The organism is Streptomyces sp. B3I8 (assembly GCF_030816915.1).
GTDB lineage: Bacteria > Actinomycetota > Actinomycetes > Streptomycetales > Streptomycetaceae > Streptomyces.
In genome coordinates this window covers 344,961-567,547 of the sequence record NZ_JAUSYN010000002.1, presented here as the reverse complement: position 1 = coordinate 567,547, position 222,587 = coordinate 344,961, and the positions used below count along the sequence as shown (strand labels likewise).

At 73.0% G+C, this 222,587-nt stretch carries 213 protein-coding genes and 5 pseudogenes (2 of these 218 cut by a window edge); 108 read left to right on the top strand and 110 right to left on the bottom strand.

Annotation, left to right across the window (positions count from 1 at the left end; all coding sequences use genetic code 11):
- From QFZ64_RS04755 to QFZ64_RS04745, 3 genes are all read left to right on the top strand, one after another.
- Positions 1–585: the end of a PP2C family protein-serine/threonine phosphatase gene (locus tag QFZ64_RS04755; RefSeq protein ID WP_307062639.1), read on the top strand. 654 nt of this gene lie to the left of the window's left edge; only the last 585 of its 1,239 coding nucleotides appear in the window; the start codon falls outside the window, past its left edge; the stop codon is at positions 583–585.
- Complete coding sequence (locus tag QFZ64_RS04750) at positions 582–1,022, top strand: response regulator (protein WP_307062637.1); 441 nt, start codon at positions 582–584, stop codon at positions 1,020–1,022. Before QFZ64_RS04755 ends, QFZ64_RS04750 begins: the two co-directional genes overlap by 4 nt.
- 113 nt (positions 1,023–1,135) lie before the next feature.
- Complete coding sequence (locus tag QFZ64_RS04745) at positions 1,136–1,741, top strand: dihydrofolate reductase family protein (protein ID WP_307062635.1); 606 nt, start codon at positions 1,136–1,138, stop codon at positions 1,739–1,741.
- A 216-nt stretch (positions 1,742–1,957) separates the two neighbouring features.
- Here QFZ64_RS04745 and QFZ64_RS04740 read toward each other — a convergent pair whose 3' ends face one another.
- Positions 1,958–2,848 (bottom strand): RNA polymerase sigma factor SigF, encoded by an 891-nt coding sequence (locus QFZ64_RS04740; RefSeq protein ID WP_307071575.1) that lies wholly within the window; start codon positions 2,846–2,848, stop codon positions 1,958–1,960.
- Between the two features lie 326 nt (positions 2,849–3,174).
- Between QFZ64_RS04740 and QFZ64_RS04735 the strand changes: the two genes are divergently transcribed.
- Positions 3,175–3,579, top strand: a complete 405-nt coding sequence (locus QFZ64_RS04735) for a helix-turn-helix domain-containing protein (protein WP_307062633.1) — start codon at positions 3,175–3,177, stop codon at positions 3,577–3,579.
- A gap of 60 nt (positions 3,580–3,639) precedes the next feature.
- Here the strand turns inward: QFZ64_RS04735 and QFZ64_RS04730 are convergent, their stop codons facing one another.
- Entirely contained in the window at positions 3,640–4,242 is a 603-nt protein-coding gene (locus QFZ64_RS04730; protein WP_307062630.1) for a ClpP family protease, read from the bottom strand.
- A gap of 2 nt (positions 4,243–4,244) precedes the next feature.
- Complete coding sequence (locus tag QFZ64_RS04725) at positions 4,245–4,883, bottom strand: ATP-dependent Clp protease proteolytic subunit (RefSeq protein WP_307062628.1); 639 nt, start codon at positions 4,881–4,883, stop codon at positions 4,245–4,247.
- Between the two features lie 242 nt (positions 4,884–5,125).
- Between QFZ64_RS04725 and QFZ64_RS04720 the strand changes: the two genes are divergently transcribed.
- The 6 genes from QFZ64_RS04720 to QFZ64_RS04695 all read left to right on the top strand — a co-directional run bounded on the left by QFZ64_RS04720 (position 5,126) and on the right by QFZ64_RS04695 (position 11,016).
- Positions 5,126–5,608: a VOC family protein gene (locus tag QFZ64_RS04720; RefSeq protein ID WP_307062626.1), complete on the top strand. Its 483-nt coding sequence runs from the start codon at positions 5,126–5,128 to the stop codon at positions 5,606–5,608.
- A gap of 127 nt (positions 5,609–5,735) precedes the next feature.
- Positions 5,736–6,539, top strand: coding sequence for a VOC family protein (locus QFZ64_RS04715; RefSeq protein ID WP_307062624.1), 804 nt, complete (start codon positions 5,736–5,738; stop codon positions 6,537–6,539).
- Positions 6,540–6,602: 63 nt separating this feature from the next.
- Entirely contained in the window at positions 6,603–7,301 is a 699-nt protein-coding gene (locus QFZ64_RS04710) for a ribonuclease H (RefSeq protein ID WP_307062622.1), read from the top strand.
- Between the two features lie 182 nt (positions 7,302–7,483).
- Entirely contained in the window at positions 7,484–8,710 is a 1,227-nt protein-coding gene (locus QFZ64_RS04705) for an FAD-dependent monooxygenase (protein WP_307062620.1), read from the top strand.
- A gap of 273 nt (positions 8,711–8,983) precedes the next feature.
- On the top strand, positions 8,984–10,423 hold the full coding sequence (locus QFZ64_RS04700) for an MFS transporter (RefSeq protein ID WP_307071574.1): 1,440 nt from the start codon (positions 8,984–8,986) through the stop codon (positions 10,421–10,423).
- Between the two features lie 5 nt (positions 10,424–10,428).
- A complete protein-coding gene (locus QFZ64_RS04695) occupies positions 10,429–11,016 on the top strand; it encodes a TetR family transcriptional regulator (RefSeq protein WP_307062618.1) in 588 nt (195 codons plus the stop codon).
- Between the two features lie 20 nt (positions 11,017–11,036).
- Here QFZ64_RS04695 and QFZ64_RS04690 read toward each other — a convergent pair whose 3' ends face one another.
- The gene (locus QFZ64_RS04690) at positions 11,037–11,669 is read right to left on the bottom strand and encodes an alpha-ketoglutarate-dependent dioxygenase AlkB (RefSeq protein ID WP_307062615.1); all 633 of its coding nucleotides are present in this window, start codon (positions 11,667–11,669) and stop codon (positions 11,037–11,039) included.
- A gap of 285 nt (positions 11,670–11,954) precedes the next feature.
- Here QFZ64_RS04690 and QFZ64_RS04685 point away from each other — a divergent pair, with 285 nt between their 5' ends.
- Both QFZ64_RS04685 and QFZ64_RS04680 read left to right on the top strand, forming a co-directional pair.
- Positions 11,955–13,028 carry a tetratricopeptide repeat protein gene (locus QFZ64_RS04685; protein ID WP_307071572.1) on the top strand — a complete coding sequence of 358 codons (1,074 nt, stop codon included), beginning with the start codon at positions 11,955–11,957 and terminating at the stop codon, positions 13,026–13,028.
- Between the two features lie 302 nt (positions 13,029–13,330).
- The gene (locus QFZ64_RS04680; protein ID WP_373430722.1) at positions 13,331–14,416 is read left to right on the top strand and encodes a polyprenyl synthetase family protein; all 1,086 of its coding nucleotides are present in this window, start codon (positions 13,331–13,333) and stop codon (positions 14,414–14,416) included.
- A 99-nt stretch (positions 14,417–14,515) separates the two neighbouring features.
- Here the strand turns inward: QFZ64_RS04680 and QFZ64_RS04675 are convergent, their stop codons facing one another.
- Both QFZ64_RS04675 and QFZ64_RS04670 read right to left on the bottom strand, forming a co-directional pair.
- Positions 14,516–15,187 carry an AIM24 family protein gene (locus QFZ64_RS04675; protein WP_307062611.1) on the bottom strand — a complete coding sequence of 224 codons (672 nt, stop codon included), beginning with the start codon at positions 15,185–15,187 and terminating at the stop codon, positions 14,516–14,518.
- Between the two features lie 99 nt (positions 15,188–15,286).
- The gene (locus QFZ64_RS04670) at positions 15,287–16,204 is read right to left on the bottom strand and encodes a LysR family transcriptional regulator ArgP (RefSeq protein WP_307062609.1); all 918 of its coding nucleotides are present in this window, start codon (positions 16,202–16,204) and stop codon (positions 15,287–15,289) included.
- A gap of 177 nt (positions 16,205–16,381) precedes the next feature.
- On the opposite strand from QFZ64_RS04670, the gene QFZ64_RS04665 reads away from it, so the two are divergent.
- From QFZ64_RS04665 to QFZ64_RS04655, 3 genes are all read left to right on the top strand, one after another.
- The gene (locus QFZ64_RS04665) at positions 16,382–16,999 is read left to right on the top strand and encodes a LysE/ArgO family amino acid transporter (protein ID WP_307062607.1); all 618 of its coding nucleotides are present in this window, start codon (positions 16,382–16,384) and stop codon (positions 16,997–16,999) included.
- Positions 17,000–17,095: 96 nt separating this feature from the next.
- A complete protein-coding gene (locus QFZ64_RS04660; protein WP_373430549.1) occupies positions 17,096–18,448 on the top strand; it encodes an MFS transporter in 1,353 nt (450 codons plus the stop codon).
- Positions 18,449–18,569: 121 nt separating this feature from the next.
- Positions 18,570–18,941, top strand: coding sequence for a DUF6479 family protein (locus tag QFZ64_RS04655; protein ID WP_307062603.1), 372 nt, complete (start codon positions 18,570–18,572; stop codon positions 18,939–18,941).
- Positions 18,942–19,062: 121 nt separating this feature from the next.
- Here the strand turns inward: QFZ64_RS04655 and QFZ64_RS04650 are convergent, their stop codons facing one another.
- The 3 genes from QFZ64_RS04650 to QFZ64_RS04640 form a co-directional block, all read right to left on the bottom strand.
- Positions 19,063–20,034 carry an RNA ligase family protein gene (locus QFZ64_RS04650; protein WP_307062601.1) on the bottom strand — a complete coding sequence of 324 codons (972 nt, stop codon included), beginning with the start codon at positions 20,032–20,034 and terminating at the stop codon, positions 19,063–19,065.
- Positions 20,035–20,249: 215 nt separating this feature from the next.
- On the bottom strand, positions 20,250–21,998 hold the full coding sequence (locus QFZ64_RS04645; RefSeq protein ID WP_373430548.1) for an ArnT family glycosyltransferase: 1,749 nt from the start codon (positions 21,996–21,998) through the stop codon (positions 20,250–20,252).
- An 89-nt stretch (positions 21,999–22,087) separates the two neighbouring features.
- Positions 22,088–22,588, bottom strand: coding sequence for a hypothetical protein (locus tag QFZ64_RS04640; protein ID WP_307062599.1), 501 nt, complete (start codon positions 22,586–22,588; stop codon positions 22,088–22,090).
- A gap of 416 nt (positions 22,589–23,004) precedes the next feature.
- Between QFZ64_RS04640 and QFZ64_RS04635 the strand changes: the two genes are divergently transcribed.
- Complete coding sequence (locus QFZ64_RS04635) at positions 23,005–23,541, top strand: hypothetical protein (RefSeq protein WP_307062597.1); 537 nt, start codon at positions 23,005–23,007, stop codon at positions 23,539–23,541.
- Between the two features lie 21 nt (positions 23,542–23,562).
- Here QFZ64_RS04635 and QFZ64_RS04630 read toward each other — a convergent pair whose 3' ends face one another.
- The 3 genes from QFZ64_RS04630 to QFZ64_RS04620 all read right to left on the bottom strand — a co-directional run bounded on the left by QFZ64_RS04630 (position 23,563) and on the right by QFZ64_RS04620 (position 25,475).
- Positions 23,563–24,540: a TauD/TfdA dioxygenase family protein gene (locus QFZ64_RS04630; RefSeq protein WP_373430547.1), complete on the bottom strand. Its 978-nt coding sequence runs from the start codon at positions 24,538–24,540 to the stop codon at positions 23,563–23,565.
- Between the two features lie 91 nt (positions 24,541–24,631).
- On the bottom strand, positions 24,632–24,892 hold the full coding sequence (locus QFZ64_RS04625; protein ID WP_307062593.1) for a hypothetical protein: 261 nt from the start codon (positions 24,890–24,892) through the stop codon (positions 24,632–24,634).
- A 169-nt stretch (positions 24,893–25,061) separates the two neighbouring features.
- On the bottom strand, positions 25,062–25,475 hold the full coding sequence (locus QFZ64_RS04620) for a helix-turn-helix transcriptional regulator (protein ID WP_307062591.1): 414 nt from the start codon (positions 25,473–25,475) through the stop codon (positions 25,062–25,064).
- 231 nt (positions 25,476–25,706) lie between these two features.
- Here QFZ64_RS04620 and QFZ64_RS04615 point away from each other — a divergent pair, with 231 nt between their 5' ends.
- The 4 genes from QFZ64_RS04615 (at position 25,707) to QFZ64_RS04600 (ending at position 29,186) form a co-directional block, all read left to right on the top strand.
- Complete coding sequence (locus tag QFZ64_RS04615) at positions 25,707–25,922, top strand: hypothetical protein (protein ID WP_307062588.1); 216 nt, start codon at positions 25,707–25,709, stop codon at positions 25,920–25,922.
- Between the two features lie 190 nt (positions 25,923–26,112).
- Positions 26,113–26,331 carry a hypothetical protein gene (locus QFZ64_RS04610; protein WP_307062586.1) on the top strand — a complete coding sequence of 73 codons (219 nt, stop codon included), beginning with the start codon at positions 26,113–26,115 and terminating at the stop codon, positions 26,329–26,331.
- A 79-nt stretch (positions 26,332–26,410) separates the two neighbouring features.
- On the top strand, positions 26,411–28,330 hold the full coding sequence (locus tag QFZ64_RS04605; RefSeq protein WP_307062584.1) for a hypothetical protein: 1,920 nt from the start codon (positions 26,411–26,413) through the stop codon (positions 28,328–28,330).
- A 181-nt stretch (positions 28,331–28,511) separates the two neighbouring features.
- The gene (locus tag QFZ64_RS04600; protein ID WP_307062582.1) at positions 28,512–29,186 is read left to right on the top strand and encodes a hypothetical protein; all 675 of its coding nucleotides are present in this window, start codon (positions 28,512–28,514) and stop codon (positions 29,184–29,186) included.
- 82 nt (positions 29,187–29,268) lie between these two features.
- Here the strand turns inward: QFZ64_RS04600 and QFZ64_RS04595 are convergent, their stop codons facing one another.
- Positions 29,269–31,161, bottom strand: a complete 1,893-nt coding sequence (locus QFZ64_RS04595) for a long-chain fatty acid--CoA ligase (protein ID WP_307062580.1) — start codon at positions 31,159–31,161, stop codon at positions 29,269–29,271.
- A gap of 322 nt (positions 31,162–31,483) precedes the next feature.
- Between QFZ64_RS04595 and QFZ64_RS04590 the strand changes: the two genes are divergently transcribed.
- The 3 genes from QFZ64_RS04590 to QFZ64_RS04580 all read left to right on the top strand — a co-directional run bounded on the left by QFZ64_RS04590 (position 31,484) and on the right by QFZ64_RS04580 (position 32,815).
- Positions 31,484–31,969, top strand: a complete 486-nt coding sequence (locus QFZ64_RS04590) for an ATP-binding protein (protein ID WP_307062578.1) — start codon at positions 31,484–31,486, stop codon at positions 31,967–31,969.
- A gap of 101 nt (positions 31,970–32,070) precedes the next feature.
- Positions 32,071–32,319 (top strand): DUF5133 domain-containing protein, encoded by a 249-nt coding sequence (locus QFZ64_RS04585; protein WP_307062575.1) that lies wholly within the window; start codon positions 32,071–32,073, stop codon positions 32,317–32,319.
- A gap of 130 nt (positions 32,320–32,449) precedes the next feature.
- Entirely contained in the window at positions 32,450–32,815 is a 366-nt protein-coding gene (locus QFZ64_RS04580; protein WP_307062572.1) for a PRC-barrel domain containing protein, read from the top strand.
- Positions 32,816–32,991: 176 nt separating this feature from the next.
- On the opposite strand, the gene QFZ64_RS04575 is transcribed toward QFZ64_RS04580, so the two are convergent.
- The 3 genes from QFZ64_RS04575 to QFZ64_RS04565 all read right to left on the bottom strand — a co-directional run bounded on the left by QFZ64_RS04575 (position 32,992) and on the right by QFZ64_RS04565 (position 34,567).
- The gene (locus QFZ64_RS04575) at positions 32,992–33,432 is read right to left on the bottom strand and encodes an ATP-binding protein (protein ID WP_307062570.1); all 441 of its coding nucleotides are present in this window, start codon (positions 33,430–33,432) and stop codon (positions 32,992–32,994) included.
- Between the two features lie 273 nt (positions 33,433–33,705).
- The gene (locus tag QFZ64_RS04570) at positions 33,706–34,131 is read right to left on the bottom strand and encodes an STAS domain-containing protein (RefSeq protein ID WP_307062568.1); all 426 of its coding nucleotides are present in this window, start codon (positions 34,129–34,131) and stop codon (positions 33,706–33,708) included.
- A 193-nt stretch (positions 34,132–34,324) separates the two neighbouring features.
- Entirely contained in the window at positions 34,325–34,567 is a 243-nt protein-coding gene (locus QFZ64_RS04565) for an acyl carrier protein (protein ID WP_307062565.1), read from the bottom strand.
- 211 nt (positions 34,568–34,778) lie between these two features.
- Here QFZ64_RS04565 and QFZ64_RS04560 point away from each other — a divergent pair, with 211 nt between their 5' ends.
- On the top strand, positions 34,779–34,952 hold the full coding sequence (locus tag QFZ64_RS04560; protein WP_307062564.1) for a CsbD family protein: 174 nt from the start codon (positions 34,779–34,781) through the stop codon (positions 34,950–34,952).
- Positions 34,953–35,156: 204 nt separating this feature from the next.
- Here the strand turns inward: QFZ64_RS04560 and QFZ64_RS04555 are convergent, their stop codons facing one another.
- The 3 genes and pseudogenes from QFZ64_RS04555 to QFZ64_RS04545 all read right to left on the bottom strand — a co-directional run bounded on the left by QFZ64_RS04555 (position 35,157) and on the right by QFZ64_RS04545 (position 43,092).
- Positions 35,157–36,017 (bottom strand): RNA polymerase sigma factor SigF, encoded by an 861-nt coding sequence (locus tag QFZ64_RS04555; protein WP_307062562.1) that lies wholly within the window; start codon positions 36,015–36,017, stop codon positions 35,157–35,159.
- A gap of 111 nt (positions 36,018–36,128) precedes the next feature.
- A complete protein-coding gene (locus QFZ64_RS04550) occupies positions 36,129–38,498 on the bottom strand; it encodes a SpoIIE family protein phosphatase (protein ID WP_307071570.1) in 2,370 nt (789 codons plus the stop codon).
- Positions 38,499–38,834: 336 nt separating this feature from the next.
- A pseudogene (locus QFZ64_RS04545) lies at positions 38,835–43,092 on the bottom strand (HAMP domain-containing protein).
- A gap of 320 nt (positions 43,093–43,412) precedes the next feature.
- Between QFZ64_RS04545 and QFZ64_RS04535 the strand changes: the two are divergent.
- Both QFZ64_RS04535 and QFZ64_RS04530 read left to right on the top strand, forming a co-directional pair.
- Positions 43,413–44,501, top strand: coding sequence for a glutamate--cysteine ligase (locus QFZ64_RS04535; RefSeq protein WP_307062560.1), 1,089 nt, complete (start codon positions 43,413–43,415; stop codon positions 44,499–44,501).
- A gap of 224 nt (positions 44,502–44,725) precedes the next feature.
- The gene (locus tag QFZ64_RS04530) at positions 44,726–45,442 is read left to right on the top strand and encodes a GAF and ANTAR domain-containing protein (RefSeq protein WP_307062559.1); all 717 of its coding nucleotides are present in this window, start codon (positions 44,726–44,728) and stop codon (positions 45,440–45,442) included.
- Positions 45,443–45,566: 124 nt separating this feature from the next.
- On the opposite strand, the gene QFZ64_RS04525 is transcribed toward QFZ64_RS04530, so the two are convergent.
- The gene (locus QFZ64_RS04525) at positions 45,567–46,388 is read right to left on the bottom strand and encodes an MIP/aquaporin family protein (protein ID WP_307062557.1); all 822 of its coding nucleotides are present in this window, start codon (positions 46,386–46,388) and stop codon (positions 45,567–45,569) included.
- A gap of 243 nt (positions 46,389–46,631) precedes the next feature.
- Here QFZ64_RS04525 and QFZ64_RS04520 point away from each other — a divergent pair, with 243 nt between their 5' ends.
- The 4 genes from QFZ64_RS04520 to lhgO all read left to right on the top strand — a co-directional run bounded on the left by QFZ64_RS04520 (position 46,632) and on the right by lhgO (position 51,061).
- Entirely contained in the window at positions 46,632–47,285 is a 654-nt protein-coding gene (locus tag QFZ64_RS04520; RefSeq protein ID WP_307062555.1) for a GntR family transcriptional regulator, read from the top strand.
- Between the two features lie 127 nt (positions 47,286–47,412).
- Positions 47,413–48,123 carry a 4-carboxy-4-hydroxy-2-oxoadipate aldolase/oxaloacetate decarboxylase gene (locus tag QFZ64_RS04515; protein ID WP_307062553.1) on the top strand — a complete coding sequence of 237 codons (711 nt, stop codon included), beginning with the start codon at positions 47,413–47,415 and terminating at the stop codon, positions 48,121–48,123.
- Complete coding sequence (locus QFZ64_RS04510; RefSeq protein WP_307062551.1) at positions 48,120–49,223, top strand: 4-oxalomesaconate tautomerase; 1,104 nt, start codon at positions 48,120–48,122, stop codon at positions 49,221–49,223. The genes QFZ64_RS04515 and QFZ64_RS04510 overlap by 4 nt, the downstream gene beginning before the upstream one ends.
- 629 nt (positions 49,224–49,852) lie before the next feature.
- Positions 49,853–51,061, top strand: a complete 1,209-nt coding sequence (lhgO, locus tag QFZ64_RS04505) for an L-2-hydroxyglutarate oxidase (RefSeq protein ID WP_307062549.1) — start codon at positions 49,853–49,855, stop codon at positions 51,059–51,061.
- Positions 51,062–51,389: 328 nt separating this feature from the next.
- Here the strand turns inward: lhgO and QFZ64_RS04500 are convergent, their stop codons facing one another.
- The 4 genes from QFZ64_RS04500 to QFZ64_RS04485 all read right to left on the bottom strand — a co-directional run bounded on the left by QFZ64_RS04500 (position 51,390) and on the right by QFZ64_RS04485 (position 56,578).
- Complete coding sequence (locus QFZ64_RS04500; RefSeq protein WP_307062547.1) at positions 51,390–51,887, bottom strand: DUF1360 domain-containing protein; 498 nt, start codon at positions 51,885–51,887, stop codon at positions 51,390–51,392.
- A gap of 129 nt (positions 51,888–52,016) precedes the next feature.
- Complete coding sequence (locus QFZ64_RS04495) at positions 52,017–53,078, bottom strand: cytochrome d ubiquinol oxidase subunit II (RefSeq protein WP_307062545.1); 1,062 nt, start codon at positions 53,076–53,078, stop codon at positions 52,017–52,019.
- Positions 53,079–53,160: 82 nt separating this feature from the next.
- Entirely contained in the window at positions 53,161–54,579 is a 1,419-nt protein-coding gene (locus QFZ64_RS04490) for a cytochrome ubiquinol oxidase subunit I (RefSeq protein ID WP_307062543.1), read from the bottom strand.
- 463 nt (positions 54,580–55,042) lie between these two features.
- The gene (locus tag QFZ64_RS04485; protein ID WP_373430546.1) at positions 55,043–56,578 is read right to left on the bottom strand and encodes a helix-turn-helix domain-containing protein; all 1,536 of its coding nucleotides are present in this window, start codon (positions 56,576–56,578) and stop codon (positions 55,043–55,045) included.
- Positions 56,579–56,740: 162 nt separating this feature from the next.
- Between QFZ64_RS04485 and QFZ64_RS04480 the strand changes: the two genes are divergently transcribed.
- The 3 genes from QFZ64_RS04480 (at position 56,741) to QFZ64_RS04470 (ending at position 59,443) form a co-directional block, all read left to right on the top strand.
- Entirely contained in the window at positions 56,741–57,709 is a 969-nt protein-coding gene (locus tag QFZ64_RS04480; RefSeq protein ID WP_307062541.1) for an aldo/keto reductase, read from the top strand.
- Positions 57,710–57,980: 271 nt separating this feature from the next.
- Complete coding sequence (locus QFZ64_RS04475) at positions 57,981–58,532, top strand: cysteine hydrolase family protein (RefSeq protein WP_307062539.1); 552 nt, start codon at positions 57,981–57,983, stop codon at positions 58,530–58,532.
- On the top strand, positions 58,529–59,443 hold the full coding sequence (locus QFZ64_RS04470; protein WP_307062537.1) for a GlxA family transcriptional regulator: 915 nt from the start codon (positions 58,529–58,531) through the stop codon (positions 59,441–59,443). Before QFZ64_RS04475 ends, QFZ64_RS04470 begins: the two co-directional genes overlap by 4 nt.
- A gap of 47 nt (positions 59,444–59,490) precedes the next feature.
- Here the strand turns inward: QFZ64_RS04470 and QFZ64_RS04465 are convergent, their stop codons facing one another.
- From QFZ64_RS04465 to QFZ64_RS04420, 10 genes are all read right to left on the bottom strand, one after another.
- Positions 59,491–60,084, bottom strand: coding sequence for an ATP/GTP-binding protein (locus QFZ64_RS04465; RefSeq protein ID WP_307062536.1), 594 nt, complete (start codon positions 60,082–60,084; stop codon positions 59,491–59,493).
- Entirely contained in the window at positions 60,071–60,427 is a 357-nt protein-coding gene (locus tag QFZ64_RS04460) for a DUF742 domain-containing protein (protein WP_307062533.1), read from the bottom strand. The genes QFZ64_RS04465 and QFZ64_RS04460 overlap by 14 nt, the downstream gene beginning before the upstream one ends.
- Position 60,428: 1 nt before the next feature.
- Positions 60,429–60,860 carry a roadblock/LC7 domain-containing protein gene (locus tag QFZ64_RS04455; protein WP_307062531.1) on the bottom strand — a complete coding sequence of 144 codons (432 nt, stop codon included), beginning with the start codon at positions 60,858–60,860 and terminating at the stop codon, positions 60,429–60,431.
- A 75-nt stretch (positions 60,861–60,935) separates the two neighbouring features.
- Entirely contained in the window at positions 60,936–63,338 is a 2,403-nt protein-coding gene (locus tag QFZ64_RS04450) for a nitrate- and nitrite sensing domain-containing protein (RefSeq protein WP_307062529.1), read from the bottom strand.
- 264 nt (positions 63,339–63,602) lie between these two features.
- Entirely contained in the window at positions 63,603–64,634 is a 1,032-nt protein-coding gene (locus QFZ64_RS04445) for a substrate-binding domain-containing protein (protein WP_307062528.1), read from the bottom strand.
- Between the two features lie 225 nt (positions 64,635–64,859).
- The gene (locus QFZ64_RS04440) at positions 64,860–65,075 is read right to left on the bottom strand and encodes a hypothetical protein (RefSeq protein ID WP_307062526.1); all 216 of its coding nucleotides are present in this window, start codon (positions 65,073–65,075) and stop codon (positions 64,860–64,862) included.
- Between the two features lie 259 nt (positions 65,076–65,334).
- Positions 65,335–65,634, bottom strand: a complete 300-nt coding sequence (locus QFZ64_RS04435; protein ID WP_307062524.1) for a DUF5133 domain-containing protein — start codon at positions 65,632–65,634, stop codon at positions 65,335–65,337.
- 193 nt (positions 65,635–65,827) lie between these two features.
- Positions 65,828–66,694: a SigB/SigF/SigG family RNA polymerase sigma factor gene (locus QFZ64_RS04430; RefSeq protein WP_307062522.1), complete on the bottom strand. Its 867-nt coding sequence runs from the start codon at positions 66,692–66,694 to the stop codon at positions 65,828–65,830.
- 1,113 nt (positions 66,695–67,807) lie between these two features.
- Entirely contained in the window at positions 67,808–68,428 is a 621-nt protein-coding gene (locus tag QFZ64_RS04425; protein ID WP_307062520.1) for an L-threonylcarbamoyladenylate synthase, read from the bottom strand.
- A 95-nt stretch (positions 68,429–68,523) separates the two neighbouring features.
- Positions 68,524–69,639 (bottom strand): PP2C family protein-serine/threonine phosphatase, encoded by a 1,116-nt coding sequence (locus tag QFZ64_RS04420; RefSeq protein WP_307062517.1) that lies wholly within the window; start codon positions 69,637–69,639, stop codon positions 68,524–68,526.
- Between the two features lie 193 nt (positions 69,640–69,832).
- Between QFZ64_RS04420 and QFZ64_RS04415 the strand changes: the two genes are divergently transcribed.
- On the top strand, positions 69,833–70,651 hold the full coding sequence (locus QFZ64_RS04415) for an SAM-dependent methyltransferase (RefSeq protein WP_307071567.1): 819 nt from the start codon (positions 69,833–69,835) through the stop codon (positions 70,649–70,651).
- 129 nt (positions 70,652–70,780) lie between these two features.
- Here QFZ64_RS04415 and QFZ64_RS04410 read toward each other — a convergent pair whose 3' ends face one another.
- Both QFZ64_RS04410 and QFZ64_RS04405 read right to left on the bottom strand, forming a co-directional pair.
- Positions 70,781–71,698, bottom strand: a complete 918-nt coding sequence (locus QFZ64_RS04410; RefSeq protein WP_307062516.1) for a helix-turn-helix transcriptional regulator — start codon at positions 71,696–71,698, stop codon at positions 70,781–70,783.
- A 282-nt stretch (positions 71,699–71,980) separates the two neighbouring features.
- On the bottom strand, positions 71,981–72,211 hold the full coding sequence (locus QFZ64_RS04405) for a DUF397 domain-containing protein (RefSeq protein ID WP_307062514.1): 231 nt from the start codon (positions 72,209–72,211) through the stop codon (positions 71,981–71,983).
- Between the two features lie 314 nt (positions 72,212–72,525).
- On the opposite strand from QFZ64_RS04405, the gene QFZ64_RS04400 reads away from it, so the two are divergent.
- Both QFZ64_RS04400 and QFZ64_RS04395 read left to right on the top strand, forming a co-directional pair.
- Positions 72,526–73,065 carry a hypothetical protein gene (locus tag QFZ64_RS04400; RefSeq protein WP_307062512.1) on the top strand — a complete coding sequence of 180 codons (540 nt, stop codon included), beginning with the start codon at positions 72,526–72,528 and terminating at the stop codon, positions 73,063–73,065.
- Between the two features lie 384 nt (positions 73,066–73,449).
- Positions 73,450–73,728, top strand: a complete 279-nt coding sequence (locus tag QFZ64_RS04395; protein WP_307062510.1) for a GlsB/YeaQ/YmgE family stress response membrane protein — start codon at positions 73,450–73,452, stop codon at positions 73,726–73,728.
- An 84-nt stretch (positions 73,729–73,812) separates the two neighbouring features.
- Here the strand turns inward: QFZ64_RS04395 and QFZ64_RS04390 are convergent, their stop codons facing one another.
- Positions 73,813–75,030, bottom strand: coding sequence for a saccharopine dehydrogenase family protein (locus QFZ64_RS04390; RefSeq protein WP_307062508.1), 1,218 nt, complete (start codon positions 75,028–75,030; stop codon positions 73,813–73,815).
- A gap of 157 nt (positions 75,031–75,187) precedes the next feature.
- Here QFZ64_RS04390 and QFZ64_RS04385 point away from each other — a divergent pair, with 157 nt between their 5' ends.
- From QFZ64_RS04385 to QFZ64_RS04375, 3 genes are all read left to right on the top strand, one after another.
- Entirely contained in the window at positions 75,188–75,889 is a 702-nt protein-coding gene (locus QFZ64_RS04385) for a TetR/AcrR family transcriptional regulator (RefSeq protein WP_307062506.1), read from the top strand.
- Positions 75,890–76,327: 438 nt separating this feature from the next.
- Complete coding sequence (locus QFZ64_RS04380; protein WP_307062504.1) at positions 76,328–77,620, top strand: glycoside hydrolase family 16 protein; 1,293 nt, start codon at positions 76,328–76,330, stop codon at positions 77,618–77,620.
- Positions 77,621–77,752: 132 nt separating this feature from the next.
- Positions 77,753–78,955 carry a glycoside hydrolase family 64 protein gene (locus QFZ64_RS04375; RefSeq protein WP_307062502.1) on the top strand — a complete coding sequence of 401 codons (1,203 nt, stop codon included), beginning with the start codon at positions 77,753–77,755 and terminating at the stop codon, positions 78,953–78,955.
- Positions 78,956–79,009: 54 nt separating this feature from the next.
- On the opposite strand, the gene QFZ64_RS04370 is transcribed toward QFZ64_RS04375, so the two are convergent.
- A complete protein-coding gene (locus QFZ64_RS04370) occupies positions 79,010–81,055 on the bottom strand; it encodes a SpoIIE family protein phosphatase (RefSeq protein WP_307062500.1) in 2,046 nt (681 codons plus the stop codon).
- 462 nt (positions 81,056–81,517) lie between these two features.
- On the opposite strand from QFZ64_RS04370, the gene QFZ64_RS04365 reads away from it, so the two are divergent.
- The 6 genes and pseudogenes from QFZ64_RS04365 to QFZ64_RS04335 all read left to right on the top strand — a co-directional run bounded on the left by QFZ64_RS04365 (position 81,518) and on the right by QFZ64_RS04335 (position 88,290).
- The gene (locus QFZ64_RS04365; protein WP_307062498.1) at positions 81,518–82,417 is read left to right on the top strand and encodes a hypothetical protein; all 900 of its coding nucleotides are present in this window, start codon (positions 81,518–81,520) and stop codon (positions 82,415–82,417) included.
- 251 nt (positions 82,418–82,668) lie between these two features.
- Positions 82,669–83,541 (top strand): SDR family oxidoreductase, encoded by an 873-nt coding sequence (locus tag QFZ64_RS04360; protein ID WP_307062496.1) that lies wholly within the window; start codon positions 82,669–82,671, stop codon positions 83,539–83,541.
- Positions 83,542–83,654: 113 nt separating this feature from the next.
- Positions 83,655–84,131 carry an SRPBCC family protein gene (locus QFZ64_RS04355; protein ID WP_307062494.1) on the top strand — a complete coding sequence of 159 codons (477 nt, stop codon included), beginning with the start codon at positions 83,655–83,657 and terminating at the stop codon, positions 84,129–84,131.
- A 70-nt stretch (positions 84,132–84,201) separates the two neighbouring features.
- On the top strand, positions 84,202–85,830 hold the full coding sequence (locus tag QFZ64_RS04350) for an NAD(P)/FAD-dependent oxidoreductase (protein ID WP_307062492.1): 1,629 nt from the start codon (positions 84,202–84,204) through the stop codon (positions 85,828–85,830).
- A 635-nt stretch (positions 85,831–86,465) separates the two neighbouring features.
- Positions 86,466–87,633 (top strand): annotated as a pseudogene (locus tag QFZ64_RS04345) (cytochrome P450).
- A gap of 375 nt (positions 87,634–88,008) precedes the next feature.
- Positions 88,009–88,290: a hypothetical protein gene (locus tag QFZ64_RS04335; RefSeq protein WP_307062488.1), complete on the top strand. Its 282-nt coding sequence runs from the start codon at positions 88,009–88,011 to the stop codon at positions 88,288–88,290.
- A gap of 29 nt (positions 88,291–88,319) precedes the next feature.
- Here QFZ64_RS04335 and QFZ64_RS04330 read toward each other — a convergent pair whose 3' ends face one another.
- The gene (locus tag QFZ64_RS04330) at positions 88,320–88,559 is read right to left on the bottom strand and encodes a hypothetical protein (RefSeq protein WP_307062486.1); all 240 of its coding nucleotides are present in this window, start codon (positions 88,557–88,559) and stop codon (positions 88,320–88,322) included.
- Between the two features lie 116 nt (positions 88,560–88,675).
- Here QFZ64_RS04330 and QFZ64_RS04325 point away from each other — a divergent pair, with 116 nt between their 5' ends.
- Entirely contained in the window at positions 88,676–89,275 is a 600-nt protein-coding gene (locus QFZ64_RS04325; protein ID WP_307062484.1) for a hypothetical protein, read from the top strand.
- Between the two features lie 822 nt (positions 89,276–90,097).
- On the opposite strand, the gene QFZ64_RS04320 is transcribed toward QFZ64_RS04325, so the two are convergent.
- The 4 genes from QFZ64_RS04320 to QFZ64_RS04305 form a co-directional block, all read right to left on the bottom strand.
- Positions 90,098–90,823: a hypothetical protein gene (locus QFZ64_RS04320; protein ID WP_307062482.1), complete on the bottom strand. Its 726-nt coding sequence runs from the start codon at positions 90,821–90,823 to the stop codon at positions 90,098–90,100.
- Positions 90,824–91,113: 290 nt separating this feature from the next.
- The gene (locus QFZ64_RS04315) at positions 91,114–91,488 is read right to left on the bottom strand and encodes a cytochrome C oxidase subunit I (protein ID WP_307062480.1); all 375 of its coding nucleotides are present in this window, start codon (positions 91,486–91,488) and stop codon (positions 91,114–91,116) included.
- Positions 91,481–93,175, bottom strand: a complete 1,695-nt coding sequence (gene ctaD / locus QFZ64_RS04310) for a cytochrome c oxidase subunit I (RefSeq protein WP_307062478.1) — start codon at positions 93,173–93,175, stop codon at positions 91,481–91,483. The genes QFZ64_RS04315 and ctaD overlap by 8 nt, the downstream gene beginning before the upstream one ends.
- 185 nt (positions 93,176–93,360) lie before the next feature.
- Positions 93,361–93,717 (bottom strand): hypothetical protein, encoded by a 357-nt coding sequence (locus QFZ64_RS04305; RefSeq protein ID WP_040895288.1) that lies wholly within the window; start codon positions 93,715–93,717, stop codon positions 93,361–93,363.
- Between the two features lie 122 nt (positions 93,718–93,839).
- Here QFZ64_RS04305 and QFZ64_RS04300 point away from each other — a divergent pair, with 122 nt between their 5' ends.
- Positions 93,840–95,027, top strand: a complete 1,188-nt coding sequence (locus QFZ64_RS04300) for a spore photoproduct lyase family protein (protein ID WP_307062473.1) — start codon at positions 93,840–93,842, stop codon at positions 95,025–95,027.
- Positions 95,028–95,113: 86 nt separating this feature from the next.
- Here the strand turns inward: QFZ64_RS04300 and QFZ64_RS04295 are convergent, their stop codons facing one another.
- From QFZ64_RS04295 to QFZ64_RS04280, 4 genes are all read right to left on the bottom strand, one after another.
- The gene (locus QFZ64_RS04295; RefSeq protein ID WP_307062471.1) at positions 95,114–95,464 is read right to left on the bottom strand and encodes a DUF1232 domain-containing protein; all 351 of its coding nucleotides are present in this window, start codon (positions 95,462–95,464) and stop codon (positions 95,114–95,116) included.
- A 157-nt stretch (positions 95,465–95,621) separates the two neighbouring features.
- Entirely contained in the window at positions 95,622–98,102 is a 2,481-nt protein-coding gene (locus QFZ64_RS04290) for a PP2C family protein-serine/threonine phosphatase (RefSeq protein ID WP_307062469.1), read from the bottom strand.
- Between the two features lie 126 nt (positions 98,103–98,228).
- Positions 98,229–98,609: a hypothetical protein gene (locus QFZ64_RS04285; protein ID WP_307062467.1), complete on the bottom strand. Its 381-nt coding sequence runs from the start codon at positions 98,607–98,609 to the stop codon at positions 98,229–98,231.
- Between the two features lie 122 nt (positions 98,610–98,731).
- On the bottom strand, positions 98,732–99,658 hold the full coding sequence (locus tag QFZ64_RS04280) for a MurR/RpiR family transcriptional regulator (protein WP_307062465.1): 927 nt from the start codon (positions 99,656–99,658) through the stop codon (positions 98,732–98,734).
- A gap of 250 nt (positions 99,659–99,908) precedes the next feature.
- Here QFZ64_RS04280 and QFZ64_RS04275 point away from each other — a divergent pair, with 250 nt between their 5' ends.
- From QFZ64_RS04275 to QFZ64_RS04255, 5 genes are all read left to right on the top strand, one after another.
- Complete coding sequence (locus QFZ64_RS04275; protein WP_307062462.1) at positions 99,909–100,079, top strand: hypothetical protein; 171 nt, start codon at positions 99,909–99,911, stop codon at positions 100,077–100,079.
- Positions 100,080–100,094: 15 nt separating this feature from the next.
- The gene (locus QFZ64_RS04270) at positions 100,095–100,601 is read left to right on the top strand and encodes a DUF3662 domain-containing protein (protein ID WP_373430545.1); all 507 of its coding nucleotides are present in this window, start codon (positions 100,095–100,097) and stop codon (positions 100,599–100,601) included.
- 91 nt (positions 100,602–100,692) lie between these two features.
- On the top strand, positions 100,693–101,079 hold the full coding sequence (locus QFZ64_RS04265; RefSeq protein WP_307062460.1) for a hypothetical protein: 387 nt from the start codon (positions 100,693–100,695) through the stop codon (positions 101,077–101,079).
- 99 nt (positions 101,080–101,178) lie between these two features.
- Complete coding sequence (locus QFZ64_RS04260; protein ID WP_307062458.1) at positions 101,179–102,021, top strand: DUF1206 domain-containing protein; 843 nt, start codon at positions 101,179–101,181, stop codon at positions 102,019–102,021.
- Between the two features lie 107 nt (positions 102,022–102,128).
- Positions 102,129–103,112, top strand: coding sequence for an aldo/keto reductase (locus tag QFZ64_RS04255; RefSeq protein ID WP_307062456.1), 984 nt, complete (start codon positions 102,129–102,131; stop codon positions 103,110–103,112).
- A 131-nt stretch (positions 103,113–103,243) separates the two neighbouring features.
- On the opposite strand, the gene QFZ64_RS04250 is transcribed toward QFZ64_RS04255, so the two are convergent.
- The 8 genes from QFZ64_RS04250 to QFZ64_RS04215 all read right to left on the bottom strand — a co-directional run bounded on the left by QFZ64_RS04250 (position 103,244) and on the right by QFZ64_RS04215 (position 112,123).
- The gene (locus QFZ64_RS04250) at positions 103,244–103,633 is read right to left on the bottom strand and encodes a hypothetical protein (protein WP_307062454.1); all 390 of its coding nucleotides are present in this window, start codon (positions 103,631–103,633) and stop codon (positions 103,244–103,246) included.
- A 164-nt stretch (positions 103,634–103,797) separates the two neighbouring features.
- Entirely contained in the window at positions 103,798–104,223 is a 426-nt protein-coding gene (locus QFZ64_RS04245; protein WP_307062452.1) for an SsgA family sporulation/cell division regulator, read from the bottom strand.
- Positions 104,224–104,330: 107 nt separating this feature from the next.
- Positions 104,331–106,100: a serine/threonine protein kinase gene (locus QFZ64_RS04240; RefSeq protein WP_307062449.1), complete on the bottom strand. Its 1,770-nt coding sequence runs from the start codon at positions 106,098–106,100 to the stop codon at positions 104,331–104,333.
- 83 nt (positions 106,101–106,183) lie between these two features.
- Complete coding sequence (locus QFZ64_RS04235; protein ID WP_307071564.1) at positions 106,184–107,413, bottom strand: 4-hydroxybenzoate 3-monooxygenase; 1,230 nt, start codon at positions 107,411–107,413, stop codon at positions 106,184–106,186.
- Between the two features lie 132 nt (positions 107,414–107,545).
- Positions 107,546–108,517, bottom strand: a complete 972-nt coding sequence (locus QFZ64_RS04230; protein WP_307062448.1) for an LLM class F420-dependent oxidoreductase — start codon at positions 108,515–108,517, stop codon at positions 107,546–107,548.
- 81 nt (positions 108,518–108,598) lie between these two features.
- On the bottom strand, positions 108,599–108,961 hold the full coding sequence (locus QFZ64_RS04225; protein ID WP_307062447.1) for a UBP-type zinc finger domain-containing protein: 363 nt from the start codon (positions 108,959–108,961) through the stop codon (positions 108,599–108,601).
- The gene (locus QFZ64_RS04220; protein ID WP_307062445.1) at positions 108,958–110,415 is read right to left on the bottom strand and encodes an ATP-binding protein; all 1,458 of its coding nucleotides are present in this window, start codon (positions 110,413–110,415) and stop codon (positions 108,958–108,960) included. The genes QFZ64_RS04225 and QFZ64_RS04220 overlap by 4 nt, the downstream gene beginning before the upstream one ends.
- Positions 110,416–110,446: 31 nt before the next feature.
- Positions 110,447–112,123, bottom strand: a complete 1,677-nt coding sequence (locus QFZ64_RS04215; RefSeq protein WP_307062443.1) for an FAD-dependent oxidoreductase — start codon at positions 112,121–112,123, stop codon at positions 110,447–110,449.
- A gap of 290 nt (positions 112,124–112,413) precedes the next feature.
- Here QFZ64_RS04215 and QFZ64_RS04210 point away from each other — a divergent pair, with 290 nt between their 5' ends.
- On the top strand, positions 112,414–113,286 hold the full coding sequence (locus tag QFZ64_RS04210) for a universal stress protein (RefSeq protein WP_307062440.1): 873 nt from the start codon (positions 112,414–112,416) through the stop codon (positions 113,284–113,286).
- A gap of 13 nt (positions 113,287–113,299) precedes the next feature.
- Here QFZ64_RS04210 and QFZ64_RS04205 read toward each other — a convergent pair whose 3' ends face one another.
- A complete protein-coding gene (locus tag QFZ64_RS04205) occupies positions 113,300–114,628 on the bottom strand; it encodes a DUF4032 domain-containing protein (protein WP_307062438.1) in 1,329 nt (442 codons plus the stop codon).
- Positions 114,629–115,249: 621 nt separating this feature from the next.
- On the opposite strand from QFZ64_RS04205, the gene QFZ64_RS04200 reads away from it, so the two are divergent.
- The gene (locus tag QFZ64_RS04200; RefSeq protein WP_307062437.1) at positions 115,250–115,924 is read left to right on the top strand and encodes a class I SAM-dependent methyltransferase; all 675 of its coding nucleotides are present in this window, start codon (positions 115,250–115,252) and stop codon (positions 115,922–115,924) included.
- Here the strand turns inward: QFZ64_RS04200 and QFZ64_RS04195 are convergent.
- From QFZ64_RS04195 to QFZ64_RS04170, 6 genes are all read right to left on the bottom strand, one after another.
- Positions 115,875–116,138, bottom strand: a complete 264-nt coding sequence (locus QFZ64_RS04195; protein WP_307062435.1) for a WhiB family transcriptional regulator — start codon at positions 116,136–116,138, stop codon at positions 115,875–115,877. The two genes, QFZ64_RS04200 and QFZ64_RS04195, sit on opposite strands and share 50 nt — an antisense overlap.
- Positions 116,139–116,453: 315 nt before the next feature.
- Positions 116,454–117,215 (bottom strand): metallophosphoesterase, encoded by a 762-nt coding sequence (locus QFZ64_RS04190; RefSeq protein ID WP_307062433.1) that lies wholly within the window; start codon positions 117,213–117,215, stop codon positions 116,454–116,456.
- The gene (locus QFZ64_RS04185; RefSeq protein WP_373430544.1) at positions 117,212–117,559 is read right to left on the bottom strand and encodes a BON domain-containing protein; all 348 of its coding nucleotides are present in this window, start codon (positions 117,557–117,559) and stop codon (positions 117,212–117,214) included. Before QFZ64_RS04185 ends, QFZ64_RS04190 begins: the two co-directional genes overlap by 4 nt.
- Positions 117,556–118,374: a nucleotidyltransferase family protein gene (locus QFZ64_RS04180; RefSeq protein WP_307062431.1), complete on the bottom strand. Its 819-nt coding sequence runs from the start codon at positions 118,372–118,374 to the stop codon at positions 117,556–117,558. The genes QFZ64_RS04185 and QFZ64_RS04180 overlap by 4 nt, the downstream gene beginning before the upstream one ends.
- Before the next feature lie 92 nt (positions 118,375–118,466).
- Positions 118,467–119,561, bottom strand: a complete 1,095-nt coding sequence (locus tag QFZ64_RS04175; protein WP_307062429.1) for a winged helix DNA-binding domain-containing protein — start codon at positions 119,559–119,561, stop codon at positions 118,467–118,469.
- A gap of 152 nt (positions 119,562–119,713) precedes the next feature.
- Positions 119,714–120,136, bottom strand: coding sequence for a VOC family protein (locus QFZ64_RS04170; protein WP_307062427.1), 423 nt, complete (start codon positions 120,134–120,136; stop codon positions 119,714–119,716).
- Between the two features lie 115 nt (positions 120,137–120,251).
- On the opposite strand from QFZ64_RS04170, the gene QFZ64_RS04165 reads away from it, so the two are divergent.
- Positions 120,252–121,298, top strand: coding sequence for a YafY family protein (locus tag QFZ64_RS04165; RefSeq protein WP_307062425.1), 1,047 nt, complete (start codon positions 120,252–120,254; stop codon positions 121,296–121,298).
- 65 nt (positions 121,299–121,363) lie between these two features.
- Here QFZ64_RS04165 and QFZ64_RS04160 read toward each other — a convergent pair whose 3' ends face one another.
- Complete coding sequence (locus QFZ64_RS04160; protein ID WP_307062423.1) at positions 121,364–123,679, bottom strand: FUSC family protein; 2,316 nt, start codon at positions 123,677–123,679, stop codon at positions 121,364–121,366.
- A 166-nt stretch (positions 123,680–123,845) separates the two neighbouring features.
- Positions 123,846–124,187, bottom strand: a complete 342-nt coding sequence (locus QFZ64_RS04155) for a hypothetical protein (RefSeq protein WP_307062421.1) — start codon at positions 124,185–124,187, stop codon at positions 123,846–123,848.
- Between the two features lie 229 nt (positions 124,188–124,416).
- Here QFZ64_RS04155 and QFZ64_RS04150 point away from each other — a divergent pair, with 229 nt between their 5' ends.
- The gene (locus QFZ64_RS04150) at positions 124,417–126,042 is read left to right on the top strand and encodes a catalase (protein WP_307062419.1); all 1,626 of its coding nucleotides are present in this window, start codon (positions 124,417–124,419) and stop codon (positions 126,040–126,042) included.
- Between the two features lie 150 nt (positions 126,043–126,192).
- Here the strand turns inward: QFZ64_RS04150 and QFZ64_RS04145 are convergent, their stop codons facing one another.
- Positions 126,193–127,089: a Gfo/Idh/MocA family protein gene (locus tag QFZ64_RS04145; RefSeq protein ID WP_307071562.1), complete on the bottom strand. Its 897-nt coding sequence runs from the start codon at positions 127,087–127,089 to the stop codon at positions 126,193–126,195.
- 359 nt (positions 127,090–127,448) lie between these two features.
- Here QFZ64_RS04145 and QFZ64_RS04140 point away from each other — a divergent pair, with 359 nt between their 5' ends.
- From QFZ64_RS04140 to QFZ64_RS04115, 6 genes are all read left to right on the top strand, one after another.
- Positions 127,449–128,756, top strand: coding sequence for a CdaR family transcriptional regulator (locus QFZ64_RS04140; RefSeq protein WP_307062417.1), 1,308 nt, complete (start codon positions 127,449–127,451; stop codon positions 128,754–128,756).
- A 252-nt stretch (positions 128,757–129,008) separates the two neighbouring features.
- Entirely contained in the window at positions 129,009–129,812 is an 804-nt protein-coding gene (locus QFZ64_RS04135) for an ABC transporter ATP-binding protein (RefSeq protein ID WP_307062416.1), read from the top strand.
- Between the two features lie 92 nt (positions 129,813–129,904).
- Positions 129,905–130,705, top strand: a complete 801-nt coding sequence (locus QFZ64_RS04130; RefSeq protein ID WP_307071561.1) for an ABC transporter ATP-binding protein — start codon at positions 129,905–129,907, stop codon at positions 130,703–130,705.
- On the top strand, positions 130,702–131,598 hold the full coding sequence (locus QFZ64_RS04125) for a branched-chain amino acid ABC transporter permease (RefSeq protein ID WP_307062413.1): 897 nt from the start codon (positions 130,702–130,704) through the stop codon (positions 131,596–131,598). The genes QFZ64_RS04130 and QFZ64_RS04125 overlap by 4 nt, the downstream gene beginning before the upstream one ends.
- Positions 131,599–131,680: 82 nt before the next feature.
- Positions 131,681–132,787 (top strand): branched-chain amino acid ABC transporter permease, encoded by a 1,107-nt coding sequence (locus QFZ64_RS04120; protein WP_307071560.1) that lies wholly within the window; start codon positions 131,681–131,683, stop codon positions 132,785–132,787.
- Positions 132,784–134,076, top strand: a complete 1,293-nt coding sequence (locus QFZ64_RS04115; protein WP_307062411.1) for an ABC transporter substrate-binding protein — start codon at positions 132,784–132,786, stop codon at positions 134,074–134,076. Before QFZ64_RS04120 ends, QFZ64_RS04115 begins: the two co-directional genes overlap by 4 nt.
- Here the strand turns inward: QFZ64_RS04115 and tgmB are convergent.
- The 5 genes and pseudogenes from tgmB to sthA form a co-directional block, all read right to left on the bottom strand.
- A complete protein-coding gene (tgmB, locus tag QFZ64_RS04110) occupies positions 134,070–135,062 on the bottom strand; it encodes an ATP-grasp ribosomal peptide maturase (protein WP_307062408.1) in 993 nt (330 codons plus the stop codon). The genes QFZ64_RS04115 and tgmB overlap by 7 nt on opposite strands.
- A 15-nt stretch (positions 135,063–135,077) precedes the next feature.
- Positions 135,078–135,269 carry a hypothetical protein gene (locus QFZ64_RS04105; RefSeq protein ID WP_307062406.1) on the bottom strand — a complete coding sequence of 64 codons (192 nt, stop codon included), beginning with the start codon at positions 135,267–135,269 and terminating at the stop codon, positions 135,078–135,080.
- A 251-nt stretch (positions 135,270–135,520) separates the two neighbouring features.
- Positions 135,521–136,259, bottom strand: a pseudogene (locus QFZ64_RS04100) (TIGR03943 family protein).
- Positions 136,256–137,344, bottom strand: coding sequence for a permease (locus tag QFZ64_RS04095; protein WP_373430543.1), 1,089 nt, complete (start codon positions 137,342–137,344; stop codon positions 136,256–136,258). Before QFZ64_RS04095 ends, QFZ64_RS04100 begins: the two are co-directional and overlap by 4 nt.
- A gap of 22 nt (positions 137,345–137,366) precedes the next feature.
- The gene (gene sthA, locus QFZ64_RS04090) at positions 137,367–138,770 is read right to left on the bottom strand and encodes a Si-specific NAD(P)(+) transhydrogenase (protein ID WP_307062402.1); all 1,404 of its coding nucleotides are present in this window, start codon (positions 138,768–138,770) and stop codon (positions 137,367–137,369) included.
- Positions 138,771–139,029: 259 nt separating this feature from the next.
- Between sthA and QFZ64_RS04085 the strand changes: the two genes are divergently transcribed.
- From QFZ64_RS04085 to QFZ64_RS04070, 4 genes are all read left to right on the top strand, one after another.
- On the top strand, positions 139,030–139,803 hold the full coding sequence (locus QFZ64_RS04085; RefSeq protein ID WP_307062400.1) for an NPP1 family protein: 774 nt from the start codon (positions 139,030–139,032) through the stop codon (positions 139,801–139,803).
- 333 nt (positions 139,804–140,136) lie between these two features.
- Positions 140,137–140,622: a DUF5709 domain-containing protein gene (locus tag QFZ64_RS04080; RefSeq protein WP_307062398.1), complete on the top strand. Its 486-nt coding sequence runs from the start codon at positions 140,137–140,139 to the stop codon at positions 140,620–140,622.
- Positions 140,623–140,746: 124 nt separating this feature from the next.
- Positions 140,747–141,862 (top strand): nitrous oxide reductase family maturation protein NosD, encoded by a 1,116-nt coding sequence (locus QFZ64_RS04075; RefSeq protein ID WP_307062396.1) that lies wholly within the window; start codon positions 140,747–140,749, stop codon positions 141,860–141,862.
- Positions 141,859–142,935 (top strand): methyltransferase, encoded by a 1,077-nt coding sequence (locus tag QFZ64_RS04070; RefSeq protein ID WP_373430542.1) that lies wholly within the window; start codon positions 141,859–141,861, stop codon positions 142,933–142,935. The genes QFZ64_RS04075 and QFZ64_RS04070 overlap by 4 nt, the downstream gene beginning before the upstream one ends.
- Before the next feature lie 77 nt (positions 142,936–143,012).
- On the opposite strand, the gene QFZ64_RS04065 is transcribed toward QFZ64_RS04070, so the two are convergent.
- The 7 genes from QFZ64_RS04065 to QFZ64_RS04035 form a co-directional block, all read right to left on the bottom strand.
- A complete protein-coding gene (locus QFZ64_RS04065; protein WP_307062394.1) occupies positions 143,013–143,366 on the bottom strand; it encodes a TcmI family type II polyketide cyclase in 354 nt (117 codons plus the stop codon).
- 64 nt (positions 143,367–143,430) lie between these two features.
- On the bottom strand, positions 143,431–143,910 hold the full coding sequence (locus QFZ64_RS04060) for an SRPBCC family protein (RefSeq protein WP_307062391.1): 480 nt from the start codon (positions 143,908–143,910) through the stop codon (positions 143,431–143,433).
- A 1-nt stretch (position 143,911) separates the two neighbouring features.
- Positions 143,912–144,181 (bottom strand): acyl carrier protein, encoded by a 270-nt coding sequence (locus QFZ64_RS04055; RefSeq protein ID WP_307062389.1) that lies wholly within the window; start codon positions 144,179–144,181, stop codon positions 143,912–143,914.
- A gap of 14 nt (positions 144,182–144,195) precedes the next feature.
- On the bottom strand, positions 144,196–145,446 hold the full coding sequence (locus QFZ64_RS04050; RefSeq protein ID WP_307062386.1) for a beta-ketoacyl synthase N-terminal-like domain-containing protein: 1,251 nt from the start codon (positions 145,444–145,446) through the stop codon (positions 144,196–144,198).
- Complete coding sequence (locus tag QFZ64_RS04045) at positions 145,443–146,711, bottom strand: beta-ketoacyl synthase (RefSeq protein ID WP_307062384.1); 1,269 nt, start codon at positions 146,709–146,711, stop codon at positions 145,443–145,445. The genes QFZ64_RS04050 and QFZ64_RS04045 overlap by 4 nt, the downstream gene beginning before the upstream one ends.
- The gene (locus QFZ64_RS04040) at positions 146,708–147,145 is read right to left on the bottom strand and encodes a cupin domain-containing protein (protein ID WP_307062382.1); all 438 of its coding nucleotides are present in this window, start codon (positions 147,143–147,145) and stop codon (positions 146,708–146,710) included. Before QFZ64_RS04040 ends, QFZ64_RS04045 begins: the two co-directional genes overlap by 4 nt.
- A gap of 53 nt (positions 147,146–147,198) precedes the next feature.
- Positions 147,199–148,332: a SchA/CurD-like domain-containing protein gene (locus QFZ64_RS04035; RefSeq protein WP_307062380.1), complete on the bottom strand. Its 1,134-nt coding sequence runs from the start codon at positions 148,330–148,332 to the stop codon at positions 147,199–147,201.
- Between the two features lie 309 nt (positions 148,333–148,641).
- Between QFZ64_RS04035 and QFZ64_RS04030 the strand changes: the two genes are divergently transcribed.
- Positions 148,642–150,288, top strand: a complete 1,647-nt coding sequence (locus tag QFZ64_RS04030) for an FAD-dependent monooxygenase (RefSeq protein ID WP_307062378.1) — start codon at positions 148,642–148,644, stop codon at positions 150,286–150,288.
- 30 nt (positions 150,289–150,318) lie between these two features.
- Here the strand turns inward: QFZ64_RS04030 and QFZ64_RS04025 are convergent, their stop codons facing one another.
- From QFZ64_RS04025 to QFZ64_RS04005, 5 genes are all read right to left on the bottom strand, one after another.
- A complete protein-coding gene (locus QFZ64_RS04025; protein ID WP_307062376.1) occupies positions 150,319–151,479 on the bottom strand; it encodes an ROK family transcriptional regulator in 1,161 nt (386 codons plus the stop codon).
- 90 nt (positions 151,480–151,569) lie between these two features.
- Positions 151,570–153,069 carry a glycoside hydrolase family 36 protein gene (locus QFZ64_RS04020; RefSeq protein ID WP_307062374.1) on the bottom strand — a complete coding sequence of 500 codons (1,500 nt, stop codon included), beginning with the start codon at positions 153,067–153,069 and terminating at the stop codon, positions 151,570–151,572.
- A gap of 61 nt (positions 153,070–153,130) precedes the next feature.
- Positions 153,131–154,474, bottom strand: a complete 1,344-nt coding sequence (locus QFZ64_RS04015) for a sugar ABC transporter substrate-binding protein (protein WP_307062373.1) — start codon at positions 154,472–154,474, stop codon at positions 153,131–153,133.
- Between the two features lie 90 nt (positions 154,475–154,564).
- Positions 154,565–155,515: a carbohydrate ABC transporter permease gene (locus QFZ64_RS04010; RefSeq protein ID WP_373430541.1), complete on the bottom strand. Its 951-nt coding sequence runs from the start codon at positions 155,513–155,515 to the stop codon at positions 154,565–154,567.
- 9 nt (positions 155,516–155,524) lie between these two features.
- The gene (locus tag QFZ64_RS04005) at positions 155,525–156,478 is read right to left on the bottom strand and encodes a carbohydrate ABC transporter permease (protein WP_307071557.1); all 954 of its coding nucleotides are present in this window, start codon (positions 156,476–156,478) and stop codon (positions 155,525–155,527) included.
- A gap of 255 nt (positions 156,479–156,733) precedes the next feature.
- On the opposite strand from QFZ64_RS04005, the gene QFZ64_RS04000 reads away from it, so the two are divergent.
- Both QFZ64_RS04000 and QFZ64_RS03995 read left to right on the top strand, forming a co-directional pair.
- The gene (locus QFZ64_RS04000) at positions 156,734–158,758 is read left to right on the top strand and encodes a carbohydrate-binding protein (RefSeq protein ID WP_307062371.1); all 2,025 of its coding nucleotides are present in this window, start codon (positions 156,734–156,736) and stop codon (positions 158,756–158,758) included.
- Positions 158,759–158,825: 67 nt separating this feature from the next.
- Entirely contained in the window at positions 158,826–160,049 is a 1,224-nt protein-coding gene (locus tag QFZ64_RS03995; RefSeq protein WP_307062369.1) for a Gfo/Idh/MocA family protein, read from the top strand.
- A gap of 46 nt (positions 160,050–160,095) precedes the next feature.
- On the opposite strand, the gene QFZ64_RS03990 is transcribed toward QFZ64_RS03995, so the two are convergent.
- On the bottom strand, positions 160,096–160,977 hold the full coding sequence (locus tag QFZ64_RS03990; RefSeq protein ID WP_307062368.1) for a DMT family transporter: 882 nt from the start codon (positions 160,975–160,977) through the stop codon (positions 160,096–160,098).
- 352 nt (positions 160,978–161,329) lie between these two features.
- On the opposite strand from QFZ64_RS03990, the gene QFZ64_RS03985 reads away from it, so the two are divergent.
- The gene (locus QFZ64_RS03985; protein WP_307062366.1) at positions 161,330–162,658 is read left to right on the top strand and encodes a PP2C family protein-serine/threonine phosphatase; all 1,329 of its coding nucleotides are present in this window, start codon (positions 161,330–161,332) and stop codon (positions 162,656–162,658) included.
- Here QFZ64_RS03985 and QFZ64_RS03980 read toward each other — a convergent pair.
- The 3 genes from QFZ64_RS03980 to QFZ64_RS03970 form a co-directional block, all read right to left on the bottom strand.
- Positions 162,655–163,506: an endonuclease/exonuclease/phosphatase family protein gene (locus tag QFZ64_RS03980; protein ID WP_307062364.1), complete on the bottom strand. Its 852-nt coding sequence runs from the start codon at positions 163,504–163,506 to the stop codon at positions 162,655–162,657. The two genes, QFZ64_RS03985 and QFZ64_RS03980, sit on opposite strands and share 4 nt — an antisense overlap.
- A 295-nt stretch (positions 163,507–163,801) precedes the next feature.
- Entirely contained in the window at positions 163,802–165,295 is a 1,494-nt protein-coding gene (locus QFZ64_RS03975; RefSeq protein WP_307062363.1) for an AMP-binding protein, read from the bottom strand.
- A 64-nt stretch (positions 165,296–165,359) separates the two neighbouring features.
- Positions 165,360–166,805 (bottom strand): MFS transporter, encoded by a 1,446-nt coding sequence (locus QFZ64_RS03970; protein ID WP_307062361.1) that lies wholly within the window; start codon positions 166,803–166,805, stop codon positions 165,360–165,362.
- 322 nt (positions 166,806–167,127) lie between these two features.
- Here QFZ64_RS03970 and QFZ64_RS03965 point away from each other — a divergent pair, with 322 nt between their 5' ends.
- Positions 167,128–168,942 carry a GAF domain-containing protein gene (locus QFZ64_RS03965; RefSeq protein ID WP_307062359.1) on the top strand — a complete coding sequence of 605 codons (1,815 nt, stop codon included), beginning with the start codon at positions 167,128–167,130 and terminating at the stop codon, positions 168,940–168,942.
- 60 nt (positions 168,943–169,002) lie between these two features.
- Here the strand turns inward: QFZ64_RS03965 and QFZ64_RS03960 are convergent, their stop codons facing one another.
- Both QFZ64_RS03960 and QFZ64_RS03955 read right to left on the bottom strand, forming a co-directional pair.
- The gene (locus QFZ64_RS03960; protein ID WP_307062357.1) at positions 169,003–169,908 is read right to left on the bottom strand and encodes a PDR/VanB family oxidoreductase; all 906 of its coding nucleotides are present in this window, start codon (positions 169,906–169,908) and stop codon (positions 169,003–169,005) included.
- A gap of 119 nt (positions 169,909–170,027) precedes the next feature.
- The gene (locus QFZ64_RS03955; RefSeq protein ID WP_307062355.1) at positions 170,028–170,657 is read right to left on the bottom strand and encodes an MSMEG_1061 family FMN-dependent PPOX-type flavoprotein; all 630 of its coding nucleotides are present in this window, start codon (positions 170,655–170,657) and stop codon (positions 170,028–170,030) included.
- Between the two features lie 173 nt (positions 170,658–170,830).
- On the opposite strand from QFZ64_RS03955, the gene QFZ64_RS03950 reads away from it, so the two are divergent.
- The 5 genes from QFZ64_RS03950 (at position 170,831) to QFZ64_RS03930 (ending at position 175,098) form a co-directional block, all read left to right on the top strand.
- Positions 170,831–171,460 (top strand): TetR/AcrR family transcriptional regulator, encoded by a 630-nt coding sequence (locus QFZ64_RS03950; protein ID WP_307062353.1) that lies wholly within the window; start codon positions 170,831–170,833, stop codon positions 171,458–171,460.
- Between the two features lie 73 nt (positions 171,461–171,533).
- A complete protein-coding gene (locus QFZ64_RS03945) occupies positions 171,534–172,013 on the top strand; it encodes an ATP-binding protein (RefSeq protein ID WP_307062351.1) in 480 nt (159 codons plus the stop codon).
- Between the two features lie 201 nt (positions 172,014–172,214).
- Positions 172,215–173,138 carry an ANTAR domain-containing protein gene (locus QFZ64_RS03940; RefSeq protein ID WP_307062350.1) on the top strand — a complete coding sequence of 308 codons (924 nt, stop codon included), beginning with the start codon at positions 172,215–172,217 and terminating at the stop codon, positions 173,136–173,138.
- Positions 173,139–173,395: 257 nt separating this feature from the next.
- Positions 173,396–174,241 (top strand): SDR family oxidoreductase, encoded by an 846-nt coding sequence (locus tag QFZ64_RS03935; RefSeq protein WP_307062349.1) that lies wholly within the window; start codon positions 173,396–173,398, stop codon positions 174,239–174,241.
- Between the two features lie 113 nt (positions 174,242–174,354).
- Positions 174,355–175,098, top strand: a complete 744-nt coding sequence (locus QFZ64_RS03930) for an alpha/beta hydrolase (protein ID WP_307062347.1) — start codon at positions 174,355–174,357, stop codon at positions 175,096–175,098.
- A gap of 15 nt (positions 175,099–175,113) precedes the next feature.
- On the opposite strand, the gene QFZ64_RS03925 is transcribed toward QFZ64_RS03930, so the two are convergent.
- Positions 175,114–175,716, bottom strand: a complete 603-nt coding sequence (locus QFZ64_RS03925; protein ID WP_307062345.1) for a TetR/AcrR family transcriptional regulator — start codon at positions 175,714–175,716, stop codon at positions 175,114–175,116.
- An 81-nt stretch (positions 175,717–175,797) separates the two neighbouring features.
- Here QFZ64_RS03925 and QFZ64_RS03920 point away from each other — a divergent pair, with 81 nt between their 5' ends.
- Both QFZ64_RS03920 and QFZ64_RS03915 read left to right on the top strand, forming a co-directional pair.
- Complete coding sequence (locus tag QFZ64_RS03920; protein ID WP_307062343.1) at positions 175,798–176,937, top strand: acyl-CoA dehydrogenase family protein; 1,140 nt, start codon at positions 175,798–175,800, stop codon at positions 176,935–176,937.
- A 97-nt stretch (positions 176,938–177,034) separates the two neighbouring features.
- On the top strand, positions 177,035–177,796 hold the full coding sequence (locus tag QFZ64_RS03915) for an SDR family NAD(P)-dependent oxidoreductase (protein WP_307062341.1): 762 nt from the start codon (positions 177,035–177,037) through the stop codon (positions 177,794–177,796).
- 108 nt (positions 177,797–177,904) lie between these two features.
- Here QFZ64_RS03915 and QFZ64_RS03910 read toward each other — a convergent pair whose 3' ends face one another.
- Positions 177,905–178,798, bottom strand: coding sequence for a fructosamine kinase family protein (locus QFZ64_RS03910; protein ID WP_307062339.1), 894 nt, complete (start codon positions 178,796–178,798; stop codon positions 177,905–177,907).
- Positions 178,799–179,017: 219 nt separating this feature from the next.
- Positions 179,018–179,483: pseudogene (locus QFZ64_RS03905) on the bottom strand (low molecular weight protein-tyrosine-phosphatase); the annotation flags it as partial.
- Positions 179,484–179,590: 107 nt separating this feature from the next.
- Between QFZ64_RS03905 and rpmG the strand changes: the two are divergent.
- The 4 genes from rpmG to QFZ64_RS03885 all read left to right on the top strand — a co-directional run bounded on the left by rpmG (position 179,591) and on the right by QFZ64_RS03885 (position 181,427).
- Positions 179,591–179,755, top strand: coding sequence for a 50S ribosomal protein L33 (rpmG, locus tag QFZ64_RS03900; RefSeq protein WP_006140480.1), 165 nt, complete (start codon positions 179,591–179,593; stop codon positions 179,753–179,755).
- A gap of 121 nt (positions 179,756–179,876) precedes the next feature.
- Positions 179,877–180,137 (top strand): type B 50S ribosomal protein L31, encoded by a 261-nt coding sequence (locus QFZ64_RS03895; RefSeq protein WP_307062333.1) that lies wholly within the window; start codon positions 179,877–179,879, stop codon positions 180,135–180,137.
- A gap of 154 nt (positions 180,138–180,291) precedes the next feature.
- Entirely contained in the window at positions 180,292–181,050 is a 759-nt protein-coding gene (locus QFZ64_RS03890) for an SOS response-associated peptidase (protein ID WP_307062331.1), read from the top strand.
- A gap of 92 nt (positions 181,051–181,142) precedes the next feature.
- The gene (locus tag QFZ64_RS03885) at positions 181,143–181,427 is read left to right on the top strand and encodes a hypothetical protein (protein WP_307062329.1); all 285 of its coding nucleotides are present in this window, start codon (positions 181,143–181,145) and stop codon (positions 181,425–181,427) included.
- A gap of 69 nt (positions 181,428–181,496) precedes the next feature.
- Here the strand turns inward: QFZ64_RS03885 and QFZ64_RS03880 are convergent, their stop codons facing one another.
- Positions 181,497–182,399: a helix-turn-helix transcriptional regulator gene (locus tag QFZ64_RS03880; RefSeq protein ID WP_307062327.1), complete on the bottom strand. Its 903-nt coding sequence runs from the start codon at positions 182,397–182,399 to the stop codon at positions 181,497–181,499.
- Positions 182,400–182,523: 124 nt separating this feature from the next.
- On the opposite strand from QFZ64_RS03880, the gene QFZ64_RS03875 reads away from it, so the two are divergent.
- Together QFZ64_RS03875 and QFZ64_RS03870 are read left to right on the top strand one after the other, a co-directional pair.
- On the top strand, positions 182,524–183,243 hold the full coding sequence (locus QFZ64_RS03875) for an SDR family NAD(P)-dependent oxidoreductase (protein WP_307062326.1): 720 nt from the start codon (positions 182,524–182,526) through the stop codon (positions 183,241–183,243).
- Positions 183,244–183,452: 209 nt separating this feature from the next.
- Positions 183,453–184,112, top strand: coding sequence for a hypothetical protein (locus tag QFZ64_RS03870; protein WP_307062324.1), 660 nt, complete (start codon positions 183,453–183,455; stop codon positions 184,110–184,112).
- Here the strand turns inward: QFZ64_RS03870 and QFZ64_RS03865 are convergent.
- The 3 genes from QFZ64_RS03865 to QFZ64_RS03855 all read right to left on the bottom strand — a co-directional run bounded on the left by QFZ64_RS03865 (position 184,106) and on the right by QFZ64_RS03855 (position 186,661).
- Positions 184,106–184,381 (bottom strand): hypothetical protein, encoded by a 276-nt coding sequence (locus QFZ64_RS03865; RefSeq protein WP_307062322.1) that lies wholly within the window; start codon positions 184,379–184,381, stop codon positions 184,106–184,108. The genes QFZ64_RS03870 and QFZ64_RS03865 overlap by 7 nt on opposite strands.
- A 94-nt stretch (positions 184,382–184,475) precedes the next feature.
- The gene (locus QFZ64_RS03860; protein ID WP_307062320.1) at positions 184,476–186,041 is read right to left on the bottom strand and encodes a glycerol-3-phosphate dehydrogenase/oxidase; all 1,566 of its coding nucleotides are present in this window, start codon (positions 186,039–186,041) and stop codon (positions 184,476–184,478) included.
- Positions 186,038–186,661: a TetR/AcrR family transcriptional regulator gene (locus QFZ64_RS03855; RefSeq protein ID WP_307062318.1), complete on the bottom strand. Its 624-nt coding sequence runs from the start codon at positions 186,659–186,661 to the stop codon at positions 186,038–186,040. Before QFZ64_RS03855 ends, QFZ64_RS03860 begins: the two co-directional genes overlap by 4 nt.
- A gap of 120 nt (positions 186,662–186,781) precedes the next feature.
- Between QFZ64_RS03855 and QFZ64_RS03850 the strand changes: the two genes are divergently transcribed.
- The 3 genes from QFZ64_RS03850 (at position 186,782) to QFZ64_RS03840 (ending at position 189,948) form a co-directional block, all read left to right on the top strand.
- A complete protein-coding gene (locus QFZ64_RS03850) occupies positions 186,782–188,497 on the top strand; it encodes an FAD-binding oxidoreductase (RefSeq protein WP_307071556.1) in 1,716 nt (571 codons plus the stop codon).
- 12 nt (positions 188,498–188,509) lie between these two features.
- Complete coding sequence (locus tag QFZ64_RS03845; RefSeq protein WP_307062316.1) at positions 188,510–189,403, top strand: YegS/Rv2252/BmrU family lipid kinase; 894 nt, start codon at positions 188,510–188,512, stop codon at positions 189,401–189,403.
- A 77-nt stretch (positions 189,404–189,480) separates the two neighbouring features.
- On the top strand, positions 189,481–189,948 hold the full coding sequence (locus QFZ64_RS03840; RefSeq protein WP_307062314.1) for a hypothetical protein: 468 nt from the start codon (positions 189,481–189,483) through the stop codon (positions 189,946–189,948).
- 81 nt (positions 189,949–190,029) lie between these two features.
- Here QFZ64_RS03840 and QFZ64_RS03835 read toward each other — a convergent pair whose 3' ends face one another.
- Positions 190,030–191,178, bottom strand: a complete 1,149-nt coding sequence (locus QFZ64_RS03835) for a serine hydrolase (protein ID WP_307062312.1) — start codon at positions 191,176–191,178, stop codon at positions 190,030–190,032.
- Between the two features lie 276 nt (positions 191,179–191,454).
- Entirely contained in the window at positions 191,455–193,299 is a 1,845-nt protein-coding gene (asnB, locus tag QFZ64_RS03830) for an asparagine synthase (glutamine-hydrolyzing) (protein WP_307062310.1), read from the bottom strand.
- Between the two features lie 397 nt (positions 193,300–193,696).
- Between asnB and QFZ64_RS03825 the strand changes: the two genes are divergently transcribed.
- On the top strand, positions 193,697–194,158 hold the full coding sequence (locus QFZ64_RS03825) for a hypothetical protein (protein ID WP_307062308.1): 462 nt from the start codon (positions 193,697–193,699) through the stop codon (positions 194,156–194,158).
- Positions 194,159–194,302: 144 nt separating this feature from the next.
- Here the strand turns inward: QFZ64_RS03825 and QFZ64_RS03820 are convergent, their stop codons facing one another.
- Complete coding sequence (locus QFZ64_RS03820; RefSeq protein ID WP_307062306.1) at positions 194,303–194,710, bottom strand: hypothetical protein; 408 nt, start codon at positions 194,708–194,710, stop codon at positions 194,303–194,305.
- 91 nt (positions 194,711–194,801) lie between these two features.
- Complete coding sequence (locus tag QFZ64_RS03815; RefSeq protein WP_307062304.1) at positions 194,802–195,386, bottom strand: TetR/AcrR family transcriptional regulator; 585 nt, start codon at positions 195,384–195,386, stop codon at positions 194,802–194,804.
- A 121-nt stretch (positions 195,387–195,507) separates the two neighbouring features.
- Here QFZ64_RS03815 and QFZ64_RS03810 point away from each other — a divergent pair, with 121 nt between their 5' ends.
- Together QFZ64_RS03810 and QFZ64_RS03805 are read left to right on the top strand one after the other, a co-directional pair.
- Positions 195,508–196,383, top strand: a complete 876-nt coding sequence (locus tag QFZ64_RS03810; protein WP_307062302.1) for an SDR family oxidoreductase — start codon at positions 195,508–195,510, stop codon at positions 196,381–196,383.
- A 228-nt stretch (positions 196,384–196,611) separates the two neighbouring features.
- Entirely contained in the window at positions 196,612–196,812 is a 201-nt protein-coding gene (locus QFZ64_RS03805; RefSeq protein ID WP_307062300.1) for an SDR family oxidoreductase, read from the top strand.
- Between the two features lie 106 nt (positions 196,813–196,918).
- Here QFZ64_RS03805 and QFZ64_RS03800 read toward each other — a convergent pair whose 3' ends face one another.
- The 3 genes from QFZ64_RS03800 to QFZ64_RS03790 all read right to left on the bottom strand — a co-directional run bounded on the left by QFZ64_RS03800 (position 196,919) and on the right by QFZ64_RS03790 (position 199,503).
- On the bottom strand, positions 196,919–197,299 hold the full coding sequence (locus QFZ64_RS03800) for a transglycosylase family protein (protein WP_307062299.1): 381 nt from the start codon (positions 197,297–197,299) through the stop codon (positions 196,919–196,921).
- Positions 197,300–197,452: 153 nt separating this feature from the next.
- Positions 197,453–198,169, bottom strand: coding sequence for a hypothetical protein (locus QFZ64_RS03795; protein ID WP_307062297.1), 717 nt, complete (start codon positions 198,167–198,169; stop codon positions 197,453–197,455).
- Positions 198,170–198,711: 542 nt separating this feature from the next.
- Positions 198,712–199,503, bottom strand: a complete 792-nt coding sequence (locus QFZ64_RS03790; RefSeq protein WP_307062295.1) for an SAM-dependent methyltransferase — start codon at positions 199,501–199,503, stop codon at positions 198,712–198,714.
- Between the two features lie 199 nt (positions 199,504–199,702).
- Between QFZ64_RS03790 and QFZ64_RS03785 the strand changes: the two genes are divergently transcribed.
- Positions 199,703–200,767 carry a biotin/lipoate A/B protein ligase family protein gene (locus tag QFZ64_RS03785; protein WP_307062293.1) on the top strand — a complete coding sequence of 355 codons (1,065 nt, stop codon included), beginning with the start codon at positions 199,703–199,705 and terminating at the stop codon, positions 200,765–200,767.
- A 148-nt stretch (positions 200,768–200,915) separates the two neighbouring features.
- On the opposite strand, the gene QFZ64_RS03780 is transcribed toward QFZ64_RS03785, so the two are convergent.
- Positions 200,916–201,227, bottom strand: a complete 312-nt coding sequence (locus QFZ64_RS03780; RefSeq protein WP_307062291.1) for a hypothetical protein — start codon at positions 201,225–201,227, stop codon at positions 200,916–200,918.
- Between the two features lie 160 nt (positions 201,228–201,387).
- Positions 201,388–201,471 (bottom strand): annotated as a pseudogene (locus QFZ64_RS35290) (hypothetical protein); the annotation flags it as partial.
- 804 nt (positions 201,472–202,275) lie between these two features.
- Between QFZ64_RS35290 and QFZ64_RS03775 the strand changes: the two are divergent.
- Together QFZ64_RS03775 and QFZ64_RS03770 are read left to right on the top strand one after the other, a co-directional pair.
- Positions 202,276–202,968, top strand: a complete 693-nt coding sequence (locus QFZ64_RS03775) for a response regulator transcription factor (protein ID WP_307062289.1) — start codon at positions 202,276–202,278, stop codon at positions 202,966–202,968.
- Positions 202,965–204,416: a HAMP domain-containing sensor histidine kinase gene (locus tag QFZ64_RS03770; protein ID WP_307062287.1), complete on the top strand. Its 1,452-nt coding sequence runs from the start codon at positions 202,965–202,967 to the stop codon at positions 204,414–204,416. The genes QFZ64_RS03775 and QFZ64_RS03770 overlap by 4 nt, the downstream gene beginning before the upstream one ends.
- 200 nt (positions 204,417–204,616) lie before the next feature.
- On the opposite strand, the gene QFZ64_RS03765 is transcribed toward QFZ64_RS03770, so the two are convergent.
- Entirely contained in the window at positions 204,617–206,767 is a 2,151-nt protein-coding gene (locus QFZ64_RS03765; protein ID WP_307062285.1) for an MMPL family transporter, read from the bottom strand.
- Between the two features lie 582 nt (positions 206,768–207,349).
- Here QFZ64_RS03765 and QFZ64_RS03760 point away from each other — a divergent pair.
- From QFZ64_RS03760 to QFZ64_RS03745, 4 genes are all read left to right on the top strand, one after another.
- A complete protein-coding gene (locus QFZ64_RS03760) occupies positions 207,350–207,565 on the top strand; it encodes a hypothetical protein (protein WP_307062283.1) in 216 nt (71 codons plus the stop codon).
- A 65-nt stretch (positions 207,566–207,630) separates the two neighbouring features.
- A complete protein-coding gene (locus tag QFZ64_RS03755; RefSeq protein ID WP_307062281.1) occupies positions 207,631–207,894 on the top strand; it encodes a hypothetical protein in 264 nt (87 codons plus the stop codon).
- Positions 207,895–207,956: 62 nt separating this feature from the next.
- Positions 207,957–209,066: an amidohydrolase family protein gene (locus QFZ64_RS03750; RefSeq protein WP_307062279.1), complete on the top strand. Its 1,110-nt coding sequence runs from the start codon at positions 207,957–207,959 to the stop codon at positions 209,064–209,066.
- Between the two features lie 181 nt (positions 209,067–209,247).
- On the top strand, positions 209,248–209,415 hold the full coding sequence (locus tag QFZ64_RS03745; RefSeq protein ID WP_307062277.1) for a hypothetical protein: 168 nt from the start codon (positions 209,248–209,250) through the stop codon (positions 209,413–209,415).
- Between the two features lie 551 nt (positions 209,416–209,966).
- On the opposite strand, the gene QFZ64_RS03740 is transcribed toward QFZ64_RS03745, so the two are convergent.
- Together QFZ64_RS03740 and QFZ64_RS03735 are read right to left on the bottom strand one after the other, a co-directional pair.
- Positions 209,967–210,143 (bottom strand): hypothetical protein, encoded by a 177-nt coding sequence (locus QFZ64_RS03740; protein ID WP_307062275.1) that lies wholly within the window; start codon positions 210,141–210,143, stop codon positions 209,967–209,969.
- A 62-nt stretch (positions 210,144–210,205) separates the two neighbouring features.
- Positions 210,206–210,565, bottom strand: coding sequence for a response regulator transcription factor (locus QFZ64_RS03735; RefSeq protein ID WP_307071555.1), 360 nt, complete (start codon positions 210,563–210,565; stop codon positions 210,206–210,208).
- A gap of 249 nt (positions 210,566–210,814) precedes the next feature.
- Between QFZ64_RS03735 and QFZ64_RS03730 the strand changes: the two genes are divergently transcribed.
- On the top strand, positions 210,815–211,612 hold the full coding sequence (locus QFZ64_RS03730) for an alpha/beta fold hydrolase (RefSeq protein ID WP_307062273.1): 798 nt from the start codon (positions 210,815–210,817) through the stop codon (positions 211,610–211,612).
- 15 nt (positions 211,613–211,627) lie between these two features.
- Here QFZ64_RS03730 and QFZ64_RS03725 read toward each other — a convergent pair whose 3' ends face one another.
- The 3 genes from QFZ64_RS03725 to QFZ64_RS03715 all read right to left on the bottom strand — a co-directional run bounded on the left by QFZ64_RS03725 (position 211,628) and on the right by QFZ64_RS03715 (position 213,300).
- Entirely contained in the window at positions 211,628–211,888 is a 261-nt protein-coding gene (locus QFZ64_RS03725) for a hypothetical protein (protein WP_307062270.1), read from the bottom strand.
- 87 nt (positions 211,889–211,975) lie between these two features.
- Positions 211,976–212,965: a macrolide 2'-phosphotransferase gene (locus tag QFZ64_RS03720; RefSeq protein WP_307062268.1), complete on the bottom strand. Its 990-nt coding sequence runs from the start codon at positions 212,963–212,965 to the stop codon at positions 211,976–211,978.
- Positions 212,962–213,300, bottom strand: a complete 339-nt coding sequence (locus tag QFZ64_RS03715; protein WP_307062266.1) for a hypothetical protein — start codon at positions 213,298–213,300, stop codon at positions 212,962–212,964. The genes QFZ64_RS03720 and QFZ64_RS03715 overlap by 4 nt, the downstream gene beginning before the upstream one ends.
- Before the next feature lie 559 nt (positions 213,301–213,859).
- Here QFZ64_RS03715 and QFZ64_RS03710 point away from each other — a divergent pair.
- From QFZ64_RS03710 to QFZ64_RS03665, 10 genes are all read left to right on the top strand, one after another.
- The gene (locus tag QFZ64_RS03710; protein WP_307062263.1) at positions 213,860–214,420 is read left to right on the top strand and encodes a hypothetical protein; all 561 of its coding nucleotides are present in this window, start codon (positions 213,860–213,862) and stop codon (positions 214,418–214,420) included.
- A 6-nt stretch (positions 214,421–214,426) separates the two neighbouring features.
- Positions 214,427–215,455, top strand: a complete 1,029-nt coding sequence (gene vioC, locus QFZ64_RS03705; protein WP_307062261.1) for an arginine beta-hydroxylase, Fe(II)/alpha-ketoglutarate-dependent — start codon at positions 214,427–214,429, stop codon at positions 215,453–215,455.
- A gap of 7 nt (positions 215,456–215,462) precedes the next feature.
- Positions 215,463–216,209 (top strand): GNAT family N-acetyltransferase, encoded by a 747-nt coding sequence (locus QFZ64_RS03700; protein ID WP_307062260.1) that lies wholly within the window; start codon positions 215,463–215,465, stop codon positions 216,207–216,209.
- A gap of 70 nt (positions 216,210–216,279) precedes the next feature.
- Positions 216,280–217,338, top strand: a complete 1,059-nt coding sequence (locus QFZ64_RS03695) for a Gfo/Idh/MocA family protein (protein ID WP_307062258.1) — start codon at positions 216,280–216,282, stop codon at positions 217,336–217,338.
- A complete protein-coding gene (locus tag QFZ64_RS03690; protein WP_307062255.1) occupies positions 217,335–218,309 on the top strand; it encodes an NAD(P)-dependent oxidoreductase in 975 nt (324 codons plus the stop codon). Before QFZ64_RS03695 ends, QFZ64_RS03690 begins: the two co-directional genes overlap by 4 nt.
- Entirely contained in the window at positions 218,306–218,971 is a 666-nt protein-coding gene (locus tag QFZ64_RS03685; protein WP_307062253.1) for a PIG-L deacetylase family protein, read from the top strand. The genes QFZ64_RS03690 and QFZ64_RS03685 overlap by 4 nt, the downstream gene beginning before the upstream one ends.
- Before the next feature lie 277 nt (positions 218,972–219,248).
- Positions 219,249–219,926 carry a class I SAM-dependent methyltransferase gene (locus QFZ64_RS03680; protein ID WP_307062251.1) on the top strand — a complete coding sequence of 226 codons (678 nt, stop codon included), beginning with the start codon at positions 219,249–219,251 and terminating at the stop codon, positions 219,924–219,926.
- 65 nt (positions 219,927–219,991) lie between these two features.
- Entirely contained in the window at positions 219,992–221,167 is a 1,176-nt protein-coding gene (locus QFZ64_RS03675; protein ID WP_307062249.1) for an ATP-grasp domain-containing protein, read from the top strand.
- A 31-nt stretch (positions 221,168–221,198) separates the two neighbouring features.
- On the top strand, positions 221,199–221,960 hold the full coding sequence (locus QFZ64_RS03670) for a class I SAM-dependent methyltransferase (RefSeq protein WP_307062247.1): 762 nt from the start codon (positions 221,199–221,201) through the stop codon (positions 221,958–221,960).
- Positions 221,957–222,587: the 5' portion of a glycosyltransferase family 2 protein gene (locus QFZ64_RS03665; protein WP_307062245.1), read on the top strand. It continues 440 nt past the right edge of the window; only the first 631 of its 1,071 coding nucleotides appear in the window; the start codon lies at positions 221,957–221,959; its stop codon lies off the right edge, out of view. The genes QFZ64_RS03670 and QFZ64_RS03665 overlap by 4 nt, the downstream gene beginning before the upstream one ends.

The following is a 222,587-nucleotide window of genomic DNA, read 5'->3' as shown; positions in this document are numbered from 1 at the left end:
GTCATCGGCGACGTCTCCGGGCACGGCGCCACCGAGGCCGCCCTCGGGGTGTGCCTGCGCGTGGCCTGGCGGGCCGCCGTGCTCACCGGCTGCGTCGGCGTCGCACTGGTCCGGCTGCTGGAGGAGATCCTGCGTGCCGAACGGGGCGAGGAGTACCTCTTCGCCACGGTGACCCTGCTGCGGCTCGACCCGGACCGAGGCCGGCTGCACACCGTCCGCGCGGGCCACCCCGGGCTGCTGGTCCGCACCTCCCTCGGCACGGAGCTCTACGAACCGGACGCGGGGCCCGCGCTCGGCGTGGTCCCCGGCGACGCCCACTGGCCCGAGGCGGTGCGCCCCGCCGCGGACATAGAGGCGGTGACGCTGTTCACCGACGGCCTCTTCGAGGGCGTCGTCGCCCCCGGCCGGCGGCTCGGCGAGGACGGACTGCTGGCCGTCGCCCGCTCCCACGCGGGGCTGCGCGGCCAGGGCTTCGTGGACGCCGTCGTCGAGGAGGTCGTGTCCCGTACTGTCGAGTGCGGCGGTCTCGCCGACGACGTGGCCGTCCTGCACCTGGCGACAAGCACCGAAGGAGCACCTCCGTGACCGCACCCGTCGAGCCCATTCAGGTCCTGCTCGTCGAGGACGATCCCGGCGACGAGCTGATGACGCGCGAGGCGTTCGAGGACAACAAGATCAACAACACCCTGCACGTGGTCCGGGACGGCCAGGAAGCCCTCGACTTCCTCTACCGGGCCGGCCCCTACACCGACGCGCCCCGCCCCGACCTCGTCCTGCTCGACCTCAACCTGCCCAAGTACGACGGCCGACAGGTGCTCCAGCGGATCAAGTCCGACGAGGCGCTCGCCCACATCCCCGTGGTGGTCCTCACCACCTCCTCCGCCGAGGAGGACATCCTGCGCAGCTACCGGCTGCACGCCAACGCCTACGTCACCAAACCGGTCGACCTCAACCAGTTCATCGCCGCCGTACGGCAGATCGACGAGTTCTTCGTGTCGGTGGTCAAACTGCCGCGCACCTGACGCCCGTCGGCCGGAACAGTCCCGGTCGTGCGCGGTCGCGCGGGATCCGCCGATGAGTTTCCGGCGGCAGCGCGGTCCACCCTCTCGACACGACACGACGAAGGGAGCGCACCATGCGCAGGATCATCGTCTGCACCTTCCTCACCCTGGACGGCGTCATGCAGGCGCCGGGCGGTCCGGACGAGGACCCCGAAAGCGGCTTCACGCACGGCGGCTGGCAGAAACCGACCGACGACGACGAGGTCGGCGCGGCCGTCGCCGGCTGGTACGAGGACTTCGACGGCATGCTGCTCGGCCGCAGGACGTACGACATCTTCGCCTCGTACTGGCCCTCCGCCGACCCCGGCAATCCGTTCACCGCCCGGATGAACGGCATGAGCAAGTACGTGGCGTCCCGGACCCTGACGTCCCTCGACTGGCAGAACTCCACGCTGCTCCAGGGCGACACCGTCGACGCCGTGCGCGCGCTGAAGGCGTCCGAGGGCGGTGACATCAGCGTCGTCGGCAGCGGGGACCTCGCCCAGACCCTCATGCGTCACGGCCTCGTCGACGAGTACCGGCTCACCGTCCACCCGGTGATCCTCGGCTCCGGAAAGCGGCTGTTCGCCGACGGGGCGATCCCCACCGCGCTGGAACCGGTCCACGTCTCGGCGACGAAGGGCGGCACCGTCGTCGGCGTCTACCGGCCGACGGGTGCTCCCACCTACGACAGCTACTGAGCACGACGGCTACGCAGTACGACTGCGCCTGAGTGCGACAGCGCCTGGGTACGGCAGTCGCCGCGGACGGTCGCGTACGCGGTCACCGCCGGACGGGGGTCGACGGTGGCCGCACACGGGAACGCGGACGGTGCCGGTCCCTCACCGAGGTGAGGGACCGGCACCGTCCGCGGGTTCCGGGTGCTTCGGCGGGACCGACTGTCCGTGAGGGGTGTGTCAGCGGGTGGACTCGACCCGGTCCACGTCGGCCAGCATGCCGGTGCGGAGCTGATCGATGATCCGCTTGATCAGCCGCGAGACGTGCATCTGCGAGCAGCCGAGCTGCGCGCCGATGTCGGCCTGCGTGGCCTCCTCGACGAACCGCATGTGGATGATCTGACGGTCGCGCTCGCTCAGCTCCGCGACGAGCGGGGCCAGTGTGTGGAAGTCCTCGACGAGGCTCATCGCCTCGTCCTCCGAGCCGATGAAGTCCGCCAGCACGGCCTCGCCGTCCTGGTCCTCACCGGAGAGGGCGGCGTCCAGCGACGAGGAGTTGTAGCCGTTGGACGCGATCTGGGCCTCGACGACGTCCTTCTCGGGCAGGTTCATCAGCGTGGCCAGCTCGGCGACGGTCGGGTCGCGGTCCAGCCGACTGGACAGCTCCTCGCGCGCCTTGGCCAGCTCCACGCGCGCCTCCTGCAACCGGCGAGGCACGTGCACGGCCCACGTCGTGTCGCGGAAGAAACGCTTGATCTCTCCCACGATGTAGGGGAGCGCGAAGGAGGTGAACTCCACCTCGCGGGAGATCTCGAACCGGTCGATCGCCTTGATCAGGCCGATCATGCCGACCTGGACGATGTCCTCCATGTCGTCACCGCGGTTGCGGAAGCGCCCCGCCGCGAACCGCACGAGCGACATGTTCATCTCGATCAGCGTGTTGCGCGCGTACTGGTACTCGTGCGTACCTTCCTCCAGCACGCTGAGGCGCTGGAAGAACTGGCGGGACAACTCCCGTGCGTCACGGGGGGCCACCGCACGCGGGTCGACGACGGTGGGCAGCGGGTCCTCACCAGTCGCGGTGCCGGTCGTGCTCTCGGCGACCGTCGTCCGGCTCATGGTGGTGTCCATTACTACCTCTCCCACGGAACTCAACTTTTCAGCTCTGATCGGGCGTCCAAAGCGCCGTGTCCCGCAGTTACCCGGGATCGCGCCGGGCATGTCACCCACTCGAAAAATTTCCCGTGTGTGCCGTCCGGCCCTGCCCACTGTACGCAGCACCCCCCGGGAAAGAGCCCGGTGCGGGGCGTTGCCGCTCGTTTTGACCGTCCCGGATCCGCACCCGGACGCACGCCCGGGCCCCTCCCGAACCCGCGACCGGGCCCGCTTCCGGAGACTTCTCGCAGGGCGGAACGCCGCCGTCTTCCCCCGTGGCCGGGCGTCCCTAGGCTGGGAGGATGCAGCCCAAGAAGCCTCGTGCCTCCCACCAGGTCCGTGTCGTTCCCCTCCGTCCGGTCTCCGGACCCGCCCCGGCCCGCCCCCCGGCGCCCGCCGCCCGTGAGCCGCTGTGGCGGGATCTCGTCGGTGAGGCGCTGCGGCGCGAACGGCTCGCCCAGGACCGCACGCTGAAGGACGTGGCCGAGGCGGCCCGCATCTCGATGCCGTACCTGTCCGAGCTGGAGCGCGGCCGCAAGGAGGCCTCCTCCGAGGTTCTCGCGGCGGCCGCCCGGGCCCTCGGCCTCGGCCTCGGTGACCTTCTCTCCCTGACCCGGGACGAACTCGTCCGGTACTCCCGCCCCCGGCCCACCGGTCGGTCCGCGGCGCCGGCCGCCTCGTACGACGGCCTCTGCCTGGCGGCCTGAGCACCGCACGGCGCCGCCCCCGTCCCGACGTGCTGCGGACGGGGGCGGCGCCGGGTTCTCTCAGGCGAGTGCGAGCCTGCGGCTCAGCACCTCGTCGGCCAGTCCGTAGGCGACGGCCTCCTCGGCGGTGAAGACCTTGTCCCGGTCCATGTCCGCCCGCAGTGTCGCCGCGTCGTGGTGGGTGTGCCGGGAGAGCACCTCCTCCACCTGGGAGCGGATCCGCACCATCTCCTTGGCCCGCACGGCGAGGTCCGAGACCGTGCCCTGTGTTCCTCCCGAGGCCGGCTGCCCGAGCAGCACCCGCGCGTGTTCGAGGACGAACCGCCGCCCGGGGTCGCCGCCCGCCAGCAGCACCGCCGCCGTCGAGGCCGCCTGCCCGACGCAGAACGTGGAGATCGGCGCCCGCACGAACGTCATCGTGTCGTAGATCGCCATGAGGGAGGTGAAGGAGCCGCCGGGGGAGTTGAGGTAGATCGAGATCTCCTGCTCCGGGTTGGCGGACTCCAGGTGCAGGAGCTGCGCGATCACCACATTGGCGACCCCGTCGTCGATCTCCGTGCCCAGGAAGACGATCCGCTCGCTGAGCAGCCGGCTGAAGACGTCGTACGACCGCTCGCCCTGCGCGGTCCGCTCGACGACGTACGGCACCGTGTACGAACTCATGTTCACAACCCCATTTTCCGGCGCGAGGCGGCCGGGCGGACGTCGGCGAGCGACTCCACCACCCGGTCCACGATTCCGTACTCCCGGGCCTGCTCGGCGGTGAACCAGCGGTCCCGGTCGCCGTCGCGGGAGATGGTCTCCTCGCTCTGCCCGGTGTGCTCGGCGGTGATCCGCTCGATGGCCTTCTTGGTGAACTCCAGGTTCTCCGCCTGGATCTCGATGTCCGCGGTGGTCCCCCCGATACCGGCTGACGGCTGGTGCATCATGATCCGCGCGTTCGGCAGCGCCAGCCGCTTGCCGGCCGCGCCGACCGTCAGCAGGAACTGCCCCATGCTGGCCGCGAAGCCCATCACCAGCGTCGAGACGTCGTTGGGGATCAGCCGCATGGTGTCGTAGATCGCGAGCCCGGCCGTGACGGAACCGCCCGGGCTGTTGATGTACAGGCCGATGTCGGTGCGCGGGTCCTCCGCGGACAGCAGCAGGAGCTGCGCGCAGATCCGGTTGGCGGAGACCTCGTCGACCTGCGTGCCGAGGAACACGATCCGCTGGTTGAGGAGCTGCGCGGCGAGCTGGTCGTCGAAGCGGTTCGGCGGGGTCTCGCCCTCCCCGGCGCGGGGCGGGAGCGTGAGCGGTGGAGCCATGGGTCCTCCTCGGGTCGGTGTGCTCGTACCGCCTTCACTGTCGGCCGCGCGGGGCCCTCGCGGCCGTGTTCTCGGCCGTCGGCAGATTCGCCACGGGCAGAGCGGTGCCCGCGGCCGGATCCGCCCGGCGGGCCGCCGATGAGTTTCCGGGTCAGGATCGGTCGTAGGGGGTGACGGTTCCCGTGCACGACGAGCACGGGGCGGACCGAAGCGCGACGGCGCGTTACCCGAGGAGGAAACCCATGGCCGGCGACGGATTCATCACATGCCTGTGGTTCGACGGCCGGGCGGAGGAGGCGGCCGACTTCTACGTGTCGGTGTTCAAGAACTCCCGGCTCGGCCGCACGCTCAGGTACCCCGAGAACACACCCGGCGAGACCGGCTCCGCCATGACCGTGGAGTTCACGGCCAACGGCCAGGAGTTCGTGGCGCTCAACGGCGGCCCGCAGTTCACCTTCAGCGAGGCGGTCTCCTTCCAGATCATGTGCGACGACCAGGAGGAGGTCGACCACTACTGGAACCGGCTCACCGAGGGCGGCGGGGAGCCGGGCCCCTGCGGCTGGCTCAAGGACCGGTTCGGTGTCTCCTGGCAGGTCGTCCCGCGTCGGCTGCTGCAGATGTACTCCGACCCGGACCAGGAGAAGGCGAACCGGGCCGTGCAGGCGATGCTCAAGATGCACAAACTGGACATCGCGTCGCTGGAGAAGGCGTACGCGGGGGAGTAGGCCCTGTCGTCCGGGGCCCGCGAGACCCGGTGCGGGCCGCTCGGGGGGCGGCCCGCACCGACCGTGACTAGCGTGAATAGTGAGAAGGGCGAGACCCGTCCCCCGTGAACCGGGAAGGCCGATCGACATGACAGCACCACCCGAGGGAACGCCCATCTGGGCGGACGCGATGTTCAGCGAGCTGGAGGGGGCGAAGAGCTTCTACGGCGACGTGCTCGGCTGGACGTTCGGGGAGGCGTCCAGCGAGTACGGCAACTACACGCAGGCGTTCGCGGACGGCAAGGCGGCGGCGGCCGTCGTACCGCCCATGCCGGGGCAGGAGGGGCACTCCGCCTGGTGCCTGTACCTGGCCTCGTCCGACGCGGAGGCGACCGTCGGCCGGATCCGGGACAACGGCGGCGAGGTGCTCCTCGAGCCGATGCGGGTCGGCGACTTCGGCACCATGGCGCTCGCCCGCGAGCCGAGCGGCGCGGTCTTCGGCGTCTGGCAGGGCGGCACCCACGAGGGGTTCGAGGCCAGCGGCGTGCCGGGGGCGTACTGCTGGGCCGAGGTCTTCACCCGCGAACCGGAGAAGTCCGACGCGTTCTTCACCGCGGTCTTCCCCTACCGCACCCAGCGGATGGAGGAGAGCGACGTCGACTTCGTGGTCTTCCGCAACCAGGAGGGCGGCGAACCCGTGCTCGGCCGGATGCGGATGACCGACGACTTCCCGCCGGAGGTTCCCTCGTACATCAACGTGTACTTCGTGGTGGACGACTGCGACGAGGCCGTCCGCCGCGCCACCGACCGGGGAGGCGTGCTCCGCTTCGGCCCGATGAACAGCCCGTTCGGCCGGTTCGCCGCGCTGAGCGACCCGCAGGGGGCGGCGTTCACCGTGCTCGATCCGGCCAAGCGCGAGGGGGACATGCCCAAGCTGTCGGACGTGTCGTAGGGGCGTCCGCGAGGCAGTGGCCGGCCGTTCGGAGCGGCCGGCCGGGCGTGGCATGATCGGGGCATGCTGGAACGTGTGGTGGCCGCCTGTGACGGGGCGTCGAAGGGAAACCCCGGACCCGCGGGATGGGCCTGGGTCGTCGCCGACGACGCCGAGGTACCGGCCCGCTGGGAAGCCGGACCGCTGGGGAAGGCGACCAACAACGTCGCCGAACTGACCGCCCTGGAGCGGCTGTTGTCGGCGGTGGACCCGGGGGTCCCGCTGGAGATCCGGATGGACTCCCAGTACGCGATGAACGCGGTCACCAAGTGGCTGCCGGGCTGGAAGCGCAAGGGCTGGAAGACGGCGGCGGGCAAACCGGTCGCCAACCAGGAGCTGGTCCAGCGCATCGACGCGCTGCTGGCCGGCCGCGAGGTCGAGTTCCGGTACGTGCCCGCGCACCAGGTGGACGGCGACCGCCTCAACGACTTCGCCGACCGGGCGGCGAGCCAGGCGGCGGTCGTACAGGAACCGGCGGGCAGCGAACTGGGTTCGCCCGAGCCGGCGCCGTCCTCCGCGCCGGTGGCGGCGCGGGCGGCGAGTGCGGGTGGGGGCACGGGCGCGGGCGCCCGGAAGCGGACGGCTTCCCGGGGGACCGCGGCCCGCACGATCAAGGCGAAGTTCGCCGGCCGCTGCGTGTGCGGCCGCTCCTACGGCGCGGGCGAACAGATCGCCAAGAACGACCAGGGCTGGGGCCACCCGGAATGCCGCACGGCGCCGTGAGCCGGGGTCTGCGCCCGGCGTAGGGGCCGCGGGGAACCGCGCAGTCTTTCGGGGGGACCGGGGGCGGAGTCCCCGGGACGGGAAGGGTAAGGGCGGCGGGGGCGAAAGCAGTCATAAGGCACCCTCTGGCTGCTACGCTCCGCAACCGATCGCACCCGTACCGCAACCCCAGAAGGACCCGCGTGAAGATCACGTGCATCGGCGGCGGCCCCGCGAACCTCTACTTCGCGATCCTGATGAAACTCCAGGACCCGTCCCACGACCTCACCGTCCACGAACGCGACCCCGCCGGCTCCACCTATGGCTGGGGCGTCACCTACTGGGCGCCCCTCCTCGCCCGCCTCCGCACCCACGACCCCGAATCCGCCGACCACCTGCGCACCCACTCCGTCCGCTGGACCGACGGCTGTGCCCACCTCCGCGGCCGCACCACCGTCCACCACGGTGACGAGGGCTTCGGCATCGGCCGCCACCGCCTCCTCGACCTCCTCGCCGCCCGCGCCACCGCCCTCGGCGTCGCCATCACGTACGAGGACGAGGTCCCCGCCGAGGGCCCGCTCCCCGAGGCCGACCTCGTCGTCGCGGGCGACGGCGTCCACAGCGCCGTCCGCGCCCGCCACCCCGACCACTACGGCAGCGCCCTCACCCACGGCCGCAACCGCTACCTCTGGCTCGGCACCACCAAGGTCTTCGACTCCTTCACCTTCGCCTTCGTCGAGACCGACCACGGCTGGATCTGGTGCTACGGGTACGCCTACGACACCGACCGGAGCACCTTCGTCGTCGAGTGCGCCCCGCGGACCTGGACCGGGCTCGGTCTGGACCGGGCGACCGAGGCCGACGGCCGGGCCGTCCTGGAGAAGCTGTTCGCCGACGTGCTCGACGGCCACCCGCTCCTGGGCCGCGCCCAGCCCGACGGCTCCGCGCAGTGGCTCACCTTCCGCACCCTCACCAACCGCACCTGGCACCGCGGCAACACGGTCCTGCTCGGAGACGCCGCCCACACCACCCACTACTCCATCGGCGCCGGTACCACCCTCGCCCTGGAGGACGCCTGCGCCCTGGCCGAGTCGCTGCACACGCACGGCACCGGCCACGACCCCGCCGCCCTGCCCGCCGCGCTCACCGCCTACGAACGCCGACGCCGAGGCGAACTGCTGCACGTGCAGAGCGCCGCGCGGCACAGCGCCCAGTGGTACGAGAACCTCACGCGCTACATCGACCTGCCGCCCGAGCGCATGTTCGCCCTGCTCGGCCAGCGGCACTCCCCGCTGCTCCCGTACGTGCCGCCGCAGATCTACTACCACCTCGACCGGGCGGCCGGACAGGTCGAGGCGCTGCGCCGGCTGAAGCGCTGGCTCGGCCCGCGGCTGGCCCGTACCGTGCACGCGGCCCGCACCCCGCACTGAGACCGGCCCGCCGCAGGCAGGGGACCGCCGCCGTGTGGGACCCGCCCGCCGGAAGAAGGCCCACCCGCCGGGGGAGGCCCAGCCGCAGGGCAGGCCCGGACCGGGTGAATGGCAATTCACCCGGTAAGGTGAATGACCATTCACCCGCCTTCCGTGCGCCGCCGCCGCGCGCCGCACCGGCCCTCTGGAGCATCCGTGGTCCCGATATCCGTCCCGCCCACCGGCCCCGGCATCCCCCCGGAGCCCGGCGGACGGGTGGCCCTGCGGGAACGGATGGCGGTGCCGGCGCTGGCGTTCGGCGGCATCCTCATGGCGGTCATGCAGACCGTCGTCGTGCCGTTGCTGCCCGACCTGCCCCGGCTGACCGGCTCGTCCCCGGGCGCCGTCTCCTGGATGGTCACCGCCACCCTGCTGTCCGGCGCGGTCCTCACCCCCGTGCTGGGCCGCGCCGGCGACATGTACGGCAAGCGGCGGGTACTCCTCTGCGCCCTCGCGCTGATGACCCTCGGCTCTGTGATGTGCGCCCTGACCTCGACGATCGGCGTCCTCATCGCGGCCCGGGCGCTGCAGGGCGCGGCCGCCGCCGTCGTCCCGCTGTCGATCAGCATCCTGCGCGACGAACTGCCGCCCGAGCGCACGGGTTCGGCGGTGGCGCTGATGAGCTCCACCGTCGGCATCGGCGCCGCGCTCGGCCTGCCGCTCACCGCGCTGATCGTGCAGTACGCCGACTGGCACGTGATGTTCTGGGTGACCAGCGCGCTGGGCGCGAGCGGCGTCGCGCTGGCCTGGTGGGCGGTGCGAGAGTCGCCGGTGCGCGAGCCCGGCCGCTTCGACGTGCTCGGCGCGCTGGGCCTCGCCGTCGGCCTGGCGGCGCTGCTCCTCGGCGTGTCGCAGGGCGGCACCTGGGGCTGGACCAGCCCGCGGGTCCTCGGCCTGTTCGCCGCCGCCGTGCTGGTGATGAGCCTGTGGTGGTACCAGCAGAGGCGCGCCGCACGGCCGTTGGTCGACCTGCGGCTCGCCGTCCGGCCCCGGGTCGCGCTGCCGCACCTCACCGCGCTCCTCGTCGGGTTCGGCTTCTACGCCAACTCGCTCGTCACCGCCCAGCTCGTGCAGGCGCCGAAGTCCACCGGGTACGGGCTCGGGCTGTCCATCGTGGCCAGCGGCCTGTGCCTGCTGCCCAGCGGGGTGATCATGCTGCTGTTCTCGCCGGTGTCGGCCCGCATCTCCGCCGCGCGCGGCCCCCGGGTGACGCTCGCGCTCGGCGCCGCCGTCATCGTCGTCGGATACGTCGTGCGGATCGCCGACAGCACCGACCTGTGGGTGATCATCACGGGGGCGGCGGTGATCTCCCTCGGCACCACCCTCGCCTACTCGGCCCTGCCCACGCTGATCCTGCGGGCGGTGCCGGCCGGGCAGACGGCCTCCGCGAACGGCGTCAACGTGCTGATGCGCACCATCGGGCAGGCCACGTGCAGCGCGGCCGTCGCCGCCGTGCTCGTCCACCACACCCGCGCTGTCGGCGGCGTGCCGGTACCCACGCTGCACGGCTATCTGCTGTCGTTCGCGATGGCGGGTACGGTCGCCCTGGTGGCCTGCGCCGTCGCGCTCACCATCCCCGGCTCGCCCGTCGGCCGGCTCGACGGCACGGTCGGGGGCGGCAGCGCGGCCGTGCGGGCGAAGGCCTCCGATGAGGGGGCGCTGGAAGGAGCGTGACACCGGTGACGACACCGCGGACGGCCCCGCCGTCGGCGCCGCCCGCGCGCCGGGACGCCCGGACCACCCGGGCGGAGATCCTGCGGGCGGCCCGGTACCTGCTGGCCCGGCACGCCCACGCCGACATCACCCTCAAGGCGGTCGCCGACCGGGCGGGGGTCAGCCCGCCGCTGATCCTCAAGTACTTCGGCAACAAGGACACCCTCTTCGCCCAGGTCATGTCGTTCGAGGCCGACGTCGACGCCCTGCTGGACGCGCCGGTCCCCGCGCTGGGCCGGCACATGGTGCGCCACCTGCTGCTCGGCCAGACCGAACGCGGCGCCGACCCGCTGCTGCGCATCGTCTTCGCCCCGCTCCAGGGCGAGCAGGGCGACATCCTGCGCGCCAACTTCCGCACCCAGGTCGTCGACCGGCTCGCCGCCCGGCTGACCGGACCGGACGCCGGGCTCCGCGCCGAGCTGACCGTCGGCACGCTGCTCGGGCTCGGGGTGATGTACGGCATCGCCCGCGGCGTCCATGTGCGCGCCGCGGACGTCGAGGAGATCGCCGACCGGTACGCCCCGGCGGTACAGGCGCAGCTCGGCCCCCGCTGAGGCGAGCGGCCCCGGGCCGCTCAGCGCACGCCGCGCGTACGGAACTGGACGCTGACGCGGGGGCCGATCGCCCGGCCGGTCTTGGGGACCGCGTGCTCCCAGGTCCGCTGGCAGGAACCGCCCATCACGATCAGGTCGCCGTGCCCGAGCGGGCGGCGCAGGACGGGCCCGCCGCCGCGCGGTCGCAGCGCCAGGTCGCGGGGGGCGCCCACGGAGAGGATGGCGATCATCGTGTCCTCGTGCGCGCTCCGCCCGATCCGGTCGCCGTGCCAGGCGACGCTGTCCCGGCCGTCCCGGTAGTAGCAGAGCCCCGCCGTGACGAACGGCTCGCCCAGCTCGGCGGCGTAGTGCGCGGAGAGCGCGTCGCGGGCCTCGGCGAGCAGCGGGTGGGGGAGCGGGTCGCCGGCGCCGTAGAAACGGAGCAGCCGGGGAACGTCGACGGTCTGGTCGTACATCCGGCGCCGCTCGGCCCGCCAGGGGACGTCGAGGACAAGGCGTTCGAACAGGGCGTCGGCCCCGGCGAGCCAGCCCGGCAGCAGGTCGATCCAGGCCCGGGCGTCCAGCCGGGTGCGGCGCAGCCCGTCCAGTGGGCCGAGCCGGAGATCGTCGCCGTCGGTCTGGTCGAACAGGGAGCCCTGGAGATGCGTGGCCATCTCTCCAGCGTACCCGCTATTCGAACGTATGTGCAGGAACGGGCGGCGGGGCGGTGTGTGACGTCAGGCAACCGAAGGCGGGGGCGGGCCCTCTAGATCAGTGACAAGCGGGCGGAGGGCTGCCCCTTTCTATACATGGTGTGTATACACAGCGTGTATATCCGACATGTCCACGTGGTGCCTGGAGCGCCCAGGGTGCACAGGACCCGTATGTCGGAGCAGCCTCACCGCCCGCCGACCACCGCTCCGCCGACGGCCCCGTCGGCGGCCGATCGAAGGGCACACATGTACGGCAAGGCCTTCGCCCCGGAGTATCAGGGCGAGTTGACCACCCTGTCGGTGAACTCCTCGCTCACCGACGTCCTGACCGCCGGCACGGCCCAGCTGCGTGCCGCCGAGCGCGCGGGAGCGCCGGGCGAGGCCGCGCGCTCCGGCCTCGCCGTGGCCGAGGCGCACCGTCGGCTGGGCCAGGTGGCCGAGGCCGACCGTGCCTGGAAGGCCAGCTACCGCGCGGCCCGCGAGGCGGGCGACACCTCCGCGATGGCCTGGGCGCTGTGGAGCGGCGGCACTCTCGCCCGCCAGCGCGGCGCGCTGCCGCTCGCCCGGCGGCTGCTCCGGCTCGCAGCCGATTCCGGCGAACGGGCCGGGGACGTCGTCGTCCGCGGCTACTCGCTCGCCGGCCTGGCCGAGACCGGCCGTATCCAGGGCGACTACGAGGCGGTCACCGCCCTGCACGAGCAGCTGCTGGCCGAGGCGCGCAGGCGGGGCGAGGCCCGGCACACCGTCTGGGCGCTGGAAGGCATCGCGCAGATCCACCGCAACACCGGCTCCTACGACAGCGCCTACGCCATGTTCGAAGAGGCGGCGGGGATAGCGGCCGCCGCCGAGGACCGCCGCGGACACGCCTGGGCGCTGCGCGGCCTCGCCGACATCGTCTCCGTGCGCGACGGCGACACGGAACGCGCGCTCGGCCTGCTCGCCGAGGCCGAGGCCTCGTGCCGGGCGATGAACCTCCTCGGCGCCCTGGCCTACAACCACAAGATGCGGGGCAACGTGCTCTATCGCGCCGGGCGCTACGCGGAGTCACGGGAGCTGTACGCGAGGGCGCTCGAGGAGTTCGACGGCATGGACGAACCCCGTGGCAGGGCGCTGGCCCGGCTCGGGCTGGTCAAGTCCCTGGCCCGTCTCGGCCGCGAACCCGCCGAGACGGCCGCGGACCTCGACGTGCTGGCCGAGACCCTCGACCGGATCGGCCTGCGGCACGGCCGGGAGTCGGTGCGCCGGGCACGCGAGGAACTGGGCCTCACCCCCACTCCGCCGCCGGCCCCGGCCGGGAACCGGACGGAGGAGTCCCGATGAGGCTCACGCCACCGAACGGGACGGCCACCGCGCCGGGGGCGCCGGACGTAGCCCATGGCACGGCGCCGGAGCCGGGTACGGAGCCGGGTACGGCGGTTCCGGTGGCTCGGGAAGGTGCCCGGCACGTGGCGGACTCGCCCCGCCTGATGGCCGCGCCCGGTGCGAAGGGCGCCGCGTCCGTGGGCGCCAGGCCCGGGCCGGTCCTCGCCTACGCCACGACGCACGTGTCCCCGCCCGGTGCGGTGACGGCGCCCGGCGCTTCCCCGGGGCGGAGGGCGGACGTGTGGGAGGGCAGCGCGGAGATGCGCGGCGCGGGGGACTCACCGGCCGCCGCCCCCCTGACGGCCGTCGGCGTGCCGGAGCCTGCCGGTGCCGCGCCCACCGCGGGTGCCGTACTCGCGCGGTGCCGGACGCTGGTCGCGCCCGCGCTCGCCTTCGCCGTCCGGTCCCTGCATCCGTGGGTCGCCGACATGGGGGCGTACGCCCTGGGACTGCCGCGGATCGAGGACGGTCCCGCGAGGGCGGGCGCCGGGGACCACGCGATCCCCGGGGCCGGGAAAGGGGTGCGGCAGGCGCTCGCCGTGCTCGCCGCCGAAGCCGTCGGCGGCGGGGCCGGGGCCGGCGTACCGGCGGCCGTCGCCGTCGAACTCGTGCACGTGTTCTCCCTGGTGCACGACGACGTGATGGACGGCGACGACCTGCGCCGTGGCCGGCCCGCGCTGTGGCGGGCGTACGGCACCGGGCCCGCCGTCCTCGCCGGTGACGCGCTCCTCACCCTCGCCGTCGGGGAGCTCGCCCCCACACCGGGAGCCGTCCGCCGACTGACCGCGGCCCTCGGTGACCTGGTCCACGGGCAGGCCGACGACCTGCTCTTCGCCGGGCGGCCGTGGACCGGCCCGGACGCCGTGGGCATGGCGGAGTACGAGGCGATGGCCGAACGCAAGACCGGGGCCCTGCTGGGCTGTGCGCTCGCCCTCGGGGCCCGGCTCGGGGGTGCCCCGGAGGCGACCGTCGAGGCGCTCGACCGGGCCGGCCGTCACCTCGGGGTGGGCTTCCAGGCCGCCGACGACCTGCTGGGCATCTGGGGTGACCCCGACGTCACCGGAAAGCCGGTCCACGGCGACCTGCGGCAGCGCAAGAAGACCCTGCCCGTGCTCGCCGCGCTGGCCACAGCGCACGGGCCCGCACTCGCCGCCGCCCTCGAAGCCGGACGGACGCAGGAGGCGGCGGAGCTGATCACCGCGGCCGGCGGCCGGGCCACGACGCTGCGGGAAGGCCGCCACCATCTCGCCCGGGCGCGCGCCCTGCTGGCCGCCGCGCCGTTGCGCCCCGGACCGGCGGCCGCGCTCACCCGTCTGCTGGAGGGCCTGGAAGAACGGACGGTCTGAGTGTCGTGGGGGAGTCCCGCGCGCCGACGTCGTCCACGGCGCGGGTGCGCCGGCCGCGCGCGCCGGCGCGCGCGGCCCGCATCCCGGGGCGGCGGGCCGTCAGTGCTCCTGCTGCGGCTTCTGCTCGCTGGGCCGCACCACCACGAACCCCTCGCCGTCCAGGCGCAGTTGCACGACCTCGCCCGATCCGCCGCGCAGCATCGAGCCCACGGACTGCGAGCGGTGCAGCGAAGTCGTCAGATGGGCGCTCCAGCCGACCACCGCGTCGGTGTCCACGAAAACCGGCTGCTGCGAGGAGACCGGGATCACCAGCGGATCGCCCTGGCACACCAGCCCCAGTCTGCCGTGCCCGGAGAACACGCTGTTGAACAGGCCGCCGCCCGCGATGCCCGACCCCTTCACGGTCTTGATCTCGTACTGCAACGTCGAGTCGAAGCAGAGCACGTTGCGTCCGTTCACGGTGAACAGGTCGCCCGGTTCGACCTCGACGACGAAACAGTTCTGCGCCTCGTGCGCGAACCAGGCCTCCCCCTGTCCGCGCACGGTCATCAGCGGCAGCCCCTCGCCGGTGACCGCCCGCTTGAGCATGCCGCCCACCCCCTGGCTCTTGCGTTCGAACTGCAGATTGCCGCGGTAGGCCACCATCGCGCCCTGCCGGGCGAGCATGTCGCCGTTCACCACGTACCGCAGGCACTTGGCGTTCTCCACGCTCATCCCGGGCGCGACGGCGGGCTGTACGACGTGGTCACTGGAAAAGAGATCACCCTTCATGTGCGCATCGTGGCCCGGAACCCGTCCCTCCGCCAACAACGAGGGGCGCGGAGAACCGCGCGGCTCCTCTCGGGGGTCCGGCTGTCCGACGTCCCCGGCTCACCCCCCGTCGCCCAGCGCCTCCGCCGCCCCCGCGACCACGGCCGCGGCCACCGCCGCGAGCGCGGGGGAGTCCAGCTTCCACTGCTGCCAGTACAGCGGCACGTCCATCGGCCGCCCCGGCGTCAGCTCCGTCAGCGCCCCGGTCCGCAGCAGCTCGCCGGCCTGCGCCACCGGCACCATCCCCCACCCCAGGCCCGCGACCACCGAGTCGAGGAACCCCTCCGAAGTCGGCACGTGGTGCCGCCAGGCGCCGGCGCCCCGGCCGCCCAGCCGCCGGACGAACATGTCCTGGAAGTCGTCCCGCCGGTCGAAGACCACCACCGGCGCGCGTGTGAAGGCCGCCGCCAGGTTCCGCTCCCCGCGCGGCTCCCGCAGGGCCTCATCGCCGAACCACCGCTCCGCGAACCCCGGCGCGGCCGCCGCCACGTACCGCATCCTCCCCAGCGCGCGTACCGAGCAGCCCGTCACCGCGTCCGGCGACGAGGTGACCGCCGCCATCACCCGTCCCTCCCGCAGCAGCGCGGCGGTGTGGCTCTCGTCCTCCCGGCGCAGTTCGTAACTCAGCCGCAACTCCCCGGGCACCCGCCCGAGCGCGGGCAGGAACCAGGTGGCGAGCGAGTCCGCGTTCACCGCGACCGACACCCGGGTCGGCTCCGCGCCGGCGGACATGCCCAGCTCCTCGCGCGCGTCGTTCTCCAGCCGGGCGAGCTGCCGGGCGAACCGCACCACCACCTCGCCGGACTCGGTGGCCCGCACCGGTCTGGTGCGCGTGAGCAGCACTCGGCCGGTGCGCTGCTCCAACGCCTTCACCCGCTGGCTGACCGCCGAGGGTGTCACATGCAGAACGGCGGCGGCCGCGTCGAACGTGCCCTCGTCCACCACCGCGAGGAGCGTCCGCACCTGGTCCAGGGGCATCTCCGCCAGTCCACGCCCGCCCGGTCGCCCGCCTTCCCCGCCCGGTCGCCCGCCTTCCCCGTCCGGCCTGCCACGTCCCCCGTCCGACGCTTCGGCCTCGTTCATCTTCATATCTGCTAAAGCTACCTAAGAATCATTAGCTGTACTGCTGATCGGATCCTCCCTACCGTCTGCCGTATGAACCACGCGCAGGCCCTCGCCGCCGCTGCCGCCGGATTCGGCACCGGCCTCTCCCTCATCGTCGCCATCGGCGCCCAGAACGCCTTCGTCCTGCGCCAGGGAGCCCGCCGGGAGGCCGTTCTGACCGTGGTCGGCATCTGCTCCCTCTCGGACGCGGTGCTCATCGCCGCCGGCGTCGGAGGAATGGGCGCGGTCGTCGTCGCCCGGCCCGGCGCACTCACCGCCGTCGGCGTGGTCGGCGGCCTGTTCCTGCTCGGCTACGGGGCCCTTGCCGCCCGCCGTGCCGTGCGCCCCGGGGCGATGAAGGTGGAGGGGGCGCCGGAGCGCTCGCGGCGGCGGGCGGTGCTGACGTGCCTGGCGATGACCTGGCTCAACCCGCACGTCTACCTCGACACCGTCTTCCTGCTCGGCTCGGTCGCCGCCCACCGCGGCCCCCTGCGCTGGAGCTTCGGGCTCGGCGCCGCGCTCGCCAGCCTCTGCTGGTTCGCCGCCCTCGGCCTCGGGGCCCGCCCGCTCGGCCGCCTGCTGACCCGACCGTCCGCCTGGCGGGTGCTCGACGGCCTGGTCGCGGCCACCATGCTCACCATGGGCACCCGGCTCCTCGTCAGTGCGTGATCTCGCTCGCGTTCGGTCACGGACCGTCGGGGGAATCGTTCGGATGAGCGATAGTGAACCCTGACCAAAAAGATGTACCGAGCATCCAGGGGTTCCGTGGACACCAGCGAGAGCAGTACGGCAGAACCGGAGAACGGCGGCCTCGCGCAGGCTCCCGGCCCCGGCACCACCTCCCCGCCCGCCGCCTTCCCGGACGCCGGCGGCGCCCGCCGGGGGTGGCGCCGCTTCACCATGGACACCCGGCCGCTGCGCCACCCCGCGTTCCGCCGACTGTGGTCCTCCACGATCGTCACGGCGGTAGGCAGCCAGCTCACCGCCGTGGCCGTGCCCAAGCAGATCTACGACATCACCGGCTCCTCCGCCTGGGTCGGCTACGCCAGTCTCGCCGGACTGCTCCCGCTGGTCGTCTTCGCCCTGTGGGGCGGCGCGATCGCCGACAGCATGGACCGCCGCAAGCTGCTGCTGCTCACCAACTCGGGGATCGCGGTCACCTCCGTGCTGTTCTGGGCGCAGGCGGTCACCGGCCTGGACTCGGTGGCCGTACTGATGGCGCTGCTCGCCCTCCAGCAGGCCTTCTTCGGTCTCAACTCCCCGGCCCGCAACGCCTCCATCGCCCGGCTGGTGCCCGGGGACGAACTCCCCGCGGCCAACGCGCTGGGCTCCACCGTGATGCAGACGGGCCTCGTGGTCGGCCCGCTGCTGGCCGGCGTGCTCATCCCGGTGATCGGCCTCTCGGAGCTGTACCTCATCGACGCGCTCGCCCTGTGCGTCACCGTGTGGGCGGTCGTGCGGCTCCCCGCGCTGCCCCCGCTGACCGCCGCCGCGACCGCCGCCGGGCGGGCCGGCCTGGGCGCGATAGCGGAGGGCTTCCGGTACATCTCGCTCCACAAGGTCCTGCTGCTGTCCTTCCTCGCCGACATCATCGCCATGGTCTTCGGCATGCCCCGCGCGCTGTTCCCGCAGCTCGCCGCGGAGACGTACGGCGGTTACGGGGAGGGCCTCGCGCTGGGCCTGCTCTTCGCGGCCATTCCCGTCGGCGCGGTGCTCGGCGGCCTGCTGTCCGGCACGTTCTCCCGGGCCCGCCGGCACGGCCTCATGGTGCTCGTCGCGGTCGCGGCCTGGGGTGCGGCCGTCACCGGCTTCGGGCTCAGCGGCAACCTGTGGATCGCGGTGGTCTTCCTCGCCGCGGCCGGCGTCGCCGACATGGTCTCCATGGTCTTCCGCGGCGCCATCCTGCTCTCCGCGGTCACGGACGAGATGCGCGGGCGTATGCAGGGCGTCTTCACGGTGGTCGTGGCGGGCGGTCCCCGCCTGGCCGACGTCCTGCACGGCACGGGCGGCTCCCTCTTCGGCGCCCGTGCGGCCGTCGCGGGCGGCGGGCTGCTGGTCGTCGCGGCGACGCTGGTACTGGCGTCGGTGACACCGGCGCTGCGCAACCACCGCGTCTGACGGTCCGCGTCTGACGGTCCGGGCCCGACTGGTCCGGGCCCACGACAGGGCCTGCGACAGGGCCCGGGGAGGCGGAGTTCATCCCCTCGAATTCCGTTTTGTACCGGAGTACGGTCAATGTATGAGTACGGACACCATGCTTCTGCTGGCCGCATCGAGCCACACGCTCAATCTCGTCGGCGCGTTCATCGGCGGTCTTGTCATCGCGGGCCTGCTGGTCTGGGCCGTCACCTTCGGCATCACGGTGCGCACCCGGGAACCGGGACCACCTCGGCCGGACGAACAACCACATCTCCCGGACGGCGGGGCCATCCGGGAGGAGAGCGAGATGAGGGAGGCGGACGAGGTCCACCACGCGGAGGACGGCGAGGAGCGCATCCTTCCGCACGACATGCACCACGCCGCGACGAGGCACGCGGACGATCAGCACCGACGCCGGTGGGACCCGGGATCGAGCGGCTCCTTCGGCAGCGGAGGCCTGGGCCACGTGTGAGCGGCTCGCCGCGCCACCGACAAAAGGGGCGCGGGGAACCGCGCGGAACGGGGCGAAGCCCCGCGCCGGAGCCCCTTGAAGGGAGGGGAAGGGCAAGGGCGGCGGGGACGGAACCCCGCCGTCACGGCAGCCGCGCCGCCGACTCCTCGGGAGTCAGGTCGGGCCGCAACCGCAGCCACGCGGGCTGTCGCAGCATCCCCGCCCGCGTCCGCTCCCCGTACCGCACCTCTCCCACCACCCCCGGCACCACCCAGCGCGCTCCCGCCACCCGCGGAACCGGCTCGAACGGACATGCCCGCGAGGCGCCCGCCGCCATCAGCTCCGCCAACTCCCGCCGTTCCGCCTCGCTCCATCCCGTCCCCACACTGCCCACGTACCGCAGCCGCCCCGCCCCGTCCCACTGACCCACCAGTACCGCCCCCGGCAGCCCCGTCAGCCGGCCACGCCCGGGCAGCCACCCGCCGACGATCACGTCCACCACCCGCAGGTGGCGCAGCTTGATCCAGGCCCGTGACCGGACCCCGGGCTCGTACACCGAGTCGAGCCGCTTGCACACCAGCCCCTCCAGCCCGTTCTCCCGGGTCGCGGTCAGTGCCCGCTCCCCGTGGCCCACCAGCGCGGCCGGCGTCGACCAGTGCGGCCCGGACAGCTCCAGTTCCTCCAGCCGGGCGCGCCGCCGCACGTAGGACAGACCCGTCAGCGACTCGCCGTCCAGGTGCATCACGTCGAACAGCACCAGGTGCGCGGGCGTTCGCGCCGCCCGCCCGGCCGCGAGCGCCGGCGAGTGCGCCAGCCCCATCCGCGACTGCAGCAACTGGAAGTCGCCGCGCCCCTGTTCGTCCAGCACCACCACCTCCCCGTCGAGCACGGCGGGGGTGTCGCCGAGCGCCGCGCCCAGCGGCGACAGCTCCGGATAGGCGCCGGTGACGATCTGCCCCGAGCGGGCCCGCAGCTCGATCCGGCCGTCGCCGGGGAGATAGAGCACGACCCGCTGGCCGTCCTGTTTCGTCTCGTACGCCCACCGCGCGTCCTGCGGGGCGGGCGGCAGGGAGCCGGGAGTGGCGAGCATCGGGGCGATCAGCGGCAGGTCCACGGCACAGGTGTCGACACCCGCGCCCGCCGCCACGCCCCCGGACCGCCCGAACCCCCCGATCGGCGCACGCGTCCCGCCCTGCCGGGCCCGTGAACGCGCACCCGGCAGTCAGCGGCAGTCAGCCGCGGACGACGGCGGGCAGCGGTGATCGGCGCCGGAAAGCGGGCCAGTGGTGGTCGGCGCCGGCAAGCGGGGCCAGCGGAGGTCGGCGCCGGTCAGCGCCGGAACAGCGTGATCGAGTGCCCGACCTCGTCCACCTCCCGGCTGTCGCGCAGCAGCAGCGCCAGCCGCCCCCGCGCCTTGGCGATCGAGGAGTCGGACACCACCAGCAGCCCGTGCACCTCCTGTGGCCCCGCCCTCCGGGGATCGGCGGCGTGGATGCCGTACCAGGAGGGCACCCCACTGCCCTTGTAGACCAGCCACACCTTCTCGCCGGGGTACCGCTCCCGCAGCCGGTCGGCCAGCCGGCCGAGGTCCTGCCCCCAGTCGACGTTCGCGTCGTGCAGCCGCAGCCGTGTCTTCGCCGGACCGCCGAAGGCCTCGTTCGAGTACGGCAGGTAGAAGGGGTACGTCCGCAACGAGCTGACGGCCACGAACGCGACCAGCGCCGCCACCGCCCCGTACGCCCACCGCCGCCGCGACGCGATCACGCACGCCGCCGCGACGGCCAGGAACACCGGCATGAACAGCGCGTACCGGGTGCCGAAGTCCCGCGCCCCGTCCATCGCCACCACCAGCAGCACGGCCGGGGGCAGCAGCACGTACGCTGCCGCCGGCCGCAGCCGGCCCACCGTGAGCAGGGCCGCCGCGCCCGCCGCCCACAGTGCGAGCATGCCGAGCGGGGTCTTCACCAGCAGCGCGGCCGGCAGGTAGTACCAGCGGTTGCCGGTGTAGACGTGCCCGAACAGGAACCCCTGCCAGGGCTCGTCCTCGAAGCCGAACTGGATCCGCATCCCGTCCCGGTACGGCTCCGGGAACGGCAGCACCCGCACCAGCAGCCCGCGCAGCCCGTGCACCTGGGGCACCCCCTGGCCCGCCGCCGACCAGCGCAGCCGGGGATCGACCACGAGGTACGCCGCCCAGACGACGGCCACCGCGACCAGCCCCACCCCCGCCGCCGCCCCGGCCGCCCGCAGCAGCATCCGGAGCCGGGTACGGCGGGCCGTCGCCGCCGGGTCCGCGGTCTCCCGGGGGCGCCCGGCGCCCACGGTCCCCTGGGGGCGCCGGGCCGTGAAGTACGACCACGCCGCCAGGCCCAGCACCACCGGGATCGCGGGCAGCGTGTTCATCTTCGTCGCGAGCGCCGCGCCCAACGACAGCCCGGCGAGCGGCAGATACGGCAGCGGACGGGCCCGCGCCCGCCACACCGCCCACACCGACACCAGGACGAACCCCACCGCCGGCACGTCCAGCGTGGCGAGCGTGCCGTGGGCGATCAGGTCCGGCGAGAACGCGTACAGCGCCAGCGCCGCCAGGCCGCCGAGGGGGCCGGTGAGATCGCGGGCGAAGCCGAACACGACCAGGCCGAACAGCAGCGTCAGCACGATCACCGGCAGCCGCGCCCAGAACATCACCCGCCACGGGTCGTTCCCCGACTCGTACAGCAGCCGCCGTCCCAGGGCGCCCTGGTCCCCGTCGAACCCGGGAGCCAGGCGGGGCCGGGCGAACACCTCGCCGCCCGCGATGATCAGCTTGCCCAGCGGAGGATGCTCGGGGTTGAAACGCAGGCTGTGCTCGCGCACGTAGACCAGGGCCGTGCCGGCGTAGACGGGCTCGTCGATGGTGGGCGTCTGCCGCAGGGCCCCGGTGACCATGCCGAGGGCCATCTGGGCCAGCAGCACGCACACCGTCACCGCCGTGAGCCGGCGCCGGTGGCGGCGGAGCACGGCGGCCACCGTGCGGGCGGGGTGCGCCGGGGGAGGGGCGGCCGCGCGCGGGCGCCGGACGGGCAGGAAGGTCGGCATGCCCTGGGTTACGTCCCGGACCGCCCGGCCGCTCAACGCCGGACGGACCCGCCGCACCGGGGCCGGGACGGGGCGGGTCCGGGGGCTTCTCAGGGGCGCGCGTACTCCTGCCGCACCAGCGCCGCCAGCCGTGCCAGGGCGTCCTGCGCGGCCGGGCGGTCCGCCCCGTCGAGGACGGCCAGCGCGTCGGCCGCGGCCTCCCGGACCGGCTGCGGCACCTCGTCCAGCGCGGCCATCCGGTAGGCGACGGTCCGCCGCGCCACCCGTTCCTGGGGGGTGACCCCGTCCGGACCCGTGCACGGGAAGACGGCCGCCTCGTAGGCGGTGATGTGCGCGAGCACGCCGTGGGCGATGCCCTCGGCGTACCCCTGGGCGCCCGCCCGGCGCTGGGCCGCCGCGAAGCGGGCGAGGGCGCGGCGGCGGGCGAAGAGGGCGGCGGCCAGGCCCGCGCCGCCCGCGCAGGCGGCGGTGACGAGGGCGGTGGTGGGACCGCCGAGGAGTACGCCCACCAGGGCGCCGCTCGCCGTCGTCAGGCAGACCAGGCCGCTGACGAGCAGGAGGAGCGCGCGGGCGGGGGTGAGCGGGGCCATGGCGAGCAGTGTGCCAGCGCGGGGTGCGTGGCGGAGAGTTTTTCGCCCCCCCAGCCCCTTCCCTCCCCCGAGTTCTCGGCTCCTCCCTCGAGCTCTCGACTGCGTTCGAGCAGGGGAACCCCATGAGCGGGGGCCCTCACCGTCCCGGGGGCTTCGCCCCCGGACCCCCACAAGATGCGCCCACGCGCCGAGGCCGCATATCGACACAGCCCCGCGCCCATGGCCGATGGCCTTCTGCACGTGATGTGTGACACGTCCGGGACGTGTTCCGTACCCGCTCCGGGGCAGATCGTGGCTGCGCACGGCTTGATCGGTGCCGAAGCGGGGCAAACGGGCAGGCCGTGACGGGTTCCGTGCATTTGACACTCTCTTCCGCGCGCGGATAGGAAGCATCCGCGGAAGTGGAGAGGTGAAACGTGCGCGAGCCCAATGTGATCGGGGACTGGCAGGAGTACGACCAGGACCGGGCCGGCCTGCGCGTGCGCGTCCACGGCCTGGAGAAGGCGGAACCTCCGCGGGGGCGCGAGGACGCCGCCGAGGGGCTCACCTACTTCCGGTTCCGCGTGACCGTCGAGAACCGCGGCGGCGCCCCGGTCGGCGTCCACATCGAGGACGGACAGCTCGACGTGCGCACCGGCGCCGACGGCGAGAGCGCCGTCCTGGACTGGCGGAACTCGCAGTTCATCGAGGGGTACGACATCTACCCGCTGCGCCGGGCCACCGCCGTGCTCTACGCGGCCGCCGCGGACGCCTCCCTGCACCGGGTCGACATCCAGGTGCATGTGCGGATGGACGAGGAGTGGACCGAGCGGCACCTGTGGGCGGCCGACCTGACCCTGCCCGCGGTCATGGCCGACTCGGCCACCGCCGCGCGGGCCGGCGCCGACGCGGCCGACCTCGCCGGCCAGGTCAGCAACTACCTGCGCCGAGAGGCGGAGCGGGGCCAGGGCTGAGCCTTTGGGCCCCCGGCCGGCTCACCAGCGGCCCGGTTCCGTGCCCGTGAGCGCCACCGACGGCCGGCTGTCGACGCCCACCGGCACCTCGCCCGCCAGCATCACCCGGTGCATCACCCGCGGATGGTCGAGGTGGGCGGTGTCGCCGGGGGCGAGGTGGATGGTGGCCCTGTTGTCCCAGAACGCCACGCTGCCCGGCTCCCAGCGGAACCGCACCGTGTATTCGGGCCGTACCGCCTGCTCCAGCAGCATCTGAAGGAGCGCCGCGCTCTCGGCGCGCGAGACGTCCACGATCTGCTCGACGTAGTAGCCGTTGACGTACAGCAGCCGCTCCCCGCTCTCGGGGTGCACCCGGACCAGCGGGTGCTCGGTGGCGACCTGGTGGTCGAGCAGGTGGCGCAGGTAGGCGTCGTCGCCGGGGCGCGGCTGGTAGCCGACGCCGAGCCGGTGCTCGGCCCGCAGCCCGTCGACGAACTCCCGCACCGGCCGGGACAGTCCCGCGTACGCCGCCGCCAGATTGGACCAGGTGGTGTCCCCGCCGTACGGCGGCACGGTCTCGGCGCGCAGGATCGTCGCCGCGGGCGGGTCGATCCGGGCGCCGTGGTCGCAGTGCCAGCCGCGCAGCAGCGAGTGCCGGCGCCGTCGCAGCCACTCCTCGTGCTCCATGTCGAACCGGCCGCCCAGCTCCAGCCGGTCGGCCGTCGTCTCCACCTCGGGCACGTCCGCGGGCGAGGCGCCGCCGCGCCGGCCGGGCCGCACGGGCGTGCCGAACCGGCGGGCGAGGGCCACGTGGCCCGCGTGGTTCAGGCGCTGGCCGCGGAAGAAGAGGACCTTCCAGCGCAGCAGCGCCGCCCGGACCGCCGCGACCACCGGGTCGTCGAGCGGGGCGGCCAGGTCCACGCCGTGGATCTCGGCCCCGGTGTACCCCGCGGCCGGCCGCACCTCGATGCCGCTGGTGTTCCGGATGTTCTGCATGTCCCGCTCCGTCTGCGCCGCCATCCGCCCCGACCTCCCGGTGATCGCCGAACGTCCGTGCCCAGCATGACCGTTCACGGCGACGCGGGACAGATCGCCCCGTCCGCGCGGAAGTTCAGTCGCGGTAGACGGTCAGGACGGCACCGTTGATCTCGATGCGCTGCGGGGTGGGGCCCTCGCCGCGGCGCAGTGTGGTCAGGCACCGTGCGAAGAGCGTCAGTTCCTCCTCGCCGAGTACGGCGGCGGCCAGGTCGAGGAGTTCGCCGAGTGCGGCGTCGGTGAGGTCGGACGGCAGTTCGCCGGAGAGCAGGACCACGGATTCTCCCGTCGCCCCTTTGACGATGGCGGTGGTGGGGCCGCCGTGTACGAAGAGCAAGATTCCCCCCAGAAAGCCCGGTCGTACGGCTTTCGGCCACCAGGCAGGGGAAGAGACTAGCCGCGGGATCCGGGTGTTCGGGCGGGAGTGGCCGGTTTGCCGTGAAGTGACCGGGGAGAGGGCGGTGGTTCCGGTATGCGTGCCGGGCGGACCGGCGTATCCGCCCTCCTCAGTCGCGCTCCGTCCCGTCCCCGTCCGGGGAGCGGTGCAGGAGGGACTCGACGAGGGCGGCCACATGGCGGCGGTCGTCGGAGGACAGCCGCTGCACGCTGGCGATGAGGACGTCGACGTCCGGATCGGAGGAGGAGACGGTGCCGCCGTCGCCGCCCGGCTGCGCGCCGGGCGCGTAGACGTGGATGCCGCAGGCCTCGGCGGCGGCCCGGCGGACGGTGTCCAGCGGCAGCCCGAGCCCTTTGGCGAGCCCTTCGAGGGTGGCCGGCTGGGGCATGCGCGCCATGTGGTCGACGGTCGCCAGGTGGTGGACGGTGGAGCGGGGGACACCGCCGCGGCGGGCGACCTCTCCGTACGACCAGCCCTCGCGGTCCAGCCGGTCACGGATGATCTGCTGCAGTGCGTTGGCCACCAATGGTCACTTCCTGCTCGCCGCCGGGCGGAACCGTTCCGCGTCGGATCATTCTATGGGCGACCTCTGGTGCTTCCGGAAGGTGTTCACCCGAACCGCTTGCGTCACCGTCCCACCGGCCCGTAGTGTCCAATCTCGTTGGACAGCGCGTCCGACAACGTTGGACGTAATCCGGGGGGACCTGACCGCGTCCGACGGCACCACGCAACGATCCCTGAGGGGGAATCGACCATGATGGATTCTCGTGAGCTCGACGCCGAGTCCGCGGAGCTGCTGCCCGGCCGCGAGGCGCTGGGCCGGCTGAAGTTCAGCTTCGGCAAGACGGTGAACGTCACCAAGCACGTCGCCAACGTCGGCGCCCACAACTCCTCCGCCGCGCTCAACGACCACTCCCTCTGGTCGGTGGCGGACTCGGGCGCCGCCCAGTCCATCAACATCGGCCAGTGAGCCGGTGCCGTACGGCTCCGGCGCCCCGCTCCCCGTACGGCACCCGGTACCGCCGCGACGGCGCGTCATGCCCGCCCGCCGCGGCGGTACCACCCTCCGACACCGCGTCACCCGCGGCACGCCGGGAGCGCCGGCCGCGCACCCGGTCAGTCACACCATCCCAACGACCGTATCCACGAAAGGACACGCCATGAGCATGGACGCACACGAGCTGGAAGCCGAGTCCGCGGAGCTGCTGCCCGGCCGCGAGGCGCTGGGCCGGCTGAAGTTCAGCTTCGGCAAGACGGTGAACATCACCAAGCACGTCGCCAACGTCGACGCGCACAACGAGTCGGCCGCCCTCAACGACCACTCCGCCTGGTCGGTGGCGCAGTCGGCCGCCTCCCAGTCGATCAACATCGGCCAGTGACCCTCTCGGTACGAGGGTGACACCGGCGGGCCGCGCCTGGGGGCAGGCGCGGCCCGCCATCGGGGGGAGGACGACACACATGACGCTGCTGGGCGACCATGCGGCAGCAGCCCGGGACACCGGTCCGGTGCCCGGGCCCGGGGGGATACCGGTGACGTACGAGCAGGCGGCCACGGGCACCCTGCCGGTCGTCACCGTGAAGGGCGCGGCGGGCGTGCCGCGGCTCAGCGCCGGGCTCGGGCTGCACGGCGAGTACCAGGGCTCGGGTTTCACCGAGCCCAAGTACATCGCCCGTCGGAGGGACGGGCAGGTCGTGCAGCTCTCGCGGCTGCTGTACCTCGTCGCGTCGTCGGTCGACGGCGTCCGCGACGCGGAGATCATCGCCCACCGGGTCAGCGCCCGGTTCGGGCGGGAGGTCAGCGCGGAGAACATCCGCTATCTGATCGAGCAGAAGCTGGACCCGCTCGGGGTGACGGTTCCCGAGGGGCAGGAGGAGGACGAGGTCGTCGCACCCCGCTCCGACCTCCTGCTCGCGCTCAAGGGACACCGGGTGATCTTCGACGAGCGCCGGGTGGCGGGGATCGCCCGTGCGTTCTCCTGGCTGCACCGCCCGGCGGTCGTGGTCTCCGTGCTGGCCGGCATGGCCGTCCTGGACGTGTGGCTGTTCGCGTTCTTCGGCGCGATCACCCCCGTCCTGGAGGTGCTCGACCAACCGGTGCTGCTCCTGGTGGTGTTCGTCCTCACCGTGGCCTCGCTCGTCTTCCACGAGTTCGGCCACGCCTCCGCCTGCCGCTACGGCGGCGCCCGGCCCGGCTGCATCGGATGCGGGCTGTTCCTGATCTGGCCCTCGATGTACACCGACGTCACCGACGTCTACCGGATCGGGCGCGGCGGCCGGCTCCGCACGGACCTCGGGGGCATCTACTTCAACGTGGTGTTCATGCTCGCCATGGCCGCCGCGTACTTCGCCACCGGGCAGGCGTTCTTCCTCGCCGCGGTCTACCTCGGGCACTTCGAGATCCTCGAACAGCTCATGCCGGCCGTACGGCTCGACGGGTACTACATCCTCGGCGACCTGGCCGGGGTGCCCGATCTGTACGGCAAGATCAAACCGATCCTGCTCGGGCTCGTGCCCGGCCGGCGCGGGCAGGCGGCCCGTGCCGAGGTGGCGGCGCTGAAGAAGTCCGCGCGCACGGTCGTCGCGACCTGGGTGCTGACGATGGTGCCGCTGATCCTCGGCGAGCTGGGCTACGCGCTGTGGAACCTGCCGCGGATCGTCGCCACGATGCTCCGCTCGCTGGCCGAGCAACTCAGCGGTACGGGCGGCGCGTTCGCGCACGGGGAGCTCGCCGCCGGGCTGATGGGCGTCGTCGGCTGCGTGATGCTGCTGTGCCCCATGGCCGGCGTCGTCTATCTGTCGGTGAAGGTCGGCGGGCGGCTGTGGCGGGGCGCGGTGCGGTTGACGGCCGGGCGGCCCGCACTGCGGTGGGGGCTGACCGTGGCGCTGCTGGCCGGGCTCGGGGGGCTCGGCTACGCGTGGGTGTCGGGGATGACGCCGGAGCCCCTGCCGAAGAAGCCGCCGATCGCGCCGATCCTGCAGCCGGGGGTGCCGACGACGGAGCCGCCGGCGCGGCAGGCGGACCTGCCGGCGTCGCCGGGCGGCGGGGCCACCGGGTCCGTGTCGCCGGGGGCGGTGCCGTCGGGGGTGGCCGCGGTGACCGGCGGGACCGGGGCGAGCCGTCGTCCGTCCGGTTCCGCGCGGCCGTCGGCGTCGCGGAGTCCGCGGGCGAGTGCGTCGGGGTCGCCGCGGGGGAGGCGGCCGGGCGGTGGCCGGGTGTCGTCACCCCCGGCGACGGTGCCTGGTGGGACGGCGTCCACGGGCGCGGTGGTGCCGGTGTCGTCGGCGCCGGTGTCGTCTCCGCCGATAGCGGAGACGCCGTCCGCCGCGCCGAGCACTACGGCGGTGGTGCCGGCTTCGCCGACGCCGGGATCGTCGTGAAGCGGGGTTCCGGTTCCCGGGGTGCTTTGCCGGGTGCGGGTGCGTCGTTGCTGGTCGCGCGGTTCCCCGTGCCCCTGAGGGGGCTGGGCGGGCCGTAGGCCGCACGGCTCCGCGTCCCCCGTGGGCGGCGGCGGGGGAGCCGAAGGTGCAGTCATCAGTCGAGAACGAAGAGGAGAGTCATGTGAGTCAGCACAGGAAAGCGCGGGAGGGGTCCGCCCTGCGGCAACGGGCCGTGCGGGTGGGGCTGTTGGCCGCCGGGGCGGCGGGGATCGCCTCCGTCGTGCCGGCGCAGGCCGCCACCGGTCTGCCGGGGCACACCGCGGTCGCCGCCGACCAGACGTTCAGCCGGGCCGATTTCGTGCATCACCGGCAGGCCCGGGACTCGTTCACCGTGCGGCAGTTCGGCACGGTGGACGCCGCGACCGTGCGCAACCAGGCGAACGCCGTGGGGCTCGGGTGTTCGGTCGACGACCACTGCCGGTCGGTCGCGCTGTCGTTCCAGATCGTCACCATGGCCGGGGAACACACCCGGCTCACGGCGGTCAACAAGGGCGACGCCGTCAACAAGCACTGCGACGGCTGCCAGACCCTGGCCGGCGCCTACCAGTTCGTGGTCTCCACCCCGCACCCCTTCCGGCTGGACGACGGGGCGCGGCGCAAGCTCGCCGACATCCACCGCCGGCTGGACGGACTGACCCGGTCGACCGCGCCCGCCACCGAGGTGAAGGCACAGGCGGACGTCCTGGCCGCCGAGGTGAACACGGTGCTCAAGGACGCCGTGGCGAACGCGCCCAAGGGCGAGGAGCGGCCCACGGTGACCGTCCACCGGCACCTGGACGGCTGGCCCGGTCACTGACGGGTGCGGCCGGCGGCCGCCGCCCTCCGCGCACGAGGGGACGCGAGGGCGGCGGCCGCACGACCTGGCCCGGTCCGCACGGTCAGCGCACGCGGCGGAAGACGTCCTCCTCCGCCTCCTCCCAGCCGGCCGCCGCCTCCAGGGCGGGGGCCGTGCCGCGCGGGTGCGGCGGCGTGTCGCGCGAGGACTGGTACATCGCCTCGATCTCCGCGGCGTACCGGCTCGTGATCTCGTCCCTGCGCAGTTTCAGGGACGGGGTGAGCAGGCCGTTCGCCTGGCCGAAGGGCTCGGACAGGACCCGGAAGACCCGGATGGACTCCGAGCGCGAGACCGCGCTGTTGGCCGCGGCGACGGCCCGGGTCACCTCCTGCCGCAGCGCGTTCTCCTCGCGCGCCCCGCGACTCTGGCCCTCGCCCTGGCCGGCCAGTACCGAGCGCCAGTGGGGGAGGTACTCCGGGTCGAGGGTGATCAGCGCGCCCACGCACGGGCGGTCGTCGCCGACGACCACGGCCTGATGGATCAGCGGGTGCATCCGCAGCCGCTCCTCCAGGGCCGCCGGGGCGACGCTCTTGCCGCCGCTGGTGACGATGACGTCCTTCTTGCGGCCGGTGAGGGTCAGATAGCCCTCGGAGTCCAGCCGGCCCAGGTCGCCGGTGGCAAGCCAGCCGTCCTGGAGCACCTCCGCGGTGCCGGCCTCGTCGTGGATGTACCCCTGGAACAGGGACGGCCCGCGGACCAGGATCTCGCCGTCCTGGGCCACGTGGAGGTCGATGCCGGGCAGTGGCCGGCCCACCGTGCCGAACTTCTCCCGGCCCAGCGGCTGCATGGTGACGCCGCCGCTGGTCTCCGTCAGCCCGTAGCCGTCGTGCACGACGATGCCGATGCCTGCGAAGAACAGGGCGAGTTCGCGGTTGAGGGAGGAGCCCCCGGAGACGGCGCCGCACAGCCGGCCGCCGAGCGACTCGCGGAGTTTGCGGTACACGCCCTTCTCGTAGAGGGCGTGCTGGAGCCGCAGATCGAGTCCCGGCCCGGAACCGGTGCCCAGCCGCTGCCGCTCCATCGCCTCGGCGTGGTCCCGGGCGGTCCGTGCCGCACGCTCGAACAGCGCGCCCCGGCCGGCCCGCTCGGCCGAGGTCAGGAAGCTCTTGTAGACCCGCTCGAAGACCGAGGGCACCCCGTGCAGATAGGTGGGGCGGAAGGAGAGCAGGGTGCCGGCGAGGGTCTCCCACCGCAGATCGGGTTCGTGCGCCATCAGGAAACCGCCGCGCAGGCACAGCGTCTGGATCGTCAGCCCGTACACGTGGGAGAACGGCAGGAAGACCAGCACGGCCGGCTGCTCCCCGGGCGGGGCCGCGAGCCGGCTCCAGCCCGCCAGCAGGGTGTCGACGGGGGCGGCCAGGCTGCGGTGGCTGAGCGCGCAGCCGCGGGGGCGGCCGCTGGTGCCGGAGGTGTAGGCGACGACCGCGGTGGAGTCGGGCAGCACGATGCGGCGCAGCGAGTCGACCGTCGCCGTCGGCACCGGGCGACCGCGCTCGACCAGTTGCTCCAGTCCGCCCGCGTCGAGCTGCCACACGTGCCGCAGCCGGGGGAGCCGGGCGCAGACCGAGCCGACGGTCATGATGCCCTGCTCGTCCTCGACCACCACGCCCACGCAGTCGGCGTCCCGCAGGATCCACTCCACCTGCTCGTGCGAGGAGGTCGGGTAGAGGGGGACGACCTCGGCGCCCAGCGCCCACAGCGCGCAGCTGAGGACCGTCCACTCGTACCGGGTGCGGGCCATGATGGCGATCCGGTTGCCCGGGGAGATCCCCGAGGCGACCAGCCCCCGCGCGACGTCGACGACCTCCTCACGCAGCTCCGCCGCGCTGACGTGGACCCACCCGCCGGGGGCGTCCGGCGCGCGGCGGGCGAGCTGCGGACGGCCGGGATCACGCTCGGCCAGCTCGAAGACACTGTCGGCGAGACCGCCGGTCATGACAGGGGCGTCCGAAGGAGGGAGCCCGGAGTTGTGCATGCGCCGCCCCCCGACGTGCTTGCTCGTGCAGACGCCGATCACCGGGAGATCGACGGGGCTCGAATCTAGCCGACGCGGGCCACCGTTGGCCACGAATCCGCCGCCAAATCCCTACCGTTCGGCGACACCGGCGACACGGTGGGTGCACGTGTGGGGGTACCGCCCGATTCGGGCACACGAACACAGGAGGGAACTCTCATACTCTCCGGGGCGAAGGGTAGTCGGAAGGAGTACCGATCAGGACAGAAAGCAACAAACCCTACCGCGTAAGGCTTATCATCCCATGGTCATTCCGCTGAGGCAGCACCTGTCGAGGGGAACCGGCCCGGGCGCGCGAGCGGCACGGCTGCGACGCGTCACCTGGGAGGCCGGTTCGGTGACCGCCGCCCAGGCCCGGGAGGCCGCCCTCGCCTTCCTGACCGAGGTCGACGACGGGCACTCACCCCTGCCGGACCGCACACGCGAAGACGTCGAACTCGTCGTGAGCGAGCTGGTCACCAACGCCCTCCGGCACGCGCCGGGCGCCTGCGGACTGCAGGTGGAGATGCCCCCGGACGGCCACGCGGTACGCGTCGCCGTCTGGGACACCTCGGCCGACACACCTGTGACCCAGCCGCGCAACGGCGGCCGGATCGGAGGGCACGGACTGGAGATCGTCCGGGCGGTCAGCCGGGCGATGACCGTCGCGTCACGGACGGCGGGCCGGGGCAAGGAGGTCACCGCGGAGATCGAGATCCCGCGCGCCGCCGGACCCCGATCCGCGCCCTGAACAGCCCTGAGGGACACCCGAGTTGCCCCCGCGGCGGCGCGGAAGGGGTGTGCGCGGCCCAAAACGGGATAGGAGCAGGACAGCCGCAAAGGAGCCCTGCCGTGACGACGCCCACCCCCACGCGCCTGCGTGAACTCCTCGCCCGCTACGCGACCGTGCGCATCGCACTCGCCGAGCGGGACACCCAGGAACTGAGAAGAGCCCTGCGGGAGGTCACCCGCCACCTGTGCGCGGAGACCGGCACCAAGGGGATACGCGAGGCGCTCGAGGCCGCCGACGCGGCACTGTCCGAGGCCTGCTGCGCCCGGCGCACGGCACGCCTCGCCCGCGAGACCCGACTGGCGGCCTGACCGACCCGCCCGTGCGAGCACGCGGAACGCACACAGCACGACACCGGAATGACGCGGCACCACCACGTATCACGCACCACGTACGACGCAGTACCAGCACGCAGCACGCGGACAAGAAGGGGGATGCGCGATGACCATCGACAGACCATGGGCGTACGCACCGGACAGCGGCCACGCGGAGGGACAGGTGCTCACGGGGTACACCGTCGCCGCGACCGACGGGACCATCGGGCATGTGGACCGGCAGGTGGAGCGGGACGGCATGCGGCACCTGATCGTGGACACCGGGGTGTGGGTGTTCGGCAAGAGCATGCTGATACCCGCCGGACTGGTCACCGCCATCGACACCGAGGCCCGGCGGGTGAGCCTGGCCTGCACCAAGGACGAGGTGAAGGCCGCCCCCGTGTTCCGCACGGACAGCGAAACCCTCGAACCCGACTACCTGAGCCGCGTCGACGCGTACTACCGGGGGCTGCCGGCCCCGTCCGCGGAGTAGAGGGCGACCGGGAGAGCGTCGCGAGAGTGACGAGGGAGCGACGCGGGGAGTGACGAACGAGCGGCCGCCGCCACCGTACGCACGGGGGCGGCGGCCGCTCCGCGAAGTCCGCGAGCCCGTCGAGGCGGGCCGTCGAGGACGGAGGGCGGACGTGCCGTCGAGGGCGGACGTGCCGGTCACCACGGCAGGAAGACGTGCACGTCCTTGCCGTTGCCGTCCGCCTGGGGCACCACGCTCACCTGGTGGCACAGGGTGTGCACCAGGTGCCAGCCGATGCCGCCGCCGCCCGTGCTCGGATGGAACGGGCGCGGGGCGGGCGGGACCGGGTTGGTGTCGTGGAGCGTGACATGGACCCCGTCGAAGGTGGGGCGCATCCGCAGCTCGAAGGGGCCGGGCGCGTACTGGACGGCGTTGGCGGCCAGTTCGTTGACCACCAGCAGGATGTCGTTCCAGCACTCCGGACTCGCCGGCGGGGAGACGTCCGCCAGCGCCCGCAGGAAGTCCTCCGCGGCGAAGCGCGCGTCCGTCACGTTGTGCAGCTCGCCCTCGAAAGTGGCGGTGAGGTTGTCGACCATGTCTGTGGAAAGCCTGTCGTTCGAACGCGGCCCGGTTGCCATTCCACCTGTCCTCGCCTGCGGTGTCACCGCTTCCGGTTTCCCCTCATGCCAGGCCTCTCACCTCCTCAGCGACGGCTGCCCGTCGGCGTGCGAGATCACTCATGCGTTTCCGGCCGGTCCGGGCGCACCTGGGGCGGGGAACTCGGTACCCCGCCCCTCGCCCGTGGCCGGGTGTCCGGCCGCCGTTACGGCGCGGGGCGACAGTGTCCCGGCACGGCGAAGCGGGCCTCCTGCCGTCGGAGGCCGGAACAGCGCGCGGAACCGGGCGGTTCCTCAGCCGCCGGACGACGAGTCGCCGGACGTCGTACCGTCGGCCGGTGCCGTGCCGCCGGCCGTCGCCTCGTCCAGCGCGGCGAGCGCCTCCTCCACGGTCTTGGTGGACGGGACGGTCAGACTCACCCCGGTCAGGTCCAGGATGCGCTGGACGGCGGGGGCCGGGTCCACCAGGCGCACGGTGCCGCCCACCTGACGCGTCTCCTTGTACGCCTTGAGAATGATGTTGATGCCGGAGGAGTCCATGAACGGCACGGCGGACAGGTCCAGCAGCAGATGACACCGGCCGTGATGGACCTGGTTGGCCAGGTGATGGTGCAACTCGGTCGCCGTGTCGACGTCGAGGAATCCCTTCACGATGACCAGTGCGGCATCCTCCCGGGGCAGAGCCACGTCGATGGAAAGGGGGGCTTGTTCAGTCGACACATCGTCCTCCACGAAGCACTTCCTACGACAGCCCGCATGCCCCGGTACGACGATCCGATGCCTCGCGGACCCTCCTCTTCGCAGTGATCGACGTCTCGCCGGACGCGGGGTGCCCGGACCCGCCCGGGCACCCCGCGCTCGGTCCGAAGGTGCGGCGGGCCCGGGCGGGGTGCGCGGTGCGGGTGGCCGGCGGTCAGCCCTTCACGGGCTGCGCGTCCTCGGGGCCCCGCAGCTCGCCGAGGAAGCGGTGGCACTGGGCGGCGCGCTCGGAGTCCTGCTCCATCACGGAGCGGAAGAAGTCGGCGATGTCCTTCTTGTCCGCGTTCTCCGCGTCGCGTACGTACTGCCCGTAGTCGTGCCCGGCCTTCAGCGAGTGGTACTGCACCGAGATGAGGTCGAAGACGACGTCGCTGAAGCCGGTCTCTCCGGTGGCCATGGGTCCTCCTGTCCGTGCCGTCGGTCCGCCCCCGGCGGGGCGGCTGTGACGTTCGGGTATCACCGCCGGATGGGACGAAACGCGGACCTCCGCGCGGAACGGGGAGCGCCGCAGGTGTTTGCGTCCGCCCGGAGCGGTCAGCCGGAAGACAAGGGTCCGGTACGGGCATCCCGTACCGCGCACCACGATGGACGAGGAAAGGTGAACGGCCATGGCGGACGACCAGAAGGCCAAGAGCAAGGGCGAGCAGGCCAAGGGCAAGCTCAAGGAGACCGCGGGCCGCGCCGTCGGGAACGAGCGGATGGAGGCCGAGGGGCGCGCCGAGCAGGCGAAGGGCGACGCACGGCAGGCCAAGGAGAAGGCGAAGGACGTGTTCAAGCACTGAGCGCGGGTCCCGCGGCGAGGAGGCCCGGCGTACCCGCACGGCGCATCCCGCACGGAGGGGTCCTTCGCGGGCGGCCGGGGCAGCAGTCGTGCCCCGGCCGCCCGCTTCGTTCAGCCGGATCCCGGTTGAGCCGGATCCCGGTTGAGCCGGATCCCGGTTGAGCCGGTCCCTGTTCAGATGGAACCCGATTCAGCGGGACCCGGTTCAGCCGGCACCCAGCAGGCCTTCCCTGAGGCCGGTGACGATGCGGTTCAGGAGGCGGGAGACGTGCATCTGGGAGATGCCGAGCCGCTCACCGATCTGGGCCTGGGTGAGCTCCTCGACGAAGCGCAGATGCAGGATCGTGCGGTCGCGCTCCGGGAGGGCGGCGACCAGCGGGGCCAGTGAGTGCAGGTCCTCGACCAGCTCCAGGCCGCGCTCCTCGACGCCGATGAAGTCCGCGAGCGCGGTCTCGCCGTCGACTCCGCCGTCCCCGCTCAGCGACGCGTCCAGCGACGCGCTGCGGTAGCCGTTCGACGCCTTGCGGGCCTCGATGACCTCCTCCTCCGGCAGCGACATCAGCGCGGACAGCTCCCGCACCGTCGGCTGCCTGCCGGTGCGGCGGCTCAACTCCTCCGTGGCCCGCGCCAGTTCGACCCGCGCCTCCTGGAGCCGGCGCGGCACGTGCACGGCCCAGCTCGTGTCGCGGAAGAACCTCTTGATCTCGCCCACGATGTACGGCACGGCGAAGGAGGTGAACTCCACCTCACGCGTCAGCTCGAAGCGGTCGATCGCCTTGATGAGGCCGATCGTGCCGACCTGGACGATGTCCTCCATCTCGTCCGCGCCCCGGCTGCGGAACCGCGAGGCCGCGTACCGGACGAGCGAGAGGTTCATCTCGATCAGCGTGTTGCGGACGTAACTGAACTCGGGCGTGCCCTCCTCCAGCGCGGACAGCCGGGCGAAGAAGTGCCGGGACAGCTCCCGCGCGTCCTTGGGGCTGACGTTCCGGGGATCGGCGACGGTGTCCGGGGTCGTCCGCGTGTGCGTCGTGGGAGCTGCGGCGTGGGTGGCCACGGCGGTCATCTCATTCACCCTCATTCACTGGGGTTGGCAGGGGCCACGCTTCAGTACCCCGCTTCCCGATCTTCACACCAGCTTTTCCGCACCCCGGTCCGAACAGGCTTGCGTCGCAGGTCAGAGCACACGTATGCCCACGATGCAGGTGTCGTCGTCGGTGTCCGACCTGCTGTACGTGAGCAGCCGGTCCAACTGCTGCGGCAGGGGCGAGGCGGGCGTGCCGGCCACGGTGAGCAGGTGCGCGAGCGACTCCTCCACCGGCAGGTCGCGGCGCTCGATCAGACCGTCGGTGTACATCAGCAGCGTGTCGTCCGGGGCGAGACGCACCTCGGCCTCCTCGTACGTCGTCTCCGACACCGCGCCGAGCAGCATGCCGCGCACCAGCGGCAGCGCGGCGGCCTCCGCGTCGCGCACCAGCACAGGAGGCAGATGCCCCGCCCTGGCCCAGCGCAAGGAGCGCGTGACGGGGTCGTACAGGCCGCACACGGCCGTGGCGGTGACGGCGCCGGTCAGATGGTGGGTGACCATGTTCAGCCAGGACAGGATCTGGGCCGGCCCGGCGCCGGTGACCGCGAGGCCCCGCAGCGCGTTGCGCAGCACGACCATGCTGGTCGCCGCGTCGATGCCGTGGCCGGCGACGTCGCCGACGCACAGCAGCACCTTCTTGGACGGCAGCACGACCGCGTCGTACCAGTCGCCGCCGACCAACTGCTCGGTCTCGGCGGGCCGGTAGCGCACGGCGAGCTGCAACTGGGGGATCTCCAGCGGCGCCTGCGCGGGCGGCATGATCGCGTGCTGCAACTGCAGTGCCAGCCGGTTGCGTTCGGCGGACTCCTGCTCGGTGTGCGCGAGCCGGTCGCGGGTGGCGGCCAGCGCGACCTCCGTCCAGTGCTGGGCGGAGATGTCCTGGTACGCGCCGCGCACCGCGAGCAGCCCGTCGTGGGTGTCCAGCACCGGCTCGGCCACCACCCGCATGTGCCGTGTCACGCCGTCCGGGCGCTGCAGCCGGAACGCGACCGAGGCGGGGCGCCGGTTGTGCAGCACGGTCCGCAGGAAGCGGCCGAGGGCGACGGCGTCGTCGGGGTGGGCGTGCGCGGGCAGATCCTGCAGCCGGACCGGGACGTTGTGGGAGGGGCGGCCGAAGAGGCCGTAGAGCTGACTGTTCCAGGTGACGCCGTCGGTGAGGAGGTTCTCCTCGAAGCCGCCGATCCGGCCGAGCCGCTGGGCGTGCTGGAGCAGACTGGCGAGCCGGGCCGTCTCGTCCTCGATCCGCCAGATGAACAGCAGGCTGCTGCCGTGCCGGCTGACGTGGACGTCGGCCACCGCTGACAGCGGCACCTGCTCCACCAGCGCGGTGAGCGTCATGCGCTGCGCGCGGAACGGCTCGCCGGTGGCGTAGACCCGCTCGATCTGCTGGAACAGATCGGTCTGCCCGGCGGCCATCGGATAGGCCTCCAGGAGCAGGGCCCCGTTCACGGCGCCGCGCGGCCGGCCGGCCGGGTCGAGGAAGCGGGAGTTGACGTAGTGGATGCGGAAGTCGAGGAGATGGCCGTCGTCGTCGGAACAGGGCACCAGCACCAGCGCCGGGTCGTGCAGGCCCTCGGCGAGGTGCACGAGTTCCGAGACGCCGGGCCGGGTCCGCGGCCCGCCGGGGGCGACGGCCGGCGCGGTGTGCGTCTCCAGGGTGTGTGCGCACAGTTCGGCCAGCGCCTCGACCTGGCGCACGATCTGCGGGGGCTGCGGGGCGAGCGGGGAGGCCCAGCCGATCTCCAGCACGCCGTGGATCCGTCCGCCGGTGCCGGCCGGCACGGCGACCCGGCCGCCGTACGGGAACTCGGTGTGCCCGATCGTGGGTACCCCCGCCTCGTCGAGCGAGGCGTACCACTGGGTGCCGCGTTCGGTGAGCGCGCGGCGGGCGACGGTGGCGACGCCCGGCGGGACGTAGCACCAGCGCTCCGCCTCCGCGGCGGAGAAGCCGGCGCTGCCGGCCAGCGCGAGGGAACCGTCGGAGCGGGCCGCCCACACCGCGACCGTGCAGGCGCCCAGCGGGGCGAGGGCGTGCTGCAGCAGGGAGTCGGCGACGGCCTGGGCGTCCGCGGCGGCCAGCGCGCCGCTCTCCGCCGTGCGCAGCCGGACCACCGCGGGGGAGGCGCTACGGGAACCGCCGCGGGTGCCCGGCCCCCGGGTGGCCTCGGCGACGAACTCCGCGGCGACCTCGGAGAGGCGGTCGCGGGCCGCCTGGTTGATGACGTCGACGGCCAGTTCCAGGGGTTCCACCCCGGCCTGCTCGGCGAGGGCGGTGAGGTGCCGGGAGGCTTCGACGGGGCCGAGGCCGAGCCGTTCGATCAGGATGCCGCGCGCCAGGTCGAGGAGGGCCCGCCCGTCGGCGGCGGCCTGTGCGGCCCACACCTCCTGCCGCAGCCGCCGTACGGTCGCCGCGAGACGGCCCACGGCGGTCCGCGCGGCGTCATCGGTGGCCCCACCCAAGGCCGCCCCGACCTCGCCGAAGGCCTCCCCCGCTTCCCCGGCCGGCTCGACGTCCGCCTCCGGGGCGAGCAGTGGGGAGCGGTCGTCCCCGCCGGCCGACCGGGCGTCGTCCGGCAGCGGGGCGGGGCGCGGCACCGGGGCGACGGCGGCGGCCTGCGGCGCGGCGCCGTCGGCCGGGACGGGGGGAGGGGCAGGAGCGAGCGCGGGCTCGGGCCGGCCTTCCTCCGGAGCCGGGTCGGGCCGGTGGGGTGTGGTCACTTCGGTCGTGCTCCTCGGCTGGCGGTCGGAGAGGTCCGTACGACGGGAGGGGGGGCGGTGCGGGCACCCGCCCGGTCCTCAGCCGGTCAGCCAGCGGCGGACGCGGGCGATCAGGTCGCCCGCGTCGACCGGCTTGGTCACGTAGTCGCTCGCGCCGGACAGCAGGCTCTTCTCCCGGTCGCCGGGCATCGCCTTCGCGGTGACCGCGATGATCGGCAGGTCGGCGTACTGCGGCAGACCGCGGATCTCCGCGGTGGCCGCGTAGCCGTCCATCTCCGGCATCATCACGTCCATCAGGACCAGGCACACCTCCGGATGGGCGAGCAGCGTGTCCACGCCCTTGCGGCCGTTGTCCGCGTGCAGCACCTGAAAACCGTGCAGTTCCAGGATGCCGCTGAGGGCGAAGAGGTTGCGGGCGTCGTCGTCGACGACGAGGACCGTACGGCCGGCGAAGGACCCGTCCACCACCGGCGCCGCCGGCTGGGGCTTCTCCGTGCGCACCAGCGGCAGCACCTCGCCCGGCTCCTCGGCCGACAGGTGCAGCGCGATGCGCTCGCGCAGTTCGTCCAGACTGGAGAGGATCTCCAGCGCACCGCTCTCGGTGCGTCCGCGCAGGCCAGGGTCCCGGTCGACGTCGACCCGCCGCCCGTTGTGGACCAGCACCGGCACGGACGCCGGGGCCGGGTCCCCGTCGAGCGCCTCCAGGAAGCGTGCCGCCTGGTCGTCGCCCACGCCGAGGTCCAGCACCACGCAGTGGCACGGCTCGGCGGCCAGCGCCCCGGCCGCCTCCTGGGCGTCGACGGTGGTGATGATGTCGATGACCTCGCGCGGATCGGCGCCGCCGTGCCCGCGCGTCAGATTGGCGACGGTGCTCTCGGCGACCAGCGTCAGCAGCCCGCGCGGCCGCTCCTCCAGGATGAGCAGCCGGCGCCTGCGCCGCGCGGCCGGCGGCGCGGCCGCGACCGGCGCGGACGGCGCCTCGGACCCGGCCGGCAGCGCCGCCGGCTGCGGCGCCCGGGTCAGCTCCTCGAAGTCCGCCCGGGCGACCGGCAGATACAGGGTGAAGGTGCTGCCCTGTCCCGGGGTGCTCTCCACCGTCACCGCGCCGCCCAGCAGATGGGCGATCTCCCGGGTGATGGACAGACCGAGGCCCGTGCCGCCGTACTTGCGGCTGGTGGTGCCGTCCGCCTGCTGGAACGCGCCGAAGATGGTCTCCAGTTGGTGCGCGGCGATGCCGATGCCGGAGTCCTTGACGTGGAACGCCACCACGGCGCCCCCGTGGTGCACGGTCGCCGGGACGTCCTGGGCCTGAGCCGGTTCGATGCGCAGTTCCACACTGCCCCGCTCGGTGAACTTCACCGCGTTGGAGAGCAGATTGCGCAGCACCTGCCGCAGCCGGGAGTCGTCCGTCAGCAGGTCCACCGGCACGCCGGGTGCGGTGGAGACCGTGAACTGAAGGCTCTTCTGGCTCGTCATCGGGCGGAACGTGGCCTCGACGTAGTCCAGCAGCCGGCGCAGCGGCACCCGTTCGGGGCTGATGTCCATCTTGCCCGCCTCGACCTTGGACAGATCGAGGATGTCGTTGATCAGCTGCAGCAGGTCCGAACCGGCGGAGTGGATGATCCCGGCGTACTCGACCTGCTTCGGGGTGAGGTTGTGCGAGGGGTTCTGGGCCAGCAACTGGGCGAGGATGAGCAGGCTGTTGAGCGGGGTGCGCAGCTCGTGGCTCATGTTGGCCAGGAACTCCGACTTGTACTTCGAGGCGAGGGAGAGCTCCTGCGCGCGGGTCTCCAGCTCCTGCCGGGCCTGCTCGATCTCCAGGTTCTTCGTCTCGATGTCCCGGTTCTGCTCGGCCAGCAGTGTGGCCTTCTCCTCCAGCTCCGCGTTGGAGCGCTGCAGTTCGTCCTGCTGAACCTGCAACTCCTCGGAGCGGGCCTGCAGTTCGGCGGTGAGCCGCTGCGACTCGAGGAGCAGTTCGTCCGTACGGGCGTTGGCGACGATCGTGTTGACGTTGACGCCGACGGTCTCCATCAGCTGGTCCAGGAAGTCCACGTGGATCTGCGTGAAGCGGGTCACCGAGGCCAGCTCGATGACGCCCAGCACCTGGTCCTCCACCACGATCGGGAGCACGCGCAGTGCGGTGGGCGCGGTCCGCCCCAGCCCGGAGGAGATCGTCACGTACCCGGCCGGCAACTCGTCCACGGTGATCGCGCGCCGGTTGCGGGCGGCCTGGCCGACCAGGGAACGGCCGAGGGGGATCCGCTCGGGGCGCCCGTCCTCGGCCGGGTAGCCGTAGGAGCCGATCAGCCGCAGCTCGGTGCCGCGGACCGTGTCCTCCACGAGGTAGAAGGCGCCGTACTGGGCGGAGACCAGCGGGGTCAGCTCGTCCATGATCAGCTCGGCGACGACGGCGAGGTCGCGGTGGCCCTGCATCAGGCCCGAGATGCGGGCCAGGTTGGTCTTGAGCCAGTCCTGCTCCTGGTTGGCCCGCGTGGTCTCGCGCAGCGAGCCGACCATCGAGTTGATGTTGTCCTTGAGGTCGGCGACCTCGCCGGAGGCGTCCACGGTGATCGACCGGGTCAGGTCGCCCTCGGCGACCGCGCTGGTCACCTCGGCGATGGCCCGCACCTGACGGGTGAGGTTGCCCGCCAGTTCGTTGACGTTCTCGGTGAGCCGCTTCCAGGTGCCCGAGACGCCCTCCACCTCGGCCTGACCGCCGAGCCGGCCCTCGCTGCCGACCTCGCGGGCGACGCGGGTGACCTCGGCGGCGAACGAGGAGAGCTGGTCGACCATCGTGTTGATCGTCGTCTTCAGCTCCAGGATCTCGCCCCGGGCGTCCACGTCGATCTTCTGGGTGAGGTCGCCGCGCGCCACCGCGGTGGTGACCAGGGCGATGTTGCGGACCTGGCCGGTGAGGTTGTTCGCCATCGAGTTGACGTTGTCGGTGAGGTCCTTCCAGGTGCCGGCCACGTTCGGCACCAGCGCCTGGCCGCCGAGGCGGCCCTCGGTACCGACCTCGCGGGCCACACGGGTGACCTCACCGGCGAACGCGGACAGCGTGTCCACCATCGTGTTGATGGTGTCGGCGAGCGCCGCGACCTCGCCTTTGGCCTCGACGGTGATCTTCTGCGACAGGTCGCCCTTGGCGACCGCGGTGGCGACCTGGGCGATGGAGCGGACCTGGCCCGTGAGGTTCGACGCCATGACGTTGACGTTGTCGGTGAGGTCCTTCCATGTGCCCGACACCCCCCGCACCTGTGCCTGGCCGCCCAGGTTGCCGGCCGTGCCGACCTCGCGGGCGACGCGGGTGACCTCGTCGGCGAAGGCGGAGAGCTGGTCGACCATCGTGTTGATGGTGTCCTTCAGGGCCAGGATCTCGCCCCGGGCGTCCACGGTGATTTTCTGCGACAGGTCGCCCTTGGCGACGGCCGTGGCCACCTGGGCGATGGAACGCACCTGGTCGGTCAGGTTCCCGGCCATGGAGTTCACCGAGTCGGTCAGGTCGCGCCATGTGCCCCGGACGTCCTTCACGTCCGCCTGGCCGCCGAGCCGCCCGTCGGTGCCGACCTCGCGGGCGACGCGGGTGACCTCGTCGGCGAAGGCGGAGAGCTGGTCGACCATCGTGTTGATGGTGTTCTTCAGCTCCAGGATCTCGCCCCGGGCGTCCACCGTGATCTTCTGCGACAGGTCGCCGCGCGCCACCGCCGTCGTCACCTGGGCGATGGAGCGCACCTGGGAGGTGAGGTTCCCGGCCATGTGGTTGACGGAGTCGGTCAGATCCCGCCACACCCCCGCCGACCCCGGGCACCTGCGCCTGGCCGCCGAGGCGGCCCTCGCTGCCGACCTCGCGGGCGACGCGGGTGACCTCGTCGGCGAAGGCGGAGAGCTGGTCGACCATCGTGTTGACGGTCTCCTTCAGCTCCAGGATCTCGCCCCGGGCCGGCACGTCGATCTTCTGCGACAGGTCGCCCTTGGCCACGGCCGTGGCGACCTGGGCGATGTCGCGCACCTGGGTGGTCAGATTGCCGGCCATCGCGTTCACGGAGTCGGTCAGGTCCGCCCACGTGCCCGAGACGCCCGGCACCTCCGCCTGACCGCCCAGGGTGCCTTCGGTGCCGACCTCGCGGGCCACCCTCGTGACCTCGGAGGTGAACAGCGAGAGCTGGTCCACCATCCCGTTGAAGACGGTGGCGATCTCGCCGAGCAGCCCGCCGCCGTCGTCCGGCAGCCGGGTGCCGAAGTCGCCGTCCCGGACCGCCGTCAGGCCGGCGAGGAGCCGGCGCAGCTCCTGATCGCCCGAGCCCCGGCTCCCGGCCTCGTCCGTCGCCCTGCTCATGCCCACCCTCGTCCCGCGTTCCAGGAGTCACCGGTCATGGCGTACGAACGCAGCGGGGCCGGCCGGGGATCGCCCGTCCGGCTCCCGAGGGTTCCCCGCCGCACCGGCGATCCGCCTCATGAGAAATACGCGGCAGGCTAACCCACATGGCCGGGCGGCAACAAAGCGCCCCGGGGGCACGGAGGCGGGGTGACGTGCGTGGTTGTTCCGGTGTCCGGCGGCGCACCGGTTTCCGGGGGCCGCGACGGGGCACCTGCGTAGCACAGCCGTGCGGTCGGCGCATCGGTCGTGGGCACCTGGTACAGGGAGGGAGAAACGACGTGCGTACCGTCGGCGTGGAGGAGGAGCTCCTCCTGGTGGATCCGGACAGCGGGGAGCCGTGCGCCCTGGCGGCGGCGGTGCTGGCCCGCGCCGCCCAGGACGGCGGCGGGGACGACGTCTTCGAGAAGGAGCTCCACTCGCAGATGCTGGAGTTCGCCACCCATCCGCAGTCCGGCATGCAGGATCTCGGCGCCGAGATCCTGCGCTTCCGCAAGGAGGCGGCCCGGCACGCCGGGGACGTGGGCGCGGTGGCCGCCGCGCTCGCCACCTCACCGCTGCCGGTCACCCCGAAGCTGACCGTGAACAGCCGGTACGAGTGGATGGCGCGGGAGTTCGGCCTGCTGCCCCGGGAACAGCTCGTCTGCGGCTGCCACGTCCATGTGTCGGTCGACTCCGACGACGAGGCGGTCGCCGTGCTGGACCGCATCCGCCCGTGGCTGCCCGTGCTGACCGCGCTCAGCGCCAACTCGCCCTTCTGGCAGGGCAAGGACAGCGGTTACGCCAGCTACCGCAGCCGGGTGTGGGCCCGCTGGCCCATGGCGGGCCCCACCGCCCTGTTCGGCTCCGCCGAGGCCTACCACCGGCTGGTCGGCGACATGGTCGCCACCGGGGCGCTGCACGACGAGGGCATGGTCTACTTCGACGCACGGATCTCCCGGACGTACCCCACGGTCGAGCTGAGGGTCGCGGACGTGTGCCTGGACGCCTCCACCACCGTGCTCGTGGCCACGCTGGCGCGCGGACTCGTCGAGACGGCGGCGCGGGAGGCGGCAGCGGGGGTGGAGCCGGTGCCGCACGACGTGAGCCTGATGCGGCTGGCGGCGTGGCGGGCCGCGCGCTCGGGCGTGGAGGGCGAGCTGCTGGATCCGGTGACGATGCGGCCGCGGCCGGCCCCGGAGGTGGTGGGCGCGCTGCTGGACCATGTGGACACGGCCCTGAACGAGACGGGCGACGCCGAGCATGCGCGTGAGGCGGCGGCGACGGTCCTGCGGGAGGGGAACGGGGCGGTGGTACAGCGCCGCCTGCTGGAGGAGAAGGGGAACCTGGGAGCCGTCGTCGCGGAGTGCGCGCGCCGCGCCCAGGGTTGAACGCGCCGGGCGCCGGCGTCCGGGAACGGGGAAGCCCCGGCTGGACGGGGGAGACCAGCCGGGGCCGCTCGTGGTGGCCGGGGGCCACATATCGGTGAACGGTAAACCATCGGGTGGAGTTCCGGTACGCCGGGACGCCGCGGTGTGACCTGCGCCACGCGAAGGGGGGTCCCGGTCCGTGCAGTAGTGTGGCCGCACCGTCTCGGTCGCAGGGAGGTCATGGCGTGGGTGAGGTCTCCCCGCAGGCGAAGGACGACAAGTGGCCGACGCTCGCCGACCGGCTCGCGGCGATGGCGCGGGATCTCCTCGCCCAGGAGTCCGTGCAGGACACCGTCGACCGCATCTCCGCCCACGCGGTCGCGCTGATCGACGGCTGTGACGCGGCCGGCATCCTCACCCTGCGGCGCAGGGCCGTGACGACGATCGCCGCCACGGACGACGTGGTGCGCGCCTCCGACGCCGTACAGGGCGAACTGCGCGAAGGGCCCTGTTTCGACGTCGTCACGCTCGAGGGCTCGGTGCAGCACATCCCCGATCTGCGCGAGGCGGGGGACTCCTGGCCCCGCTACGCGCCGCGCGCCGTCGAGCTGGGGCTGCGCAGCGCCATGGGGTTCCGGCTGTTCGACCGGCACAACACCCTGGGCGCGCTCAACGTGTACTCGTTCGCGCCGAACGCCTTCACCCCGCAGGACGAGCACCTCGGCTGGCTGCTGGCCTCGCACGCCGCGGTCGCCTTCGCGCACGCCCGTACCGAGGACCAGTTGCAGACGGCGCTGCGGTCCCGGGACGAGATCGGCCAGGCGATCGGCATCGTCAGGGAGCGGTTCGACCTGCGGCAGGACCAGGCGTTCGCGGTGCTGAAGCGGACCTCTCAGGACCTGAACGTCAAGCTGCGGGAGATCGCGGAGCGGATCGTCCGCGGCGAGAACCTGCCGCACTGAGGCGTGCGGGCGGAGGGGCGCCGGAACCGGGAGTGCGGGCGGGGCCGTCCGTCGTGACCCCGCACGCTGCCCTCCCCCGTATCGAAGCCCTGCCGGGGAGCTTGCCGTAAGCCGTGGCGGGGGCCTACTCCTCCTTGGGCGCCGGGATCCGGCCGGGTTCCTGTTCGCCGGATTCCGCGGACAGGAACGGTGTGATCATGTACCGGTAGAGGGCGGCACCCAGGACACCGCCGATCAGCGGCCCGACGATGGGCACCCAGAAGTACAGATTGCCGTACTGATCGCGCCAGGCGTGGCCGTACCCGGTGAGGTAGCTGGCCAGACGGGGGCCGAGGTCGCGGGCGGGGTTGATGGCGTATCCGGCGTCGGTGCCCCACGCCATGCCGATCGCCACGACCACGAGGCCGATGATGAACGGCGCCAGGTTGGCGCCCGGGGGAGTGTTGAGCAGATCGGTGATCGCGAAGATCAGGAGCAGCAGAATGGCGGTTCCGATGATCTGGTCACGCAGCGCCCCCCACTCGCTCACCGGGAACGTGCCGTTGCCGGGGAGGGTCGAGAACACGATCTGTGTCTTCAGGGTGTGGCCGGGGTCGGCCTTGCCGAGGACCTCCGTGTAGTTCCACCGCACGAGCAGCGCGGCGATGAACGCGCCCAGTGTCTGGGCCAGGGAGTAGGGAACGACCTTGCGCCAGGAGAAGCCCTTGAAGCAGGCCAGGGCCACTGTGACGGCCGGATTGAGATGGGCACCGCTGAGCCTGGCCGCCACGTAGACGCCCAGCGTGACGCCGAGGCCCCACGCCCAGGCGATGCTGTCGTGATCGCCGACCTGCGCGGCCACGACCTGCGCGACCACCCCGCAGCCGAAGAGAATGAGGATCAGGGTGCCCAGGAACTCCGCGGCCAGTTCACCCGCCAGTCCCCGCCCGGACGTTCGCTGTGCCATAGGGGCGCCGCCTTTCTCCGGTAACCATGGTGTTGTTCTGTGTCAGTGTCCGCTCGACTTCCCGGTGGTGCATCCGGGCATGCGCCGACTATTTCGCCACGACCGCGCCTTCACTCTCGGCCAGTCACCCGGATCCCGCACGTTCGGCCGTCGCGAGGGAGTGCCCGCACTTGGCGAACAAAATTGTTGACAATCTTGTCGCGATAGATTTACGTTCGACAGGCACTCATTCAGGGAGGGCACATGCCGAACGAGGCCCGGCCGGGCACCGGGGAGCAGGCCAAACAGCTCGCGTTCGCGAAGCTGCGGCAGGCGATCCTGCGCGGTGAGATGGCTCCGGCCCAGCGGCTGGTGGAGAACGAACTGGCCGAGGAGTTCGGAGTCACCCGGGCCAGCATCCGGGCGGCACTGATCGATCTGGCGTCGGAGGGCCTCGTCGAACGGATCCGCAACCGCGGGTCCCGGGTACGAGTGGTGTCGGTGGAGGAGGCCGTCGCCATCACCGAGTGCCGGATGGTCCTGGAAGGGCTGTGCGCGGCCAAGGCGGCCGTCATGGCCAGTGACGAGCAGCTCACCGGGCTGGCCGACCTCGGCGAGGCCATGACCAAGGCCGTCGCCGCCGGCGAGCCGCTGACCTACTCGGACCTCAACACCGAACTGCACGGCCGCATCCTGCAGATCTCCGGCCAGCAGGTGGCCGTGGAACTGCTGGACCGCCTCAACGCTCAACTGGTACGCCACCGTTTCCAGTTGGCGCTGCGCCCCGGACGCCCGCAGCAGTCCCTGAACGAGCACCTGGCCATGATCGAGGCGATCCGGGCCAGGGATTCCCGGGCGGCCGACGCGGCCGTCCGCGCCCACCTCAGCAGCGTGATCGAGGCGTACCGCCGCGACTGACGCCGGGGGCGGGCGCGCCCACCTGTCACCGAGGAGACCGCAGCATGACCGACGCCGACGCGCCCGCCGTACCCCCTCCCGCCGACCCCGCCGAAGCGGTCCGCCCCCGGGAGACGGAGGAGGCGGCATGAGCGGAGTGATCGTCACCGGACCGCCCCGGGCGGCGGCCGAGGATGTCGAGGCCCTCGCCGGGTACGGCGTGGCCACCGTGCACGAGGCGATGGGCCGCACCGGTCTGCTCGGTACCCATCTGCGTCCGGTCCAGCAGGACATCCGGGTCGCGGGCACCGCCGTGACGGTGCTCTCCTGGCCCGGCGACAACCTCATGATCCACGCGGCGGTCGAGCAGTGCCGCGAGGGCGACCTGCTGGTCGTCACCACCACCTCGCCCTCCACCGACGGCATGTTCGGCGAACTGTTCGCCACCGCGCTGCGGCGGCGCGGGGTGCGCGGCCTGGTCATCAACGCGGGCATCCGCGACACCGCCGAACTGCGGGCCATGGGCTTCCCCGCCTGGGCCGCCGCCGTCAGCTCCCAGGGCACCGTCAAGGCCACCGGCGGCTCCGTCAACGTGCCCGTCGCGATCGGCGGCCAGGTGGTCCGCCCCGGCGACGTGATCCTCGCCGACGACGACGGCGTGGTGTGCGTACCGCGCGAACGCGCCCGCCAGACGGCCGAGGCGTCCGAGGCCCGCGAACGCAAGGAGGCCGCCTCGCGCGCCGCCTTCCAGGAGGGACAGCTCGGCCTCGACCGCTACGGCCTGCGCGAGACCCTGGAGCGGCTCGGGGTCCGCTACGAGTCCCACGAGGAACACCTCCGTCCGGGGGAGCGGGCATGACCGGATACGACGCGGTCCCCTGCATGCTGCTGCGGGGCGGCACCTCCAAGGGCGCCTACTTCCTCGCCGGGGACCTCCCCGCCGACCCGGCCGCCCGGGACGACCTGCTGCTGCGCGTCATGGGCAGTCCCGACCCCCGCCAGATCGACGGCCTCGGCGGTGCCCACCCGCTGACCAGCAAGGTCGCCGTCGTCTCCGCCTCCGCGCACCCGGGAGCCGACGTCGACTACCTGTTCCTCCAGATCGGCGTGGACACCCCCGAGGTGTCCGACCGGCAGAACTGCGGCAACCTGCTCGCCGGAGTGGGCCCCTTCGCCGTCGAACGCGGACTCGTCCCCGCGGCGGACGGACACACCTCGGTCCGCATCCGGATGCTCAACACCGGTGACCTCGCCACCGCCACGTTCCCGACCCCGGGCGGCCGCGTCGACCACACCGGCGTCGCCGCGATCTCCGGCGTCCCCGGCACCGCGGCGCCCGTGGTCATCGAGTTCCCCCCGGGCGACAGCCCCCTGCTGCCCACCGGCAACATCCGCGACACGATCGCCGGCATCGACGTCACCTGCGTCGACAACGGCATGCCGACGGTCCTGCTCGCCGCCTCCGATCTCGGGATCACCGGCTACGAGGCGCCCGAGGAACTGGAGGCGGACACCGCCCTCACCGACCGGCTGCGGGAGATCCGGCTGGCGGCCGGCCGGCTGATGGGACTGGGCGACATCGCGCACACCACCGTGCCCAAGATGTCGCTGCTCGCCCCGCCCCGTGACGGCGGCACGGTCACCACCCGTACCTTCATCCCCGTGCGCTGCCATACCGCCATCGGCGTGCTCGGTGCCGCCGGCGTAGGCGCCGCACTGCGCATCGAGGGCGCCGTCGGCCACGACCTGGCCCGGCTGCCCGACGGCGACCGGCTGCGCATCGAGCACCCCACCGGCTTCCTCGACATCGAGACCAGCGTCGGCACACCCGCGGGGGACGGCGCCGAGGGCGCCCTCCCGGTGGCCCGGCGCACGGCCGTCGTCCGCACCGCCCGCAAGCTCTTCGACGGCACGGTGTTCCCCCGGTCCGCGGACACGGCCCCCGCCCGCCACGCCTGAGGAGACACGGATGACTCCGCCGCCGGGAGACATCGCCCACCTCGGGCACGTCCAACTGCTCACCCCCCGACCTCGACGCGTCCACACTGAGGATCGGGACCGGCTCGCGGGGCAGGCCGCACCACCTCGCGTGCGCCACCGACACCCGCGAGGACATCCTGCGCGCGGCCGAACTCGCCCCGGACACCGGCGTGTTCATCGGGACCGGCCCGCACGAGCACGCCATCCGGCAGACGTTCTTCCTCTACCTCCACGAGCCGGGCGGCAACCGCGTCGAGCTGTGCGACCCGCTCACCCGCCTGGTGCCGGTACCGGACTGGCCGTTGCTCACCCGGACGGAGGCCGAACGGAAGAAGGGCCAGGCCCGGCGCCCGAAGGCCATCGAGTCCTTCCACGCTCACGGCACGCCGGCCGTCGACCGACGGGCGGCTGACGGTCGTTCGCGCGGTGGCCCGCGCCCTGCCCAGGGATGCGGGCCACTTGCGTCGTGGAGGGTTCCGGGACCCCGGGACGGCGTACAAGTCGCAGGGAGAGCACGTCCCTCGCTTTTTCCGCCGCGCCCTCGGCCGCCGCCCACCGCGGCGTCCGACGCCGCGGCGGGAGCGGCACGACAGAGAAGGAGGACGCCGATGGCTGACGAGACGATCGGCATCGTCGGCGCCGGCATCGTGGGTCTGGCCACCGGACGCCACATCGCCCTGCGCCGCCCCGGCACCCGGGTGGTCGTCCTGGAGAAGGAGTCCAGGGTCGCCGTCCACCAGACCGGCCACAACTCCGGTGTGGTGCACGCCGGCATCTACTACCCGCCCGGCAGCCTCAAGGCCCGACTGACCGTGCGGGGCGTGGCCCTGCTGCGCGAGTACTGCCGGGACCGCGGGCTGCCGTACGAGGAGATCGGCAAGCTCGTCGTGGCCGTGCGTCCGGACGAACTGGGCCGGATGGAGAACCTCTACGAGCGGGCCAGGAACAACCATGTGCCCGAACTGCGCAAGGTCTCCAAGGAGGAGATCAAGGAGATCGAGCCGCACGCGGGCGGCCTCGCGGCCCTGCACTCCCCGCGCACCGCCATCACCGACTACCCGGCGATCGCCCGGGAGTTCGCCAAGGACATCGAGGCGGCGGGCGGCGAGGTCCGGCTCGGCTTCCCGGTCGCCTCGATCACCCGCGTGCCTGGCGGCATCGAGGTGGCCTCCGGACAGGAGGCGGTCCGCGTCGACCGGCTGGTGCTCTGCGCCGGGCTGCGGTCCGACTCCGTCGCCCGGCTCGCGCGGGACAGCGAGGAGCCGCGGATCGTCCCGTTCCGGGGCGAGTACATGCTCCTCAGACCCGAGCGGGCACACCTCGTGCGCGGCCTCGTCTACCCCGTGCCCGACCCGCGGTACCCGTTCCTCGGCGTGCACTTCACCCCGCGCGTCGACGGCTCGGTCGAGGTCGGCCCCAACGCCGTCCTGGCGCTCGCCCGCGAGGGCTACCGGCGCTCCCAGGTCTCGCCGCGGGACCTCGCGCGGCTCGCCGCCTACCCGGGTACCTGGCGGATGGCCGCCCGGCACTGGCGGACCGGCCTCAAGGAGTACCGGGGCTCGCTGTCCCGGGCGGCCTTCATGAAGGACGCGGGCCGCTACGTGCCCGGGGTCGGCGTCGCCGACGTGGTCCGCGGCGGCGCCGGAGTGCGTGCCCAGGCGCTGGACCCCGACGGCACCCTCGTGGACGACTTCCGCATCCACCGGACGGGCCGGATCACCGCCGTGCGCAACGCGCCCTCACCGGCCGCGACGGCCTCCCTGGCGATCGCCGAGCACATCACCGACGCGGTGTTCGGCGACGTGTCCGGCGTCTGACGCCCGGCGCCGGAAGCGGTTCGGGCCAACCGGTGCCGCCGGGCGGTGCCAGGGGCTCGGGCGTGCCGCCGCGGGGGAGGGCACCGGCCCCCTCCCCCGCGACGGAGAGCACGCGGGCGCCCGGGGAGGCGGCGGCTGTGCGTACCTGACCCGGCTCCTGCTCCAGGGCCGACGCCGCGTCCCTTCAGGGGCGGGGGAACCGCGCGGCCCGCCACGGCCCCACCCGCACCCGCCGACGAACCAGCCCCACCCGAGTCCTCGAGCGGTCTCCCCGCCCCTGGGAGCGAGACCTCAGGAGCGACCCCGGCCGACCCCCGGAGGGAAGGCGTCAACCCTCCGCCTTCTCCTGCGTCCACGTCCACGCGTACTGCAGCCAGTCCGCCAGCGTCATCGCCCCGAAGCCCGCGCACACCAGCCGCGCGGCGCGCGGCGCCACCGCGTACGTCGCCACCAGTCCGCCCGCCGTCCACGCGGCCGCGCAGAACGGACAGGACAGCAGATCGCCCACGGCGAGCCGCAGCCCGTCGCCCTTGGGCTCGTCCATCACCTCGCCGGCGGTGGTGTCCTCCTGCCGCCGGGTGAACGGCGCCCGCAGGAAGGCGGTGATCTTGTCCTTGGTCAGCAGCCGGGACGTCTTGTACGTCGCCGCACCGAGCAGGAGCAGGTCGTACGGCGGCACCCGCTCCGGCAGGCTCACCCCGCGGCGCCGGACGACGACGGCGAACGTCGCGAGTGAGGCCACGAAGGTCGCCGCGACGGTGGCGTACCCCGCCAGGGGCACGTTCTCCTCGGTGTCGTAGCCGCGGGCGACGCTGTTGCTCGTCATGCTTCCTCCGTGGGACAGGGGACAGGGGACAGGGGACAGGGGACAGGGGACAGGGGACTGGGCGGGTCCGGGCCGCGCTCCGGCGTGCGCGGACGGTGTGCGCGGGCCGGGTGCCCCGGTCGGTCGCCGTCATACGCGGGAGTCGCCCGCCGACCCCGCATCCCCGCCGTGCCCCGGCCCGCCGGACGCGGACCGGCCCGCCCCGTCCGCCCGCTGGAACGTTCCGTACAGCAGCCACAGCGAGGGCACGAGCAGGACCGCGCCGCAGGCCAGGACGATCAGACAGGCGGACAGGACCGAGGACTGCGAGGCGGCCCCGTCCACCGTCAGGCTGCCGACCAGCATGGCCGGGTACTGGGCGGCTCCCCACGCCCAGAGGATCGCCGCGACGGCGGCCGCGGCCGCCGCCCGCGCCGCGACGTAGTGCCGCGTGCGCAGCAGCCCCAGTCCGACGGCACCGGCGACCGCGCTGAGCACCACCAGCGGCAACGCCCGGTGGGTGAGCCCGTGGAAGAGGTCCGGCGCGTCCCTTCGCAGCACGGCAGTACCGGCCAGCGCGACGGCACCACTGGACAGCCCGCTGAGCACGGCCCGGTGCGAGAACGCCCGCGCCAGCGCTTCCTCGCCCGCCCGGGCCGCGTCCGCGCACAGGTACACGGCCGCCAAGTGGGCGCAGGCGAGCACCGCGAGGACCCCGCCGAGCACCGAGGTGGGGTTGAGCCAACTGGTGAGCACGTCACCGTGGGCGAGGCCCGGCGGCACCCGACCGGAGGCCACCCCGCCGGCGACGGTGCCGAGGAAGAACGGGGTGACCACCGAGGACACGGCGAAGCAGGCGCCGAACAGCCGCTGCTGCCACAGTTCGGTGCTGGCCTTGCGGAACGCGAAGGCGGCACCCCGCGCGATGATGCCCAGGGCGGCCAGGGTCAGCGGCAGGTACAGCGTCGACATCACGGCCGCGAAGACCGGCGAGAACGCCGACCACAGCAGCACGATCACGAAGATCAGCCAGACGTGGTTCGCCTCCCAGACCGGCCCGATGCTGTGCTCGATGAGCCGCCGCTGCTCCCGCCCCCGGCGGGCGCCGCCGGCGAGCAGGTCCCAGACGCCCGCCCCGAAGTCGGCGCCGCCGAACAGCGCGTAGCAGGTCAGCCCGATCCACATGACGGCGAGGGCGATGTCGGCGAGCACGGTGCCTCCAAGGGGCAGGCGCGGACGGACGGGGGAAACGGGGCGTGGCCGTGGGGACGGGGGAGCGGGTGAGCCGGGTGTGTCAGACGACGGGATAACCGCGCACGTCCGCGTCCTGGGGTGCGGCCGGTACGGCCGTGTTCCGGGCCAGGCGGCGCAGCACGTACCACGTCGCCGCGGTCATCGCGGCGTACACCACCAGCACCAGCCACAGCCCGGTCATCAGCCCGGGTGCCGGATTGACCGCGTCCCGCACGCTCATCACGCCGTAGACGATCCAGGGCTGCCGGCCCAGCTCGGTGACGGACCAGCCGCTCTCCAGCGCCACGACGGAGGCCGGCCCGGCCAGTGCGACCAGCGCCAGCAGCAGTCGGCTGCCGCGCCGGTCCAGCAGGGCGCCGCCGGAGCGCCGGGTGCGCCACCAGGCCAGCAGCAGCCACAGGCCGAGCCCCAGCAGGAAGAACCCGACCGCGACCATCAGGTCGAACGCCCAGTGCACCCCCGTGACCGCCGGCCACTGGGCGCGCGGCACCTCGTTCAGCCCCCGCACCACCGTGCCGGGCCGGTATCCGACCAGCAGGGACAGGCCGTCGGGAACCTCCAGCCCGTACTCGAGCCCGTCCTTCCCGGCCACTCCGCCGACGGTGAGCGGCACATGGGAGCCGGTGTGGTACACCCCCTCGATCGCGGCGAGTTTCATCGGCTGGTAGTCCGCCAGGAAGCGGGCGGCCCAGTCGCCGACCACGATCTGGAACGGGGTCACCACGGCGCCGAAGGCGAACGGGATGGCGAAGCCGGCCCGGTGGTACGCGTCCCGGCGGCCCCGGAGCAGCGCCACCGCGTAGACGGACGCGGTCAGGAACGACGCCACCATGAACGCGGCGAGGATCATGTGCACCGTCTGCGGCGGGGCGGCCGGGTTGAGCATCGCCGCCCACGGGTCCACCTGGACGACCTTGCCGTCGCGCAGGGTGTAACCGCGTGGCTGGTTCATCCAGGCGTTGGCGCAGACCACGAAGAAGGCGGAGGCCGTGCCCGCGACCACGATGGGGATGCCGGTGAGCAGGTGCCGGCGCGGGGACAGCCGGTCCCAGGCGTAGAGGTAGATGCCGAGGAAGATCGCCTCGATGAAGAACGCGATGCCCTCCAGCGCGAAGGGCAACCCGATGACCTGGCCGAACCTGCCCATCAGGCCGGGCCACAGCAGCCCCATCTCGAAACTGAGGATCGTTCCGGACACCGCGCCCACCGCGAACAGCACGCCCATGGCCCGCGCCCAGCGGCGGGCCAGCAGCTTCAGCGAGGGGTCGTCGCGCCGGATGCCGAGCCATTCCGCGAGGAGGGTGAGCGCGGGTAGCCCGACCCCGAGGCAGGCCACGACGATGTGCCAGGCCAGGGAGAAACCCATCTGCGCTCTCGCGGCGGACAGATCGGCCTCCGTCGCGGCGCGCGCCAGCACGAGCACGGGCCAGGGACCGGAGGCGAGGCCGACATCGTTCACGAGTTCTCCCGCGCACCTGCGAGCACGACGCGGTCGTCCTCGCCGCCCCCTCCGGGAACGGTGACTCGACCGCACGACGCCACCGCTGTACCCGGGCCCGTCACTCCGAACCACTTTTTGGGCCGAACGACGGCGTGGGGAGGCGGCAAGCAGGTGCGGCGGAGTGGGACGGGGCGGGGCCGTGGGCCAGTGGCGCGGCGGGCGACACCCGTGGCGGGGACGGGCGGGGGAGCGGGTGAGGCGTGAGGGGGAGCGGGTCCGCCCCCGGGAGCGCCACGCGCGACCGAACCCCCGTGCCGGTCGCGCCCTGCCGCCCCCGGAGGCGAACGTTCCTGCAAACTAGGCCGCTCCCCGCCCTTTCGGCCATCGCGGGGATGCCCGCCCCCGCCCACCAGGCACTCAGCCGTGCACAGCCCGATCCGGGATGCCCCGATTCGTCCGGTCCGGCGGGCGTTCTCCCCGCTCAACCCAGCGCCGGTTCCTCCAGCTCCCGTACCGCGAGATGCGCCAGGACGACCTCGTACAGGTCACTGCCCCCGGCCAGCAGCCGGCGCTCCAGGGCCCGCTCACCCGCCCGTACGTGCTCGCGCACCGTCTGCACATGCACCCCCAGCTCCTGCGCGGCACGCTCGGCGTTCGCCCCGGCGGCTATCCACGCGCGTAGCGTGCCGCGCAGGTCCCGGGAGTCCTCCGCGAGCCGGTCCAGCAGCCCCTGTGCCCAGACGCGCAGGTGCGGTGCCTGGAGCAGGTCTCCGAGGCGCGGCGCGGCCCCGCGGGCCGAACCGTCCCGCGGTCCGTCCCCGCACCCCGTCCCGTCCGCCAGCGCGGACAGGGCGAGATGGACCACGGCACGGGTGCGCAGGTCGCCGAGGTCGGCGCCCAGGAGCTGTCCGGTGCGGTCCATCCGGGCCCGTACCGTGTTGCGGCTCACGCCGAGCACCTTGGCCGCCTTCACCGCCGTGAACTCCAGGCCCAGCCGGGTCGTCGCCTGCAGTTCCGCGTGCGTGGCCAGCGGAAGCGTGCCGAGCGGCAGGAGCAGCCGGTCCGCCCAGCCGTGCAGGGCGCCCGGCGGCATCAGCCGCTGCGGATGCGTGCGCTCGGCGTACATCGCCGCCGCCTCCGGACGGAACCTGGCGACGATCAGGGCGTTCACGGCCTGCCCGTAGGCGACCGCGGTCTCGCCGAGTTCCTGCCGGACGCTGCCGCCCAGGAACACCCCGGACGTCCCGTCGGCAAGGGTGCGCAGCTCGTCCTGGAGCTCCTCGGCGGCCTCGGTGCCCCACGCGTGCGGCGCCACCATGATCAGGTGCCGGTTCTCGGCGGGGCAGCGCACCACCAGTGCCCGTCCGGCGGTGACCTCGGCGCAGCGCCGGGCCAGGTGCTCCCGGTCACCGGCGGGCCCCTCCAGGACGTACACGCACAGTCCGTCCGCGTCGAGCAGCCCCGGCCACATGCCCGCGGCGACCCGGCGGGCCGCGACCGTGTCCCCGACCATCAGCAGTTGCAGCACGGCAAGCCCGAGGTCGGCGGTGGCGCGCGTCAGCCGGCGGCGTTCCGCCGCGCGCCCGCGCTCCTGCAGCAGCATGTCGAGGACCCAGGCCGTGGCCGCGACGATCTCCGCCGCGCGCTGGTCGAACGGCCGGTCGCGCCAGACCGCCAGTACGTACGCCGACGGGGCCCGCCCGACCGCGACCAGCCTGGCGTGCTGCCCCTCGTGGTCCACCGCCGCCGACGCGAGGCGGCCCGCGGCGAGATCCGCCACCAGCCGTGCGTCGGGCAGCGCCCGCCGCCCGGCGAGCAGCCCGCCGCGGCGGTTGCCCAGCGCGGCCGTCCCGTCGACCGCGTCACCGAGCCAGTTCACCACCCGGCCGGGATCGCGCGCCGCGGGGCGCAGATGTTCGAGCAGGTCACGCATCCACGGCCGGCCGCCACCGCGGTCGCCGCCCGCGCCGACGGGCCGTTCCTCCTCGCCCGGAACACCCAGGGGTACATCCGCCATGTTCACCACTTTCCCCCAGACTTCCGGCCCGCGACCCTATCCCAGGGACACCTCCGGGATCATTCGGGGATGCCTTGGGGATTCCTGGGGGATCTCCCTGGGAACCCAGAGGGGGCAGGGCGGGCCGCCCGCCCGGGGACGCACGGCGAACGGGAGTGATCGATGCAGTACGCGAAGCTCGGTGCCACGGGGCTCGACGTGTCCCGGATATGCCTGGGCTGCATGAGTTTCGGCGTGCCCGCGCGCGGCAGCCACGAGTGGACCCTCGACGAGGACGCCGCCCGGCCACTGATCCGCCAGGCCCTGGAGGCGGGGATCAACTTCCTCGACACCGCCAACGTCTACTCCGACGGCACCAGCGAGGAGATCGTCGGCCGCGCGCTGAAGGACTACGCGCGGCGCGAGGAGATCGTCCTCGCCACCAAGGTGAACGGCCGGATGCACGAGGGGCCCAACGGCGGCGGACTCTCACGCAAGGCGATCATGACGGAGATCGACCACAGCCTGCGCCGCCTCGGCACGGAGTACGTCGACCTCTACCAGATCCACCGCTTCGACCCGTCGACCCCCGTCGAGGAGACCATGGAGGCCCTCCACGACGTGGTGAAGGCGGGCAAGGCCCGTTACATCGGGGCCAGTTCGATGTACGCCTGGCAGTTCTCGAAGGCCCAGTACACGGCTCGACTCCACGGCTGGACCCGGTTCGTGTCCATGCAGAACCACTACAACCTCCTCTATCGCGAGGAGGAGCGCGAGATGCTGCCGCTCTGCGCCGACCAGGGCGTCGGCGTCCTGCCGTGGAGCCCGCTGGCCCGCGGCCGGCTCACCCGCGACTGGGACGAGGACACCGCCCGCAGCCGTACCGACAACTTCGGCCGGACCCTGTACGGGGAGGGAGACCGGCGCATCGCCGAGGCCGTCGCCGCGATCGCCGCCGAACGCGGGCTGCCCCGGGCCCGGATCGCCCTGGCCTGGCTGCTGCACCGGCCCACCGTGACGGCGCCGATCGTCGGCGCCACCAAGTCCTCGCACGTCGAGGACGCGGTCGCCGCGCTCGACGTCGAGTTGACGGACAAGGATCTCGAGCGCCTGGAACAGCCGTACGAGCCCCACGCCGTCAGCGGGCATTGAGGACCGCGCCGAGCGCGCCCCGGGGGCGTCCCGGGGCGGCCCCGAGGGCGCTGCCAGGACGGTAGTCGGGACAGACCTGCGACCGGACCTGCGACCGGACCCGTGACCGGGCCTGTGACCGGGCCTGTGACCGGACCCGTGACCGGGCCTGCGACCGGACCCGTGACCGGGCCTGCGACCGGGCCTGCGACCGGGCCCGTGACCGGATCGGTCCGGCACGGGCCCGGATCGGGTCTGCCGAGGGGGTGCACCCGCAGGTCAGAATCGGCACATGAAACGAGCGCTCATCGTCGTCGACGTCCAGGAATCGTTCCGTGCCCGCCCGTCGTGGGGCAGCATCGACAACCCGGACGTCGCACGTCCGGTCAACCGGCTGGCCGCCCTCGCCCGCGAGGCCGGCGACCTCGTCGTCTGGGTCCTGCACACCGCACCCGGCAGCGGGGACGTGTTCGACCCGGACTCCGGGCACGTCCGGCTGCTGGCGGAGCTGGACGGGCCCCGGCCGGGCGAGCCGGTTCTGCGCAAGACCTCCCACAACGCCTTCACCACCACCAACCTCCAGCAACTGCTGACCGAGGCGGGCGTGGAGGAGCTGTGGGTCTGCGGCATCCGTACCGAGCAGTGCGTGGAGACCACCACCCGGCTCGGCAGCGACCTCGGCTACCGCACGGTGCTCGTCCCCGAGGCCACCGCCACCCATCCGATCGGCGACCTCTCCGCCGAGGCGATCACCGAACGCACCGTGGCCGTCCTGCGCGACCGGTTCGCCCGGATCGCGACCGTCGCCGAGCTGGCCGCGGACGTGGCAGCATCCTCGGCGTGAGCCGCGTCGTCCTCGTCCTGCTGCCCGACGTCCACCTGCTCGACCTGGCGGGACCCGTTCAGGTGTTCGACAGTGCGGCACGCCTCGGGAGGCCGTACGCACTCCACTACGTCGCCGAGCATCCGCAGGTGCGCAGCGCCCAGGGGCTGCCGCTGACCGCGTCCACCGACTGGCCCGCGCTCGACGCCGACGATCTGGTGGTGGTGCCGGGCTGGCGGGCACCCACCCTGCGTGCGTGCTCCGCGCCGGGCGAGGAGGTGCTCCGCAGGCTGCGCGCCCACCACGCGGCCGGCGGCACCGTCGCCAGCGTGTGCGCCGGCGCGGACGCCCTCGGCCGGGCCGGACTGCTGGACGGGCGGCGCTGCACCACCCACCACGACCTCCAGGACGAACTGGCCGCCCGCCATCCGCGGGCCACCGTCGTCCGTGACGTGCTGTTCACCACCGACGACCGGGTGGTCACCTCCGCCGGCATCGCCAGCGGCATCGACCTCGCCCTGCACCTGGTGGCGCTGCGGCACGGCCCCGCCCTGGCCGCGCGGGTCGCGCGCACCATGGTCGTCCACGCCCGCCGCAACGGCGACCAGCCGCAGGCGAGTGCCATGCTGCGGCACCGCTCCCACCTGGACGACACCGTGCACCGGGTGCAGGACCTGATCGACGCGCGGTTCGCCGAGCCGCTGCCGCTGGCCGGCCTCGCCTCCCACGCCCGGGTCAGCGAACGCACCCTGACCCGCCTGTTCACCCGCGCGACCGGCGGCCTCACCCCGCTGCGCTACCAGCAGACCCTGCGCCTGGAACGCGCCGAACAACTGCTCGGCCAGGGCGCGACGGCCGAGGCGGCGGCCCGCGAGGTCGGCTTCGAGGATGCACGCATGCTCCGCCGCCTGCGCTCCCGGGCCGTCCGGTAGCGAAAGCGGGGAGCCGAAGCGGGCGGCGGAGCCGGGGGAGCGCCGCCCTACCGGTCCTCGGAGTGCGCGGACGCCGATATCACCCGGTCCACCAGCGCGATCAGCACGTCCCGGCAGGAGCCCCGCTCCCGCGCGTCGCACAGCAGCACCGGCACGTCCTTCGGCAGCGCCAGAGACTCGCGTATCTCCTCCGCCCCGTACGGATGTTTCCCGTGGAAGCCGTTCACGCCGACGACGAACGGGATCCGCCGCCGCTCGAAGAAGTCGATCGCCGCGAAGCTCGTGTCCGGCCGGCGCACATCGATGAGCACCACCGCCCCGAGCGCGCCTATGGCCAGGTCGTTCCACATGAACCAGAAGCGCTGCTGCCCCGGCGTGCCGAACAGGTACAGCACCAGCTCCTCGCTGATGGTGATGCGCCCGAAGTCCAGCGCCACGGTGGTGACACGTTTCTCCTCGATCCCGTCCAGGTCGTCGACCCCGAGCCCGGCGGAGGTCAGCAGTTCCTCGGTGCGCAACGGCACGATCTCGCTCACCGAGCCGACCATCGTGGTCTTCCCGACGCCGAAACCGCCGGCGACGAGAATCTTGACCGTGTCGGGCGGAGCGACCACGGGGGCGGTGCGGTCAGAGCCGGCCAAGGCCGTCCCTCACTTTCTGCAGCAGGTCCAGGTCCGGTGTACGGGTGATCGAACGCGGCGGGTGCACGGTGATCCGGCCCGCCTCCAGCAGGTCGCAGAGCATGATCGACACCACGCTGACGGGCAGGTCGAGCGCGCCGGCGAGCTCCGCCACCACGACCGGCCGCGCGCACAGCCGCAGGATGCGGGAGTGTTCCGGCTGCGGCCGCGGCGCGCGGGCGGGCTGCGGGTCCACCGCGGTCACCGAGGTGATCAGGGTGAAGTCGGCACGGCTGGGCCGGGTGCGGCCGCCGGTCAGCGTGAACGGCCGTACCAGACGGCCCGCCGCGTCGCCCTGGCTCACCTCACTCGCCGAGGTCGGCCGCGGGGCCGGCGGTGCCGCGCGGTGCCGCGCTGAGGTGCTCGCCGATCTTCTTCACCAGCATGTTCATCTGGTACGCGACGACACCCACGTCGGCGCCCTTGTGCGTGAGCACGGCGAGATGGGCGCCCGGTCCGGCGGCGGTGATGATCAGGTAGCTGTGGGCCATCTCGATCAGCGCCTGGCGTACCGGACCGCCGCGGAAGTCCATGCTGGCGCCCCGGCTCAGGCTCATCAGGCCGGACGCGGTGGCCGCGAGCCGCTCGGCGTCGTCGCGCACGAACGCGGTGGACTTGCTCACCACCAGTCCGTCCTCGGAGAGCACGACGGCGTGGTTCACGTCGGCGACGCGCTCCACCATCGCGGTGAGCAACTGATCGAGTCGGCTGTGTGTGGCGGGGGCGGGGCGTGTCATCTCTTCGTCCTTAATCAGCGGTTCGGCGAGGGGAGTCGGGACGGGCTGCCTGCGGGTCCTGCGGGTCTACGAGTTCTACGTTTCTGCGGACGCGGCCTTCCCCTCACTGTTCTCCCGATCCTCCGGGCCGTGCCTGTCCTCCGGCTCCCGGGCATCGGGGACACGGGCCGCGACGGGGCCGTCGTCGAGCGGTTCGTCGTCCAGGGCCGCGCGGGTGCCGCGCTGGAATCCGGCGAGGGAGGTCGCGGCGTCCTCGGCGGTGAACTCGTCCTCGGCGAGGTCCCCGGCGTCTGCGTCCGGAGGGGGATCCGCCAGCAGTTCGGCGGCCAGACTGGTCTGCGGCACCCGCCGCGGCAGCGGGGCGGGACGGCCCTCGTCCGACGGGTCCTCCGCGGACGGGCCGGGACCGGGGACGATCCCGGCGCCCGTCGCCGCACGCGGCCCGGCGCCCGTGATACCACTGCCCTCCGTGCCCCCGGCCCCCGACCCGTCGGCGGGTGACGCCGTGGCGTCCCGGGTGACGGGCGGCGTCCCCGGGGCCTCGCCGGCGTCGCGCACCACGATGTCGTCCGGGACCAGCACGATCGCCGTCGTCCCGCCGTAGGGCGAGGACCGCAGCGTGACCGCGATCCCGTGCCGGACGGCCAGCCGGGCGACGACGAACATGCCGAGCCGCAGGTCGTCGGCGAGCGCCACCACGTCGAACTGCGGAGCCTCGGCCAACTGCGCGTTGAACGCGGCGTACTCCTCCTCGGACATGCCGAGCCCGCGGTCCTCGATCTCGATGGCCAGCCCCTTGGCGACCGTCGCCGCCCGCACCCCCACCGGGCTCGGCGCGGGCGAGTACGCGGTCGCGTTGTCGATCAGCTCGGCGAGCAGGTGGATCACGTCGGCCACCGCGGGCGGCGCCACGGACACCTCCTCGTCGACGAGCACCTCCACCCGCTGGTACTGGGCGACCTCGCCGACGGCGCTGCGCAGAATGTCGATCAGGGCCACCGGCTCGGTCCAACTGCGGCGCGGCTGCTCACCGCTGATGATCACGAGGTTCTCCTCGTACCGGCGCAACTGGCTGGCGTTGGAGTCCAGCGCGTACAGGCCGGCGAGCACCTTGGGGTCCTCGTGCTCGCGCTCCAGCGCGTCGAGCTTGCTCAGCTGGAGGTTGACCAGGTTCTGGCTCTGCCGGGCGATGCCCAGGATGACCTTCTGGAAGCCGCGCCGGGTGTCGGCGAGCTCCACCGCGGTGTGCACGGCGGTGCGCTGCGCGGTGTTGAACGCCTGTGCCACCTGGCCCAGTTCGTCGTGCCCGTAGTCGAGCGGCGGGGTGGCCGCGTCGACGTCCACCTTCTCGCCCCGGTCGAGCCGGGCCACCACGTCGGGCAGCCGCCGCTCCGCCAGACTCAGGGTGGCCTCGCGCAGCCCGCGCAGCCGCCGGGAGAGCGAGCGGGTGATGCGCCAGGACAGGACGACGCAGACCAGCAGGGCGATCAGCCCGCCGGCGCTGAGCCAGGCGGCCTTGAGGAGCAGCGAGTGGGCCTTGTCCGCGCTGCGGTCGAGCAGTTGGTCGGTCTGCTGCCGGATCAGGTCGGCGTACTGCGCGGAGAGCCGGTCCAGTGCCTTGTCCCACTGCCGGCGGGAGTCGGGCAGCCGGACCTCGCGGTGCGCCGTACGGCCGGTGACCCCCGCCTGGAACACCTGGTCCTCGACGTGCCGCAGGGTCGCCCAGTCCGGGCCCTGCATGACCTGCTCGGCGCGGGACTTGGCCGACCCGCGCAGCGACGGCACGACCTGGTCGCGCACCACCCAGCGCTGCGCGCCGACCAGGCGCGTGAACTCGGTCCACGCCGCGTCGTCCAGCTTGCCCGACGGCCAGGCGAGAGTGAGCTGCGCGTCCTCCTGCGAGGCCAGCTCCGCCGCGTGCTCCAGCGCCACCAGGGGGCCGGCCTGCGAGGTGAGGTCGCCGTCGTCGACCTGGGAGAGCTCCTGGAAGGCCTGGATCTGATCGTCGATGATCGAGGTGTACTGCTCCAGTACCTGGCCGGCGGTGATGTCGGTGAGGTGGTCCACCTGGCCGCGGTAGTACTCGAGGCTGTTCGTCGAGGCGATGACGGAGTACATCCGCTCGGAGATGCGGGCGGGGGCGCTGCGGACCGCCGCGGAGCGTCTTTGCAGCTTCGCGATGGCCGCGTCGGTCGTACGGCGCTGGGCGTCCAGGGCGGCGCGGGAGCCGTGCGGCGAGGCCAGCCAGGCGGCGGACAGACCGCGCTCCCGCTGCAACGCCAGCGTGGCGTCGGTGCCCATCGCTCCGGTCGACCGGCTGAGTTCCGTCTGGTGCCGCAGCCGCAGCCCTTCGGCGAACATCTGCGCCGTCGTCACGCCCCAGATCGCGGCGAGCGTCACGCTGGGCACGAGCGCGAGCAGGATCAGCGAGAGACGTATGGAACCGAGCCGGCGTCGGGCGGCCGTCCGTGCAGACATCGTCGTCCTAGGGGGAGCAGCGGGAGCAAGGGGGCGGGGGGCGGACACGGAAGGAGAAGCGGAAGGGAACGGGCGGGGACGGTACGGGGCGGACGGCACGGGTGACGGCCGCCGCGGGGCAGTGCGGTGCGGGCGTGGGGGACGGGCGCGCGGGGGTGGGCGCGGGCGTCCCGCACGCGGGCGGGGTGCGCCGATGCTATCCGTACCGGTGCTCACACGCACCGTGAGCCCCGGCGCCGGCCGGACGGGCGCGGGCTCCACGGCTCAACGGGTGCCGCCCGCAGCGTACTTGGCGATCGAGGCGACGTTCTCCTTGGTCACGAACGCGGGCCCGGTGAGCACCGGGGCCGCGCCGCCGCCGCTGATGTTGCCGTTGGTGCGGTACAACCACAGCCCGTCCACGGCGAGATAGCCCTGCAGATAGGGCTGCTGGTCGACGGCGAACCGCACGTCCCCCCGCTCCACCGCCTTCACCAGGCTCTTGTTGAGGTCGAACGTGGAGACCTGCGCGCCGCTGCCCGCAGCCTTGACGGCCTTGACGGAGGCGAGCGCGAAGTCCGCGCCGTTGGCGACCACTTCGTCGATGGTCGGGTCCTGGCGCAGCCGGTCGGTGAGGACGGTGGTCATCGCCGTGAGGTCGGTGCCGTCCACGTACAGGATGTCCGTCCGGCCGTCGAACGTCTTCTTCACCCCGGCGCAGCGTGCCTCCAGCGCCACGTTGCCCTGCTCGTGGATGACGCACAGGGCGTGCTTGGCCTTCAGACCGTCCAGCTTGTCGCCGACGGACCGGCCCGCGACGCTCTCGTCCTGGCCGTAGTACTCCAGCAGACCCTCCGCCTGCCAGGCGCCGATACCGGAGTTGACGCCGACCACGGGGATCTTGGCGGACCGTGCCTCGGTGATCGCGGCGCGCATGGCCTCGGGCTTGGCCAGGGTCACCGCGATGCCGTCCACCCGGTCGCGTACGGCGTCCCGCACCAGGTCGGCCTGCGCGGCGGAGTCCGGGTCGCTCGCGTACGTCAGGTCGACGTGGTCCTTCGCGGCGGCGGCGTCGGCGCCCGCGCGCACCAGCTTCCAGAAGGCGTCGTCCTTGGCGCCGTGCGTGATCAGCGCGATCCTCGGCCGTCCCCCGCTGTCCTTCGCCGCCCCGCCGGTCCCCGCCCCCGAGTCCGGGCCGGCGGAGCAGGCCGCCGCGAGCAGACCGGCGGCGACGAAGGCCGAGGCGGCGAGGGCGGCGCGGCGCCCGGATGCGGGCGCGGGCGCGGGGGAACGACGGGGCGGAGCGGGAGTGTTCATGGTGGTGCGGCACCTCGCTGTGCGGCCGAGCCAAAGGGGGCGGCGATGCCGGAGGTCCCACGAGGTGGAAACCGGTGGTCCGGGCGGTCGCTCGCCCGGAGCCAATCGTGTGTGACAGGTGGTAGTCAAGCGGTGCTTGTGGACAGGTACCCGTTCGTTGCCGGTTGCTCGCGTCAGTTCCCCGTGCCCTGCCGGGGACACGGGGAACCGTGGGGATGCGGTGGGTCAGGGAAGGAGCTTGTCCAGCGCGGCCGGACCCTCCGCTTCGAGCTTGCGCCTGGCCCACTCCAGATTGCCCGGGGTGAGGTCCTTCCCGGAGGCGAGCACCACGTCCTCGGGGGAGACCTCGGCGTCGGAGCGGGCGTGCAGCAGGGCGTCCGGAGTGGCGTGCTCGCCGGTGGGCCCGGAGGGCTGGGACGGATCGGGTTGTGACGTCGTCATGATGTCTCCTCTTCCTGCCCGGACGGACTCGGGGTCGGCCCCGGGGGACCGCTCCCGGCTGCCCCCCGGGTGCCCGCCCGCCGGAGGCTGTAACGGGCCGGCCCGCCGCCGGACACCGGAGGGACGGGGCGCTCGTCGGACACCGGAGCGACGGGTGCTCGTCAGGCGCCGCCGCGACGCGGCGCCCGTCGGCGGCCGTAGCGACGGGGCCGCTCGTCGGTCGTGCCCTGCTGTCGTGCCTCCGTAGTCGTGGCCCTGATCAGGAACCGACGCCCCCGGCGGGCTCCCGCACCGTCCTCGCCGCGTCCCGCCGCACTCCGGGACGCCCGTGCAGCGGCACGACGGTCGGAACCACCTGCTCACCGGCGGCGGCGAGGTATCGCCGCGCGTAGTCCAGGGCCTGCTGCACATCGCGCGTGCCCGTCGACACGCACAGTGTGTACGCGAGGTCCTGCACCCGCTGACCGGACTTGGTGACGCCGTCGGCGGCCTCCTGGGCTGCGAGCGCCTGGTACTCCTCGAGGAGCTTGTGCAGCGTCGTGGGGTGGGGCATCAGCATGTGCACTCCTTGGTCACGGCGGTGAGTCCGTCGGCGGCCGAGCGGACCGGGAGGGGGGAGTAACGCGGGACACGGGGAAAGCGGCGGAGACGGGGGGTGGGACGCGGGGCGGACGAAGGGGCGTGAGGAGCGAAGGCGTGAGAACGGGGCGTGAGGCGCCGGGGCACGGGGGCCGTGATGCCGTCCCGGGAGGTCACCCGGCGTTCGTACGCCCGGGGTGCTCGCGCCGGTCGGCGGCGTTCCGCCCGATGGCCTCCTCGCGCACCCGAGCGCAACTGCGGCTGATCAGCCGGGAGACGTGCATCTGCGAGATGCCGAGCCGGTCCGCGATGCGGTTCTGCGTCATGTCCTGGAAGAAGCGCATGTACAGGATGGCCCGTTCCCGCTCGGGCAGGCGCCGCAGCCCCTCCTTCGCGGCCTCCCGGTCGACGACGACGTCGTAGCTCGCCTCCGCCACCCCGAGGGTGTCGGCCAGGCTGTAGGCGTCGTCGTCGGCGGACATGGCCGCGTCCAGCGACAGGGTGCTGAAGCTCTCCAGCGCCTCCATCCCGGTACCGACCTCCTCCTCCGTCAGCCCGGTGTGCCGGGCGACGTCGGCGGCGGACGGCTCGGGGGAGCCGGGGCTCTGCATCAGTTCCCGACGGGCGACGCGCACCTTGTTGCGCAGTTCCTGCACCCGCCGGGGCACCCGCAGCGCCCACATGCGGTCCCGGAAGTGCCGCTTGATCTCGCCGGTGATGGTGGGCACGGCGTAGCTCTCGAACGCGCCGCGTTCGCAGTCGTACCGGTCGATCGCCTTGACCAGACCGAGGGCCGCGACCTGGCGCAGGTCCTCGAGCGATTCTCCGCGGTCGCGGAAGCGGCCGGCGATCCGATGGGCCATGGGCAGCCAGGCCGTCACCAACTCGTCGCGCAGCGCCTCTCGTTCGGGGCCGTCCTCCAGGGCGGCCAGCCGGGCGAAGTCCGAAGCCGTGTCGGGCGCGTCGTCGTGCGCTCGCGGTCCACGTGTGGTGGGACGAGCGGGGGCGCCGGGACGGCTTGTGGGGGTGTCAGTGAGCATGCGGAACAGCTCCTCCACGATGCTGTCAGGGATGACCGCGGGAGGCGGACCGTTCGGTTCACCGGATGTCCGGCAGAGCCGATGTATCGCTCCCGCTGGCGCGCCTCCGGTCCGAAGCACGAAATTCCGCTTGCCCTGCCACTCTGCGGCCAAACACCCCCTTTTCGCATCTCGGGAGCGAGGCGACGCCCTCCCCTCACGCACTCCGCCCGGCCTTCGGCGGCGCGGGGAACCACGGGCGGCGGCCACGTCGCACCCGGGGCGCCCCGCGCCCGGCCGTGCACCGGACCCGGGAGTGTTGCGCAAGTCCCGTCCGCCCGGCGGACGGGCCACTGCCGCCACGCGTACGGGCCGCCGAGGGGTGCGGGCGGGTACGTCACCGGCAGGCACGCTCCGACGCGACACGGACCGCGGTGGATGCCAGACTGACGGTCGCCGGCGTGTGACCCGCACGGCCCGCCCACGGCGGCCCCCTCCGCTTGCGCCTCCGTGCGCGGGCCGTGCGCGGAACCGGCGACCGACAGGACACGGCCCGCACCGGACCGAGCCGACCCGAGGGCTCGGTCCGGCTCGGCTCCGCTCGACCCGACCCGGCGCTCCGCTCGGCATCCCCCCTCACACGCCCTCCGGGCGGCAGGACCGGCCACCGCGGCGCGGCCCGACGTTCCTGCTCGCGGCCCCCGCGCTCCGGCATGTGCCGAGCACCTCCCCGTGACCTGCGTGGCCGCGCCCTGCGGCCACCGGAAAATGCCGGACGCACAGGCCGGAACGTGTCTGGTGCGGCGCCCCCGGGTGCAGGACGGTAGGTGGGCGGCCGCACGCGCCCGGCGCTCCGGCCGTCCGAGGAACAGCCTCCCGTGGGCAGGGAGGCGACGGCCACCGCCCGCGCCGCGGGACCGCGGTGGCCGTCGGCGCCGCCAGGCCGACCGTCACCCGGCCGTCACGGTCCGCGTTCCGCCACGCCCCGCGTGGACGGTCCCGCGGCACGCGGGCCGGTGGGGCCCGTACCGGTTCACCCGGCAGCGGCCCCCACCGGCCCACGACCCGCGTCGCCGACCCGTGGCCCGCACGGTCCGCACCGCAGACCCGCGTCGCCCACGGTCCCGCTCGCCGTCACTCGAACCGGGAAGGATCTCCCGCGCCCCGGCGGACGATCTCCGCCTCGCCGCTCGAGAAGTCGACGACCGTCGTCGGCTCGGTCCCGCAGTCGCCGGAGTCGATCACCGCGTCCACGACGTGGTCGAGCCGCTCCTTGATCTCCCAGCCGACCGTCATCGGCTCCTCCTCGTCCGGGAGGAGCAGCGTGCTGGACAGCAGCGGCTCGCCCAGCTCCGCGAGGAGCGCCTGGGCGACCCGGTGGTCGGGGATGCGCACGCCGACCGTCCGCTTCTTCGGGTGCAGCAGCTTGCGCGGCACCTCGGGGGTGGCGGGCAGGATGAACGTGTAGCTGCCGGGCGTGGACGCCTTCACCGCGCGGAACACGTCGTTGTCGACGTGCACGAACTGGCCGAGCTGCGCGAAGTCCCGGCACACCAGGGTGAAATGGTGCCGGCTGTCGAGCTGCCGGACGGTCCGGATCCGCTCCATCCCGTCCCGGCTGCCCAGCCGGCACCCGAGAGCGAAACAGGAGTCCGTCGGATACACCACGAGCGCACCGTCACGAATGCTGTCGGCAACCTGCCCGATGGTGCGCGCCTGGGGGTTGTCCGGATGAACGTCGAAGTACTTCGCCATCCACCGACCTTAGGGCCTGCCGTCCGGATCAGCTCGCGGACCCCGGGTACGGCACGCATCCACCGGCGACACCCCGCCCGCCCCCGATGCCTCCGTCACCCCCGCCCCTCCACCGCCTCCGGCGTCAGCACCAGCATCGTCACGTCGTCGTCGAGCCGCGTGGCGAACCGTCCCAGGTCCTCCCACACCCGTGCGACCGCCGCCACGGGCGACACCTGCGCGCCCGCCAGCCTCGCGAGCCGCTCCCGGAGCGGATAGAACCGCCCCGCCGCGTCCCGCGCCTCGGTCACCCCGTCGGTGACCACGAACAGCCGGTCGCCCCGGCGCAGCGGCACCCGTACCCGCTCGGGCACCGGTGGCTCGCCCAGCCCGAGACCGAGCGGTGGCGCCTCCGGCACGTCGAGCTCGGCGGCCCGCCCGTCGCGCAGCAGCAGCGGGGGCGGCTGCCCGCAGCACATCACCGACACCTCGCACGCCCGCGCCGAGAACTCCAGCAGCACCGCCGTCGCGAACAGCTCCGCGTGCTCGGTCCCCGCCGTGTCGGTCACCAGCCGGCGGTCCAGCCGGGCCACGACGTCCCGCATGTCGGGCTCGTCGAGCACCGCCTCCCGGAACGCGCCCAGCAGCGACACCACCGTGCCGACGGCCGACAGCCCGTGCCCCTGGACATCTCCCACCACCGCCCGGATCCCGTACGGGCTGTCCCGGACGTCGAAGAAGTCGCCCCCCACCAGCGCCTCGCGCTGGGCCGCCCGGTACAGGCCCGCGCACCCCACCGGGCCGACCCGCTCCGGCAGTGGCGGCAGCACGGCGAACTGCGCGGCCTCGGCGACGGTGCGCACGGTGACGAGCTGGGCGTCGCGGCGGCTGCGCACCAGCGAGGCGAAGACGCTGAGCACCGTGATGAAGCAGATGGCCAGCAGGTCGGTGTTGCCGGGATGGTCGACCCGTACGGCCGGAATGTACAGCAGTGAGATGGCCAGCCCGCCGAAGGCGGCGGTGGCCAGTGGTCCGTACGACAGCACGGCGAGCGGCGGGACGGCGCCGAGGAGGAACCCGATGTCCAGCGCGTGTCCGTCGATCGGGCCCGCCAGGGAGAGGCCCAGCAGCAGGGCGAACGGGAGCAACCGCACGTACGGGGGCGGCGGGGCGCCGCGCAGCCACCCCCGGTCCTCCCGGCGGTCGTGGCGCGGCACCACACGCCCGTCCATGACGTTCCCCTCTGCCGGCCCGGTTCCTCTATTCCCCGCCTACGCTCCTACGCACGCGTCCCCGGCGCACCCCGGGCGCGCACCGGGCCGTACGGGCCGGAACGGATCCCCCGGAACCGTCGAACGACGGCTTCGGAGGATGTACTGTCTGATGCTGCTGAGGGCTGACGCGGCACGGATCATGGGGGAACCAATGCGGCCTGGCAGGGAGTTGTCCAGGGAGATCGACGCGACGGTGCCCACGGCCGCGCGTATGTACGACTACTACCTCGGTGGCAAGGACAACTACGCGGCGGACCGGGCGGCGGTCGAGGAGCTCGACAAGGTCGTGCCCAGCACCCGGGTGCTGGCCGTGAACAACCGCCGCTTCCTGCAGCGTGTGGTCCGGGTACTGGCCGAGGACTTCGGCATCCGGCAGTTCCTGGACCACGGGTCCGGCCTGCCGACCCAGGACAACGTGCACCAGGTCGCCCAGGGCATCGATCCCGAGTCCCGGGTGGTGTACGTCGACAACGATCCGATGGTGCTGGTGCACGGCCGCGCGCTGCTCGACCAGAACGACCGCACGGCCGTCATCCAGGCCGACATGCGGGACACCGAGGGGATCTTCTCCCACCCGGACACCAAGCGGCTGATCGACTTCTCCGAGCCGGTGGGCGTGCTGTTCGTGTCGGTGATGCACTGCATACCGGACAGCGACACCGACGGTCCGCCCGCCCTCGCCCGCCGGGTGCGGGAGCGGCTCGCGCCCGGCAGCCTGATGGTCATGTGCCAGCTCGTCAGCGAGGACCCCGAGGTACGGGACTACGTCACCGACTTCATGGACACCACGACGCAGGGCAACTGGGGCCGGGTCCGCCAGGAGCAGGACGTGGCCGAGCTGTTCGAAGGGCTGGAGATCCTCCCGCCGGGTCTGGTCGAGGTCTCCACCTGGCGGCCGGACACCGAGGTGGCACCCCGCCAGCAGACGCGGGAGTGGATCGAGTTCGGCGGCGTCGCCCGCGTTCCCTGATCCGGCCGGACGAGCACCCCCGCGCGGGGCGTCGGGCACCCGTGCCCACCTCGCGCGAACCACTTCCGCGCGAGGAAGTCCGCGTGAGGCCATCGCGCGGCACACCACTGTGCGCGGGAGCGGCCCCGGCTACGCCGGATACCGGCTCGCCACCGTCTCGCGCAGCAGCTCCACGGACTGGCGGGGGTCGAGCGCCTCGTCGGCCAGCCGGTCCAGGGCCAGCCGGTACTCCTCCGTCTCGTCACGGTCCTCGAGATAGTTGGCGCTCTTGATGTGTTCCAGATAGACGACGTCCGGCAGGTGCGAGCCGCCGAAGCGGAGGTACGTCACGGGGATGGCCGGGGCGGAGGCGCGGGTCACGTCCAACGGGATGATCTGCACGGTCACATGGGGCCGCGCGGCCATCTCGATCAGATGCAACAGCTGGTCCCGCATGATCTCGCGGCTGCCCAGGACGCGGAGCACGACCGACTCGTCGAGGACCGCCCAGAACTGCGGCGCGTCCGCGCGGTCCAGCAGCCGCTTGCGGCGCGTCCGCAGCTCCACCCGGCGCTCCACCTCGGTGGCCGACGCGGTCGGCAGCCCGCGTTCGACGATCGCGCGGGTGTAGGCGGGGGTCTGCAGCAGCCCCGGCACGTACTGGATCTCGAAGGTACGAATGGCGGCGGCCGCCTCCTGGAGCCCGACCAGCCGGTCGAACCACTCGGGCATCAGCCGCTTGTCGTACCGCTGCCACCAGCCCGGCTCGCCCGCGCGCCGCAGCAGTTTCAGCAGGATCGAGGCCTCGTACTCGTCGACCTCGTACAGGTCGAGCAGCGCGCGGACGTCCGCCTCGACGGGAGGACGGCGGCCCTTGCCCGCCTCGATGCGGGAGAGCTTGGCGGGGCTGAACCCCAGGGCGCGCGCCGCTTGCTCCTGCGACAGCTCGGCATCCTCGCGGAACCCGGCGAGCTGCACGCCGACCAGCATCTTCAGCAGGGTCGGCGCGGGCTCGGTCCGGTCGAGATATGTCTCCAGCCGGGAGACGCGATGCTGCGTGGAGGACATCCTGGCTCCCAGTCGACAGGCAGAGAACGAGACCTCATTGTCGCATCCCGAGGTGTGCCGGCAGCGGAGGACGCCGGAAGTGACAGGCCTCGGCTCCGTTTCGACGCTCCCCGAAGTGCGGCCGTCCGACCGGCAGTTGCGCCCGGCTCGTCGCCGGAGCATCCCCGCCGTGGCCCTTCCCGCCGGTCCACGCGGGAGGGACCGTGCTCGCGGCGGCCGCTTGCGGGACAGCCGCCCTCACGGCAGCCGCGCTCACGGCAGCCGCGCTCACAGCGGCCGTCCTCACACCAGGTGGTCGAACTCCCCCTCCTTGGCACCGGCCAGGAACGCCGCGATCTCCGCGGAGGTGTAGACCAGCGCCGGCCCGTGCGGATCACGGGAGTTGCGCATCGCGACGCCGCCGTCGGTCAGGGCGGCCACTTCGACGCAGTTGCCCTCCGCGTTGCTGTGCCTGCTCTTGATCCACCGGGCTTCCAACGAGCTTGCCTGCACTCCATTGGCTACGTGGGGCACCGCACTCTCCTTGCTGATGTTCCGTCGTTCCGTGGAACGCGCGCGGGCGCCGGCCCGTGGCGGTCACCGGCCGGGCGGCGGGGTCCGCATCCGGCCAACTTCCATGAAATTTCCCGTGCAATTGCACGGACTCGCTTTCGGCATGGATAATAGCAGCGGCGTCAACCCCCGCCCTGGCGCCGCGATCTGACATGACATCAGGTACGTGCCGTGTCGTGGCGGAGCGGGACCGCGGGCACCGCAGGCTCACGACCTGCGCGTACCGCCGGCTTCGCCGCACAACCGACGTGAGCGCCGTGGAAGGGCCCGACATCATGAGTGCCGCTACAACCGAGCAGACTGGAACGGAGCACCGGACGGCGACGCCGGCCGCGGCGGATGTGACGGCACCACTGAGAAACCTCGCGCGGGTGCCCTGGGGCCGGATGCGGGACTCCAGGGGTTCCGCGGCGGCCGTTCCGTCCCTGCTGGACCTTGTGGCCCGGGGCGATGACGCGGTCGCGCGTACTGCCCTGGCCGAACTGCGCGAGCGGATCTGCCAGTACGGCTTCGTCGTGGAACAGGCCACCGCGCCCACGGTGCCGTTCCTCTGGGAGATCGCCCGGCTCCCGAGCGCCGCCTGCCGGGCCGGCGTCGTCGTACTGCTCCGGAACATCGCCGAGGCCCGCCAGTGGGAGCTGACGGCCGCCTCCTACCCGAAGCTGCTCCGCCGGGGCGAGGACTGGGTCGGCTGGGAACGGCAGGCACGCCGTGCCGTCCGGGCCGATCGACACCTCCTTGCTCCGCTGCTCACCGAGAACGACCAGGAACTGGTCACCGCGGCCTCGGCGCTCGCCCGCACACTCCGGGTGTGACCCGGGCGGGCGCCCTCCGGCTCCGGCCAGACCTCACGGGGGAGGGTCTGCGGAGCACACCGGCGCCGGGCTCCCGCGCGCGGCCCATGGGGAGGGGCCGCGGGGAGCCCGGCGCCGGCACGATGTCGTGCGCGCCCCCGCGTACCACCGCACGCCCCGCACCGGGCGCCGCGGACGGACGCGGGGGCGCGAACAGCCGCTGAGGGGCGCTGGGCGGACGCCGAGAGGACGTCGAAGGGCACGGAAGGTCACGGAAGGGTCCGGGAGGGCGCGGAAATCGCCGCGCGTTTCCGACGGTTGGTTTGCGACGGCCTTCACGGTGCAGACGGATGAGGAACGCACATGCGACGGCATGTACATCACATCCGATGAGTGGAGGACACCGTGGGCATCATCGCGTGGATTCTGATCGGTCTGCTGGCCGGAGCCATCGCCAAGCTGCTGCTGCCGGGCAAGGACCCGGGCGGCATCATCGTCACGATGCTGATCGGCATCGCCGGCGGTTTGCTGGGCGGCTGGCTCGGCAAGGTCATCTTCGGCGTGGACTCGGTCGACGGCTTCTTCGAACTGTCGACGTGGATCGCCGCCATCGTCGGCTCGCTGATCCTGCTCGTGCTCTACCGAGTCCTCACCGGCAACCGGCGCTCGCACCGACATGCCTGATCGTCGGCGCTTGTCGGTCCGGCCACCTCGCGGCCACGTTCCGCGACGCCGCGAGGTGGGGCCGGACCGCCGCCACGGCCGCGCTCATTGCTCCCGCAGCCCCCAGGGCGAGCCGTACTCCGTGAGCAGGTCGAGGAACGGCCGGGCCGGGAAGGCCTCCGGGCCCCGTACGCCCGTGCCGGACCAGGCGCCCGTGGCGAGCAGTTCCAGGGCGACGACCGGCTGTACGGCCGTCTGCCACACCACCGCCTGGCACCCGTACTCGGCCATCGACCACTGGTTGTCGACCACGTGGTACAGGTACACCTCCCGCGCCGCGCCGTCCTTGACGCCGCGCACCCAGGTTCCCGCACAGGTCTTGCCGTGCATGCGCCCGCCCAGCGTCGCCGGGTCCGGCAGGCACGCGGCCACCACGTCCCGGGGCGACACCGACACCGGACCCGAGGCGCCCGGCACGGTCACCGGATCCGTCCGGTCCAGGCCCAGCGCGTGCAGCGTCTTCAGCGTCCGGACGAACTCCTCGCCCAGGCCGTACTTGAAGGTCACCCGGCGTGCGTCCACCCAGCGCGGCACGAGCAGCACCTCCTCGTGCTCGACGTTGACGCACTCCACCGGGCCGATGCCCTCGGGGAACTCGAACACCTCCGGCTCGCTGAACGGCGCCGTGGTGAACCAGCCGCGGTCCGCCTCGTAGACCACCGGCGGGTTGAGGCACTCCTCGATGGTGGTCCAGATGCTGAACGAGGGTGCGAAGTCGTAGCCGTCGACGGTGAGATTCGCGCCGTCCCGGACACCGATCTCCTCGATCTCGTCGAAGAGTTCGTCGGCGGCGTACCGGGCGAAGACGTCCGAGAGCCCCGGCTCCACCCCCATGCCCACCAGCGCGAGCACGCCCGCCCCCGCCCAGTCGGCCGCCTCGGCGAACTGCTCGTCGCCGAGCTTGACCCCGCACTCCTCGTACGGGCGCTCCGCGTGCGGGCGGGACAGGGACATCGCCATGTCGAGATACCCGGTCCCGGCGGCCCGCGCGGCCCGGAAGAGGGGCATCACGAACCGCGGATCCGTGGCGTTGACCAGTATGTCGCACCGGTGCCGGGCCAGCAGCGCCGCCACCGCGGCCTCGTCGCCGGCGTCCACGCGCGCGGCGAGGAAACGGCCGTCCCCGTCGAGCGCGGCGACGGCGGCCTCGGCCCGCGCGGGGTCGTGATCGGCCACCACCATCGTCTCGAAGAACGCGCGCCGGGCCGCGACCCGGGTCAGGGCGGTGCCCACCCCGCCGGCCCCCACGAGCAGTACACGCATGACGTGACTCCCTTCCTCTTCTCCGGTCCGGCCGATACAACGCCGCCCTGTGTCTCAAGGTCAATGGCGTTGGCATAAGGTCGGCCGGAGGCGGCGGCTCCACCCATCGGGGCCGCACGGAGCGGAAGCCTCAGCGAGCGAAGGAAAGCGGGCGGGCATGGCAAAGCCGGTGGTTCCCGAGGAGCGGCGTCGCAGGCGCAGGCCCACCAAGAGCGGCACGGTGCTCTCCGAGCGGCTGATCGTCGAGACCGCGCTGCGCCTGCTGCGCGAGCACGGCAGCGGCGGACTCACCGCCCGCCGCCTCGGTATCGCCCTCGACTGCGACCCCAGTACCCTCTACCGCTACTTCCGCGGCATGGACGAGCTGACCCTCGCGATCGGTGACGCGCTCATCGGCCACGCACTGCGCGACCGCCGGCCGACGGGGGAGTGGCGGGCGGACCTGCGCGACATCGGGCTGCGCATCCACACCGCGTACGTCGCCCATCCCCAGGCGGCGCTGCTGACCGCCGCCCGGGTCACCGGCCGGGCCAACGAACTGGCCGCCGACGAGGTGATCCTCGACCTGCTGCGCACGGCGGGGTTCGGGCTGCCGGACACGGTGCGGATCTATCACGCCTTCATCGACCAGACCCTCGCCTTCGCGGCGCTGGACGCGGCGTCGCTGGCGCTTCCGGAGGCGGCCCTGAGGGCGGACGAGGGCAAGTGGCGCTCGACGTACGCGCACGCGCCGGCCGACACCTACCCGCGTATCGCGGAGGCCGCGCCGCTGCTGGCCACCCGCATGGTGACCAGCGCGTACCCCACGGCCCTGGACATGCTGCTGAGCAGTGCGGCGGCGCGACTGCGACGGCACTGACCGCGGCCGTGGGTCCGCGGCACAAGGGCGCCGGGCGGCTTCGAGCGGGTTGCCGGCGCTGCGCCGGGCGGGGCGCCGGGAGGTGCCGAGGACGAAATCCGGCCTCGGACGCAAAGCCGAACGGATCTTCTTAAGCGCGTCTTAAAAGCCGGTTAAGCGATCCTCGCTTCCTCACCTCGTTCACCAAAACCGCACGTCAGAGCGTTTTCCTTGCCGTGCAGGGAGGTTGGCCCACGCAGCCGTCGTGCGTAGCATCAGGAATCCGCCGACGGCTTCCGGCCTGACTGAGAGCGCTCTCAGCAACCGGGTGCGTTCTCTCCCGGCCGCGTCCCGTCCGGCACCGCGACGACCTGCATCCCCAACCCCCAAGACATCCGCCCCACCTCCCGACTTCCCCCGACTCTCCCCGACTCCCCACAAGACAAGGTGTGTTCAGCCATGGCTGCTCATCGCGCACGCCGATGGTCGCTCGGAGGACTTCTCGTCCTGACCGCGGCCGCCCTCGTGACCGCGCTCGTCGTCATGACGACGACCTCCGGTGCCAACAAGGCCCAGGCCGCTCCTGCCGCGGTCTCCTGGTCCGACGACTTCGACGGCGCGGCCGGCAAGGCCCCCGACGGCTCCAAGTGGACGCTGGAGACCGGTGGTTCGGGCAACGGCAACCACGAGTTGCAGTACTACACGAACAGCACGAGCAACGCGTCCCTGGACGGCGACGGCCACCTGGTCATCACCGCCCGCAAGAACAGCGACTCCGGCCTGCAGTGCTGGTACGGCACCTGCCAGTACACCTCCGCGCGCCTCAACACCGCCAAGTCGTTCACCCAGGCGTACGGCCACTTCGAGGCCCGGATCAAGATCCCGCGCGGCCAGGGCATGTGGCCGGCCTTCTGGATGCTGGGCGACAACCTCGGCAGCGCCGGCTGGCCCAACAGCGGTGAGATCGACGTCATGGAGAACGTCGGCAAGGAGCCGGGCACGGTCCACGGCACCATCCACGGCCCCGGCTACTCCGGCGCAGGCGGCATCGGCGCCGGCTACACCCTCCCCGACGGCAAGGCGTTCGCCGACGACTTCCACACCTTCGCGGTCGACTGGAAGCCCAACAGCATCGCCTGGTCGGTGGACGGCAAGGTCTACGAGACCCGCACCCCGGCCGACGTCAACGGCAACAAGTGGGTCTACGACCACCCGTTCTTCATGATTCTCAACCTCGCCGTCGGCGGTGACTGGCCCGGCAGCCCGGACGGGAACACCTCCCTGCCGCAGACCATGGTGATCGACTATGTCCACGTCAGCGCCTCCGACAGCGGCAGCACCGGCGGCGACAGCGGCGGCGGAACCGGCGGAAAGACCGGCGCCCTCAAGGGAATCGGCGACATGTGCGTCGACGTGGCCGGCGGCTCCAGCGCGGACTCGACGCCCATCCAGCTCCACAACTGCACCGGCGTCGACGCCCAGAAGTGGACCCTCGGCAGCGACGGCACCGTCCGCGCCCTGGGCAAGTGCCTGGACGTGCGCGGAGCCGGCACCGCCGACGGCACCCCCGTGCAGCTCTACACCTGCAACGGCACCAAGGCCCAGCAGTGGACGTACACCTCCGCCAAGGACCTCACCAACGTGGGCGCCGACAAGTGCCTGGACGCCACCGGCAACTCCTCCGCCGACGGCACCCGGCTGCAGATCTGGACCTGCTCCGGAACCGCCAACCAGAAGTGGACGCTCGCCTGACCGGACGGGGAGAGCGGGCACCCGCCCGCACCCCGGGCCGCACCGCGCCCACATCCCCCGCTCACACCCCCACGCACCTCCGCTGAACCGCACTCGTCCCCCCACCCCCATCCGCACCGAGGAGTCCCCTGCATGAGCCCCCGTCACCAGCGCAACCTGACCCGCCGCAAGATCCTGTTCGGCATCGGCGGTGCCGCCGTCGGCATTCCGGCGATCGCCGCCGTCGCCCCGTACGCCCTGGCCGGGCCCGCCGACGGGAAGGCGAAGACCACCGCGGGCGGCGCGCTGCCGCTGACGATCGTCAACAGCACCGGCGAGTACGCCAACGCCTCCGTGTACGTGTACATCGTCGGCAACCAGGACGGGAAGCAGGTCCGCGTCACCCCCGACGGCACGCTCGCGCCGATCGCGCTGTCGGACAACGGCGCGGACGGCTTCACCGACTACGCGATCACGCTGGCGGGCAGCGGCGAGACCAAGCTGTCCCTGCCGTACATGTCCGGCCGCATCTACGTCGCGCTCGGCGAGAAGCTGAAGTTCAAGGCAGTCGCCGACGGCAACGGCAACCCGGCCCTGCAGTACCCGGCCGGCTGGGTCTCCTCCGACCCCAACTTCAAGGTGCTGCACGACTGCGCGGAGTTCACCCACAACGCCTCCGGCATGTTCTGCAACACCACCATGGTCGACATGTTCAGCGTGCCGATGAGCATCCGGCTCACCGGCGCCAAGGACCAGACGACCGGCACCGTGCGCAGCGGCGGGCGGGCCGCCGCGTTCGCCGCCGTCAAGCAGGTCGCGGAGTTCTCCAAGCTCGTCGTCGACGACACCCGCATCATCGCCCCGGGCCACGGCCTGGACGCGGGCCTGTTCGCCAAGGACTACTTCGCGCCCTACATCGACCAGGCGTGGAGCCTGTACACCGGCAAGGACCTGAAGGTCACCACCAACGCGGGCACCTTCACCGGCCGGGTGCGCGGCGACAAGCTCACCTTCAGCGGGCCGGGCTCGGTCTCCTTCGCCAAGCCGTCCACGCGTGACGTGCTGTTCTGCGACGGCGCCCTGGCCGCCCCCAACGACGGCACCACCGGCCCGGTGGCCGCCGTCCTCGGCGCCGCCTTCAACCGCTCGACGCTGGTCAGCACCGCCGCCCAGCCGACGACGAACGCCGCCGACTTCTACCGGGGCGACCTGACCAACCACTACTCCAAGGCGATCCACGCGGCCACCGAGGACGGCAAGGCCTACGGCTTCGCCTTCGACGACGTCGCCGACTTCGCCTCGTACATCCAGGACACCGCACCCACCGGGATCCGGCTGACCCTGACCGGCCTGTAAGGGCCGCGCTCGGGGATCGGTCGCGGGTGAGGGGTCCGAGTCGTGCCGGGCCCCTCACGCGCGGGTGCGCACCAGTACCAGGGCGACGTCGTCGTCGGGTTCGGGGCGCAGCGCGCCGAGCAGCATGTCCCCGATCCGCTCCAGGGGCAGCCGGCAGCCCCGCAGCAGCCGGGTCAGGCTGGTCAGGCCGACGTCGATGGGCTCGTTCCGGTTCTCGACCAGCCCGTCGGTGTAGAGGGCGAGCAGGGCCCCCGGCGCCAGCTCGACCTCCACGGTGCCGAAGTCCACGCCCCCGACCCCGAGCGGCGCCCCGGGCGGCACGTCCACGAGTTCCGCCTCCCCGTCGGGGCGCAGCAGCACCGGCGGCAGATGGCCGGCGCTGGACAGCACGCACCGGCCCCGGCGCAGGTCGCACACCGCGTACAGGCAGGTGGCGATCGTGTCGCCGAGCGAGCCCATGATGTCGTCGAGATGGCCCAGCAGCTCGGCGGGCGGCAGGTCCAGCCGGGTCAGGGCCCGGGTCGCCGCGCTCAACTGGCCCATGATCGCCGCCGCCTGGACGCCCTTGCCCATCACGTCGCCCACGACGAGCGCCGTCCGCCCCGGCCCCAGCGGCAGTACGTCGTACCAGTCGCCGCCGATCTCGCTCAGCGCGGGCAGATAGCGGGCCGCGACATCGAGCCCCTCGTGCCGGGCGGGCGCGGGCGGCAGCAGGCTGCGCTGGAGCGTGAGCGCGGCGGTTCGCTCCCGCCCGTACAGCCGCGCGTTGTCGATGCACATGGCGGCGCGCGCCGCGAGTTCGCAGGCGAGGACCTGGTCAGCGTCGTCGAAGGGCCGCTCGTTGCGCGTCCGCAGCAGACTGAGCGTGCCCAGCACCTCGCCCCGCGCCCGCAGCGGCACCGCCAGATAGCTGTGTACCCCGGCCTCGCGCAGGGCCTGGGCGGCGTGCGCGTCCCGGGCGATGCGCCGCATCACCGCCGCGTCGACGTGTTCCACCCGGCAGGGCTCCGCCTCGCGCACGCACTGGGTGATCAGCCGCGAGGGGCTGTAGACGGCGAGCTGCCCGACCGGGTCGGCGGCGCGGATGGCGTCGGTGGCGTAGCCGGAGGCGACGGCCAGCGCCCGGAACTCGACATGGGTGTCCGCCATGACGGGCGCGACGATGCCGTGCGCCACCACCGACTCCAGTACGTCCACGGCGGCCAGGTCCGCCAGGTGCGGCACCGTCACATCGGCCAGCTCCCGCGCCGTCTGCCACAGATCGAGCGTGCTGCCGATCCGCACCCCCGCGTCCGCGATCACTGCCAGCTGCTCCCGCGCCCGGACCACCTCCGACGCCGCCTGCTGCCGTTCGGTGACGTCGATGATCGCCATGGCAAGACCCAGCACCCGGCCGCGGGCGTCCGCGATGCGGTGGTACGACTCCGAGAACGCCCGCTCCCCGGTACCGGCCTCCGTGTACCCGATCGTCTGCTGGTCGAGGAGCGGCTCGCCCGTCTCCAGCACGCGCCGCATCCGGTCCTCGATGGTCCGCGTGTCCAGCCCCGGCAGGACCTCGCCGAGCCTGCGGCCCACCAGCGCCGACTCGGTCAGACCGTTGAGCCGTTCGAGCGCCGGATTGCACCCCACCCACCGCAGCCGGGTGTCGAAGACCGCGATGCCGACCGGTGTCTGGTCGACGAGGATGTGGGACAGCGCCAGGTCCCGCTCCACGCCCCGTACGGTACGGGCGTCGGTGGCCAGGCCGAGCATGTGGACCTCACCCCGGCTGTCGTCCAGCCGCATGGTGCGGAACTCCACCGGGTGCTCGGTGCCGTCCTTGTGGCACAGCGGGAACACCCCCGCCCAGCGGGTGCCCGAGCGCACCTGCGCGAACAGCTCACGGCCCCGGTGCCGCTGCGCGGACGACACCAGGAAGTGGTCGGCGCGCTGCCCGAGGGCCTCCTCCGCCGTGTATCCGAGCAGTCGTTCGGCCTCCGGACTCCACAGGACGATTTGGCCCTCGGCGTCCAGCACCACGGCCGCGACCTGCAGCAGGTCGAGCAGTGCGCCCGGCGCCGCGGGCATCTCGTCGCCGGCCGAGCCCGGATACACACGCATGTCCGCCGCTCCCTCCGGCGCGGCAACTGCACCGCCGACATCTTCTGTGCGGGTCATCCGATTACGTCACAGGACGGCCGCCGGGGCAACAGCGGGAGCCGCCCGCGACACGTTGCGGGTGTGAACCAGGGTGCCCGTGGGGCGCGGTGCTCACCCTGCGGGGCCAGGGCCCGTCCGGCGGATTTCCGGGGAGCGGTCCGCGGCGTCGGACACGTGCTCCCGGCGCACGCCCGGATCTCCCTCGCACTGGACGTACTTGAGGGATTCGGACGCACGGCGAGACCGCGTGCCAGGCATCGCGGGCCCGAGAAGATCCGCCGGACGGGGCCTGACGGCGGGCGGCAGCCCGGCGGGTCGGGAGGCTGGAACGGGCGTCCGGGCGGGTAGGGATAGGTGTGCGCCCGTACCGGAGCGCCGGCCCTCACACGGCAGCAGCCCCCCGCACACGAAGGAATCCCGCCCGTGGCACTCGCACATTCCGAGGTTCCCGCAGCCCGCCGTCCCGGACGGATCTGGACCGTCCGGGTCACCGGTCACAGCGACCGTTCCGCCTCCGTCGTCTGCAGCGCCGCCTGCCGGATGCCGTCCCGCTCCCGGGACGTCGCCGCGCTGCGCCGGTTCGCCGAGGCCCATGCCGCCGCCCACGCCAAGGCGGCCACGGTACGAGGCGACGCGTCCTGCCAGTGCCGGGTGCAGCAGTGCTCCGCGCACCCTGGCACCAGGGTCCTGTGCGGCGGCACGGTGCTGCTGGTCCTGCGGCACAACCCGGCGGTGGGACGCGTCTGGACCCTCGCGGAGGTGTGCGAGCGCTGCGCCCCACTGATGACCCACGCGAGGGTGGTCGCCCGCGCCACCCCACGCCCCCCGGCACCCCCGCACCCCGCCCCGGAACCCCAGAGGCCGACGGGCCCGCCGACCGCCCGACTCGCGCCGCGGCGGCCCATCATGGCGCGGGGAGGGGTGGAGCAGAGCGGAGCGGAACGGCCCGGGGCGGAGCGGCCTGGGGCGGAGCGGCCCGCGCCGCGGCGGTCCGGGGTGGAGCGGCCGGGGGAAGAGAGGCCCGGGGCGGAACGGTCCGCGCCGCAGAGCTCCGCGCCGCGGCGGTCCACGACGGAGCGGTCCGCGACGGAGCGGTCCGCGGCGTCGCGGATCGCTGCTGAGCGCCGTTCGGTGGAACACCCATCGGCCGAGCGCTCGTCGGTGGACGTGCCCGCTCCGATGCGGCCCCCGGCACGGCAGCCGGCCGCCCCCCGACAGGCCACGCCGCGCCCCGGCCCGCGGTCGGCGGCCGGGGCGCCGCTCCCCGGTGGCTTCACGACGCCGCCTGCGGCGGTCCCGCAGCGCCGGGAGCGCCGCACGTGAGGTGAGGGCACCCGGCTCGACGCGACCCTGGCGCACCAGTTCCACCGGCATCCACCGCGGAGCGGGAGTCCGCAGGTCCGCGGGTCGCACCTTCGGGGGTCCGGGGGCGGAGCCCCCGGACCCGGGAGGGGCAGGGGCGGCGGGGGCGGGGAAAAGCGCCCCCGCCGACGACCTCCACCCCCACCCCCGGTTACCCCTCGCCGTACCCGGACACCCGGAGGGCCGATGACACCGGCCCTCCGGGAGACACCGTGGCACACAGCCCCCTCACCGACCGCACGGTCGTGGTGACCGGCGCCGCCCGCGGCATCGGCGCCGAGCTCGCCCGCGAGCTCGCCCGCCGCGGCGCGCGCCTCGCACTCCTCGGCCACGAGGGAGACGCACTGCAACGGCTGGCCGCCGAACTGCCCACCCCCGCCCTCGCCCGCGAGGTGGACGTCACCGACCTCGCGTCCCTGGAGGCGGCCGCCGAGGAGATCCGGCGCCGCCTCGGCCCGCCCTCCGCCGTCGTAGCCAACGCCGCCGTCGCCGAGGCAGGGGCCTTCGTCGACACCGACCCCGCCCAATGGCGGCGCATCATCGACGTCAACCTCACCGGCAGCGCCCACACCGCCCACGCCTTCCTCCCCGATCTGCTGCGCACCGCCGGCTACCACCTCCAGATCGGCTCGCTGGCCTCGATCGGCGCGGCCCCCATGATGAGCGCCTACTGCTCCTCCAAGGCCGGCGTCGAGGCCCTCGCACACTCCCTGCGCGCCGAACTGGCCCACCACGGCGTGGCGGTGGGCATCGCCTACCTGGGCTGGACCGACACCGACATGATCCGGGACGGCGAGCGGCACGCCGCCCTGCGCGAACTGCGCGCCCACATGCCGCCGCCGGCCCACCGGATCTCGTCGGCCCCCGGGGTCGCCGTCCGCCTGGCCGACGCCGTCGAACGCCGGCGCACCGCCGTGTACGTACCGAGGTGGCTGCGCGCGGTGCAACTGGTACGCGGGGCGCTACCCCCGGTCGTGCTCCGCGCCACGCGCCGGCAACTGCCCCGGACCGCCGCCCACGAGGACGTACGCCCCACCGGCCCGCTGGGCGGCGGCGGCCGCGCCGACCGCGCCGCGACCGAGTGACACCACGCCCCCCGCGGCCCTGCGCACCCCGCGTGGTTCAACGACGGCCGCGCGGGAACCCGCCCCCCGACCACCGTGTGCCACCAGCACACCCGAGCCCGGCGGAGGTGTCCGTGGCCGTACGCCACCGGCTGATCGAAACCGCCCCCGAGAACGTCTGGACCGTACTGGCCGACGGCACCCGGTACGCCGACTGGGTCGTCGGGACGTCGTCCTCCACGCCCGTGCGCGGTGACTGGCCCGAACTGGACTCCGCCATCGGGTACGAGGTCCGCCTCGGCCCGCTGACGTTCCACAACGAGACGGTCGTACGGCGGTGCGTCGAGGGCAGCGTCCTGGAACTGGAGGCGCACGCCGGGCCGCTGGGCACCGCCCGCATCGCCATCGAGCTGCGCTCCTGGGGCGAGTACACCCTGGTGATCGTCGACGAGCACCCCCTGCGGGGCGCCGGCCGGGCGGTGCACAACATGGCCGTGGAGACGGTCATCCAGCTCCGCCACCGCGCGATGCTGGCCAGGCTGGCGAAGGTCTGCGAGGAGACCGGCGACGCGATCGACGGCACCCGCGTCGTCAAGCCGGCGATCTCATGACCCGTACAGCGACGAACCCGGCGACGAGCCGGACGACGAGCCGCGCGACGGCGCGGACGAGGAGGCGGTCGTGCCCGACGCTGTGGTGATCGGCGCGGGCCCCAACGGGCTGGTCGCCGCCAATCTCCTCGCCGACGCCGGCTGGAGCGTGGAGGTTCTGGAGGAGCAGGACGAGCCCGGCGGCGCCGTGCGCCACGACAGAGGCGTGCACCCCGACTTCGTCAACGACCTGTTCAGCTCGTTCTACCCGCTGGCCGCCGCCTCACCGGCCATCGGGGGGCTGGAGCTGGAGCGGTACGGGCTGCGCTGGGCCCACGCGCCCCGGGTGCTGGCCCACCCCCGCAGCGACGGCAGGTGCGCGGTGCTGGGCCGCGACGTCGACGACACCGCCACCTCCCTGGACACCTTCGCCGACGGCGACGGGGACTCATGGCGCGAGCTGCACTCGGTGTGGGAGCACGTCCGCCCCGACCTGCTGGACGCCCTGTTCACCCCGTTCCCGCCGGTGCGCGCGGGCGCCAGGCTCGCGCTGCGGCTGCGCGCCGCGGGCGGCCTGCGGCTGGCCCGCTCCCTGGTGCTGCCGGTGCGCCGGCTGGGGGAGGAGGAGTTCCGCGGCGAGGGCGGACGGCTGCTGCTGGCGGGCAACGCCCTGCACGCCGACCTCGCCCCCGAGTCCGCGGGCAGCGGCGGCTTCGGCTGGCTGATGACGATGCTCGGGCAGACGTACGGCTTCCCGGTGCCGTCCGGCGGCTCGGGCGCCCTCACCGAAGCACTGGTGCGCAGACTGCGCGAGCGCGGCGGCACCCTCAGGTGCGGGGAACGCGCCGAACGGATCGTCGTCCGTGGCGGCCGGGCGGTCGCGGTGCGGACGGCCGGCGGGGAGACGGTGGCGGCCCGCCATGCCGTACTGGCCGACGTGCCGGCGCCCGCGCTCTACGGCGGGCTGGTGGAGCCCGAGCACCTGCCCGCCCAGCTCATGGACGACCTGCGGCGGTTCCAGTGGGACTTCGCCACCTTCAAGGTCGACTGGGCGCTGGACGGCCCCGTGCCCTGGGCGCAGGAGGCGGCGTCCCTTGCGGGCACCGTGCATCTCGCGGACGGCGTCGACGAGTTGACCCGGTTCGCCGCCCAGATCGCCCGGAAGCTCGTCCCGGACCGGCCGTTCACCGTGTTCGGCCAGATGACGACCAGCGATCCGCCGCGCTCACCCGAGGGCACCGAGTCCGCCTGGGCCTACACCCATGTACCGCACCTGGTCACGGGCGACGCGGGCGACGAGGGCTTGACGGGCGCCTGGGACGACAGGGAGCAGCGGATCATGGCGGACCGCGTCGAACGCCACGTGGAGCGGTTCGCCCCCGGGTTCCGTTCCCTGATCCGCGCCCGGCGCATCCTGGCCCCGCCGACCCTGCAGTCGATGGACGCCAACCTCCAGGACGGCGCCATCAACGGCGGCACCACCGCCATGCACCAGCAGCTCTTCTTCCGCCCGATTCCCGGCTCGGGCCGCGCGGAGACCCCGGTCGGACGGCTGTATCTGGCCTCCGCGAGCGCCCACCCGGGGGGCGGGGTGCACGGCGCCCCGGGCGCGAACGCCGCGCGCGCGGCGCTGCGCCGGCACTCCTCCCCGCCGCTGGCCCGCGTCGAACGCGTACTGACCCGGCGCAACCGCAAGGGAACGATCGAGCGGGCGGACTGAACCGCGTCCGGGAGCGCGCGCGGCGCGCTCGGGGTGTGCTGCGGTGTTCCAGGGTGCGGCTCCTTCTGTGCACCGGACGTGGCCATCGTCGCAGCTCAGATCGCGGGCAACCTGTGAGTTGATGCGTCGACGGACTGGGAAGGTCTCCGGTCGAACTCCGATTTCGGGCAGCTGCGGGGAACCTGACCGGGACACGGGGGTGAGTTGACCTGACGCGGCCGCGGCGCCGCGGGGTGGTGTTCCCGCAGCGCCGCCGTTGTTGCAGCCCGAGACTGCCCGTCATCAGGCGTACGCCCCGGCGCCAAGTCTCACGGCCACGTCAGCCTCGGTTGCACCGTTGAGATATGACGTTCTGTACGTCAGCATTTGCCTTACGTGACGTTTGCTGAAGGGCGTTTCCTCGCTGCTGATGTCGAGTCGCCCGCTGCGGAGGGAGAGGCCTGTGGTCAGGACGGATTCCCTTCCCGAGGCTCCCGGAGTATGGCCGCTGGTCGGCCATGCCCTCGCGCTGGTTCGTGATCCTCTGAGGTTCCTCAAGGCTTTACCCGCCCAGGGAGATCTCGTACGGGTCCGGATCGGTCCGCACCGCGCGATCGTGGTCTGCGACCCTGAGCTCACCCGGCACATGCTGGTCAGTGATCAGGTGTTCGACAAGGGAGGCAGCCTCTACGACCGAACCGGGAAGTCCTTGGCAACAGCGTGCTGACCTGCCCGCACGATCAGCACCGGCGGCAGCGGCGACTGACGCAGCCCGCCTTCCACCCGGGCCATCGGGCCGCGCAGGCCGAGGTCATGACCCGGCAGATCGCCGCGGTCACCGGGGCCTGGCGCGATGGCCAGGTCGTCGACATACCGGCCGAGATGGAGAAGATCACTGCGAGAGTCCTGCTCGCGACCATGTTCAGCACATCAGTGAGCCCGCAGGCCATGGCCCGCGTGTCGGACGATCTGAGGGTGGTGGTCACCGGGATTTTCCGGCGTATGTTCCTGCCGGCGGCCCTGGACCGGCTGCCCACCGCCGCTACCAGCGGGCGAGTAGCCGCCTTCGGCGCACCGTCACCACTGCGGTCACCGACCGCCTCGCCGCCCCGGGCCGGGACAACGGCGGCGGTGAGGATCTTCTGTCCCTCCTGATGGGCGCCGAAGACGCAGCCGGCGATGAACCAGGACCGTCGGACACTGAACTGATCGACCAGGCTGTTTCGTTCTTCGTTGCCAGTGTTGAGACCACTGCTACCACCCTCGCCTGGGCCCTGCATCTGCTGTCTCGCCACGCAGACGTTGAACAACGCCTGCGCGCGGAAGCCGACGCCGTCCTCGCCGGGCGACCCGCCGCCTACGACGACCTCCCCCCAACTGCCTCTGACCGCCAGCATCGTCCGGGAGACCCTGCGCCTGTACCCTCCGGTCCCGCTCAGCACCCGGATCACCACCCACGACACCCGACTCGGTGACCATGTGATCGCGGCCGGCACCACGATCGTGTACAGCCCCTACCTCATCCACCACCGCCCCGACACATACCCCGACGCGGAGCGCTTCCACCCGGACAGATGGACCACGGCCCCGGCCGGCACCGGGCCGCGCGACGCCTTCTTTTCCTTCGGCGGCGGCGCACGCAAGTGCATCGGCGACCACTTCGGCCTCACCGAATCTGCCCTGGCCCTGGCCACCATCACCGCACGTTGGGAACTCCACCCCGCCGCCGGAACCGACAGCCGACCCCAGCTCGGCAGCGCAACGCTTCGCCCCAAACGCCTCCTGATGCACATCACTGAACGGACACCCGGCGCACTGCGCTGAAGGGTGCTGCCATCCCGTGAGGTCGGTCCCCGCCACCACAGCACCGACCGGCGCATCTCATCGGACTTTCCGAGCGGGATTGAAGACCTTTTACAACCACGGCGTATCCGAGCCGGAAATGCCGGACAGCCCCATTGCGAGGAACCATGCCGCGAGATATGGAATTCTCGGTGCCCTTCCCGGTCCGGGTGAACCCGCACCTGGCGGCGGCACGTGAGTGCAACCTGGACTGGGCCCGCAACCGGGGAGCGGTAACCGGCGACGAGGCGGCCGGACGGTACCTGTCCTCGCACGTGGCGGACCTCGCCGCCTACTTCTACCCCGACATCGGGGCCGAAGACCTCCATCTCACCTACGACCTGATGGGCTGGCCGCATGCGCGAGCAGAACCTCCCAAGAACGCAGGCCATCACCCAGATCATCCAAGAGGCGGACACCGCCGTACAGCGCTTCCTCCACCACGACCGCCAGATCCCGGCCCTGTGTAGCAGCCTGGACCTCACGGCATCCGAACGCACCGCTGTCCACGCGTACACAGACGTGATGCGCACCATGATCCGCGGAAATTGCGATTGGCATCGCACTGCCGGACGGTATTCCCCCCAGGCCCGACCTCTCATCACGCCCACCGCGCAGAGCCGAGGCGGCGCCCTGTAGCACCGCCTGGTGGATCTGTTCGGTGATGGTCATGCCGACCGAGAGCCGGACACCGGGGGCCGCGTGCGGTCAGCACGGCGGCGAGTGACTTGCCGCATCGTGGGACCGCACTGCTTGTGGGGGGTGAAGCCGAGGACTCCGGCCGGGGTGGTGAGCTGGTGTGCCAGGGCGCCGGCGAAGGTGAGCTGGGTGTGCGGGCCGGCGACGTCGCCGTACTCGCGCAGGCTCGGGCGCGGAGCCGGACCGGTGGCCAGGTTACTCCGGCTCATGATGACCCCCCGCCTCGCGGGGCCTACCGCTCCGCCTGGATGCGGAGCGCAGCGGCGAGGATGCTTGCTACCATCCAACAGTTACTTAGAGCTACTAGATAATCACTAGGAGTGGCATGGGGTACGGATTTCCGACAGCTAAGTTCTTCCGCATCATCAACAGGCAGACCGGGGTGTGCCTGTCCGCCGCGTCCGGGGGCACCACCTACGTGGATGCCAGTCACATGGCAGGAGGAGGCTCCTACAGCCACACGAATGACCAGCACCTGGCCGTCGGCCCCGTGAAGAACACGAGGGGTGAGGTCTGGTTCTTCGACGACAGGGAGAGACGCTCGTTCGATGAAGCCTGGTGTCTGGTCAACGCCAACAGGGACATCCGCTCCGCGTACACCCTCCACGCCGGGCCCAGGAACGAGAGCACCATCACGTACGGTCCGGACGACCTGGGCCTGATCGGCTGGGGCCAGAAGGGTCAGACCCAATGGGAGGCCGGCGACGGAAGGATCTGGCCGGCACCACGCAGCGACAAATTCGTCACCGTGCTCTGGGACGGTCACAAGCACCGGGTCGGCCTGGCAGACCGCGCCGGCGAGAACCAGTTCTGGACCTTTCAAACAGTGGAGCTTCCAGGCGAAGCCGTCCCCACCGAGAGGCTGGGAATCTACGATCAAGGCCCCCCTGGCAGGGACCCGTTGAAGTGGCGGACGCGTATGTAGACGATCTCCGACAGCGCTTGGCAGGCATGTGACCGGTAGGTCGGCACGACAAAGCTGATCAACTGGCGCGCCCAGTGGTCACCCCATGCCCCTAGGGTCTCGTTCGGATCAGCAGGCAGACCAGAGGAAGATCCCCGCGATGTGAAGACCGGCTTCTCAAGGGCCGGGCGGTTTGCGGGGGACGGCGGCTGCCCGCGTTGGTTCCGAACCATCTGTGGTGATCAGCCGGCTGTTCTCGACCATCAGCCGCTGGTTGACGTTGCGGAGTGCCTGCGGGGCGGTCTCTGCTTGGCGACGGGCCGCGAGTGCTGCGTCTCGTTGCTCGCGCAGTTCCTGAATCTCCCTGTCGCGCAGCGGGCGGACTTCCAGGCCGTCGCGGAGGCGGGGCGCCCAGTTCGTGGGCGCGTAGCGTGCGCAGCTCGTTCTGGACGTCGCGAAGGGTCAGTTGCAGGGCGGCGTTCTGTTCAAGGAGCATGCGGTTCTCGATTTCGAGGGCCGCCTCCTTGCGGGCGGTCGCTGCTGCCGCCGCCCGCGGCCCGTCTTGGGCGAGGTGGGCGCGGACGGCCTCGGCTTCCGCTTTGAGGTCCCGGTGACGCTGAAGGTACTGCGGGTTGACGGCGGCCCGCTGGGTGATCTCCGCGTCGGAGAGGGCCTGGCGGCTCTTGCGCATCGCGGCCAGCACGTTAAGGACCCGCTGTCGGCACTGTTCGCTGTCGGCACGGCGCCGTCGAACCGCGGCCGCCCTGCCGGCATCGAGGACCTCGACCCGGCTGGCGGGGATCGGCGCCCGACCTGGCTGCGTGCGCGGGGCGGCCAGGCGCGTCATCCCGTCGTCGATTCGGTGAGGATCGGGTCGACGGATGGCTCGTCCAGACGCTGCCGTCCGGCCAGAACCGCCGCTACTGGGATGACGGCGAGGAACCGGTCCCTGGTGTGGAGCCAGGACTCCACCGTGGCCCGTTCCTCGTGAGTCAGGGAGCCGATGTCGGCCTCGCATTTGCCCACGAGTTCGTCGATCTGCTGGATCTCCCGGCGCAGCGGCTCCAGGTTCGCCGCGCTCAAGGGCCCTGCGGTGAGCACGCTGCCGCAGGCGCTCTCCAGCGCGGCGAGCTGCTCCGCCTTCCCGGCGCGCAGTTGGCGTAGCTCGGGCAGGTGGGTGAAGTCGGTGGTGTAGAAGGTGCAGGAGAAGCAACGGTTGTAGATCGGGCAGCCGTGCCCGTCGACGCGGACGTTGTTCATCTCGTGGCAGCGTCCCGCGGGGACGGGTACCGAGCCGACGCCCGCGCGGATCCGGTCGGCCATATCGTCGTCGGGGGCGTGGGCGCGGATCCGGCCGCCGGTGAGGTCGAACTGAAACTTGGCGGCGATGGCGCGCACCGCTTCCACTCGCCTGGGGTGTGAGGGCCGGTAGTAGACCTGGGTGGTGGAGGGGCCCTGGTGGGCCTCGACAACCGTCAAGGTGGGCCCGGCAAGAACCGTCCAGTAGGCCAGCGTGTCAGTCACCTCGACCCGAAGGCTCTCGGCGGCTCGCCTGTCCACAGAGAACATAGACGGAAGGTAGCAGCTCAATCACTCAACGGATTAACCAGAGTTGGGGCCCGCGTGAGTGCATCAACGAGCGGAAGGATGATTCGCCTCACTGGGCCGCCTGTTGGCGAACGGTACGAGTCAGTCGATGCTCAGGCGGGGTTCGCAGAAGGAACCGGTGACGGGAACGTCGTGGCACACCTCTTGCCCCGGACCCGTGTGCCGGGCTCACAATGATCCCGGCGAACGGGGCCGGCCCACCATCCGCATCGGGGCCGGCCCTGTCCGTCCGGCGCCGGCGTCGTACGCCCTCAAGGCAGGCACCGCAGTACGGCGGCGGCGGCCAGGGCCAGGGCCGTGAACGAGACCGCCGCGGTGACGCACCGCACGCGCAGCAGACGGTAACGCTCCTCGTACTCCTGGCGGATGACGGTGATGCGCTGGGCGATGCGCCGCAGATCGTCCCGGGCCCGGGTCAGGCAGTCGCCGGTGTACCGGTCCTCGATCTCGGCCCGCTGCCCCTCGGTCAGCCAGTCCAGGGGGGCGACGAAGGCGCGGGCGCGGTCCTCCGCCTCGGCCACCCGCGCCTGCCACAGCAGATACCCCTCGACCTGGTTGACGAGGCCGGGCCCGTCGTCGCGCGCCGGGCCCGGCCTCGTGTCCCCCTCCGTGCTCCGCTCAGACACGGGGGCGGCCGGTCTCGGGCTCGATCTCCTGCGCGGCGATGTCGCGGTGGTGCAGGTCGAAGGCGGGGGACTCGGAGCGGATCAGCGGCAGACATTCGAAGTTGTGCCGCGGCGGCGGGCAGGAGGTCGCCCACTCCAGCGAACGACCGAACCCCCACGGGTCGGGCACGCCCACCGGCCTGCCGTACTGGGCCGTGCGCCAGACGTTGTAGAGGAACGGCAGCATCGACGCGCCGAGCAGGAACGAACCGATGGTGGAGATGGTGTTGAGCCAGGTGAAGCCGTCGGCCGCGAGGTAGTCGGCGTACCGGCGCGGCATGCCCTCCACGCCCAGCCAGTGCTGGATCAGGAACGTGGTGTGGAAGCCCACGAACAGCATCCAGAACGACATCTTCCCCAGCCGCTCGTCGAGCATCTTGCCGGTGAACTTGGGCCACCAGAAGTGGAATCCGGCGAACATCGCGAAGACGACGGTGCCGAAGACGACGTAATGGAAGTGCGCGACGACGAAGTAGGAGTCCGACACCTCGAAGTCCAGCGGGGGAGAGGCGAGGAGGACCCCGGTCAGGCCGCCGAAGAGGAAGGTGACGAGGAAGCCCGTCACCCACAGCATCGGTGTCTCGAAGGTCAGGGAGCCCTTCCACATCGTGCCGAGCCAGTTGAAGAACTTCACCCCGGTCGGCACCGCGATCAGGAAGCTCATGAACGAGAAGAACGGCAGGAGCACCCCGCCGGTGACGAACATGTGGTGCGCCCACACGCTGACCGACAGTCCGGTGATCGAGATGGTGGCGCCCACCAGGCCCATGTAACCGAAGATCGGTTTGCGGGCGAACACCGGGATCACCTCCGTCACGATGCCGAAGAACGGCAGCGCGATGATGTACACCTCCGGATGCCCGAAGAACCAGAACAGGTGCTGCCACAGCAGGGGCCCTCCGTTGGCGCCCTCGAAGACGTGCGCGCCGAACCGGCGGTCGGCCTCCAGGGTGAGCAGCGCGGCGGCCAGCACAGGGAAGGCGAGGAGCACCAGCACACTCGTCAGCAGCACGTTCCAGGTGAAGATGGGCAGCCGGAACATCGTCATGCCGGGGGCCCGCAGGCAGGTGATCGTGGTGATGAAGTTGACCGCGCCGAGGATGGTGCCGAAGCCCGACAGACCGAGCCCCATGATCCACATGTCGTGGCCGACGCCGGGCGAGTGGACCATGTCGTTCAGCGGGCTGTAGGCGAACCAGCCGAACGAGGCGGCCCCGTCGGGGGTGAAGAAGCCGCCGACCGCGATGAGCGAACCGAACAGGTAGAACCAGTAGGCCAACATGTTCAGCCGGGGGAACGCCACGTCGGGCGCGCCGATCTGCAGCGGCATGATCCAGTTGGTGAACCCGGCGAACAGCGGGGTCGCGAACATCAGCAGCATCACGGTGCCGTGCATCGTGAACGCCTGGTTGTACTGCTCGTTGGAGAGGAACTGAAGCCCGGGGCGCGCCAGTTCGACGCGGATGAACAGCGCCATCACTCCGCCGAGCAGGAAGAAGACGAACGAGGAGATCAGGTAGAGGGAACCGATGGTCTTGTGATCGGTCGTCGTCAGCCACTTCACCACCACGGCGCCGGGACGCGGACGGGGAGCGGCGGACTCGCCCGGGACGGTTGTGCCCTGCCCGGCTTCTGCGGTGTGTGTCATCGGCTGCTTGCTCTCGTGGGACGCCAGGAGACCTGCGCAGGCGCACCGGGACGGGGCCCCGGACGCCACCTCCGCATCTTCCTGCGCGTTCCGTGGGCGCCGGGGTCCCATTGCTCCCAATGGATGCCCCGGCGCCGGAAAACCACCCGAAAGGCCCAGTAATACGGGCCCCGGCCGAGTCGCCCCTAGGACTCGTCCGTGGCGCGGGACAGCCGCAGCGCCAGGTCCTGCAGCAGCGACGCCGTCGTGACGTCCGTCCGGCCCGCGTCGTGGACGTCCGCCAGTTCGGAGAACAGGAAGGCGAACGCCCCGACCAAGGAGATGGCCGCCGGCAGGTACGCGTCCGCGACCGCCTGCCCGGCCTCCGTGGGCCCCGCGTCCGCGGGGACCTCCACCGTCGGGAAGACCTCCGTCACCAGCGAGCCGAGCTGGCTCTCCGCCGGGTCCAGCTCCGCGTCCTGGTCCTGGGCGATCCGGCGTGTCAGGGCGTTCGTCTCGGTCAGGACGCCGATGGCCCGCAGGATGATCTCCGTCTGCTTCATGGGGGAAGCGTAGGGGCAGGAAGCCGTACGGGGGACGGGGCCTCGTACCCTGGAGGCAGTGAAGTCGACATGTCGATTTCACTGCCTCTGCCGCACCCCCCAGCCGGTCCCGGAGCGTGACGATGAGTACCCCCGTACCCCGGCCGTCCGCCGGGGACCCCGACGCGCTGTTCGGCCTCGACGAGCTTCCGGGGCCCCCGGCGGCCTCGGAGACCCCGGCGGGCGGCGCCCCCTTCCGTGACTCGCCAGAGGCCCGGCGCATGCTCGCCGTCCGGGAGATCCACGCCGAGCCCGCCGCGGCCGCCTCCCCGCGCGGCCGGCAGATCCTGGCCCGCTTCCCCGACGCCCGGGTGACGGAGGTCGACTCGCACTGGCGCATCCCGCACCTGCACGGCAACGAGGGCAACGTCGAACGGTGGGTGCGCGTCAAGCGCGAGACACTCGTCCTCGGCGTCCGCCGGAAGCCGGTGACGCGGCCCAACGGCCGCTCGGCCGACTGGATCGCCCCCGGCCCGTCCAACGGCTGCGCCATGTCCTGCGCCTACTGCTACGTGCCGCGCCGCAAGGGCTACGCCAACCCCATCACCGTCTTCACCGACATCGAGCGGACCATCGCCCACCTCGGCCGCCACATCGCCGCGCAGGGACGCAAGACGGAGCCGAACCAGTGCGACCCCGAGGCGTGGGTGTACGACATCGGGGAGAACGGCGACTGCTCGGTCGACGCCCTCGTCTGCGACAACACCGCCGACCTGGTGCGTGCCTTCCGCCGCTGGCCCACCGCCAAGGCGTCCTTCGCCACCAAGTTCGTCAACCCCGACCTGCTGGCGCTGGACCCGCGCGGGCGGACCCGGATCCGCTTCTCGGTGATGCCGCCGGACGACTCCCGGGTGCTCGACGTGCGCACCAGCCCGGTCGCCCGGCGGATCGCCGCCGCCGGCGACTTCCTCGACGCCGGGTACGAGGTCCACTTCAACCTCTCGCCCGTGGTGATCCGGCCCGGCTGGCGGCAGGCCTGGGCGGAACTGCTGACGCACATGGACGACGTCCTGCCGGCCCGGGTCAAGGCGCAGGCCCGCGCCGAGGTCATCATGCTCACCCACAACGCGCCCCTGCACGAGGTCAACCTCGGCTGGCACCCGCGCGCCGAGGAACTGCTGTGGACCCCCGGGATCCAGCAGCCCAAGCGCTCCCAGAACGGCGACACCAACGTGCGGTACCGCAACGGCGTGAAGCGGGAGGCGGTGGACACCCTGCGCTCACTCGTCGCCCGCCACGCGCCCTGGTTGGACATCCGCTACGCGTTCTGAGCGGCGGGCGGGAGGGGCGCGGGACGCGTCCGTCGTCCGTCAGGCAGTACGGTGCCCCGTTCCGGCGAGGTGGCCGCCGCGCCCGGTCACGCCCCGGCGTCCGGCGGAACGATCCGCTCCGCGGTCGTCGGTTCCTTCTCCCGAGGGGAGAGCCGTCCGGTGAGCCGCGCCGCCCGCAGCGGTGCGCCCATCGAGCGCAGGGCCAGCAGCAGTACGCCGATGTCGTCCAGGTAGACCGGGTCCGGCAGCAGATCGGTCGGCAGGACCAGATAGAGCACGGCACCCCAGAACACCCACCGCGGCCCCGTCGGCAGCCCCGCCCGCCGCAGCTCGCGACGGGTCCGCACCAGCCGCAGCAGCAGTGCGACGGCGGCACCGAGAACGGCCGCGCAGACGAGCGCGACCACGATGATCAGCGTCCAGGTGCTGGTATCCATGCCACTTCCCGGTGCTCTCGCGTTCCCGACGGTTCCGCGGCCGTCCGTACGGCCCGCTCTCCCCGCACTTTCCCCGCCGGGCGCCGGTTACCGCCCCGGACGGACAGGAAGGGCCCGTAAGGGTCGGGAGCCGGGGGCCGGGAACGGCCCGGAAGGGTCAGCCGACGTCTGCCGGCAGGTGGATGTCGAGCACGCAGACGTCGTCGCGCAGTTCACCTTCGAGCATCGTGTCCAGCAGCGGCCGCAGCGGGCCCGGACCCTCCGCGTGCAGGGCGGCGGCCGCCCGGGCGAGCCGGCCGAAGCCGACGTCCAGCCCCTCCATGGGCCGTTCGACCAGGCCGTCGGTGTAGAACAGCAGATGGTCGCCGGGCTCCAGGTGGAACTCGGCCTCGGCGAAGGACGGATCGTGCCGCGCCCCGAGCAGCACGCCCGCCGGCCGGTCGAGATATCCGGCCTCGCCCCGGCGCAGCAGCAGCGGCGGCGGATGGCCCGCCTGCGCCCAGACCAGCCGGTGCCGGCCGGGCTCGTAGCGCGCCAGCACCAGCGTCGCCGTGGTCTTGGCGTCGTGGGTGTGCAGCAGCAGCGCGTTGAGCCGGACCAGCGCGCCGGTCAGTGTCGAACCGGTGATGATCATGCCCTTGGCGGTGAACCGGAGCTGGGCCATGGTGGCGACCGCGTCTATGCCGTGCCCGGCGACGTCGCCGACCACGAACAGGGCGGAACCGTCGGGCAGCTCGATGGCGCTGAACCAGTCGCCGCCGACATGGATGCCGGACTGGGCCGGCCGGTAGGCCACGTCGACCCGCAGCCCGGCGAGGGCCAGTGGGCGCCGCGGCAGCGGCAGCAGCGTGTGCTGCAGCCGGTCGGCGAGCGTGCGCTCGGCCAGCAGCGCGCCGTGCTGGGTCAGCATCGCGCGCTCGCTCTCCACCAGGGCGAGTTCGGCACTGCGCTGCGCGGTGTGGTCCTGCAGGAAGCCGTGGGCCTCCAGCGGCACGCCGTCGGCGCCGGTCACCGGCTCGACGACGAGCCGCAGGTGCCGCATGCCCCGGACCGTCCGGACGCGGAACGGGATGTCGAGCGGACGGCCCTTCGTCAGCAGCTCGTCCACCCCGCGCCGCAGGGCGGGCGCGTCGTCGGGCGCGATGTGCTCCGGGAGGTCGGTGAGCGAGAGGGGGCCGCGGGCCGGATCGCGGGCGAGGATGGCGTACACCTGGGGGGACCAGGTGGCCCGCCCGCCGACCAGGTCCCAGTCGGCCCAGCCGAGGTTGCCCAGCCGCTGCAGTTCCGCCAGGCGCTGCTCCTCACGGTCCGGGGAGTCGTGCCGGATCCAGGTGACCACGAGCGCCGCGCCGAACCGGACGGCCCGCACCGAGAACCTCGAGTTCCGCGGGACGCCTTCCACGACCTCCCGGTACACGAAGGGCTCGCTGTCGTACGGCTCCCCGGTGGCGAGCGTCCGGAGGTACCCCTCCCACAGCGGCCGGTCGGCGAGGCCGGGGTAGCACTCCAGGAGCCGCAGCCCGATCAGGGCCCGCCCGCGACGCCCGGCGACGTCGACGGAGCGCGGGGCCGCCGCGTCGATACGGAAGTCCTCCACCCGGCCCGGGGCCGAGTACAGGGGGAGGAGGAGGACGGCCGGGCCGGGCAGCGCGTCGAACACCGTCTGCACGGTGTCCCGCACCCGGTCGTCCGCGTGGTCCGGCACGGTGAGGAGGTCGCGCAGCCGGTCGGCGCAGAGCAGGGCCGTCGCCCGCAGCAGTGCCTTCGCGGCGGGCGTGAACGCGGACGGCGTGGTCCGCAGTATTCCCAGGGAGGCGGTGGCCCCGCCCTCGGTGAGCACCGGCAGCCAGGCCCGGGTGGGCCAGTGTTCCGGGGTGCCGATCAGCGACCAGGCCTTCTCCTCCTCGGAGCCGTCCAGCCAGTAGGGCCGCCGCGCGTGTATCGCTTCCAGGGCCGCGATGCCGCTGAGTGGTGGCACGTGCCGCCACTGGGCGACGACGGGGTCGGCGACGCCCGCGTGCCCGGCCAGCCGCAGCCCGCCCGCGGGCAGCCCGGCGTACAGCAGCACGCCGTCCGCCGCCACGGCGTCGGACAGGTGTTCCCGCAGGCGGTGGGCCAGCTCCTCCGGGCCGGACACCTCGGCCAGGGAATCGGCGATGCGCGCGAGGACGGCGGCGGCGGCCGGGTCGGTGGTGCCGTCGGAGCCGGTGCCGACAAAGGGCTCGGCGTCCGCGGTCGCGGCCGGGGTGCCGGTCCCGTCGGCGCCCGGGGCGCCTTCGGCGGATGAGAGGGGGAAGTGCGTGGCCCTGCCGGGCGCGGCCGGTTCCGGGAGCGGGCAGGGCGCGGCCTGCGCGGGAACGGGCCCGCCGCCGGTCGTGCCACCGAGCGTGATCCGGCACTCGTCGGCGAGCGTGCGGCCGGCGGCCGCGGCGCGGCGGAGCAGTTCCGCGTGGGCGGCCTCCGCGGAACACCCGGTGAGGGCCATCACCGCGCCCTTGGCACGCTCGAGAACGGCAGCCGCGGCCGTGGTGGCGCGCAGCCGTTCCAGTTCGGCCCGCTGCACGGCCACCGCTCCGGCCAGGGCGACCACACCGGGTTCGGCGCTCGCCTGCTCGGGGTGCGCGGACTCGCTCGTCACCAGACGAGCATGTCACACCCGGGACGGTCCGATCACGGCCCTGCGCTCGGGTTCTCCGCGCAGCGGATCACTGCCGACGTCGGTGCCGGCACCGGGGCCGACGGACGGCGGGCGAGCGGCGACGGATCAGCGGGAACCGCCGGCGGCGTCGGCGAGGGCCAGACTGACCGCGCGGACGCTGCGGGCGATGTGCTGCAGCTGCAGTACCTCGGCGGCGTACAGCTTGATCGTGTGTTCGATCACCGATTCCGGCAGGCCCAGCGCCGGCAGCTCCGCCCGGGCGGTCTGCAGTGCGGTGCGCGCCACCCGTATCTCGTGCCGCACCTGGATCTGCGCATGGCGGGCCAGCAGCACCGGATGCCGGAGCAGCGCGGGGTAGCTGCCGTAGCGGGCGGGGACCAGCTCCCGCAGCCACTTGACCGCCGAGCGCTCCCAGTCGTAGCTGCCCGGGGTCTTCACCTGGCACGGCCAGTCGGTGCTGATCGGCGAGTAGGTCGTCAGGGCCATGGGGAGGAGTATTTATATATACCGACGGTTATGCAAGAACATGAAAAAATTCACCGCGTCGGATACCCGGCGCCCAGTGCTCGGACGATCGGAGCCGTGGGGGAGCGTCGGCGCGGCGGTCCTCAGTCCCGCAGGAAGAAGTGGTGCTCCTCCGCGATCCGCTCGTACTCCTCCAGACGGGCCTGTGTCCGTTCGGGATCGGCGTCCGTCATCGCCTGCAGCAGCGCCGCCGCCACCATCCCCGGCGCGGCGTAGGAGTCGAACACCAGTCGTGAGCCGGTGCCGGTGGCGAAGACCTCCTCGGCCTCCTCGGCCAGCGGCCCGAGCGCCAGGTCGGTCACCAGCGCCACCCGCAGCCCCGCGCCGCGCGCGACCCGCAGCGCGGTGAGCGTCTCCCGCGCGTGCCGGGGCAGCGAGAAGGCCAGCAGCCAGGTGCCGCCCGCCTCCCGCGACTGCAGCAGGGCGTCGTAGGCGACGCTGCCGCCCCGGGTCACCAGCCGGACGTCGGGGTGGATGCGCCGGGCGGCGTAGGCGAAGTACTCCGCGAGCGACACGGAGATCCGCAGGCCCAGCACGGTCAGCGGGGCCGACCGCGACAGCGCCCGGCCGACCTCGATCACCCGGCCGGGGTCCGTGAGGTCCCGGCGCAGGTTCTCCAGGTTCTCGATCTCGGCGTCGACCGCCGCCTGGAGTTCGTTGCCACGCTGTTCGGCGGGGGCGCTCGGGGTGCCGTTGCCGAGGGAACCGAGCGCGAGGGACTGCAGCCGCTCGCGCAGCGCCGGATACCCGCTGAAGCCGACCGCCCCCGCGAACCGGGTCACCGAGGGCTGGCTCACCCCGACCCGCTCGGCGAGATCGGTGATGGACAGGAAGGCCGCCTCCGTGAGGTGCTCGATCAGGTACTGCGCGATCCGCCGGTGCGCCGGCGACAGCCCCGGCCCCTCGAACAGTTCCCGCAGCCGCGAGGTCGGGGAGGCGTCCTCGGCCGGTGCCGGGCTGCCCGCAGTGATCGCGGATGCCTGAGCGCGAGCCTGCTGCGGCGATGGCACCGGTGCGCCTCCTTCACGTCCCACGGGTTCCCGTCCCACGGGCCCTCAACATAGTCCACCGCAGGTCCTGACCAGGGAGCTTGCGTCCACTTACCGTCCACATACCGGACAGGGTGAGCGACCGGCCGACGGCACGCGCGAGGCGTCGAACGCCGTCATCAGGGAACCCGCCGCAGCGAGGCAGAAAAACGTACGAGGAAACGTACGAGGACAACGTACGAGGACATACGCATACGAGGAGCTGTAGGCCATGACGGTCCCCGAGGAGAACCGGCCGAAGACCGACACCACCGACGAGGTGCTGGAGCGGGGGGAGCACGGCGCGCGCCGGCAGGAGCAGGAGGCGGCCGAGGGGCGCACCATGCGCGAAGCCCTGGAGGACGCCGACGTGCGTCCCGAGGACTTCGAGGCCGAGCGGTAGGGCGGGGTGCGAGCGGTGAGCGCACTTCCGCGACGACGCGGCACGGAGGGCGACGAGGCCGAGGAGGCCAGGGACCGCACGGCGGCCCCGGCCACCGGGACGACCGCACCACCCGCCGGGACGGCCGGGCCGACCGGCTGGGAGAGGGCCCTGGAACGGTTCCAGCGCAGGCTGCTGGGACACGTCTTCCCCAAGGAACCCGTCGAACTGCTCGACGCCCTGCGCCGCGAGTGCGACCGTCAAGTGGTCCGGTGCGGCAGGGACCGCGTCCTGGCGCCCAACGCCTACGCCGTCGAACTGGACCCCGGGGTCCACGAGGAACTCGCCGGTGTCGGCGACCGGGTGGGCATGCTGCTCACCGACCGGCTGGCACGCCACGGCGCACTCAACGGCTACGAGTGGGCGGGGCCGCTCACCGTGCACATCACGCGCGCACGGTGCGTTCCCAACGGCCGCTACCGGGTGGCCGGCCGGGTCATGCCGCACGTGAGGGCCGACGGGTTCGCCTCCGTCACCGAGTAGCACCCCGCCGCCCGGACCGGGCACCCGCGCCCGCACGCCCGCCCCGACAGCAGCCGGGGCATCCAGTACGCACGAGGGAGACGAACGACCAGTGAACGCCCCCGCCCAGTCCGCTCCGCACGTCCAGGTGGTCCTCAGTGACTGCTCGGCCACGGACGCCGGACATCTGTTCACCGAGCTGTGCCGGCACTTCGATTCCGACCGCGGTGCTGACGACACCCCGCCGCACGACACGGAGGGCTCCCGGCCCACCGTGTGGACCGGGACGTTCGACACGTCGGCCCCGGCCGGCGCTCCCGACGCCCCCCGCACGCCTCCGCTGTCGGGTTCCGTGAAGGCCGAGGTCCAGGGCGAACCGCAGGCGGTCTCCCGCTTGCGGGAAGCCCTGGCGGAGACCTTCGCGGTCGAGGAGGTGGGCCGCGTCTCCGGGGACCAGGAGGTCGAACTGGAACTGTGCCTGCGCAACCGGGCGGCCTGAGGCCACTCCCACCGTCGTCGGCCGCCGGTGTGCCCGGGGGTCCGCGGATCCCCGGTGTCGTACACCGAACCCGGGGCATGCGGACCTCGGGAGGTCGAGATGGATGTCAGCACGTTGACCGGTCGGGGAGGGCCCCGCACCGGTCGTGAGGCGACCGGTGCGGCGACGGAGGGCGCGGCACGGGCCGGACTGGGCGCACGCGGAGTGATCTATCTGCTCGTCGGCGTACTGGCCCTGCAGATCGCCTTCGGCGACGGCCACCGCCAGGCCGACCGGGGCGGGGCGCTCGCCGAGATAGCGGAGAAACCCTTCGGCTCGGTCGTCCTGTGGGCGCTGGCCGTCGGTCTTGTCGGCATGGCCCTGTGGCGCCTGTCCGAGGCGGTCCTCGGCGCGCCCGGCCCGGACGGCCGCAAGGCGCGCAAGCGCCTCGCCTCCGCCGGCCGTGCCGTCTTCTACGGTTTCGTCGCCTCCTCGGTGCTGCTCTTCGCGGCCGGCTCCCGCGGTGGCCGCGGCGGTGGTTCCGGCGACAAGCAGTCCAAGGACATGACGGCCGAGGTGCTGCGGATGCCGGGGGGCCAGTGGATCGTGGGCCTGGCCGGGGTCGGCATCGCCGCCGCCGGGGTCTGGATCGGCGTCCGCGCGGTGATGCGCAAGTATCACGACAAGCTGAAGCTCGGGCAGATGTCCCGGCGGACGCGGCGGGCGGTGGACGTCACCGGCGTCGGCGGCGGAGCGGCCCGCGGGCTCGTCTTCGCGGCCGCCGGCGTCTTCGCCGTACGGGCTGCCGTCGCCTACGAGCCGGACAAGGCGAAGGGGCTCGACGACACCCTGCGCTCGTTCGCCCACACTCCGGCCGGGCCGTGGCTCCTGGTGTGCGTGGCCGCGGGCTTCGTCCTGTTCGGTCTCTTCTCCTTCGCCATGGCCCGCTGGCGCAGGGTGTGAACGACGGGACGCCGCGCACGCCGTCCGCCGGGTGAACCGGCGGGCGGCATCGTCCGTCCGGCAGGGCGGTGCGACGGCGCCCCGGAGGGCGGTGCGAGACTGGCACCATGGATGAGCGCGAATTCCGCAGGTCGGGTCAGCACGCGTCGGTCGTCGGGCTGGGCACGTGGCAGCTGGGCGCCGACTGGGGGGACGTCGACGAGAAGGACGCCCACGAAGTGCTGGAGGCCGCCGCCGAGTCCGGCGTGACCTTCTTCGACACCGCCGACGTCTACGGCGACGGCCGCAGTGAACAGACGATCGCGGCGTTCCTGCTGGGGCGGCCCGATCTGCACGTGACGGTGGCCACCAAGATGGGCCGCCGGGTGGACCAGATCCCCGAGAACTACGTACTCGACAACTTCCGCGCCTGGAACGACCGTTCCCGCCGCAACCTCGGTGTCGACCGCGTCGACCTGGTGCAGCTCCACTGCCCGCCGACGCCCGTCTACTCCTCCGACGAGGTGTTCGACGCGCTGGACACCCTGGTCGACGAGGGCCGGATCGCCTCGTACGGCGTGAGCGTCGAGACCTGCGCGGAGGCACTGACGGCGATCGCCCGGCCGAACGTGGCGAGCGTGCAGATCATTCTCAACCCGTTCCGCATGAAGCCGCTGCGGGAGGTGCTGCCCGCGGCCCGGGAGGCCGGCGTCGGCATCATCGCCCGGGTGCCGCTCGCCTCCGGGCTGCTGTCGGGCCGGTACACGAAGGACACGGTCTTCGGCGAGAACGACCACCGGACGTTCAACCGGCACGGCGAGGCCTTCGACCAGGGTGAGACGTTCGCCGGCGTCGACTTCGGCACGGGCGTGGAGGCGGCGGCGGAGTTCGCGGCGCTGGCCCCCGAGGGATTCACCCCGGCGCAGACGGCGCTGGCGTGGATCATCCAGCAGCCCGGCGTGACGACGGTCATCCCCGGCGCCCGCTCGGCGGACCAGGCCCGGGCCAACGCGGCGGCCGGCCACCTCCCGGAGCTGTCCGAGGAGACGCTGCGGGCGATCGGCGATCTCTACGACCGGCGCATCAAGGCGCAGGTCGAGGGCCGCTGGTAGTACGCGTGCGGTTCCCCGCGTCCCCGCGGAGCGGGGCGTCGGGAACCCCTCCCGCGTTCCTGCGGGGCGTCGGGAGCCGTGCGTTCTCGCCGGCTCCCGGCCGGGGGGCGTGTCGGGATTCGGCAGCGCTGTCAGGCCGTCAGCGCGGTGCGGCGCGTCGTCACCGCGGCCACCGAGGGAACCCTCGGGGCAACCGGTACCGCCGGGGTCGCGGGCGCGGCGTACCGCCGGGGGCGCTCCACCGCCCGCACTGGGTACACCGTCCGCGCCCGGTCCGTCACAGGCTCGCCCAGGGCTATCCGCCCCGCCGCGAGCAGTTCCTCGCACTCCTCCGTCGGCAGCGCCACCTGACAGCCGCCCCGCCCCGCGGCGTCCGTGACGGCACGCCAGTACCCGTACCGTCGCCGCCCGTCCGCGTACACGGTGAGCATGACGGGGGCGCGCTGCGTCGCGATCAGACGCAGTACGTCGGTGTCGCGTGGGCTGATCGGTGGACGTGGGTCACGGACGACTCGGAGCATGATCACCATTCTGGCGGACGGCACTGACAACGGGGCCGCAAAGCCCCCCACGGAAGGGTGTACCGCTCCGCCTACCCCGCTCTCCACCTTTGACGCACGAATGTTCGTCACACCTTCGTGACAACGGGCAGAACCCGCACGGCGATTGACCTGGCGTCGGGTCCTCAGGCGTTGCCGATGACCTCGGAGAGGAAGTCGTCGACGCTCACCGTCTCGCTGCCCGGCGCGACCACCTCGTACGTCTCCTCCAGGAACGAGGCCACGGCCGGTGCCCAGGCGAGGATCACCGCGTGGTGCCGCCCCCCGTCGGGATGCGCGTCGCCGAAGAGTTCCAGACGCAACTCGTGCCACACCCCGGTGGACTGCGGACACAGCCGGACGTCCCCCTCACCCACCGGCCCGAGCAGTCCCTCGGCCAGCATCCGCCGGTCGAGTCTCCACTGGGCCAGCAGCCGGCCCTCGTGGCTGAACGAGGCGGTCACGGCGAAGGGGTCCGTGGCGTCGTACTCCAGATGGGTCAACACCGGGAACCGGCCGGACAAGCCCGACATGAGTTCCATGACCAGAGTCTTGTGCACCGACGAGATCATGAAGCGCTCCAGCGACGAAAGGCGGTAGAGACCCCTAGTACCCGCGATGGGCCGGAGATGCTCAACCAGACGAGTGATTCGGTGCGCGCGGTGTCCTCACTCGTCCCTCAGCCGTCGGGGAAGCGGAAGGTGCGCAGAATCCGGTCCAGCGTCCGCCTGTTGACGGAGTCGTCGTACGCCGTGCGCGGCGTCGTCCAGCGCAGCGAGTAGCCGGAGTGGCCGTCGACGCCGTCGGAGGCGTCGGGCTCGTCGAGGAGGAAACCGCGGCCGAAGGTGAGGGTGCGGGTGCCGCCGTCGATCGCCAGCCACCGGATGTCGGCGCCCGGGCGCCCCCGGTAGGTCACCGCCGTGACCGGGCCGAGCCGCCGGTAGCCGACGTACGAGCGGCGCAGGGCGGGCTCCAGGGCGGCCCAGTTCGCCGCCGGGTCCGCGTCGAGCCGCAGGCTGTGCGTGACCACCAGGGTGCGCGGGTCGCCGCTCGTGCCGAAGGTCACGCGGTACGAGCCGTCGACGCGCCGGTCCTCGGACACCCGCCGCCAACCCGTGGGCAGGTCGACGGAGAAACCCTCGGGCGCCCGCTGCCGCACGAAGCCCCCGGCCGCGTCGCCCGGCGGACGGGAGGGCGGGGCGGACATGGCGCCCGGGGCCGACGGCGCCGGCGAGGCGGACGGGGCCGACGGGGCGGGGAAGGGGGTGCGGGCCGCCTCTCCGCCCGGCATCACCGCCGCCGGGCGGGACACGGTGGGTGCGGTCCGCGGGACGACGGCGCCCTCGTCACCGGAGCCGCCCCGCGTGGCGTACACGGCGACCGAGGACGCGACCACGGCGAGCGCCGCCCCGAGCAGTGCGGGACGCCGTGGCGAGCGTCCGCCGCGGGCCCGCGGCACCCCGGACGGGAGACCCCGCTCACCGGGCCGCGGCCCCCATCCCTCCGGCACCTCCCCGGAGAACACCGAGTTCCCGAGCGAGGCCTCCCCGGGGTACGTGTCCGCCTCGGGGCCCGTCTCGGGGTCCGCGTGCAGAATCCGCGTCAGGTTCCTGCGGACGGCCTCCTCCGGCACCCGCTCCAACGGGCTGCGCCGCAGCAGTCCGGTGACGGCCGGGGCGAGCGGGCCGGCCTTCGCCGGGGGGCGCAGCGGCAGCCGTGCCACCCCGCGCAGGGTCGCCGCCGCCTCGCCGCGGTCATGGAACGGCGGGCGGCCCTCCACCATCGCGTAGAGCAACGCCCCGAGCGACCACAGGTCGGCCGACGGCCCCGCGCACTCCCCGCGCGTCTGCTCGGGCGCCGCGTACGAGGGCGCGGTGACCCGCCGGCCCGGTGCGGAGCCGAGGAGCCCGAAGCCGGTCAGCACCACCCCGCCGTCCGCGCGTACGAACACCTGCCCGGGACTGAGGTCCCCGTGGGTGATGCCCCGCCGGTGCGCGGCCCGCAGGACGTCGAGGAGCGCGAGCCCGATCCGGGCGGCACGCACGGGAGGCATCGGCCCCCGGCCGAGCAGCTGTGCGAGCGGCACGCCGTCGACGGGACGCAGCACTGTGAGCATCGTCCGCCGGACGTCCTCACCGGGCGTACCGGCGCCTTCCTCCCACCCCTCCTTCTCGACCTCGACGTTCTCCACGACGTCGAGGACGTGGGCGATCCGGCCGGGGCAGGCCTGTTCCATCTCCGCCGTCTCGCGCATCACCCGGTCCACCGTGCGCGGTGGCGTGTCGGCGCGCGGGTGCGCGGCCGGCCGGGACCGGACGAGGAGCACCTCCCCTCCGCTCCCGGTGTCCTCGCCGCGCACGACGAGGCGCCCCTCCTCGTGCTGGACGGTCTCGCCCGGCCGGTACCGCCCGGCGATCAACTCTCGTGCCGAGAACCGCTCGTGGCCCATCGCCATCCCTCACCGCACACCGGAGATCCGCGTCCCACGGTGGTACGGAGAGTGCGGTGGCGGGTGTTCAAAGTGACCGGAAGTCAAGGAAAGTCGGGAAGGTGCCGCTCGGAGGCGGCGCCGATGTACGCCTCCGCGAACGAGGCCGCCGCCACGGGTGAGTCGAACAGCCGGCTGAGCCGGGCCGCCGCCATTCCCGCCCGGAACGGGTCGCCCGACGACGGACCGTGCAGCAGCTCGCAGAACCACTGCGAGAACTCCTGGTACTCCCACACCCGTCGCAGACTTGTCGCCGCGTAGCGCCGCAGCCCCTCGAAGCCGCCCCGGTGGACGTACGACACCAGCGCGTCGGCCAGCACCAGCGCGTCGAACAGCGCGAGGTTCATGCCCTTCGCGGCGATCGGCGCCACCAGGTGCGCGGCGTCGCCCGCCAGGTACAGCCGGCCGTACGACACCGCCCGCGCCACCTGGTTGTGCATGTCGAGGACGCGCTTCTCGACCAGCGTCCCCTCGGCCGGCGGCGGGGCGCCGGCCGCGCCGAGCCGCTCGTGCAGCTCCGACCAGACCCGGTCGTGGGGCCAGTTCTCCGGGTCGTCGCCCGGCGGGCACTGCAGGTAGTACCGCGTCATCTCGGGGCTGCGCGCCATGTGGGCGGCGAAGCCGCGCGGATGGATGCCGAAGACGACGCAGTCCGAGGACGGGGGCGCCTCGGCGAGCAGGGCGAGCCAGCCGACGCCGTAGTCGAGCCGGGCGGGCGCCCGGTACTCGGCGGGCAGGGCCGCCCGGCTCACGCCCCGGGCGCCGTCGCACCCGGCGATCACCGCGCACTCCAGACGGACCCGCGCGCCGCTGTCCGGATCGGTGTACGACACCGCCGGCGTGTCGGTGTCGATGCCGTGCAGTTCCACCTCCCGCACCCCGAACCGGATGTCGCCGCCGAGGACGTCGGCGTAGTGGTGGACCAGGTCGGTGACCAGCCGGGGCTGCGGATAGACCACGTGGTGGTGGCCGGAGAGGTCCGCGTAGCGGAAACGGTGCCGTTCGCCGCCGACACGGAACTCGCACTCGCCGTGCCGCTGCGCCTCCAGCAGCCCCGGGCCGGCCAGCCCGCGCCGCCACAGCGCCCGGACCGCCCACTCCTCCAGGAAACCGGCGCGCGGCCGGGTCTCGATGAACCGCCTGCTCTCCGCCTCCAGGACGACGCAGTCGACGGAGGCGTCCCGCAGGACACCGGCCAGGGTGAGCCCGGCGGGACCGGCACCGACGATGACGACGGGCACCCGGGCGGACCGGCCCGGAGAGGGCGTGGGCAGGGCCGGCGAGGTGGAGGGCGGCAGGGCCGGGGGCGGTGAGGAGAAGTGCGCGGACACACGGGCATTATCGCCGCTGCCGGTCAACTTCCCCGTGCAACAGTTGTGTTGATCGAATTCCGGCCGGCCGACCGGTCAGTCGAAGGCGTCGTGCAGCGCGGGCAGCAGTGTCTTCGCCGACCAGTCGAGGAACGCGGGCTGGGAGTCACCGCCGATCTGCACGAGGGCGATCTCGGTGAAGCCGGCCTCCGCGTACGGGCGGACGGCCGCCACGAAGGCCTCCGGGTCGTCGCCGCACGGGATCGACGCGGCGACGTCCTCCTCGGTCACGAACTGCGTCGCCGCCGAGAAGGAGTCCGGGTGCGGCAGTTCGGCGTTGACCTTCCAGCCGCTGCCGAACCAGCGGAACTGCTCGTGCGCCCGCCGCACGGCCGCGTCGCGGTCGGGGTCGTAGCAGACCGGGAGCTGGCCCACCCGGGGCTTGCCCGTGCCGCCGTGCCGCTCGAAGCCCTCGATCAGCTCGCGCTCGGGTTCGGTGGCGATGACGAGGTCCGCGAGGTGGCCGGCCAGCCTGCAGGACTGCTCGCCGGAGACGGCGATGCCGACCGGCGGGGGCTCGTCGGGCAGGTCCCACAGCTTGGCGGACTCCACGTCGAAGTGGGTGCCGTGGTGAGTGACGTGCTTGCCGCCGAAGAGATCGCGGATGATGCCGACGGCCTCCTCCAGACGTTCGTGCCGTACGTCGGCCGACGGCCAGCCACCGCCCACCACATGTTCGTTGAGGTTCTCTCCGGCGCCGAGGCCCAGGCGGAACCGGCCCTCGGAGAGGAGTTGCAGCGTGGCCGCCTTCTGCGCCACCACCGCCGGGTGATAGCGGAAGGTGGGGCAGGTCACGTACGTCATCAGCGGGATGCGGGAGGTGGCCTGGGCGGCGGCGCCGAGGACGGCCCACGCGTAGGGGGAGTGGCCCTGTTCGCGCAGCCACGGGAAGTAGTGGTCCGACGTCACGGAGAAGTCGAAGCCGATGTCCTCGGCCTGTGCGACGTGGTCGACGAGGGCGCGGGGACCCGCCTGTTCGGTCATCATCGTGTAGCCGATTTTCACCATGGCGCGGCGGGTTCCCCGCCGGGGCCGCGGGAAACGGCGCACGTCGTCCGTGCCGGGCGGGCGCCGCCGGTGCCCCGGCGGTCAGGCCACGGCGTCCCGCCAGTCGGCCGGGACGCGACCGGCCGGGCCCGGGGTCGGCTGGTGCGCGGGGTGGCTCTCGGGCGGTGCCAAGGCGGGGCCCGTCTCCCGCAGTTCGTCGGTGGCGAAGTTCCAGAACCACGCCTCGCCGGGCTCGTAGCTCCGGATCACCGGGTGGCCGGTGGCGCGGTAGTGCGCGGTGGCGTGACGGGAGGGGGAGGAGTCGCAGCAGCCGATGTGACCGCACTGGGCGCAGCGGCGCAGATGGAACCACCACCCGCCGGCCTCGTCGCACTCCACGCAGCCGTCGCCACTGGGCTGCACCTTGGGGTCGATGCCGTTCATGGCACTCTCGGACGTGGTCATGACGCCTCCTCCTGCGGTTTTCTCGAATGCGGTGCGGTCAGGGGCAGGAGGACCCGGAAGCGGGTGTCCCCGGGGACCGACTCGACGTCCAGGCTGCCGTGGTGTTTGTGGACCACGATGCGCCAGGAGATGTCCAGGCCCAGGCCCGTGCCCTCGCCGACCGGTTTGGTGGTGAAGAAGGGTTCGAAGATGCGGTCGCGGATGTCGGCGGGGACGCCCGGACCGGTGTCGCGGAACTCCACCAGGACCCGGTCGTCCTCCAGCGCCGTCCGCACGCTCAGGATGCCGCCCGTGGGGGTCATGGCCGCGACCGCGTTGTCGATCAGATTGGTCCACACCTGGTTCAGCTCGCCCGGGTACGCCGGCACCTGCGGCACCGTACGGTCGTAGTTCTTGACCAGGGAGATGCCGTCGCCGAACTTGTTCGACAGCATGAGCAGGGTGCTGTCCAGCAGTTCGTGCACGTCGACGGTGCGGAACGGGGCGCGGTCGAGCTGGGAGTACTGCCGGGCCGCGTTGACGAGGGTGGAGACCCGGGTCGTGGAGTCCTCGATCTCGTTCATCAGCAGCTCGGTCTCGACCGTGTAGTTCAGCCAGCGGATCGCGCCCTCGAGGGTCTCCTCGTCGACGGCCGCCGCCACCCGGTCCAGCCACTCGGTGTCCAGGCCGGCCTGGACGAAGACCGGCGCCAGCCGCCAGCCGTCGTCGATGCCGTGGTCGTCGAGCCAGTCGGACAGCGCGTCCTCCCGGTCGGAGGCCTCCAGCGGGGAGAGCGGGGAGGCCTTGGCGACCTGCTCGGCCGTACGCTCCTGGATGTCGACCAGCGTCACCAGGGTGTCCCGCGAGTACCGGCCGGCGGTGATCGCGCCCAGCTTGTGCCGCATCCCGGCGACCCGCTCGCGCAGCGCGGAGGTGGCCCGCACCGCGGCGGCCGCCGGGTTGTTCAGCTCGTGCGTCAGCCCCGCCGACAGCGAGCCGAGCGCCAGCAGTCGTTCCCGCTGATTGATGATCTGGCGGCTGTTCTCCTGCCCGTAGAACAGCCCCTCCAGCAGATGCACCGCCATCGGGAACCAGTCCCGCATGATCTCCGCGAACGTGTCGGCCGGCAGCACGAAGAACCGCGACGGCTCGGTGACCCGCAGCGAGCCGTTGTAGCGGGCCACCCGCGCCCGGTCGCCCAGGTACGCCTGGAAGGCGCCCGCGTACACCCCGCGCTGCGAGGTCCGGTTGGTCTCCACGTCGTCCGCGCCGACCCGGCGGGAGAGGACCACCGTGCCCTCGAGGAGGACGAAGAAGCAGGTCGCCGGGTCGCCCTCGGTGTACACCGGGCCCGGCTCGAACCGCTCCACGCGTCCCTCGCGGCACAGCCGGGTGAGCTGGTCCTCGTCCAGCTTCTCGAACAGGAAGAGCGTACTCAGTTCCGTCCACTCGCACGGCTCCGGCTGTCCGCTCACGACCGCTCCCTCCGCCCGGCGCCCCGGGGGCTCACGACTGCTCCAGATAGCGGTGGACCAGCATGACCGCCATCGCGCCCTCGCCCACGGCCGAGGCGACCCGCTTGGCCGACGCGGCGCGCGCGTCGCCCGCCACGAACACGCCCGGGACGCTGGTCTCCAGGTGGTACGGCGGCCGGACCGGCTCCCAGCCGGGCGGCGGCGAGCCGTCACCGGTCATGTCGGGCCCGGCCAGGATGAACCCGTGGTCGTCGCGCAGCACCGTGCCGTCCAGCCAGTCGGTCAGCGGGGCCGCGCCGATGAACACGAACAGCCACTGCGCGTCGACGAGTTCGTCCTCGCCCGAGTCCACGTCGCGCAGCGCCAGCTTCTCCAGCCGGCCCGTGCCGTGCGCCGCCTCCACCACCGTGCGGGTGCGCACCGCGATGTTCGGCGTCGCCTCGATCTGCTGGATCAGGTAGTACGACATCGACGCCGCCAGCGACTCGCCGCGCACCAGCAGGGTCACCGAGCGGCAGCCCCGGGCGAGGTACATCGCCGCCTGCCCGGCCGAGTTCGCCCCGCCGACGACGTACACGTCCTGGTCCGAGCAGGACGGCGCCTCGGTGAGCGCGGAACCGTAGAACACCCCGCACCCGGTCAGCTCCGCCAGCCCCGGCGCGTCGAGCTGCCGGTACGACACGCCCGTCGCGAGGATCACGCTGTGCGCGGCCACCGCCGAGCCGTCGGTGAACCGTACGGTGCGCGCGGCGCCGTTGACCTCCAGGCCCGCCACCTCGCGGGCGGTGAGGATCTCCGCGCCGAACCTGGCCGCCTGCCGACGGGCCCGCTCGGTGAGCTGGGCGCCGGACACACCGTCCGGGAAGCCCAGGTAGTTCTCGATCCGGGAACTCTGCCCGGCCTGGCCGCCGGTGGCCTGCCGCTCCACCAGCAGCGTGCGCAGCCCCTCCGACGCCCCGTACACCGCCGCGCCCAGCCCCGCGGGGCCGCCGCCGATGACGACCAGGTCGTAGAACTCCTCGGCCGGTGTCGTCGCCAGGCCCACCTGCCCGGCCAGTTCCGCGTCCGCGGGCTCCACCAGCGGGGTGCCCTCGGGGGTGACCACGAGCGGCAGCCGACGTCCGTCCTGCCCGGCCGCCGCCAGCAGCCGGCCGCCCTCCGGTTCGTCGGCCGAGTACCAGCGGTAGGGCACCTGGTTGCGGGCCAGGAACTCCCGCACCTCGGAGGACCGCGCCGACCAGCGGTGGCCCACCACCTTCGTCACCGGCACCGGCCGGTGGTCGGCGGCCCGCCAGGCGGCGAGCAGGTCGTCCAGGACCGGGTACAGCTTCTCCTCGGGCGGGTCCCACGGCTTGAGCAGGTAGTGGTCCAGGTCGATCACGTTGATCGCGTCGATGGCGGCGTTGGTGTCCGCGTACGCCGTCAGCAGCACCCGCCGCGCCCCGGGGTGGATGTCCATCGCGTGTTCGAGGAACTCGATGCCGTTCATCCGCGGCATCCGGTAGTCGGCGAGGATCACCGCGACCTGGTCGCCGCGCAGCTTCAGCTCGCGCAGCGCGTCCAGGGCCGTCTCGCCGGACTCGGCGCGCACCACGCGGTGCGACTCGCCGTACCGGCGCCGCAGGTCGCGGGCGACGGCCCGGGAGACCCCCGGATCGTCGTCCACGGTCAGGATCACGGTCCGCGCCGGCGCTGCGGGCTGTGTCATCGGCTCTCCCACCCCGGACCGGTCGGTCGCCGGCCCAGGACCATCGTATGTTCGACCGGGCCGGTTTGCCCGGGCCGTTCCGTGCGGGCCGTTCCGTGCGGGCCGTTTCGCCTTGATCCCCGGGGGCAGGGCCCGGGTAGCGTGCGGTGCGGGGCGGGGCCGGGGGTTTCCTCGACCCGTGCCGAGCCATTGATACGTCGACACAACGACTCAACGACTCAACGACACAACGAACGACCATCGAGAACAGCCGCCGTCGGCCGGTGCCGGCGGCACAGGGAGGCAGCCGCATGACCCGCCCGATCACCGTGGGAGTGGACGGATCGCCCGAGAGCACGGCCGCGGCCCGCTGGGCGGCACGGGAGGCGGTCCGCCGCGACCTGCCGCTGCGGATCGTGCACGTCTGGCGCTGGGAGAGGTACGACTTCGTCGCCGCCGACGACCAGCAGGCCCAGGCGGACGGCGCCGGTGCGGTGGTCCGCGAGGCCGAGCGCACCGTCACCGGGGAGCACCCCCGGCTCCATGTCACCGCCGAGGCGGTGGAGGGCGCGTCGGTCGACGCGCTGGCGGCCGAGGCCGCCGGGTCCGAACTGCTGGCGCTGGGCACGCGCGGGCACGGCGCCGTCCTCGGCTTCCTGCTCGGCTCCATCGGCCAGCAGGCGCTCGGCGAGGCCTCGCGCCCCGTGGTGCTGGTCCGCTCCGAGGACCGGCCCGCGCAGGAGGCGGCCGGCCGCGAGGTCGTCGTGGGCCAGCACGGGGACCCCGCCGACAGCGCCGCCGCGCTCGAATTCGCGTTCGGCGCGGCCGCCGCCCGGGGTGCCGGACTGCGTGTCGTACGCGCCTGGAGCCTGCCGCCGGTCTTCGCCTACAGCCCCGGTTCGATGCAGCTCCTCGACGACGCCGGCGGCCTCGAACCGTACGAGCGCAAGGCGCTGGACGAGGCGCTGCGGCCGTGGCGCGAACGGTACCCGGACGTGCCGGTGACCGAGCACGTGGAGATGGGCAGCGCGGGCCAGGTGCTGCTGTCGGTGGCCGACCGGGCCCAGCTCATGGTGGTCGGCCGGCGCGCCGGCCGGCTGGCCGTCGGTCCCCGCATCGGCTCGGTCGCCCACGCGCTGATCGCTCACGCGCCCTGCCCGGTGGCGGTGGTACCGCCGGCCTGAGCGGCGACGGGCGTCACGCCGGCGGAGCCGGGACCGCCGCGTCTTCCCCGGCTGTCCCGGTCTCCCCGGCCCCGGCTGTCCCGATTTCATCGGTCGGCCCGGTCTCTGCGGCAGCCTCCGTGTCCGGCACCGCGTCGCGGACCCGGGGCAGTACATGGGCGACGTAGTCCGCGACCGCCGTCTCCAGGCCGATGTCGTGCTGTGCCCGCTCCGACAGGAACCAGCGGTGCTCCAGCAACTGGTGGTACAGCTCGGCCGGATCCATCGCCCCGCGCAGCTCCACCGGCACCGCCCGCACGGTCGGCCGGAACACGTCCCGCACCCAGCGGTGCGCGAGCACCTCGGGGCGGGTCGTCAGGGGATCGCCGGGGGTGTGGTCCTCCTGGGTGGCCATCCAGGACTCCAGGTCGTTCAGGAGCCGGCGGGCCTGGTTCTCCTCGGTGTCCAGGCCGGTCAGCCGCAGCAACTGCCGCTGATGGTGCCCGGCGTCGACGACCTTCGGCACGAACGTCACCGTGTCACCGGTGGAGGAACTCTCGATCTGCATCTCGGCCACGTCGAACCCGAGGTCGTTCAGCCGCCGGATGCGCCGGTCTATGTAGTGGTACTTGCCCGCCGGATACACGGAGGTGCGGGTCAGCTCCCGCCACAGCCCGGTGTAACGCTCGCAGATCTCCGTGCCGAACTCGATCGGGTCCACCGAGGGGTGGAGCGCCCCGGACGCCTCCAGGTCGAGCAGCTCCCCGCTGATGTTGACCCGGGCCAGATCGAGGTCGTAGTCGCGCTGCCCCTCGCTCAGCCGAGGTTGCAGCTCGCCCGTCTCGGCGTCCACCAGATACGCCGCGTACGCCCCCGCGTCGCGCCGGAACAGGGTGTTGGACAGCGAGCAGTCGCCCCACGCGAACCCGGCCAGGTGCAGCCGGACCAGGAGCACGGCGAGCGCGTCCATCAGCCGGTGCATGGTCGCCGGGCGCATCGTCGTCTCGAACATCGAGCGGTACGGCATGGAGCCGCGCAGGTGCCGGGTGATCAGTACCGGTTCCAGGTAGCCCCCGGCCGCGTCCGTACGACCGGTGACGACGGCGAGTGCGTCCACGGCCGGGATGCCGAGCCGGTCCAGGTCCCGCAGCAGCTCGAACTCCCGCACCGCCGGACGCTCGGCGAGCTCCTTGACGGCCACGACCTCGTCACCGGCCCGCGCGTAGCGCACCACGTGACGGGAGATGCCGCGCGGCAGCGGCACCAGCACGTCCTCGGGCCACTCCTCCAGCGGCAATCGCCACGGCAGGGACAGCAACAGACCCGGATGCCCCGGATTGGTGGCGCTGATGTGCAAAGCCATCGCTCAGTCGTCCTCGTCTCAGGTGCGGTACGCACCCAGTATCGGGGGGTACCGGGTACGTCCGCGTCGGCGGCCGGGCGCAGGGCCGTGGCCAGGACGGCGTCCCCGTGGCCGCGCCCGAGGTGGCCTCGGAGGTGACCAGGTCCTCGATCCGGGCCGTACCGGTCGCGGGTTCATGTGCAGATCGCCCCACGAGGCGACCTCGCCGTCCTCCGCGCGGGCGGCGAGGAAGCCGGACGACGTCCGTCCCGCGCCGGCGTGCTTCGCGCCGGTCGACGAGCCGGCGTACGACCTCGTCGTCGGCCTCCGGAAGAAGGCCCCGCCGACGTCGGGCGAGCGGAGCCCGCAGCGCGTCGGGTTCCACCACGCCCGCGTCCCGGCCCGCCGGCACCGGCCCCTCGTGCCGCATCACCGCGTGCACGGGGCGTACCCGGCCCGGCGGCGGGCGAAGCCGGACAGGAAGGCACAGACGCCCCCGAGTTCGGAGCCCGGCATGCGGGGAGCCTACGCAGGCCGGACCGCCGACCTCCGTACCGCCCGGTGACGGCCTGCACCAACAGGCCGTCCCGCACCGGGACTTCGGACTCGGGTTCGGGACTTGGGTAGCGTACGGCTGTGGGCATGGGATCGGGCACCGGCGGCTGGTTGGACGACACGCGGGCGTCCTACGACACCGTGGCCGTCGACTACGCGCGCATGACGCGCCACCTCTTGGCGGACACGCCCGAGGAACGCGCTGTTCTGGCGCTGTTCGCCGACCTGGTGCGGGCCCGCGGCGGGGGGCCCGTGGCCGACGTGGGATGCGGGACGGGAAGGGTCACGGCTCACCTGGGCCGGTTGGGTCTGGACGTGTTCGGGATCGATCTGTCGCCCGGAATGCTCGAGGTGGCCCGGCGCGAGCACCCCGGTCTCCGGTTCGCCCTCGGCTCCATGACGGACCTCGACCTCGCCGATGCCACGGTGGCAGGCCTGATCGCCTGGTTCTCGCTGATCCACATTCCCGACGACGAGATCGGCACGGTCCTGGCGCACTTCCGGCGAGTGCTGCGGCCCGGTGGGCCGCTGCTGCTCGCCTTCCATGTCGGTGACGGCACGACGGTGAAGACGGAGGGCTACGGCGGGCACCCGATGAAGGTCCATGTCCATCGGCGGCGGCACGACCGGATGAACGCGTGGCTCGACGCGTCCGGCTTCACCGTGGAGGAGCACGAAACCCTGACGTCGGCGGAGAGCGGACTGGGAGGGATCATCCTCGCGCGCCGCCGCGGCGACTCGCGGTCGCCCGACGGCGCTTGAGGGCGCGGCGTTCGAGTTCGGTGAGGCCGCCCCAGACGCCGATGTCCTGGCCGGCCTCCAGTGCCCATTCCAGGCATTCGTCGCGGACCGGGCAGCCGTGGCACACCGACTTCGCCTCCTCGATCTGCAGCAGCGCGGGGCCGGTCGTGCCCACGGGGAAGAACAGGTCGGGATCCTCGGTACGGCAGGCGGCGCGGTCTCGCCAGTTGTCCATGACACTCTCCTGTGTGACGACGGGTCGTCGTATCCGGGTGACCTGTCCGTGTACGGCCGAAACAGGCTGGGAGCGAAAAGGCGGTAACAAGTCGCTTCAGCCGTGCGGTCACAGCCGTGTCAGCAGCACGGCGATGTCGTCGGGACGGTCCGCGGCCCGGCGGGCCCGGTCGGTGAGCAGGCCGGCCGTACCGGGCAGCGAGGGCGGGTGCGGGGGGAGGTCCCGCCCGCCAGGCCCAGGGCGGTGCGCGGCGCGCCGATGCCCTCGGCGATGTCGTGTCCCGGCGCGCCCCGGCCCGGGCCCGCCCCGCCGGGTTCAGGCGGCGTCGGCCGCGGACCCGCCGGTGCCCGCCTCGCGCGCGTGCAGCCGGTACACGTTGAACGCCCGGCGGATCACCGGCTGCGCCACATTGCGCACCCGGACCCCGCCCGTCGTCATGCCGTGCTCGGTGCCCAGGTGCGCATGGCCGTGGACGGCGAGATCGGCGCCTGCCGTGTCGATCGCCTCCGCCAGCAGGTAGCTGCCCAGGAAGGGGTGGATCTCCGCGGGCTCCCCGGCCAGTGTGTCGGCGACGGGGGAGTAGTGCGTGAGCGCCACCCGTACGTCGCAGTCCGCCGCGTCCAGCTCCCTCAGTGCCGAGCACAGCGAGTCGGCGCTGCGGCGGGTGGCCCGTACGAACTCCTTCATCAGCGGCTCCCCGAACTCACCGGCGCTGCGGCCGACGAACCCGCCGCCGAACCCCTTGGCACCGGCCACGCCGACCCGGGATCCGGCGCACTCCACGACCGTCGACTCGCCCTCCAGCACCCGGACCCCGGCGTCCCGCAGGATCTCCGTCACCTTCTCGGGCTGCTCGTCGTGGTGGTCGTGGTTGCCGAGCACGGCGACCACCGGCACGGGCAGGTCGCGCACCTCCCGGGCCACCACCCGCATCTCCTCGGGCGTGCCGTGCCGGGTCAGGTCCCCGGCCAGCAGCAGCAGGTCGGCACAGTCGGGCAGGGTCTCGAACGCGGGCCGCAGCAGGCCCTGGCTGTCGGGGCCCATGTGGATGTCTCCGACGGCGGCGACGCGGATCACGACAGTTCCTCCGCGTGGTCGGGGGCGGCGTTCTCGGCCACCACGACGTCGCAGCGCACCTCGATCCCCGCCAGTTCGTCACGGACGGTGGCCAGCAGCGTCTCCCGGCAGCGCGGGGACGGGACGGTGCCGGTGACCAGCACGGAACCCGACCTCACCTCCGCCCGCACGCCGAGCTCGCCGAGCTCCTCCTCGGCGAGCCGGTCACGCAGATGGGCGACGCGGTACTCGACGTTCTCCCCGGCGTCCGAGCCGGGCGCGTGACCCGCGCCGGACGCCCCGCCCTTGCGGCCCGCGCCGTGCGCGGGATTCAGCGGGTCCTCGGGCCAACGGTTCTGGTTCATGGCTGCTCCCCGGATCGTTCGGCGTGCGGCGGGGCGACGACCTCCAGGCGCTCCAGGAGGTAGAAGAACGCGGCCGGCATCGGCTCCTGCCCGCACTCCCGGCGCAGCAGCTCCCAGTCGACCCGCTCGCGCAGGATGCGGGCGATCGGCAGCACCGCGCCGAAGTCGCAGTGGTGTTCGGAGAAGGACGCGAGCAGGCCCCGCAGCAGATCGGTCGGCGAGAGCACCGGCATCCGCACCGAGTCCACGGACAGCTCCTGCGCCCGGTCCAGCAGCTCCGTGTCGACGGGCCGGTGGGCCAGTTCGAAGATCAGGTCGACCTGCTGACCGAGGCAGCCCGCCTTCAGCAGCCAGTCCTCGGGCGGGGTGAAGACGGACAGGCCGGCCGCGCCGAGCGTGGCGGCGACCGCGTCGGCGTCCTCCGGACGGATGCAGAAGTCGACGTCGTGCTGGAGGTTTCCGGTGCCGCCGTGGGCGTACACCGCGACACTGCCGGCGAGGGCGAACGGATGACCCTCGCGCTTGAGGATCGCGCCGACCTGCTTGGCCGCCTCCAGGATCGCCTGGTTGCGGTCGCGGGGCAGGGCACTCTCCAGGTCGTCACCTGCGCCGTACGTGGCACCTGCGTCACCTGCGTCGTACGTGGCACCTGCGTCACCTGCGTCGTACGTGGCACCTGCGTCACCTGCGTCGTACGTGGCACCTGCGTCGCGGTCGTGCATGTCGTCACCCCGGGTCGCGCCCCCCGCGGCCAGCCGGAGCCCGGGAACGCCGGCGCGGTCCTCGACAGCGGCGTCGTCGGCGTGCGGCGTCATGTGCTGCCCCCTTCTCCGAGAAACGGTGCCTTGCAGGTACCCGGCGGACCGGGTTCGACACGGGAGGGCGCCCGTCGGACGGCGGGGCCGTCTCACTCGGCCGGGACGTCCTCCATCCCCGCGTCCAGGAAGGCGGCGAGCTCCCGGCCCTCGGCGTGGACGGCCTCCCGCTCCGCGGGGGAGAGCGGACGCAGCGGACTCACCCGCAGCCGCTCCTCGCGCACGGTCCAGGTGGCCGCGACCCGCCCGTCGACGAGGACGGCGCGGTGGCCCGCCACGGACAGCCCGAGGTGGGCGTCGTCGATGATCCGGCCGCGGTCCCGGTAGCCGAGGATCGCGTTGTCGAACGCCGGCAGAAACCGCACGGGGGCGGGGGTGTCCGGGTCCGGGCGCGGGGCGTCGGGCAGGTCGAGCAGTTCCCGGCCGCGGGCGTCGCGGAAGGAGACCAGTTCCTCCCGCACGGCCTTGACGGCGGCGGGCAGACCGGCGAGACCGCACCAGGCGCGAAGGTCGGCCGGGGCGGCCGGCCCGTGGGCGGCGAGATAGCGGCGGACCAGCCGCTGTCCGACGGGATCGTCGGCGTCGGCGGGCAGCGGGTCGACGTCCCGGCCCAGCCAGGTGGCGAGGGGCAGGTTGCGCACGCCCGCCCGGACCCGCCACAGGCCGCGCGGCGGCAGCTGCGCCATCGGCACGAGGCCCGCGATCAGCAGTTCCCCGAGGGCCCGGCGCGGCCGACCGGGCCAGCGGTCCTCGACCCCGGCCACGAGCTCGGCCATCGTGCGCGCCCGTGCGTCGGCCATGACGGCTCGGCCGGCGGCGGCGAGTTCGTCCAGGTCGATGCCGGCCAGCTCCCGCCGGTAGGCGCTCGTCGCGCGCTGGCGCAGCATGGCGTCGTGGCGCGAACGCCAGGCCAGCGCGTCGTCGGCGGTCACCAGGTGCACGGTGCGGCGCATCAGGTGCGTGCGCACCACCGCGCGGCCGGTCAGCGCGGCGTCCAGTTCGACGGGGTCGAAGCGGACCAGGCGGGACCACAGGCCGACGAACGGCTCCTGCGGCTCCTGCGCCTGCAGCCCGCACAGGTGCGCCACCGCCTCGGGCACGGAGATGTCCGCGCGGGCCAGCAGGTGCTGGCGGGCGAGGGTCGCGCGGTTGAGCGCGGTTGAGTCGAGGACGGTGACGGCGGTCATGGAGGTCTCCGGTCGTGGGCCGCGTACGGGGCCGGGGGCGGGGCGGGGATCGGGGCGGGGCTCTCGGAGCGGGGCTGCCGGAGTGGGGCTGCCGGAGTGGGCCCGGGCGGCCGCCGTGAGGCCGCCGCCCGGGCCCGCTCCGCCGGATGGGATCAGCCGGCGTAGGGGGCAACGACGTCCAGGACCCACGTCACGCCGAACCGGTCGGTCAGCATGCCGTACAGCGGTGCCCAGTCGGAGGACTCCAGCGGGCGGACGACCCGCGAGCCCTCGGCGAGCCGGTCCCACAGGGCGCTGATCTCGGCGGTGTCCTCGCCGCGCACGGAGACGAAGAACGGGTTGACGCCCCGGTCGTGGGGGAGCTGTGAGGGCACGTCGTAGGCCATGACGTGGAAACCGTTGTCGCCCACCACCTCGCCCCACAGCACCCAGTCGGCCTCGGCCTCGTTCGCGACGTTGCCCGCGTCCTTGTACGTGACGACGACGGTGCGGCCGCCGAAGACGGACCCGTAGTGTTCCAGCGCCTCCCGCGCGGTGCCCCGGAAGTTGAGATGAGTGGTGGTGGTGACGGACATGGTCCGCTCCCTTCCTCGAAGGTGACCGGGACCGTCGCGGCCCCGGCGGCTCGAAAGGAAGCCTCGCAGGGGTAGCGGACAGGTCGTGTCCTCTACCCCGGGCAGAATGGGGAGCATGCAGAAGACGTCCTCGCGGCTGCTCGCCCTGCTGTCGCTGCTCCAGACGCGTCGCCACCGGTCGGGCTGGTCGGACTCGGCGGGCCGGCCGGACTGGTCCGGCGACGAACTCGCCGAGCGGCTCGCCGTCACCCCGCGCACGGTCCGCCGCGACATCGGGCGGCTGCGGGAACTCGGCTATCCGGTCACGACGGTGAAGGGCCCGGCCGGCGGCTACCGCCTCGACGCGGGCACCCGCGTGCCGCCGCTGCTGTTCGACGACGACCAGGCCGTCGCGCTGGCGGTCGCCCTGCACACCGCCGCCGAGGGGACGGCGGTCGCCGAGGACGCCGCCCGCGCCCTGACCGTGCTCGGACAGGTCCTGCCGTCCCGGCTGCGCCACCGCATCGACGTGCTGCGGGGCACGGTCGCCGCACCGGCACGCCGGGCCGGTACGACGGCGCCGGACCCGCGGACCGTCTGGGAGCTGAGCCGCGCCGTGCACGCGCGCGAGCAGCTCCGCTTCGACCACGCCGGGGAGCCGGGCACCGCGGCGACCACCCCGCGCCGGGTGGAGCCGCACCACCTGGCCACCCGGCACGGCCGCTGGTACCTCGTGGCCTGGGACCTGGACCGCGCCGACTGGCGGATCTTCCGCGTCGACCGGATCCGCCCGCGCACGCCGACCGGCCCCCGCTTCGTCCCGCGCGAGCTCCCGGCGCGGAACGTCTCCGACTTCCTCACCGGCAGACTGCGCGGCACCGACGGCACCACGCCCGACTGGCCCTGCCGCGGCGAGGCCGTCCTCGGCCGCCCGGCCGCCGAGGTCGCCCCCTTCGCGGGCGACGGCCTGGTGGAGGAGCTCGGCCCCGACCGGTGCCGCCTCACCACCGGCTCCTGGTCCTGGACCGCCCTCGCCGCCGCCCTCGGCCGCTTCGACACCACCATCGAGGACGTCGGCCCCGCCGAACTCCGCACCGCCTGCGCCCGCCTGGCCACCCGCTACGCCGCGGCGGCGAACGGCGGTGCCGGTGCCGGTGCCGGTAGCCGTGCCGGTGCCGACTGAGCGCACGCCACCACCCGGACCCCGGCTCGGCGTGCGTCACGTCGTACCCGGGCCGGTGCCGCCCGTCAGCGGCGCGCGGGGCGTTCCGCCGTCCGCCGTCCGTCAGCGGCGCGCGCGGGGCGTTCCGTCGTCGGGCCCTTGACACCGAGGGGACGGGCCAGGCCCATGACGCCCTCGTCCAGCCGTTGCAGATGCCGCAGCACCCGGTGGGTGACGCTGCCCGGGCGCGGGCTCCGGGTCTCGCCCGGGTCCAGCAGGGAGGCCAGGCTCGGGCCGGACTCCATCTCCTTGCGCGTGCCGTCCGCGCCCGCCGTCCGCTCGTCCCGCACCTGCGCGAGCAGCACCTCGATGTTGTGCGAGATCCGGCGCCCCGCCAGCTTCAGCCGGGGATCCGCCGCGATCGTCCGGCTGTACGGCACCAGCTCCGCCGTCGCCGCCAGCGACCGCGCGTGGTACGCGCACGTCTCCAGCAGCGCCACCAGATAGCGGGCCGTCTGCCGCCGTCCGCGCAGCGGGGTGATCGGGTGCGTCAGCGGTTTCGTCGAGGCACGCAGGTCGTCCAGCGCCTTGTCGAGGTCCCGGGCCTGGTCCAGCAAGTCGACCGCCGGGCCGCCGCTGAGCTGTTCGACGGCGGCCTCGCTGACGTCGGCGAGCCGCATCAGCACGGTGGCGAGCAGCTCGTCGGTACGCCGGTCGGTCTGCACGGGCAGCACCAGCGCCGCCGCGACGATGCCGCACACCGCGCCCAGCACCGTCTCCTCGATGCGCAGCACCAGCACCGACAGGCTGTAGGTGTGCAGCAGGGTGTACAGCAGGCCCAGCATCGCGGTGACGAAGAACGACATCAGCGCGTACGACAGCGGCGCGGTGTAGAACATCGCGAAGATGAACAGCAGCACCAGGACGAACGCGGTCCACGTGTGGTTGCCGGCCAGCGCCGCCAGCCCGGCCCCGGCGACCACGCCGCACACGGTGCCCAGCACCCGCCGGTAGCCCTTGACCAGGATCTCGCCCGTGGAAGCGGTGTTGAGGAAGACGACCCAGCAGGTAAGTACCGCCCAGTACCAGCGCTGGCTGGAGAGGAACTCGCCGCCCACGATGGCCAGCGCCGAGCCCACCGCCACCTGGACGGCCGCCCGCGTGGTGGGCCGCTTCAGGCCCCGCGGCTCCTCCTCCGCCTCCCGCTCCGCACCGGTGATGGCCGCCTCCTCGGCGTCCAGTTCCTCACGGGAGCGGGTGGTCGCCGCGCTGTCGTCGGACTCGTCCTGCGGGCCGTCCAGGGCCAGCCGCAGACCGAGCACGGCCTTGGCGGCCTCGCCGATCCCCCGGAAGACGTCCTGCACGGCGGGCGGGCCGGCCGGGACGTTGTCCTCGTCGCGGTAGCCGAGCAGCCGGTTCCGCACGTGCGCCACGGAGCTGTGGCGGTCCGCCGCGACCGGCCGGGCCATCAGCAGGCGCAGCGCCCGCAGGTCCCGGCGCAGGGTCTGGGTGACGTCGTCCCGGGCGGGCAGCCGGTTGCCGGGGGCGGGTGCCGGGGCGTTCGGCAGGTGCAGGGCGAGCGTGTCGGCGCGCTCCGCGCTGCGCGCGCTCAGCAGGAGGACGCCCAGCCGTTCGGCGGCGATCTCCGCCTCGGCGACACGCCGCTGCACCAGCGCGGCGGCCGCGCTGTCGTCGGTGCCCTGTTCCAGCCGCCCCTGGACGAGCAACGCGCTCTCGTGCAGTCGGGCGGTGTGCCGCCGTACGTCGTCCAGGGCGTCGTCCAGCTCGTCGGGGGCCGCGTCCAGGAGGCCCAGCTGCGCGGACAGCAACTGGGCGAGCCGCGCCCGGAACGCCCCCCGCAGCCGCCGCAGCACCTGCTCGGGCGTGTCCCGCACGACGGCGAACCGCACCACCGCGCTGCACGCGAACGCCGTGACCAGCGCGGCGTACAGCACGGGCAGGGCGCCCGGCGTGGCGCCGACGAAGAGGGAGACGAAGTACAGCTGGAAGCCGATCAGGCCCAGCGCCGTCCCGCGGTCCCCGAACCGGCGGCTGTAGACCGCGGCGAAGATCAGCAGCAGGAAGAACAGGTCCCCGGCGACGACGTACTTACGCAGCATCGAGGCCAGGGTGACCGCGGCCAGGGCGACGGGCAGGCCCAGTGCCAGGGTGATCGCCTGCGGCCGTCGCTCCTTCTCGCGGATCGCGAACGTGGACACCATGGCGGCCATCGCCCCGCCCACCAGGTGCGGCACCGTGGCCCCGAACGAGGCCAGGACGGCGAGGGTGAGCGCGATCGACGCCACGGTCCGCAGCCCGGCCATCAGCCGCAGCAGCCCGGGGTCGGACGCCGAGAACCGGTCCAGGAGCCGGCTCAGGACCGGTCGTGCCGCTTCGCTCACGCCGCCGTACTTCCTCCCGTGCCGACCAAGATCCGCACGTCAAGCATGTCATGCCGGTCGTGGCCGCCGAAGTGGCGGGTCGGTCCGGGCCAGGGGGCACCTCCGGGGACGGGGCCCGACAGGGCTCACCGCCCCCGGTCCCCGGTGATTCACCGCACCCGGTGGTTCACCGCTCCCCGTCGTCCCCGGTTCCGCCGGGCTCCGGCTCGGCGCTGGCGACGGTGTCCGCCGCGTCGGACGGGTCCAGCCCCTCCTCCGGGTCCGGGGCCGTGCCACTGCTGCCGCCGGGCCGGCCGCCGCCGGTGGTGCCGTAGCCGCCGGGTACACCGGGGACGGCGTCCGCGTCGGCCTGCTCGCGGCTGATGTGCCGGGTGGCACGGACGCCCGCGCGCCGCTCCGGGTAGGGGTAGCTGAACGGACGGGACGCGGCGCGCTCCTTGTCGGCGGTCTCCGCGGAGCGGGCCGCGGTGTCGGGATTCTCGCGGTCGGGATCGCGTTCGTTCGTCATGGGCGGCGAGTACCCGGCAGGTCCGGGCACATGCGGAGGGCCGGGCCCGCTCCCGGGCGCGGGTGGCCGGGGCTCACCCCCGGCGAGAGTGGCCGGGCCCCACCCGCGTACGCGGCCCCTCACCCCGCGTACGCGTACGGACGCGCTCCGCGTGCCGTACCGCCCGTGGAACGTGATGGTGGTCGGGGCGCGACCCCCCACGCCGTGCCGACCGAAGGAGCTCCCGCGCATGCCGGACCGCAAGGTACTCACCAACCGACAGGGCCATCCCGTCCACGACAACCAGAACCAGCGCACGGTGGGCGCCCGCGGCCCCGCGACGCTGGAGAACTACCAGTTCCTGGAGAAGATCAGCCACTTCGACCGGGAGCGCATCCCCGAGCGCGTCGTGCACGCCCGTGGTGTCACCGCGTACGGCTGGTTCGAGGCGTACGGAGCCTGGGGCGACGAACCCATCGCCCGCCACACCCGTGCCAAGCTCTTCCAGGAGCGCGGCAGGCGCACCGACGTCGCCGTCCGCTTCTCCACCGTCATCGGCGGCCGGGACTCCGCCGAGACCGCCCGCGACCCCCGCGGCTTCGCCGTCAAGTTCTACACCGAGGACGGCAACTGGGACCTCGTCGGCAACAACCTCGGCGTCTTCTTCATCCGTGACGCCATCAAGTTCCCCGACGTCATCCACGCGCTCAAGCCGGACTCGGTGACCTTCGAGCAGCAGCCCCGGCGGATCTTCGACTTCATGTCGCAGACCCCCGAGTCCATGCACATGCTGGTCAACGTGTTCAGCCCGCGCGGCATCCCCGCCGACTACCGCCACATGCAGGGCTTCGGCGTCAACACGTACAAGTGGGTCAACGACGAGGGCCGCACGGTCCTGGTGAAGTACCACTGGCTGCCCAAGCAGGACGTCCGCAGCATGACCGCCGAGGATGCCGCCGGCGTGCAGGCCCAGTCCCTCGGCCACGCCACCAAGGACCTGTACGACGCGATCGCGCGCGGCGACTTCCCCGAGTGGGAACTGCACGTGCAGATGATGGACGACCACGACCACCCGGACCTGGACTTCGACCCGCTGGACGACACCAAGACCTGGCCCGAGCAGGAATTCCCGCCCAAGCCGGTGGGCCGGATGGTGCTCGACCGGATGCCGGACAACTTCTTCGCGGAGAACGAGCAGATCTCCTTCGGCACCGGCGTCCTCGTGGACGGCCTGGACTTCTCGGACGACAAGATGCTCGTCGGACGGACCTTCTCCTACAGCGACACCCAGCGCTACCGGGTCGGCCCCAACTACCTCCAGCTTCCCGTCAACCGGGCGAAGAACGCGGAGGTACGCACCAACCAGCGCGACGGCCAGATGACGTACCACGTGGACGGCGGCGGGGAGAACCCGATCGTCAACTACGAACCCTCCGTCATGGGCGGCCTGAGCGAGGCCGCCTCCCCGATCCCCGACGAGCAGGGCCCGGAGATCCGAGGCCGGCTCACCCGCAAACGGATCCCGCGCGCCAACGACTACCTCCAGGCGGGCCAGCGCTACCTGCTGATGGAGGAGTGGGAGCGCGACGACCTGGTGACGAACTTCGTCGGCCAGCTCTCCCAGTGCGAGCGTCCGGTCCAGGAGCGCATGGTCTGGCACTTCCTCCTGGTCGAGAACGACCTGGGCCTGCGGGTCGGCGAGGGCCTGGGCATCGCCCCCGACGACGTCTTCGCCCTGGAGCCCCTGCCGGGCCAGGACCTCACCGACGAGGACCGCGAGCGCCTGTCCAAGCTGGGCAAGAACCCCCCGCGCGACGTACAGGGCCTCACCATGACCCACTGCGTCCCGAACACCCGCCACCAGGCCACCCACTGAGCGGCCTCGCGCCCCACGAGGGGCGCGGGGGAACCGCGTGAGAAGCCCCACCGGCGGCCGGCCGACAACGCACCCGCGGGGTTCGAGGGGCGGAGCCCCTCGAAGGAACGGGAAGGGCTGGGGGCGCGGGGGCGAGAACCCCTCCGGGGCTCACCCTCGCGCCCCCAGCGCCCCCTCCACCTCCGCCAGAACCTCCGTCACCCGCAGACCGAACCGCGCGTCGCACGCGAACCCCCGGCCGGCGGACGACGGCGCCCCGACCGCTCCCGCCAACGCGTCCACCGCCCGCCCGAACGCCTCCACCACCCCCTCGGAGGCCCGCGGCAGCACCGCCACCCCCGACTCGCCCCGGAACTCGACCCCGACCCCCGCCGCCGCCACCGGCGCCGTCAGACTCAACGTCACCGTGCTCGACGCGCCTCCCTCGTGCTCCAGCACCCCGTGCACCGTGTCGCCGGGGCCCCGCCCCGCCGCGCGCACCCGCGTCACGTCCCCGAGCACCGGCATCAGTACGGACAACGCGTGCGGCCCCACGTCCCACAGGGCCCCCTTCTCCCGCCGCCACGGCGACGCCGCGTACGGGCTGTCCCCGGTGAACACCGCGCCGAGCCACTCCGCGCGGGCCGTGAACCAGCCGCCCCGCGCCGCCTGATCGGCGATCCACGCCTCGGTCGCCGACTGGAAGCGGGTGGTGAAGAACACCACCGACGCCACCTCCGCCTCCCGCACCGCGTCGGCGACCGCCCGCGCCCCGGCGACGGTGGTCGCCAGCGGCTTGTCCAGCAGCAGATGACGGCCGGCCCGCGCGGCCCGCACCGCCAGCTCCGCCTGTACGGACGGGGGCAGTGCGACCGCCACCGCGTCCACGTCCGCGAGCAGCGCGTCGACGTCGTCGTACGCCCGCGTGCCGTGCAGTGCGGCCAGCTCCCCGGCGGCCTCGGGGCGCCGCCCCCACACCCCGGTGAACTCCACCTCCCGGTGTGCCGCGAGTGCGGGCGCGTGCGCCGCGCGCGCCCAGGGTCCGGTGCCGAGCAGTCCGATCCGCATGCTGTGCCGTTGCCTTCCCTCGTGCCGATGTGCCACGCCGGCGGTTCCACTCCCACGGACACGCCCACGTGCCGTGAGGGTGCCACGGGAGACGTCCGCCACACACCCCCACCGCGCCACGGCCGGGCAGCGGGAGGCTGTGTGCGCACACAGGAGGACGGACGGCCCACGGGGCGCGGGCCCAGCGGGCGGCCCGGGGACCGCCGAGGGTTCACAGGAGCACGGAGGAACCGTGGCCACGCCTGCCCCCTGGCGCTTCCGTACGGGAATGGTGCGCGCAGACCCCTGGGGACCGACCGGACGGTATGTCATTCTTCGGGGCAGGACCGCCCGTCAGCCCGGACCGGGGGAGGACCGCCATGCAGCATGCACTGCCACACGCCATGCCCTACGTACGGCCACGCGGGGCGAGGGGCCCGCAGGCGCCGACCACCCCGCCCGCGCGGGGGCCACGCGTGCGCTCCCTCATCGACGCCGACGCCCTCGGCGTACTGCACCGGGCCGCCCGCACCCTCCTGGACGACCTGCCCGACCTCACCGACCGGCTGCTCGTCGCCCTGCGGGAACAGGAACCCGCCTACCGGGCCGCCCTCGAACGCGACCTCGCCGGCATCCGGCAGGAGGCGCACCGCTCGCTGCGGCACAGCGTCGCCTCCCTGCTCGACCCGCGCGGCACCCGCGAGGCCGCCCGGCGCTGCACCTGGCGGATCGGCGCCGTCCGCGCGGAGCAGGGACTGCCGCTCGACGCGCTGCTGCACGCCTTCCGGCTCGGCGGGTCACTGGTCTGGCAGGCCCTCGTGGAGGAGACCTCCCGGACCGCGCCCGAGGACACCCGGCTGCTCATCCACGTGGCGGCCGACGTGTGGAACTTCGTCGACGAGCACTGCACCCTAGCGGCAGAGTCGTACCGGCAGACCGAGCGGCACCTGCTGTGGCGGCGCGAGAACCGGCAGCGGGTGCTGGCCGCCGCGCTGCTCGACGGCACCAGCCGCATCGCCGACCTGCCCGGGACCGCGCGGGCGCTCGGACTGCCGGAGGACGGACGGTACGTCGTCGTCGCCGTGGCCGACGCGGGGCGGCCCGGTACGGGGGAGGGGGAGGCCGACGCCGTCCGGGCCGCGGTCGTGCCCGCCGGGGCCCGGGTGCACTGGCACACCGGCGCGGAGGCGGACCACGGCATCGTCCTCGTGCCGGACGGCGACCCCGGCACGCTGCCGCGGCCGGAAGCGGAACTGCTCGCGGGGGCGCGGGTCGGGGTCGGCGCGGTGGCCGAAGGACTGGCCGCGGTGGGGGAGGCGCGGGCCCAGGCGGACGTCGCGCTCGGCATCTGCCCGGCGGACGGTGGGTGGGTGCGGCTCGACGAACACCTGCCGGAGGCTCTGCTGCTGGCGAGTCCGGCGCTGGGGGCGGCGCTGGTGGAGCGGGTGCTCGGGGGGCTGCTGGGGGTGGAGCCGGGGGAGCGGGAGGTGCTGCTGGCGACGCTCGGGGCGTGGTTCGAGTGCGGGGGGTCGGCACGGGGGGTGGGGGAGCGGTTGTTCTGTCACCGGAACACGGTGCTGAACCGGTTGCGGAGATGTGAGCGGTTGACGGGGCGGGTGCTGGGGCGTCCTGCGGACGTGGCCGAACTGAGCCTGGCGCTGACGGCGTACCGGCTGCGTGCCGCGTAGTTTTTTCGCCCCCGCCGCCCTTGATCAGGGGCGGCGGGGAACCGCGCGATCCTTTGGGGGGCCGGGGGCGGAGCCCCCGAGGCCGGGACGGGAAGGGGCGGCGGGGCGAGAGAACTCCACCCGCGCACACCCCCTGTGCCGCCTCCCAACCCCGCCCCCACCTCCCTGGGCCCCCGCCCAGACCCCCGTCACCGCCCTGTCCACCGCCTCCCGCCCGTGCTGTCGTGAACGCTCCCCTCCCGAGGAGCCGCGATGCCCGCACCACCGTCGGCCGCCGCGCCGACCCTGCACGTCGAGGACCTGGACGTCACCTACGGCCGTACCGTCTCCGCCCTGCGCGGGGTCACCCTGACCGTCCCGGCGCACGGCATCGTCGCCCTGCTCGGTGCCAACGGCGCCGGCAAGACGACCCTGCTGCGGGCCGTCTCGGGCACCCTCCGCCACCACCGGGGCGCGGTCACCGGCGGCAGGATCCGCTACGGCGACACGGTCCTCGACGGCCGTGACCCGGTCGTCGCCGTCCGCGCCGGAGTCGTACAAGTACCCGAAGGACGGCGGGTGTTCACCGGGCTCACCGTGGACGAGAACCTGCGCGCCGGCGCCCTCGGCGGCCGGCGCGCCCCCGCCGCGACGCGCGCCGCCCGCGACCGCGTCCTCGGCCTCTTCCCCCGGCTCGCCGAGCGCGGCGGACAGGCGGCCGGTCTGCTCTCCGGCGGCGAACAGCAGATGCTCGCCCTCGGCCGCGCCCTGATGGCGGCGCCCCGGCTGCTGCTGCTCGACGAACCCTCGCTCGGGCTCGCCCCGCGCATGGTGGAACACATCGCCGAGGTGGTGCGCGTCATCCACGACCAGGGCACCTCCGTACTGCTGGTCGAGCAGAACGCCGGCCTGGCGCTGGCCCTCGCCGACCACGCGTACGTCCTGGAGGTGGGGCGGACCCGCCTCTCCGGGCCCGCAGACGAGCTGGCCCGCACCGACGCCGTGCGCCGCCTCTACCTGGGGGAGGCGCCGGACGGGGCCCCTGAGGGCGCGGCCGGCGGGCGGGGGGCCGCGTGACCCTCCACGACCGCGCCCGCCCGGCCGCGCCCCGAACGTCGCCCACACCTTCCCGAACCCCAAGGACACCAGGGCCCCCTCCGCCGCTCCGCATCCGCGACGTCACCGTCCGGTTCGCCGGGCTGACCGCGCTCGACGAGGTGTCTCTCACCGTCGCGCCGGGCACCGTGCACGCGCTCATCGGGCCCAACGGCGCCGGGAAGTCGACCTGTTTCGACGTCCTGTCCGGACTGTGCCGTCCGGCCGCCGGGCAGGTGCTCCTCGGCGACACGGAGCTGACCCGGCTCACCCCGCACCGCATCGCCGCCCTCGGGCTGGCCCGCACGTTCCAGAACCTCGTCACCACCGGGACCACCGTCGCCGACAACCTCCTGCTCGGCCGGCACGCGCTGTCCCGCGCCGGGTACGCCGCCACCGCGCTGCGGCTGCCGTCGGCCCTGCGCGAGGAGCGCGCGCACCGGGAGCGGGCCCGCGAACTCGCCGAACTCGTGGGCCTCGGACCGCACTTCGACGCGCCCGTCGCCCACCTCTCCTACGGCGACCGCAAACGCGTCGAACTCGCCCGCGCCCTGTGCCTGGAGCCCCGCGTGCTGCTCCTGGACGAACCGGTGGCCGGCATGAACTCCGCCGAACGGGCCCGCACCGCCGACGTCGTCGCGGGCGTCCGGGAGGCGCTCGGCCTGTCCGTCCTGCTCGTCGAGCACGACATGGGCCTGGTGATGCGGCTCGCCGACGAGGTCACCGTCCTCGACTTCGGCCGGGTGCTGACCCACGGCACCCCCGACGAGGTCCGCCGCCACCCCGAGGTGCTCCGCGCCTACCTCGGAACCGGCGGCCCAGGAGGCCCAGGAAGCCGGGGAGGCCGGGGCGGCACCGGGGAGGACGCGGCATGACTGACCTGCTCGACATCGCGCTCGGCGGACTCGCCCTGGGCGCCGTCTACGCACTCATCGCCCTCGGCTTCGTCATCGTCTTCAAGGCCTCCGGCGTCCTCGACTTCGCCCACGGCTCACTGCTGTTGCTCGGCGGCTACCTCACCGCCGTGCTGCACCCCTCCCTCGGCTTCGCCGGCGCCCTCGCCGTCGCCGTCCTCGCGACCGCGGCGGCGGCCGGCACCGTCGACCGGCTGCTGCCGCGCCAGGACGGCGCCGACCCGCACACCGCCCATGTGCGCACCATCGCCACCCTCGGCGTCGACATCCTGCTCGCCACCGAGCTGACCCGGCGCATCGGCGGCGACCTGCTCTCCCTCGGCGACCCCTGGGGCGACGCGGTCACCACCCTCGGCCCGGTCACCGTCGCCGACAGCCGGCTCGCCGCCCTCGCGGTGTCGGCGCTCGTCATCGGCGCGGTGTTCGCACTGTTCCGGTTCACCCCCTGGGGGCTGTCGCTGCGCGCGGCGGCCGAGGACATGGAGGCGGCCTCGCTCATGGGCATCCGGCTCGCCCGCGTCCGCACCCTCGCCTGGTGTCTGGCCGGGGCGCTCGCCGCGCTCGCCGCCGTCTTCCTCGCCGCGTTCCCGGCACCGGGACTGGAGCGCACCACCGGAGAGATCGCGCTGAAGGCGTTCCCGGCCGCGGTCCTCGGCGGCATGGCCTCCCCGGGCGGCGCCCTCGCGGGCAGCGCCCTGATCGGACTGACCGAGGCACTCGTCGCCGGCTACCAGACCCAACTGCACGTGCTCGGCGAGGGGTTCGCCGGCGTGGCGCCGTACGCGGTGATGGTCGTCGTCCTCCTGGTGCGGCCCACCGGACTGTTCGGCGGGAAGGGAGCCGTCCGTGTCTGAACCCTCCGGGCCCGCCCGGCCCTCCACGGCGGGGGGACGCCGGGCGGGACACCGCCCGCCGCCGCCCCGCACCGTCCTCCTCGTGGCCGTGCCCCTGCTGCTCTGCGCGGTCCCCTTCTACCTGGACGCCTTCTGGCTGCGCACCGGGCTGTTCTGCATGGCGGCCGCCATCGGCGCCGTCGGCCTGTCCCTGCTCACCGGCACCGCGGGCCAGCTCTCCCTGGGCCACGCCTTCTTCCTCGCTGTCGGCGCCTACGGCTACGTCTGGCTGGCCGGCGAACCCGGCCCCGGGCTGCCGCCGCCGCTCGCCCTCGTCCTCGCCGTCGCGCTCACCGGGCTGGCCGGGCTGCTGTTCAGCCCCGTGGCCGGCCGGGTGCGCGGCATCTACCTCGGCGTCGCCACCCTCGCGCTGGTCTTCCTCGGCCACCATCTGCTGCTCGCCGCCGACACCGTCACCGGCGGCTTCAACGGCCGCTCGGTGCCGCCGATGGCCGTCGGCGGGTTCGCCTTCACCGCCTACGATCCCGAACTCGTCGTCCTCGGCGTGCCGTTCGGCGCGGAGGAGCGGCTGTGGTACCTGGGGCTCGTACTGTTCGCCGGCTCCTGGTGGACCGCGCGCAACCTGCTGCGCGGCCGTCCGGGCCGGGCGCTGGCGGCGCTGCGTGACAGCGAGCGGGCGGCGGCGGTGCTCGGCGTGGCCGTCGCCCGCCACCGCTCGGCGGCCTTCGTCGTCTCCTCCATGTACGCGGGCCTCGCCGGGGTGCTGCTCGCCCTCGCCTTCCGCCGGGTCGTGCCCGACTACTTCGGGCTCGCGCTCTCCGTCGACTACCTCGCCATGATCGTCATCGGTGGCCTCGGCTCGGTGGCCGGCGCCGCCGCCGGGGCCTGCTTCGTGACCGCGCTGCCGCCGCTGATGGCCCGGTACGCCGACCACATCCCGTTCGTCGCCACCCCCGGCGGCACGGAGGGGGCCGTCGGTCCCACCGAGGCCTCCCGCTACCTCTACGGCGCCGCCGTCGTCCTCGTCCTGCTCCACGCCCCCGAGGGACTGCACGGATCGGCGGCCCGCCTGCGCCGCGCCGCCGCCCGGCTCCGCCCCCGCCGGCCCCGGCGTGCCCCCGAGGACACCGGCCCGCCGCCACCCCACCCGACGGCCTCCGCCGCCCGAACCAAGGAGCCCACCTCGTGAACGTCCCGTCCACCCGGCGCCCGCCGCACGCCCGCCGCGTCCGCCGTCCCGTCCTCGCCGCCGCCCTGACGGCCGTCCTGCTGGCCGGCGCCGCGTGCAGCTCCAAGTCGGAAGGTTCCCCGGGCGCCGACGGCGCCGACGGCGTCCGCACCGGACCCGGCGTCAGCGACGGTGTCATCCGGCTCGGCGCCTTGACCGACCTGTCCGGCCCCTACGCCACGCTCGGCAAGAGCATCGTGCAGGCCCAGCAGTTGTGGGCCGACGAGACCAACGCCGACGGCGGGATCTGCGGCCGAGACATCCGCATCACCGTCAAGGACCACGGCTACGACGTGCAGAAGGCCGTCAGCGCCTACGCCGATCTCTCCACGAACGTGGTGGCGCTGCCGCAGGTGGTCGGCTCACCGGTGGTCGCCGCCCTCCTCGACGACCTCCAGCGCGACCACATGCTCACCTTCCCGCAGGCCTGGTCCGCCGCCCTGCTCGGCAAGGACGCCGTGCAGGTCGTGGGCACCACCTACGACGTCGACATGCTCGCCGCCGTCGACTACCTCACCCGCGCGAAGAAGCTCGGCAAGGGCGACACCCTCGGTCACGTCTACTTCGAGGGCGACTACGGCGCCAACGCCCTGGAGGGCTCCACCTGGGCGGCGGAGCGGGCCGGCATGAAGGTGGTCGGGCAGAAGGTCAAGGCCACCGACACCGATCTGTCCGCCCAGGTCACCGCCCTGCGCAAGGAGGGTGTCAAGGCCCTGCTGATCAGCGCGGGCCCCGCCCAGACCGCCTCCCTCGCGGGGGTCGCCGCCGCCCGCGGCCTGAAGGTGCCGATCGTCAGCAGTGCCCCCGGCTTCGCGCCCCAACTCCTCAAGACCCCCGCCGCGAAGGCGCTCGAAGGGATGCTGCACGTGGTCGGCGCGGCCCCCGCGGTCAGCGCCGACATCCCGGGGGTGAAGCGCATGGTCGCGGCGTACGGGAAGAAGTACCCGGGTGCCGTCGTCGACTCGGGCGTGCTCTCCGGGTACAACGCGGCCCAGCTCATGGGCGCGGACCTGAAGAAGGCATGCCGGAAGGGCAGCCTGGACCGGGCGGACGTGGTCGCGGCACACCGCACGCAGAAGAACCTCGACACCGGGCTCGGCACGCCGCAGGACTTCTCGGACAAGGCGCTACCGGCGAGCCTGAAGACGTATGTGCTCAAGCCGGACCCGAACGCGGTGGGCGGTCTGGTGAACGAGGAGGACGCGCACGAGGCACCGGACGTGCGGGCGTATCTGGCCTCCCGTCACTGAGCGACGCGGGGGGCGGTGGACCCGCCGCCCCCGGCGTCCGGCTCGGCGTCCTCCTGACAGGCCAGCCACCGGGCCACCGTGCGGGCGATCGGCTGCTCCGTCTCCGCCTCGACGAAGCCGAACTGGCCCGACTGGTTGCACTCCAGGAACCACCAGATACCGTCGGTGTCCTCGGCGAAGTCGAAGGCCCCGTAGGCCAGTTCCGCCTCCCGCAGATAGGCGCGCACGGCCCCGGCGACCCTCGGCGGTGTGTCCACCGGATTCCAGGGCGTGTCGGTCCGGGTGAAGCGGACGTCGACCTCGTCCGGGTCGGCGTCGGAGGGGACCTCCTTGCGGGCGGCGAGCAACCGGCCGCCGACGGCGGTCAGTCGGATGTCGGCACGCTTGGGTACGCGGCGCTGCAGCAGCGTCGGCCCGTGGGCGACCGCCGCGAAGTCCGTGCCCGGGGCGACCCTGCTGGTCGGCACCGCGCGGGGCGGATGCTGCGGATGCGTGCCCGACACCGGCTTGACGACCAGGTCCGGGTAGCGGGCGGCGAAGTCACGCGCGGCCTGCGGGAACGTCGTGATCAGCGTGGCCGGCACCGGCAGTCCGCCGCGCTGGGCCAGCCGTAGCTGCCAGGGCTTGTACCGGGCGCGCCGGGCCGCGTCCGGGTGATTCATCCAGCGGACGTCCGCGCTGCGCAGCATGCCGTACAGGGCTTGCCCGGACTCCTCGCTCAGCCAGTCGGACGGCCAACCGGCGCGGGTACCGGGCGTGCCCGGTCTGCGCACCCAGACGGATCTCAGCCCGTCCATGCTCACCAGTCTGCCGCCGGCGGAGAGATGGCCGCGGAAGCCGCCGTGCACGTACTCGCCGGAGAGGGACACCGCTCCCGGCAGGTCGGCGGGATCGAGCCGGACCACCGGGGCGCCCAGGGCGTGGAGCTGGGCCACCACCAGATCCGCCGTCACGTCCTCCTCGCCGGTGAGGATCAGCACCGTCATCGTCGCGCCCCGTGTTCAGTCGTCGAAGTGGGTCTTGGACCCGGCCGTCGAGGTGGTCGCGCCCAGTTCGCGCATCAGCGCGGCGTCGTGGGCTGCGATGCGGCCGTTGGCCAAGAGGTTCAACTGCAGTGCGGAGTCGTAGATGTACGGAGCGCTGACCTCGAACTCTTTCACAGGGACGGCATAGTTGAGGGCGAACAACTGCATCGTTTCTCCTCGCTCGAGAACCTCGGAGAAGCGGTCGGTGGTGCTCCGGATGCCCCCCGTGACCGGGGGCCCCGCGCCGCTTCCACGTGGATATACGAATCGAACGAGTGAATGGTTGCCTCACGCTCCGTAACCATTGGGGCAGTTGGGGCGGGACTCGTCCCAGGGGGGTCCCAGAGGCGCCCGAGGCGCCCCCGGAGCGCGCGTGGAACAGGGGCGGGACGTGGGAAGGACGTCGAGGAGACGCCTTTTCAGGTGTTCCAGCTCTCGTCGTACGGATCGTGCGGTACCGGCACCACTGTGGCGAGGCTCACGTCGAGATAGGGGATGGTCCGGCCGTTCACGGGGTCCTCGATGTGCCTCGGCGTATAGGTCCCGACCACAGTCAGCCAACTGTCGGGCTGCAGCACGGGAGGCACCCGCCCGCTCAGTCCGACCTTCACCGGCTGCGCGTCGGCGGCGCAGCAACTCAGCGCCATCCGCACGAGATACGGCCGTCCGGCGCCGTCGAGCGCGACGAATCCGGTGATCCGGACCTTCCGGTCGCCCAGGGTGCGCCCGTGCCCGTACGCCGCCCGGCCCGCGTAGTCGACCAGGTCGAGCGGGACCGGGTTCTTGGCGGGCAGCGGAGCATAGCCGAACGGGGCCTGCAGGGCCGTACCGGTGCGCATCGCGCTGTAGGAGCCGAGGGCGGGCGGCGCGACCAGGATCAGGGCGAGCAGCGGCAGCACCAGCAGCCAGGAGACCCGGGGTTCGCGGTGGACGTGCCCCGCCTCCCCGCTCCTCCGCGCGGCCCCGGCGGGCGGCCCGGGCCCGCCGCAGGTCGTACCAGACGGTGGCCGCCGAGGTGACGATCAGGACGGCACCGGCCGCCAGCAGCAGCGGGCGCAGCCCGGCCTTGACGTACCGCAGATACAGATCGGTCAGCCCGGCGTGCAACAGGGCCGTGCCGGTCAGGAACAGGACGACCGCCTGCGCGTGCCGGTTCACCAGATCACCGTCCCCACCGCCGTCGGCACGACCACGGCCAGCACGAGCGTCGCCGGCGCGAACCGCAGTGCGAACCCGCGGCCGAACGTGCCCGCCTGCATGGCGAACAGCTTCAGGTCGATCATCGGCCCGACGACCAGGAACACCAGCCGCGCGGTGAGCGAGAACTGGGACAGCGAGGAGGCCACGAAGGCGTCCGCCTCCGAGCAGATCGACAGCAGCACCGCCAGCGCGGCCAGCGCCAGTACCGCCACCGCGGGGTTGCCGGCCGCGTCCCGCAGCCACGCGGCCGGGACCATCGACTTCAGGGTCGCGGCGGCCGTCGCCCCCAGCACCAGGAAACCTCCGGCGTGCATCACGTCGTGCCGCACCGAGTCCCAGAACGCCTCACCCTTGCTCCGGCCACCGGCCGGGGGGTGGGGCAGGCGCAGCCAGTCGGCGCGGCCCAGCCGCTGCCACAGCCAGCCCATCGCGCACGCCACCAGCAGACTCGCCCCGAACCGCGCGGCCACCATCTCCGGGTGGCCGGGAAAGGCGACGGCCGTGGCGGTCAGCACGATCGGGTTGATGGCGGGCGCCGACAGCAGGAACGCCAGCGCCGCCGACGGCGCCACCCCGCGCCGTACCAGCGCCCCGGCCACCGGCACGGAGGCACACTCGCAGCCGGGCAGCACCGCCCCGGCCATCCCGGCCACCGGCACCGCGAGGGCCGGCCGGGACGGCAGCGCGCGGGCGAAGAACGACGGTGGGACGAACACGGCGAGCGCGGCCGACAGCAGCACCCCGAGGACGAGGAAGGGCAGGGCCTGGACCACCACCGCCACGAACACGGTCATCCAGCTCTGCATCACCGGCGCGCCCAGCGCCCGCCGGATCGGCCCCTGGAGCACGACCGCCGGCAACAGCAGCAGGGCCAGGCCGAGCGAGGAGTCGAGCCGCGGGCCCCGCGCGTCCGGCGGCGGTTCCTCCGCGTCGCGCCGCCCGGACCGGGGCGGGGCGGTGGGGTCGAGGGTGGTCACGGACGCGGTACCTCCGGCGGGCGGGACGGCGGGCGGGGTGCGGGCACCCTGCCCGCACCCTCCCATACGTCGCCGGGGCGCTCGGCGCTCAGCCCTCCAGGCGGTCGATCTGCCGGATCCGGTTGGTCGCGTCCAGCGCGGCCACCTTGTACGACTCGGCGAGCGTCGGGTAGTTGAACACCGCGTCGACGAGATAGTCCACCGTGCCGCCGCAGCCCATCACGGTCTGCCCGATGTGGATGAGCTCGGTCGCACCGGTGCCGAAGCAGTGCACCCCGAGCAGCTTGCGGTCCTGCGGGGAGACGAGCAGCTTCAGCATGCCGTGCGAGTCGCCGATGATCTGCCCCCGGGCCAGCTCCCGGTAGCGGGACATCCCGACCTCGAACGGCACGCATTCCTCGGTCAGCCGGGCCTCGGTGCGCCCGATGAAGCTGATCTCGGGGATGGTGTAGATGCCGATGGGCTGCAGGTCGTGCATCGGATGCACCGGCTCCCCGCAGGCGTGGTACGCCGCCGCCCGGCCCTGTTCCATGGAGGTCGCCGCGAGCGCCGGAAATCCGATGACGTCCCCGACGGCGTAGATGTGCGGGACCGAGGTGCGGTAGTGCTCGTCGACGGTGATCCGGCCGCGCCTGTCGGCGGTCAGCCCCGCCTTCTCCAGGGCCAGTTCGTCGGTCAGGCCCTGCCGGCCCGCGGAGTACATCACCGCGTCGGCGGGGATCTTCTTGCCGCTCGCCAGCACCGTGAGCGTGCCGCCCGGGTGCCGCTCGACCGCGCTCACCGTCTCCCCGAACCGGAAGGTGACCGCGAGGTCCCGCAGGTGGTACTTGAGCGACTCCACGACCTCCGCGTCGCAGAAGTCGAGCATTCCCGGCCGCTGTTCGACGACGGTGATTTTGCTGCCGAGCGCGGCGAACATGGAGGCGTACTCCATGCCGATGACGCCCGCGCCGACGATGACCATGGACCGCGGCACCCGCTCCAGGTGCAGCACGTTGTCGGAGTCCAGGATGGTCCGCCCGTCGAACTCGACGCTCGCCGGGCGGGCCGGGCGGGTGCCGGTGGCGATGACGATGTGCTCGGCGCTGAGCGTCCGCCCGTCGCCGTCCGGCTCCTGAAGGGCGAGGGTGTGCTCGTCCTCGAACCGGGCGGTACCGCTCAGCAGCGCGACGTGGTTGCGGGTCAACTGGCTGCGGATGACGTCGACCTCGCGGCCCACGACGTGCTCGGTGCGGGCGGTCAGGTCGGCGACGGTGATGTTCTCCTTGAGCCGGTAGCTCTGGCCGTACAGATCGCGCTGGGTGAGACCGGTGAGGTAGAGGACGGCCTCGCGCAGGGTCTTGGAGGGGATGGTGCCGGTGTGCAGGGAGACCCCGCCGAGCCGGTCGGGGCGGTCGATCACGGCGACCGTGCGGCCGAGCTTGGCCGCGGCGATGGCGGCCTTCTGGCCGCCGGGGCCGGATCCGATGACGATCATGTCGTAGTCGAACACCTGTGAAGTCTGTCAGCCGGGACCAACTCCCGGAAGGGGGTGGGGGCGAGGGCGCTGCCGCGCCCGGGGCGCGCACCGGGCGCGCCGTTCTCCGACGTTTCACCGGGGCGTCACTCCGCGCCCCGTCCAGCGTTCCGCGCGTACGGGCAGAGTGACTTGGGCATGTCAATCCTTGCCCGGCTCATGCCGTGCGTCCCGCACCCGTACCCCGGTCGTCGCCCAGGCCACGCAGTGGCCCCGTGGCTCCCAGGAGGACTACGTGAAGACCCGCTCGCGCATCCGGATCCGCAGAGCAACCCTCACCCTCGGCGCCGCCGTCACGCTCGTCGTGGCGGCGTCCGGCGTCGCGTTCGCCGCCCCGCCCACCGCGCTGCCCGCGAACGCGGACACCCTGGAGCGGACCTTCCAGCCGGCCTACGACTACGACACCGACGGCTGCTACGCCACCCCCGCCATCGGCCCCGACGGTACCCTCAACCCCGGTCTGAAGCCGACCGGCGCCCTCAACGGGAACTGCCGCGACGCCTCCGACCTGGAGAACACCAACGGTTACTCGCGCGAGAAGTGCGACAGCGGCTGGTGCGCGATCCTCTACGGGAGCTACTTCGAGAAGGACCAGGCGCTTCCGGGCATCGAGCTCGGCGGGCACCGGCACGACTGGGAGCACGTGGTGGTGTGGGTGCAGGACGGCACGGCGAAGTACGTGGCGACCTCCGCGCACGGGAACTTCGATGTCTACGCCGCCGACCAGATCCGCTGGGAGGGGACGCATCCGAAGGTCGTCTACCACAAGGACGGGATCGGCACCCACTGCTTCCGGCCCGCCACGGCGGGCGACGAGCCGCCGGAGAATCATCAGCACACGTGGCAGTACCCGCCGCTCGTGGGGTGGGAGGGGTACCCGCCGGGGCTGCGGGACAAGCTGAGCCAGGCGGACTTCGGCAGCGCGCACTTCGGCCTGCGGGACGACAGTTTCGCGTCCCACCTGCAGAAGGCGCTCCCGGCGGGCGTACCGTTCGACCCCAACGCCTGAGCGTCGGGGTCGCGAGCCTTTTTCTCGCCCCTCGAGGGGCGCTGCCCCTTGGACCTTGGACCTTGGACGTGGGGGTGGGTGGGGCTGCTCGCGCCCACGCGGCGGAGCCGCGTGCCGGCACGGCCCCGTGCCCCTGATCAGGGGCGCGGGGAACCGCACGACCTTTCGGGGGTCCGGGGGCGGAGCCCCCCCCGGGGCCGGGACGGGAAGGGGTGGCGGGGGCGCGAGAACGGCCGGGCAACCCCCGGAGGGTTACCGGCCCCGATCACGGAAACACGGGTCACAGCGACCCGTACGCACCGTACGGACCACCCCCGGAGAGGAGGCGCCCCGATGGCCGCCGACCGCATGGGAGACGACGTCTACCAGCCCACCGGCACCAACGAGGAGCAGGAGGACGCCGCCCCACTGGACATGCAGGACGCCGTCGGCGAACGCACGTACGACGACACACTCGACGAGGGCTACTCACCCCCCGAGAAGCCCCTCGGTGTGACCAAGACCGGCACGACCGCCGCCGAGCAGCACGAGGGCGAGACGCTCGACGAGCGACTGGCACAGGAGGTCCCGGACGTGACCCCCGTGTCCGGCGACGGCATCGGCGACGCCTCCGACACCGACGGCGAGCCCGTCGACCCCGAGGCCGGCGACGCCCGCTCCGGCCGTCTGGTCGCCCCCGACCAGGGCGCCCGCGCGGACACCACGAAGGAACTCGTCGCCGAGGACGAGGGCATCGACGGCGGGGCCGCCGGGGCCGAGGAGGCGGCGATGCACACGATCGACGACGACGCGGTCCTCCCGGAGGACCGGCGGGGCTGACCGGGGACCGGCCGGCGGACAGCGGCCGGCGGACAGCACCCCCGCGGACCCGTGCCGCACGCACGGGTGACACGAACGCGCGCCTGTATGGCGAAATCGGTCATAACGGTCATAACTTCGTCCTATGACCAAACCTCACCTGCGTGTCCTCGCGCTGTCCGCCGCCACCTCCGCCGTCCTCGGCCTCGCCTGGGCATCACCGGCCCACGCCGCCGGCACCGTCCTCAGAGTGGACGCCGGGGAGTCGGTCCAACGGGCCCTCGACGCCGCCCGGCCCGGTGACACCGTGTACCTCGGTCCCGGCACCTACCGGGAGAGCATCCAGGTCAAGAAGTCCGGTGTCACCGTGCGCGGCGCCGGTGACCGCACCGTCCTCCTCCCGGCCACCACCAAGGCGCGCAAGGCCGACGCCTGCGCCGCCGCGGGCAACGGCATCTGCGTCGAGGGCACCGCCGCCCACCCGCTCCAGGGTGTCCGCATCAGCGACCTGACGGTACGCGGGTTCAAGGAGAACGGCGTGTGGGCCAGCCGCACCGACCAGTTGGTCGTGCACCACGTGACCGCGGAGAAGAACGGCACCTGGGGCATCGCCCAGGAGCGCTCCACCAGGGGCCGCTTCGTCAACAACACCGCACGCGCCAACGGTGACGCCGGGATCTTCCTGGCCAACGCCGTCACCACCGAGGCCGGCGCCACCGACACCGACGGCACCCTGGTCCGCGGCAACGACCTCGTCGGCAACCGCATCGGCCTCACCGTGCGCCGGCTGCGCGAGGTGATGGTCGAGGCCAACGACGTCACCGCCAACTGCGCCGGCGTGTTCGTCGTCGGTGACGAGAACAAGCCCCGCGTCGGCGACGTCACCATCCGCCTCAACCACGTCCACCACAACAACAAGTACTGCGCCGCCACCGCACGGCTGCCGTTCCTCCAGGGCTCCGGCATCGTCCTGACCGGCGCCGAGAAGGTCCACGTCGTCCGCAACACCGTAGAGGACAACAAGGGCGCCTCCCCGATGTCGGGCGGCATCGTGCTGTTCAAGAGCTTGGTGGGCGCCCGCAACCAGAACAACACGATCGAGGACAACGCCCTCAAGGACAACGGCCCCGCCGACCTCGCCGACCGCGACACCGCCAAGACCAACACCTTCCGGGGCAACACCTGCGGCACCTCCGAACCCGCCGCCCTGTGCGGCAACCGCACCCTGCCCGCCGCGGCGCACCCGGGAGGCCGCCGATGACGACCGCCCGGACCGACTCCCCGGCGCCGGCCGCGGACACCGGCGCCGGGACGGCGCGCGCCGGCACTCCCGCCCCCATGCTGCTGCGCGAACTGGCCTTCGGCGCCGCCCGCTCCGCCGCCCTGCGCGCCGCCGTCCGGCTCGGCGTGGCCGACGCGCTCGGCCCGGCCCCCGCCACCGTCGAGGAACTGGCCCGCTCCGTCAGGGCCGAACCAGGGCCGCTGCGACGTCTGCTGCGCGCCCTGGCCTGCCAGGACGTCTTCACCGAACGCGTCGACGGCACCTTCGCCCACACCGACCTGTCGCTGCTGCTGCGCGAGGACGACGAGCACAGCCTCAGGGACGTCGTCCTGTGGTGCACCGAACCCTGGACCTGGGAGGTGTGGCCCCTGCTCGACGAGGCCGTCCGCACCGGCGGCAACGTCGCCGAGGGCCTCTACGGCAAGGGCTTCTTCCAGTACCTGAACGAGGACGCGCCCGCCTCCGCCGCCGTCTTCAACCGTGCCATGACCCGCTCCAGCGAGCAGTCCGCGCGGGACGTGGCGGCCGCCCTGGACCTGACCGGCGCCGAGTCGATCGTCGACATCGGCGGCGGCCAGGGCCACGTACTGGCCTGCCTGCTGGAGAAGTACCCGGACGCGCGGGGCGTGCTCCTGGACCTGCCCAAGGTGGTGGAACGGGCCGACGCCCGGCTGCGCCCCGGCGGCGCGCTCGCCGACCGGGCCCGCACCGTGGGCGGCGACTGCCGCGAGGACATCCCCGTCCACGCCGACGTCTACGTCATCAAGAACGTCCTGGAGTGGGACGACGACAGCACCCGCCGTACCCTGGCCAACATCCGGGCGGTGGCCCGGCCCGGTGCCCGGGTGGTGGCGATCGAGAACCTCGTCGACGACACTCCGTCCATGCCGTTCACCCGCGCCATGGACCTGCTGCTCCTGCTCAACGTGGGCGGCGCCAAGCACACCGAGCGGAGCCTGACGGAGCGGCTGGACGCGGCGGGCCTCGTCATCGACACCGTCCGCCCGGTCACCCCGTACCTGCACGCCTTCGAGTGCCGCGTCCCCGGGTGAGCCCGGACCCGCAGGACGGCCGCCGGCCCCCGCCTCACGAGGCGGGGGCCGGCGGCCTTGGTGGTGGTGCGGGCCCGTCAGCCGGTGGCCGCCGCCGCTTCCCGCTCCGCGTCACGGTCCCAGTGGTAGAACCGCCGGGCCATCGCGTCCTTCGGGCCGCGCCACGTCTCGGGGTCGTAGGGCATGACGTAGGCCTCCAGCCGCTCGCTGATCCCCCGGAACTCCGGGTGCTCGGCGAGCCGGGCGATGGCCGGGCCCGGGTCCTGCTCACTCTCGATGAGGTGCAGATACACGTCACCGAACTGGAACAGGCTGCGGGCCTTCACGCCCACCAGGTGCGGCAGTTCGCCCCGGTCGGACTCGGCGAACACCTTCGCGATGTCCGGGGCCGCGCCCGGCTTCATCCTCGCGACGATCATCGTGTGGTGCACAGGGTTCCTCTCCTGTCGTCGGGGGTCTCGGCCGTCTCACCCGGCCCCTCTCACCCGGCTCGTCTCACTCGGCCCGCACCGCGGCGGGCTGCCGCTCGCGCGCGGCCCGCTCGATCCGGTCACGGATCAGGTCGAGCTGGATCCGGGAGTTGCCGTTGATCAGGGCGGTCATCCCCGCGTCGTCCACCGGCGCCTCGGGCTTCATCGCGAAGTCCTGCGTCCAGTGCATGCGGGTGCCGTCCGGCGTCTCCTCGTACTCCCAGCGGATGTCCATGAACTGGAACGGGCCGGGCTCGACGCGGCGGGCCCGCACGGTGCGCGCGGCCCGGTCAACGGTGCGCTCGGAGACCCAGCTCCACACCGTGCCGTTCTCGTCGGGGTGCATGGTGAGCCGGAACCGTGTCCGGTCGCCGTCCCGCTCGATGATGTCCACGGCCGCGTACTCGCTGAACAGGTCGGTCCAGTTCTCCAGGTCGTTGGTCATGTCCCAGACCAGGTCGAACGGCGCCGCGATCGTGACCTCGTTCTCGGTGTGCCCCGCCATGTCACACCCCCGCCGCGAGCGAGCCGTTGACCATCTTCAGGAAGTCCGCCGGAGACTTGCACTTCTCGGCGTCCTCCGGCAGCGCGAGCCCGTACCGCTTCTCCAGCTCGCCCACGATGCCCAGCAGGCCCAGGGAGTCCAGGCCGAAGGCGTCGAACCCGCAGTCCACGCCGCGCTCCAGCTCGGCGGGGTCGACCGCGACGCCGGCCGTCTGCTTCATCAGCGCCGCCAGCTCCCGCACGGTCACCTTCACTGTCGTCTGTTCGCTCATGCTGTCTGACTCCTTCACTCGTCGGAACCGGTGGCGCCGTGCCGCAGCACGAGCGCCGAGTTGGACCCCATCAGTCCCCGGCTGAGCACCAGGGCGGTGCGCAGCTCGGCGGGCCGGGCTCGGCCGGCGACGAGGTCCAGGTCGTGGCAGACGTCGAAGACGTTCGGGGTCGGCGGCACCAGGCCGTGCTCCATGGCGAGCACGGCCGCCGCCACGTCCAGCACCGCCGAGCCGCAATAGGCCCGTCCGGTACCGGTCTTGGGGGCGGTCACCGGCACCCGGCGGGCGTGCGGGCCGAGCGCGTCGGCCAGCGCCAGCGCCTCCGCCCGGTCCGCCTCGGGGGTGCCGAGCGCGTCGGCGAACACCACGTCCACGTCCCCCGGGCGGCAGCCCGACTGCGCGAGCGCCCCCTCGATGGCGTGCGCGAGTCCCTCGCGGGTCTTCTCCCACTGGGAGGCCCCGGTGAAGGTGGCCGCGTGCCCGGCCACCGTTGCCCGCAGGTCCGCGCCGCGCGCCCGGGCGGTGCCCGCCTCCTCCAGGAGCAGCACCGCACCGCCCTCGGCGGGCACGAAACCGCAGGCGGAGGGCGTGAACGGCCGGTAGGCGCGGTCGGGGTCGCTCTCCCGGCTCAGCTCGGCGTACCCGAGCTGGCAGGCCATCGAGTACGGGGCGAGAGGCGCCTCGGCCGCCCCGACGATCAGCGTGTCGGTGCCCCGGCGCACCTCCCGCTCGCCGTGCGCCAGCGCGTCCAGACCGCCCGCCTCGTCGCTCGCGACGACCCCGCAGGGGCCCTTGAAGCCGCCACGGATGGAGATCTGGCCGGTGCTGGCCGCGTAGAACCAGGCGATCGACTGGTACGGGCCCACGTGCTTGGGCCCGTTGGCCCACAGTTTCTGCAGCTCCCGCTGGCCGAACTCGCCGCCGCCGGAGCCGGCCGCGGTGACCACACCGACCGAGAACGGGTCGGTGAGGTCGCCGCGGCCCAGCCGGGCGTCGGCCAGGGCCATCTGGGCCGCGGCCATCGCGAAGTGGCTGAACCGGTCCGTCTGCACCAGGAAGGTGTCCTCGACCATCGCCTGCGGGTCGAACCCGCGGACCTCGCCGGCCACTCGCACGGGGAAGTGCCCACACCCCTCCCGGGTGACGGGACCGAGCGCGGTGGCGCCCTCGGCCGTGGCCTTCCAGTACGCCTCGACGCCGACGCCCGTGGGCGCGACGACGCCGATGCCGGTGACGACGGCGCGCCGCTTGTCGCCTGCTGTCATGGTGTCCTCCCGGTCGGTCGGGTCAGTACGACCGCGGACTGGAAACCGCCGAAGCCGCTGCCGACGGACAGCACCCCGCGCAGCCGCCGCTCGCGGGCCTCGCGCGGCACGTAGTCCAGGTCGCACTCGGGGTCCGGGGTGGTGTAGTTCGCCGTGGGCGGCACGACCTGGTGGGCCATGGCCAGCACGCACGCGGCGACCTCGATGGAGCCGATCGCGCCCAGCGAGTGACCCACCATCGACTTGATGGAGCTCATCGGGGTGGCGTACGCGTGCGCGCCCAGCGAGCGCTTCACGGCCGCGGTCTCGTGCCGGTCGTTCTGCTTGGTGCCCGAGCCGTGCGCGTTGACGTAGTCGATGTCCTCCGGGGCCAGCCGGGCCTGGGCCAGCGCGGTGTCGATGGCCCGGGACATCTCCAGGCCCTCCTTGGTCAGGCCCGTCATGTGGTAGGCGTTGCCGTAGGTGGCGTAGCCGGAGATCTCGCAGTACACCTCCGCTCCGCGCGCCCGGGCCGACTCCAGCTCCTCCAGGACCAGCACCGCGCACCCCTCGCCCATCACGAAGCCGTCCCGGTCGGCGTCGAAGGGGCGGGAGGCGTGCGCCGGGTCGTCGTTGTTCGGGGAGGTGGCCTTGATGGCGTCGAAGCAGGCCATGGTGATCGGGGAGATCGGCGAGTCGGAGGCGCCGGCCAGGCAGGCGTCCATCCGGCCCTCGGCAATCGCCTGGACCGCGTAGCCCACCGCGTCAAGGCCGGAGGTGCAGCCCGTCGACACGGTCTGCACCGGGCCCCTCGCCCCGAACACCTCGGCCACCGCGGAGGCCAGCGTGCTGGGCGCGAACGCCCGGTGCAGATGCGGTTCGGCCTGCCGGTGGTCGACGTCCCAGCGGGCGCCCTTCTCGCTGACCAGCACGTAGTCGTGCTCCAGCCGCGTGGTGCCGCCCACCGCGGTGCCCAGGCTCACGCCGAACCGCCACGGGTCGTCCGGCGGCCCGTCCAGACCCGCGTCCCGCACCGCCTCAGCGCTCGCCGCCAGCGCGAACTGCACGTAGCGGTCGTTGCGTTCGACGGTGCGCGGGTCCAGGCCGTGCGCGGCCGGGTCGAAGTCGCACTCGGCGGCGATCCTGGACCGCAGACCGCTCGGGTCGAAGAAGGTGATGTCCCGAGTGGCCGTGCGCCCGTTCGACAGCAGGTCCCAGAAGGCCGGGACCCCGATCCCGCCGGGGGCGACGACGCCTATGCCGGTGACCGCGACCCGGCGGCTCATGAGGCCGCCCCCACGGGCCGCTCGTGCTCCCCGGCCCCCTCCGCCCCCTGGGTCTCCTCGGTGTCGACGTGGCCCAGCTCCGGGCTCGGCGCCAACGGGCCCAGGTGGAACACCAGGCGCGCCTCGGCGCGGCCCACGTTGCGGAAACGGTGACGCGTGTACGCCGGGATCATCAGGCCCTGGTCCGGGCGGAGCGGGTGCGGCTCGCCGTCCAGGTCCACCTCCAGCTCCCCGGCGACGACGTACACGAACTCCTCGGAGTACGGGTGGTAGTGCTCGCCGATCCGGTCCCCCGGCGCCACGGTGGCCAGCCCCATGAAACCGCTGGTCGCGCCCACCGCCGTGGGGGTGAGCATGGCGCGCAGGTCACCTCCCCGACGGGTGTTGTGCGGAGTCTCGCTCAGGTCGACGATGCGGACGTGCTGTTGGCTCATGTGGTGCTCCGTGGTCTCGCGGAAGGGATCGGGTACGGGTCCGGACGCCCTGGTCAGCGGGGCTCGGAGGTGCGGTCGGTCAGCGGCCGCATCCGGACGCGGGCCAGCAGCCCGGCCAGGGCCCGGTCGTCACCGAGGGTCTGCGGCGCGTCGAGCGCGGCGGTGTCCAGCAATGGGAGCACCTCCGCCCGGACCGCCGGCTCGGCCAGACCCAGCACGGCCGCCGGCTCGGCGTCCGGGTCGCCGGCCACGTCCACGACACGGACGACGATGTCGTCGCGCTGGTAGAGAGAGGCGCCGAGCACCGGGCTGCGCGGGTCGCCGGCGGCCCGCTCGTCCTGCTCCGCCAGCACCCGCGCGAGCCGCATGCCGCAGCCCGGCCGGGCCGGCAGGAACAGGCCCTCGCGGTGCGCCGAGGCGACGTCCGGCCCGGCGGTGACGTGGTGGACGGCGGGCAGCGCGGCACGGGTGAAGAAGATCCGCGCCGACTGCGGGTCGCCCATGTCGCGTTCCTGCTCCAGGTAGGGGTTGATGGCCTCCTCCACCGCCCGCACCTCCGGCTGGCGCGACACGTGGCGCAGCGCCGCCATCAGGTCGCCCTCCACCTCCACCGCCCGGACGATCCGGTTGCCGTGCATGAACAGGGAAGTGCGGCGCAGCCGGGTTGTCTCGTCCACCTGGGGACTGGGGGAGGCGTACTCCGACAGATGCCGGGCCACCTCCGTCTCGGTGCCCGGCCTGACGGTGAACGTCAGCGCGTGCCGCACCACGCCGTCGCCGACCCGGGGAGTGATCTGCAGGGTCTCCACGCGGATGCCGGAACCGTCGTGCGTGGTCTCGCGCAGCACGCTGTACCGCATCGAGCGGGTGTCCCGCACGCAGCTGTGCAGCGGCTTCACCGTCTCGATGTGCTCCTCGCTGTTGACCCAGGCCAGGAACGGCGGGGCGCTCTCCCACTCGCTGGTGATCAGCCACTGGGAGGGATTCTCGATGGACTGGCAGAGCTGGTCGCTGAGGTGTCCCGGGACCGACGCGACCGCGTCGCACATGCGCTCGTAGGCGGCGAGGAACTCCTGCTGGGCGCCGTCGTGGATGTCGAGCATCAGCACGACCCGCAGCCGGGAGCCGTCGAACGCCGACGTGCTGACCCGGTTCGGAGCCGTCGACACGGCGGGGGAGGCTGTCATCGGAGGAACACCCTTTCTTCGGGGGCAGCGGTGGGTGCCACGCCCCGCGGCCGTGCCAGGCCGGCGGGCGGCCGCACGGCAGGGGCGGTTGTGAAGGCTGTGTGCTCGATCGTGTTCCGCGTGCCGCCCGCGCGCGATTCCGGACGATCAACCGAGTGAATCCCCCGCGACGAGCGCCCCGCCGGGGCATGCATGCAGAGCCGGACGCGGGGGTCGTCGCGGCCGAGCCGGGCGTAGGAACTCCCGCAGGACGTGTCGTCACATACGGCGGCCGCGCACCCGCGCGGCCGCCCGACAGGAAAGGCAGACATGCGCAAAGGCGCTGACACCGAAGTGCCGGTCCTTGTGGTCGGTGGCTCCCTGGTCGGGCTGTCGGCCTCGGTCTTCCTGGGCCGGCTGGGGGTGCCGCACCTCCTCGTCGAGAAGCACAAGCACACCTCCACCCACCCCAAGGGCCGCGGCAACAACGTCCGCACGATGGAACTGTTCCGGACCGCCCGCGTGGAGCCCGCGGTCCGCGAGGCGGCCTCCGTCCTCGCCGGCAACCACGGCATCCTCCAGGCACCCGCGCTCGTCGGTGACGCCGGCGAGTGGCTGTTCCGGGAGATCGACCCCGGCGGCGGTCTGGCCCGGTTCAGTCCCAGCGGCTGGTGCCTGTGCAGCCAGAACGACCTGGAGCCCGTCCTGCTGGAGCACGCCCGCGCGACTCCCGGCGCCGACCTCAGGTTCGCCACCGAGCTGATGTCCTACGAGCAGGACGCGGACGGGGTGACCGCGCTGGTCAAGAGCCGCGACACCGGCGAGCACACCACCGTCCGCGCCGAGTACCTGATCGCCGCGGACGGCCCCCGCAGCCCGATCCGCGAATCCCTCGGCATCACCCGGTCGGGCCCCGGCGACCTGTTCCACAACGTGAGCATCACCTTCCGCTCCCAGGGCCTGGCCGCGATCGTCGGCGACCGCCGGTTCATCGTCTGCTACCTGACCTCGCCCGAGGCCGACGGAGCACTGCTCCCGGTCGACAACCGCACCCAGTGGGTCTTCCACGCACCCTGGCACCCCGAGCGCGGCGAGAGCCTCGAGGCCTTCACCGACGAGCGCTGCGCCGACCACATCCGCCGCGCCGTCGGCGACCCGGACCTCGACGTGCAGATCACCGGCAGGGCACCCTGGCACGCCGCCCAGCGGGTGGCCCGTTCCTACGGCTCCGGCCGTGTCTTCCTGGCCGGGGACTCCGCCCACGAGATGTCACCCACCGGCGCCTTCGGCTCCAACACCGGCATCCAGGACGCGCACAACCTGGCCTGGAAACTCGCCGCCGTCCTCAACGGCTGGGCCGGCCCCGGCCTGCTGGACAGCTACGACGCCGAACGCCGCCCCGTCGCCGAGGCGACCGCCGCCCGCGCCGCCGACCGCTCCGGCGAACACAGCCACCCCGGCTACGACGCACCGCCCCCGGCGGCCGGCGGCGGCCGGCGGCCCGGCGGCATCCTCAACGTCGTCCTCGGCCACCGCTACCCGCGCGGCGCCGTCGTCGGTGCCGCGCCCGACGGCCCCGCCGTCCCCGAGGAGCTGCGGCTCACCGGCGAACCGGGCAGCCGCGCCCCGCACCTGTGGCTGCGGCGGGGAGCCGAACGGCTGTCGACGCTCGACCTGTACGAGCGCACGCCGGTGCTGCTGTGCGACGCCACCACGCCCGTCTGGCACGAGGCCGCGCGGAAGGTCGCCGCCGTCCTGTCGATCCCGCTGCGCGCCTACCGGCTGGGCACCGCGCCCGGAGCCGACCTGGAGCCCGAGGGCGACTGGGCCGAGGCGCACGGGGTCACCCCGAAGGGCGCGGTCCTCGTCCGCCCCGACGGCTTCGTGGCCTGGCGCTCCCCGGCCCTGCCCGGGGACCACGAGGAGCCCGGGGACGTGCTCCACCGGACCCTGTCGCTCCTGCTCGACCTGGGCTGAGCCCGGCGAGCGGCACGGGGAGGGGCCGCCTCACTGCACGCGCGGGGCGGCCGGTGCCGCGAGCCGGCCGCTGAGCAGCCGGTCGTCGACCTCGTCCAGGGCCAGCCGCAGCGCTCCCAGCGCCACGCTCTCGTCGCCCAGCGTCGAGGTGCGCAGCTCCGGAAGGCGCAGGCAGTGCCTGGCGAGCTCCTGCCGCAGCGGCGGCAGGACCACGTCGGCCGACCGGGAGAAGCCGCCGCCGAAGACGACGACCTGCGGATCGAGTGTGAGAGTGAGCGCGGCCATGCCCACGGCGAGGTCGCGCGCGTAGCGCCGGACCGCCGTCCGCGCGGCCCGGTCGCCGGTGCGCGCCGCCTGGAACACCCAGGCGGCGGCCTCGCCCTGCGCGGCCGACGCGGGCACCCCGGGGCAGTCGGCGAGGTGGCTCGGGGCGTCGAGCCAGCGCACGGCCTTCAGCGCGCCGATCTCTCCCGCCGCCCCGCCGTGCCCGCGGCGCAGCGTCCCGTCGATGATCAGACCGGCGCCGGTGCGGATGCCGGCCAGGATGTACACGATGTCGTCGGCGTCCTGCGCCACCCCCTTCCAGCGCTCGGCGACCGCGGCGAGCTTGCAGTCGTTCTCGACCTGGACGGGGCAGCCGAAGCGGGTCCGCAGGTGAGCCACGGGGTCCGCCGAGTCCCAGCCCGGCAAGGGAGTGAAGAACGAGGTGCGGCCGCTGGAGTCGACGGGGCCGGTCACACCGACGGTGACCGCCCAGATGTCGGCCGCCGTCATCCCGGCGCGGCGCAGCACCTCGTCGATGCACGCGTCGACCGTCGCCAGCCGCTCGTCGGCGCCGGCCTCCGGATCGGCGGGCCGGCGCAGCGCCTGGACGGGGCTGCCCTCCAGGTCGCTGAGCATGACGAGGATCTTGTGCACGCCGACGTCGATGCCGAGCACGTGTCCGGCGCCGGCGCGGAAGCGGTACCGCCGGGCGGGCCGTCCGACGGTACTGCTGGTCCCCGGTTCCTCGACCTCGGCCCAGCCCTCGGTCACGAGCTGCTGCACCAGCACGTCGACGGCGGGCCGGGACAGCCCCGTCCGGCCGGCGAGCTCGGTGACCGTCGAGGGCGGGTTGCCGCGCAGGGCCCACACGACGGTCAGCTGGTTCATCTCGCGCATCCGGGCCGGATCCGTTCCGGTCGTCACCATGTGCAGCTCCCTGCAGTGGGTAGCGGTACTCACCGCTGAATATCGCTAGGCAGTTTACTAACTCCGGTTCAGGGCCGGACGCGTGCCGGATCAGGCGATGGGGTAGCGCTGCTCCTGCCCCGGGTGCGCGACCGGCCCGAAGTCGACCTCCCGCCCGTCGAGCAGGAACCGGTAGCGACCGGTGCGCCGGATCTCGGGGCGGGCCCGCAAGTACCTTGTCATCGCCTCCAGTTCGTCCGGGCGCAGCCAGCCGGGCGGGTCGGAGACGGCCCGGAACCCGCAGATGTCGGCGAGGTCGCGCAGCAGGCCCTGCTGCTGGTCGGTGAGCAGGTTCAGCCGGCTGCGGAAGTACACGACGTCCGGGTCGACCTCCAGCAACGGCGACTGCCACAGCCGGTGCAGCGTGTTGACGACGGCGTTGCGGGCCAGGGCGTCGGAGGGGTCCTGGGTGGCGTAGTGCTCCCACAGCGGCGCCACGTCGGGGCCGCTGCGCAGCCCGTCGGCCAGCCCGAGCGAGGGCAGCAGCGGTGCTCCACTGGCGAGGAGGTAGACGTCGGGGCCCGCCTCCTCACGGATGATCCGCAGCCCGGTGCGGAAGACCTCCTCGCGGCCCATGGGCTCGGCGTGCCGCCCCGGTGTGGTGGCGGCCTGGAGGAAGTCCAGCTTGAGGTAGGTGTACCCCCACTCGTGGGTGACGCGGCGGACGGTCTCCCGCAGGTGGTCCCGGGCCGCGGGCAGGGTCAGGTCGAGGACCCAGTAGGGGCTGCCCCAGTTGTGGCCGGCCACCGCGGGCCGGCCGTCGTCGTCGCGCAGGAGCAGTTCGGGACGCTCGCGGGCGGTGCGGGAGCCGGGGAGCACGATGAACGGCGCGATCCACAGCCCCGGGCGCAGCCCAGCGCCGGTGACGCGCTCCGCGAGACTGCGCATTCCGGAGGGGAACTTGTCGTTGGCCTCCCAGTCGCCCACCGTCCGTTCCCAGCCGTCGTCGACCTGGACGACGTCGAAGGGAAGGCCGCGCAGGGCGGTGATGTCCTTGGTGAGCTGTTCCTCGGTGATGTTCTCGTAGTAGGCGTACCAGCTGCACCACACGTTGCCCGCGCGCCGGGTGGAGCGACCCAGCCGGGTGCCGAGGTGGCGGGCGTAGGCGGCGAAGACGTCCTCCTCGGTGCCGTACGCCAGGAACCAGGGGGCGGTGGCGTGCTCGTACCAGCCGGCGAGGGTGTCGCGGTCGGCGGTGAGCCGCGGGACGTCGAGGCCGAGGGCGCCCAGCAGGAGCACCCGCCCGTCGGCGCCCTGGAGGGCGGCGACGGCGGAGGAGTGGTGCCGGGCGGGGTCGTCCCACGTCGTGTCGTCGGCGGTCAGCCGGCGCTCGGCGCTCTCGATGCGCAGCGGCGGCTCCGAGAGGCGGCGCCAGCCGCAGGGGCTCCAGGAGTTGTGTCCGTGCCGGTAGAAGTGGGCGTCGCCCAGCCCGTGCAGGACGGCGACGCGTCCCGGGGGCAGCAGCAGGCCGCCGCCGACGGCCTGCGGCGGAGCGTGGTCCTCCAGTTCGACGGCGAAGGTGCGCGCGTCGAGGGTGAGGAGCTGGGCCATGGATCTCCTTGCGTGAACCGGTGGGGGAAGTGGGCAGCCGGGACGCCGGCTGCCGGGAGGCCTACTTGAAGAGGGCGTTGACCTTGTCGTTGACGTCCTTCAGCGCCTTCTGCGGCGTGGCCCGGCCGAGGACGGCGGACTGGATGGCGTCCTGCACCAGGGGGTTGATCTCCGTGCCGTGTTCGGTGACGGGCAGCGGGAAGGTCTCCTTCGCCGCCGTGACGTCGGTGAACACGCTGACGTCGTGCCCCTTGGCCTTGTGCGCGGCCAGCGCCTTGCGGGTGGCCTCCTTGAGGGCGGGGAAGACCACGGCGTGCTCGGCCACCCGGTCCTGGCAGTCGGCGGAGCCCAGGTACTTCACCCAACTCCAGGCCTGCTCCTGGTGCTTGGTGCCGGCCCAGATGGAGTCGGCGAGCCCGTTGATGGCGCTCTTGCGCCCCGCGGGCCCGACCGGCAGCGGCGCGAAGGCCAACTTCCCCTTCACCTTGGGGTCGGTGAAGGTGGAGATGGTCCACGAGCCGGTGACCATGATCGCGCCCTTGCCGGCCAGGAGGAGTTCCGAGTTGGCGACCGTGGACTGCTTGTCGAAGCGGGGCGCGTACCCCTTGTCGATCAGGTGCTTGAACCAGCCGATGGTGTCGGCGAGCTTCGGGTCGTCGTAGCGGTAGTGGGTGCCCCAGGGGTTCTTGTCGAGGTAGGTGAACCCGTTGGCGGCGGCCAGGTCGCCCCAGCCGTTCTGCCCCTGGGAGCCGTCGGCCCACTCGGGCAGGAACCCGTAGACCTTGATGTGGTTCTTGTCGAAGTCCGGGTCGAGTCCGTCGCGGCCCTCGCTGTCGACGGTGGACTTGGCGATCGCCCGCTCCAGCGTGCCACCGTCCGACGGGTTCCAGGTGAGCTTGTCCAGTTGGGCCTTGTCGATGCCCTGCTTCTTCAGCATCGTGGTGTTGTAGACGAGTGCCATGGTGTCCCAGTCCTTGGGCAGGCCGTAGCGCTTGCCGTCCTTGGTCCAGACGTCGGCCAGGCCGTCCTGGTAGGCGGACAGGTCCACCTTGTCGCGCTCGGCCAGCGGTTCGAGGTCCAGGAGCTGGTTGCTGGTGGCGAACTGCGGATAGTACGAGCTCTGGTTGGTCCACACGTCCGGGGCGTCGCCTGAGGTGAGCTGGGTGGTCAGGTTCTGCCAGTACTGGGCCCACGCCGTCTGAGTGATCTTGACGGTGATGTCCGGGTTGGCCTTGTGGAAGGCGTCCGCGCACTCCTGGTAGGCGGGGAGCTGCTTGTCGTCCCAGAGCCAGTAGTCGAGCGTGGCGGAGCCGGAGCCCTCGTCGGAGCTGCCGCAGGAGACGAAGGTCGCGGTGGCGGCCAGGCACAGCAGTGCCGCGCCGGCGCGCCGGTGGGTGGATCGCATGTCGGGGTGCCTCTCTGGAGGAACTGGGGAATGTGCGGGCACGCGGGAGTGCCGGTCACTTGATGACGGTGAGCACCTGACGCCCGGTGCTCACTTGATGCCGGTGAAGTTCAGGGACTCGACCAGCCGGCGGCCGAGGAGGATCAGGACGACGAGGACGGGCAGCACGGAGAGGGTGGAGCCGGCCATCAGACCGGTCCAGTCCGGCTGGGTGTTGGGGGACTGCTGCTGGAAGATGCCGAGCGCGACCGTCAGGACGCGGGTCTCCTCCTCACGGCCGGTCAGCAGCGGCCACAGGTAGTCCTTCCAGGCCCACACCGCGGTCGTCAGCCCGATGGTGAGCAGGGGGCCCCGGCTCATCGGCATGACCACGCGCCAGAAGACGCCCCAGGGGCCGACCCCGTCCAGGACGGCGGCCTCCTCGACCTCGCGCGGAATGGACAGGAAGAACTGGCGCAGGAAGAAGACGGCGAACGGCGTCATGAGCACGCTCGGCGCGACCATGCCGGCGAAGGTGTTGAGCCAGCCGAGGTTCTTCACGAGCACGAAGTTGGGCAGCACGGTGAAGATCGGCGGCACCATCAGCGCGGCGATCAGCACGCCGAAGACCGCGTCCCGGCCGGGAAAGCGGAGTCGGGCGAAGGCGTAGCCGGCCATCGCGCAGAACAGCGTCTGCAGGAAGGCGATGAGACCGCTGTAGACGACCGAGTTGAGCAGGTAGCGCAGGAAGTCGACCTGCGCGCCCGAGCCGCCGGCGGCCCTGGCCTCCTCCTGGCTGGTGAGTCCGAGCACCCGCCAGAAGTTGATCATCGTAGGGTGCCGGGGGAAGGGGCCGGTGGAGTCGGAGTAGAGGTCGGCCGCGGGGGTCAGCGCGGTACGGACCATCCAGTAGAAGGGGAAGAGGGTCGCCACCAGGGCGACGGTCATCAGTGTCCAGGCGAGGACCCGGCCCGGCGTGAGACGGCCGCGGGTGCGGGTGCGGGTGCGGGAGTGGATGTGCGTGCGGGTGTGCGTGCGGTCGCCGGTGCGCGTGCGTGTCATGGTCGCTCCTCAGGCCAGGTCCGAACGGGACGCGCGCAGCAGCCGCATCTGCACGGCGGTCAGCACACCGAGGAGCAGCGCGAGGATCACGGCGATCGCGGAGGCGTACCCCATGTGGAAGTTGGTGAAGGCCTGTTCGTAGATGTAGAAGTAGATGACCCGCGTGGCGCCGATCGGCCCGCCCTTGGTGGTGACGGCGATCGTGTCGAAGATCTGGAACGAGCCGATCAGGGAGACCACCAGGACCAGCGCCAGGACCGGGCGCAGCAGCGGCAGGGTGATGCGGGTGAACGTCCGCCACTCGCCCGCGCCGTCCAACGAGGCGCTCTCGTAGAGGTGTTGCGGGATCTGCAGCATGCCCGCGTACAGCAGCAGCGCCGTGTAGCCGGTGTAGGCCCAGACGTTGATGCCGGCGACGGTGGGCATCGCCCAGGTCGGTGAGGTGAGGAAGCCGGTGGGGCCCACGCCGAGGGCGCCGAGCACGTGGTTCACGAGGCCGAGGTTGGCGTCGAGCATCCACATCCACAGCAGGCCGACGGTGACGTTGGGCACCAGCCACGGCACGAGCAGCATCGCGCGCAGCGCCACCGAGCGGGTCAGCCGGTGCATCAGGGTGGCGAGCCCCAGGGCGAGGACCGTCTGCGCGCCGATGTTCAGCACGACGTAGTACCCGGTGACCTTGAGCGCGTTCCAGAACTGGTCGTCGCCGATCAGTTCGCGGTAGTTCTCCGTGCCGGTGAAGTGCGGGTCGTCGAGCAGGCTGTAGTCGGTGAGCGAGTAGTAGACGCCCCGGGCGGTCGGATACGCGTAGAACAGTGCGAAACCGGCCAGCGCCGGGGCGAGGAACAGCCAGGCCGCCTTCCGGTCGTCGCGCGCCCTGCGGGGCTGCCCCGGGCTCGCACCCTTGCCCGTGCCATCGCCGGCACGTGGCCGGGGTGGCGCGACTGTCGTGTTGGCGCCCATCATCACGCCTCCGAAGAAGATCTGCGCCGCACCTCTTGCCAGTGGAGCGCTGTGCCCACATATTGATGAGCAACAGCGAAACTTTGTCAATGGTGGCGCATAATTGATCGAAATTCAGCCACGCTCGACGGACGAGCGGAGCAGCCTCCCCGGTGCGTCCGGGAACCGCGGTACGGCGGTTCCCGGACGCACCGACCGGACCGACGGCCGGGTCACCGGCCACCCCCACCGCAACCGCACCCCGGAGGTCGACCGATGCGCACGTACACGCCCGGACGCCGCAGAAGACTGTGGGCCGCTCTCAGCTCGGCGGCACTCGCCCTCACCCTCACGGCACTGCCCGGCACCGCCCGGGCCACCCCCGACGGCGGCCCCGGTGCCGGCCCCGGTGCCGGCACCGGCGCCGCCGCGTCCGCCGCCGGCGTGCCCGACCGCCCGGCGCCCGGCCCGGACCCGGACCCCACGCTCCCGGTCCACGCCCTGGCCGCCGGTGACGCACCGTTGGACAACCCGCTCAAGGGATTCGCCCGCTTCTACCAGCCCGGGGGCGACCAGAACACCGGCTACCCGCACTCGCTGACCTGGTCCTACTTCGGCCTGTCGGAGGTCATGAAGGACGCCTCCGACTGCGGCCGTTACGACTGGAGCGCCCTGGACGACTCGCTGGACGCCATCGCCGCGGCCGGCAACCAGGCAGCGGTCCGCTTCTACATGGAGTATCCGGGCGGCTCCGGCAGCCACCCCGCCAACGCCATTCCCCCCTGCTTCGCCGGGCACGTGAACAACCGCGACAACGCCTACTGGGGCACCACCAGCCCCGACTACGACAGCCCCTACCTGCTCGACGCGCTCAAGAGGTTCGTCGCCGCCTTCGGCGCGCGCTACGACGGCGATCCACGCCTGGGCTACATCCACCTCGGGCTGATCGGCCTGTGGGGCGAGTGGCACACCTGGCCCTACGACACCGACACCTCGGGCGACTCGTACCCGAACCACATGCCCACCGACGCCCACGCCGCCGAGATCGTCGACGCCTATGACCAGGCCTTCACCCACACCAAGATCGAGCTGCGGTACGCCGACTCCGCGGGCGGCGCCGCCGACGGCCGGCCTGACGTCGGCTACCACGACGACTCCTTCTGCTACCGGGAGGGCTCACCCGCACAGGGCGTCACACTCCCCGAGTCGATGGGCGGCGCCCCCTGGGCACAGCTGCAGAAGGCCCTCGAACACGGCGTCGAGAACCGCTGGACCACCGCCTCCATGGGCGGCGAGGTACGGCCCGAGATCCAGCCGAACGCCTTCGCGAACTGGCCCGGCGGGTCCGGCGGCGTGGACGGGATGAAGGCGTGCGTCGAGCTGGAGCACACCACCTGGAAGATCAACGAGGGCAGCGCGAACTACTCCGCCACCGACCCGAACGTGGCCGCCGCGGTCCGGCTGATGGGCTACAACCTGGGTGTCACCGACGCCTACTTCCACGACACCGCCGAGGGCACCACCAAGGTCGGCGTGCGGATCGCCAACACCGGCGTCGCACCCTTCTACTACCCCTGGAAGGTCCGCCTGGGCCTGAAGGACGCCTCCGGCGACGTCGTCGAGGACTGGGACACCTCCTGGGACCTGCGCACGGTCATGCCCACCAGGATCAGGGCCTTCCCGGACTGGGGAGTGGGCGCCGACCCCGCCTACCTCGACTTCGGCAGCCCGCGTTACTTCGACGCCTCCGTCGACCTCACCGGCGTCGACCGGGGCGGCTACCGGCTCGTGATGAAGGTCGACAATCCCCTGGAGAAGGTGAGCCTCCGCGCCAAGAAGCTGCGCTTCGCCAACGCCGCCCAGAACAGCGACGGTTGGCTCGACCTCGGCGCGATGACCGTCGGCTCCGGCCAGAGCCCCGATCCCGCGGACTACGAGGCCGAGGACTCCGGCAACACGCTCACCGGCGGGGCCGTCGTGGCCGACTGCTCCGGCTGCTCCGGCGGCCGCAAGGTGGGCTACCTCGGCAACGGCGCCACCCTCACCTTCCGTCATGTCGACGGCGGCACCGGAGGCACCCGCACCGTCACCGTGCACTACGCCACCCAGACCGCCCGCACCGCCACCGTCCGGGCCGACGACGGCGCCGACCGCACCCTCTCCTTCGCCCCGACCGCCGACTGGAACACCACCGGGACCACCACGGTGCGGCTGGACCTGCGGGCGGGTACGGACAACACCGTCACCCTCGCCAACCCCGACGGCTGGGCACCCGACATCGACAGGATCACCGTGAACTGACCCCCGCCGCACACCACGGACCCGGCACGAAGCGACACGCACCACCCATCAGAAAGGCGCAACTGTCATGACCGACGCCCCCCACGACCTCCGGCTCGGTGTCCTCGGCTTCGGGCTGCGCGGCTCGCTCGCACGTACCGCGCACCGGCCGGGCCACGGATCCCGGATCGTCGCGCTCGCCGACCCCGACGGGGCGGCCCGCAAGGAGGCCGCGGCGGCGTTCCCCGGAGTCCGCCTGACCGAGGACCACAGGAAGGTGCTCCACGCCCCGGACGTCGACGCCGTCCTGGTCCTCACCCCCGACCACACCCACGCCGACCTCGCCCGCGAGGCGCTCGAAGCGGGCAAGCCCGTCTTCGTCGAGAAGCCCCTCGACATCACCGTCGAGCGGTGCGACGCGATCCTGCGCACGGCGTACGAGACCGGCACCCGTCTCTACGTCGGACACAACATGCGGCACATGCCGGTGATCCGGCTGATGCGCGACATCATCACGCGCGGCGAGATCGGCGAGGTCAAGACCGTCTGGGTGCGGCACTTCGTGGGGTACGGCGGCGACTGGTACTTCAAGGACTGGCACGCGGAGCGCCGGCACACCACCGGACTGCTGCTCCAGAAGGCGGCCCACGACATCGACGTGCTGCACTGGCTCGCGGGCGGCTACGCACAGCGGGTGCAGGCCCTCGGCGACCTGATGGTCTACGGGGACAACCCGAACCGCAGGGCCCCCGGCGAGCCCAAGCACGCCGACTGGCACACCGCCGACGGCCACTGGCCGCCGCACACCCAGCGCGGACTCAACCCGGTCATCGACGTGGAGGACGTGTCGCTGCTCAACATGCGTCTGGACAACGGGGTACTGGCCGCCTACCAGCAGTGCCACTTCACCCCCGACTACTGGCGCAACTACACCGTCATCGGTGACGCGGGCCGCCTGGAGAACTTCGGCGACGAGGAGGGGGCGGTGGTCCGGGTGTGGAACTCCCGCCGCTCCGCCTACCGGGCCGAACCCGACGCGGAGTACGCCGTGCCGCTCACCGAGAACACCGTGCCCGGGGAGGAGGGCGAGGACGGCGAGGAGCACGGTGGCGCCGACCCGCTGCTGATCGACGAGTTCCTCAGGTTCGTGCGCGAGGGCGGCACCACGGACACCTCGCCCGTCGCCGCGCGGATGGCCGTCGCCGCCGGAGTGCGGGCCACCGAGTCACTGCGCGACGGCGGCACACCCCGCGAGGTCCCCGAGCTGGACCCGGAACTGGTCGCGTACTTCGAGCGGGCGCAGACGCGCTGACGGGCGGGGGTGGCAGGGGGCGGGCGGCCACGTCGCCCGTCCCCCCTCAAGAAGTCGCGGTCGCGCGCAGATCCGTCCCCCGGCGCGCGAGCACCAGCACACCCCCGATGATCAGGCCCACGCCCAGCAGCTGCGGCAGCAGCCACCAGCCGGTGCGGATGTGCTCCTGGTACAGCACCACCCCCAGCAGCAGGCTCACCGTCGCGTCCCCGAGGGTGAGCGCCGGCTGGGAGGCGACCAGCGGACCGCCCTGCATCGAGTGCTCCAGCAGCAGCACCGCGCACACCCCGGCCGCCGCGAACGCGTACGTCTGCCACACGGTGAGGAAGGCGAGAAGTCCGTCGGAGTCCAGTACCGCCACGGCGGCCTTCATCAACCCGGCGGTCAGCGCGTAGCAGACGGCGGTGGCCGCGCCGAGGCAGCCGGCCCGCGCCTTGCCGTTCGGCCTTCTGAGCCCGGCCGCGACCAGCAGCGCCACCAGTCCGGCGCAGGCGACCAGCGTCGGGATCCACCGGTGGGGGGACACCTGTTCGCGGTGTCCCGAGGGCGCGGCGGCCGCCAGCGCGACGCCCAGCCCGGCGACCACCGCCGCCACGGCCAGCCACAGCGCGCCCGGCATCCGGTTGCGCGTCATCAGCGAGGCGAGCAGCAGGGCCAGTGGCAGCTCCAGCACGAACAGCGGCTGGACGAGCGAGAGCGGCCCGGTGGCCAGCGCCGCCGCCTGTCCGATCCCCGCCGCCACCACCGCGAGCATCCCGGCGACCCAGACCGGCCGGTGCAGCAGGTCGACGACCAGCCCGAAGCGGAACCCCCGCGACTCGGGGACACTCAACGCGGCCCGCCGTTGCAGCACGGTGGCCAGCGCGTTGCTGAACGCCGCACACAGCGCGAAGACCACCGACAGCACGAGTCCCGGTCGCACACCCATCCACCGATCCTCGCGCGCCCGCGCCCCGGCCGCGCGTCGTCCCGGCCCTCGGTCCTTTCGTACGGCGTGGCAAGGCCGCTCAGGAGACCGGCGGCCTCGGCCGCGCGGGCCGGGCCGCCCGCATGCCGAAAGGCGGAGTACGACCCACCGGTCCAGGATGGGGCCACCCGGGTGCCCCGCATCCGCGCCCGGGGCCGGGCCCGCTCCTTCCGACGGGCGGCACCGGACAGGCACCGTGCGGCCGATGCGGGGTAGACGAGGGGGGCCGGTGTGACGCGGCGGAGCGCGCCCGTACCGCCGGCGCAGTGCCCGCCCCCGACAGGGGGACGGCGAGGACCGGAGGTGCACGCCGATGGAGGAACGCGGCCGGGACGGCCGGAGGATGCTGACGGAACTGCTCGCCGCCAGCCACCTCATGCCCATCGAACTGCTGCCGGCCAAGGCCGCCGAGTGCGCGCGGGCCGCCGGGTTCCGCGCGGTGCTGATCTACCTCGCCGATCTCCAGCGCAAGGTCCTGCGCCTCCTCCCGGCCGAGGGACCCGCGCCCCTCGACGCGCAGGACACTGTGCCGATCCGGGGAACGGTCGCCGGGCGGGCCTTCCAGTACTGCGACGCCCTGCCCGCCGTGCCGGCCGCCGACGGTGTCGCCGCGTGGTGGGTCCCGCTGCTCGACGGCACCGAGCGCATCGGAGTGCTGCGGGTGGCCGGCGCGCGCGAGGACGCCGACGTCCACGCCGACATGGAGGCACTGGCCGGGCTCGTCTCGCTCATCGTCGTCAGCAAACGGGACACCAGCGACACCATGGCCAGGCTGGTGCGTGCCCGACCGCTGAGCGTGGCCGCGGAGATGCAGTGGAACCTGATGGCCTCGCGCACCTACGCGGACGGCCGGGTGGCGATCTCCGCCGCCATGGAACCCGCCTACCGGATCAGCGGGGACGCCTTCGAGTACGCCGTCGACGGGCCCCTCGTCCACCTCGCCGTCCTCGACGCGATGGGCCACGACACCGCCGCCGGACTCTCCGCCGCCCTCGCCCTGGGCGCCTGCCGCAACGCACGCCGGCAGGGAGCCGGTCTCGTCGGCACGGGGGAGGCCGTCGAGGCGGCGCTCATCGAGCAGTACGACCGGCGGCGCTACGTCACCGGGATCCTGGCCGTCCTCGACACCCGCACCGGCGTCCTGGAGTGGGTCAACCGCGGACACCACCCGCCCATCGTGATCCGCGGCAACCGCTGGATCACACCGTTGGCCTGCCCTCCCGCCCACCCCATGGGCACCGACCTGGGCCTGCCCTCCACCGTGTGCCGCGAGCAGTTGCAGCCCGGCGACCGCCTCGTCCTGCACACCGACGGCATCACGGAGGCCCGCCGGCGCGGCGGACCGGAGTTCGGCCTCGAACGCTTCGTCGACTTCCTCGTCCGCCACCACGCCGACGGCCTGCCCGTCCCCGAGACCCTGCGCCGGCTCGTCAACGCCGTCCTCGACCACCACGACGGCCACCTCGAGGACGACGCCACCGTCCTGCTGTGCGAGTGGATCGGCCCCCACCTGGAACCCGTCGCGCGGGCGGCCGAGGCCGTGGGGGTGTCGGCCCACGGCCCGCGCGAGGGCGGCGGGACCGCGGGGACGGCCGGGAGCGGACGCCGGCGTGACCCTCGAGGACGTGCGCGGACGCGCTAGGAGACGCCGGCCCCGACGGGCCGCAGGTCGGCGTACAGCATGTGGTGGTCCGAGTGGGCGCTCGGCCGGACGCGGTGGTCGCGTGCCTCGACGCCCCGCAGGAAGACGTAGTCGAACTTGCTGTGCCAATCGGTGGTGGGCTCGCAGCCGTCGGTGGACGAGGGGCGGCACCCGGGGTCGGAGTCCTTGACCAGCGGCCACATCGCGTGGAGTTCGGAGGCGTACGGCACGGCGTTGAAGTCGCCCAGGACGATCGCGGGGTCGTGGCGGGCGACCACCTTGGCGAGGACGTCCACCTGCTTCGCCCGGACCGGTTCCTGTCGCCGTTCGGCGAGATGTGTGTTGAAGACCCTGACGTGCCGGCCGCCTACCGTGGTCGTGACCGCCATGTACCCCCGGTCCTCGGACCCGCCGTCGGGGTATTCGACGGCGACGGCGTCGGTCATCGGCGCCGCCGAGAGGATGGCTTCTCCGTAGCCGCCCGGCTTCCACGGCGCCCCTCCGCAGCGGCCCCAACTGTGCAGGACGGTCCCGTACGCGACGTGGTAATCGAGCCCGTAACGGTTCTTCAGCGCATCGCGGATCCGCTCGACCTGGCCCGTGCACGACTCCTGCAGACCGATGACCTGGGGTGCCGACTCGGCGATCTCCGCCGCCAGATCGAAGTCGCCGCTCTTGCACGGGTTGCAGATGTTCCACGTCATGACCCGGTTCGGTACGACGTGGCGGTCGGACGCCCGAGGCTGCGACCCGGCGGACGAGCCGCCGTGCGGAAGGCCGGGGCCCGAGGCCACGATCCAGACGGCGATGACGGCGCCCACGAGCCACCATGTGCCCCTTGCCTGCACCCTCGCCTCCTCGCACGGACGGACCGGGCGGCGACGACCGGGCGGAACCGCGCGGGCCGTGCCCCGGCCATCGTAGAGCGCTCCTCGGCGTTCGACGGGGCGAAGGGAGGAGGCGAGGCGCTCACCCCGAGTCTCCGAGTCCCCGAGTCCCCGAGTCCGGTGCGTGGGCGGGCTGTGGACCGCGGGCGGTGGTGCCGTGCGGCGGGGCGCGCCCGCGGCCGCGCCCCGCCCGCCGGCCCGGCACTCAGGGGCGCCACCGCAGCGACCGGCGGTGGCGCCCCGGAGCGCGGGTTCGTCAGCGGGCCGCCTCGGCCCCGGCCAGGCGTTCCGCGCGCAGGGCGGAGCGCCTGATCTTGCCCGCCGGGCTGCGCAGCGGTGTGTCGACGAGCTCGATCGACCGGGGCCGCTTGTGCGGGGAGAGCCGCCCGGTCAGGAACGAGCCGATCTCCTCGGCCGTCGCCGTTGACCCCTCCTCCACCTGGACGATCGCGTGGATCCGGTTGCCGCGGTCCGCGTCGGGCAGCCCGATCACCGCGCTGGAGAGCACGTCGGGGTGTTCGGCGAGGGCGCCCTCGATCTCGGCGGGGTAGACGTTCACGCCGCCCACCAGCAGCATGTCCGACCGCCGGTCGTGCAGGTACAGATACCCGTCGGCGTCGAACTCGCCGATGTCGCCGAGCGTCGACCACCCGTCGACCTCCTCCACCTCCGCGCCCAGGTAGCTGAAGGCGGGCGGATTGCCCGGCGGGACCCGCATGAAGACCTCACCGCTGCGGCCGGACTCGGTGACCGGGGTCCCGTCCAGCGCCACGATTCTGATCTCGCCCCAGGTGGTGCGGCCCACCGAGCCGCGGTGCTCGAGCCATTCGGGGCCCGAGATGGTGCAGCCGGCCTGCGCCTCGGTCCCGGCGTAGAGCTCGAAGATCCGCTCGGCGCCGAGCCAGTCGATCCACGCCTGCTTGATCGCCGGCGGGCACGGTTCCGCGCAGTGCCACACCGACACCAGCGAGGAGAGGTCGTAGCGGTGCCGGGTCGCCTCGGGCAGCGCCAGGATGCGCCGCATCATCGTCGGCACCAGGTACATCCAGGTGATCGCGTGCCGTTCCACCTCGGCCAGCACCCGCTCCGCGTCGAACCTGCCGAGCAGGGTGACCGTGCCGCCGTTGAAGAGGACCGTCATGGCCGTGGAGAACGGCGCGTTGTGGTGGACCGGGGCGGTGATGAGCGCCCGCTCCCGGCTGCCGATTCCCCACGCCTCGCTGTCGAAGGCGTGGAACGTGCCCGACGAACCCGACAGGATGATCTTCGGGCGGCCGGTGGAGCCGCCGGACGTCGGTGCCTTCCAGGAGGAGCCGACCTCCGTCGGCAGGTCGTCGTCCGTGCCGCCGAGCCGACGCAGCGCGGCCACGGTGGTGACCCGCAACCGGCCGTCGCCCACGGGTGCGCCCTCCTCCCGGCCGACGACGACCGCCGGATCGGACAGCTCGAGGACGGCCTGCTCCTCGGGGGGCGCGAGCCGCGTCGAGAGCGGCTGCGGAACGGCCCCGATCTTCAGGCAGGCGAAGGCCGCCACGATCACGTCCACACTGTTGGGCAGCATCAGCGGGACGATGCGTCCGGGCCCGGCACCGGCCAGTCGCAGGCCGCGTGCCACCGCGTTGCTCGCCCGGTACAGCTCGTCCCAGCTCAGCTCCTCGTCCTCCGCCCGCACCGCGACCGCCTCCGGGCGCTCCGCCGCGTACTCCCCGGGGATGTCACCGAGCGGGTATCCGGGTTCAGGGGTGAACATATGTGCCGTCTCCTCGTTGTTCGGAAGTGGCCGGGCACCGTGGATCCCGGTTCCCGGCCGCACGTCAGCGGTACAGGTGCGCCCCGGGGAGCGCCTCGGGATCCCGGCGCACCTCGGCGGTGTTGGTCTCCGGCAGGAACCAGGCGCAGACGAAGGTGACCGCACCCATCAGGGCGATGAACGCCGCGACCAGGACGGTGCTGTCCGTCTTCGCGATCAGCCACGTCATCAGGACCGGCGTGCTGCCGCTGACGACGATGGCGGAGAGCTGGTACGCCAGGGAGGCGCTGGAGTAGCGGACGTTCGGCGCGAACAGCTCGCCGAAGTAGGCCGCCATCGGGCCGTAGGTCAGCCCCTGGAAGACGAAGCCGACCGTGACCGCGATGAAGATCATCGGTACTGACGCCGTCCCCACCAGCGCGAAGTAGGGGAAGGCCCAGGCGACCACGCCGAGCCCGCCGACGAGGATGAGGGTCCGCCGGCCGTAACGGTCCGACAGCTTCCCCGTGTACGGGAGCAGCGCCGTCATCACGACCGCGCTCAGCAGCGTGGCCGTCAGCAGTGAGTTCCGGTTCATGTCCAGCGTCTTGGTGCCGTAGCTCAGCAGCCCGGTGATGCTGACGTAGAACAGGCTGTTGGTGGCGGACAGGGTGCCGCAGGCGAGCAGGATGACGCGCCAGTTGCGGCGCACCGCCTCGGCCAGCGGCGCCCGCACCACGACCGCCTCCTGCTTGCGCGCCGCCCGCTCCTGGAGCTTGCGGAAGTCCGGGGTGTCCTCGACCTTGCGCTGGATGTACAGCACCACCGGGAACATGACCGCGCTGAGCAGGAACGGGATGCGCCAGCCCCAGTCGATCAGGGCGTCGTCCGACAGGGAGGCGCTGACCGAGGTGAACACCAGGGTGGAGATGATGACCGCGACGGGCACACTGGTCTGGCCGAACGTACCCGCGAACCCCCGTCGCTTGGGCCCGGACGACTCCGTCAGGAGCAGCGCGATCCCGCCCCACTGGCCGCCCGCCGCGATGCCCTGCACGAAGCGCAGCAGCACCAGCAGGGTCGGGGCGAGCACGCCGACGGTCCCGGCGCTCGGCAGACAGCCGATCAGGAACGTGGCGAGCGCCATGCCGAGGAGACAGACGACGACGGTGGGCTTGCGGCCGTACTTGTCACCGAAGTGACCGGCGAGGAGCCCGCCGAGCGGACGGGCCACGAAACCCGCCCAGAACGTGCTGAAGGACAGCAGGGTGCCCGTCAGGGCGGAGGAGTGCGGGAAGAAGACGTCGGGGAAGACCAGCGCCGCCGCCGTCCCGTACAGGAAGAAGTCGTACCACTCGATCGAACTGCCCAGCAGTCCCGCCGCGAGCAGCCTGCGGTGGGCGCGGCGTTCGTCGGCGGCAGAGGGCGCGGCGCCGGCGTGGGCGCCCGTGTCGGCGCCGCTGTCACGGCCGCTGTCGCTGTCTTGGCCGCTGTCGCTGTCGGGGAGGTGTGCGTGAGCGGAGGAAGTCATGGGTGGTGCCCCCTGGGGTGAGGAAGAGGTGAGCGAGGGACGTTCGCCCGCCGGCCGCCGGGCGCCGCTGCTGTGCCGGGCGGCCGCGACCCGCATCGCCACCGTCCGTGTGGGCTGAGAGTAGGGCTGAGCGAGGGCTCCGTAGGATGGAACGTACGTACACTTGTGGCCGCTCCCGGGTGTGAGTGACATCCACCCCGGCCGGCCCCTCCACCAGGCTTCCGCGCGTGCGACCGCCGTACGGCCGATGTACGACCGGCATGCGACCGCCACGCGACGACACGCGACGACACGCGACGACACGCGACAGACAGGGACACTTATGCCGCTGAGCGATCCCGGCGCGGACGGCGCCCGGGACCACGGAGAACTCGTCTCCTACCGGCTGCGCCGCGAACGGGAGTTGAGCAGCCTGTACGCGACGGCCCGCTCCCTGGCCGCGCTCGGTGAGGTGGGCGAGGTGCTCTCCTCGATCGTCCGGCACGCCCACGAGCTGATCGGCAGCGACATCGCCTACCTCTCCCTGCTGGACGCGGAGGGCAACCTGAAACTGAGCGCGTCGGCGGGCACGATCTCGCACGAGTTCTCCACGGCGTGGATGCCGCCCGGCGGCGGACTCGGGGCCCGGGTGATCGAGTCGCGGGCCCCGTTCTGGGTGAGCAACTACCGCGAGGCCCAGGTCCTCAGCCACCGCTCCGTGTTCGACTCGCTCGTGCCCGACGAGGGACTCGTCGCGCTGCTCGGCGTGCCGCTCCTGGTGGGCGAGAAAGTCGTCGGCGTCCTCTTCGCCGCAGACCGCACCGAACGTCCCTTCGAGAAGGACGAGGTGGCCCTCCTCAGCGCCTTCGCCGACCACGCCGCGATCGCCCTCAACAACGCCCGCCTGTACGAGGAGAGCCGCGTCTCGCTGCGACGGCTGCGGGAGGCGTACCGCACGATCGAGGAGCAGGTCACGTCCGTGGAGCGGGCCGCCGCCGTGCACGAGGCGCTGACCCACGTCGTGCTCACCGGGGGCGGGCCCGGTGACATCGCGCGACTCCTGGTCGAGCACCTGCGCGGCACCGTCACCGTCCTGGACCGGGACGACCGGATCGTCGCCGTCCGGTGCGCCGAAGGGCAGCCGGCCGACCCGGACCGGGAACCCGTCCGGGCACTGCTGGAGGAGGCGCGCAGCACCGGGCGGTGCGCCTCCGCGCGGGGTGCGGACGGGGTGGTGCGCAGCGTGGCGGCCGTCCACGCCGGCGGCAGCCACCTCGGCTCGCTGTCCCTGGCCCGGAGTGCCGCGCCGGACCCGGCGGACATCCGCATGCTGGAACGCGCGGCCCAGATCATGGGCCTGCTGGTCCTCATGCGTGACGCCCGTGTCGAGGCGGAGGAACGGGTACGTGGCGAACTGCTCACCGAACTGCTCTCCCGTGCCCCCCTGCACCCCGCCCACCGCGACCGGGCGCTGGCCCGGGGGGTCGACGTCGACCACCTCGACGTCCTGGTCGTGGCCGACTGCCCGGGCAGGCCCGCCAGTGATGTGGTGCGCCGGCTCAACGCCGTCTCGCCCGAGTGGTCGGGGCTGGCGGGGGAGTACCTCGGCCGGGCGACGATGCTGCTGCGCGCCGACGACGTGGAGGAGGCGGCCCGCGCCCTGCACCAGGGACTGCGGCGCGCCCTGGGCGCGCCGCTGCTGCTGGTCGCGGACCGGGTCACGGGGCAGGAACGCTCCCGCTCGTTCTCGCTGGCCCAGCGGTGCGTGGAGGTGATGCGCGCGCTGGGGGAGGAGGACCGGGGGGCGACGACCCGCCAGTACGCGATGTACGCGCTCGTGTTCGACCCCCAGCGCACCCACGACCTCGACCGGTTCCTCACCGACGAACTCGGTGTGCTTCTCGACTACGACCGGCGGCGCGCCACCGACCTGGTCGCCACGACGGCCGCCTACTTCGCCCACTCCGGCAATCTGCGCCAGACGGCCACCGCCCTGCACGTCCACATGAACACGTTGCTGAAGCGTCTGCACCGGATCGGTGTGCTGCTCGGCGAGGACTGGCGCTCCCCGGACTCCTCGCTGCGCCTGCATCTGGCGGTCCGGCTCCACCAACTGCGGGCCGCCCTCGACCGGTCGGCCTCGGACCCCGCAGGGTGAGAGGGAACGCCGGACCGCGGCGGGGCCGGGCGAACGGGTGCGCCGCGGCGGGGCGGTGGGTCACAGGTCCAGGACGAGCCGCGGGGACAACGCGCGGGACACGCACGGATACATGCGCCCGGCGGGAGCGCCGATGTCGTCGCGGTGCTCGGGATCGCCGCCGAGGACGGTGAGTTCGCAGCTTCCGCAGACGCCCTCGTGGCAGCCGGACGGCACCGCGTGCCCCGCGTGCCGGAGCACGTCCAGCAGCGACTCGTCCGCCGGTACCCGGAGGGTGTCCCCGGAGCGTGCGCACACCGCCTCGAACGCGGTGTCGGGCGCGAACCGGCGGGCCTCGGGACGGAACCGCTCCACGTGCAGCCGCCCGGCGGGGAACACGGCCTCGGCCGCGCGGAGCATCGGCGCGGGACCGCAGCAGTAGACAAGGGCGTCGGGGCCCAGCGCGGCGGCGTGCGCGGCGAGGTCGGGCCTGCCCCGCTCCCCGGTGGCGACGACGTGCACCCGGTCGCCCCACGAGCGCACCTCGTCCTGGAACGGCATGGAGGCGGCCGACCTGCCCGCGTACACGAGGGAGGCCGGGATCCGGGCGTCCACGGCCGCGCGCAGCATCGGCAGCAGCGGGGTGATGCCGATGCCGCCGGCCAGGAACAGGTACTCCGGCGCGGACAGCAGCGGGAAGTTGTTCCGCGGCAGCGACACCTGAAGGGGCCGTCCCGGGCGCAGGAACCGGTGCACGTACTCCGAGCCGCCCCGGCTGAGCCGCTCGTGGCGTACCGCGACGCGGTAGGTCTCCCGGTCGGCCGGGTCCCCGCAGAGCGAGTACTGCCGGGTGAGCCAGTTCGGCAGCCGCAGATCGACGTGCGCCCCCGGCTCCCATGGCGCGAGCGGGCCGTCGGCCCCGCGCAGCACGAGGGAGACGACGTCCGGGGTGAGCGGCTCCACCCGTTCGAGAAGGGTCTGCTGCACAGGTGCTCCGCCTTGTCGGCTGGTCGGGGAAAGGGACGACGGCACGGTCGGTGGTGCGGTGGGCGGCATCGGCGCTGGTGCGGTGGGCGGCCCGGACGGCGGCGTGGTCGGCGGCATCGTCAGTACAGCTTCCGGTAGGTCTCCTCGAGGCCCGCGTCGATCACCCGGGGATCGATGTCGAGCCCGAGCTGGGCGGTGAACATCTCCCCGGGCGTCGGCATCTCGTCCGCCAGCGCCCGGCTCGCCGGATCCCACAGCCGGGACCGGACGAGCGCGCGGCCGCAGTGCGCGTACGCCTGCTCCACCCGGACGACGATCGCCAGCCGTGGCGTGCGGCCCTCGGCCTGCAGCCGGGCGAGCACCTCGGGTTCGTCGGTGGGGTACGCGCGGCCGTTGACCCGCAGGGTCTCCCGCATGCCGGGGATGAGGAACAGCAGTCCGATGCCGTCGTTCCCGGCGAGATTGCGGAAGGCGTCGGCGATCCGGTTGCCGGGCCGGTCCGGGATGACGAGCGTGTGCGGGTCCAGGACCTTCACGAACCCCGGGTAGTCGCCGCGCGGCGAGCAGTCGGCGCTGCCCGCGGCGTCGGACGTCGCCATCGTCAGGAAGGGCGAGTGCGCGATGAAGCGGTGGTACTGCTCGTCGATGTGATCGATGATCTTGTTCTTGGCCATGGGGTCGGGCTCGCCGATCAGGGCGAGGACCTGCTCGGGCGAGAGCGGTCGGGGGAGGGTGCGGGTGTGCGCCATGAGGGCTCCTTCCACAGCGGGCGTCGGCAGGCGCCCGGAGCCGTACGGCCCCGCCACCCACCGACGGCGGCGCCACGCGGTAGGACACCGCGGCGCCGCAGGTCATGGCACTATTGTGAGCAATTATTCAGGTCGTCCGCCACTCGCGTTCCACGCCCCGCCCAGGAGGTGCCGTGACCTCGGACCGACGCCGCTTCCACCCACGTAAACAGCCCCGCCAGGCCCGGGCCGAGCTCACCCGGCAGCGCATCCTCACCGCCGCTGCTCACGTTTTCGGCGAGCTGGGATACGCCGCCGGGACCACCAACCGGATCGCCGAACGGGCGCGCGTCTCCATCGGCTCGCTCTACCAGTACTACCCGAACAAGGATGCGATCCTGCTCGAGCTGGTGACCCGTCACCTCGACGACGGGCGGGAGGCGCTGCGCCGCCTGCGGGACGAGGCACTCCCCGGCACCCTGGAAGGCATCTTCCGCGCCCACGTACGCATCGTGATCGAGAACCACCGGCACGACCCGCACCTGCTCCAGGTCATGGCCGAGCAGACGCCCCGGTCCTCGGAGGTGTTCGAGCGGGTCTCCCGCTACGAGCGGGAGCGCGTCGCCTACGTCGAAGAACTCCTCACCCGGCACCCCGACGCCCGCGTCGACGACACCTACGTCGCGGCCCGGCTGATCGTCGCCACGGTCGAACTCCTCGTCCACCAGCTCACCGCCGCCCCCGACCCGATCGAGGCCACCCGGCTGGAGACCGAACTCGTGGCAATGGTCACGCGCTACGCCACGGCCGGCGGTGCGGTGTGACGTGTCACAGGCGTGTGAACCGGATTTCGGGGGTATGTGCGAGCGCGTGACGGGGGCAACGAAGGCGGCCTGTATGGATGCGGTACCCGGCGACGAGGGCAGTACGGCGTCGGGCGGTGGTCCCCCGCGGACCTCCGCCGCACTGGACGGCCCGTCGGCCTCCATCGCGGACGCCCGGCGGCTCGCCGTCGACTTCCTCACCTCGGCACGCACCGAGCACGCCCTGCCGATCGCCGAACGGGCGCTGGAGATCACCCAGCTCGTCGTCAGTGAACTGGTCACCAACGCCCGGAAGTACGCGCCCGGACCGGTGGTGCTCAGCCTGCGGATCGTCGGGACCATGGTCGAGGTGGCCGTCTGGGACAGTGATCCGGCGCTGCCGACGGCCAGGACGGCGGACCCCCAACGGGTGGGCCAGCACGGCCTGGAGATCGTGCACGCGCTCGCACAGGACCTCCAGGTCCGCCGCGAGGCCGTCGGCAAGCGCGTCACCGCCCTGATCGCCTACGTCGACGAGTCGCCCGGAGCGGGGACCCAGGGTGCGCCGTGGTGACCGGCGCCGCAGGGCGGTGCGGGAGCGCCGGTGCGGGCGCGAACCGTCCGGAGTGCGGAGCGCGGGTCGGGGTGGCCTCGCGAAAGGTGCTTGGGAAGCAGGCACACCCCCCGGGACATCCGCAGGGCCGGCCGGGCCGGACGTGATGCCGCGTGGTCGTGTCACCGCCTGCAGACCCCGTACCCCAGGAGTGCCCCCCGTATGAGCCAGGAACCGGAGTATCCGCCGCTGCGCGGCATGGGCGGCCGGAGCACCAGCACCCGGAACACCGGCACCCCCCGGACCGACGACCCCGGTGACGCACTCGAGGCGGACCTGGACGCCCTGCGGCACAAGAACGCCGAACTGCTCCGGCGCACGACCGAACTGCGCAACCGGCTGCACGCCCGCCCCGGCATCTCCTTGGCCCAGGGCATCCTGATGGGGCGTTACCGGCTGCCCGACCCCGCCACGGCGTTCACGCTGCTGCGGGAGGCCTCGCAACGCCGCAACATCAAGCTGCACACACTCGCCGACGCGGTGATCCGCACCCCCGCCCCCGACCACGACGCCGCCGTCTGGTTCCCCGGCCGCGCCCGCTACAGCCCGCCCCCGCTGCCGGGAGTGCCGGTGGCCCCGGCCGACCGCACCAGTCACGGCGCGGTCCTGTCCGGGGTACTGCGCCGGGTGCTGAGCATCACCCAGGCGGGCATGGGCAACGTCCAGTTGGTGGAGGGCGGGGTGCTGCGCCTGGAGAAGCACACCGGGCTGAACCGCCGGTTCACCGACTTCTTCGCCTTCGTCGAGGGGTCCACCACCTCCTGCTCCGAGGCCTCGGAACAGCGCCGCCAGGTGACCGTGCCGGACGTGGCCGCCGCGGACGTCTTCGACGAGGAGTCCCGCGCTGCGATCCTCCAGGCGGGCAGCCGCGCCTGTCACAGCGTGCCGCTGGTCGACCGGGCCGGACCGGTGCTCGGAGTCGTCTCCTCCCACCACACCCGCCCGCTCGCCGGGTTCACCCACGCCCAGCTCCGGTCGCTGGCGGAGACCGGCGAGGCGGCGGGCCGCTGGCTGTCCTGGTACCGCCGCACCGTCGTCCTCGACGCCCTCGAACACCTGCACACCGTCGGCCGCTCCGCCCACTGACCGGACCGCGCCCCCCGGTCCCCGCGCCTCGGCCGCCGTGCCGTCGCGCACCGGGCACCCGTGACGTCGGAGTGTCGACAGCCGCGACGGAGGAACCCGGGATACGAAGGGCCGACGGCCCCCGGGGCACGACGGGCCACGACACGTCACGAAGGGCTGTCCGGGTCATGACGGGCCGAAGGGGGGACCACGGTGGAGGGGGGGGGACACACGGACCGCACACGGATCAGTGGGCACGACGAAGGGTGAGCGAGCCGATGGACGCAGGCGGGAACGGACGCGGAAACGGACGGACGGCCGGGCGCGGAGGGCGCGGTACGGCACTGGTGACCGGTGCCTCCTCCGGCATCGGCGCCGCCTACGCGCAACGGCTCGCGGCCGACGGCTGGGACACCGTCCTGGTGGCCCGGCGCGCCGGCCGCCTGGACGATCTGGCGGCCCGCCTCCGCGAGGAGACCGGTACCGCGGCCGAGCCCCTCGTCGCCGACCTCGCCGCACCCGACGATCTGTCCCGGGTGGTCGAACGGGTGGCGCGCGGCGATGTCGGCTTCCTGCTGAACAACGCGGGGATCAACGGATACGGTCCGTTCGCCGGGCTGGAACCGACCCTGATGGCCGAGGTCCTGCACGTCAACGTCCTCGCCGTGACCGCCCTGACGCGTGCGGCGGTACCCGCCATGCTGGAGCTCGGCCGCGGCACGGTGGTGAACGTCGCCTCCCAGCTCGCCTTCGCCGGCGCCCTGCCGCCGCATCCGCTGCCCGAGCGGGCGGTGTACGGCGGCTCCAAGGGATACGTGGTCACCTTCACGCGCACCCTGGCGGCCGAGCTCGGCGGGACCCCGCTGCGCCTCCAGGTGCTGTGTCCCGGTCTGACGGCCACCGAGTTCCACCTGTCGCGGGGCGAGGCCCCCGTGCCCGGGCGCGAGCAGGCGGTGCAGGAGGAGGGCGGGATGCCCGTGGACCAGGTCGTCGACGCCTCCCTGCGGGATCTGGAGAAGGGCACGGTGATCTGTGTGCCAGGGGTGGAGGGCACGTCCCCGCTCGTCACCCTGGAAGCCGCCGAACTGGCCATCCGCTCGGCGGGCCGCGGGGCACGGGGCTGAACCGCCCCCGGCCGCACCGCGGGCCGCGCGGCCCCGGATCATGGAGGGGCGCGTGCGCACGGGCATGCGCCATCGACGACCCGGTGCGCCGGGAGAAGTGGCGGGACGACAAGTTGACAGAGATACCGCAGACGCCGAGGACCCCCGAAGGGCCCGACACTCCCGAGACGGCGTCGGGGCAGCACGCACCGGCGCTCCGGGTGATCCGGGGCACAACCGCCCCGCAGGCGGCCGTGCTGTTGCTGCACGGCGGGCGTGCGGACGGACTGGAGGTCCCCCGGGCCTGGGATCCGGCCGCCCTCCGCATGCGCCCCTTCGCCCGGGCGATCACCCGCGAGGCGCCCGCCGGGTTACGGCTGCTGCTCGGCGGCGTCACCTACCGGCACCGCGGCTGGAACGGCGACCGGGCCGATCCGGTGCGGGACGCCGAGCGGGCCCTGGCGGAACTGGACCGGCTGCACGGTGACGTGCCGGTCGTCCTCGTCGGGCACTCGATGGGCGGCCGGGCCGCGCTCCGGGCCGCGGCGCACCCCCGGGTGTCGGGTGTGGTGGCCCTGGCCCCGTGGTGTCCGACGCAGGAGCCGGTCGGCCACCTGCGGGACCGGACCGTCCTGATCCTGCACGGCGACAACGACCGGATCACCGATCCGGAGACCTCGGTCGACCTCGCCCGCCGGGCCGGCGAGGCGGGCGCCCGTGCCCGGATCGCGCTGGTCACCGGCGGCGAGCACGCGATGCTGCGCCGGGCCTCGACCTGGCACCGGCTGGCGGGGACGGCGGTCGCCGCGCTGCTGGCCCCGGACCCCGGGCGCCCGTTGCCCCCGCCCTTCGAGGGTGAGCAGCCGGCCCGCGTCTGAGCAGGTCCGCCGGGTTCAGCGGGCCAGGCCGTGCAGCAGCAGTTCCGTCAGGTGGGCGTAGGCCTGGGCGTCGGTCAGCCCGGTGGTGGCGGCCACCTGGCGGCGCTGTATGCGCACCATCACCGAACTGATCACGTCCGCCGCGAACGCCACGTGGACCTCGCGGAAGGCGCCCGAGGCCATGCCTTCGTCGATGAGCTGCTGGATGCGCTGCGCGGCGGCCCGGGTGTTGCGGTCGTAGACCTCCGCGGCCGGCTCGAACGCGGCCACGTCGTCGAAGAAGCGCGGCGAGGCCGGTGCCAGCTCCGCCGAGACCGCGCCCAGATAGGCGGCGAGCCGTCGCGCGGGCTCGCTCTCGGCGGCGAGCGCGCCCTCCACATGTGCCGTCGCCCGCCGGAAGAAGTGCACCACCGCGGTCCGTACGAGCTGTTCCTTGCTTCCGGCCAGGCCGTACAGGGTGCGCTTGGAGCAGTGCAGGCGGGCGGCCAGGTCGTCCAGCGTCAGATGGGCGAACCCCTCGGCGACCAGGAGGTCGACCAACTCGTCGAACAGCTCGGACCGGCGCGCGGCGCCCCGCCCGGTCGGTTTGGGGCCGTCCACGGCCGAGGTGTCGATCACCCGGCCAGTATTCCAAGAAATGTGGCGGGCGACACGTAGAGCGGTACTCTGGTACCACCAGGAGTACCGCTAGGAGTCGCCATGGACGTCGACCGACTGCTTCCCACCCCCGAAGCCGCGGATCTGATCGCCCTCACCAGGGAGATCGCCGGCAAGGAACTCGCCCCGCGCGTCGAGGAGCACGAGCGGGCCGAGAGCTACCCCGAGGGCCTGTTCGCCACCCTCGGCGAGGCCGGGCTGCTCGGCCTGGTCTACCCGGAGGAGTACGGCGGCGGGGACCAGCCCTACGAGGTGTATCTCCAGGTCCTGGAGGAGCTCGCCGCCCGCTGGGCGTCCGTCGCGGTGGCGACCAGCGTCCACACCCTCGCCTGTCATCCGCTGCACGCTTACGGCACCGAGGAGCAGAAGCAGCGCTGGCTGCCCGCCATGCTCGCGGGCGAGTGGATCGGCGGCTACAGCCTCTCCGAGCCCGGCGCCGGTTCCGACGCGGCCGCCCTGACCTGCAAGGCCGAGCCCACGGCCGACGGCTACCGGATCACCGGCACCAAGGCGTGGGTCACCCACGGCGGCAAGGCCGACTTCTACTCCCTCTTCGCCCGCACCGCCCCCGGCCCGCACGGCGTGTCCTGCTTCCTCGCCCCCGGAGCCGTCGACGGACTGAGCTTCGGCCTGCCCGAGCGCAAGATGGGCCTGCACGCCGTGCCCACCGCCGCCGCCCACTGGGACGGCGCCCTGCTCGACGCCGACCGGCTGATCGGCGCGGAGGGACAGGGACTCGCCATCGCCTTCAGCGCCCTGGACTGCGGCCGGCTCGGCATCGCCGCCTGCGCCACCGGACTCGCCCAGGCCGCGCTCGACGTCGCCGTCGACTACGCCAACGAGCGCACCACCTTCGGCCGGCGCCTCGTCGACCACCAGGGGCTCGGCTTCCTGCTCGCCGACATGACCGCCGCCGTCGACTCGGCCCGCGCCACCTACCTCGACGCGGCCCGCCGCCGCGACCGCGGGCACCCCTTCAGCCGGCAGGCGAGCGTGGCCAAGCTGGTCGCCACCGACGCCGCCATGAAGGTCACCACCGACGCCGTCCAGGTGCTCGGCGGGTACGGCTACACGCGCGACTTCCCCGTCGAGCGCTACATGAGGGAGGCCAAGATCATGCAGATCTTCGAAGGCACGAACCAGATCCAGCGGCTGGTCATCAGCCGCGGCCTGGCCGCCTGAGCGCACCCCTGCCACCGCACGCCGTCGCCCCCGTCCGTACACCCCGGACGCCCGTTCGCCCCCGGGCGTCCGCACACCCCAGGAGTGGGAAGACCCCATGAACCTCGCAGGAACCGCGGCCCTCGTCACCGGCGCCGCCTCCGGTCTCGGCGCCGCCACCGCCGCCGCGCTCGCGGCCCGCGGCGTCACCGTTCACGGCCTCGACCTCGACAAGGCCGTCGCCGGGGCCGGGCCCCTCCCCGACGGCGTCACCCTGCTCGCCGCCGACGTCACCCAGGAGGCGCCGGTGCGCGCCGCCCTCGACCGGATCGAGGCCGGCGGGGCGGTGCTCCGGCTCGCCGTCAACTGCGCCGGCATCGCCCCCTCCGCCCGCGTCGTCGGCCGCCGGGGGCCGCACGACCTGGACCTCTTCCGCACGGTCGTCGACGTCAACCTGGTGGGCACGTTCAACGTGATGCGACTGGCCGCGGCCGCTCTCGCCCGGCAGGAGCCCGACGCCGACGGGCAGCGGGGACTCGTCGTCAACACCGCCTCGATCGCCGCGTACGAGGGTCAGATCGGCCAGATCGCCTATGCCGCGTCCAAGGCCGGTGTCGCGGGCATGACGGTCACCGCGGCGCGGGACCTCGCCCAGTACGGCATCCGTGTCGTCACGATCGCGCCCGGCATCGTCGACACCCCGATGATGGCGGGTTTCAGCGACGAGGTGCGCGCCGGGCTCGGCGCGAGCGTCCCCTTCCCGCAGCGCCTGGCCCGCCCGGAGGAGTACGCCCGCCTGGTCACGATGGTCGCCGAGCACGACTACCTCAACGGCGAGACGATCCGCATGGACGGGGCGCTGCGCATGACGGCGCGGTAGCGGTAGCCACCTCCCGGGGGCGGTCGCCAGTTCCCGGGGGCGGTAGCCACGCCCTGAGCGCGGTAGCCGGAACTCGGGCGCGGCAGCCGCGTCCCGGGGCGTCCTGGGTCACGCGCGCAGCGCCGAACGGGCCGCCGACAGGGTCTGCCCGGCGTACCCGCGTCCGAACAGCACCGTGTGCACCAGGAGCGGGAAGAGCTGGTGCAGGCCGATCCGGTCTTGCCATCCGTCGGCGAGCGGGGCCGCCTCCCGGTAGGCGTCGAGGACGCGGGTACGCCACGGGCAGCCGAACAACCGGAGCATGGCCAGGTCGGTCTCCCGGTGGCCGCCGTGCGCGGCCGGGTCGATCAGCCAGACCCGCCCGTCGGCGCCCCACAGCACGTTGCCGTTCCACAGGTCGCCGTGCAGCCGGGCGGGCGGCTCCGGGGGACCGGCCGGCTCGGGCAGCCGCACGCACACCTGCTCGACCAGTTCCGCCTCGGCCGGCCGTAGGACGCCGTCGTCGACCGCACGGCGCAGATACGGCAGCACCCGGTGCTCGGCGTACCAGCGCGGCCAGTCCCCGCCGGGGACGTTGCGCATCGGGGCACGTCCGATGTACGCCTCGCGCGGGCCTCCGGGCGGCGGGGCACCGAACGCGGCGGCGCCGGTCGCGTGCAGCGCGGCCAGCTCCCGGCCGAACCGCTCGGCCGCCCCGGCGGTGGACGCGCCCGTGGGCACCCGGTCGATCACCAGCCGGTCCGCGTCCTCGCCACGCACGGCCGGTACGTGGATCGCGTCGGCGGCGGCCAGCCGGCGCAGCCCGGCCGCCTCGGCCCGCACCGCGCCGGCCCCGTCACCGCGCTTGACCATCACCGACCGGCCGCCGTCGAGCACGACCTCCGTGAGCCCTCCGGAAAACGGCCGTTCAGCGAGCACCGCCCGCCCGGTGAACCGCGCGGTGACCGCCCCGGGGTTCTCGTCGTGCCCCGCGGGGCCTCGGGAAGCGGCACGCTCAGCCATGAGGAGTCTCCACTCGCCGCGGGACCGCGGGGCTTCCCGTGCCGCTGTGCGTCCGCACGAGGGCTCGGTGGGGGCCGCCCGCCGACCGGGCGGCCGCGGGGCCGGTCACGCGCCGCCGGGGCGGGCGTCCGGGCCGCCACCGCCACGGCCACCGGTGCCGGCATCGGCATCGGCATCGGTGTCGGCATCGGCATCGGTGTCGGCGTCGGCGTCGGCGTCAAGACGCTCGCGCACGTACGCGAGCTGCCCCGGCACCGTCGCCTCGATCATGGACAGCACCTCGTCGAATCCCTCGGGCCCGCCGTAGTACGGGTCCGGCACGTCGAGGTCGCCGGTCGTGGGCGCGCCCGGGACGAAGGACCGCAGCATCCGCACCCGGGAGGGGTCCGCGACGAGGCCGCGCAGTGCCTTCTCGTGGCCCCGGTCCATGGCCAGGAAGAGATCGGCGTCCAGGTGCTCGGCACCGACCTGCGCGGCGACGTGCTCCACCGGGTAGCCGTGCCGGGCCAGCACCTCGCCGGACCGCTCGTCGATGGGTTCCCCGGCGTGCCAGGGCCCGATCCCCGCGCTGGTGACCTCGACCGCGCCGTCCAGACCGGCCCGGCGCAGGTGCGTGCTCGGCGAAGACGAGCGCGGCGGAGGGCGACCGGCAGATGTTCCCGCTGCACACGAAACAGAGATGCACGGCGCCCAGGGTACGGCGGGAATGCCCGGCGGGGGAGCCGCGTTACACCCCACGTGACTGACATGCCCGAGACAATCCCGGGTGGTGTCGGTGGAAGGAGACCCCTCATGGCACGCAGCACCCTGCGCCCCGTCGTCAAGCTCAGGTCGACGGCCGGAACGGGCGTCACCTACGTGACGCGCAAGAACCGCCGCAACGACCCCGACCGCCTCGTACTGCGCAAGTACGACGCGGTGGCCGGGGAGCACGTCCTGTTCCGCGAGGAGCGCTAGAACCGCACGCGGTACGCCGATCGCCCACGAGCCGATCGCTCGCGAGGAGCGCCGCGTACCGCACCGCCACACCGCACCACCGGCCGTCCGCCCGGCGGACGACCATGAGGAGGGAAACACCATGAGGCCCGGTATCCACCCCGAGACCCGCCCGGTCGTCTTCCGCGACCGTGCCGCCGACACCGCCTTCCTGACCCGCTCCACCGCGCGGACGTCGAAGACGATCGAGTGGGCGGACGGGAACACCTACCCGCTGGTCGACGTCGAGATCTCGTCGGCGAGCCACCCGTTCTACACCGGCGCACAGCGCGTGGTCGACACCGCCGGCCGCGTCGAGCGCTTCGAGCGCCGCTACGGCCGCGGAGCCCGCACCTCCGGCTGAGCCGGCCGGCCGCCGGGGCCGCACCCCGGCGGCCGTTCACGGCCCGGTCCCGTTCCGGCGGGCCGGGCCGTCGTGCGTACCGGCGCCCTGCCCGGGGCCGCCGGGCCGCGCCGACCCGGCCCACCGCCCGCGGCGGCCGTGGCAGAGTGGCGGTATGTGCGGCCGCTACGCCTCCACCAGAAGCCCCGAGGACCTGACCCGACTCTTCGAGGTCACCGACCCGCGCCCCGAGGAAACACTCGCCCCCAGCTGGAACGTCGCCCCGACGGACCAGGTCTGGGCCGTCCTGGAACGTGGCCCGCGCCCCGACGGCGACGGCGACGACGGGGCCCCCGGGACCGTACGACGCCAACTGCGCCCCCTGCGCTGGGGACTCGTGCCCTCCTGGGCGAAGGACGTCAAGATCGGCGCGCGGATGATCAACGCACGCGTCGAGACCGTCCACGAGAAGCCGGCCTTCCGCCGCGCCTTCGTGCGGCGCCGCTGCCTGCTGCCCGCCGACGGCTTCTACGAGTGGCAGCAGATCACCGCCGAAGGGGGCGGCAAGCCCCGTAAGCAGCCGTACTTCATCCACCCCGAGGACGACCAGGTGATGGCGCTCGCCGGACTCTACGAGTACTGGCGGGACCCCGCCGTCGCCCACGACGACGACCCCGGCGCCTGGCTGACGACCTGCACGATCCTCACCACCGAGGCGACCGACGAGGCCGGCCGCGTCCACCCCCGTATGCCGCTCGCCCTGACCCCCGAGCACTACGACGCCTGGCTCGACCCCGCCCATCGGGACCCCGACGTCCTGCGGGCCCTGCTCTCCCGGCCGGCCGAGGGCCGCCTCGACGCCCGTGAGGTCTCCACGGCCGTCAACAACGTCCGCAACAACGGACCGCACCTGCTGGAGGCGGTGGGTCGGTAGCACCGGCATCGGGAGGGCGGCGGCCCGTTCTGCAGGCGGGCCGTCCGGCGGGAGAGGGGTCACTGTCAGTGGTGGATGCGAAGCTGCCCGGTATGGATGAGCTGGAGTTCATGCGCGGCAGGGTCTACGGCGCCGACCCCGAGGACGGCGGGCCGCGACCGGGGCGTACCTACGCACAACTGGTGGGCGGCCCGCTGGACGGTCTGCTCCTCGACGTCACCGAGGTCGGCGACGCCACCGACGCTCCCGCCTCCGGGCCGGACGGCGGCATCGCGCTGCCCACGGAGATAGGCCGCTTCGGCCCGGGCGGCCGCGCCCAGTATGCCCCGCGCCCCGACGACCCGCGCCGGTTCGACTGGCACGGTGATCTTCCCTGAACGTCGACGCGGGAAGCCGGCGCCGGCCGGCGCCGCGGCTCCCGTGCGGGCGCGGCGCCGCGGACCGTGTCAGCCGGCGCCGCGGACGCCGGCCGCACCGCGGGTGTTCCGCCGGGCCGACGGCCGGTCCGGACCGGTGTGCCCGGCCGTCTCCGCGGCCGTCTGCGCGGTGTGCGCCGCGAGGCGGTGGAAGGAGCGCGCGGTGGACGATCCGGCGTCCGCCGTGATGAGCACGACCTCCTGGTCCTCCTCCGGCACCAGCAGGACGTCGCAGTTGAGGCGCAGCCGTCCCGCTGTCGGGTGGTCGAGGGTCTTCGCGCGGTGCCCCGGGGCGTGGACCGGCCGTTCCTCCCACAGCTGCCGGAACTCCTCACTGCCGGCGTGCAGTTCGGCCAGCAGCGCGGCCAGCGCCGCGTCCCGGGGATAGCGCTGCGCCGACCGGCGCAGCCGGGCCACCGCGATGCGCCCGAACTCCTCGTTGCCGCTGCTGGAAGGGGTCCGTCCCTCGCCGAGGAAACGGCGCCGGGCCAGATTGCTCTCGCCCCCGGGGCCGTCGCTCATCAGCGCGCGGGCCAGGGGGTTGCAGGCCACGATGTCGTAGGCGGCGTCGGTGACGACCGCTCCCGTGTCCGGCAGCCGGTGCAGCATCCCGGCCACGTGCGGGCGCACCCGCCGCACCGCGCGGGTGCCCGGCGGCGGACTCGTCCCCGCGAGCCGGAAGAGATGACTGCGCTCGGCCGGGGCCAGCCGCAGCGCCCCGGCCAGTCCGTCCAGGATGCGCGGTGACGGGCGCGGCCCGCGGGCCTGTTCGAGCCGGACGTAGTAGTCGACGGACATGTGGGCCAGCTCGGCCACCTCCTCCCGGCGCAGTCCGGGGGTGCGGCGGTGGTCGTCGTCGGCCAGCCCGAACTCCCCGGGACGCAGTCGTTCGCGGCGGTCCCGCAGAAAACGGGCCAGTTCCTGCCTCGGCATGCTGTCTCCTGTGGCGCTCTCTTCCGTGGCGCTCTCTTCCGTGAGATTCCCCTCTGCGGCGCCCGGCCTGCCTGGTACAGGTTGTCCCTGGCGGGCCGCTCGCGGGCGGGGAATCGTCGATGCCATGAACGATCGCACAGCACTGGTCACCGGTGCCAACAAGGGAATCGGCAAGGAGATCGCCCGCCTCCTGGTCGCCGAGGGTTACACCGTCCACGTGGGCTCGCGGGACGCCGGCCGGGGGAAGAAGGCGGTCGAGGAGATCGGCGGGAGCGCCCGGCTCGTCGTGCTCGACGTCACCGACGCAGACGGCATCGCCGCCGCTGCGGCGCGGATCGGCACGCTGGACGTCCTGGTCAACAACGCGGGCGTCGTGGTGGACGACAGCCGGCCGCCCGAGCTCGGCCTGGACGGCATGCGCCGCACCTACGAGACCAATCTGTTCGGTGTCCTCGCCGTCACCAACGCCTTCCTGCCCGCGCTGCGCCGCTCCCCGGCGCCCCGCATCGTCAACATCTCCAGCGGCACCGGCTCGCTGGCCTGGAGCGCGGACCCGGAGCGCGAGTTCGCCGCGTTCCGGGGGCAGGGCGCGGCCTACCGTTCCGGCAAGGCGGCGCTCAACGCGCTGACCCTGTACTACGGACAGGCACTTGAGGAGGAGGGCTTCAAGGTTAACGCAATGGCCCCCGGGCTGCGGGCGACGGATCTGCACCCCCGGGCGGCCCTGGCGACGGCCGGGGACCCGGCGGAGGCGGCGGCGGGCGCGGTGCGGCTCGCCACGCTCCCGGACGACGGTCCGACCGGCGGCTTCTTCTCCTGGGACGGCACACCCATGCCGTGGTGAACGGCGCCGATGCCCCGGCGTCGGCGGATCGGTGCCCTGGCGAACGGCGGACCGATGCCGTGATGAACGGCAGGCCCGTGCCCTGGTGAACGCGGGACCGCCCGATTCCCGGTGAAACGGGGCAACCGACCGGTGGGCTCGCGGGTCGTAGGGGGCGTGTATCGCCAACAAGCGGTGCGCGCCTCGTACCACCAACAGGGGGAACGATCATGACCATTCATATCCGCCGGGCCCGGCGCGGCATCCGCCGCGTCCAGGTGGCGCCGGCCGCATCCGTGGCCGTCGTGGCCGTCGTCGCCGTCGCCGTCGCCGTCGGTCCGGCCGCCGTCCCGGCGACGGCCGCGACGTCCGATCCCGGCGTGCCGCGGTTCCTGGAGCCGGGCGAACTGCCTTCGCACCCGTCCTCCGACTGGTACGCCGGGGACGTGACCGAGGGCCGGCCGGACCCGCTGCCGTTCTGCGTGGGCGAGGCGCTGCCGTCGACCACCGCCCACCGCCGGTTCTGGACCGAGTACGACACCGGCGCCCTGCAGGCGACGGTCGTGGAGCGCAGTGTGCGGCGGGCGCAGGAGTTCGCCGCGCTGCTGCGCAAGGACCTCGCCGGCTGCGCACGGAAGGTGGCGGCGGAGAACCCGGACATCACCGCGCGCGTCGAGTACTACGGGCGGCTGAACGTGGAGGAGGGCGCCGACGTGTTCGGCGTCCACACGGAGTCGTCCTACGGTGCCTCCGACATCAGCCTCTTCTCCGTCGGCCGTGACGGCACCACCGTGACGGTCGTGCGATGGGGGCAGATGGGGACGTTCGCGCAGGCACCGGTCGCGGACTTCGAGGCCACGACCGTCACGGCGGTGAAGAAGCTCTACTGAGCCGGCGGGTGCCGTGCCGTGCGCCTGACCTCCTCCTCGACGGCGCTGCGTGGCTTCCCCTCGTCCTTGGCGTACCGGGTCACCGCGGCCTGCACGTCCCGGGCGAGGTCCCGCCAGGCCCGCCAGGCGGTCTCGTAGGTGTCCGTCTGCACCTCCGTCCACTTGTGGTGCGCGGGCGGGCCGAAGGAGTCGCGCAGCTCCTCGACACGGTTGTGCGCCTGGTCGGCGGCGCGTTGCATCGCCACCAGTTCGTCGAGAGTGTGTGCCACGTTCGGATCGTAAGCAGCGGGGGGACGAGGCGCGCGTCGAGGAGGAAGGGGGGAGGAGGGGGGAAGGGGGGAGAGGACACCCACGCCCGCGCGCTCACCCGCCCCCGCTCAGCGCCTCCCGCGCCGCCCCCACCGCCCCGTCCCGTTCCCCGGCGACGAGTCCGAGCCGGCAGCGGCGGTCCAGCAGGTCCGCCACGTCCAGCGCCCCCTCGTGCCGCACCCCCCACCACAGCTCCGCCCGGGTCACCGGATACCCCGGCACGACCGGCTCCCGCAGTTCCGGGTCGGCCGCCCCCAGGGCGTGCACCGCCGCGGCCTCCGTCCCGTACCGCCGCACCAGCCTTCGCGGGACGCCCGCCGGGGCGGGCCCCGCCCCCACCAACGGCAGCGACGCCGTCCTGGAGGGCCCGGCCGCGACCCGCCCCCCTGCCACCAGCGCGTCGACCGCGTCCTGCGCCATCCGCCGGTACGTCGTCAGCTTGCCGCCGACCACGGTGACCACCCCCTGCGACGAGGTGAGCACCGCGTGCCGCCGCGAGAGGTCGGCGGTGCCGCCCTCCGAGCCCGCCCCGCCGTCCAGCAACGGCCGCAGCCCCGCGAACGCGCCCGCCACGTCCGCCCGCCGGACCGGCACCCCCAGCGCGGTCCCCACCACGTCCAGCAGGAACCCGATGTCGGTCTCCGGCACCTCGGGCACGTCCGGCACGGCCGTCCCCTCCACCGGCTCGTCGGTGAGACCCACGTACACCCGCCCGTCGTCCTGCGGCAGGACGAGCACGAACCGGTTGGTCTCCCCGGGCACCGGTATGTGCAGCCCGGCCGGCAGTGGACCGAGGAGGTCCCCGCGCAGCACGAGATGGGTGCCGCGCGAGGGCCGGATGCGCACGCCGTCGACGAGGCCGCCCGCCCACACCCCCGCCGCGTTGACCACCGCCCGGGCCCGGATCACGCCCTCCTCGCCGGTGAGTTCGTCGCGCACCCGGGCGCCGGAGCCGTCGAGTTCCAGCGCCCGCACCCGAGTGAGGATCCGGGCGCCCCGGCGGGCCGCGGTGCGCGCGAGGGCGGTCACCAGACGGGCGTCGTCGACGAGCCGGCCGTCCCAGGACAGCAGCCCGCCGCGCAGCCCGGCGTCCCGCAGCGCGGGCGCCAGGCGGCAGGTCTCCACGGCGGTCAGCCGCCGCGGGGCCGGCAGGGTGGCCCGGGCGGTGCGCGCCGCGACCCGCAACGCGTCACCGGCGCGGAAGCCCGCCCAGGCCAGAGCGGCCCCGCCGCGCGACACCAGGGGAGTCAGCGGCAGGACGAACGGCTGCGCGCGCACCAGATGGGGGGCGGTCCGCTCCATCAGCACCCCGCGCTCGACCGCGCTCTCGTACGCCACGTCGAACTGCCCGGCCGCGAGGTAGCGCAGCCCGCCGTGGATCAGCTTGGAGCTCCAGCGGGAAGTGCCGAACGCGAGGTCGTGGGCGTCGATCGCGGCGACCGAGAGCCCTCGGGAGGCGGCGTCCAGGGCGACGCCCGCGCCGGTCGCGCCGAGGCCCACGACCAGGACGTCGACGGCCGGACCACCGACGGTCGTGGCCAGTTCACGGGTCCGGCGGGCGGCGGACAGCGAGGTCGAGGCGGTCGCGGGCAGGGCGGCCGGGACGGTGGAGGCGGTCACGGGGTGAGGGTCCTCTCCAGCAGGGTGCGCAGCTCGGCGGTGAATGCCGCGGTGGTCAGCCCGGGGTCGTCCTCGTCCGTCATCGTGCGCAGCGACAGCGTGAACGACTGCACGACCAACAGCAGCGTCCGCGCCTGCCGTTCGGCGTGTCCCGGGCGTACGGAGCCGTCCGCGTGCCCCTCGCGCACGGCCGCGGCGAGCAGCTCCAGCAGGGCGTCCTGGCTCGCGCCGCGCCGGTCCAGCACATACGGCAGGAGCAGCTCCGGATCCACGTCGACGATCTTGCGGAAAAGCGGGTGCGACCGGAAGGCCCCGACCCCGTTCACCAGCGACTCGACGATCCGGGCACGCCCTGTGAGGTCCGCCGTCGGGGCCGGCATCGCCGCGGTGGCCGCCGCGATCCACTCGCGGGTCATCAGATCGCCGACCAGGGTCCGCACGTCGGGCCAGCGCCGGTACAGCGTCATCCGGGACACGCCCGCACGGCGGGCCACGTCGGTGAGGGTGGTGCGGCGGACCCCGACGGCCAGCACCCGGTCGCGCACCGCGTCGAGCACCGGATCGAGCACCGGATCGAGCGCTGGATCACTGTGCGAGCCATTGTGACGGATAGGCGTCATGTGTCACAGTGTAACTCCCGGGTACGGACCGCACACAAGCCACCACGGACCGCACCCCGGGCCGGACAAGAAGACAGCACGCAGGACGAGCGACCGGTGAGGACACCCACGATGTCGGACATGCTGTGGAGCGGCTGGGGCGATCCGGCCCGGGCGACGGCGCTGCCCGCGACGGTCACCGACCTGCTGCGCGACCTGCTCGGCGTCACCCCGCGCACCGACCCGCCGCTCGCCCTGGACGACCTCGCCGTCCCCCCGTCGCCGCTGACACCCGCGGCCCGGGCCGCCCTGGTCGCCGCCGTCGGCGACGGACCGGAGCATGTCCGCACCGACGCCGAGAACCGCGTCCGGCACACCCGCGGCAAATCCACACCCGACCTGCTGCGCATCCGGCGCGGCGACACCGACGGGGCCCCGGCCGCCGTCGTCCTCCCCGCCGACCACGACGAGGTGCTCGCCGTCCTGCGGGCCTGCGCCGACCACGGCCTGTCCTGCGTCCCCTTCGGCGGCGGCACGTCCGTCGTCGGCGGACTCGCCCCCGAGGGCGGCGCCCCCTTCGTCGCCCTGGACCTGCGCCGCATGGACCGGCTGCTCGACCTGGACCCCGTCTCCCGCACCGCCACCCTGCAGCCCGGCCTGCGCGCACCGCGCGCGGAGGCACTTCTCGCCGAACACGGCTTCACCCTCGGTCACTTCCCGCAGTCCTACGAGTGGGCCACCATCGGCGGCTTCGCCGCGGCCCGCTCCAGCGGGCAGGCCTCCGCCGGGTACGGCCGCTTCGACGAAATGGTGCTGGGCCTCACCCTCGCCACCCCCGAGGGCACCCTCGACGCGGGCCGCGCCCCCCGCTCGGCGGCCGGACCCGACCTGCGACAACTGGTCCTCGGCTCCGAGGGCGCGTTCGGCGTCATCACCTCCGTGACGGTGCGCGTCCGCCCCGCCCCCCGCAGCCGCGTCCACGAGGGCTGGCGGTTCGCGTCCTTCGACGAGGGAGCCACCGCCCTGCGCCGGCTCGCCCAGGACGGCCCCCGGCCCACCGTGCTGCGGCTCTCCGACGAGACGGAGACCCTCGCCGGCCTCGCCCGGCCCGGCCACCTCGCCTCCCCGGACGCCCACGGGGGCGACGGCTGCCTCGCCGTCACGGGATACGAGGGCACCGAGGAGGACACCGCCCACCGCCGCGAGCACGCCGCCGCCGTCCTGCGCGAGTGCGGCGGCACATACCTGGGCGAGGAACCGGGCACCCACTGGGCAGAGGGCCGCTACTCGGCGCCGTACCTGCGCGACTCCCTGCTCGACGCGGGAGCGTTCGCCGAGACACTGGAGACCGCCGCGTTCTGGTCCCGGCTGCCCGGCCTGTACGCCGCCGTGCGCGAGGCGCTCACCACGACGCTCACCGACGCCGGGACCCCGCCCCTGGTCATGTGCCACATCTCCCACGTGTACGAGAACGGCGCCTCGCTCTACTTCACGGTCGTCTCGGCGCAGGGCGCGGACCCCGTGGCACACTGGGCGCCGGCCAAACGGGCCGCCGGTGAGGCGATCCTGGCCGCGGGCGGCACCATCAGCCACCACCACGGGATCGGCACCGACCACCGGGACGGATACCTCCGCGAGGCGGGCCCCCTGGGGATCGAGGCACTGCGCGCGGTCAAACGCCGCCTGGACCCCGACGGCATACTCAACCCGGGCGTCCTGCTCCCCGACGACGACCGGCGGTCGACCCCGACGCAGACCCCCACCTCCACCCTGTCGGCCGCCCGACCCGCCGCCTCACCCGTCACCCCGCTTCCCGTTCCACCCGTCGCCCCGCCCGCCGATCCGCCCGTCGACTGAGGAGACACCCCGATGTCCCACCCGACGCGACGGTTCACGGCCGTCGTCAACCCCACGGCGGGCGGCTCCACCGCGGCCGAGGCACTGCTGAAGGTCGCCCGACCGCTGCGCGAGGCGGGCGCCGAACTGGAGACCGAGTACAGCCGCAGCCTGTCCCACGCCCAGGAACTCGCCCGGCTCGCCGGGGAACGCGGCCGGGTGGTCCTCGCCGTCGGCGGGGACGGCATCGCGGGCGGCATCGGCGGCGCCCTCAGCGGTACCGGCACCGTGCTCGGCCTGGTACCCGCCGGACGCGGCAACGACTTCGCCCGCGCCCTCGGTCTGCCCACCGACCCGGCCGACCTCGCCCGGGTTCTCCTCCACCACGATCCACGCCCCGTCGACACCGTCGAGATCGAGTCCGCCGTCCACCACCGCACCGTCGTCCTGGGGAGCGTCTACGCCGGCGTCGACGCCCTGGCCAACCGGCACGCCAACCACGCGGCACTGCTGCGAGGCGCCGCCTCCTACTACGCCGGAGGCCTGCGCGCCGTCGCCACCTGGCGGCCGGCCCGGTACCACGTCACCGTCGACGGCGAGGAGCACGCCCACCACGGCTACACCGTCGTCGCCGCCAACTCCCCGTACTACGGCTCGGGCCGCCTCATCGCGCCCGACGCCCGGGTCGACGACGGGCTGCTGGAGGTGGTGATGATCAGCCACGCCCCGCGACGGCTCTTCTTCGCCCTCATGCGGGAACTGCGCACCGGCGCCCACGTCAACCGCCTTGAGGTGCGCGTCCTGCGCGGGCGGGAGATCCGCATCGAGGCCGACCGTGCCGTCCCCTACGGGGCGGACGGCGAGGTCGAGGCCACCTTGCCCGTCACCGCGCGGGTCCTGCCGGGCGCGCTCAGCGTGCTGTACTGACCCGCAGGACCCGTCGCACGACGCCGACGGAACCCGCCCGTCGGTTTCGGCGCGGCCGACGGGGAACCCGGCACGGCATGTTCCAGACCCTCGCCCGTGGCTGCGCAGCGGGAGCCGCCGGCACCACCGCACTCAATGCCGTCACCTACGCCGACATGGCGCTGCGGGGCAGGCCGACCAGCAGCGCCCCGCAGGACGTGGTGGACAGGATCACCACGGACACCGGGCACCCGGTTCCCGGCACCGGTGACCTGCGCGACAACCGGCTCTCCGGCCTCGGTGCCCTGTCCGGCATCGCCGTCGGCGTCGTGGCGGGCGCCGCCGTCGCACTCGTCCACCGCGCGGGTGCGCGTGTACCCGTGCGGCTGGGCGGGCCGGTCACCGGAGTCCTGGTCATGGCCGCGACCGACCTGCCGATCGCCCGCACAGGCGTCAGCGACCCCCGTACATGGTCCGCCAAGGACTGGCTGTCCGACGTCGTCCCGCACGTCGTCTACGGACTCGTCACCTACGGCATCGTGTCCGCCACCGACCACCGGGGCTGAGCAGCCGCGGACCGCACGGCGGCGGACGCCGGGATGGGCCCTCGTCGACCGCACACCTCCTCGCCGACCGACACGACGCCCTCACGCCCGGGCCGCGTACTGCCAGAAGTCCCGCATGACGTCCTCCGGGACCGGGCCGTTCATGAACCGCTGGGTCATCAGGACGGCGACCGTGCCGGTGGCGGGATCGACATGGGCCGTGGTGCCCGTGCCGCCGACCCACCCGTAACGGCCCGGGGAAGTCCACGGGTCGCGCGTGTCGAGGTCCACCGAGCCACCGAAGCCCCAGCCCTGCCCCTGCAGGAACAGCTCGCTCGCGGCCCGCTGCCGGGCGCTCGTGTGATCGGTGCGCATCAGCCGCACCGAGGACGCCGAGAGCACCCGCCGTCCGTCCGGCGCCGCGCCGTCGGCCAGCAGCATCCGGGCGAACGCCAGCCAGTCGTCGACGGTGGAGACGAGCCCGCCGGCGCCGGAGGCGAATCCCGGCTCGGTGCTCCACATGCCGTCGGGCGCGTCGGTCTCCACCAGACCACCGTCCGGATCGGACCGGTAGCACGTGGTGAACCTGTCGCGCCTGCTCGGCGGGACGAAGAAACCCGTGTCCGACATGCCGAGCGGTGCGAGGATCCGCTCGGCCAGGAACTCCGGCAGCGACCGCCCGGTCACCCGGGCGACGAGCATGCCCTGCAGGTCGGAACACGTGTTGTAGAGCCAGGCGTCCCCCGGGTGGTGCAGCAGCGGGTACTCCCCGAGCCGGGCCAGCCAGGTGTCGGGGGAGGGGAAGCCCGCGGGCTCCCAGCTCCCGCCCTGCAGTCCGAACAGCCCGCGCACGTGCGGCAGCGAGAAGTCGGGGGCCAAGCCGTATCCCGCCTGCGAGGAGAGCAGATGGAACACGGTGATCGGCCGGGCCGCGGGCACCGTGTCGTCCAGTTCGCTCCGCGGAGTCCGTACGACGCGCGGTTCGGCCAACTCCGGCAGCCAGGTGGCGACCGGATCGTCCAGGGAGATCCGGCCGTCGTCGACCAGCAGCATCACCGCCGCGGCCGTGATCGGCTTGGTGAGCGAGGCGATCCGGAAGAGCGTGTCCCGGGTCATCGGGCCGGAGCCCCCGGCCGCCCGGGTGCCGACGGCCGCCGCCTCGACCTCCTCGCCCCGGGCAACCAGCGCCACCGCCCCCGGTGCCCAGCCCTTGCCGATGTACCCCGACAGCAGATCCTCCAGCGCGGTCATGAGCCCGCCTCCCCATCCTTCGGTCACCGGGCCTCGTTCCCGGGTCCCGGGCACGCGCGGGCGGTCCGCGCGGCGTGAACGCCGCGGATCCACCACGGGCGTTCGGAGAGGAGACCGGCCCCGCGCCCCGAACTCATCGGTCCGCACGCACACGCGTCGCTCGCTACGCGTCGCTACGTACGTGCCGCTCGGCACGTACGGTAGCCGCACGCCGCACGCCGCACGCCGCACGCCGCACGCCGCACGCCGCACGCCGCACGCCGCACGCCGCACGCGTCATTCGTCCAGGACGAGCTCCGGGGCGTACAGGTCCATCCACACAGCCAGGTCCAGCGTCTTCTCCAGTCCGCGACGGGCCGCCTGCGTGCCGGACGGGCTGTCGCGGTGAGCCAGCCGGTGCAGCCGGTCGCGGTCCACGAGGTCGAAGACCGGGTGCGAGGGCCGGGAGAGCAGCTCCTTGGCCTGGTCCTGGAGGGCGAGGCCGTACTTCGGGTCCTGGGTGGACGGATACGGGCTCTTGACCCTGTCGTACACCGACTTCGGCAGCACGTCCGCCGTAGCCTCCCGCAGCAGGGTCTTCTCCCGGCCGTCGAACGACTTCAGCGCCCAGGGCGCGTTGTACACGTACTCGACCAGCCGGTGGTCGCAGAACGGCACCCGGACCTCGAGACCGACCGCCATGCTCATCCGGTCCTTCCGGTCGAGCAGTGCCCGCACGAACCGGGTCAGGTGCAGATGGGACATCCTCCGCATCCGCCACTCGAAGTCGCTCTCCCCGTCCAGCCGCCGGATCCCGGCGACGGCGGTGCGGTAGTTGTCGGCGACGTACCCCTCCAGATCGAGGGAGCGGGTCAGCTCCGGGCGCAGTACGCCGGTGTCGTCACCGAAGTGGCGGCCGAACTGCACCAGCCAGGGGAAGGCGTCCGCGCGCCGCGCCTCCTCGTCGAAGAACTGCAGATAACCGCCGAACACCTCGTCCGCCGACTCCCCGGACAGGGCGACGGTGGACTGCCCGCGGACCGCCTTGAACAGCAGATACAGCGAGGCGTCCATGTCGCCGAAGCCCATCGGCAGGTCCCGGGCGCGTACGACCGTGGCCCGCACCTCCGGGTCGGCGAGCGCCTGCGCGTCCAGGACGATGTCCTGGTGGTCGGTGCGCGAGGCGCGGGCCACGTCGTGCACGAACGGTGTGTCGGGGGTGCCGCGCAGTTCGTCGGCGACGAAGTTGTCCGCCTGGCCGGCGAAGTCGACGGCGAAGCTGCGCACCTTCTCGCCCCGCTCGTCGAGCTGCCGGGCCGCCAGCGCGGTCAGCGCGGAGGAGTCCAGACCACCGGAGAGCAGGGTGCAGCGCGGCACATCGGCGACGAGTTGGCGGCGCACGATGTCGTCGAGCAGGGTGCGGACGGTGGCGACCGTGGTGTCCCGGTCGTCGGTGTGCGGACGGGTCTCCAGCTCCCAGTAGACGCGGGCGCGCACGCCGTCGCGGTCGACGGTGACCACCGTGCCGGGCTCGACCTCGCGCATGCCGTCCCACACGGCGTGCCCCGGAGTCTTGACGAATGTGAACAACTCGCGCAGACCGTCCAGGCGGACCCGGCGGGAGGCCAGCGGGTTGGCGAGGACGGCCTTGGGCTCCGAGCCGAACAGGACACCGTCGGCGGTGGGGGAGTAGTAGAACGGCTTGATGCCCATGCGGTCGCGGACCATGACGAGCCGCTGCCGGCGGCCGTCCCAGAGCGCGAAGGCGTACATGCCGTTGAGCCGCTCGGCCAGTGTGTCGCCCCATTCGAGATAACCGCGGAGCACGACCTCGGTGTCGGAGTCGGTCGTGAACCGGTGCCCGCGGTCGGTGAGTTCGCGGCGCAGCTCGGTGAAGTTGTACGTCTCCCCGGAGTAGACCAGCGCCACCGTTCCCTGCGGGGTGTCGACCGTCATCGGCTGCCGGCCGCCGGGCAGGTCGATGACGGCGAGCCGGCGGTGTCCGAGGGCCGCGGGACCCTCGGCCCAGACGCCCTGGTCGTCGGGGCCACGGCAGGCCATCGTCTCGGTCATCGCGCGCAGTGCCGCGTCCTCGGCGCGCAGTTCGCGGTCGAAGGAGACCCAGCCGGTGATGCCGCACATGTGTTACCTCCACTGGCCGAACCAGTTGCATGAAGCACCTATGTGGTGCACGTCGAGCGTGTGACACGTCCTCGGCACGGTCAACGAGACAGGCCCGGTCGACGCGCGTCGAACCCCGCACTTTCGGCCGCACTTTGCGTACGGGAAAACTCGTCGAGATGTCCGTGAGGCCCCCGGAGGGGGACCACACCCGGCACCCCCGGACGGAAACGACGGACACGGACGACGGACACGGACGACGGACACCGGACGGGAATCGGCCAACGGCAAAGACTTCCTCAACTCGCCGGACGGACCGACGTCCCGCGCCCCACGGGCAAGCGGAGGAACACCCGAACGGCTTCCCTCCTCCCGCCCGGACGCGTGCCCCCGCCGACCCGGGGGCACTATGCGAACCATGGGAGCCACGCACACGCACGACGACGGCCCGGACCGGGCCCACCAGCGCCCCGACGGAGTCACGGACACCACCGTGGAGGCCCTGGGCGCCCTCTCCAAGGCCCTGGAGACGACCGAACGGGCACGCGGCCACCTGTACTCACTGCACCAGCTCACCGGCACCGCCGACCTCCAACTCGACCGCGCGGTCGAGTTGTTGCGCGCGGCGGGACACGACGGGTGGGCCGACCGGGTGCAGCGGGAGATCCTCGGCCGCAACGTCATCCCGGGACACTGGACCTTCCAGATCGTCGAGGCCTACAACGCCACCTACTACGAGCCCTTCAAGGCGTTGGAGGCGGCCGCCCGCGACGAACTGGCCGACGGCAAGGACCACCTCTACGAGGCGGAGATGAAGGAGTCCCGCCGTACCGGCGGCCACCCCGACCACACGGCCCGCCCGGACACCCCGCCGGACTGACCCGCCTCCGGACCGACCCGCCCCCGCAGTGACCCACCTGGGCCGGGGTCTGTCGCCGAAGCTCCCCCCTGTCCGGCAATGTTCGGCAATGTCCGGCGCGCACGCTCGTCCGGCCCGCCCTGCGGGCGGTCGGCGCCCCTTTCGCTACACGTCCCGGACGTCGTCCTCGAGAGCGGCGATCATGGTGGCCAAGTCGTCCGGCATGACCGCGATCAGGATGTCGCCGTCGGACGACTCGCACCGCACGATCCGGGATCCCGGGTTGATGGCGAGCGCCTCCCGCACCGAGGGTGTCCGCACCTCCGCCCGACGCAGACCGGCCGGCAGCACGGTCTCGCGCTTACCGAAGGAAGGCGTCCAGACGAGCGGACCGGAGTGCCCCACGAGCAGTCGTCCCGCCCGCCAACGAGCGCTCTGAGCAGCCCACTTGAGCATGCACGGCACCCCGGCGGACTCCCCGGCAGCCACCGTGTCCGACCGTTGCCGCCGCTTCCGTCGCATCAGCCATCCGACGAGGGCCGCGACGACCGCGAGGAACGCACATTCGATCACTCGGGCATTCAAGCAGAGGCGGAGCCTTCCGGTGCGGCGGCTCGGTGCGGGCGGGACGGTCGTCGTTCGCTTCCCGCGCCCCGGGGCGGGCTCAGCGACCGGCCCCGGCGCCTGCCACCAGCGCCTCGACGGCTGCCGTCATGCGGGTACGGAACTCCGCGGGCGGCCGCGTGGGATCGGTGCCGTCGCCGAGTGCGCGCAGTGACCACGAGGAACCGGTCCAGCTCGTGACGAGAGCCAGGACCATCGCGAGCAGGCTCACGGCGTCATGGGCCGTCGAGAGGGTCCCGGCGGACTGTGCCTCCCGGATGGCGGCGATCTTCCTGCGGTAGGAGTCGAGCTCGGCCTCGATCGGCTGCGGTCTCTCGAGCGCGGCCCACGTGGTCAGACGGAGCACGTCCGGCCGCTCCTGGAGGCTGTCGAACAGCGCGCCCGCGTACTGCGGCAGCGCCGTCGCGTCGAACGGCACGGCATCGGCGAGTTCCATCAGGCTCTGCGCGACGACGAGGTCGAACAGTTCCTCCTTGGCGCCGAAGTGCACGTAGAGGGAGCGCTTGTTCGCCTTGGCGCTCTCCGCGATGCGTTCGACGCGGGCGCCGGCCAGGCCGTACCGGGCGAACTCCGCGCGCGCGGCACCGAGGATGCGGCGCTTGGTCTGGGTTGCGTCGGGCGGCATGCCACCAGTGTAGGTAACCATCCGGTTGCATACCAAGCCCGGTCGTGGCATAGTTGTAACTAACCGGATGGTTACTAACGCTCGACCCCACCTGCGAAAGATGGCCAGGACGATGACGAACATGACCAGGACGATGCCGGACAGGACCAGGACCTGGTTCATCACCGGCACCTCCTCCGGATTCGGCCGCGAACTGGCCGAACAACTCCTCGCTCGCGGGGACCGTGTCGCGGCCACCGCTCGCAGGACGGCCGCGCTGGACGACCTCGCCGCCGAGCACGGCGACCGGTTGTGGCGTGCGACGCTCGACGTGACCGACACGGCGGCCGTGCGGACGGTCGTCGACCGCGCGTTCGCCGAACTCGGACACATCGACGTGGTCGTGTCGAACGCCGGTTACGGTCTGTTCGGAGCGGCCGAGGAGCTCTCCGACGAGCAGATCGACCGCCAGATCGCGACCAACCTGACCGGCTCGATCCAACTGGCCCGGGCCGTGATCCCGCGTCTGCGCGCCCAGGGTGGAGGACGGATCGTCCAGATCGCCAGCGTCGGAGGGCAGGTCGCCTTCCCGGCGATGAGCCTCTACCACGCGACCAAGTGGGGCATCGAAGGGTTCTGGGAGTCCGCCGCCGTGGACATCGCCCCGTTCGGCATCGGCGTCACCCTCGTCGAACCCGGCGTCGCACGCACCGCGTTCGCCGGCCCCAGCGCAGACATGGGCACGCCGCTGCCCGCGTACGCGGACGCGGCCCCGGGGCGGCTCCGTCGCTCGCTGGCCGGTGAGCTCCCGCCGCTGCCCGCCCCCGGTGACCCCGCGAAGATCGCTGCCGCGATCATCGCCTCCGCCGACCTCGACGAGGCGCCCAGGCGGCTCACGCTCGGCTCGGACGCCTACCAGGCGGCCACCGCGGCGCTTCGGGACCGGCTCGGCGCGCTGGAGGCCCAGCGGGAGCTCGCCCGTTCCACCGACGCGGACGACTTCACCGCCGCGCGCTGACCGTCCCGATCAAACGCCCGATCCGACAGGGAGCCGTCATGTCCGAGTTCATCGGCAGGACCGTTCTGATCACCGGTGCCGCGGCGCCCTCGGCCGGGACCTGGTCGACGCGTTCGCGGCAGCCGGCGCGAACGCCGTGGTCGCCTCGCGCCACGGCGCCGAGGGAATCGCCGCCCAGGCCCCCGGACAGGCCCCCGGCGTCACGCCCGACGTCACCAGCGAGGGCCAGTGAACGACCGCCGTCGCCGCCGCCGAGGCCCGTCTCGGTGGTGTGAACTGGTCCCCACCGCCGGTTTCGCCGTCCCCCGTCAGGCGCAGCCGGCCGAGATCACGCCCTTCGTCATGTTCGTGGCGTCCGACAGGGCGAGCTTCGCCACCGGCTCGGAACTCGTCGTCGACGGCGGCTTCGCCCTCGGCCCGGTCCAGTGACGGTGTGCGGAGAGGATGCGGCTCGCCCGGTCTCCCCCAGTCCGGGACGGGCCGCGCGTACGCGACGACCACCGCGACGGCGGCCCGCCCCCCCCCGGTGCGCGGCTCAGGCGCAGGTCCAGGCCGACATGCCCTGGAGCGCGGCCAGTTTCCGGGCAACGGCGATCTGTTCGGCGCGGGTGGCCAGATCGGCGCGCGCGGCGTACCGGAGGCCGCCGGCCGCGACCCAGCTCGACTGCTTGAACTGCAGTCCGCCGTAGTGCCCGTTGCCGGTGTTGGCCTTCCAGTTGCCGCTGGACTCGCACGCGGCGATGGCGTCCCAGTCGGGACCCCGCACCCCGTCGGGGACGGCTGCCGCGGCCGCCGGGGCCGCCACGAGGCCGGTGAGCAGGGCCACGGCGGTCGTCAGGAGGGTGAGCGCCGTGCGGAGTCCGCCGGGGTGGCGGCCACGGCAGAGGACCGAGTCAGAGTACTGATGACCAATCATGCGCAAACTGTTACATGACCTGACCAAAGGGTGAGGTATTGGATGCCTCCATTCGTGGCGGGCCGGGGCAGGTTGGGCGGGGTCGGGCCGGGTCACGTCGGGCCGGGTCGGGCATGGCCGAGCCAGGTTCCGGGTTTGGGCCCACGCTCCGGCTCAAGGGCCGCCGTCGAGGCCGTCGATACCGTCGCCGCCGTCGAGACCACCAACGCCGTCGAGTTCGTTCAGCGGCGTGCCCGCCGCCCAACGCCTCAGCCGGGGACCGTCGATGAGGTGCACGTCGCCCCGTCTGTGTGCCCACAACGCGTCCCGGCGGCTGAAGGTGCCCCGGTGCACCACCATCAACGACGGCTGCGGGGCGCGCGGCCCCGCCGTCGCGCCCAAGGGGTCCTCGCCGGGCAGGGGTTCGGCGACGGGCCGGAACGCCACCTCGAGCAGTCGGCCCCCGGCGTCCCGCGCCGCCAGTCGCGGGAGGCCCGGCCGCGACGGCCGCCGCACCCGCCACCCCTCCCGGCGCAGCATCCTCGCCACCGCCTTGACCAGCCCCGTCACGTCCAATTCCGCCAGTTCCTCGGGGGTGTAGTAACCGTGCCGGCGGCGAGCGTGCGGGCGGCGGTACAGGAAGAGCATGAGGAGTGCCAGGCCCCCCGCGACCGCGATCGCCGTCGGAGCGACGGCGCCGCTCGCCCGGTACAGCAGGGCGAGCCCGGCCGCCAGTGCGCAGGCGAGCACCACCAGCCCGGCGAACGCGGGCAGCACGTCCCGCAGTTCGGGGCCGTACCGTCCCTGCGCCCGCAGTGTGTCGAGTGTGCGCCGGCGACGGGCGCGCCGCGGACCGCCCGTCGCCTCCCACGATTCCCTCCGTGCCACCACGGCCGGCTCCCCCCACCCGCGCCCGCCCGAGCGGACGTCATAGGGCTACCCGGGCGGGAGGGGTGAGCTGCGGGGCAAGAGGACAACTGGCCATCAATCTGGCCGAACCGTTGCCCAGAGCGGGCGGGGACGGGAGGGCGCGGGGGCGCGGACGGTGCGGCGGACGCCGCCACAACGTGCGGCGAGGTCCACGTCCCCCTCCTCGGCGGCCACACCGAGCCCTCGCGGGGCGCACACCTGGTCCACACCGGCGACTCGGAGGCGGTGTACCGGGTCGGCTCGGGACACCGGACGCTCCGTTCGACGGGCATCCGGTAGCGGTCACCATCTCCGTGCACGACACGGCGAGGTCACCAGGCCCCGCCGTGTCGTGCAGGTCTCTGCGGGGGTACTCGACGCCGGGTCCACGGCGCTGGGGGTCCTGGCGGCGGCAACGTGACTGCCCTGGCTGGTGGCCGGCCTCCCGGCGGGCGCCCGGGTGGACCGGGTACGGTCACCGGTCCACCGGCCACCTGCCCACCGGGCCGTCCTGACAAGGGCCGTCAGGGAATACGGGCCACGGCCGCGTAGATGCCGCTGCCCTCCGGGTTCTCGGGAGGCGTGGGGGAGCCGGTCCACTCGGTGGCGGCGACCAGGCCCGGCGGAACCAACTCGAGTCCGTCGAAGAAGCGGGCCACCTCCTCACGGGTACGGAAGGCGAGGCGGATGCCTCCCTTCGCGTACTGGTCGACCACCTGCTGGGCCAGGTCGGGGAACACGTCGATCCCGGCGTGCGAGAGGACCAGGTAGCTGCCCGGGGGCAGCACGTCCACCAGCCTGCGGACGATGCCGTGGGCGTCCTGCTCGTCGCTGATGAAGTGCATCAAGGCGATCACCGAGAGCGCGATCGGCCGGTCGAAGTCGAGAACACCGCGCGCGTGCCGCACTATCTCGTCCGGATCGCGCACATCGGCCTGGATGTAGTCGGTGGCACCCGCGGGGTCACTGATGAGCAGGGCTTCGGCGTGCCGCAGCACGATCGGGTCGTTGTCCGCGTAGACGACGCGGGCGGAGGGCACGGTCCGCTGCACGATCTGGTGGAGGTTGGGCGCGGTGGGAATGCCGGTGCCGATGTCGAGGAACTGGTCGATGCCCTGCGCGGCGAGATAGGCGGCGGCGCGGTGCATGAACTCGCGGTTCTGCCGCGCCCCGTCGCGTGCCTCGGGCGGCAGGGTGCTGCCCACGGCCTCGTCGACGGGGTAGTTGTCCTTGCCGCCCAGCAGCCAGTCGTAGACCCGTGCGGGGTGAGCCTTGCTGGTGTCGATCCGGGGAGGCTGAGGGGTGGCACTCGTCATGGCAGGCTCCGTCGTCCGCGGGGTGGTCCTCCACCGCACTTTTTCGGTGATCGTACTCCGATCTGCCCCCTGCACGGCCCGGGTTGTGACCGCCCGCACCCGCGGGCAGCTCCGGTCCGGTCGGGGTGCCATGTCCACCGCCCCCACCCGCGCATACGGTGGATGCCGGCACCGAGTGACAGCGACGGAGGCGGGCGCGATGCATGGCGAGTACAAGATCCCCGGTGGGAAGCTGGTGGTCGTCGATCTGGACGTGGTGGAGGGGGCGCTGCGCAACGTGCGGGTGGCCGGGGACTTCTTCCTGGAGCCCGACGAGGCCCTGCCTGCCATCGACGCGTCGCTGGAGGGCGCCCCCGCCGAGACCGACGCGGCAGGTCTGACCGCCCGCGTCAGGGGCGGGCTCCCCGAGGGCACGGTGATGTACGGCATCACGGCGGAGGGAGTGGCGGTCGCCGTCCGCCGGGCCCTGGCGCGGGCCACGGACTGGTCCGACTACGAGTGGCAGCTCATCCGCGACGAGCCCCAGTCGCCCGCCCTGCACATGGCCCTGGACGAGGTACTCACCGCCGAGGTGGCCGCCGGCCGCCGCCCGCCCACACTGCGCGTGTGGGAGTGGGCGTCACCGGCCGTCATCATCGGCAGCTTCCAGTCCCTGCGCAACGAGGTCGACCCCGCCGGCGCCGCCCGCCACGACGTGACGGTCGTCCGACGCGTCTCCGGCGGCGGCGCCATGTTCGTCGAACCGGGAAATACCGTCACGTACTCCCTCTCCGTCCCGGCCCCGCTGGTCTCCGGGCTGTCGTTCGCCGAGTCCTACGCCTACCTGGACGAGTGGGTGCTGGCCGCGCTCGGTGACATGGGGATCAAGGCGTGGTACCAGCCGCTGAACGACATCGCCACGGAGGTCGGCAAGATCGGTGGCGCCGCGCAGAAGCGGATGGTGGCGACCGACGGCGGGCCGGGTGCGGTGCTGCATCACGTGACGATGAGTTATGACATCGACGCGGACAAGATGCTGGAGGTGCTGCGCATCGGCAAGGAGAAGATGTCGGACAAGGGCACGGCCAGCGCGAAGAAGCGGGTGGACCCGCTGCGCAGGCAGACGGGTCTGCCGCGCGAGACGGTCATCGACCGCATGCTCGCGTCCTTCCGCGCCCGTCACGGCCTGACGTCCGGCCAGGTCACCGCCGAGGAGATGGCCCGGGCCGAGCACCTGGCCACCACCAAGTTCAGCGACCCGGAGTGGACGGCGCGGGTGCCGTGACAGGGCCACGCGCACCGCACGGTCGAGGTTGGGGCGGGGCGGGAACTCGGTGGCCGCTTCGCCGGCAAGAGGGTGCCGCCGCGGACGGTGACCCGGAGCACCGGGACGAGTGCCGTCGGCCCTCCCACGGTCCCGGCCACCGGGGCCGTCAGGGGGTGGCTGCGGGCACCGTGTGGATTCTGCCGGGGTCGGACCGGGCGCACGGCGGGGCGTACCGCTCATGGGGCACGTACCGCCGCCACTCCTCCTGGTCGATCACGTCACCGACGGCCGTGCACAGTTGGTCCTCGTCGTCTTCCGGGACGGTGCTCCACACGTCCACCGATCCGGAGATCGTGGTCACCAGAAAGTGTCCGGTGGGGCTGAAGGCGACGGTTCCCGCGATGCTGATGGAGATCAGGTAGGCCATGACCCCCTGCGGCACGGGTGCCCGCGGGGCGCCGACGTCCCACAGTGACACCCGTCCGCGATTGTCCGCCGGACCGATGACGTCGCTCGTGTCGCCGTCCTCCACGCAGACGGCGGGTCGGGGAGAACGCCAGGGAGTCGACGCCCCCGGGGTGGCCGGTCAGTGACGGCAGAGGCCGGGTCGCGGCGGGGGCGGAGATGTCCCAGAGCCGGACGGCGCTGTCGGGACCGCCCGCGGCGAGCAGTCGTGCGTCCGCGCTGATGGCCACGGCGGCGACGGCGCGCGGCTTGCTCATGAGGTCGGCCGGCGGCGCGGGGCGCCTGCGATCGGCCGGCGACCACAGCCTCACGGCGCCTGTCGCTGTGCCGTCCGCCGGCACCCGTCCGTCCGGGCTGACGGCGAGCGGCCCCGCGGCGACACCCGCGACGCTGCTGATCCGGCCACCGGAGGCGTTCTAGACGGCAATGTTCCTGCCGGTGGACAGCAGCAGGGTGCGGGCGTCGCCGGCGGCGGCCAGATCGAGCACGGGTCGGTGCGGTCGAAGATGCCCGGGGCTTGCAGTGCGGCCACCGTTCCGGCGGTGCCGATCGTCGGGTCCAGTCGGTAGGCGGTAATGGCGAGTTGCCTGGCCGGGCCGGGCTGGGACCTGAGCAGGTTCTGCGCTTCCGCGGCGACGGTCCGGGCCAGGGCGCTGCGCCTTTGCGCGACGGCCTGGCCCCGCTCGACGAGCGCGGTCACCGCCGTGCCGGAGGCGACGAGTGCCAGCACCGTCACCAGCGCCGGCGCGGCCGGCGCCGGGTCGCGGCGGCGGAGGACCGATCGGGGAAGGCGGCGATGTCGGCGGCATTCCGCGCCGTGCGGACCAGGACATGCCCTCGGTGAAATCGGTGCCGTCCAGCAGGTCGGCCGGGCGCCCGGACCGTGTCCACACCGCGTGTTGTTCACGGGCGCGGTGCAGCCAGTCCTGGAACTGCCAGTCGTCGCGGGCCCAGTCGCGCAGCAAAGCGCGGGCCCTCCCCAGCGACGCTCTAATACTGGCCTCAGGTTGATCGGGGACACTGAGCGGCAAAAACATCGACTGGAAGGGGGCGGGACCGGCGTGCGGATCATGATCGCGGATGATGAAGCGGCCATCCGTGAGTCGCTGGAGCGGGTGCTCCAGGTCGAGGGTTACGACACCAGCACCGTCGCCAACGGTTTCGCCGTGCTCGACGGGGTCGCTGGGGCCGAGGGCGACACGCTGGATCTGCTGATCCTCGACGTGATGATGCCCCGCCTCGGTGGGTTGGAGACCTGTCGGCGGTTGCGGGCCGCGGGTCGGGATCTTCCGGTGCTGATGCTGACCGCCCGTGACCAGGTCTCCGACCGGGTCACGGGGCTGGACGCGGGCGCCGACGACTATCTGCCCAAGCCGTTCGCCACCGAGGAGTTGCTGGCCCGGGTGCGGGCCCTGCTGCGCCGACGCACGCCGACCGCCGGGGAGTCGCAGATCCTGTCGTTCGCCGACGTCCGGCTCGATTCCGACAGGTTCGAGGCGTGGCGTGGCGGGCGGCCGCTGCGCCTGACCCGGACCGAGTTCTCCCTCCTGCAGGTCCTCATGGGCAACGCGACCCGGGTCTTGACCCGCGACGTGCTGTTCGAGGCGATCTGGGGCTTCGACATGAGCGCCACCGCCAACAACCTCCAGGTGTACGTGAGCTACCTGCGCCGCAAGATGGAGGCCGAGGGCGAGCCGCGATTGATCTACACGCTGCGCGGCCTGGGATACGTGCTGCGGGAGACTCCTCCGTGAGCAGGCCCGCCGGCCGGGAACCGCGCCGGCTGACCCGATGGTGGCGCCGGCGGTCCCTGCGGGCCAGGCTGACGGTGATCGCGGCGACGGCCATCGCGGTCAGCGTGTTCGTGGCCTTCCAGGTGGCCAGCCAACTCCTGGGCCAGGAGCTGCAGGACAGCGCCAAGAGTCAGCTGCGCGCCGACGCCCGCGTCCTGGCGACCAACGCGCAGCGTGCCGGTCTGGCGCAGGTCGAGCTGCCGCCGTATCCCGGATCAGGTCGGCTGGTGCGGGTCATCCTGCCCGACGGCTCGACCCGGACGCCGGCCGGCCAACCCGCGCTGCCCCCCGTCAGCGAGCACGCCGAGCGGGTGGCGCAGGGCGCGTCGGCCGACCTGATGGAGTCGAAGGACAGCGACGAGGACGGCTACCTCACCTACACGCTGCGGGCGGGCGACGGCGCGGTCCAGGTGGCCCAGGTCGCCGACGACAGCCCGATCAACCAGTTCGGGTTCGGCATGCTCCTGATCGGGCTGCTCTGCGTGGTCGGCGGTGCCCTTGTCGGACGGACCGTGGCACGGACCGGGCTGGCACCGATCGACCGGCTGACCGCCGTCGCGGTACGTGTCGCGCGCACCCGGGATCTCGACGCCGACATCCCTGATGAGGGCGGTGGGGAGATCCGGCAGCTGATCCGGTCGATCAACGACATGCTCGCCGCGCTCCGGGACTCCCGGCGGGCTCAGCGGCTGCTCGCCGAGGACGCCGCCCACGAGCTCAAGACCCCGCTCACCAGCCTGCGCCTCAACGTCGAGCTGCTGATCCGGCTCGATCGGCGCGGCACCCTGGACAGCGCACTGCCGGCGGCGAGCCGGACTCGGCTGCTCAACGATCTTGGCGCCCAGGTGGCCGAGTTGAGCACCCTAGCAGCCGAGCTGACCGACCTGGCGCGCGGTGACGTCAGTGACGAGAGCACCGAGCTGCTCGACCTCGCCGACGTGGTGGCGGCCGCCGTGACCCGGGCGCGTTCCCGCGCGCCCGAGGTCGAGGTCGCGCTCGATGTGACCTCCGTGTGGGTGAGCGGGCGTCCCGCCGCGCTCGAGCGGGCGGTGCTCAACCTCGTCGACAACGCCGGCAAGTGGTCCCCCGCGGACCAGCCGGTCCAGGTCCGGCTCCGTGCCGAGGACGCGTCGGTGGTGCTCGAGGTCGACGATGCCGGGCCGGGCATCGACGCCGCCGACGTACCGCGGGTGTTCGACCGGTTCTACCGTGCCGACAGCGCCCGGGCGTTGCCGGGATCCGGTCTGGGGCTGTCGATCGTGCAGCGGGTCGTCGACGCCCACGGCGGCCGGGCCACCGTCGCCCGCTCCGCACGCGGTGGCGCGCTGCTTCGGATCGACCTTCCGGCCGCGGCCCCGCCCGCCCCGATCGCGCGGCTCACCGCCGGGGAGGACACCGCGGCGGGCTGACCCGCCCGGCGGCACAGCACGACGGACGGCGGCCCTCGGGCATGGCCCCGCGCGGCTCACCGCCGGGGCAGGACGCCGCGGTGCACCGACCCCGGGCCCCGGCGTGTGGCGCAGGACCGAAGGGCGGTGGCCCATCGGGCCCATGAAAAAATCCGGGACGGGCCTGGGGCCCGTCCCGGATCTCGTCCGTGCCGCCGCGCTCACCGTTGCAGCGCGGGCTCCTCCTCGTCGGCGAGCGACTGTTGACCGTCCGGCAGCTTTGTTGCTGGACGGGACAGCCGGCTCGGCCACCACATCCGCCGGCCGATCAGCAGAGTGAGAGCGGGTACCAGGACCGACCGCACCAGCAGGGCGTCGAGCAGCACGCCGAAGGCGACCAGGAACCCGACCTCGACCAGCATCACCAGCGGAAGTGTCGCGAGGACCGCGAACGTGGCCGCCAGGACCAGGCCTGCCGAGGTGATGACGCCACCGGTGGCCGAGAGGGCTTTGAGCATGCCCTTTCTGGTGCCGAGACGCACGGTCTCCTCCCGGGCTCGGCTGGTCAGGAAGATGTTGTAGTCGACGCCGAGCGCCACCAGGAACAGGAATGCCAGCAGCGGCACCGAAGAGTCGACACCCCTGAACCCGAGGATCGTGTCGAAGACGAACACGCTGCCGCCGAAGGCGGCGGCGAATGAGACGATCACGGTGGCCATGAGGACCAGCGGGGCCAGCATCGCGCGCAGCAGCAGCCCGAGGACGATCAGGACGACGGTGAGCACCAGCGGGATCACCAGCTTCTCGTCGCGCTCGGTGGTCACCTCGGTGTCGAGGTTCTCCGCACTAGGCCCGCCGACGATCGCCTCCGCCCCACGCACCGCGTGCACGGCGGTGCGCATCCGCTTGATCGTGTCGTACTCCGCGGCGGTGTCCGGCGCGTCCTTCGGGAAGACGGAGATGTTGGCCCAGCCACCGCCGGTCTGCGCCGGGATGGCCAGGGCCACCCCACGAGTGTCCTTGACGATGTCGAGCACCTGCTCCTGGTGCGCCGGCCGCGTCAAGATCGTCAGTGGCTGGCCGCCGAGCTCCGGGAAGTGCTGGCGGAGAACGGTGAAGCCGGTGACCGACTCCGGCGCGGACAGGAACTGGTCCTGTTCCCGCAGGGCGCCCGTGTTGCCCGCCAGCCCGAGGGCGAGCACGCCGAGGACTCCGAGCGAGCCGAGCGCCGCCACCCACCGGCGGCGGCCGATGGCGGCACCGAGCCGTCCCCACAGCCCCGGCTTCTCCTCCACAGCCGTGCTGAACCGCGGGATGGCCGGCCAGAAGATCCGCCTGCCGAGCACCACGAGCACTGCCGGGAACAGCGTCAGCATGGCCACCAGCGCGCACAGGACGCCGGCCGCACCGATCGGGCCCAACCCGCTGGTGCTGTTCAGGTCCGCGACGAGCAGGCAGAGCAGGCCGGCGACCACGGTGGCCGCGGACGCGACGATGGCCGGCGCCGCGCCGCGCAGCGCGTGGACCATCGCAAACCGGACGTTTTCATGGTGGTGCAGTGCCTCCCGATATCGTGCGATGAGCAACAGCGCGTAGTCCGTGCCGACGCCGAATACCAGGATCGTCAGCAGCGCCGAGTTCTGGTCGTTGACCACGATGCCGAAGCCCTTGACGAGCAGGTAGACGGTCCCCATCGCGGTCATCGCGGCCGCGCCGACGGCCACCAGCGGGATGATCCACAACACCGGGCTGCGGTAGGTGAGGATGAGCAGGAGCGTGACGACGACGATGGTGGTGAGGAGGACCTGCACGTCGATGCCGTCGAAGACGGCGTCCATGTCGCCGTCGATCGCGGCCGGGCCGGTCACGTCGAGTTGCAGGCCGGCGGGGCGGTCCTTCGCGGCCTCACGCAACGGGCCGACGATGGCCTCCGGTGCGCCGTAGGAGGTGCTCACATCCAGGGTGAACATCATCGCCTTGCGGTCGGTGGAGAGGCTCGTCGGTGAGCCCTCGTCGTCCTTGTCGGCCGCCGCCGTCGCCTTCGGCGCGTACTGCTTGGCGAGGGTGTTGTAGTGGCGCTCGACCGTCGCGCGGTCGGCGTCGGTCATGCCGCCGTCGCGGTGGTACACGAAGACGAACGTGTTTTCGTCACCGTCGGGGAGACGGTCCTCCAGTGCCGCCACCTTGGTGGACTCGGCACTGGCCGGCAGGGTGTCCACGGCGCTGTCGGTGGTGACCGAGCTCAACTTTCCACTCAACGGCACCATGATCACCGCCAGCACCAGCCACAAGCCGATCACCAACCACGGCACCCACCGGCCTGCCAACCGGCCGACCGGCGCTTTCCTGGACGGCACTGCGTGAACTGCCATCACTAGCCTCCTGCATACGGGTTGCATCGCTTGTCTGGATGCCTACTTCGTACTGAGCGAACCTGAGACGACCGTTAACGCGGTGCTCAGGCCGGTCGGCCGAACCATGTGTTCAGCGCAGGCGGCGCTGGAGCGGCCCGACCCGGACGTCGTCACCGCGATGACCCGGTCGGCGGACCTGCTGGGTGAGGGGGGCGTGGGCCCCTGCTCAACCTCGTCGACCGCGCGGAGGCCCGCCTCGGCACGGCCGCGTGCAGCGGACGGGTCGACACCGCCACCGCCCGCACCGGCCGGGTGGACGTCGACGCGTTGCTCATCCGGCTCGACGGTTGTGTCGCCTGCGCCTTGCCCACCGGGCAGGATCTCGACACCGCCACGCCGGTCTTCGTGTCCGGGCACAGGGTGCCGAACAACCGGTGGTCGTCGCCCAGGTCGTACCGGGCGTCCCTGTCGGCGAGCGGGTCGGCGACATACCGGTGGGCGTCGTCGGGTCGAGGACGGGTTCTAACGTTCGTCTCAGGTTCGCTCGGTAGGAAGTAGGCATGCGGATGAGCGATGCAACCCGTATGTAGGAGGCCGGCGATGGCAGTCGACGCAGCACCGTCAGGGAAGGCGCCGCCCGGGCGGTCGAGGTTCGGGGCGGCCACCAAGGCGACGGCGACGGCGTTCCCTGTCGCCCGCGAGTTGCACGCCGACAACAGTGCGGGTCCCGCTGCGGCCGGCCCGCACAGCGCGGACGCGGGCGAGTCGTCAGCTCACCACAGCCGCCGCGCGGCGTCGAGCGGTCCCTCGACCTGAGGATGGCCGAGGCCTGCACGCCCGCGCCGCCGGAGGGCGGCGCCTCGGACGGGTAACGGCGCCGGATGATCGATCCGGGCCTGTCCAGGACGGCGTTCCTGACCGGGACCCAGTTCGCACCGGAGAACGTCGCCCTCACGCACCACGCCGTCGTATGGGCGGTGCCGCCGGGCGGTGCTGCCGCGGTGAGCGAGCAGGACGCGAAGACCTCTGGTCCCGGCCGGCAATGTCTCGGCGGGACCGGTGTGGTCGGCGTCCAGGTCGAAGAGGGGGACGCGGCGCGGGTGGACACCTGGGCGCGCCTGGTGACGACGAAGGGTCGATCTTAAGCATCACGCAGACGGATGCCGCACGGATACCGCACCACACAAACACCTGAGGAGAGATCTACATGAAATCCATGGGACGCCGCAGCCTTCTGACCGCCGCCACGGCACTTGGCATCGGTGCCGGCTTGTCCACGCATGCCATTGTCTCGGCAGCGGACGACAACGAGACTTCGGACATTTCACTGCGAGACCAGGACCTGCCCTTCATCGGCACGGAAGAGACCTTCTCCACCCGTGAGTTGATGGTGCTGAACGACAGGCTGTTCCTCGAGGACACTGGTCTTGCCGAGCTCGGCCCGCGTCGCATCGGTGCAATGGATGAGGCGGGGCTCGACGTTCAGATCCTTTCCGCACATACGCCTGGTGTGCAGAATGTCGAAGGTCAGAAGGGCATCGATTTTGCGTATCGTCTCAACAAGTTGCTCGTCGATGGACCGATGGCCACCTATCCGGGGCGGTTCAAGGCATTTGCGACCTTGCCTCTGCAGAATCCGGAGGCCTCGGCGGACGAACTGGAACGCACAGTTCGGGAGGATGGCTTCCTGGGATGTCTGACCAATGGAATCATTGGGAAGAAATTCCTCGACCATCCCGACTTTGAGCCCCTGCTGGCGCGCGCAGAAGCCCTTGACGTGCCGATATACATTCATCCGGGTCTGCCGCCCGAAGAGGTTTTCGAAATCTACTACAGCAATATGCGGCCGGAATATCAGAAAGAGTTCCAGGACCAGGTTCTCAGCATCTCTGCATATGGATGGCACCAGGAAGTCGTTACTCAGTGCCTCCGAATGATCACCTCGGGAGTGTTCGACAGGCATCCGAAGCTGCAAATTATCATCGGCCATATGGGAGAGGGTCTTCCGTTCTTCTACAAGCGCGTCGTGGAGAAGATGGGCGAAGTGACCGAGAAGAGCCTGGACAAGCCGTTCGAGCAGTATTTCCACGACAATTTCTGGTTCACGACCAGCGCATTCCCCCAGACTGAGCTGCTCGATCTCCTGCTGGACTACATAAGTGTGGATCGAGTGATGTTCGCAACCGACTACCCGTTTGCGAATATGAAAACCCAAACCGACTGGTTCCGGGGAGTCGATCTGCCGCGCGCAGCCAAGGAAAAAATTGCGTTCCGGAATGCGGAAAAGCTGTTCGGAATGAAAGTGTCCGGGAAGTGACGCCCCGGCGTCGGCGGAAATGCAGAAGGCTATGGCTGTAAGGTGAGCGCACAGCCGAAGTATGTGATGCGCGGCTGCCGGTGCACGCCGTCCTCATGCAACGTCGATCTTGGCTCTGCCGGTTGATGGCTGCCGCTCGCCTCATCGGGGAAGCTTCCCGGTGCGTTCGGGGTGAGCCGCGGTGATGTACCGCATCGTGGGCCGCGAGGACATACCGAACGGGCGCCATCGGGTGCAGCAGGTGGTCCGCCTCGAATGCCTCGTCGCGGATCCGGTCGTCGCGCCGTTGCGTCTGCACCGTAAGTCCGGCGGGCCGGAAGACGGCGGTGAACGTGGTGCCGATGGCTAAGGGCTGTCCCGTGATCCCCGGCGGGCGCGCGACGACAGCTACGGCACCTCGCCGCGTTGTCGGGACGTCCGCATACATCCAGTATGCGGACGCCCCTCCGCCTTGCGATGCACCTCACCGAGCACCTGGCCACCACCAAGTTCAGCGACCCGGAGTGGACGGCGCGGGTGCCGTGACAGGGTCACGCGCACCGCACGGTCGAGGAGACGTACCTCGCCTACCGGCATCTGATGCCGGCAAGCATCACCAGGGCGGCGCGGGTCCTGGGTGCCGGCCTGTGGGGTGGGGCCTGGGGCGGCGGCGGATCATGGTGCCGATCCGCTCGCCGCCGTCGAAAGGAGGTTCCGTGCCTGTCATCGCGCCACCAGGGCTCAATCCGCCCTGGTTCGCAGCCACCGGGGCCGGCGCCATCCCCCGGACGCCGGCCCCGGACCAAGGTCTCCGCAACCCTCATCGCACCCTGGGAGCCGTACTCGTGCACCACCAGCCGTAGCTGCCGCGCCGCGGTCGAGTGTCCGTGGCTGACTGGGCCGGTGCGCGATCCAGGGGGCTCAGCCGCCCCAGGACGTGTCGTCGCAGCCCAGGTGCGTCAGATGACAGTCGGTCGCCGTGACGGTCGACGCCCGCGAGTGCTCCGCGTCGTGGGAGGCCCCTACCAATCCGAACGCCACAAGGGCGGCGACCGCCGCACAGAACCGGATGCCCTGGATGTGGATCAGATGCTTCATCGCTAAGCTCCTGTACTTCCGTACTTTTGATTCTCGTACGTGTGCCACGTTTCGTGCGCTGTTCAGTCCTGGAGAGTCAGTTCGGATGCCGTGTTGAGCGAGTCGGTCATCAGGGGCAGGGCGCACAGCAGCAACTGCATGCGGTTGCGCGCGCCGGTCTTCGCCCGGATGCGGCGGATGTAGGTGTCCACGGTGTGGCGGCTGAGTGCCATGTGCTGGGCTATCTCGTCGTACGTCAGCCCGTCCGCCATGTGCGCCAGTACCTGTCGTTCCCGTCGGCTCAGTGGGGCGGCCGGGGCGGTTGCAGCGTGGTCCATTCGCTTGCAGCTCTCCTGGTCGTGAGGCGGGTGGCCGTCTCCGCGATCGCCGGACCGCGCATCGGTGGTGAGCGGTGCGGGCGTGGGCGGGTCGGGAGGAGGGATCCCGAGCGATACCCAGGCCCTCCAGGACTACATCCTGTCCCGGGTGTGCGGTCCTGTGGGGGGTGATGCCTGGTCATCAAGCTGTCGTGCAAGAAGAGGAGGGAGGGGCAAACCTGGACAACGGTGCGAAGCGGCGACCTCGCAGGATCCAGCCGGTCGGCCGCCGGTTCGCACCGCCCTAGCATGGCGGGCGTGAGGCGGCCGGTGCGCTCCGTTCGCCCGAGCCGGGACCGACTGGGAGGAGAGCGCGTGCGCACCGTGCGGGTGGTGAGTGCCGATTTCGACGTGCGGGACGAGGGTGAGGGGGACCCGGTGCTGCTCGTGGCGGGCGGCGGAGCCTCCGGGCGGGTCTGGGATTTGCATCAGGTGCCCGCGCTGAGGGCGGCCGGTCTCCGGGTACTCACCTTCGACCGTAGACCGCTCCGGGTTCCGTCGGCGCCGCCGGATCCGCGCGCGGTCGCCGACGAACTGTGTCACGTCCTTGCGGAGTTGGACATCCCCGGACTCCGGGCCGTCGGTGTCTCGTCCGGGGGCGAGGTCGTGCAGGAGCTCATGCTCGCCCGGCCCGACCTGGTGACCGGGGCGGTGCTGATGGCCACGCGCGGCCGCGGAGACCTGACCGGCAGGGCGATGGCCGACGCCGAACGGGAGCTGGCGGCCGCAGGGGTGTCGCTGCCGCCGCGCTACGCGGCCTGGCAGCGCGCCGTGTTCAATCTGTCGCCCGCCACCTGGCGGCGCGAGGACGAACTGCTCGACTGGCTCGACCTGTTCGAGGCGGCCGAGCGGGCCGGGACGGCCCCGGTGCCGATACCTGCGGGAAGGGAGCCGGCGAATCGGCTCGACGCGCTCGGCCGGGTGGCCGTTCCAGTCCTCGTGCTCGGCTTCGAGCACGACCTGATCGTGCCCCCGTGGCTGTGCCGCGAGGTCGCCGCGGCCCTGCCCCTCGGGCGTTACGCCGAGCTCGCGGACTGCGGGCACTACGGGTACCTGGAGCGGCCTGCGGAGGTGAACAGCGCGCTGCTGCACTTTCTCACCGGCGCGCTCTGACCGGGTTCCCGGAGGTCAGGACAGTTCGCCGGACTCGTGCAGTACGTACCCCAGCAGCCGATGGGCGAGGGCCAGCCGCTCGCTCGCGGGCAGCCGTGCCAGCGCCGGCCACAGTAGGTCCGCGCCGCCTGCGGCCGGTGCGGCGACCGGCGGCGGGGTGTCCGCCGCGACGGGAGCTCCCGTCGCGGCGGTCGGGGTGGTGAGCGGGTCGTCCTGGCCGAGGTGGGTGCGGGCCGGGTTCAGGGCTCGGGCATGCACATCGTCCGGCGGAGTCATCGCTTCGTTCTCCTTCTCGAACCGGTGGAATCGGTGAACGGGCCGGAGGGGAGCCGTCGGTGGCGGAGCGGGGACGGTGCGGGGCGGTCAAGGGAGGGCGGGGGTGCCATGGGGGCCCGAATCGCCGGGTTCGGCGGGGCGACCGACTTCGGAGGGCGGCGCGGCGAGCCGGTCCCGGGCCACGGCGGTGAACGCCGGACGGCCCGTCCGTACGCCCAGTAGCCCCACGTGGGCCCAGCGGAACGATGCCCGCAGCAGTACGCGTTCGCGCAGGCCCGGCTGGACAGTGCCGCCGACGCGTCGGTACGCCGACAGCAGCCGGTCGAGCAACGGGTGGCCGCCTGCCAGGTACTGGTCGACGAAGTCCGCCGCCGGATCGTCGAAGGCGGCGTTCGTCCAGTCCAGGATCCCGGTCACTGCATCGGAGCCGGGGCCGATGAGGGTGTGTCCCGGGTGCATGTCGCCGTGGGTGAGCCGGGCCTGGTGGGCCCAGTGCCGGTCGTCGTCCAGCCAGGCCCGCCAGTGTGCGTACCAGCGCTCGGGGAGCGGGACCGTCGTGCGGGCCTCCGTGAGTGTCCGGGCCAGATCCTCCCGTACCAGGCCCGGTTCGCGCGGTGGGACGCCCGCGTCCACGGCTTCCTCCACCGGTACCCGGTGCAGGGCGGCGAGGGTCGCCGCGAGCGAGGTCACGTACCCGGTGCCGGGCCGGCCGTCGCTCGCCGCGGGGTGCCACTCGTAGCGCAGGCCTGCCGGGTCCTCGAATCCGGCGGGGATGCCGTCGAGCCTGCGGTACGCGATGAACGCGCGGTCGGCGTGCTCCCAGCAGGGGACGGCCACCGGCAGCGCGGGCCCGACCGCCGCGAGGACGGCCGCCTCCACGGCGATCCGGTCGGCGCTGTGGCCGCGGCGAGGCAGCCGCAGGATCCAGCCGGAGCCCTCGGTGTCCTCGACCTCGACCACCCGGAAGTCCCAGCCGGTGTCGTTGAGGACCGCTGTCCCCGGGCGCAGCGACAGTCCGCGGGAGGCGGCCGACTCCAGGGCGGCGGCGAGGATCTCGCGCGGGTCGGCGGCCGTCATGCGGAGTCCGTCCGGTCACCGCCCGCAGGGTGGGCGCCCGGCCCGGACGCGCTCTTGCCTGCGCCGGCCGCCTCCTGCCGCACGATGCCGCTCGGGGAGCCGCCGAGGACGTGGTCCTCGGGGATGTCGCGCGCGGTGCGCGGCGGCGAGTGGTGGATCCACGGCAACGACAGGACCGTCGCGAGGCCCACGACCCACCATGTCGTGCGGGTGCCCGGAAGTCGACCGACGAGGCCGCCGAGCACCGCGGCCGGCGGCAGGGTGCTCCACACCAGCAGCCGGTCCGGGTCGGCGGGCCGGCGGAAGGTGACGTCGATGACGTGGCGGACGGCCATGCCCGCTGTGGAGGCGAGCGAAATCCACCACAGAGGCGTGACACGGGCTGCGTCCGTCAGGATATGCGTGTTGAATCGGCGGATGCTTCCCGCCGAAAGGATCTGACGGAAATCACCCAGCCGTAAAATATTGGCGGCTGGAATTCTTGGGCGCATGGCGGTAATGGTGCCACGGGAACTCCGCGGATCACCAGTGGGCCGTCGTGGGGGCTGCGAAAGTGGTCGTCCGAGAGCGCCCGGGCGGTCCTCCGACGGTGCCGGTCGCCCGGCCGGATGGTCCGGGCGCCGTCACTGCCTGCGTGAATGCTGTCCCGGCAATGGAGTGCCGGTGGCCGGACGGGCCCTGTCACGTACATACGTTACTTGTGACCATCATGTGTCTGTTGGTCTAATAGCAGCAGTCGGCGCCGATTTCCAACCTGTCGAGTCGGGGCATTCTGCGGGCGCCCCGGACCCGCCGTTCACCGACTTTTACGAGCCCTTATTTGATGAGGTTCTCTTCGTGTCGCAGGCTCGGATCGCATTCAACACGTCACGTCATGCGGAACCTCCGGTATCCATGGACGTCGTGCTGCCGGTCACCGCGGCGCGGTGCGCCCGGCGGCTCGCCGGGATCGCCGCCGAACCGCGCGGCCGGGCAACGCCCCGGCAACTGTTCCGGACCGGCGCGCTGCCGAAGGACGATCACGGCAGTGTGGACCGCCACGCCCTCACCGAGGCCTTTCCGACCGTCCCGGCCAGGACCACCGCCCGGGGGACCGCCCCGCGTGAGGCGGTCGCGACCACCGCCGTGCAGACCCGCACGGCCCCGGGACCGCCGAGGGGCCTGAGGCCACCGCCTCGGATGCCGCGCTCGGTCTCCCGGACGGTGACGTCGCCGCCGGAGCACCGGGGCGGGCAGCCGGAGCAGTGCGACGCCGTGCTGCGGCGCCGGCGGTTCATCTCCGCGATGCGCCCGTCGCCGAACTCCGCGCCGACTTCCCCCGGACCCGTCGGACTGCGCGCCAGGGCCATCTCCGATCGTCCGACACCCCGCCGGCTCGCCCAGTGGCTCTCCGCGGCGCAGGCCCGCCCCCGCCCGAAGCCGCAACCATTCCCACCAGCCTCACGTAAGGACTGAACTGCCATGGACACACTCTCCGAGGAGCACGTCCTGATGCTGACCCCGGATGAGGCGCAGCGGACGGCCGAGCTCACGATCGGTGCCGCGGGGCGTTACACCGGCGACCACGACCCTGCCCTCCTGCTCGACCTCCCCCGTCTCGCCGCGGACCTCCCGGTACGCACCCAGCGCTTCCTGCGCACCTTCGCCATAGACGAACCCACCGGCTACTGCGTGGTCAGCGGGCACCTCTTCGACCAGGACCGCATCGGCCCCACCCCGGAGCACTGGCGCGGGCGCCCCCGGCCCAACCGTGAGTTCCCCGAGGAGATACTCGTCCTGCTGTACGCGGGCCTGCTCGGCGAGCCCTTCGGCTGGACCACCCAGCAGGACGGTCGGCTGGTGCACGACATCTTCCCGGTCCGCAGCCACGAGAACGACCAGCTCGGCCTCGGCAGCAAGGAGCTGCTGACCTGGCACACCGAGGACGCCTTCCACCCGCACCGCGGCGACTACCTGGTGCTGGCCTCCCTGCGCAACCCCGACAAGGTCGCCACCACCGTGGGCTCGTACGCCGGCGGTTCGCTCTCCGAGGACGACCTGGAGGTGCTGTTCGAGGAGCGTTTCCACATCGCCCCCGACGAGTCGCACCTGCCCAAGAACAACTCCTCCCGCGCCGACGGCGACTCCGAGCGGTTCGCCACCATCGAGCGGCTGATCGACGAACGCCGCCCGGTGGCCGTGCTGTTCGGCCCGCGCCAGGAGCCGTACCTGCGGCTGGACCCGTTCTTCATGGAGGTCCCGGAGGACGATCCGGAAGCCCGCCGCGCCCTCGGCAACCTGATCGCGGTCATCGACTCCCGGCTGCGCGAGGTCGCCCTGGAGCAGGGCGACTGCCTGGTCGTCAACAACCACCGCGCGGTCCACGGCCGAGTCCCCTTCACCGCCCGCTACGACGGCACCGACCGTTGGCTCAAGCGCATCAATGTCACCCATGACCTGCGCCGCTCCCGCGCCATGCGGGCGAGCGCCGGCAACCGGCTGATCGGCTGAGGCGGCCATGGCGGACCTGTCGGCCCTCACCGTCACCAGTCTTGATCGGGCACCGGAGCTGGAGTCGGCCGTCGATCGGCTGATCACCGGGAACATGCCCCCGTTCATGAGCTGGGAGTCGCCCGGCAACTGGCGCTGGCACCGGCTCTACGACACCTACTCCGCGCACCAGGTCTGCGTCCTGGACGAGGCGGGCCGGCTGGTGGCCGCCGCCAACGGCCTGCCGGTCCCCTGGGACGGCACGGTCGACGGGCTCCCCGGGGGCGCCGACGACGTGCTGGTCTCCGCGTTCGACGGACCCGCCGCCCGCCCGGACGTGCTGTGCATGCTCTCGGTGAGCGTCTGCGCCGGGCTGCGCGGCAGCGGTCTCGCCGAGCAGCTGCTGACCCGGGCCAGGGACGAGGCGCGGGCCGCGGGTCTGCGCGGCGTCGTCATCCCGGTCCGCCCCACCCGCAAGGCCCGCTACCCGCTCGTCCCCATGGCCGACTACGCCCGCTGGCGGCGGCCGGACGGCACACCGTTCGACCCCTGGCTGGCCACCCACGCCGCACTGGGTGCCGAACTGCTCGCCCCCTGCGACCGCTCGCTGGTGATCAGCCAGCCCGCCGCCCGCTGGGAGGAGGTGGCCGGCCACCCGCTGCCCGGCCCGGCCCGTCACCTCGTACCGGGTGCCCTCGCCCCGCTGGAGGTCTCCGCGGACGGCGACGGCGTCTACGCGGAGCCCAACTTCTGGGTGTTCCACCCGGCCACCTGATCCGCCGTACCCCCACGACCACACCCGAGGAACGACCACACCCGCGCAACGACCACATCCGAGGAGTCCCATGCCACCGCTGCGACTGGCCGTCGTCGGCTGCGGAGCCGCCGCCCGGTCCTGCCACCTGACCGCGCTGCCGAACGTCCCGCAGATCCGGCTCACCGCCCTGATCGACCCGGACCCCGAGCAAGCCCGTGCCGCCCTCGAGTGGTACACGGACCAGGGCGGCAGCGCCGAGGACGTGCTGATCGCCCGTTCGGTGCAGGAGTGCGCCGACGCCTTCGACGCCGCCGTGGTCGCCGTACCGCACACCGCGCACGCCGCGGTCGCCGGCGACCTGCTCGCCCGTGGCAAGCACGTGCTGCTGGAGAAGCCGATGGCGACCTCCGCCGCGGACGCCGAGGCCCTCGCCGCCGCCGCGGCCGCCGCCCCGGGCACCCGCCTGCTGATGGCCCACCCCCGGCGGCTGTTCCCCGCCAACGACTGGGTGCGCAGGCTCATCCGGGACGGCGACCTGGGCACCGTCACCCGGGTCCGCTGGACCGAGGGTCACCCCTACAGCTGGGAGCCCGTCTCCTGGTCGATGTTCGACCGCGGTCTCGCGGGCGGCGGCGTCCTCACCGACACGGCCTCCCACGTCTTCGACATCCTGTTGTGGTGGCTCGGCCCGGACGTCGAGGTGGTCGACTACGTCGACGACAACCTCGGCGGGGTGGAGGCCGACGCCGTCGCCACCCTGCGCATCGGGGGAGTGGAGACCGTGCTGGAGCTCAGCCGGGTCCGCGCCCTCGGCATCAGCTGTGTCGTGACCGGCACCGCCGCCGAGGTGAGTGTCGGCACCGACTTCCCGGCCGGCGAGTGCACCCTGATCACCACCTCCGGCGAGGAACTGCACCGCGGCGACGTGAGCGCCGTGCCGCCCGCCCAGGACGAGTGGGACGACCTCTTCGTCGAGCAGTTGCGCAACTTCGCCGAGGTGTGCTCCGGCGCGGACGTGGCGCCGCACGCCACCGCTGAGGACGGCCTGCGGGTCGCCCGGCTGATCGAGCAGTGTTACACGGGGCCCGCGCGACGTCCGCTGGCCCAGCCCTGGCTGACCGGAACGACTTCGAGGAGCGCGGTATGAACGACTTCGCGGGCAGGCGCGTCGCGGTCACCGGCGCCAGCGGATTCATCGGCGGACGCGTGGTGGAGCGGCTGGTGCTGGACACCGGGGCCGAGGTCCGGGCCCTGGTGCGCGGCTATGGCCGGGCCGCCCGGCTCTCCGTGCTGCCGCAGGAGCGGCTCACCTTCCACGTCGTCGACCTGGACGCCCCACAGAGCCTGCGCAAGGCCCTGCACGGTTGTGACCTGGTCGTGCACTGCGCGTTCGGGTCGCAGGGCGAGGTCGAGGACCGCTGGCGCACCACCGTCGAGGGGACCGCGAACCTGCTCGCCGCGGCCAAACTCGCGGGCGTGGAGCGGCTGGTGCACCTCAGCACCGTCGATGTGTACGACACCTCCGGCCTGACGCGCTTCGACGAGTCCGCTCCGCCGCTCGGTGAGGACGCCGACGACCGCGAGTACGAGCAGCAGAAGGCCGCCGCCGAACGGCTGGTGCTCGCCGCGCACGGCGACGGACCCGAGACCGTCGTCCTCCAGCCCGGCGTGGTCTACGGCCCCTGGGGCGGACAGTGGACCACCGCCCAACTGGACCGCCCGGCCGAAGAGTTCGAAGAGCTGCCGATGACCGGTGCGGGCGGCGCCTGCAACGCGGTGTACGTGGACGACGTCGTGGACGCCGTGCTGGCCGCGCTCGCCGAACCCGGCGTAGCGGGGCGCGAGTTCCTCGTGGGCGGGCCCGACGAGCCCGGTTGGGGCGAGTTCTTCGACCGGCTGCGCGGCATCCGCGGTCTGCCCGCGCCGGCCGGCACCCCCGCCGGCGGCGCCGTGCCGGACTGGGAGCAGGCGCTCTACGCCAGCCCCGCCCGCATGGACGCCGCGCTCGCCGCGCGCCTCCTGACCGTGCCCCTGACCACCCTGGACGAGGGCATGAAGCGCACCGCGGAGTGGGCGCGCTGGGCCGGGTACGGGGCACGGGACGGAGTCGGCCGGTGACCCGGGTCCTGGTGATCGCCCCGCACCCGGACGACGAGGTCATCGGGTGCGGTGGCTCCATCGCCAAGCTCGCCCAGTCCGGCGCGGAGGTCACCGTGGTCATCGTGATCCGCCGCGAACGCGGGCTCGCCGACCGCGAGGTCACCGACGAGGAGTTCGCGGCGGAGACCACCGAGGCCTGCCGGGTGCTCGGCGTCAAGCGGTGCATCACGCTGGACGCGCCGTCCCGTGACTTCGCCGCCGACCGGCAGCTGCACCTCGCCATCGTCCGGGTGCTGCGCGAGGTCTGCCCCGACCGGGTGTACGTGCCGCACCGCGACGACGGCGACATGGAGCACCGGGCCGTGCACCGGCTCGGGCTGGAGTCGCTGTGGATGGCGGAGTCCGACTTCTTCGAGGAGGCCGGGCCGCCCACGCCGCCGCCGTCCCTGGTACTCGGCTACGAGGTGTGGGCCCCGCTCGGCGAGGCCCAGTACACCGAGGACATCACCCACCAGATCAAGCTGAAGGTCGAGGCCATGCGCTGTTACCGGTCCCAGCTGAGGCACGCCGCCTGGGACGAGGCGGTGCGTGGACTGGCGTCCTACCGGGCCGTCATCAGCTCGGGGCACGGCCACAGCGAGGCCTTTGAGGTGATCCGGATGGCCGGCACCCGGCCCTGAACCGGCTGGTCCGGGGGCGACCGTGCGGCCCCCGGACCGGTCCCGCCGGGCGGCCGGGCCCGACCGGGATACGTCCGCGATGCCCGTCGATGACGCCCAGCGCCTCATGGCGGGACTGGCCGAGGGAAAGGGAAATGACACGCCTGGAAGTGTCAGGCATGGAAAACGGAGTCTACTGAATGGGGCAGTCGTGACGCAGCATGAAGCAGGCACAGGTTTCTTCGGTGAGTATGCCGATGTCTACGCGGAAGCGCCCTACCTTGATTTCACGGAGGACGTGTCGAAAAAGCTCCCCCACCTCATCTCCCATTACCGTGCGGGCAGCGGGTCGCTGCTCGACCTGGGCTGCGGTACGGGAACGCTGCTGATCGCGCTGGCCGGCTCCTTCGGCCGGCTGACCGGCGTCGACCAGTCGGCCGACATGCTGCGGCACGCCGACACGGCCGCCCGTAAGGCCGGAGTGGCCGTCGACCTGATCCGCGGTGACTTGCGCGACTACCGCGGTGACCGGCGCCACTCCGTGGTCACCTGCACCTACAACACCGTCAACTACCTGGTCGGGGCGGGCGACCTGGAGCTCGCCGCCCGCACACTGCGGGCCGCCACCGAGGACGGCGGCCTCGCCGTGCTCGACGCGCACCCCGCCTGGTTCGTCGAACGGGCCTGGGCCGGGAAGGTGTTCGTGGAGCAGAACACCGAGGACATCCTGGAGGTCTGGGAGAATCCTTACGACGCCGCGACCGGCCGCGTGGACACCACGGTCACCGTCGTGCGCCGGACTCCCGAGGGCGGCTGGCGCCGCGTCCACGAGACCCATCCGCAGCGCGGCCACGACCCGGAAGCGGTCACCGGTGCCCTGCTCGCGGCCGGCTTCACCAGCGTGGACACGTACGCCGGGCTCGACCGTGAGCCGCTGCGCGAGGACACCCGGCGCGTCTGGTACGTGGCCAGGTGACCGAAACTCTCCTGATATGCGGGATCGGCTCCGGAATGGACAGGTCGCTCGCCCGTGTGAAGGAAATGGGAACGCGCATCGTCGTCGTCACGGATCGGATCACCACGCGCGTCGAGGGAAACGCTGATATATGTCTGGAGGCCGACCCCGACGATTTCTCCGGTGTTCTGTCGGCGATTCGCGCGGAGCGGCCGGGAAGAATATCCGGCGTCCTGACCCTCGGATACGACAATCCACCGGTGGTGGCCCGGCTGGCCGCCGAACTGGGATGCCCCGGCGTGCCCGTCGAGGTGGCGGACCTGTGCACCTTGAAGGACCGCCGGATCGCCGCCCTGGAACGGGCCGGACTGCCCGTGCCCCGGTTCGCCGTCGCCGCCACCGCCGACGCGGCCCTCGCCGCGCTGGACAGGATCGGACTGCCCGCCGTCGTCAAACCCAGCGACCGCACCGGTTCCCTCGGCGTCGCCAAGCTGGACGACCGCGGCACCGCACGGGAACCCGTCGAGCGGGCCCTCGCCCTGAGCCCGACCGGACGGGTCGTCGTGGAGGAGTACCTGACCGGCACCGAGCACACCGTGGCCGGGTTCGCCGTCGAGGGCCGGCTGCGGGTCACCGGGTTCGCCGACCGCGAGTACGGCGAGAAGGAGCGCTTCTTCCCGCACTTCTTCGAGGGCGGCGACACCCTGCCCTCCGTCCTGGACGAGGCGCAGCGCGCCGAGGTGGTGCGCACGGTCCAACAGGGCGTCGACGCGCTCGGGCTGAGCACCGCCGCCGTCAACACCGACATCCTGCGCACCCCCGACGGGCGGGTCTACCTGCTGGAGATCACCTGCAGGCTGACCGGCGCCCGCATCGCCACCGAGATCATGCCGCTCGCCACCGGCGTCGACCCGCTGCCCAACGCCGTCCGCCTCGCCCTGGGCCGCCCGCTCGCCGAGGAGGAACTGCGCCCCACCCGCGACCGGGCGGTGGTCCAGCGTTATCTGCCCGCCGACGGCGGCACCGTGGAATGGGTCGGTGACCTGACCGAACTCGCCCGCACCCCAGGCGTCCACGACGTCTTCTGGGGCCTGGACCTCGCCCCCGGCACCGTGCTGCCGCCCTACCGCGGCGGCGACGAGGTGCTGGCCGGGGCGATCACCAGCGGCCCGGACACCGCCGCCGCCGAAGCCCTCGCCACCCGGGTGCTGTCCCGCCTCCCTCTGCGCCTCACCGACCGGTCCGCCGCCCTCGCACCCTGACCGCGCTCCATCCTCCGACAAGGGAACGCCGATGACCACCACCGCGTACGACCACTGGTCCGACACCTACGAACTGTTCGAGGGCGCCATGGCCAAGGACACCTGGCGCCTGGGCATCGGGGCCGAACTGACCAAGCTGGCCGCCCCCGGCCCCGTTCGCATCCTCGACCTCGGCGCCGGCACCGGCATGGGCAGCCGGGTACTGGCCGACCTGATACCGCAGGGCGAGGTCACCTCGCTGGACCGCTCGGCGGCCATGCTGGAGCACGGCGGCATCCCGCCCGAGCTGCGCATCGTCGGCGACATGGCTCGCTTCACCGCCGAGCCCGACTCCTTCGACTTCGTGGTCTCCGGGTTCGACGCCCTCAACTACCTGACCGCCGCCGACCTCGCCGAGTGCCTGGGCAACGCGGCCGTCGCCCTGCGCCCCGGTGGCCACCTGGTCTTCGACTACTCCTCCCGCAAAGTCCTCCAGGAGGACTGGCGGAACCTGGAGCACGAGGAGACCCGCGACGGCGTCCGGCTCCACCGCACCCACCGCTGGGATCCCGTACTGGCCCGCAGCCGCTCGGTGCTCTCCCTCTACGGAGCAGAGGGCCTGCTCTGGCGCGAGACCCATGTGCAGTACGTCGTCGACCCGTTCACCATGGAGGAGCTGGGCCGGACCGCCGGACTGCGCACCGTCCGGGTCCGCGACATCGACGGCGACGGCTTCACCCCCGGCCACACCACCCATGTCTACGTGCTGCGCAAGGACGAGCGGGGCGTCCCGGACACCGGGGCGCGGGCATGACCGCCGACGAGGCCACCCCGGACGGGGATCGCACCGAACGGGTGCTGGCAAGCACCAGCGTGGTCATCGCGCTCCGCGACGACCTGCGCATCCTGGACTGCATCGACTCCGTCGACGAGGACGTGGAGATAGTGCTGGCGCTCAACGGCGCCACCGACGAGATCCGCCGGGTGCTGCGCGAGCACCCGAGGCCGCTGACCGTCACCGAGATACCCGACGCGGGCAACCTCGGCGCCGCCTACAACGCGGGCGCCGAGGCGGCGGGTGGACGCTATCTGCTGCTGATGGACTCCGACTGCACCTTCGCCCCCGGCGTGGTCCGCATGATGGCCGCGGCCGCCGCCACCGACCCGGTGGTCAAGGGCCAGGTCGTGTACGGCGAGTCGGGCAGCCTGATGAGCCGGCTCACCGCCCGGGTGCGCGAGTACGACGAGGGCGAGTACGTCAGCGCCCTGTCTCCGCCGCTCATCTACGACCGGGCGATCGTCGAGCACATCGGCGGCTACCACTTCGACGGCCTGATCCACTGGTGCGAGGACCGGGAGTTCGACTTCCGGCTCCAGCTGGCCGGCATCCCCGTCCGGCACGTCCCCGAGGCCCGCATCTTCCACGACGCCCAGGTCGGCC

What these genes read in the sequence shown, in the direction of transcription:
- QFZ64_RS04745 (WP_307062635.1), top strand. Translation starts at nt 1,136, where the DNA reads ATGCGCAGGATCATCGTCTGCACCTTCCTCACCCTGGACGGCGTCATG.
- QFZ64_RS04740 (WP_307071575.1), bottom strand. Translation starts at nt 2,848, where the DNA reads ATGGACACCACCATGAGCCGGACGACGGTCGCCGAGAGCACGACCGGC.
- QFZ64_RS04735 (WP_307062633.1), top strand. Translation starts at nt 3,175, where the DNA reads ATGCAGCCCAAGAAGCCTCGTGCCTCCCACCAGGTCCGTGTCGTTCCC.
- QFZ64_RS04730 (WP_307062630.1), bottom strand. Translation starts at nt 4,242, where the DNA reads ATGAGTTCGTACACGGTGCCGTACGTCGTCGAGCGGACCGCGCAGGGC.
- QFZ64_RS04725 (WP_307062628.1), bottom strand. Translation starts at nt 4,883, where the DNA reads ATGGCTCCACCGCTCACGCTCCCGCCCCGCGCCGGGGAGGGCGAGACC.
- QFZ64_RS04720 (WP_307062626.1), top strand. Translation starts at nt 5,126, where the DNA reads ATGGCCGGCGACGGATTCATCACATGCCTGTGGTTCGACGGCCGGGCG.
- QFZ64_RS04715 (WP_307062624.1), top strand. Translation starts at nt 5,736, where the DNA reads ATGACAGCACCACCCGAGGGAACGCCCATCTGGGCGGACGCGATGTTC.
- QFZ64_RS04710 (WP_307062622.1), top strand. Translation starts at nt 6,603, where the DNA reads ATGCTGGAACGTGTGGTGGCCGCCTGTGACGGGGCGTCGAAGGGAAAC.
- QFZ64_RS04700 (WP_307071574.1), top strand. Translation starts at nt 8,984, where the DNA reads ATGGCGGTGCCGGCGCTGGCGTTCGGCGGCATCCTCATGGCGGTCATG.
- QFZ64_RS04690 (WP_307062615.1), bottom strand. Translation starts at nt 11,669, where the DNA reads ATGGCCACGCATCTCCAGGGCTCCCTGTTCGACCAGACCGACGGCGAC.
- QFZ64_RS04685 (WP_307071572.1), top strand. Translation starts at nt 11,955, where the DNA reads ATGTACGGCAAGGCCTTCGCCCCGGAGTATCAGGGCGAGTTGACCACC.
- QFZ64_RS04680 (WP_373430722.1), top strand. Translation starts at nt 13,331, where the DNA reads ATGCGCGGCGCGGGGGACTCACCGGCCGCCGCCCCCCTGACGGCCGTC.
- QFZ64_RS04675 (WP_307062611.1), bottom strand. Translation starts at nt 15,187, where the DNA reads ATGAAGGGTGATCTCTTTTCCAGTGACCACGTCGTACAGCCCGCCGTC.
- QFZ64_RS04670 (WP_307062609.1), bottom strand. Translation starts at nt 16,204, where the DNA reads ATGCCCCTGGACCAGGTGCGGACGCTCCTCGCGGTGGTGGACGAGGGC.
- QFZ64_RS04665 (WP_307062607.1), top strand. Translation starts at nt 16,382, where the DNA reads ATGAACCACGCGCAGGCCCTCGCCGCCGCTGCCGCCGGATTCGGCACC.
- QFZ64_RS04655 (WP_307062603.1), top strand. Translation starts at nt 18,570, where the DNA reads ATGAGTACGGACACCATGCTTCTGCTGGCCGCATCGAGCCACACGCTC.
- QFZ64_RS04645 (WP_373430548.1), bottom strand. Translation starts at nt 21,998, where the DNA reads ATGCCGACCTTCCTGCCCGTCCGGCGCCCGCGCGCGGCCGCCCCTCCC.
- QFZ64_RS04640 (WP_307062599.1), bottom strand. Translation starts at nt 22,588, where the DNA reads ATGGCCCCGCTCACCCCCGCCCGCGCGCTCCTCCTGCTCGTCAGCGGC.
- QFZ64_RS04630 (WP_373430547.1), bottom strand. Translation starts at nt 24,540, where the DNA reads ATGGCGGCGCAGACGGAGCGGGACATGCAGAACATCCGGAACACCAGC.
- QFZ64_RS04615 (WP_307062588.1), top strand. Translation starts at nt 25,707, where the DNA reads ATGATGGATTCTCGTGAGCTCGACGCCGAGTCCGCGGAGCTGCTGCCC.
- QFZ64_RS04610 (WP_307062586.1), top strand. Translation starts at nt 26,113, where the DNA reads ATGAGCATGGACGCACACGAGCTGGAAGCCGAGTCCGCGGAGCTGCTG.
- QFZ64_RS04605 (WP_307062584.1), top strand. Translation starts at nt 26,411, where the DNA reads ATGACGCTGCTGGGCGACCATGCGGCAGCAGCCCGGGACACCGGTCCG.
- QFZ64_RS04595 (WP_307062580.1), bottom strand. Translation starts at nt 31,161, where the DNA reads ATGACCGGCGGTCTCGCCGACAGTGTCTTCGAGCTGGCCGAGCGTGAT.
- QFZ64_RS04590 (WP_307062578.1), top strand. Translation starts at nt 31,484, where the DNA reads ATGGTCATTCCGCTGAGGCAGCACCTGTCGAGGGGAACCGGCCCGGGC.
- QFZ64_RS04580 (WP_307062572.1), top strand. Translation starts at nt 32,450, where the DNA reads ATGACCATCGACAGACCATGGGCGTACGCACCGGACAGCGGCCACGCG.
- QFZ64_RS04575 (WP_307062570.1), bottom strand. Translation starts at nt 33,432, where the DNA reads ATGGCAACCGGGCCGCGTTCGAACGACAGGCTTTCCACAGACATGGTC.
- QFZ64_RS04565 (WP_307062565.1), bottom strand. Translation starts at nt 34,567, where the DNA reads ATGGCCACCGGAGAGACCGGCTTCAGCGACGTCGTCTTCGACCTCATC.
- QFZ64_RS04560 (WP_307062564.1), top strand. Translation starts at nt 34,779, where the DNA reads ATGGCGGACGACCAGAAGGCCAAGAGCAAGGGCGAGCAGGCCAAGGGC.
- QFZ64_RS04555 (WP_307062562.1), bottom strand. Translation starts at nt 36,017, where the DNA reads ATGACCGCCGTGGCCACCCACGCCGCAGCTCCCACGACGCACACGCGG.
- QFZ64_RS04525 (WP_307062557.1), bottom strand. Translation starts at nt 46,388, where the DNA reads ATGGCACAGCGAACGTCCGGGCGGGGACTGGCGGGTGAACTGGCCGCG.
- QFZ64_RS04520 (WP_307062555.1), top strand. Translation starts at nt 46,632, where the DNA reads ATGCCGAACGAGGCCCGGCCGGGCACCGGGGAGCAGGCCAAACAGCTC.
- QFZ64_RS04515 (WP_307062553.1), top strand. Translation starts at nt 47,413, where the DNA reads ATGAGCGGAGTGATCGTCACCGGACCGCCCCGGGCGGCGGCCGAGGAT.
- QFZ64_RS04510 (WP_307062551.1), top strand. Translation starts at nt 48,120, where the DNA reads ATGACCGGATACGACGCGGTCCCCTGCATGCTGCTGCGGGGCGGCACC.
- lhgO (WP_307062549.1), top strand. Translation starts at nt 49,853, where the DNA reads ATGGCTGACGAGACGATCGGCATCGTCGGCGCCGGCATCGTGGGTCTG.
- QFZ64_RS04500 (WP_307062547.1), bottom strand. Translation starts at nt 51,887, where the DNA reads ATGACGAGCAACAGCGTCGCCCGCGGCTACGACACCGAGGAGAACGTG.
- QFZ64_RS04485 (WP_373430546.1), bottom strand. Translation starts at nt 56,578, where the DNA reads ATGGCGGATGTACCCCTGGGTGTTCCGGGCGAGGAGGAACGGCCCGTC.
- QFZ64_RS04480 (WP_307062541.1), top strand. Translation starts at nt 56,741, where the DNA reads ATGCAGTACGCGAAGCTCGGTGCCACGGGGCTCGACGTGTCCCGGATA.
- QFZ64_RS04475 (WP_307062539.1), top strand. Translation starts at nt 57,981, where the DNA reads ATGAAACGAGCGCTCATCGTCGTCGACGTCCAGGAATCGTTCCGTGCC.
- QFZ64_RS04455 (WP_307062531.1), bottom strand. Translation starts at nt 60,860, where the DNA reads ATGACACGCCCCGCCCCCGCCACACACAGCCGACTCGATCAGTTGCTC.
- QFZ64_RS04450 (WP_307062529.1), bottom strand. Translation starts at nt 63,338, where the DNA reads ATGTCTGCACGGACGGCCGCCCGACGCCGGCTCGGTTCCATACGTCTC.
- QFZ64_RS04445 (WP_307062528.1), bottom strand. Translation starts at nt 64,634, where the DNA reads ATGAACACTCCCGCTCCGCCCCGTCGTTCCCCCGCGCCCGCGCCCGCA.
- QFZ64_RS04440 (WP_307062526.1), bottom strand. Translation starts at nt 65,075, where the DNA reads ATGACGACGTCACAACCCGATCCGTCCCAGCCCTCCGGGCCCACCGGC.
- QFZ64_RS04435 (WP_307062524.1), bottom strand. Translation starts at nt 65,634, where the DNA reads ATGCTGATGCCCCACCCCACGACGCTGCACAAGCTCCTCGAGGAGTAC.
- QFZ64_RS04430 (WP_307062522.1), bottom strand. Translation starts at nt 66,694, where the DNA reads ATGCTCACTGACACCCCCACAAGCCGTCCCGGCGCCCCCGCTCGTCCC.
- QFZ64_RS04425 (WP_307062520.1), bottom strand. Translation starts at nt 68,428, where the DNA reads ATGGCGAAGTACTTCGACGTTCATCCGGACAACCCCCAGGCGCGCACC.
- QFZ64_RS04420 (WP_307062517.1), bottom strand. Translation starts at nt 69,639, where the DNA reads ATGGACGGGCGTGTGGTGCCGCGCCACGACCGCCGGGAGGACCGGGGG.
- QFZ64_RS04415 (WP_307071567.1), top strand. Translation starts at nt 69,833, where the DNA reads ATGCGGCCTGGCAGGGAGTTGTCCAGGGAGATCGACGCGACGGTGCCC.
- QFZ64_RS04410 (WP_307062516.1), bottom strand. Translation starts at nt 71,698, where the DNA reads ATGTCCTCCACGCAGCATCGCGTCTCCCGGCTGGAGACATATCTCGAC.
- QFZ64_RS04400 (WP_307062512.1), top strand. Translation starts at nt 72,526, where the DNA reads ATGAGTGCCGCTACAACCGAGCAGACTGGAACGGAGCACCGGACGGCG.
- QFZ64_RS04390 (WP_307062508.1), bottom strand. Translation starts at nt 75,030, where the DNA reads ATGCGTGTACTGCTCGTGGGGGCCGGCGGGGTGGGCACCGCCCTGACC.
- QFZ64_RS04385 (WP_307062506.1), top strand. Translation starts at nt 75,188, where the DNA reads ATGGCAAAGCCGGTGGTTCCCGAGGAGCGGCGTCGCAGGCGCAGGCCC.
- QFZ64_RS04380 (WP_307062504.1), top strand. Translation starts at nt 76,328, where the DNA reads ATGGCTGCTCATCGCGCACGCCGATGGTCGCTCGGAGGACTTCTCGTC.
- QFZ64_RS04375 (WP_307062502.1), top strand. Translation starts at nt 77,753, where the DNA reads ATGAGCCCCCGTCACCAGCGCAACCTGACCCGCCGCAAGATCCTGTTC.
- QFZ64_RS04370 (WP_307062500.1), bottom strand. Translation starts at nt 81,055, where the DNA reads ATGCGTGTGTATCCGGGCTCGGCCGGCGACGAGATGCCCGCGGCGCCG.
- QFZ64_RS04335 (WP_307062488.1), top strand. Translation starts at nt 88,009, where the DNA reads ATGCGCGAGCAGAACCTCCCAAGAACGCAGGCCATCACCCAGATCATC.
- QFZ64_RS04330 (WP_307062486.1), bottom strand. Translation starts at nt 88,559, where the DNA reads ATGAGCCGGAGTAACCTGGCCACCGGTCCGGCTCCGCGCCCGAGCCTG.
- QFZ64_RS04325 (WP_307062484.1), top strand. Translation starts at nt 88,676, where the DNA reads ATGGGGTACGGATTTCCGACAGCTAAGTTCTTCCGCATCATCAACAGG.
- QFZ64_RS04320 (WP_307062482.1), bottom strand. Translation starts at nt 90,823, where the DNA reads ATGTTCTCTGTGGACAGGCGAGCCGCCGAGAGCCTTCGGGTCGAGGTG.
- ctaD (WP_307062478.1), bottom strand. Translation starts at nt 93,175, where the DNA reads ATGACACACACCGCAGAAGCCGGGCAGGGCACAACCGTCCCGGGCGAG.
- QFZ64_RS04305 (WP_040895288.1), bottom strand. Translation starts at nt 93,717, where the DNA reads ATGAAGCAGACGGAGATCATCCTGCGGGCCATCGGCGTCCTGACCGAG.
- QFZ64_RS04300 (WP_307062473.1), top strand. Translation starts at nt 93,840, where the DNA reads ATGAGTACCCCCGTACCCCGGCCGTCCGCCGGGGACCCCGACGCGCTG.
- QFZ64_RS04295 (WP_307062471.1), bottom strand. Translation starts at nt 95,464, where the DNA reads ATGGATACCAGCACCTGGACGCTGATCATCGTGGTCGCGCTCGTCTGC.
- QFZ64_RS04285 (WP_307062467.1), bottom strand. Translation starts at nt 98,609, where the DNA reads ATGGCCCTGACGACCTACTCGCCGATCAGCACCGACTGGCCGTGCCAG.
- QFZ64_RS04275 (WP_307062462.1), top strand. Translation starts at nt 99,909, where the DNA reads ATGACGGTCCCCGAGGAGAACCGGCCGAAGACCGACACCACCGACGAG.
- QFZ64_RS04260 (WP_307062458.1), top strand. Translation starts at nt 101,179, where the DNA reads ATGGATGTCAGCACGTTGACCGGTCGGGGAGGGCCCCGCACCGGTCGT.
- QFZ64_RS04255 (WP_307062456.1), top strand. Translation starts at nt 102,129, where the DNA reads ATGGATGAGCGCGAATTCCGCAGGTCGGGTCAGCACGCGTCGGTCGTC.
- QFZ64_RS04250 (WP_307062454.1), bottom strand. Translation starts at nt 103,633, where the DNA reads ATGCTCCGAGTCGTCCGTGACCCACGTCCACCGATCAGCCCACGCGAC.
- QFZ64_RS04245 (WP_307062452.1), bottom strand. Translation starts at nt 104,223, where the DNA reads ATGATCTCGTCGGTGCACAAGACTCTGGTCATGGAACTCATGTCGGGC.
- QFZ64_RS04240 (WP_307062449.1), bottom strand. Translation starts at nt 106,100, where the DNA reads ATGGGCCACGAGCGGTTCTCGGCACGAGAGTTGATCGCCGGGCGGTAC.
- QFZ64_RS04230 (WP_307062448.1), bottom strand. Translation starts at nt 108,517, where the DNA reads ATGGTGAAAATCGGCTACACGATGATGACCGAACAGGCGGGTCCCCGC.
- QFZ64_RS04225 (WP_307062447.1), bottom strand. Translation starts at nt 108,961, where the DNA reads ATGACCACGTCCGAGAGTGCCATGAACGGCATCGACCCCAAGGTGCAG.
- QFZ64_RS04215 (WP_307062443.1), bottom strand. Translation starts at nt 112,123, where the DNA reads ATGACACAGCCCGCAGCGCCGGCGCGGACCGTGATCCTGACCGTGGAC.
- QFZ64_RS04210 (WP_307062440.1), top strand. Translation starts at nt 112,414, where the DNA reads ATGACCCGCCCGATCACCGTGGGAGTGGACGGATCGCCCGAGAGCACG.
- QFZ64_RS04205 (WP_307062438.1), bottom strand. Translation starts at nt 114,628, where the DNA reads ATGGCTTTGCACATCAGCGCCACCAATCCGGGGCATCCGGGTCTGTTG.
- QFZ64_RS04200 (WP_307062437.1), top strand. Translation starts at nt 115,250, where the DNA reads ATGGGATCGGGCACCGGCGGCTGGTTGGACGACACGCGGGCGTCCTAC.
- QFZ64_RS04195 (WP_307062435.1), bottom strand. Translation starts at nt 116,138, where the DNA reads ATGGACAACTGGCGAGACCGCGCCGCCTGCCGTACCGAGGATCCCGAC.
- QFZ64_RS04185 (WP_373430544.1), bottom strand. Translation starts at nt 117,559, where the DNA reads ATGAACCAGAACCGTTGGCCCGAGGACCCGCTGAATCCCGCGCACGGC.
- QFZ64_RS04180 (WP_307062431.1), bottom strand. Translation starts at nt 118,374, where the DNA reads ATGACGCCGCACGCCGACGACGCCGCTGTCGAGGACCGCGCCGGCGTT.
- QFZ64_RS04175 (WP_307062429.1), bottom strand. Translation starts at nt 119,561, where the DNA reads ATGACCGCCGTCACCGTCCTCGACTCAACCGCGCTCAACCGCGCGACC.
- QFZ64_RS04170 (WP_307062427.1), bottom strand. Translation starts at nt 120,136, where the DNA reads ATGTCCGTCACCACCACCACTCATCTCAACTTCCGGGGCACCGCGCGG.
- QFZ64_RS04165 (WP_307062425.1), top strand. Translation starts at nt 120,252, where the DNA reads ATGCAGAAGACGTCCTCGCGGCTGCTCGCCCTGCTGTCGCTGCTCCAG.
- QFZ64_RS04155 (WP_307062421.1), bottom strand. Translation starts at nt 124,187, where the DNA reads ATGACGAACGAACGCGATCCCGACCGCGAGAATCCCGACACCGCGGCC.
- QFZ64_RS04150 (WP_307062419.1), top strand. Translation starts at nt 124,417, where the DNA reads ATGCCGGACCGCAAGGTACTCACCAACCGACAGGGCCATCCCGTCCAC.
- QFZ64_RS04145 (WP_307071562.1), bottom strand. Translation starts at nt 127,089, where the DNA reads ATGCGGATCGGACTGCTCGGCACCGGACCCTGGGCGCGCGCGGCGCAC.
- QFZ64_RS04140 (WP_307062417.1), top strand. Translation starts at nt 127,449, where the DNA reads ATGCAGCATGCACTGCCACACGCCATGCCCTACGTACGGCCACGCGGG.
- QFZ64_RS04135 (WP_307062416.1), top strand. Translation starts at nt 129,009, where the DNA reads ATGCCCGCACCACCGTCGGCCGCCGCGCCGACCCTGCACGTCGAGGAC.
- QFZ64_RS04125 (WP_307062413.1), top strand. Translation starts at nt 130,702, where the DNA reads ATGACTGACCTGCTCGACATCGCGCTCGGCGGACTCGCCCTGGGCGCC.
- tgmB (WP_307062408.1), bottom strand. Translation starts at nt 135,062, where the DNA reads ATGACGGTGCTGATCCTCACCGGCGAGGAGGACGTGACGGCGGATCTG.
- QFZ64_RS04105 (WP_307062406.1), bottom strand. Translation starts at nt 135,269, where the DNA reads ATGCAGTTGTTCGCCCTCAACTATGCCGTCCCTGTGAAAGAGTTCGAG.
- QFZ64_RS04095 (WP_373430543.1), bottom strand. Translation starts at nt 137,344, where the DNA reads ATGGGAGGGTGCGGGCAGGGTGCCCGCACCCCGCCCGCCGTCCCGCCC.
- QFZ64_RS04080 (WP_307062398.1), top strand. Translation starts at nt 140,137, where the DNA reads ATGGCCGCCGACCGCATGGGAGACGACGTCTACCAGCCCACCGGCACC.
- QFZ64_RS04075 (WP_307062396.1), top strand. Translation starts at nt 140,747, where the DNA reads ATGACCAAACCTCACCTGCGTGTCCTCGCGCTGTCCGCCGCCACCTCC.
- QFZ64_RS04070 (WP_373430542.1), top strand. Translation starts at nt 141,859, where the DNA reads ATGACGACCGCCCGGACCGACTCCCCGGCGCCGGCCGCGGACACCGGC.
- QFZ64_RS04060 (WP_307062391.1), bottom strand. Translation starts at nt 143,910, where the DNA reads ATGGCGGGGCACACCGAGAACGAGGTCACGATCGCGGCGCCGTTCGAC.
- QFZ64_RS04055 (WP_307062389.1), bottom strand. Translation starts at nt 144,181, where the DNA reads ATGAGCGAACAGACGACAGTGAAGGTGACCGTGCGGGAGCTGGCGGCG.
- QFZ64_RS04050 (WP_307062386.1), bottom strand. Translation starts at nt 145,446, where the DNA reads ATGACAGCAGGCGACAAGCGGCGCGCCGTCGTCACCGGCATCGGCGTC.
- QFZ64_RS04045 (WP_307062384.1), bottom strand. Translation starts at nt 146,711, where the DNA reads ATGAGCCGCCGGGTCGCGGTCACCGGCATAGGCGTCGTCGCCCCCGGC.
- QFZ64_RS04040 (WP_307062382.1), bottom strand. Translation starts at nt 147,145, where the DNA reads ATGAGCCAACAGCACGTCCGCATCGTCGACCTGAGCGAGACTCCGCAC.
- QFZ64_RS04035 (WP_307062380.1), bottom strand. Translation starts at nt 148,332, where the DNA reads ATGACAGCCTCCCCCGCCGTGTCGACGGCTCCGAACCGGGTCAGCACG.
- QFZ64_RS04030 (WP_307062378.1), top strand. Translation starts at nt 148,642, where the DNA reads ATGCGCAAAGGCGCTGACACCGAAGTGCCGGTCCTTGTGGTCGGTGGC.
- QFZ64_RS04025 (WP_307062376.1), bottom strand. Translation starts at nt 151,479, where the DNA reads ATGGTGACGACCGGAACGGATCCGGCCCGGATGCGCGAGATGAACCAG.
- QFZ64_RS04020 (WP_307062374.1), bottom strand. Translation starts at nt 153,069, where the DNA reads ATGGCCCAGCTCCTCACCCTCGACGCGCGCACCTTCGCCGTCGAACTG.
- QFZ64_RS04015 (WP_307062373.1), bottom strand. Translation starts at nt 154,474, where the DNA reads ATGCGATCCACCCACCGGCGCGCCGGCGCGGCACTGCTGTGCCTGGCC.
- QFZ64_RS04010 (WP_373430541.1), bottom strand. Translation starts at nt 155,515, where the DNA reads ATGACACGCACGCGCACCGGCGACCGCACGCACACCCGCACGCACATC.
- QFZ64_RS04005 (WP_307071557.1), bottom strand. Translation starts at nt 156,478, where the DNA reads ATGGGCGCCAACACGACAGTCGCGCCACCCCGGCCACGTGCCGGCGAT.
- QFZ64_RS04000 (WP_307062371.1), top strand. Translation starts at nt 156,734, where the DNA reads ATGCGCACGTACACGCCCGGACGCCGCAGAAGACTGTGGGCCGCTCTC.
- QFZ64_RS03995 (WP_307062369.1), top strand. Translation starts at nt 158,826, where the DNA reads ATGACCGACGCCCCCCACGACCTCCGGCTCGGTGTCCTCGGCTTCGGG.
- QFZ64_RS03990 (WP_307062368.1), bottom strand. Translation starts at nt 160,977, where the DNA reads ATGGGTGTGCGACCGGGACTCGTGCTGTCGGTGGTCTTCGCGCTGTGT.
- QFZ64_RS03985 (WP_307062366.1), top strand. Translation starts at nt 161,330, where the DNA reads ATGGAGGAACGCGGCCGGGACGGCCGGAGGATGCTGACGGAACTGCTC.
- QFZ64_RS03975 (WP_307062363.1), bottom strand. Translation starts at nt 165,295, where the DNA reads ATGTTCACCCCTGAACCCGGATACCCGCTCGGTGACATCCCCGGGGAG.
- QFZ64_RS03970 (WP_307062361.1), bottom strand. Translation starts at nt 166,805, where the DNA reads ATGACTTCCTCCGCTCACGCACACCTCCCCGACAGCGACAGCGGCCAA.
- QFZ64_RS03965 (WP_307062359.1), top strand. Translation starts at nt 167,128, where the DNA reads ATGCCGCTGAGCGATCCCGGCGCGGACGGCGCCCGGGACCACGGAGAA.
- QFZ64_RS03955 (WP_307062355.1), bottom strand. Translation starts at nt 170,657, where the DNA reads ATGGCGCACACCCGCACCCTCCCCCGACCGCTCTCGCCCGAGCAGGTC.
- QFZ64_RS03945 (WP_307062351.1), top strand. Translation starts at nt 171,534, where the DNA reads ATGGATGCGGTACCCGGCGACGAGGGCAGTACGGCGTCGGGCGGTGGT.
- QFZ64_RS03940 (WP_307062350.1), top strand. Translation starts at nt 172,215, where the DNA reads ATGAGCCAGGAACCGGAGTATCCGCCGCTGCGCGGCATGGGCGGCCGG.
- QFZ64_RS03935 (WP_307062349.1), top strand. Translation starts at nt 173,396, where the DNA reads ATGGACGCAGGCGGGAACGGACGCGGAAACGGACGGACGGCCGGGCGC.
- QFZ64_RS03920 (WP_307062343.1), top strand. Translation starts at nt 175,798, where the DNA reads ATGGACGTCGACCGACTGCTTCCCACCCCCGAAGCCGCGGATCTGATC.
- QFZ64_RS03915 (WP_307062341.1), top strand. Translation starts at nt 177,035, where the DNA reads ATGAACCTCGCAGGAACCGCGGCCCTCGTCACCGGCGCCGCCTCCGGT.
- QFZ64_RS03910 (WP_307062339.1), bottom strand. Translation starts at nt 178,798, where the DNA reads ATGGCTGAGCGTGCCGCTTCCCGAGGCCCCGCGGGGCACGACGAGAAC.
- rpmG (WP_006140480.1), top strand. Translation starts at nt 179,591, where the DNA reads ATGGCACGCAGCACCCTGCGCCCCGTCGTCAAGCTCAGGTCGACGGCC.
- QFZ64_RS03895 (WP_307062333.1), top strand. Translation starts at nt 179,877, where the DNA reads ATGAGGCCCGGTATCCACCCCGAGACCCGCCCGGTCGTCTTCCGCGAC.
- QFZ64_RS03890 (WP_307062331.1), top strand. Translation starts at nt 180,292, where the DNA reads ATGTGCGGCCGCTACGCCTCCACCAGAAGCCCCGAGGACCTGACCCGA.
- QFZ64_RS03885 (WP_307062329.1), top strand. Translation starts at nt 181,143, where the DNA reads ATGGATGAGCTGGAGTTCATGCGCGGCAGGGTCTACGGCGCCGACCCC.
- QFZ64_RS03880 (WP_307062327.1), bottom strand. Translation starts at nt 182,399, where the DNA reads ATGCCGAGGCAGGAACTGGCCCGTTTTCTGCGGGACCGCCGCGAACGA.
- QFZ64_RS03875 (WP_307062326.1), top strand. Translation starts at nt 182,524, where the DNA reads ATGAACGATCGCACAGCACTGGTCACCGGTGCCAACAAGGGAATCGGC.
- QFZ64_RS03870 (WP_307062324.1), top strand. Translation starts at nt 183,453, where the DNA reads ATGACCATTCATATCCGCCGGGCCCGGCGCGGCATCCGCCGCGTCCAG.
- QFZ64_RS03855 (WP_307062318.1), bottom strand. Translation starts at nt 186,661, where the DNA reads ATGACGCCTATCCGTCACAATGGCTCGCACAGTGATCCAGCGCTCGAT.
- QFZ64_RS03850 (WP_307071556.1), top strand. Translation starts at nt 186,782, where the DNA reads ATGCTGTGGAGCGGCTGGGGCGATCCGGCCCGGGCGACGGCGCTGCCC.
- QFZ64_RS03845 (WP_307062316.1), top strand. Translation starts at nt 188,510, where the DNA reads ATGTCCCACCCGACGCGACGGTTCACGGCCGTCGTCAACCCCACGGCG.
- QFZ64_RS03840 (WP_307062314.1), top strand. Translation starts at nt 189,481, where the DNA reads ATGTTCCAGACCCTCGCCCGTGGCTGCGCAGCGGGAGCCGCCGGCACC.
- QFZ64_RS03835 (WP_307062312.1), bottom strand. Translation starts at nt 191,178, where the DNA reads ATGACCGCGCTGGAGGATCTGCTGTCGGGGTACATCGGCAAGGGCTGG.
- asnB (WP_307062310.1), bottom strand. Translation starts at nt 193,299, where the DNA reads ATGTGCGGCATCACCGGCTGGGTCTCCTTCGACCGCGAACTGCGCGCC.
- QFZ64_RS03825 (WP_307062308.1), top strand. Translation starts at nt 193,697, where the DNA reads ATGGGAGCCACGCACACGCACGACGACGGCCCGGACCGGGCCCACCAG.
- QFZ64_RS03815 (WP_307062304.1), bottom strand. Translation starts at nt 195,386, where the DNA reads ATGCCGCCCGACGCAACCCAGACCAAGCGCCGCATCCTCGGTGCCGCG.
- QFZ64_RS03810 (WP_307062302.1), top strand. Translation starts at nt 195,508, where the DNA reads ATGACCAGGACGATGCCGGACAGGACCAGGACCTGGTTCATCACCGGC.
- QFZ64_RS03800 (WP_307062299.1), bottom strand. Translation starts at nt 197,299, where the DNA reads ATGATTGGTCATCAGTACTCTGACTCGGTCCTCTGCCGTGGCCGCCAC.
- QFZ64_RS03790 (WP_307062295.1), bottom strand. Translation starts at nt 199,503, where the DNA reads ATGACGAGTGCCACCCCTCAGCCTCCCCGGATCGACACCAGCAAGGCT.
- QFZ64_RS03785 (WP_307062293.1), top strand. Translation starts at nt 199,703, where the DNA reads ATGCATGGCGAGTACAAGATCCCCGGTGGGAAGCTGGTGGTCGTCGAT.
- QFZ64_RS03765 (WP_307062285.1), bottom strand. Translation starts at nt 206,767, where the DNA reads ATGGCAGTTCACGCAGTGCCGTCCAGGAAAGCGCCGGTCGGCCGGTTG.
- QFZ64_RS03760 (WP_307062283.1), top strand. Translation starts at nt 207,350, where the DNA reads ATGGCAGTCGACGCAGCACCGTCAGGGAAGGCGCCGCCCGGGCGGTCG.
- QFZ64_RS03755 (WP_307062281.1), top strand. Translation starts at nt 207,631, where the DNA reads ATGATCGATCCGGGCCTGTCCAGGACGGCGTTCCTGACCGGGACCCAG.
- QFZ64_RS03750 (WP_307062279.1), top strand. Translation starts at nt 207,957, where the DNA reads ATGAAATCCATGGGACGCCGCAGCCTTCTGACCGCCGCCACGGCACTT.
- QFZ64_RS03740 (WP_307062275.1), bottom strand. Translation starts at nt 210,143, where the DNA reads ATGAAGCATCTGATCCACATCCAGGGCATCCGGTTCTGTGCGGCGGTC.
- QFZ64_RS03725 (WP_307062270.1), bottom strand. Translation starts at nt 211,888, where the DNA reads ATGACTCCGCCGGACGATGTGCATGCCCGAGCCCTGAACCCGGCCCGC.
- QFZ64_RS03720 (WP_307062268.1), bottom strand. Translation starts at nt 212,965, where the DNA reads ATGACGGCCGCCGACCCGCGCGAGATCCTCGCCGCCGCCCTGGAGTCG.
- QFZ64_RS03715 (WP_307062266.1), bottom strand. Translation starts at nt 213,300, where the DNA reads ATGGCCGTCCGCCACGTCATCGACGTCACCTTCCGCCGGCCCGCCGAC.
- QFZ64_RS03710 (WP_307062263.1), top strand. Translation starts at nt 213,860, where the DNA reads ATGGACGTCGTGCTGCCGGTCACCGCGGCGCGGTGCGCCCGGCGGCTC.
- vioC (WP_307062261.1), top strand. Translation starts at nt 214,427, where the DNA reads ATGGACACACTCTCCGAGGAGCACGTCCTGATGCTGACCCCGGATGAG.
- QFZ64_RS03700 (WP_307062260.1), top strand. Translation starts at nt 215,463, where the DNA reads ATGGCGGACCTGTCGGCCCTCACCGTCACCAGTCTTGATCGGGCACCG.
- QFZ64_RS03695 (WP_307062258.1), top strand. Translation starts at nt 216,280, where the DNA reads ATGCCACCGCTGCGACTGGCCGTCGTCGGCTGCGGAGCCGCCGCCCGG.
- QFZ64_RS03690 (WP_307062255.1), top strand. Translation starts at nt 217,335, where the DNA reads ATGAACGACTTCGCGGGCAGGCGCGTCGCGGTCACCGGCGCCAGCGGA.
- QFZ64_RS03675 (WP_307062249.1), top strand. Translation starts at nt 219,992, where the DNA reads ATGGGAACGCGCATCGTCGTCGTCACGGATCGGATCACCACGCGCGTC.
- QFZ64_RS03670 (WP_307062247.1), top strand. Translation starts at nt 221,199, where the DNA reads ATGACCACCACCGCGTACGACCACTGGTCCGACACCTACGAACTGTTC.